The following is a 230,686-nucleotide window of genomic DNA, read 5'->3' as shown; positions in this document are numbered from 1 at the left end:
CCCCGCCGCGGACTGCGGATCAGCGTTCCTAGGTACCGCACAGACGCCGATGTTGAGCTGATCCTACGCGGGCAGTCATCATGGCACCAAGATTGCTCATATGCCTGTTATGGCCTAGTCCAGAAAGTGTGGATTGCTGCGTAAAAACCCTTCCCACATTTGCCTTGTCGCTTGATCAATCTCGTCCCGCGAAGCACGCCCCCTCTTCTCCGTGCCCCCATAACCGATTTCCAGGTTCCCGGCCTCAAGACCCTGGAACACAGCATCCGCAAATTCGTCCACAGGTACACCAAACGTATGTAAACCAGGCCCTCCCAAATCGGTATTCACCGCTGGCGGCAAGACTTCCACAACCTCCACGTTGGTCTTCGAGAGTTGCAGGCGCAGCGTCATGGTGAATGAGTGTAAGGCCGCTTTCGTCGCACTGTAGATGGGAGCCCACGTCGCTGGCGTAATGGCCAACCCAGAAGAAACATTGATGATGGCGGCATTCTTCTTTTGCACCAGTTGAGGAACGAACAGCATGGTGAGGTGAATCGGGCCTTCCAGATTGATGGCGACTTCTTGATGATAGTGACTCCAGTCACCGTTGGGTCTTAATAGGTTCACCCTGTGCTGAATACCTGCATTGTTCACCAGGACGTTCAGTTCCGGAAACTCACTGGTGACCCAGGTGAACAAAGATTGTCGATCCGCCTCATTCGCTACGTCACAAACACAGGTATGTAATCGGGGAAGTCTTTGCTTTGCTTCTTGCAGCTTCTCCTGGCGACGTCCACAGACGATGACCTCGTTGCCAGCGTTGAGAAAACGCTCTGCAAGTGCCAAACCGATGCCGGAAGCCCCACCCGTAATTAAGACCGTGTTTCCCGTGATGTTCATCCAAGAACCCCCTTGTCGATCACTGTCAGTGTACCATGATGAACCCCACGATTTCTCTCGGCCGGTGATTGTGCCACAACTGTGACAGATTGTTGATCGTTTCGTCAATTGGTTCGAGACAGCAAACGTCTATCCTTGGAACATGCCACCTTTTCGAGGGTAGAAGGTCGTAACAAGACAGTGGGACATTCCAACGAGGTGGAGGTAATGCTCATGCACTTACAGATTGTCAACGCGAACGACAAGTACGGTCGAATCAAACTCTCCGAACCTACGACACTCGGCTACATCCACATTGCAGCTCAGACAGGCGATCCATCCTTCCCGTTCAGGGCGAACACGGACGCCGAACTTCTAAGCGGTCTGAAAGAGTTGGCAAGCCATCTGGAACAACTCGATGCCATTGAAACAGTAACCGTGTTTAAAGCCGTCGGATTGCCGCCCGTGGAGCGGCTACCCTACGTCCGGGAGCGTGCCGATTCGATTCACGTTGCCCAATTTGACGTCGTCATACTCATCGAGACCAAGTCGCCGGAATCTATCGAACAGATCCAGGCAACACATTTATATCAAGTCCTCGTTGAAAACCTGAGCCAAAAGGCAAAGGACGTGCACGTCATGACGGCCAGGAACAGCAAACGAGTTGGCAACGTGGATAAGACAAGAGACGGTTTGTTCTTGTTCAACTACTTTGTGGCAGACGATGTGAACACCATGATGGAGCTGTGGGATTATCTTGCGGACTGGTATCGCGTGGAGATGGGCCTGAACAACTCCATATTGTTGATCCCCATTCACCCGGAAACATCTGATTTTCTGGCCATCAACCATGCGCGCTTTGACTTGGGTCTGCCCGGTTTCCTGGCAAAACAGATGTCTAAGAAAAGCTTTCGCGACTATATGCTCGCTAACCTCGAAGCCAACCACGTGGGTGCGATGCCCATTCTGTATCGGCTGGCATGACATGCACACCTATAGAACGTCCCTTATGTAGGTCTGTGCTGCACTAGGAGCATATACCTGTCCTTATTCGGAGACGCTCCGAAACGTGGTTGTTGGAGCCGGTTGCTGTGTGCAGCCGGCTTTTCTCTTGTGATGAAGAACTTGTCGCACATACGTTCGCTAGTCGAAATATGGGTCAGTCACCGGAGGCCCCAGGACGACGGATTCCTGAATGGGTGCCACTGTTGTGGAATACGCCTGTGCATCTACGCCGTAAGCTCGATTTATGATTTTGCCAGGTATCGCGCGTAAGAAGTCGGAACCGTACACAATATCTGGTGTCGGACGGTCGAAAATGGCTAGCAAATGAACGTCATCGCTCCTCGCTACAATCCAGTGGAACCAACCTCTTGGAAAGACGGATACCTGACCAGGACCGAGTCTATAAGTCATAAGTTCTTGAGTAAAAGGGTTAAAAACAGACGTTTTTACCTTACCATTGATTACAATCAGCGTTTCCGTCACGTTCGTGTGCCAGTGGGGTTGGATGATGATGCCCTTGCTCATATGGACATTGAAGAGACCTGTTTTTATAGCCGGTAATTGCGCTGCAAACAATTGAGTGATGTAATTACGTGAATCCCGTTTATAGCTGAGCACCACGTTGGAATCGGCTTTTAGTACTAAATCTGGAGACTGCAAAATGAAATCACGCAACACGACTCCCTCCCTTTCTTGGCACACTATGCCCAAAGGCAAACGGTTGCTACTGTCCAAAGCTGCACCGAAATCCATGGTGCCATGAAGAAAAACGTACGGCACAGGTATCAGGGGTTCTTGTAATCTGAGATGAAGGCTTACATGACCATACCGAAGAGGACCTTGCGCTTTCCAGGCGCTTTCCAGCACAATAACCCCGAGGAAGATGGACTCGAAAGAGCGCCGACAATGCCTGGTCGGATAAGACTTTCGGCAAAAAGTCGCCCATAAGTTAAAACCCACAAGGGGATCTCCCTTGTGGGTTATGGGCCAGAGAAAGCAAGCCTGTAAGCCGAGTTCTGTTCTCCGGTGCTGCAAGCGGCGCCACGCTCGCGCGGAGGTTCAATGAACCCATCCACGCGAGCCACGCGCCTCGCACTGGAGCGGCAACCATCTATCTAGGCCATCTGTTGCCAGATGGCTCCAGCGACCTACCCGAGCGCGCGGCGGGCCACCGCATATGCGCTCCTATCCGGTCTTGCTCCGGGTGGGGTTTACCTAGCCAGCCTGTCTCCAGGCTGCTGGTGCGCTCTTACCGCACCGTTGCATCCTTGCCTGTGCACGCGCACGCGGCACGGCCATCGGCGGTCTCCATTTCTGTGGCACTATCCCTAGGATTGCTCCCGCCGGACGTTATCCGGCACCCTGCCCTGTGGAGCTCGGACTTTCCTCCCGTGCGGTCTTTCGACACTGCACCGGCGGTTGCCCAGCTTACTCCCTCCGGTCTTAACACAGCATGTTTTAGTATAACTCAGCCATCCCGCGGCCTCAAGCGGTCATTTTTTCCTGATCCGCCTCTATGCCTCACCCGATAGTTTCCCGGACAGCCTGCCGCAGCGTGGCGGCATCGGTCAATCCCTCGTCGTAAGTGACCACGGCGAGGTTTTCCGACAAATCGATGTCGACGCCGTGCACGCCGCGGATTTGCCTCAACGCACGGGTGACTGCCTGCATGCGCATGCCGCGTACGGGAATCGTCACCGTATCCATATCATCACCTGGTCCCGATAGGTTGTACGAGCGACTCGTGTTTGTAGCATGCCCCGGCCCGCAGGATTCCATCGAGCCGTGAAAAAACCAGGACGCGGACCAGCCCGGAAATCCCAAATCTAAATCCAGGTGAACGGGTCTTCTCGCACCGCTGAAATCGTGACCGACAGCTCGGGCAGGTGAGTCAGGAGTTGGCTCTTCACCGCCTCCAGAACCGGGCGTTCCAAGGCTACGTGCGTGGCGTCGATGATGGCCAAGCCGTCCAACCAAGCGTCGGCCACCGTGTGGTGATCACAGTCGGAGGTGACCAGGACGTCCGCCCCTTTGGCCAAAGCCGCAGCGGCCCATTTTCCGCCAGATCCGCCCAACACCGCGATCCGCTGCACCAGCTTGTCCCCATCCCCTCCGAACCGGATGTGGTCAAGGCCCAGCTCCTCCCGGACGTGATCAGCGAAGGTGCGCAGGGGCACGGGTTGCTCCAGGTTGCCGACGCGGCCGATACCGTAGGCCTTGTTCATGATCTCGAGCGGGTACAAATCGTACGCCACCTCTTCGTAGGGGTGGGCTTCCAGCATCGCCCGCACCACCGATTCCACCCGCGACTCGGGGACCACCGTTTCCAACCTCACCTCGGCCGCGCGCTCCAGTTTCCCCACCTGGCCGAGATAAGGATGGGTGCCTGGCAAGGGTAAGAACGTCCCTTCTCCCGGGGTGTTGAAGGTGCAGTGGCTGTACTTGCCGATGTGCCCGGCCCCCGCCGCGCACACGGCTTGCAGGACCTGTTCATGGTGGCTGGCGGGAACGAAGACCACCAGCTTCCTCAGTTTATCGTCCTGCAGCCGGTCCAGCACTTCCACCTCGGTCAGTCCGAGCTTGTCTGCCAACACGTCGTTGACACCGCCCTCAGCGATGTCCAAATTGGTGTGCGCCGCATAGATGGTCATATCATGCGCGAGCGCCTCGGCTATCGCCCTCCCTTTGACGGTGGCGGTGTCTAACTTGGGCAAGGGCCGGTAAAACAGTTCATGATGGGTGATGAGCATATCCGCCCCCTGGGCAGCCGCTTCCCGAATCACGGGCAGCGATGCGTCCAGGGCCAACCAGACTGTACGAACCGGCTTGTCCAGACGACCCAACTGGAGCCCGACCGGATCGCCCTGCATGGCGAGGCGGGGCGGGGCCCAAGACTCCATCACGCGCACCACGTCGGCAGCTGTGCAACCGACACTCATTCCACACCCGCTCCTTTCTCTATCTCCTGCAGCCAATCCTCCAGCCATCGCCACTGTTCCAAGAGACGCATGCGGCGCAGGCCCACCTCCGTGCGCGCGCTCGTCTCCATGCCCGACGCGGCGCGCCGCCAGCGGTTCACCTTGTCCTGCACGTAGTCCTCCCAGGCTGGGGTTGGCCGGCGCAATAAGTACGGTCCAAACTCGAAAGCGGTTGAGAGCGCCACCTCGGTCTTGGCAAAGGGTGCGTAGGCGGCGTCCATCCCGTTGCCCGGCTGAAACTGTATCACCATGTATGTATACGCGCCGTCGCGGACCACCGTTTCCCGCCCAATCCGCCACTGATTCCGGTAAGCGTACCGACGCACAGCGGCCGCCCCACCCATCGGCTGAACGATGAGGGTATGGACCTTGGCGACAACCTCAGCCGCGTTTTCCAGGATCTCTGCGGCCAAGATGCCGCCAAGCCCGGTCAATGTGACGGTGTCGATCTCGCCCGCGGCCACGGTCGCAAGGCCGTAGCCCAGGCGCACCTGGATGCGCCCGGACAGCCCGTGCAGCGCGACGTTGCGGCGGGCGCGTGCGACGGGTCCCGGTCGCACATCCGTGGCTACCGCCATCGATATGCGCTCTGTCTGTGCCAGGTAGATGGGCAGCAGGGCGTGATCGGTCCCGACGTCCGCCAGGCGTGCCTGGGTGGGGACCCAATCCGCCACCTGCTGCAAGCGTGTGGACAACCGAATCGGCACTCGCTGGCCTCCCCTCTTGTCACCACTATCTCTAGAATACCCGCAGCAGGGACACTTGGCCATCCCGCCAATACTTAATCCAGGCAAACACCTCCCGCACCGCATAGCGCAGTTCGCGCCGCGGCGACCAGGCGGCATAGCCGGATACGTCCATATCCAAACGGCGGGCCACGGCGAGCGCACGCGGCAGGTGATAATCGCTGGTCACAATCACGGCTGTCGGCAGTCCGAGCCGCTCCATGACCCGGCGGCTGTTGCGCAGATTTTCCCACGTATCGGTGGACAGTCGCTCTTCAATGATCACCTCGGGCGGCACACCGTTCAACACTAAGAACCATTTCATGGAACTGGCCTCGGACACCGATTCATCCTCTCCACGCCCGCCGCTGACTATGATTCGCCGCACATAACCAGACCTGTACAGGTGCAATCCCGCCCGCAGGCGGGCCCGAAGAGTGGGACTCGGGCGATAGCCGTGCGTGTAGGCGCCCAACACGATGGCGACAGCGGCGGGCTGAGGACGAAACCCGCGCCCCCGCTGGCGAATGATGTCTCCCGCGGCCACGAGGCCTGCGGCCACCAACGCACCGGCCGCCACGAGGCAAAGCGCTCCAATGACGAGAGCCCAGCGCACGGCAACTGCTCCCCCCATACCCGTTCGGCCGTCTCTGCTCCCGGACAGCCAGTCAAGACAATGTACGGCGCCGTGCTTGCGATTAGACTACAACCTGTACGAAAAAATAAAGGGCGCCCCAAGCCTTCGGAGCGCAACCTCGTAAGAGCCTTTCTTTATGTCTCTGTTACTCCAAAAAATCCTTCAAACGTTTGCTGCGGCTTGGGTGCCGCAGCTTGCGCAGGGCCTTCGCCTCAATCTGGCGAATCCGCTCGCGCGTGACGCCGAACACCTTTCCCACCTCTTCGAGGGTGCGCGTCCGCCCATCGTCCAGTCCAAACCGCAGGCGCAATACGTTTTCTTCCCGTTCCGTCAGGGTATCCAGGACGTCCTCCAACTGTTCCTTCAGCAGTTCATAGGCCGCAGCGTCCGCTGGAGCCAACGCTTCGTCGTCGGGAATGAAGTCGCCCAGATGGGAGTCGTCCTCTTCGCCGATAGGCGTTTCCAAGGAGACCGGCTCCTGGGCAATCTTTTGGATTTCCCGCACCTTCTCCGGGCTCATGTCCATTTCCGCGGCGATTTCCTCAGCCGTCGGCTCCCGCCCGAGTTCTTGGAGCAGTTGGCGCGACACGCGGATCAGCTTGTTGATGGTTTCCACCATGTGCACCGGAATGCGAATGGTACGCGCCTGATCAGCAATCGCCCGCGTGATGGCCTGTCGAATCCACCAGGTGGCGTACGTGCTGAACTTGTATCCCTTGCGGTAATCGAACTTCTCGACCGCCTTGATGAGACCCAGATTTCCCTCCTGGATTAGGTCGAGGAACAGCATGCCGCGACCCACATAGCGTTTGGCGATGCTGACCACCAACCGCAGGTTGGCTTCGGTCAGGCGCTGCTTCGCCTCTTCGTCGCCCTCCTCAATGCGTTTCGCCAATTCGATTTCCTCTTGCGCCGACAGGAGGGGGACACGGCCAATCTCTTTCAGGTACATGCGCACCGGATCGCTGATTTTGACGCCGGGCGGCATGGTCAAGTCGCCCAGGTCGATGTGCTCTCCGTCCTCCGCGTCCGCGTCGGCATCGGAGCCTTCGTGGGCGCCCAAATCGAAGCCGTCGCTCTCTTCTTCCTCTTCGTCTTCGTCGTGGTCGCCCCGGACTTCAATTCCGAGTTCGGACAGCTGGTCAAACAAATCGTCCAGTTGATCCGGGTCTTGCTGCTCAAGTCCAGCCAGGCGCTTGGTGATTTCGCCATAGGTCAGGAATCCTTTGGCCTTTCCCAGCTCCATCAACTGATTCTTGGCATCCTGAAGGGTGTCTTCGCGGCTGTCGTCGCCAGCTTCTCTCTGTGTCTCTTTCTTCATCGACTCCCCGCCTCCTTCCCCCTCACTCGCATCAACCGAGAAGGGGCCGTTTCAATCGTTGAATCTCCTTTTGCAGCGTCTCCGCCCGATGTCGCAACGTCTGAGCCGCATCCACATCCCCGCGCGCCTGAGCGCGACCACTGTCCGTCAGGGCCTGCCGCCAAGCAGTCTCCAGCGATTTGAGCCGCACCGTATGCACATAACCGGCAATTTCGGACGGATCGTATTCGGGAATCTCTTCCACCAACAGCGAACTGGCGAACCGAACCAGCTCCGAGTCCGGTAAGTTATCCAGGAATGAACGCACATCGGCCGAGCTGTGTGTGGCAAAAAAAGCATAAATGAATGCCAATAAGGCCGTTTGCTCGGGTGTGGCCAATTCGTCAATCCCTTCCTCCGCCAACTGTTGGCGCGCCCGCTCGTCCGTCAACGCCGCCTGCAAAAGCCGGCGGCCCGCCAGCACGTATCCGGGCTGCAAGGGCTTGGGCGGCGTCTCCACGTGTCTTAGCTCTCGCCGCGCAGAGCGCTGAGTCCGGCGAACCTGCCTGCCAATGGCCGCCAATTCCTCCGCGAGCGCTTCGCGCGACACGCGGAACTCCTGAGCCAGGATGTGCAACTGACTGTCCCGTTCAATCGGCGACGCCCGCTCCCACAGCACCCGCAGAACCTTTTTCAGGAATTCGGTGCGTCCTGCCAACTGGCTCAAATCCGCTTCCGAGCGCAGACGAGAAATGAGGAACTCAGTCGCCGACAGGGCATCGTGCTCCAGCAACTGCCGGAACGCCGACGCTCCCTCCTCGCGGATGTACTCGTCCGGATCGGCCCCGTTTGGAAACACGGCGATCCGCACGTCCAACCCGGCCTCCTGCGCGATGTCCAGCGCCCGCGCCGCCGCCGCCTGCCCGGCAGCGTCGCCGTCATAGGCGATGACAAGGCGGTTGGTCATGCGTTTCAGGCGCGCCGCCTGTTCCGGGGTGAACGAGGTGCCCAAGCTGGCTACTGCATTTTCGACCCCCGCCTGCCAGGCCGACACCACGTCCAGATTGCCCTCCATCAACACTGCCTGATTGGCCTCGCGGATGGCCTTGCGTGCGCCATACAGGTGGAACAGCAGACGCCCTTTGTGAAAGACCTCCGTGTCCGGCGAATTGAGATACTTGGGCTTGCCGTCCGGGGCCAGGATTCGCCCGCCGAAGGCAACCACGCGCCCCTGGGTGTCCTCAATCGGAATCATCAGGCGCCCGCGAAACCGGTCCACGACGCGCCCCCCCAGAGGAACCACCAGGCCCGCGTCGATCAGCACATCGTCTGCGAACCCTCGCCGGCGTAAAAAAGCGTGCAATGTGCTGCCATCCGCTGGAGCAAAGCCGAGCCGGAATTCCATCGCCGCCTTGCGCGAAATTTTCCGGCCTTCCAGATAGGCGAGGGCTTGCACACCGGCCGGCGTATTCATTAAAATGTAGTTGTAAAGCTTCGCCGCCAACTCGTGGGCTTGTAGCATCGCCTCCCGTCGGTTTCGCCGCTGGGATGAAACCGTTGTGGACGAATCGGGTTCGAAGGGCAACGGAAGATTCGCACGGCGCGCCAATGCGACGACGGCTTCCTGAAAATCCAGCCCTTCCAAATCCATCACAAAGCGGATGACGGTTCCGCCGGCGCCGCAGCCAAAGCAGTGATACAGCTGTCGATCTGGGGATACGGAAAACGACGGCGTCCGCTCGTTATGGAAAGGACACAGCCCGACGAAGGACCGACCCGAGCGCCGCAGTTGAACGTGTTCGGAAATGACATCCACAATATCCACTCGCCGTCTGACTTCCTCAACGAACGAGTCTGGAATACGCGACATCACATCACCTTCCCGCCGCTCAACATCCCCAGGCACGCGGAAACCATGAAGCGTCATCCGTTTCGTGTCAGGCTTACAAAACAAGTATTCTACAGGAACCGCGTTTTTTCCTCCCTGCAATAAAAATTCGTTTACGAAACGGGGCGCATCTTGTCGAGTCCCTATCCTCGGCGTGCTTGGCGCTCGATGGAACGGCGAAAAGCGGCGTTTCGGAGTTTTTTCACAAACATTGTCTATTATCGACGGACCCTGGACAATTTATCCTTCTGCCGCAGGCGCGGTGGCGCATCCCGTCCATTTCAGCATATGGCCGGCGGCCTCGGCTTATGTGCGCGAGTATTGCTCCCGCCTGTGGATGTATTCAAGAATCAGGCTCGCCGTCTCCTCCACCGCCTTGTCGCTTACATCGATAACGTAGCAGCCGAGGCGGCGCATGATCTCCTCCGCGTATTCCAGCTCCATGGCAATCCGTTCGTGGCTCGCATAATTGGCCGTCGGCGTCAGGCCCAGGGATCGCAGCCGCTCACGCCGTATTACATTCAACTTATCGGCGCGAATGGTCAAGCCGACCACTTTGCCCTTGTCGCGGATTTGCAGCAGCTCTTCGGGCGGATCGACCTCTGGAACCAAGGGGACGTTGGCCACCCGCATCCGGCGGTGGGCCAGGTACATGCTGAGCGGCGTCTTCGATGTGCGCGAGACGCCAATCAGGACAATGTCCGCCCTCTCCAAGCCGCGGGGGTCCCGGCCATCATCGTACTTGACCGCAAACTCCACGGCCTCCACCCGGCGGAAGTACTCTTCATCAAGTTGATGGACCAACCCTGGCTTGCGCCGCGGCGGCGTGCCCATCACCTGTTCAAATACCTCTATCATCGGCCCCATAATATCCACGGCGTGTACGCCCAGCTCGGCGGCCCGATGCAGCAGGCGCTCGCGCAGCTCCGGGAGGACCAAGGTGAACGCGATGATGGCCTGTTCCTCCTGCGCGCTTTTTACCGTTTCGTCAATCACATCCACACTGTCAACGTGCGAGACCCGGCGCAACTCGAAGCTGCCGCCGTCAAACTGGCTGGCTGCCGCCCGGGCCACAAATTCGGCGGTTTCGCCCACGGAATCCGAAACTATGTAGATGATTGGCAGCGGCATCGGACTCAAAGCGTTGCCCTCCATTCCCACATCAAACATCGGTGTGCGCGCCCAGCTCGACAAACGCGCGCGTGACGGTCGTTTTGGAGACACGCCCGACCAACTCCACCTCGGCGCCAGTGTCTGTCTGTCCCTCTGCGGGCGGAAGCGGCCGAACCACCGGCAGCGAATCGACCTCGTTTTGAATCATACGCAGCGCTGCTTCATAGAGGGATTCTTCCGGGTGAGCCGTGACGACGTGCGCCCAGCGGGTCATCGCAAGATTGACCGGGATGTCGTGGATGTTGCCGCCGCCGACAGCCACCTTCAACAGGTCTTTGCGCGAGATGACGCCGACGGGCTGTCGATCCCGCACCACGATGAGGGTGCCCACATCTTCCATGAACATGGTGACGATGGCGTTATAGACGGACTCCGTCTCGTCAATCACTGTCGGCACGGATTTGTAGTCCTTGACCTTTAATTTCCTCAGGGTGTCGCCGAACAAGTCGGCGTTGTTCTTCCCGCTGAAGAAGTAACCCACCCGCGGACGCGCATCCAGATACCCGGCCATGGTTAAAATCGACAGGTCCGGACGCAGCGTGGCCCTGGTGAGCGACAGCATTTCGGCAATTCGCTCGCCGGTTATCGGGCCATGCCGCTTGACAATATCGAGAATTGTCTGTTGCCGCTTGGTCAGCTCGATGGTCCTCACCCCGCAACCGCGTGCCCATCCCCACTGTGTCCACCGCAGGCCGCCGGGAACATCAGGATGGTACTCAATATCATACCATTCCCGCGCACCTGGGGACATGGTTTATAAATCGAGACTGTCGAGAAAGCGGGCAGATTTGACAGACAACCCGGCATACTCGCTGAGCTGGTGGCGCAACAGAGTGCGCAAGGACTTCTGGGAAGCCGTTGAAAGCCGGATGCGACCCATGCGCGGCCACGGCACCGTGGCCAGCTGCTCCAAAACGCGCGCCAGCGAAGAGGCAAGAAACAACAGCTGAAGATGGTCCGCATGCGCTCGGGCGCAGGCGGCGCAGAGCAGCCCACCGTGGACCCCGCTGTACGCAATCTGAGGATCTGCTGGGGCCCCGCCGGTGAGCCCCTGTCCGCACAACACGCACGCGGTCCACGGCGGTCCGGCGCCCAGCCAGCGCACCACCTTGGCCTCCCATGCCAAGGAGGTCAGCGAGGCCTCTTCCGGGTTGTGGACCAGCCGCTCCAGCGCCCCCTGCAGGAGTCGATACAAGGCCTCGCTGCCGTCCGGTGCGTCTTCCGCGATGCGTGCGCACTGCTCCGCAAAATAGGTGGCATATGCTGCCAGTTCCAAGTGCTCCCTCAGCTTGCGGCGGGAATGCGTCACCTCGGCTTGCAACAGGGTCCCCATTCCCCTGCCTCGGCGAATCGAATAGACCCCTTCCACCCCCAATTGGATGGCACCGACAAAGCGACTTTGGGGCCGCTTGCCGCCCCGGGCCATCACAGCCAACTTGCCCGAGGGCGTCAGGAGCGTAACAATCACGTGATTCTCCCCGTATTCGGTTGTGCGAATCACAATGGCATCGGTGTTGAAAACCACCCGGAGGACCTCGATTCTCCCGCCCGGCTACGACTGGGTCGCGTAGACGTCGGCCACATCCGCTTTCGCGCGTCTGTCCACACCGTCGTCTTCCGCTTGCAACGCCTGCTCTTCTTTGAACAGCAGGTAAGCTTCGATATCCCCGGTCATCGTGAAGTAGCGCCAAGAAAAGTCCCGCACGCAATCATCCCCTTGTGACGTGCTGCGTGGCACTGTGCTTGCCAATTGTAGCTTTCCGCCGGCACCCGCCGGTATACGGGATGAATTTGGCATGAATACAGGCAGAACAAGGGGTTGCGGGATTCGTCATGCGCCTTCTGGCTGCTGCCCATCCACGGCTACCGTTCCTCGAAGCCCCATCGGCGTAGCAGGCTCGGCTCGTTTCGCCAATCCTTGCGCACCTTCACCCGCATTTCCAGGAACACGCGCGTGCCAAACAACGATTCCATCTCTTTCCGGGCCAACGCGCCAACCTCGCGCAGCATCTGCCCGCGCCGGCCGATGAGAATCCCTTTCTGGCTGTCTCGCTCGCAGTAGATCACGGCATAGACGTACAACACCCCGCTGCCCTCGCGGCGTTCAAGGTGTTCAATGTCCACCATCACCGAGTGAGGCACCTCTTCGCGCGTCAGACGCAACACTTTCTCCCGAATCAGTTCCGCCATGATGAACCGCTCCGGATTATCCGTGACCATGTCGTCTGGGTAATACTTCGGCCCCTCCGGCAACCGAGCTGTCACCAAGCCCCTCAATGTTTCGACCTGCGTCCCGTCGCGAGCCGAAACCGGGACAATCTCCGCAAACGCAAGCCGGTCCTTATATGCGGCCATCATCTCCAAAACGTTGGGTTTGGGCACAGCATCCACTTTGTTGATGACCAAAAAAACCGGCGTTTGAATCCCCTGCAGCCGCTCCATGACATGCCCGTCCCCGGGATGGCCCGGCGCCGTGGCATCGCAGACCAGCAGAATCAGGTCCACCTCGCGCAGGGTGCCCACCGCCGCCTCCACCATGAACTCGCCGAGGCGGTGACGGGGTTGATGGATGCCGGGGGTGTCGATGAAAATCACCTGCGCGTCGTCGGTGGTCAAAATGCCGCGGATGCGATTGCGCGTGGTCTGCGGCCGGTTGGACATGATGGCCACCTTTTGTCCCACCATGGCATTCATCAGGGTGGACTTCCCGACATTGGGCCGCCCTATCAACGCGGCGAATCCGGATCGAAACGGCCGCTGGTTATCCCCCATCGTCACTCCTCCTTCCAGCGAGCGCCACCACGGCGGTCGTCCACAGGGCCGCCAGCACCCCGGCGTTGAGAACGGCCGCCGCCCAGCCGTGATGGCTGAACAGGCGCCAATGCCATGGATACAGACTGACACCGACGCACACCGCCACCCCCACCGCGGCGGCCGCCAACAGAAGCACCGCTCCCGCCGAGCAGTCTTTGGCCATCCGGGCCAGAGCATGGAACCTGCCCCCGGAGACCAGGTCGCACACGCATTCCACGGCTGTGTTAAGAAGTTCCGCCGCCATGACCAGAAAGATGCACAGCAGAAGCAGAGCGGCCTGAGCCAGCGACGGGCGCACAATCAACTCCCCAACCAACACCAGGGTCGCCGCCAAGACGTGCAGCCGCATGTTGCGCTCGCTGCGAATCCCCGCCTGGATGCCGGCAACCGCGCACGCGAACGAACGGGCCAAAGACGTGTTTCGGTGCTGGGCGCCTCTCTTGCCAGTCTCTGTAGGGTCAGTGCGTTTCATCCCGGGTCAGCCCCAGCCCTGCCAGCACCGCTTCCTGCAGGCCGAACATCTCGCGCTCACTGGGTTCGTCCTGGTGGTCATAGCCGGTCAGATGCAAAAATCCGTGCACCAGCAGAAACGCCACCTCCCGGTGCAGGCTGTGCCCATACTCGGCCGCCTGGCGTACGGCCGCCGGTACACTCACCACAATGTCCCCAAGCGGCACTGGCTCCCCGGGCGGGACAGGCATGTCCTCTCCCTCCCCAAGGGCGAACGACAGAACATCGGTCGGCCTGTCCACTCCCCGGTAATCCCGATTCAACTGATGAATCTCATCCTCGCCCACCAGGGATACAGAGACCTCGCCGGACACGCCCACGCGCTGGGAAGCCGCCTGCAGCACCCGATTGACAAAGCCCTCGTCGATACCTTCGATGCCGGCCATGTCCACCCGCACATCCAGATCGACAACGAGTCCTTGCTGGCTCATCCCCTCGCGACCTCCTTGCGGATTTTGTCCGGGTCTGGGTACTCAATCCGGGAGTGATAAATGCCCTTCAACGTCTTCATAAACGCACCCACCATAGCATCCAGATCTTGCAGGGTCAAATCGCATTCGTCCAATTGCCCGTCTTGCAGGCGGTCGCGAATGATCTTGCGAATCACGCCCTCCACCCGATTGGGAGTGGGTTTGGCCATGCTGCGCACGGCGGCCTCGACAGCGTCGCAGATCATCACAATTGCGCACTCGCGGGTTTTCGGTTTCGGCCCTGGGTAACGAAAGTCGTCCACCCGCACCGTTCCGTTCTTATCCTGTTCCCGCGCCTTGTTGTAGAAGTACCAGAGAATGGTCGTCCCGTGATGGGTGGCGCAGATGTCACGAATCGGCTTGGGCAGCCCGGCCTCTTCCAACATCGCCAGACCGTCGCTGACGTGGGAGGTGATGATGAGGTGACTGAGGCTGGGCGCGATTTTGTCGTGCGGATTCTCTCCGGTCATTTGGTTTTCAACGAAAAACAAGGGCCGACGGGTCTTGCCGACATCGTGATAATAAGCCCCCACACGGCAAATGAGCGGATCGGCCCCAACGATTTCCGCCGCCGCTTCTGCCAGGTTGCCGACAATCAGGCTGTGATGATACGTCCCGGGCGCTTCCATCAGCACCTTCTTCAACAGCGGGTTGTTGGGATTGGACAACTCCAACAGGTGAATGGCGGTCAACAACCCAAAAGCGCTCTCGAAAAACGGCAACACGCCCATGGTCAACACGGCGCTGACCACCCCGTTTAAGGCGATCAACCCGACGTGCAGCAGGAACGTCTGCCAACTCAACGAATGATCCGTCTGCAACAAGTGCCGCGCGCTGACCGCGAGCACGCCGATGCCCGCGACGAGAAAACCGGCCCGCATGAACGTTCCGCGCGACGTCACCTTGGCCACGCCGTAGGCGCCGACCAGGGAACAGACGATGCCGATAAAGGTGTACCAATAGTCAAAGCCGAGCGCCGCGCCGAAAAACAGCGAGACATAGAAGCTGCCCACAACGGCCAGCGAGGAGTCCACGAGCACAGCCAACAGCATGGCGCCCAGCGACACCGGCGTCAAATAAGCTGTGGAAGCCGGCCCGCCGGCGTTAATGATGGCTTTCGTCACCGCAATCAGGATAGCCATCAGCACCAGCACCAAGCTGGTCACCAACAGCATCAGGTTATCCAGACGCCGGCGGGAGGAGCGGCGCTCCACGTAGACAGCCAGCAGGCCCACGGACACGGCCACCATCAAGGCAAATCCAAACGCCATGCCGTAGTTGGGACGCGTGCTGTACAGACCCACGTCGCGCAGCTTGCTGAGAACACTGGCGGTGACCACGCCGTTTTTGGAAACGATGACGTCCCCCTGGTGGATGAGGATATCCGAGACCGAGTTGGCGGCCGCTTGGCGCGCTTCCTCGGTTTTCGCCCGCTGATAGACCATGTTGGGCCGCAGAACGCTGACCACCACGTCCTGTACGACGGCGCGCGCATTGCGGTCCAAATCATAGTTGAGCAGCTTGCTGTCCACCAGCAACCGGCCCTGCTGCGCCGACTGCTGATTGAAAGGAGCGCCCAACAGGTCCCTGACGATGCTGTCCGAAACCGTCTGGATGTCGCGTATTTGCCGCGGTGTCATGCTCATCAGCGACTTGATGGTGTCTGCCGAAACCCCAGCCGGTGCCACATGCTGCAACGCCTGCAGCTTCTCCTCCCTTGACAGCGACTTGTTCGCCACTGTCTGGGCGGCGGTGGTCCACAACTTGTCCATGCTTTGCAGGGCCTGGGTCTCCACCTGCGAGGACATCTCGTACTGTTTGGGGACCTTCGCCATCGCTGCCTTGCGTGCGGCTTCGGTGGCCTGTGTATCGACCGCGGTAATGGGCGCGCGAATCGTCACGGGGCTGATATCACCCACGGAGAACTGATACCGCACCGGTAGAATGCTCTCGAGCAATATGAGATACATGGCCACGCCCAGTAGCAAGTAAATGGCGATGCGGACACGCCGGCTGGCGCGAAACGCATCGTCTTCCAGGTACCGGCGAACGGCCTGCCACCATCTCCGAAACATCATCCGCGCAACCCCTCAACCCTTCTCGTACCCTAAAAAGGCTATGCCAACAGCCCTCTGTGCGCCTAGACCTGTTTGGCTTCCAGCGGCGCCATCCGGTCGTAAGCGTCGATAATCTTTTGCACCACATGGTGCCGGACCACATCATGTGTCGAGAAATAATGGAACGCAATCTCCGGAATGGACTTGAGAATATGAGATGCCTCTATCAGGCCGGAAAGCCGGCCGGGCGGCAGGTCCACCTGGGTCACGTCCCCCGTGATCACCATCTTCGAGCCGAAACCTAAGCGAGTCAAGAACATCTTCATCTGCTCGGAGGTGGTGTTTTGCGCTTCATCCAGAATGACGAACGAATCGTCCAAAGTGCGCCCGCGCATATAGGCCAGTGGAGCCACCTCGATGGTGCCGCGCTCCATGGCGCGAGCCACCTGCTCGGCGCCATATACGTCGTACAGCCCGTCGTACAGGGGGCGCAGATAAGGATCCACCTTCTCCTGTAGGTCTCCAGGCAAAAACCCGAGCCGTTCGCCCGCTTCCACCGCCGGACGGGTAAGCACGATACGCTTGACGTCGCCGCGTTTGAGCGCCATCACACCCATGGCCACCGCCAGGTAAGTCTTGCCTGTCCCCGCGGGACCGATGCCGAACACGATGTCATGGCTTTGAATCGCTTCCACGTAGCGGCGCTGACCCAAAGTGCGGGCGCGCACCACCTTGCCGCGGTAGGTCGTCGCCACCTCCGAGGTGAACAAGTTCACCAATTCCTTGAGTTCCCCGTTTTGCGCCAGCTCAATGGCGTAGCGATAATCGCTCTCGGACAGTTGCGCGCCCAATTGCGTCAAATGGGAAATGGTCCGCACGAGCTCAATCATTTGCTCGACTTCGGCCTCTCGGCCCATAAAAGAAACCTCGGTGCCACGGATGACGACCTTCGCCGCATACGCCTCGTCAAGCAAGCTGAGCAGCAAGTCGCCCGGACCCAAGGTGTGCATCGCTTCTACGTTGTTGGCAAAAACCCATTTCCGACAGGTCTGTTCCCCGGTCAACCAACTACCAGCTCCTTTATGATGAGCCAGCGGCGTGTCACACCCGCCACTCACGCGGAACCCGCGTGCGGCGCCGCCTTCTTCTCCTCGGGAGCGGGGGGAGCCGGTGCGGCCACAGCGATGTCCTCCTCCACCCGAGTAAAAACTTTTTCGTATAGCTTACCACGCGACACTTCGCGCTGTAAAACCTTTTGCTCGAGGACGACGCCGTCGCCGCCCATCTGTCGCTTCACGTCCGCGGCGGCCAGCGTCAACGCCCGCTTCTCCGCCGCCGCCACTGAATGGCGCACGGCGTACGGCTGCGCTTCGTACACGGTCGCCGTGCGCAGTTGCAGCGGCAGCCGCCACTTCCCAAGCCGCCAATCCGTATCGTGGTAGCGTTCGATGGAGGCCTTGTACCTCGGCTCCTGCCACCCCCAGACACGCAGGGCCCACGGACCCAGGAGCAGGTACTGCCGCTCGACCTCCTGGCCCGTCAACCCGCTCTGTCTCACCTGGAGCGGCAGCGACACCTGGGAAGTGTACCACACCTCGCCCCAGACCTCGCCTTCAGCCGGCACCGCCTTACCGTCCCCGAGCAGTCCGGAGATGAGCAGTTGCCCCGGCTGCACGACCTGGCCAGGGCGCACCACGGACTTGCCCCGGGTTGCAAATACACGGCGGATGGTCGCCGGTTTCGCGGCGACGATGTTGTGAGGGCGCTGGGATTTTTCCTGGACATCAGGCACCTTTTCGACAGCCTCGACGCGCGCCACGGTGCCCTGGATGTTGACCCCTACCCAGGTCAGATTGGGCGTGCGCTTCTGAATAGCCGCCTGCAGCCGATCCAGGTCGCGGACCTGGCCTTTCCACGCCCCGACGTACAGACCCGCTTCGGCGGCGGCTTGGCGCAGGGATGCCTGTGTTTCTTCCGACACCCCGCCTATGTTCACCTGCCAGATCAACTGGCTCTGCGTGTAGACCAACAGCAAGAACAGCCCCATCCCGGCGACAAACGCCTTGCGGCGGCGCACCCGGCGCACCGTGAACGGCAATCCGGAACGTTCGAGAAAGCGGATTTTTACTCGCCTGGCGCGGCATACCCTGTAGACTGCAGGAAAATCGCGCACCCCGGCCAACAACGTCGCCCGCTCCTGGCCGAGACGCACGTGCCGCATGGGCACGCCCCGACGCTGCAGTTCGACAATCGCGTCCGGCACCGCCGCGCCCCGCAACTCCATGTGCAGGGACCCAAACCACCACTGCTCCACGTATGTCAGGTTCATCGCTCATTCCCCCGGCGGCGGATAAACTCAATATGGTGGACGCGTCCCCGCACGTGGATCTCCCCGGACACGGCGAGCGTCACCTCAAAGCCCTCGCCGGCCAGCCGCACGTGAGCCTCCCCGATGTCCACGACGATCTCCGACTCGTCCACCCGCTCCAGGCCCACGATGTTCTCCATGACCACCTGTTCATCCGCCACAATCAGGACCCGCGGAACGCCAGCCATCGTGGCGGGGGGCAGAGACAACCATTCTGAGGCCCTACGCTTCCACGCCTTTCGCAACTTCCGCATGAGCATCCCCCTCGTCCGTGGATGGGACTGAACGCGGCCGCCGCAACGGGTCCAAACGTTCCACACTCTCTAATCCGTATGAACGGCTGGGTCAAGCTATGCCAGTCGAGCCGCCTCGGCCCGCTTGACACAAAAAAGACCCGCCACCACGGCGAGCCTTCAGCTAGTGAAACGAATTTTCCTATCGCGCAATTACTTATGATGAAAGGGAGGGAATTTGTTCATCCCCGCAATCCGAGCAAGCGGACCCAGCGGCTGCGGTCACCCAAGCAACTCTTGCACAATCCGTTGCGCGGCTTTGCCGTCCGCACGGCCACGAATCCGCGGCATCAGCTGGCTCATCACCTTGCCCATGTCCGCCCGGCTGGCAGCCCCGACCTCCGCAATCACGTTGGCTGCGAGCTCCCGCAATTGCGCTTCGTCGAGCGGCTGAGGCAAATACTCGGACAAAATCGCGATTTCCGCCTCGGCTTGTTCCGCCAGATCTGACCGCCCCGCCGAGACGAACGATGCCAACGCATCCTTGCGCTGCTTGAGCTCTTTTTGCAGCACTGCCACGACATCCTCGTCCGTCAGCGCCTTGCCGCTCTCAATCTCGCGGTTCTTGAGAGCCGACCGGACCATGCGAATCACCGATGTCCGCAGTTTGTCGCGATTCTTCATCGCTTGTTTGAGGTCGTCTGACAACCGTTCCGCCAAGCTCATCGCAGAGCCTCCCCGTCCATGGCCGTGCCTGTCACCTCAGGATTCAGTAGGAACGCCGCTTCTTGCGGGCGGCTTCCGACTTCTTCTTGCGCGCCACGCTGGGCTTTTCATAGTGTTTCCGCTTGCGGATCTCGGCGAGCACACCGTCCCTGGCTGTCGCCTTTTTGAAGCGCCGGAGTGCACTGTCGATGGACTCGTTTTTGCGGAGTTTGATTTCCGACATCTCTATCCCTCCCTCCGACACTTTCAAATCGAGAATCAGCGCTAATTATAGTACAGCGAAAAAACCAGTGTCAAACCGCCCATTCGCAGGGCGCGTCATGAAAATCCGCCTGTCCCCATACAAGTAGACAGGGGGTGTTGTCCATGTGGATTGCGGCCTTGGCGGCCGTCGCGTCGCTGATCGTCTTTCTCGGAGGCCTGCGCCTGATGCGCAGTGGCCTGGAGGCGATGGCCGAAAGCCGTCTCCCCGATCTCTTGCACAAACTCGCGCGCACACCAACGCGCGGCATTCTCACTGGGGCCGTGGTCACCGCCCTGGTCCAGAGCAGCGCGGCCGTCACCGCTGTCACCGTCGGCTTGGTGGCCGCCGCCAGCCTCAGCTTTCGCGACGCCCTCGGCATCGTACTCGGCGCCAATGTCGGGTCCACCATCACGCCGCTCATCCTGACGCTGGACCTGTGGCGGATGGCCGTCCCCTGCTTGTTTGTGGGTCTGGTGCTCATCGCGCTCCGGCGCCCGCGGCTGTATCCACCCGGCATGACCTTGTTGGGTTTTGCCTGCATCTTCATCGCCCTGCAGTCCTTGACGCGGGCCCTGCACCCGCTCACCACGACCCAGTGGTTTGCCGACAACCTAGCCGCCGCCGGCCGTAGCCCCATCTGGGCGATGGTGGTGGGGTGCCTGGCCAGCGCTGTTGTGCAGTCCAGCACCGCCACCACCGTGGTCACCATGGCCCTGGTGGAAAACGGCGCCATCCCGCTCGTCGGCGGCATCGCCATGGTGCTCGGCGCCAATGTCGGCACCTGCTTCACCTCAGTCATCGCCGCCATTGGCCAACCACGGGCCGCCGGGCAGGTCGCTTTGGCGCACGTCCTGCTCAACGCCGCCGGCGTGCTCGTGTTTCTCCCGTTTATCGCCCCGTACAGCGAGTGGATGACGTGGCTGAGCCCACACCCCAAGCAGCAAATCGCCGACGCCCACACCATCTTCAACATCATCTGTACGTCGGCCGTGTGGCCGGCCATCGGATCGTTCGCGCGGCTGGTGGAGCGGCTACTCCCCGAGCAGGGCCAAACCTGAACTGGCCCCCAAACGGCTCGCGCCCATGCGCAGAAACGCCCGGGCCTGCTGGGGCGTGCGGATGCCACCAGCCGCCTTGACGCCGCGGCCGCCCGCCGCCTCCAGGCCGGTCATCCGGGCCAGCAGCGCCACGTCGGCCAGCTGCGCGCCCTGGGGCGCAAACCCCGTGGAGGTCTTGAGAAAGTCCGATCCGGCCGCCAGTGCGGCGTACCCAGCCTTCACCATTTGGTCAATCGTCAGGTAATGGGTCTCGAGGATGGTCTTGACCCGCACCCCCGCGTGCTCGCGCGCGGCCTCGACAACCGCCCGCACATGCTCGTAAACCGTCCACACGTCGTCTTCGCACATGGACCCAATCGGAATCACCATGTCGATCTCGCCCGCGCCGGCCGCGGCGACCCGGCGCGCCTCATCCGCCAGCGCTCCCGCGTCCTCCGCGCCCAGCGGGAAACCGACCACCGTGCACACTTTCGTGCCGGTGCCGGCGAGGCGCTCGGCCGCGAGCGCCACGTGCTGCGGGTGAATGCACACAGCGCGGCACGCCATCCGGCGGGCTTCATCGACCACCCGCTCGATATCCAGCACCCCCGCCTCCGGGCGCAACAAAGTGTGCTCAAGCGCGGCGCGGACGCGTTCGCCCGCCTCGGCGCCCAATCCGGGCAGGGGCAGCTGCAGGGAAACGGGAGCCGGCAACTCACCCGCCCACTCCACGGTAGCCTCGAGTTCTCTGCGACTGACCGCCAATAGCTGGTCCACCCAATCCCTGACCTTCGTCCACAGGTGGGTCAACTGCTGCTCGTCGACGGTAGCCGACAGCTCCCGCCAGGTCTGTTCGTGGCCCTCTGTCAGCCACGCCCAGATCACCGCCGCCTTGTCCAACACCCAGTTCCAATTCGCGTACCCGCGCTCGGCGTGTTCGCGAGCCGCCGCCTCCCATGCCACGTAGCGGGCGCCCCGCACCTCTTCTTCCTGGGGACGCGGATGCTGGGACGTGTCATCCGGCTGCAGCAAAAACAAGCGCACCTGTTTCCGCACCGGGCGGCCGTCACGGGAGATTCGGTACTCAACCCGCCCCAAGGGTGCGAGAATCCGGGCTTTGATGCCGGTCTCTTCAAAAATTTCGCGAACCGCCGCCTCCTCCCAGGTCTCCCCCGGCTCCACATGGCCTTTGGGAAACGAGATGTGCCCGTAGGCGTCGTCAATCATCAACACCTCACGGCCGCGCGCTCCCTGCCGGACCACCAGACCGCCTGCCGCCCGTTCAATGGCCATGCTCGTTGTCATTCTCATACCTCCCGGCACTCAGGCTTCCATCGCCGCCGTCCAACCGGTTTTCGGCGGCGGCCAGCCGTCCTCGCTGCTCGTCACCTGTTCGACCAACTCGGCGCACTGCACATCGTCGGAGCAGCGCACCAGGCGAACACGGCACACCTCTCCGGTCAAGTCCTCAGCCTTCATGCCCGCCGGCACCGGGAAGGCGACCTTCAAGTAGTTATCCGTCCGCCCCACCAGCCAGAACCCGGCTTCGCCGTTGGGGCCGGCGCCAAGCTTGCCACCGTCGCCACAGGGTTCCTCCGGAATCACCTCCAGCAGACGGGAGCGCTGGCTTTGCGCGTAGCGCAGGGTCAGTTCACGCGACAGCTGCAACAGCCGCTGGGAACGCTCTTCCTTCACCTCGTCCGCCACTTGATCCGGGAACTTGGCAGCCGGTGTGCCCCGACGGGGCGAATACGGAAAGACGTGCAATTGGGCAAACTGCTGTTCGCGAATGAACGCTTCGCCCTCGGCGAAGAATTCGTCTGTCTCCCCCGGAAAGCCGACAATCACATCGCTGGTGATGGCCACCCCCGGCAGCGCTTGGCGCAAACGGCGCAGCTTGTCGGCGTATTCCTCCACCGTGTAATGGCGGTTCATACGTTTGAGCACCTGGTTGTGCCCGGCCTGCAACGGGATGTGCAGGTGCCGGCAGACCTTGCGTGACCTGTCCAGGACCTCAATCAGGTGGTCATCAATCTCACTGGCTTCAATCGAGCTGATGCGCACCCGGTACAGTTCATCAATGGCCTCCAGGTCCTCCAGCAGATGGGCCAGCCGATACCCGTTCAAGTCCGCCCCATAGCCGCCGGTGTGTATCCCGGTCAGGATGATCTCGCGATACCCCGCCTTGGCCAGCTTGCGCGCCTGGGCCAACACCTTCTCCGGCTGGCGGCTGCGAATCAAGCCCCGCGCCCACGGGATGAGACAGAAAGTGCAAAAGTTGTTGCACCCGTCCTGAATCTTCAGGTTGGCGCGCGTGCGCTCCTCAAAGTAGGGCACATCCAGCTCGTCGAAGGTCCGTGTCTTGAGGATGTTGCCAACCGATTTGCGGACGGCTGGAAACGGGTTCTGCTCGCGCCGGATGTCATCCACCAGTTCGACGATTTGCGATTTCCTGTCGTTGCCCACCACCAGGTCCACGCCCTCTATCGCCGCCACCTCGTCGGCCGCCACCTGCGCATAACACCCGGTGACCACCACCGTCGCTTCCGCATTGGTGCGCACGGCGCGGCGAATCATCTGCCGCGACTTGCGGTCGCCCGTGTTGGTGACCGTGCAGGTGTTGATGACATACACATCGGCCGCTTCCTCAAACGGCACTTGCTGGTACCCGGCCGCCTTGAAGCGCTGCCAAATGCCCTCGGTATCGTAAAAGTTGACCTTGCACCCCAGTGTGTGAAACGCCACCGTCGGCATGGCGCGGATTATCCCCCCAACTCATCCAATTCGTACAGAATCGCCGCCACGGCCGCTGGGCCAGCCGTCTCGGTGCGCAGGATGCGCGGCCCCAGGGTCACCGGGACCGCCTCGCAGGCGATTGCCCATTCCCGCCGCTCCGCGTCGCTCCAGCCGCCCTCCGGGCCCACAACAACCGCCATCGCCGCCTTGTCCCCGCGTCCACGAGCCGCCGCCACCGCCGCGCGCAGCCCATGGCTCGTCTCCGCCTCATCGAGCAGGAACGGCGACCAAACGGCCCGCGACTGCAGCCAGCGCGCTGCGTCCACTACTGTGAACGCCAAATCGACACCCGGAATGACGTCCCTTTGCGACTGAGCTGCCGCCCCGCGCGCCACCCGCCGCCAACGGGTCAGCTTCGCCTCGGCGCGGCCCGGCTCCACGCGGGCCACCGAGTGCTCGGCCTGTAGCAATAAAAAGCCAGCCACGCCGATTTCCGTGGCCTGCTGTATGATGGAATCTATTTTATCACCTTTGGCGAGCCCCTGAATCAGGTACACCGGCACCCCCGGCTCATGACTGGGCAACACGCGCTCTGGCAGCAGAGCAAACGCGGGCGCTTGCTTGTCCACCTCGACAATCCGCGCTAGACACGCCACCCCGCCGCCCGCCACGGCCACCTGTTCGCCGATGCGGGCGCGCAAGACGCGGGCAAAGTGATGTCCGTCGTCCCCTTCCACCCAGATCGTCCGCCCCAACTCTGGTGGATGGGGGATGAAGACGCGCGGCATCACCGCTCGTTCACCGCCACCAAGGCCAACCAGTCGCCGCGGCTGCGCCGCTCGACGACGCGCATCCCCACATTGGCCAAAGCGTCCTCAATCGGCGGCGCCTGTTCACGGACAAAGCCAGAACTGACAAAAACACCGCCGGGCCTAAGCTTGGCAGCCGCCTGCGGGGCGAGTCGCACGACAATGTCGCGCAGGATGTTGGCCACCGCCAAGTCAAAGCCCGATTCGCTGACGGCCGTAAGCAGGTCGCCCTGGCGCACCTGCACCCGGTTGTCCACTCGGTTGTAGCGCACGTTTTCCCGGGCAACATCGACAGCGACCGGATCGATATCGATGGCGGTGGCCTCCCGCGCTCCCAGCTTCGCGGCGGCTATGGCCAGGATGGCGGTGCCGCAGCCGATGTCCAGCACCCGACTGTCTGCACGCACGAAGTCCTCCAACGCCTCCAGGCAAAGTTGGGTCGTTTCATGCATGCCGGTGCCGAAGGCCATGCCCGGTTCCAGGCGCAGCGCGATGCGCCCCAGATGCTCCTGCGTGTCCGCGTCCGCCTGCCAGCGCGGCACAATGCGCAGCCGCCGGCCGACGGAAAGCGGGTTGAAATCCTGCTTCCAGACGTTGTCCCATTCACTCTCGTCGACCAGCCGCAGGCCGACGCTGGCGCGGGCTCCTGCGGTATCCAGGCCGCTTTGCTCGACCCTCGTCAGCGCCTCGTCGGCCCGGCGGCGGATTTCCTGCTCGCTCGTCAACTCGGGTACATAGACCTGGATGTGGATAAACCGGGCCTTGGTCAACAGCGAGTCGTCAAACCATTCTCCCCACTCGGGATGCCTCGGCGCGGTCGCCACATCCCCTTCCATTGCCACTCCGCCGACTTCCGGCCATTCCTGCAAGAGCGCCGCAAGCGCCTCCGCCGACTCGCTCGGAACCCGTACGCTCAACTGCCACCAGCGCACCTTCTTCATCCTTCCTGCCCTGTCCGGCCCTGCCGGTCATGCTCCGCGTCAGTTGTCAAACAGGGCGCTTTTCATCCGCTCAATCAACGTCCGCGACTGCTCGTTCGGTGTCTCTCCCAGTTCTTTGCCCAACTCCCGCAGCAATTCCCGTTGACGATCCGTCAAATTCGTGGGAGTGATGACGTGCACCCGCACATGCTGATCCCCACGGTGATGGCTGTTGAGGCGCACAATCCCGCGACCGCGCAAGCGGAACGACGTCCCCGTCTGCGTCCCCTCCGGGATCCGCAGTTTGACCGGGCCGTCGAGTGTCGGCACCTCAATCTCATCCCCCAGCGCCGCCTGCACGAAGGTGAGCGGGACGTCCACGTACACGTTGGTTCCATCGCGCTCAAACAGCTTGTGCGGGCGCACCTGGATGACGATGTACAGATCCCCCGGCGGCCCGCCGTCGGGGCTGCTCTCGCCCGCTCCGGGGATGCGCAGGCGGTTGCCGGTGTCGACGCCAGCCGGGACCTTGACCTTCACCTTGCGGCGAACTCGCTTCCGCCCCTGACCCTGGCAATCCGGGCACGGATGTTGAATCCGGACGCCGCGGCCGCGACAGGCGGTGCAGACGCGACGGTTGACCATGCGGCCAAACGGGGTGTCCACCACGCTTTGCTGCTCCCCGGTGCCGTTACATACCGGGCACTTGTCGACGCGGGTTCCTGGACGCGCCCCGGACCCGCGACACGTCGGACAGGTCTCGGTGCGTGGGACCGAAATCTCCTCCTCGACGCCGAACGCCGCTTGTTCAAAGTCAATCTGCAGCTCGTATTCCAAGTCGTCGCCCCGGTGCGGACCGCGGCTGCGACCGCCGCCAAAGAACATGTCGAAAATGTCGCCAAAGCCCCCAAAGTCTGCCCCGCTAAAGCCCGCTCCGCCCATCCCCTGGGCTGGGTCCTCGTGGCCGAATTGGTCGTAACGGGCGCGCTTTTGCGGATCCGACAGCACCTCGTAGGCCTCGGAGACCTCCTTGAACTTTTCGGCGGCGTCGGCGTCGTCCTTGTTGACGTCCGGATGGTACTTGCGAGCGAGCCGACGATACGCTTTTTTGATTTCGTCTGCGGAGGCGTTGCGGTCGACACCCAACACCTCATAGTAGTCTCGCTTGCTCACGCCTTATCCTCCGCTTCCCCAGTCTCTCCCGACAGTCGAAAAGGGCAAACGGCCGCCAGTCGCTGCCATGCCCTTTTCGAAGGCTCTCGGTGTTTGCACGCGCCAAGCCCGATTGGTCACTTGTCTTCATCCACAACTTTGTAATCAGCGTCCACCACGTTATCCGACGACCCACTGTTGGCGCTGGTCGACGCGCCGCTGGCTCCGGATGCGCTTGTCTGGGCTGCCTGCTCGTAGAGCTTGGTGGAGAGCCTGTGCAACACCTGGGTCAACTCGTCGGAAGCTTTCCGGATGGCCTCCACATCGCTTCCGTTCAGCGCGTCGCGCAGCTTCTGCTGCTTCTCCTCCGCCTCTTTGCGCAAATCGGCGTCCACCTTGTCCCCAAGGTCCTTCAGACTCTTCTCGGTTTGATACAGCAGCTGGTCAGCCTGGTTGCGCATTTCCACCTGCTCGCGCCGCTTCTGGTCCTCCTCGGCGTGCAACTCCGCCTCCTTGACCATGCGTTCGATCTCATCCTTGCTCAAGCCGCTGGACGAGGTGATGGTGATCCGCTGGCTCTTGCCCGTTCCCAAGTCCTTAGCGGAGACATTGACAATCCCGTTGGCGTCAATGTCGAACGTGACTTCAATCTGCGGCACACCCCGCGGAGCCGGCGGAATGTCGCTGAGGGTGAAGCGGCCAAGCGTCTTGTTGTCGCGCGCCAGCTCACGCTCGCCCTGAAGGACGTGGATTTCCACCGACGTCTGGTTATCCGCGGCGGTCGAGAAGATCTGGCTCTTCGAGGTCGGGATTGTGGTGTTGCGCTCAATCAGCTTCGTGAACACCCCGCCCAACGTCTCGATGCCCAAGGACAACGGCGTCACGTCGAGCAGGACCACGTCTTTGACCTCGCCCGTCAACACGGCCGCCTGAATCGCCGCGCCGATGGCGACCACTTCGTCCGGATTGACGCCTTTGGACGGCTCTTTGCCAATCAACCGCTTGATGGCCTCCTGGACCGCCGGAATGCGCGTAGATCCACCCACCAGCACGACCTTGTCAATCTGCGCCGCGGTCAAGCCGGCATCCTCCAGCGCCTGGCGCGTCGGTCCCAGCGTCTTCTCCACCAAATCGGCGGTCAACTCCTCGAACTTGGCGCGCGTGAGATTGACCTCCAAGTGCTTGGGGCCGCTGGCGTCGGCCGAAATGAACGGCAGCGAGATGGTCGTCGTCAGCGTCGACGACAGCTCCTTCTTCGCCTTCTCGGCGGCGTCCTTCAGGCGCTGCATCGCCATCCGGTCCTGGCGCAGGTCAATGCCGGTGTCGCGTTTGAACGTGTCGGCCAGGTAATCCATAATGCGCTGGTCAAAATCGTCGCCGCCCAGGTGGTTGTTGCCGCTGGTCGCCTTGACTTCGAACACGCCTTCGCCCAGCTCCAGAATCGACACGTCGAACGTGCCGCCGCCCAGGTCGTACACCAGGATGGTTTGGTCGTCTTCCTTATCCAGTCCGTAGGCGAGCGCCGCGGCGGTTGGCTCGTTGACGATGCGCAGCACCTCCAGGCCGGCAATCTTGCCGGCGTCCTTGGTCGCCTGCCGCTGACTGTCGCTGAAGTAGGCTGGCACCGTGATGACCGCCTGCGTCACCGGCTCACCCAGGTACGCTTCGGCGTCGGCTTTCAATTTCTGCAGAATCATCGCCGAGATTTCCTGCGGCGTGTACGATTTGTCGTCCACCCGCACCTTGTAGTCGCTGCCCATATGGCGCTTGATAGAAATAATAGTTCGGTCTGGGTTGGTGATAGCCTGACGCTTCGCGACATCGCCCACCAACCGCTCGCCGTCTTTCGAGAACGCCACCACCGACGGAGTGGTCCGATTTCCCTCCGCGTTCGGGATGACGACCGTCTCGCCGCCCTCCATCACCGCGACACACGAGTTCGTGGTGCCCAAATCGATTCCAATGACTTTTGCCATGTCACGCGTCCTCCTCTGTCCTCGACAACTTGACGGCCCCGCGCGGGCCTCTCCGTACGGCACACAGCACAAAAACACCCCTGGGGCAGACGCCTGCGCCCAGGTTCAACAAGCCTACAGTTTACACGGTCACCTTGACCATCGCGGGCCGCAAGACGCGACCGTGCAGCAAGTACCCCTTTTGCAGTTCTTCCGCGACGATGCCTACCTCGCGGTCACCCGCCGGCTCCTGCATGACAGCTTCGTGGATCTTCGGATCAAACGCTTGGCCAACTGTCTCCATCGCCTCGACACCGTGCTTGGCGAGCAGGGCCAAGAGCTGCCTGTATACCATCTCGACGCCCTCCCGCACCTCGGCCTGGCCAGTCATCGCGCCGAGCGCCCGGTCGAAGTTGTCCGCCACCGGCAGGAGATCGGCCAGCAACTGGCGGGTCGCAAAGTTCCGCAGGTCCTCCATCTCCTGGCGCGTGCGCCGGCGATAGTTTTCAAAATCAGCGCGCGCTCGCAGGAGTTGATCACGCAGATCCTGCACTTGCTCGCGCAGTTCTTGCACCTCTTGGCAAACGGCCGCCGGCTGGTCAGCATCCGCCCCAACCTCCGGCTCGGCCTGATCCCCGGCCCCATCCGCCGCGGCGTCCGCGTCCTGTGCAGCGGCTTCGTCCACCTGCGCCCCGACTGCAGCGTCGGTGCCCTCGTCGTGCCCAAGGTCAGCCTGCGACGTTTCCGGCGTCGTCTCCTGGGTCCCCTGTTCCTCGTTCTGTGCTTCGTTGGCTGTCATGTCCATCCCCCTCGAGCATCGCCCGTGTCAGCCCAATCGGCGCTGCAAAGTGTCTGTCAAAGCCCCGGCGGCGTAATCAAGGATCTGCATCACACGCGCGTAGTTCATGCGGGTGGGACCGAGCACGCCAATACGGCCGACCGGTTGTCCACCGACGGAATACGTGGCTGCAATCACGGTGCAATCCTGCAGCGCCGGGACGGCGTTTTCTTCGCCGATGCGCACCGAAATGCCGCCTTCTTCGTCCGGCAGCACACTGTACAGCGCGTCTACCTGTTCCAACAGAGCCAGCAACGGCCGCGCCTTCTCGACATCGTGAAACTCAGGTTGCGCCAAGACGTTGATGGCCCCGCCGACAAACACAGGCTCCTTTTTCTCCTCGGCGACCCGCAGCAATTCATCGAGGACACCCAGAGCGCCTTCGTAATGCTCCAGGACACCGGCCATATCCGTGGCGATTTCCTGGTACAGGGTCGATTTCATATAGGCCAGCGGGCTTCCGGCCAACTTGCTGTTCAGCAGATTGACCAACCGCTCCAATTCCTGCGCCGACATGTCGTCGGGCAGACGGATGGGCCTGTCGTGCACCGTCCCTGCGTTGGTCACCACAATGGCGACCGCGCTCCCCGGCGACAGAGAGATAATCTGCACCTGGCGGATTCGTTCCGAGTTCCGCCTCGGGCCTGATACAATCGATGTGTATGAAGTCAACTGCGAGACCACTACCGCTGTCTGCTGTATCATCCGCTCGACCGCGTCGATGCGCTGCTGGAACACCTCGCGCAGACGCTGGACGGTTTGGGCGTCGATCTCGGTCTGCATCATCAAATGGTCCACGTAAAACCGATACCCGCGTTGGGACGGAACTCGCCCAGCAGACGTGTGGGGCTGCGCAAGATACCCCATTTCTTCCAAATCAGCCATCTCATTGCGGATGGTCGCCGCACTATAACGGATCCGTTCATGCTTGGACAAGGTTCGAGACCCTACGGGTTCGGCAGAGAACACATAATCTTCGACAACGGCGCCCAGGATGAGCTTCTGTCTGTCAGTCAGCACCGCCATCGCCTCCTCCCGAGGATTCACTGCAACCCGACGAGCATCCCACATTAGCACTCACATCGATCGAGTGCTAAATCGTATCTTGACAATAGCAAAATGCCTCGACGATTGTCAATTCCCGCGGGACCACAGGCGGCCTGCGCAGCTCAGGCGGATGCGGCGCCGGTCAGCGCGCCGACGAAAGGAGCGAACGCCAGGTTGGCCACCGGCCAGGCTTGGCGGGTCAGGCGCAGGCTCGCTCCGTGCCACTCCACCAATTCAAGATCGATGAGCCGTTTGACCACCGGGCCAAACGCGTCGCGGATGCCGCACCCGTGCTGGCTCCGGAAGCGCGCGTCGGCCACGCCTTCCGCCAGACGCAGTCCGAGCATCATCGTATCCTCCGCCGCCTCCTGCGCGGATACCACTTGCGACTCCTGAATCGGCCGGCGTCCCTCGGCCAGCATCTGGCTGTATGCAGCCAGGGATTTTACGTTCTCGTAGCGGACGCCACCGACATAGCCGTGCGCTCCCACACCGGCTGCCAGGTAGGCGTAATTGCGCCAATAGACCAGGTTGTGCCTGGCTTGACCACCCGGTTTCGCAAAGTTGCTGATTTCGTAGTGGACGTACCCTTGCGCGGTCAGGTATTCACGCACCCTTTCATACATCTGAGCCTCCAAGTCTTCCCCGGGCAGATTGAGCAGTCCTTGGTCGAGCCAATCGGCGAACGGGGTCCCCGCCTCCACCTTGAGCCAATAGGCGGACAGGTGTTCGACGCCGAGATCGGCCATGGTCCGCAGCGAAGCCTCCACGTCTGCCATCGATTGATCCGGCAGGCCCAACATCAAATCCACATTGATGCGCGAAAAACCGGCCCGCTGCGCCTGATCGATGCTGCGCAACACGGTGTCCGCGTCGTGCAGACGGCCGATGGCGAGCAGCAGCCTGTCGTTCAGGGTCTGGGCGCCGAAGCTGATGCGGTTGACCCCGTGCCCGGCCAATACCCGCAGCTTCTCCAGGTCCACCGTGCCCGGGTTGGCCTCCACGGTGATTTCCGCATGGTCAGAGATGGGCAGGGCGCGGCGCAAACTGGTCAACAGCTCGTCCCATTGCCGGCTGTCGAGCAACGTCGGCGTGCCGCCTCCGAAAAACACGGTCTCCAGCGGCGTGCGCACCTCCGCGGCCAACAACGCCAACTCTTTGGACAGGGCTTCCAGATACGCCTGTCGCGCCGTCGCCGGCGCCACGTAGGTGGTGAAGTCGCAGTAGAAGCAGCGGCTCGCACAAAACGGGATGTGAACGTACAGCGACGCCGCCGGCGGCTGCCGATGGGGTCCAACCCCAGCCCGGGTGTCGGTCACCCTTTCATCACTCCATCTTCAGGACGGCCATGAAGGCTTCTTGCGGAACCTCCACGCGGCCCACTTGCTTCATCCGCTTCTTGCCTTCCTTTTGTTTTTCCAACAGCTTGCGCTTGCGTGTAATGTCGCCGCCGTAACACTTGGCCAAGACGTTCTTGCGCATGGCGCGTATCGTCTCGCGAGCGACCACCCGGTTTCCGATGGCCGCCTGAATCGGCACCTCGAACATCTGCCGCGGAATCAGTTCCCTCAGTTTCTCGCACAGCGCCCGCCCGCGCGCGTACGCCTTGTCACGGTGCACGATGAAGGAGAGGGCGTCGACAACCTCCCCGTTGAGCAGAATGTCCATCTTCACCAGATTCGATGGTCTGTAACCAATGAGCTCATAATCAAAGGAGGCGTACCCGCGCGTGGACGATTTGAGCCGGTCGAAGAAGTCGTAGACAATCTCAGCCAAGGGCAGCTCGTAGACCAGCGTGACCCGGGTGGAATCCAGGTACTGCATGTCCTGGAACTCGCCCCGCTTCTCCTGGCACAGCTCCATGACCGGGCCCACGAAGTCGTTCGGGACAATCACCGAAGCCTTCACGTACGGTTCCTCTACCCGGTCGATGCGGTCGGCCGGCGGCATGGCGCTTGGATTGTCAATCTCCCTGCGGCTGCCGTCAGTCTGATACACATGGTAAACCACGCTGGGGGCGGTCGTGATGAGCGTCAAGCCATACTCGCGCTCCAACCTCTCCTGCACCACTTCCATGTGCAACAGCCCCAGAAAGCCACAGCGGAAACCAAACCCGAGGGCGCTTGAGGTCTCCGGCTCAAAGCTGAGTGCCGCGTCGTTGAGACCGAGTTTCTCCAAGGCTTCCCGCAGGTCCTGAAAGTCGTTGCTGTCCACCGGGTACAACCCGCAAAACACCATCGGGTTGATGCGCCGGTACCCGGGCAGGGGCACCGCCGCCGGGCGCTCGGCCGACGTCACCGTGTCCCCGACGCGCGTCAGGCGCACGTCCTTGATGGCGCCAGCCAAATACCCGACCTCGCCCGGGCCGAGCTGGTCCGCTTGCGTCAGGGCCGGTCGAAACACGCCCACCTCGGTCAGCTCCACCTCCGCACCGGTGGCCATCATGCGCACCCGCATGCCTGGCCTGAGCACCCCGTTGACGACGCGCACATAGACAATCACTCCCCGGTACGGATCGTAATGGGAATCGAAGATGAGCGCCTCCAGCGGAGCGTCCGCATCCCCCGTCGGCGGCGGCACCTTGGCGACAATTTGCTCGAGCACGTCGGCCACGCCAACCCCGGTCTTGGCGGAGGTCAAGACCGCTTCGCTGGCATCCAGACCGATGACGTCTTCGATTTCCCGTTTGACCCGCTCCGGGTCCGCGCTCGGCAAATCGATCTTGTTGATGACCGGCAAGATCTCCAGGTTGTTCTCCAGCGCCAAGTAGACGTTGGCCAGTGTCTGAGCCTCAATGCCCTGCGCCGCGTCGACGACCAGGAGCGCCCCTTCGCAAGCGGCCAGGCTGCGCGAGACTTCGTACGTAAAGTCGACGTGGCCAGGGGTGTCAATCAGATTCAGGATGTACTCCTTTCCATCCCGCGCTGTATAGATAAGCCGCACCGGCTGCAGCTTGATGGTAATGCCTCGTTCCCGCTCAAGGTCCATCTGGTCAAGCAGCTGGTCCTGCATCTCTCGCTCGCTGACGGTGTGTGTCAGTTCCAGGATGCGATCCGCCAGTGTGGACTTCCCGTGGTCGATATGGGCGATGATTGAGAAGTTGCGGATGCGCTCTTGCACATGGGACTGGTTGTCGGGCACGGACCGTGCACCCTCCTCCATCTCCGCCTGGGGCGTCCAGCCAGGGTGCACACCCCTGCCGGACGCCCGCACAAAGTACGAAGGAGATTATACCACACCATGACCATGCCCGTGGCCGTGTCGGCGCCACAGTCCGGCCTCCAGCGACTCCCAGGCCTCGTGAAGGATGAGGACACAAATCGCCGCGGACGCCAACGGATCCACCCACCACCAGCCGCCGACGCGCTGCAGCGCCTGCCCGCCCAAAAGCAGCCAGGCCATGAACGCGCAGGTTAAGGTGCAGGCCGCGTCCGCGCGCAGGGCCGCGCTGTCCAACTGGCGCCCGAGCCGGCGTTTCGCCCCGGCCAACCAGGGCGTGAGGAGGCTTGACACTGCCGCAACCGCCAGCCCCAGCGCACTCGGCGAAGAGCGTGAACGCAGGGCGGTCACGGCTCCGGCGCCCCACGCAATCCACAGGGCCAGCACCAGGAGACAGGCCCCCACCACCACGGCGGTCGCCCGCTCCACGGGGAGGACGCCGACGGCACGCGCATCTTTTGGACGGCGCCATTCCCACACCAGCCGCGCCAGCAGGCACAGCCCGGAGAGAAGCTCAATCGCGCTGTCGATGCCAAAGGCGGACAAGGCCATCCCACCGTGGCGCCGCGCCGCCCACAGGCTCAGCACCGATTCGGCCCCAATCCAGATGAGGCTCGCGGTCTCCCAGGCAATCGCCTGGGAGAGCCAACGCGCCCGCTTGACGCGGTCGGGCCCGGTCAGTTCCCAATCAGTCCAAGGTCCGGCGTGGTCGTCAGCCATGCGACCGCCCGGCCGCCGTGTCCGACAGTGCCCCCGCATCCCCATTGCCGCCCGCTGTGCCGGCCGGCTGCTCGAAGAACAGCGCGCGCAAGACGCTGCCCAACAGGTGCCCGAACCCCTGCTGAACTTTATCCCCCAACACGACCCCTCCTTGATCAATCGCCTCGCCAACAGGACTGTAAAATTCTCCTCCCTGGCTCGATGAAACCGAGCCAGCGCCTGCGTCGGTCCCGGCCTCGGACGCCGAGCCGCCGGCAGACGCGCCCCCGAGAGTGGATGCCCCCTGGCCGTCGGCCGATTCCGTCGCGGAAACAGCGCCGTCGCTCCCGCCTGTGACCGCGTTGCTGACCGTTGCTGCTGCGTTGGCATACGCCCCAGGCTGGGTGCTGGCGGGCGCCGATGCCGACGCGGACGGCCCCCGGCCCGCCGAGAACTGGGAGAGAGAGTTGATGCCGGCCGCCAAGGCGGTGAGCACGGCCGATCCCGCTCCAACCAACAGGCAGACAAACACGACTGCGGCCAACAGGCGTTTGCCCGTCCGCCACAGGGACTCCAGTTCGTCGTTCATCTTCATCCCCCGCTTCACGCCCACCCGCGGGGACAGTGCGCCGGCTTGTCCCAGCCGATGAACATCGCTTCTTGCCACCATGTATACGCGCCAGCCATAAGTTTATGATTCTAGCGAGGCCATGCCGAATGATGATAGGTAAGGCTGGCAGGGTTCGCCGCGAAGGATGTCGAATGAAGGATGTCGAATCAGGAATGTCGAATAAATCAGGGCTTTGCCCGCAGCGGTTCCGCTGCCGGCTGAAACCACGAGAGGGGGGTTCGTGTGAACGGCGTCAATTCTGTGCAGGCCAGCACGGCGTCGCAACCGCTCGTCAGCGCCGGCACCGGTGGAAACACAGAAGCGTTTGCCGCCCTCTTGGCGCAATCGCTCAGCGCGTTGCCAAGCCTGCCACCAGAGGAAGACAGCCTCGACCAAGCCTCGCCGACGTCCGGATCGAGCGCCTTGTCCACCGCGGTGCAGATGCTCTTGCTGGCGATGCTGGAAAGTGCGCAGACCTCGCCCTTGGATGAAGGCATCGGGCAGGATGGGGAAGTCTCGCCCGCCAGCCCATTGAACCCAGACCTGGCGGGTCCAGCCAATGACTCCACATGGGCGACGTGGTTGACCGCGTTGATGGGCGCCGCAGTTCCGTCCAACCCGGACCACAATCCAGCGGATGGCGCTTCGGCCCTGACCACGGGGGCGACGGGCGGGACGAACACCGGTTCATCGACTGGCGATGGCACTGCTGGGCCCAACCTCGGAGCCGGCCTGAATTCGATTGTGGATGCGGCCGCCGCCCGCTACCATGTGCCTGCGCCGCTTATCCGTGCCGTCATCCAGCAGGAGTCCGGCGGAAACAGCGATGCGGTGAGCCACAGCGGCGCGGCCGGGTTGATGCAATTGATGCCGGCGACGGCGCGCGCCCTCGGGGTGACCGATGTATTCGACCCGGTGCAGAACGTCATGGGCGGAACCCACTACCTGGCCGAGCTTCTCAACCGGTTTGACGGCAACGTGCGGTTGGCGCTAGCCGCGTACAACGCCGGCCCAGGTGCCGTCGAAGCGTACCAGGGTGTGCCACCCTATGCGGAGACGCAGCAGTATGTCAGCCGCGTCCTCGACCTGGCCGCTCACTATCAACAGTCAGGAACCAGCGAGGCTTGAGCCAACGGCCCACCCTGTCCGCGGGGCGGGCCTGGCGGCCTCGCACCGCCCTGGACCTATCCGTGTGTCAACACGTCCGCTTCCTCCATCGTCATCTCCGGATGCAGGGCCAGGTTTAACGCCTTGGCGACCAATTGCGAGATGTCTTCGATGAACTCGTCCACTTCTTTCGGCGTGACCATCAGGTTGTCGCCCATCGGCGCCAGCACCTCGTCCACCATCTGACGTTTTTCCAACGCTGAAAATTGATCAAAAATCTGGTTGGCCGCGTTCCCGGGAACCGACTGTCGCAACCGGTCGAGCAGCCGTTCCAAACAGTCGCCGGCGATGGTCGACGCTTGCACCACGGTCGGGACGCCGATGGCGTACACAGGCACACCAAGTGTCTCCGCCGTCAACTCACGGCGGTGGTTGCCCACACCCGACCCGGGGTGAATGCCGCTGTCGGCAATCTGAATCGTCGAATGCACACGGGACAGGGAGCGGGAAGCTAGCGCATCCAAGGCGATGACCAAGTCCGGCTGCACATGCTCAACAACCCCGCGCGCCACCTCCAGGGTTTCAATGCCGGTTACACCCAGCACCCCCGGAGCCACTGCCGCCACAGTGCGGTACCCCTCATCCAGCAATTCCGGCATCAACCGGAACAGGTGACGGGTGACAAACAGCCGCTCGACAACCAGCGGCCCGAACGCGTCGGGGGTGACGTTGGCGTTGCCGAGGCCAATCACCAGGACGCTGGCTTTGTCGTCAATTTTGAGCAAGGCGCGAAACTCGTCACGTAATACCTCGACCACCCGGTTTTGCAGATCCGGATCGCGGCGGCGCAGGCCCGGAGCTTCCAGGGTGACGTACCTGCCCTTGCGCTTGCCCAGCCGCCGCTCCCCTTGCTTGGTGCGCACGTGCACACGAGAGACGTGGATATCCTCATAAGGCTCTTCTTCCACCAGGTCCACGCCGGGGATGTTGGCATCGCCGCCGCGGGCCAGTTCGTGGGCCTCAAGAGCCAAATCGAGCCCGGGCCAGCCGTCCGGCGGTTGGACGCGAACGGCTTGCGCCCGATCCCGTTCGCGCGCAAGCAACTGCCTGTAGCGAGACAATGGCTTCACCTCACGTCCTGTTGCAGGTTGCAACGCCGATGTGATAAACTATGCTCCGTCATTTGAGCCTTTGGCCCGGGGAGGTGAAATGCGTGCCAAACATCAAGTCCGCAGAAAAACGTGTGCACATCACCGCTCGCCGGACGCTTCGGAACAAATCGCTGAAGTCGTCGTTGCGCACGACGTTGAAGAAGTTTGATGCTGCGCTGACGCAGGATGATGTGGAACAAGCCCGCCTGGTTCTGCGTGCGGCGACACGCGCCTTGGACAAGGCTGTCACGAAGGGCATCATACACCGCAACAACGCAAACCGTCGCAAGTCGCGCTTGGCTAGGCAGTTCAACGAGTACGCGAAGGCGCACGCCGCCGAATAGGCGGATTGGCCCTCGCTTGTGGGCGCAACGATTTGCATACGAAAACGGCCCGTCCATGGGTCGTTTTTTATTGCCCCGCGCCTGCAGCTTCCTGTGTTCCCGGGCCCCGGACAGCGCCGGAGCTCACAGCAACGGCCGCTCCTCCTTCTGCGCCAGTTCCTGCTCCGCTATCTCAATCAGCCGCTTGACCATGTTGCCGCCGATTTCCCCGCCCAGCTCGCCGGCTTCCCGCGTCGTCAGCTGACCGCCATCGATGCTCCGAGTCTTATCCACCGAAGCCCGTGCTCGCTGCCCGCGTGCGGGGGCGGCCGCTGGCGCCCCAGGTCCGGCAGCGGTCAGGGGCGGCGCTGGTGGTGTGGGAGGGGCGGATCTCTGAATCTCGTCGCTCACCTGCTGTTTCAACTGGTCTATGGCCTGTCTGGCTTCGGGTACCAACAGGCGGTTGCGCCGCCTGGCCATCGCAACACCCTCCTTACCGGCTCCTGTGGCGCCGTCCTGCACATCCCCGCCACTTGGCCTCAGAATTACCTTGCCCAAGCCGCCCGGCCGCTACTCGCCAGGCAAGCCATGACCACCCACTCCAGCGCCAAATCTGCGTCTGCCCGCCCCGACTTGATGTCATGCTCGGCGTCGGCGACAATGAGCAGCAATTGCTCAATCTGCGCCAAGGACACCGTCGCCGCCATGCGCGCCGCCTGTTTGACGGCAAACGGATGCGCGTGCAGGCGTGCAGCCATCGTGGTCTCCGGCATTCCCTGCTGTTGAAAGATGCGTACGAAGCCTATCAGACGCAGACGATGGGCAATCAGTGCCAGGAGGGAGAGCGCGTCCGTCCCACGCATGCGCATCTCGTTCATGATGCGCACACTCGCCTGTGCCTTGCCCTGAAGGACACCCTCGACCCAATGAAAGACGTTGTCCTCCACCGGCTCCGCGACCAATTCCGCGACCATCGCCGCGTCGATGCGGCCGCCGGCCGCGTACGCGGAGAGTTTGTCCAGTTCTTGTCGGCACAAGGTCAGCATGCGGCAGCGCCGCCACAGTTCCTTCAGCGCCGAGACCTCGATGGACAGACCGAGCTCGTCCGCCAGTTCTCGCAAGAGGCGTTGCGCGTCCGCATCCTTGGGAGGATGGCAATCCACGATCCGGTGTTTTTTGAGCAGCTTGGACGCGCGTTTGCGCTCGTCCAGCTTATCCGCCTCCACCGTGAGCACCAAGACCCGGTCGGGCACCGGATGGTCCAAGTAGGCCTCCAACGGCGTGAGGTCAACCTTGCCGTTTCCCCGCACGCTGGTCAGAGCGTAGACCTGTTCCAGGACGACAATGCTCGCTTCAGAAAACAAAGAAGGGGTCTGACAGGCGGCGATAGCGCCCGCGCACCCCTCCTCGTCAAACCGGTGGCGCTCCACAAACGGGAGTGCCCCAGACTCTCCCATCCTTTCCGCCAAAAGGCGCACAAAGCGGCGCACCAAAAACGGTTCTGTTCCAACCAGCGCATACACTGGCCGTACAGGCTCCCGCTTCAATGCGCCGACAGCTTGCAACCAATCCATTTCTCAATCCCCATTTCTGCGGCAGCTACGAGGCTGACAACCACCGGCACCGCGGGAAAGGGGAGGCGGCTACCCGGCGCGGGACCGGGTTGAAGCGGCGGTTCCGCACCGCCGCACCTTGACTCTCCCCGCGACGGAGGCGCAGCCGGCACGCCATCAAAAGTGGGCGATTTCTGGGGTCTTTTGCGCGGTCAACCGCAGCCCCCCAATCTGATACAAATACTTCAGCTTGCTGGCCTCCTTGGCCAGGCCTGCTGCCAGGCCTTTGACCGGAATCCCGAACATATTGCCGACCCCCACCTCGGGTCCCACCGAGGCGAGCGTGCCCATGTTGTGGGCATGGAAGGCGCGCAGAGGCTGACGGTGGATGGCCGAGCTGACGTTGGCCGCCAGCACGTAGCCCATTTGCGTGGCGTACTGCGCCGTTGGTGGCAACGGGCGCCCATTCTCATCCTCGACCCAGGCGCTGTCTCCGCCGATGAAGATGTGGGGATCATCCACAGACTGCAGATACTCGTTGACCTTCGCGCGTCCACGTCGATCCACGGTGAAACCCGCCTCGGTCAACAGCGGGTTGGCACGCACGCCGCCGGTCCAGATGATGGTGCGGGCCTTGACGCTTTCGCCGCCCTCCAGGTGCACCTCGTTTTCCGTGACCTCGACGATTTTGGTGTTGGTGCGCAAAATCGCGCCTTTCTCGGTCAACATGCGGGCCGCTTCGTTGCGCAGCGACTCGGAGATCATCGGGAGAATGGTGCTCATGGCCTCGATGTTCTGCAGTTCCACCAAGTTCCGGTCAATGCCGTACTTCGCGCTCAACGACGGCAGCCAGTCCAGCAGTTCACCGGCCAGCTCCACGCCAGTCAGACCAGCCCCGCCGACCACGACGCGAAGCCGTTCTGGGTTCGGATCGTCCTTGTAGGCGGCAAACTGTTGTTCGATGTGCTCCCGGATTTGAATCGCCGTGTCCAGGTCGTTGAGGACCAGGCTGTGTTCCTTGAGCCCGGGAATTCCGAAGTACTCCGATACCCAGCCGAGGGCGATGACCAGCCACTCGTACTCGTACTCCTGACCAGAACGGGTCTTCAGCACCCGTTTCTCGCGGTCAATCCCTGTGACTTCATCAATGACAATGTTGGACGTCTCGCGCCGCACGAGGTCACTCAGATTGACCGTGTAATTGGTCGGGGTGCCCCGCCCCCCGGCTGCCTCGTGCAACAGCGTGACAAGCGTGTGATAGGGCGTTTTGTTGATCAATGTGAACGGTTCAGCAATCTTGTCCAGCTGCACCGCTGCCATGGCCCCTGCGTAGCCAGCGCCCAGAACAAACGTCTTTGCCATTGTCCTCTCCCTCTCCGTAGTCTCTGTCCGGTTTGTTTGTTACCATGCGCCGCCACTTGGCCGCGCATGCCACACCAGTGTGCCACTTCGTGGCGCGCTATGTACGACCGTTCCAGAGTACGAGTATAGCACAGTTTGAGGAGCAGGTAAGAATTATTATCGATTCTTGTCGACGGACGTCCATACCTGCACCGCGAATTTCCGTACCTGAGGGGAAAGCAACAGCAACACGTACCAGGCGGCGATGAGCGACAGGTTTCCCACTTGCGCCTCCACCAAAGCCCCTGGCAGATTCGCCACCCACCGTGTCCACTGCAAAAACACGTGCAGCAAAGCCAACGTCACGGTGAGTAATCCTCGTGCCAGAAGAACCGTCGGTGCCACCTGAGGCAACAGGGCGAGAGCGTCTGTCACGGTCGCCAGCGGCAGGAGCAGGGTGAGCAACGGCTCAGCCAGGAGATTGGCGAGCAGCGCGTAGGGTGTCAATTGATGGAACACAAGCAGCGTGAACGGGGTCAACCAAGCCTCCACCATCAGACATACCCAGAGCGCCTCCAACGCCTTTGCCCACAGGCGCTGGCGCAGGCCGCGACCAGCGACGCGGGGAGCATGGGAGAGGGCGTGCTGAATGGCAGCGGTCGCGGCAAAGGACAACCACGCGCTGAGGCCCAGGAGCGTGGAGGGCTGCCAGATGGCCATGGCACAGGCGGCCACCAGCATACCATCGAGGGTCTTCGGCGCCCTGCCCCAGGCCACGCCCACTTCTCGATAGGCCGCCATCAGAGCCGCCCGCACAATCGACGGCTGCCCGCCGCACAGCCGAGTGAATTCGCACAGGAACGCAAGCTTTACCACGTAAAACGGAAGGCTGTGCGGATACAGCCAACGCAAGGGGCGCAACAGGAGCGACAGCGCGGACAGCAGCAACACCACATTGGCGCCGCTGGCCGCCAGCACGTGCAACAAGCCCGCACGGAGGAACTCCTGGTGCAGGTCGGACTCCACCTGCCCGTTGCCGAACACCAGGCTGTCGAGCAGCGGTACGTTGCCAGCCTGCGCGGACGGGACGAACTCCGCCAAACGTTCATCCATTCTGCTGTGCAGCCATCCCTCGAGCGAAGGAGACGGCGCGCTCAACTGCCGAATGCGCCCGCGAAAACCGTATTCCGGCGGCTGCCAGGGTAGGAGAGGGCGGCTGGGTGCGGTCAGCACCCCCGCCAAGGCCACCTTATCCCCGGGTTGGAGCGGATGGCCTGGGTTATCAGCCGGCCACAAAACGGTCACTTGACACGGCTCCCACACGCTGGCATCCGCCACCGCGCGCAACCGAGTCACCTCTAAGCTCCACAGAGGGCCGCCGCGGCTGGCAGTCACCTGCTCAAGGACTCCCTCTGCCAGCACAGGCTGCCCGAGCCACGCGTTTATCCACACCGGGCGCTGGGTTTCGCGCCAAGCACCGCAAGCGAAGGAAAGAGCAGAAATGGCCATGCAGACGCAGAGCCACGCGGCATAACGCCGCTTTTGCCTCAACAGTCCAACGACCAGACAGGCCATCAGGCCCAGAGTCGCGGCGATTGCAGGCAGCTGCCTTGAGGCCGCCCTTCCCTCGACGAAAAATCCGCAAAGGATAGCGACAATGACGAGACACAGGAGCCCGCGCCAACGCCCGATTCGAATCAATGCGCCCCCTTGATTTCAATAGAATGGGTCAGAATATGCGTAGACCAAAAACCGGGTGGGTCAAACCACATGTCCTGCTCAGCGCCCCAAGTGGTGTCCAGCGCCAGCCAGCGGTGCTGCTGGGCGTCCCAAACCTCGTTCCAGGCATGGGGACCGTGCTGCTGCGCGGTGCCACCGACTCCCTCGTCAATCTTGACGGTCAACCCCACCGCATGAGCCATATCCGCGTACAGCAGCGCGTAATCGGCGCATACCCCCTTGCCGGTGGTCAACGTCGTCAAAGGGCTCTGCTCGTCCCAGCGTCCATGGTAGACATAGTCGTCGTACTTCTTCCAGTCGTAATGCACATGGTGAATCTCCCACTCGTACAGGTCGTACGCTTTCTCTCTGTCCGTCTGGTCCCCGCGCGTTACCCGTTCTGCCAATTGAGCGATTGGCTTTTGCACCACCAATACGCCCTGGCTCTCGTCGCCACCCACCGGCACAGCGACCAAGTTGATGTTTTCTGTCAATGGCCGCAGAGCGTCCTGGCTGAGCACCGGAATCTCGCGGCTCATCAGCGGTCTCAGCCAGGGTTGATAGACGGTTTTTTGCAGCCATTGATACGGCGGCGACGCTTGCGCCCATGCCTCCACGGTGGGCATGCTCAGATACTGCAGGCCCAAGAACAACAGCCCGCCCAGCGCCACGCACCGCACAGCGCCGATAGCACCGCCCATCAGCCCGCCGAGGATGCGGTTTTTCCGCAATGGTCTCGGGACGATGCGTACAGCCCCTCGCGGCAAGACATCCAACCAGCCACGAATCAGGCTGGCGGACAGCAAAAAGATCAGCACGAACGCCAACCATTGAGCCGTCCCCGGCGCCTGCTGCCAGAACTGCACAAGCCGCGCCAGTAAACCCGGCTCCGCGTCGGGACGGGCGCCCATAACCAACCCATTCAGCCGGTTGCTGCCCCACCAGGCGAGGCTCAATGCCGCCGCTCCGACGACAAGCGAAACGACCAGCGCCACCGCATGGCCACTCTCATATGCCAGCCCACGGCGGACCCCAGCCCATATTGAGAATACGACAACCGCTGCCAATCCCGCGGTCACCCAGTTGATATCCACGCCACTCCTCCTCGTCTGTCTCCGATGTCTGCGTGTACGTCCGTTCTCATCCCCGGTCCGGGTTTGCCGACACGTACAGGTACGGCTTCAGGCGCGCCAGCGTGGCCGGCCCGATGCCGGGCACGCTGTCCAAATCGTCCACGGAAGCGAACGGCCCATGCTCCTGCCTGTACTGCACGATGTCCGCGGCGCGGGCGGGTCCCACACCGGGCAAGGTTTCCAGTGTGGCCACGTCCGCGGTGTTCAGATCCACCTTGGCCACATCGGCGCTGCCGCCCCCGGCAGCCGCGGAAGTTTTGTTCGAGACCCCGGCCGGCTGCTCTCCCGCTGCCGGTTCTGCGCCACTGGCGGGTGCGCCCGGGCTGTTGGCCGCTTGTGTGGATGACCCCGCGATTCCGGAAGACCCCTGATGGCTGTGGGCGTCAGGAATGACGACCTCCTCGCCGTCGTCCAGCAGCTCGGCCGCGTTCACCACCGCCTGGTCGGCGGCGTGGCGGTAGCCTCCCGCCGCCCGCACCGCGTCGCCCACGCGGGAGCCGGAAGGCAGCGTGTACACCCCAGGCCGCTTCACATCCCCATGTACGTCAATTATAATTTGGTTTCCCGAATCAGAGTTCAAAGCATGGCTACCAGTTTTTTTCGCTCCGCCCGCCGCTTGACCAGAAACACCATTGTCGGGAGTCATCGACAAGCCGGAGCCCAACGCTCCCGCGAGGTAACCGACAGCCAGGAGAACCAGCGTGAATGCCAGCCACCCGGCGGCCCGGTGCAAACGGCGGCCGGCATGGCCTTGCAGGACGCCTTGCACTCGCTGTCCACCGTGACTGCGCTGCTCGGGAATGACATGCCCATCCGGCTCCACGCTGCCCGGAGCAGCCGTGTCGTCCTCCCAAACCTCCTGTGTGATCCAGGGAACGTCAAAGATCCGCATATCGGCTTCTGCACTGACCTTTGGACCCGCGGCCCCGGAGACTTCATGGGCTGGGTGTCGGCCACCCGATTTGCCCTCATGCCAACCCGCTTCTGCGGCCTCCCATTCCCGCTGCTTCGCCTGCCAGATTGATAGGACGGGTTCGTCCTGTCGCTCTCCCATCCAAGACCCTCCAGCTTTTTTGTCCAGAGATTCGGCCCGCGAGCGAGAACTCCTGTTTTCCCGGCGGCAAGAAGCATATCCCTTTGCAGAAATCGACGCATAGATTGCCGATGAGCGCTCGTATGTGTAAGATAAAGGGGCACATGCCCGGTCCACGGACGGGGCCCAGTGGGGGTTATAAACTTGTTGACTCCGAGCATGGAGGATTACCTAGAAAAGATATACGAGTTGATGAACGAAAAGGGCTACGCACGGGTTTCAGATATCGCTTCGTCGCTGGATGTGCAGCCTTCCTCGGTGACAAAAATGTTGCAAAAGTTGGATGAAAATGACTACGTGACGTACGAGAAGTACCGCGGCATCGTTCTGACCTCCCGCGGGCAGCGACTGGGCAAGCTGATGAAGCAGCGCCATCACCGCCTGGCCGCCTTCCTGCGCATGCTGGGCATCGATGAAGACATCATCCAGAAAGACGTGGAGGGTATCGAACACCACGTCAGCCCGTGCACCCTGGACTCCCTGCAGTCTCTGGTGCTGTTCTTCGACGAGCACCCGGAGTGCCTCAAAGGTTTTCAGGCGTTCCGCGAAAGACGACGCCAGGCTGGCGCTGACGCCGGCGACGTCTAGGCGCAGGACTCACAGGGGAAGCACCCACGGGAGCCGCACGAGCCTACCCCTCACGGATGGCCCGCACGATCCAACGCTCGGCCTGACTCACCGGTGAGCGGCCAAAATCCCCCAGCACCTCGACTTGCGTGAAGCCGCACTCCTGAAGCAAAGCGCGCACCTCCTCCTGCTCATAGAAGCGCTGCTGGTGTTCCTCCACGATGCGCCGATAGTCGCCGTCCTCCTGCCGCAAAAAGGCGTGCAATTCATATTGGACGAGCCTGTCGGCCGCGACGGTGCTGGTGAAGATGACGGCCGCCTCCTCGCCCAAGTCATAAGACAGGCCGCCCGCCAAGGCGGCGACACGGCTCGGGCCTATCAGATCGAAACACAGCCACCCAGACGGGACAAGGTTGCGCCTGGCAGCCAGCAGAGCGCCGCGAAAGTCGTCCGGATCGGTGAGATAATTGAAACTGTCACAGGTGGACACCAATAGGTGGACCGGCTCCGGCAGGCGCAGGTCACGCAGGTCCTGGAGCAACCACCGCACCGGCACGTGCAGCTCCCGGGCCCGCTCGTACGCCACCGCCAGCATCGCCTCCGACGCATCCACGCCGACGAGACGTTTCACCCGCGGAGCCAGGCGAACCGTGAAGCGGCCGGTTCCGCAGCCCAGATCGGCCGCCGTCTTGTCTTTGAGATCCGGAATCTGGCCATCCAGCCAATGCAGCCAGCAGTCATCCGGGGCATCCGTCATGAACCGGTCGTACACGGACGCCAGCTCTGTGTAAGCTCGGTTCATGCCAGCGGAATCTCCTTGGCATCGCCCCACAGCCGTTCCAAGTGATAAAACTCCCGCTCTTCCGGGCGAAACACGTGGACGACAAGGTCGCCGAAGTCGATGAGGACCCAGCGTGCCTCGTCCAACCCTTCGGTGCCCTTGCAGTCAACACCCATCTCCGCCAGTTTATCGCGGACCGCCCGCGTCACCGCTTCGACCTGAGTGCCCGAACGAGCCGAGCAGATCACAAAGCAATCCGCGATTGGCGTCAGCTCATGAATATCAAGCGCCACGATGTCTTGCGCCTTCTTATCGGCGGCCGCGTCGGCCGCGGCCTTCGCCAATTCCAGGATGGATGTTGGCATGCACGTTCCTCCCTATTCACACATGATTGGCGTCTGTATGAGGCGGTGTGTTCCCGGTTGCCTGGACCTGCCGCCATAGGTCGTTGCGGGCAGCGACCGTGCCCGGGTAGATGGCCGCATGGCGCACAATCAAATACTGGATGGTGGCGTCAAATGACTCGGCCAAGGCCCGCGTCAGGTCCCGGCGCGCCAGCTCCCGCAGGTGCTCGACCTGCGGGTAGCGGCGTGTAGGTTCCACGGCGTCGGCCAAACACAGCACGCACTCCAGGCGGGACATGCCGATCCGCCCGGTGGTGTGATAAAACACGGCGTTGTGAATGTCTTCATCGGCGATGCCGAATTCGCTTACTGCCAGGTGTGCCGCCACCGGGCCGTGCCACAGCTCGGGGATGACCATCATCTCCTCCGGCAATCCCATCTTCTCGACCACCGCCAACAACCTCTCTGGCGGCCACTCCCGAGCATAGTCGTGAAGCCAGGCGGCCAAACGCGCCTGCTCCACATTCACGCCGTGGCGCAGAGCCAGCTCTGCCGCCGTCGACACCACCCCCTGCACGTGGGCGAAGCGGGCGGGTGAGAGCGCGCGCTGGACCTTGGCGGCAACATCCGACTCCTTCATCCGGAACCCCCTCCCTGTTCGAGACGTCAACCCTTTTCCATCGTGCGGGTCATGCGGCGGCTACACGGGCGCGTCCGCCCGCTGCCAGACGCGAATGACCCGCTCCGGGACCAGGCCGCAGGCCGATTTGCCCGCCAGCAGTCGCTGCCTGAGCCACGTGGAAGACACATCGACGATGGGCATGTCGATGGCCCGCAGGCGCAGACCGGGCAGCTGACACGACACCCGTTGGAACAACTCTTCAGTCGGGTAGCCGGCGCGGGGCGCGACGAGAAACGGGATTTCCCCCACCAGCCGCTCCGCGCCATGCCACGTCGGCAAGGTTTGCAGGCTATCGGCGCCGATTAGAAACCAAAAGCTGTGCTCGGGGTGACGCCGCCGCAGCTCCGCCACCGTGTCCACGGTATAGGATGGCGGCGGCAGTTCTCGCTCAATCGTGCAAACCAAGAGCCCATCCCGGCCGTCAATCAGCGCGCTGACCATCTCCGCACGCCACGCGAAGTCCTGATGCGGTCTCCCCTTGTGGGGCGGTACGGCCGCCGGCATGAACCAAACTTGGTCGGCTCCGGTCTGTTCCCGCGCCAACTCCGCCATCGCCAGGTGGCCGATGTGGGGCGGATCAAACGTGCCGCCAAAGACGATGACCTCCGTCCTCTATCCCCTCTTTCCCGCGCCGGGTCATAGCCCCAGCGACGCACGCGCCGCCTGGCGCATCACGTCCACCGGGGCGCTGACGCCGAGCCAGAATTCGAACGCCTCCGCTCCCTGCCGCACCAACATGTCCAGTCCGTCCACCCGCTTTGCGCCGCGGCGGGCGGCCTGCCGCAACAGACGCGTCTGCAACGGACGATAGACCATGTCTTGCACGACCTGGCCCGGGTGCAGGCAGGTTTCGTCGTCAATCGGCGACACGTCGTCATGTGGCCACATGCCCATCGGCGTCGCGTTGACGACCAGGTCAGCGGCCGCCACCGCTTGTTCCCGCTCCCGCCACGGCAGCAGGCTTACAGATATGTATTCCTGAAACGAAGCGGCTGTCTCGGCCGCCTTCTGCGGGTTCCGCGCCGTCAGCACCACCTCGGCCGATTGCGCATACAGCGCCAACCCGGCCAGGGCCGCGCGCGCAGCCCCGCCGGCGCCGAGGATGACCACTCGCTTCGGCGCATGCGGCAACACCGTCCGCAAGCTTGTCCACCATCCAGCCACATCGGTGTTGTGGCCGATAACCTCCGGCGCCGCCGGGTCATCCGCGTCGGAGCGGGGACGCAGGCGCAAAGTGTTGACCGCGCCGGCTAAGCGCGCCTCGTCCGAGTGGCGAGGCGCCCATTGGTAAGCGCCTAATTTGTGCGGAATCGTGATGTTGACCCCACCCGCTCCGAGCGCCAACAAGCCGTCCAAAGCGGCCCGCAGGTCCGCGGGCGGCACAGCAAACGCCAGGTACACCGCGTCGATGCCAAGCTCCGCGAACGCCGCGTTCATCATCGCCGGCGATACCGAATGAGCCACCGGCCACCCCAGTAATCCATACAGTTTCTTCATTCCTGTCCTCCCCACCTGGCCGCGAACTTTGCGCGCCTCGGCACGTTCAGCCTCCGGCATCCTCCCATGCGTGAAACTCCAGCACCGCTTCTAGGGTTCCTCCGCATACCCGCAGCCTCACGTCGTGCAGACGGCTGTCCGCGAGTTCCGGGTGCTCCCGGCGCGCCGTTTGCACACACTTGCGAATCTGGTAGAGAAGCTGGTCCACAGGCAACGGATGATCCCGCATGATGGTCACCACGACCTCCCGGCACCCCATGTCGGCTCACGCTCCCCCCGCGTATTCGCCCACGGATGGGCTTAACCTGTGTCCACACAGGCAGCTACCGTAGGTGTATTCGCAGGCGGGAACCGTTATGCCGCCTGGGCGCCGGCGTTAGCGGCGGCTGAGTTGGCCCAGCAACCGCGGCCGCACCGCGACGGCCAGCGGCCTGGGCAACCAGAGATTCCCGCGCAGCGGCCGGCCGAACAGAGCAAGCCAGCCGATGCCGGCCAGCGTGAGATCGGCGCCCTGGCGGCCAAACCGGATGCCCCCGGCCGTCAGTTGCGGCTTTGGCCGAGCCGGAGCGGTCACCTCAAGTGGCTGCAGCGGCCCCAGCCGATGGCGGCACGCCGGACAGGGCACGCGCAGGATGTCGTCGGCGTGCATCTGACCGAAGGTGTCTGCCCGTTCCAGTTTGGTACGGTGCACCGTCAGCCGGTTGCTGACGTAGCACACGACCGGCTGATGATCGCCTTCCACCAAGTCAAAACGGGCAAAGTTGCCAATCCACAGCGACTGCCCGGGATCCAGCTGGTACACGCGCGGGCGCAGCCGCGTCTCCGGCACCGCGGTGGCCAAGCAATCGGCACATAACTGGTCAATCGCACGCCGCCCCTGAATCAATCCGGGGGTATCGACCAGGTGAACCTCACGGCCGCCCTTGGTCGCATACTCAGCTCCCACCAATCCCACTGTCGTGCCCGGTACGCGGGACACGGTGAAACCGGCGGCTTCCGGATAGGTCCCGGCCAACAACCGGTTGAGCAGGGTGGACTTGCCGACATTCGCCATCCCCACCACGTACGCGCGGGATTTCGCCTCCGCCTCAATCCATCCGTCCACTGCGTCCAGTCCCTGCCCCTTGCGGGCGCTGACAAAACAAACCCCCGCCGGTTGCACGCCGGTCGAGCGTACACGTTCCGCCACCCAGCCAGCCAGGGCCTCGACACGCACCTCCTTAGGCAACAGGTCCACCTTGTTGACCACAACCACCACCGGGCTCTTGCCGATGTGTCGGGCGAGATTCGGCACCAAGCTGCCCTCCAGGTCGAACACGTCCAGCACATATAAGACCAAATCCGGGCGCTTGCCGACTTCAGCCACCTGCTGTTCATACTCGGCGGCCGGCACCACCACCGGCGAGAACTCACCATAGTGCGTGATCCGGTAGCAGCGCCGACAGACCGGCTGCAGGCGGGTCAAAGCCGACAATGGCACATACCCGGGCTCGTTCTCTCGCTCACTCTGCAAGGCCACCCCGCAGCCGCTGCATACCAGCTGTTCGCTCATTCACGCCCTCCCTCCTGAATTGGCCGCACCAATCCACGGCGTTCCAGCATCTTGAAAGCCGCCCGCTCGGCCAAGCGCGTCAACCGCGTCCCCCACCATTCCCGATTCGATACAGGCAGCACCAAAATCGTGTAGATGCCGAGGCGGCGGGCGCCGCGAATGTCGGTAAACAACTGGTCTCCCACCATCACCGTCTGCTCGGGCGCAGCGTCAAAACTGGCCATGGCTGCCAGAAAGGCCTGAGGTTTTGGCTTCTTGGCCGCTGGGATGGCGCGCGCGCCCAATTGCTGTGCGAACTCTGAGACACGCGGATGGCGGTTGTTGGACACGATGCATAAATCCATCCCGGATGCCACCACGCGCTTGTACCAGGCGGACAAAGCCGCGGGAACAGCCTCATCGTTCCACGGCACCAGCGTGTTATCCAGGTCCGACAGCAACAAGCGGCGGCCGCCGTCGCGCAGCTTGTCCAAATCTATCGCATAGACGCTGGGCACATATTCGTCCGGCATCAGTTCCATCCACAGGTTGCGCATAACATCCCCCGTCGAGAGTTCGATTTCACTCTAGCACATCCGGCAGCCGCGACCAAGAGGCTCCGTGCCTCAATGGGCCCGGCCCGCACGCATCTGCTCGTAGAGACGGTTGAGGGCCTTGCGCTCAATCCGCGACACGTAGGACCTGGAGATCCCCAGCTCCTGTGCAATCTCGCGCTGCGTTTTCTCCTCCCCGTCCGGCAGTCCAAACCGCTTGCACAATACCTCCCGCTCCCGCTCCGGGAGGTTGGGCAGGTGTTCAAACATTTTCTGCTTTTCCCAAGACAAATCGACCGCTTCCACCACGGCATCCGCGTCCGTCCCCAAGAGGTCGGAGAGTGTCAGTTCGTTGCCCTCCTTATCCTGCCCAATCGGCTCTTCAAGGGAAGTGTCGCGCCGATGCTTGCGGTTGCTGCGCAGGTACATGAGGATTTCGTTGTCGATGCAGCGGGCGGCAAACGTGGCCAGCTTCGTGCCGTACTTGGGGTGATAGCTTTCCACCGCCTTGATCAGGCCGATGGTGCCGATGGAAATCAGGTCCTGTGGGTCTTCGCCCGTGCCCTCATACTTCTTCACCAGATGGGCCACCAGCCGCAGGTTGTGTTCAATCAGCTTGTTTCTGGCCGCCGTGTCCCCGGCCAGCATGCGCTCAGCGTACATCCGTTCTTCTTCAGCGGACAGCGGCTGCGGAAAGGCGTTGTTACGGACGTAGGAGACAAACAGCGAGACATCTTTGAGCACCAGCAGTAAAAGCGTGAACAGTCCCGGCACAGTCCGCACCCCCCTGTTGGCTGCGCGAAGCCCTACGCGCTATCCCTAAGGTATGTCGGCGGGACTGTGAAACTGCCTGTACCACCAGATCAGCTTGCGGACCGCCGTGAACACCTGGTGGTGCGAGGGCGCTTCGGGGGCGTCGAACACTGCCACGCAAAAGGCGATGCGGGGCCGGGAGGCGGGAAAATAGCCGACCATCCAGGCGTGGACACGCCCCGGCTGGGGCAATTCCGCCGTCCCCGTCTTTGCCGCCACTGGCACCGGCAGACTGCCCAGAGCGCGCGCTGTCCCCTCTGGATCTCGCACAGCCGCCCGCATCGCCTGCCCGACGGCATAGGCCACTCCCGGCGACAAGGCGCGCCGGCCGGGCCCGGGCGTCAGCTCTCGCCGGCCCGCCGCAGGCGACTCCAGGTCGATGACCAGGCGAGCGTCCCGGTACACCCCGCCGCGGGCGATGGTGGCTGCCAGATTTGCCGCCTGCAGCGGGGACATGCGGACGTCCTGCTGCCCGATGGCCGTGTTGGCGAGCAGTCCTGTGTCCCGCCGCGGAGCCACAAACACGCGGCCGGGGGCAGCCTCTGCCAGCACGCGCAGCCCACTGTGTGTCTGCAGTCCGGTCCCGTAGAGCCCGAGCCGTTCGGCCATCAGCTGCAGTCCGGCGGGTCCGACCTTAGCCCCCACCAGCGCAAACGCCACATCGCAGGAACCGGCCAACGCTTGCGTCAGCGTCTCGCGACCGTGCGCGCGCCAACAGCGCATACGCACTCCGGCCAACGGGACGGCGCCGGCGCAAAAAAAGCGCGCGTCCGGCTGAAAACGATAGGATTCCAGGGCCGCCGCCATCGTGACCAGTTTGAATACAGATCCGGGCGTTTCCGGCTGCACGGCGTGGTTGCGCCAAGGGTTATACACATCGCGGCTGGCCATCGCCAGCACATCTCCGCTGGCCACATCCAAGACGACCAACGCCGCCCGGTTCGCTCCCGATTCTGCCAGGATAGCCTCGGCCTCGCCCTGCCACGCCGCGTCGACCGTTGTGCGCACATTGATTCCCGGGGTACCCGGGCGCGCATACCAGCTGCCGCGCGTCCGCCCGCGGGCATCCTCCAACCGAGCGACAAACCCCGGCCGCCCCGCGGCCAGCCAGCGGTCAAACGTGTACTCGAGCCCGGAGCGGCCCTGCTCCAACACCGAGCGGCCCGCATCCGGCCAATGGTCGGGCAGCCCAATGCAACCGACGATGGGATTGAAAAGCCCCGAGTGCGCTTCCGTGTGCACCCGCCAGTTCAATCTCGCCCCGTCCGCTGAGGAGAACTGAATCCACCGCTTCACCCCCGACCAGGGCTGGCCGCTGCGAAACAAAATCTGTCCCCGCCCATCGTCCACCATCAACGGGTGGAAGTGCTCGGAGTCCATCCGCCAACGCGCCTCACGCTCGTCCCCAATGCCTGGACTCGCCGCCTGAGGGTTGGCCGCGACGACAAACAGCCGCCCCAACAGGGCGGCCAGGACAACCCACCAAAGCGTCACCATCCACAACCAGCGCCTGCCGTCCACGTCTCGCGTCTTCAACCTCCCGTACGAGACAGGATGCCCGGCCGAGAACCCCTACATTCCCAGCCACATCAAGACGGTCTGAATTAGGATTGCGCGTGCAGGTTGTGCTGGCTGCGGGCCTCATTGTGCAACTGCTGGGCGTATGTCGTCGCGAAATAGTGCTCCCCGGAGCCGTCGTTTTTCGCCACGTAATATAAGTAGTCGGTGTGGGCCGGATGGAGCACAGCCCGGATGGACGCGAGTCCCGGACTGGCGATGGGACCGGGTGGTAACCCGGGGTGCAGGTACGTATTGTACGGGTTGTCGACGTGCGTGTCCTCAACCGTCACCACGTCACGATGCCCCAGTATGTATTCGATTGTCGCATCAATCTGCAACTTCATGGGCGGGTGGTGGTGTAGCCGATTGTTGATCACGCTGGCGATGAGGGGCCGTTCGGCGTCTACCTTGGCCTCCTTCTCTATCAAGGACGCCTCCGTAACGACCTGGTTCAAGGACTGCCCCTGCCTGCGCATCGTCGGCCCGTAGGCACTCGCCACGCGCCGTTGGAAATCCGCCAGCATGTCGTCGACGACCGCGTGCGCCGACTCACCCTTGGTGAACTCATATGTATCCGGGAACAAGTATCCCTCCAGCCGCCACCGAACCTGCGGGCCATGGCCGATGTCGGCCAAAAAAGGTTCGTCGAAGTGCCCCGATTGCACCTCCTGCAAAAACGCCTGGCGCTTGACCACCCCTGCCGCCGCCAGCCGGTCGGCGATCTGCGTCACTGTGAACCCCTCCGGGATGGTCACCCGAATCGTGGCCGCCTCCGTGCCTTCCGTCAGCGCCGTCACCAATTGCGGCAATGTCTGTCCGTAGGTTAGGCGGTATGCACCCGCCTTGACCTCTTGCCCCTTGTGCACGTAGCTCACGTACCAGCGAAACAGGGTGGCGCTGCGAATCAGCCCCTTGTTCTGGAGTTGGTCCGCGACCTCGGCAACAGATTCACCTGGCTGCACCATCACCAATACGTTGCCTTCGTCGCTCGCGGGAGGGCGGAGATTCAGGCCGGCCCATCCGGCAAATGCGATCCCGGCGACAACGACGGCCGCCGCCGGCACAAGCCACCACCACCAACGGTGCCGCTTCGCCTCATCGACTTGGCTGTCCGAACGTCTCCTCGGAAAAAGTGACAATCATGACCCGCTCCCATCATCCGTTGCCCGTTTCCGCCGGCTGTCCAGCCATCCTTGCAGCATCAACGCCGCGGCCAGCTTGTCCACCACCTGCCGGCGTCTTGCTCGCCCAACGTCCGCGTCAATCAGCGTGCGCTCGGCGCTCACCGTGGTCAGCCGTTCGTCGTACAGGTCCACCGGCAATCCGGCGGCACTGGCGACGCGCTCAGCAAACGCCTGACACTGAGCCGCCCGCTCGCCGAGCGATCCGTCCATCCTCCGCGGCAGGCCGACGACAATCAACTCGGCCGCCTGCTCGCGGGCGATGCGCGCAATCTCCGCGGCCGCTGCCTCATCTGTCCGCCTGGGGATGACCGTGAGACCTTGCGCAAACAGACCGGTCGGATCACTGACCGCCACGCCGATGCGGGCCCGACCGTAGTCAATGCCGAGGACCCTCATCCTGTACATGCTCGGCATAACACCGCACCAGTTCCTCTATCAGCTCGTCCCGCTCGATGCGGCGAATGGTATTGCGCGCATCCAGGTGACTGGTGATGTATGCCGGGTCCCCCGAAATGAGATAACCCGCTATCTGGTACACCGGGTTGTACCCTTTCTCTGACAATGCCCGGTACGCCAGCTGAAACGCCCGCCGCGCCTCCGTGTTTTCCAACCGCGACTGAAACCGCATCGTCTCGTCGGATCGAAACACCATAGAACACCTACCCCCCGTCTACCGTTCCCCATACATTGTACTGTATTTTCGTGCAAGACGGGGACCCCTTCCCCATCGCCTTTGCGGCTTGTCAGCCGCTGACCTTGACCGCGTCCGCGACGATCTCTGGCACCCGCTCGATGGCCAGTGGCAGTTTCGCCGCATCGCGACCACCTGCCTGCGCCATATCGGCGCGGCCGCCCCCGCCGCCGCCGGTCACCGCCGCGACCTGCCGGATAATCTGCCCGGCGTGCAGACCGCGCGGCTGCAGGTCCGGAGACACCGCCGCCACCAGCTGCACCTTGCCGCCGCTCTGGCTGCCGAGGACAATCACAGCGCTCGCCAGGCGTTCACGCAGCCCGTCCGCCAACTGCCGCAGGCCCTCCATGTCGGTGTCGGCAACCACCGCCGCGACAACCGGCACGCCGGCCACAGTGACCACCTGCTGGGCCAGCTCCTGCGTCCGCGCCTGGCTCAACCGGCTGCGCAGCGACGCCAACTCGCGGTCTCTCTCGGCCGCATCGGCCAACACGCGCTCCACCCGCCCGACCAAGTCGGCCGGCGTTGTTTTCAGCCGCTGCGCCGTCTCCTCCAGCAACCGCTCGCGGCTGAGGGCGTGGCGGTAGGCTCCGCGGCCGGTGACCGCTTCGATGCGGCGCACGCCGGAGCCGATGCCCGATTCGGAGACGATGCGAAACTGGCCAATCAGGCCGGTGCGTTCGACGTGGCAGCCACCGCACAGCTCGATGCTCCAATCGCCCGCCTTTACCACGCGCACCCGCTTCCCGTACTTTTCCCCGAACAGGGCCATGGCCCCCATGGCCTTGGCCTCATCCAGGTCAGCTTCGAAGATCTCCACCTTGTCATCGCGCCAAATCGCTTCATTGACGAGTTCCTCCACGCGCGCCCACTCTTCTTTGCTGAGCGCGCCAAAGTGGGAGAAGTCAAAGCGCAGCCGGTCAGGCTCGACCAGGGACCCCGCCTGGGCCACGTGACTCCCCAACACCTCGCGCAACGCTTTGTGCAGCAAGTGGGTGGCCGTGTGGTTTTTGGTGATGTCCCGACGCGCGGCCGCATCCACCACCGCGTGCACGTGGTCCCCCGTCGCTAACGATCCGGAGTCCACCCGCACCGTGTGCACGTTCTGCCCGTGCGGCGCTTTTTGCACGTCGAGCACGGTCATCTGCACATGCTCGCCCAGGAGCCGGCCGGAATCGGCGATTTGCCCGCCACTCTCCGCGTAAAACGGCGTCTCATCGAGGATAACCTGCACCTCGGCCCCGTCCTCGGCCGTATCCACTCGCTTGCCGTCCCGGACAATGGCCAGCACGGTCGCGTCGCACTCCAGGCGCTCGTATCCGACAAAGCGGCTTGGCGCCGTGATGGTCTCCAGCGCCCCGCGCGTCGCGTTCATGCCTTCAACCGACTGCCGCGCAGCGCGCGCCCGCTCCCGTTGGGCTTCCAACTCGGCCTCGAAACCCGCGCGGTCGACAGCCACCCCGTGTTCCTTTGCGATCTCCTCCGTCAGGTCGACGGGGAACCCGAACGTGTCGTAAAGCCGAAACGCCTCTGTCCCCGACAGCCGGTCCCCGCCGCGCTTGCGAATGTCCTCGACCAACTGCAGGAGCAACGCCTCGCCCTCCGCCAACGTCGCCTGGAACCGCTCCTCCTCCGTGCGCACGACACGCCGGATGAGGTCTAGCTTCTCCCGCAGCTCCGGGTAGTCCGCGCCCATGATGTCGGCGACCACCGGCACAAGCTGATGCAAGAACGGCTTTTCGAGCCCGAGCTTGCGGCCGCTGCGCACGGCCCGCCGGAGCAAGCGGCGGATAATGTAGTGGCGCCCCTCGTTGCCCGGCAGCACCCCGTCCCCGACCGCAAACGCGGCCGTGCGGATGTGATCGGCGATAATTTTAAAGTGCACATCCCGCCCCGGGTCCTTGCCGAACGGCAGGCCGCTGATGGCGGCCGTCTGGTCAAGAAGAGGCCGGAACAGGTCGGTCTCGAAGTTGCTGTCGACCTCCTGCAGCACCGACGCCATCCGCTCCAAGCCCATGCCGGTGTCGATGTTTCGCTTTGGCAGCGGGGTGTATTCGCCCGCCTTGTCCTTGTTGTACTGGGTGAACACCAGGTTCCAGATCTCAAGGAAGCGGTCACAATCGCACCCCGGACCGCAGTCCGCCCGGCCGCAGCCAAACGACTCGCCGCGGTCATAAAAGATCTCCGAGCAGGGCCCGCAGGGACCTTCGCCGATCTCCCAGAAGTTGTCCTCTTCTCCGCGGACAATCCGCTCGTCGGGCAATCCCACCTCCTGGTGCCAGATCTGATAGGCCTCGTCGTCGCTGACATGCACCGTCACCGACAGCCGCTCGGGATCCATTTCCAGATACTGGGTAAGGAACTCCCACGCCCAGGTGATGGCCTCGCGCTTGAAGTAATCGCCGAAGGAAAAATTGCCGAGCATCTCGAAGAAGGTCTGGTGGCGGGCCGTATGGCCGACGTTTTCAATGTCATTGGTGCGAATGCACTTTTGCGAGCTGACGATGCGCGGCCGCTCGGGAATCTCGCGACCGTCAAAGTAAGGTTTGAGCGGCGCCATGCCGGCGTTGATCCATAGCAGCGTGGGGTCGTCGTGGGGAACCAGGCTGGCGCTAGGGAACACCAGGTGCCCGCGCTCCGCAAAAAACTGCTTGTAGAGCCTCCGAATGTCTTGTCCACTCAACCGTTTCATATACCGAATCCTCCATTCGCCTGTTCACCAAAAAACTCCCCGCATCCCGGCAGGGACGAGAGGAGTTGCTCGCGGTACCACCCTGATTACGCGCACCCGAGCCCTGGGTGCGCGTCACTCGTATCCCGCGGTAACGGGCGGATCCCGGTGGTTCACGCTCCAGACTGGCTTGGGCCGGACGGGCGGGGTGCCTCGCAGCCATGAGCGCCCTCTCTGAGCGCCCGCAACCCGGCCTACTTGGGTCCTTCATCGCTTGTGCCGATAGACGTGTCCGTGAACACGGTAATTTCCGCCCTATTTTACACACTGGAAAAAGAACTTGTCAAACACTCAACGGCCCGCTTCACACCGGCTGGCCGCCGATCCAGCTCAGCAGGCTGACCAGCGCCTGGCAACCGGGAGCGAGGGCGAACAGGACGCACAGGGTAGCGGTGCGCAGATGGCGCTGCGGAGAGCGGATGAGCAGAACAAAGCCGTACACCCCGAGAACCAGGCCCAGCGCCGCCAGCGCCTCATAGACCGGCATCCAACCGCCGGGCATAGATTGTAGGGCCCGCCAGACGGCCATGGCCACAAACAGCACACCGTCCACCAGCGCAACCAGCGTGATCGCTTTGTGCATCGATTCGCCCCGCCCTCCTGTGCCCAGCCCTCGCCGCACCCGTCCGTTCTCAGCCCAGCGCCCCAACAATGCCCAACCGTGTAGGATCACGCCCATTTTGCCATGCGCGGGCGCCGCGTGTCCAGGGAGAACGTCTCGCCCGGCCTACTCGGCGCGGTGACGGTAAGCGCGGATCTGTTGCCAGGCGACTTTGATCACGGCCACCAGCGGCACCGCCGCAATTAGGCCCAGCATGCCGCCCACCTCACCGCCCACGAGAATGGCCGCGACAATCAGCATCGGATGCAGATCCAGGGTGCGGCCCATGATCTGCGGGGAAATCAGATTACCCTCCAGCTGCTGCACCAGAGCATTGACAATCATCACCTTCAAGGCCATCTGAGGACTGATGGCAAATGCCAACAGCACGGCCGGAGTCGCGCCCAAGAAGGGGCCGATGTAGGGGACCAGATCCATGAGCGCCATCAGCAGGGCCAACAGTAGAGCGTACGGCATGTGGACAATCAAGAGCCCCGCGTAAGTCAGAACCCCGACCACCAGCATCACCAACAGTTGGCCGCGCACGTAGCGCCCTAAGGTGGTGTCAATCCCGGCGAGAATCTGGCGCACCTGGTCACGGTGCCGGGCCGGGCACAGCCGCACCATGGCACGCCCGATGGCGCGGGCGTCCTTGAGCATGTAAAACACCAAAAACGGGATGGTGAACGCCACAAACACAGCGTTCAGCGTGCCGCTCAGCCCGGAGATCAGCCGGCTGGCCCAGCTGCTGACCCGTTCCTCCAGGCGATCAGTCGCCGCTTCCACCGATTTGCGCAGCGCGTCCGGCAAGTAGCGCGTGTGCGCGGACACGTTGTCGAGCCAGCTGTCGACGCGCCGCGCCAAGGCGGGGAGGTGAACAATCAGTTGATTGAGTTGCTGCGAGACCAGCGGGATGCAGTTGACCACAATCACCGCCAGGACGAGGATGAAAGAGATGTAAATCAGGGCAATCGCGGCGGCCCGCGGCACTCTCCGCCGGGCCAGGAGCTCGACAATCGGCTGCAAGATGTAGGAAATGATGAGGGCGGCCAAAAACGGAATCAGAACCACCTTGATGACATCCCAAATGTCCCCGAAGAAAGCGCGCAGTTGGCCGATCAAATACAGGCAGAGCAAGGTGACGAAGACAGCCGTCACGAAACGCAGGTAACGATCGCTGACGTTCAAGCCTCATCCCCCCCTGCCGGCCCAGCGAACAAGCTCCCTTTTCCAGTATATGCAGGCTGGTCCGCATTCCATTCGGAGACGCCGTATGGCGGCTGCGCACGGTCGCGTCGGCTTGTTCACAACCGCTCCAATTTCGTATACTCAAGCTGCGCTCCGGGCGCACGCCTGGACGGAAAGGGGGCTGCTCATGCCGTACTTAGCGGTCGCTCTGGGTGGGGGCATCGGCGCCTGCCTCCGCTACCTGATCAGCGAATGGGTCGGTACGGTGCACGGCTTCCCGGCGGCGACCTTGGGCATCAATCTGGCGGGCAGTTTTTTTCTAGCGTGGTTTTATACCATCACACTGGAACGCGTCGCCATCCATCCGCACCTGCGGCTGGGCATTGGCACTGGGCTGGTCGGGGCGTTTACGACCTTCTCCACGTTCACCAGCGAGGTGTGGTCGCTGCTGGCCGCGCACGCTTATCTATGGGCGCTGCTGTACGTGTTCCTGTCCTTTGCCGGCGGACTCGCGCTTGCGGCGGTGGGCTTTGTCCTCGCCCATCGGCAAAACCGCCTCAGCCTGGCGGATGATGTGAGCGAGGAGGCGTAAGGATGCCATTTTTCTGGGTGGGTATCGGAGGCGTCGTCGGTGCCCTGCTGCGCTACCAACTGTCGCGCTGGGTGTCGGAACGACTGGTGGTGTCCTTTCCGTTGGCGACGCTCGTCATCAACGTGAGCGGTTCGTTTTTGTTAGGATGGCTGACACGCTGCCTAGGAGTCTGGCTGCCCAGCGGGTTGGCGCCCACCGCCATGCTGCTGCTCGGAACCGGACTGTGCGGGGCGTATACAACCTTCTCCACGTTCTGCTACGAATCGGTCATCCTGTTGCGCGAACGGCGCCTGCAGGCGGCCGCCGTCTATATCCTGACCTCCCTGTTCGTCGGCCTGGCCGCTTCAGCCGTAGGACTGTTCGGTCTGCCGGCGGGCGGCAAATCCACCCATTAAAAGGGCGCAAAAAGGAGCGCACGGTTGCTTCCCGTACGCCCTGGCGGGTGTGCGATGGCCTATACGGCTTCTGAACCCAAACCCAGCGAAGGCCCTTCCAGCTGGTCCACGGCCACCAAGGACCCATCTTCGGCCACCTCGTAGACCTTGACCTCTTCGCCGGCGACGTTGAACTCCATGAAACAACCCCAGCAGTAATACTGGTTGGCACCAATCCTTCCGACATCCCGACAGTTACAATGTGGACACCTCATGGTTCCGTCCCCTTTACCGAGAATCCTAATCTTATCTTATCCACTTGCACCAGCCGGCAAACGGATGAGGAGTCAGAAAGAGAGCAACCTCTTTCAGAAAACTTATACAGATGAATATTTCGTATACAGAAACAAGTGCATACGAAAACCTAGGGATATGGTAAACCATCTCCCCCCACTGTTGCAATGCAGGAATTGGTACAGTCACAGCAACTTCCAAGCGTGGCAAGGGAAAACACGTTTCTCTGCGGCATACAATCAGATAGTTTTCCGAAGCTCCAAGACCACTCGGGCCAGTGTCTCCGCCGCCCTCCGCACATCCTCTTCCCTGGTGTCTTCCGCAAAACTGAAGCGCACGGCCGATGCCACCCGCTCCCGCGGCAACCCGCACGCCAAAAGGACGTGGCTGGGCTCCAGACTGCCCGCAGAACAAGCCGCTCCAGCGGACGCGGCGACCCCCTCCATATCCAGGCGCATCAACAAGGTGTCATTGCGAACGCCGGAAAAACTCACATTCACGATGGCTGGTGAGGCATCAGGCGGACTGTTCACCCACACGCCAGGGATGCCTTCCAGCGCGCGCAGGAACTGCTGGCGCAGACGCGCAAGAAGACGCAGGCGATGCTCCCGCGTCCCGCTCAGGCGTTTGGCCGCTGCCCCGAAACCGGCGATGCCGGCCACGTTTTCCGTGCCCGCCCGCCGGTCCCGCTCCTGGGCCCCGCCGCGCAGCACAGGCGTCCACCGCGCCCCTTGGCGCACGTACAGCAGCCCGACTCCCTGCGGCCCATGCACCTTGTGCGCGGAAAAACTGGCCAAATCCACGCCCAACAGGTCCGGGCCGAGGTCCACGACCCCCAGCGCCTGCACCATGTCCGAGTGGACGACCACCTGCGGCAGCCGGGCACGCACCAGGCGCGCCACCTCACGCACCGGCTGCAGCGTGCCGAGCTCGTTGTTGACGGCCATCAGCGAGACAACGCGCGTGTCCGGTTCCAGCGCGGACAGCAGTTCATCCACGCGCACGCGTCCGGCGCGGTCCACGCCAACCTTCACCACCCGGGCTCCCAAGCCTTCCAGCCACTCACAGGTGTGCAGAACCGCATGGTGTTCCACCGCCGAAACCACCACGCTGCCCTGGCCCCCCGCCGCCAAGAACGCCCCCACCAGGGCGGCCTGAACCGATTCGGTGCCACCGCTGGTGAACACCAACTCCTTGGCTTCGCAGCCCAACAGCGCGGCTAATTCGGAACGCGCCTGGTCTATCGCCCCGCGCATGCGCCGCCCACCCTGGTGCAGGCTGGACGGATTGCCAGGGGGGGCGGTCAGCCACTGCTGCACCGTCGCCACCACTTCCGGATAGGGCTTGGTTGTGGCCGCATTGTCGAGATAAATCACGAATCCACCCCCCTGTCTTTGGCATAGACGAGAGAAAAAGCCGCAGCCCCTGGAGCCACGTTGTGGAACCAGGGTGCGACTTGCGCGCACTGACCGGCGGACGACCGGGCGGACAGGTCAAATATAATACATGAAGGTCCCGTTGTATTTGTCCTTCATGTTGACCAAGTCTTCCAGCGTCAACCCTTCCAACACGGACAGAATCGCCTGCCGCAGGCGCTCCCACAACTCGTCAAAACCGTCATCGATGTCGTCGTCCACCAGCTCCAACGGCCCTTCCAAGGTCAAAATGACATCCTTCACGGTGATCTCATTTTTGCCTTTGGCCAACACGTACCCGCCGTAGGCGCCGCGGATGCTGCGCACCAACCCGGCGTTGCGCAGGGGCGCAATCAACTGTTCCAGGTAATGCTCGGAGAGCGACTGGCGCTCCGCAATCGATTTGACAGAAACCGGAGTGTTCCCCTCGCTCGCGGCCAGGTCGACCATCAACATGAGGCCGTAGCGTCCTTTTGTCGATATCTTCATCTTGTCACCCCCCGCCGGTCTGTCGGTTGACTGGCTCGTCCGTTCTCCGGCTGTCCCGGGGCCGGCGGACAGACCGCCTCGGCTTCGTAATACACCCGCGGCTCGACCCCCTCTGGCCAATAATTTTGCTCTACATACCGCCCTGGATAATCGTGCGGATACTTGTAGCCGACGCCGCTGCCTAAGTGCGCCGCCCCCTTGTAGCCGGTCCCACGCAAGTGGGCGGGCACGGTCAAGGGAATCCCGCTCCGCACGTCCGCCAGGGCTTGGTTGATGCCACGATAGGCGTGGTTCGATTTGGGCGCCGTCGCCAGGTATGTGGTCACTTGGGCGAGCGGGATGCGCCCCTCCGGCATACCAATCGCCTCTACGGCGTGCAGGGCCGCAACCGCCAGCGGCAAGGCATGCGGATCGGCATTGCCGATGTCCTCGGAAGCCAGGATGATAAGCCGCCTGGCAATAAACCGCGGGTCCTCCCCGCCCTCAATCATTTTCGCCAACCAGAGCAAGGCGGCATCCGCGTCCGATCCGCGCACCGACTTGATGAAGGCGGAAATGGTGTCGTAGTGCTCGTCACCGTCTCGGTCGTAAAGGACATGCCGCTGCTGAACCACTGTCCGCACGTCGGCCAGGGTGACCTCTGTGCGCCCGTCCGGGGCGAGCGTCGACGACATGACCGCCATCTCCAGCGCGTTGAGCGCCCGCCGCGCGTCGCCGCCGGCGTAGCGGATGAGCGCGGTCCGCGCCTCTTCGGTCAGCGTGACCTGGTAACGGCCGAGCCCGCGTTCCTCGTCGGCCAGGGCGCGCTCAATCAACTCCTTAAGGTCCGACTCCGACAACGGACGCAGGCGAAAAACGTGCGAGCGGCTCACCAGCGCCGGGTTGACGTGAATGTGCGGATTCTCCGTCGTGGCGCCAATCAGCGTCAGAAGCCCGGCCTCCACATGAGGCAAAAGCGCGTCCTGCTGGGCCTTGTTGAAACGGTGAATTTCATCGATGAACAACAGGGTCCGACGGTGGTACATAGCCTGTTCGTCCTTGGCGGCCTGCACCACCTGGCGGATTTCCGCCACCCCGGCGGAGACCGCGTTCAGGCTCTCAAAACGCGCCCTGGTCTCGTTGGCGATGACCTGGGCCAGCGTGGTCTTGCCGGTGCCAGGCGGGCCGTACAACAGGACGGACACCAGCCGGCCCGATTCAATCGCTCGCCGCAGCGTGCTGCCGCGTCCGACCAGGTGCGGCTGCCCGACCACCTCGTCAAACCGGCGCGGCCGCATGCGGTGCGCCAGCGGCGCGTTTTCCTGTTCCTCCTGTTGCGCCTGCCACGTAAACAAATCCAATGCTATCGACCTGCCCGTCTGCGTCGACCGACCGGATGCGGCCGCAGTCCAATCTTAATTTCCCAGTAACCTACTCAACATTAACCTATTATAGCCAGTCCAGTCCATCGCCGGCAACCTATGCACGCACATACCGGGCGTGTCTGCCAACCGCGCGCATCCGCGCAGAAACCGGATAAATTTGTCGACAATGGAAAAGGCAACGCGTCACATCCACGTTGCCGCTTTTGCTATGTATCGCGATGCGCCCCGCTCCTGCCGTGAAACCTGGGGTTTTGAACCTGCTCTCGCAGGTGGGTGTCCTGCTCCGCCGTGAGACAAGTCCTCGTTCCCGAGGCAGGTGTTCACGAAAGAGACTCCGAACTCCCTCTCAAATGGGTGTTGGCTCAAAACGAAGAGGCTTGCACCAACAGCGCAGGGCGTCATCGGTTGTGTGACTATCGTATCACCCTCGGCCCCACCTCCGCAAGTGCGGTCAAGTGCCACACATTCTGGGTTCGGTCCCGATTTTACCCGCGCCCAGCACCGACCGCGCCCGAGCCTGCTGTTGTGCGCAAGCCCAGCACCGCCAACTGCTCGGGACTGACCCCGCTGGGCGCGCCAGTGAGCAGGTCCGTGCCGCTGGAGGTCTTGGGGAACGCGATGCAATCGCGCAGGGACTTGCGCCCGCCCATAATCATCACCAACCGATCAAACCCGAAAGCAATGCCTCCGTGCGGCGGCGTCCCGTATTCGAACGCATCCAACAAAAAGCCGAACTTCTCGTACGCTTCCTCGGGACTGAAGCCAATCCGCTCAAACATCTGGTTTTGGATCTCCCGGCGGTAGATGCGCATGCTCCCGCCCGCCACCTCGAATCCGTTGAGCACCAGGTCGTAGGCTTGGGCCCGGACGGCGAGCGGATCGGTGCGCAGCAAATCAAGGTCCTCCCACTTCGGCATGGTGAACGGGTGGTGCATGGCGACATAGCGCCCCTCCTCCGGGTCGTACTCCAACAGTGGGAAATCCACCACCCAGAGGAAGCGAAACCCAGGCTCCAGCAGTTCCAGGTCCGCGCCGAGACGGCTGCGCACCGCGCCCAGCGCCGGCAGCACCACCGCCCGCGGGCCGGCAGCGATGAACACCAGATCTCCAGTCTCCGCCCCCGCCCGGGCGGCCATATTGGCCAGCGCCTCGGCGCTGAAGAACTTGCCGATGGACGACTTGACGCCACTCTCCGTCAGGGCGATGGTCGCCAGCCCCGGCAGGCCATGGGCCGCGGCGAACTGGTTCCACTCGTCCGTCTGCTTGCGGGTGAAACCTGCGCACTTGGGAGCGCGCACGGCCTTGACGACGCCGCCCGCGGCCAGCGCGTCGCGGAAGACGCGGAATTCGCTGTCGGCCACCAAATCGGACAGGTCCACCAGCTCGAGGCCAAAGCGCAGATCGGGTTTGTCCGATCCGTACCGCTCCATGGCCTCCTGGTAGCTCATGCGCGGGAACGGGGTCGGCAATTCGACGCCGAGGACGCTGCGGAACACCTCGACCATCATCTCTTCCATCATCGACTGGAAGGTCTCCTGCGGGATGAACGACTGCTCGATGTCAAACTGGGTGAACTCCGGCTGCCTGTCCGCGCGCAGGTCCTCATCGCGGAAACAGCGCGCCATCTGATAGTAACGCTCCACACCGGCGACCATCAAGAGCTGCTTGAACAGCTGCGGCGATTGCGGCAGGGCGTAGAACTCGCCCGGCTGCAGGCGGCTGGGCACGAGATAGTCGCGGGCGCCTTCCGGCGTGCTGCGCGTAAGCATCGGCGTCTCAATTTCGAGAAACCCGTGGTCGTCCAGGTAGCGGCGCATCGCCCGCGCCACCTCGTGGCGCAGCCGCAACATCCGCAACATCTCGGGCCGGCGCAGGTCCAGGTAACGGTAGCGCAAGCGCACGGCCTCGTCCACGTCCAGGCCATCTTGGATATAGAACGGCGGCGTCTTCGACTCGTTGATGACCTCCAGCGCCTCCACCGCCACCTCAATGCGCCCGGTTTCGATTTTCGGGTTCACCGACTGCTCATCGCGCGCCACCACGGTCCCCCGCGCCGCAATCACATACTCGCTCCGCAGTTGCCCGGCCAGCTCCAGGGCCGCCCGTGGGGTGCCTTTTGCGGCGTCAAAGACGAGTTGGATGACGCCACTGCGGTCGCGCAGGTCGATGAACACGATGCTGCCGAGGTCGCGCCGCCGGCTGACCCAACCGCTCAGGGTCACCACACTCCCGGGCGCAACCTCCAGCGTCTCCCGCACCATGTGTGTACGAGTCAGTGTCTGCGCGCTCATACCGATGCCTCCTCGAGCTTCTGTACAGCCGCCACCAGCTCCGACAGCGGGATGGTCGACTGCTCTCCACTCACCAGGTCCTTCACTGTCACCTGTTGCTCCGCTTGTTCACTGGAACCCACCACCACCGCCAGGCGTGCGCCCTCACGATCAGCCGCCTTGAACTGGGCCTTGACGGACCGGCCCTGGTAATCGCGATCCGCCCGCACCCCCGCCTCTCGCAGGGTCTTGAGCACCTGCATCGCGTATACGTCCGCCTGTTCGTCGGCGACAGCCACGTACACGTCCAGGTCTCGGCGCACCGCGGGGCTTGTGCCCCCTTGTTCCGCGAGAACGAGCAAAATCCGCTCCATGCCGGTGCCGAAGCCGACACCCGGGGTCTCGGGACCGCCCAGTTCACGGACCAGGGCGTTGTAGCGGCCGCCGCCGCCGAGGGTGCCAAAGCCCTCCACCTTGATTTCCCACGCGGTGCGCGTGTAGTAATCCAGGCCTCGGACCAGGTGCGCGTCGGTCCTATAGGGCACGCCGAGCGCCTCCAAATAGCGGCGCACGGCGGCGAAGTGGGCCTCGCAATCCGCGCACAGCGACTCCAGAATCGTCGGTGCCCCTGCCTCCACCAGCAGCCGCTGGCAGCGCTCGTTCTTGCAGTCGAAAATGCGCAGCGGGTTGCGCTCGAGACGGTTCTGGCAATCGCTGCACAGCTGGTCCTTGACCGGGAGCAGCCGAGCCAGCATCTGCTCTCGGTGCCGGGGCCGGCAAACCGGGCAACCGACACTGTTCAGCACCGCCGTGGCTCCCTGGACGCCTACCTCCTGCAACTGGTAGACGTGCAAAGCGACCACTTCCGCATCCAACGCGGGTGAATCGGACCCCAACACCTCGCAGCCGTATTGGTGGAACTGGCGCTCGCGTCCCTTCTGAGGCTTTTCATAGCGAAACATCGGTCCAAGATAGAACAGCTTGGCGATGCCAGGCTGTCCGTACAACTTGTTCTCCACGTAGGCGCGGATGACGCCGGCGGTGCCTTCCGGCCGCAGCGTCAGACTGCGGCCGCCGCGGTCCTCGAACGTGTACATCTCCTTCTCGACGATGTCTGTGGTCTCCCCGACACCACGCGCGAACAGCTCCGTGTGTTCAAACATCGGTGTCCGAATCTCGGCGTAGTGATACTCAGCAAACGTCCTGCGCACCACGTCCTCTATCTGCCGCCAGGCGCCGATCGTGGCCGGCAAAATATCCGAGGTGCCTCTTGGCCGTTGCACCAGCATGTCCTCACCTTCTTTCTTGAAATCGTGTTGGCCGCGAGGCGGCCGAACCATGGCGGCAACAAAAAACGCCTTCCGTCCGCCGCCGTCAACCGGCAGGGACGAAAAGCGTTCGCCTTCCGCGGTGCCACCCTGCTTGAGCCGCCCTGCCTGTTGACCTATGTCCTGAAAGACCCAATCCAGGCGCGGCGCGACTCCCCTCGCTGCGCGTAACGGGCGCCTGCCGCCTGCCCTTGGGACCGCTTCAAGTGGGTCATTGAGACAGGTTCTCGGAGGTGTCGTTCCCACCCGCTCCGTAAACCTGCTCGCAGCCAGGACAGGTCTCTCTGGGTACAGACACGGGGGTACTCGTCCTCGTCATCAAATCGGCTCCATATGCTCGTGCGAAAATGGTTGTGCTCCGGCCGGAGACAATTAATTGCAAATTATACGCAGACACCGCGGAGGTGTCAATTTCTTCGCACCAGACCCGAGCGCCCCGGCCGCTCTCCGGGATGCCAGAGTGGTTCCGCAGGCCGTGCGTGAAAACTTTCATCCTCCGCCTGTCTCTGCGCCCCCGCCGCATCGCATACCTCGGTCAACAGCAGCGCACCCTGGTTGATTCGCACCTCAGACCTGCGCACATCCCCACCTCCAGCCGCAGCGGCTGCCCATTAGCGTACGCGAAGCCCCTTTCCGGCATGCAAAAGTGTGTTACCATCAAGGACAGCTTCAACATTCCTTGAACCAAAGGAGAGCATGGCATGAACGCTCGCAGTCTAGACATCACCCAATCGCGTGCCTGGTTCGACCGCGCCCAGGACGTCATCATCGGCGGCGTGAACAGCCCGTCCCGGTCCTTCAAGTCGGTCGGCGGAGGCGTCCCGATTGTCATGGAACGCGGCGAAGGCGCGTACTTCTTTGACGTGGACGGCAACCGTTACATTGATTACCTGGGAGCCTACGGGCCAGGCATCCTCGGCCACGCCCACCCATACGTCATGGAGGCCCTGCGCCAGGCGACGTACGACGGCATCTTGTACGGGACGCCGACGCGTTGGGAGGTCGAGTTCGCTGAGCGTCTGCGCGCCGCCGTGCCCGATTTGGAACGGATTCGCTTCGTCAATTCCGGCACCGAAGCGGTGATGACCACGATTCGCGTGGCGCGGGCCGCAACCCAACGCAGCAAGGTGATCAAATTCGCCGGGTGCTACCACGGGCACTCCGACCTGATGCTGGTGGCGGCCGGATCGGGCCCATCGTCCATCGGCGTCCCCGACAGTGCAGGCGTGACCGCCGGAACCGCCGGTGAGGTTGTCACGGTGCCGTACAACGACCTGGAGGCGCTGTCCGCCGCGCTCGCGGCGCACGGCGAGGATGTGGCGGCCGTCCTGGTGGAGCCGATTGTCGGCAACTTCGGCATCGTGCCGCCCAAGGAGGGATTCCTGAAGGCGGTCATTGAGCAGGCGCACCAGCACGGGGCGCTGGTCATCTTCGATGAAGTCATCACCGCTTTTCGTTTTCATTATGGAACCGCGGCGCAACTGTACGGTGTCCACCCGGACCTCTACGCGCTCGGCAAGATCATCGGCGGCGGACTGCCGATAGGAGCCTATGGGGGCAGGCGCGAGGTGATGGAACTGGTGGCTCCGCTAGGACCCGCCTACCAGGCGGGAACGATGGCGGGCAATCCCGCGTCCATGCGCGCCGGCTTGGCGTGTCTCGAGGTGCTCGCGCGGCCGGGATTCTACGACCACCTTTCGCGCCTCGGTGAGCGCCTGGAGCAAGGAATCTTGGCGGCCGCCCAGGCCGCCGGGATCGACATTATCATCAATCGCGTGAAAGGGGCTTTCACCGTCTTCTTCGGGCGGCACGCCGTCACCAACTACGCGCAGGCCCAGGCCACCGACAGCCGGCAGTTTGCCCGTTTCTTCCACGCCCTGCTGAAGCGTGGAGTGTTCATCGCGCCGTCGAAATACGAAGCCTGGTTTGTTTCCGAACCGCACTCGGATAGGGATGTCGACGAGACTCTGCAGGCGGTCGCTGAGGCATTTGCGGAGATGGCTGAGTCCGGGCCAGCTGTTTGACAAAGCGGGGCAGGTGTATGATCGAATTGGGCAAGACAGAAACGGGGGTGTGACGGGGTGAGACAGACCGCGACACCGACGGTGAACGTGCGCGCGCACCGGATGGTCGTTCAGGCGGGAGATTGGCGGTACCATTTTGACCGCACGGGACGATTTTTGTTTGGCGTCCGCGCGCACGAGGTGGTGCGCCGTGGCTTGGACGACCGCGTGGTGCAGGTGCGCACGCAGGCGGGTGCGGGCATCACCGGACGCACGTACCGCACCCTCAATCCGGAGGAAAAAGCCGCCTTCTACCGCAGGGTCTACGCGCTGGCCCGCGCGTCGCTGGACTCTCTGCCCGCCACGGAGGCCGCGCGGTGGAGAGCGCTCCTTGAAGGCTGGACACCCGAGGCGCTGGCTGCCGACGCGCAGGCGTTTCGGCAGGTATACCTGCCTATCAGCATCCTGCCTCCAGATCAGTACCATGCGCTCGTCGTCCAAATCACGCACGGCTGCTCGTACAACCGGTGCCTGTTCTGCGATTTTTACCGGGATCGGCGGTTTCACATCAAGTCAGAGGACGAGTTACAGGTTCACCTCGACCGTCTCCAGCGTTTCATGGGTCCGCGCATCGCCGACCGCAGCGGCGTGTTCCTCGGGGACGGGAACGCCTTGGTGGTGCCCACGGGCAAACTCCTGACGATGATGGAACTGGTGCGCGAACGGTTGGGGTCATCGGTCGGCCAAGACTTCTACACGTTCATGGACACGTTCACGCTGGAGCACAAGACGCCAGAAGACCTGCGCCGAATATATGAACAGGGACTGCGGACTGTCTACACCGGTTTGGAAACGGGATCAAACAGATTGCGCGCCTTTCTTCGCAAACCGGGGACAGCGGAAGAAGCCGTGGCTGCGATGAACCGGTTGAAAGAGGCGGGTTACCGGATTGGCGTCATCTTGATGGTCGGAGTCGGCGGGCCGAAATTTGCCCGTGAGCACCTGGCGGCGACCCGGCAAGCGCTGAACGGCATCCATTTTACGCCGGGGGACCTGGTGTACCTGTCCCCATTCGTCGATCCGCATGACACGGGCTACGACGAGCAGGCGCGCGCCCACGCGCTGGGCGCATTCACGGACGAACAGACGAGGGAGGAGCTGGCGCGCTGGAGACGGGCGCTCGCCTCGTTGCCGGCGAAGGTTACGCTGTATTCCATTCGGGAGCACTTGTACGCCTAACCGGAGCAGCCGGTCACACGCGACGAGCCGCCGCGACGGATATGGCCTTTGTACAGACGCGCGGCGGGCATGTGGGCCCGCCGCCTCGCTCCTGCATGCGCTCTGGACTCAGAGGACGTCCGCCAGCTGCGCCACCATGTCGCTCTTCGGCCGATAGCCAATCAACTGCTTGACCACTTGGCCATTCTTGAAGACGAGCACGGTGGGCACGCTCATGATGCCGAACTTCTGTGTGGTCTCAGGGTTCTCATCGACATCCAGTTTGCCGACCTTGAGTTTGTCGGCGTACTCGTTGGCAACATCCTCTATCACCGGTGCGAGCATCTTGCACGGGCCGCACCAAGTTGCCCAAAAATCGACCAGCACCGGTTGATCCGACTGAATGAAGGAAGCGAAGGTCGCATCCGTCACCACTTCCGGCATGTTCTCACCCTCCAATCAACCGCTGCGCCCTCACCCGCTGCTGCGGCGTCCCCGCCGCAGCCGCCGCTGGGTCAGGGCGCCCGCTCGATGTGATGTTTAGCTGCGCGGGTTCACGCACAATCATTGTACCACACTGCGGTCCCCGGCTTGAAGAGCCGCCATGCGCACAGGGGGGCTAAGGATCGCTGCGGTAATGCGCGCCCATGGCCAACGCCAACAGCATCATCACCCCGGCCAGGGCGCCCCCCGCCCAGTAAACGATGTGCGCATCATAGCGCAGCGCCAGCGCCTGCAGGGGCAACACCCAATACAGCACCGACGCGCACAGGAGCACGCTCGGCGACAGCGTGCGCCGCAAGCGGAACATTCCGAATACAAATGAGGCCGCGGCCAGCGTCAGACCCCCGGTCAACAACGCCTCCATGTTCAGCCGCCAGGGCGTCAACAGAATGCCGATGGCGGGCACCAGCGTGCTCTGAAATACCATGGCCCCCGTAATGTTTCCGGCCGCCAGCGCGTCTTTCCCTTGATGTATCCACACCACGCTGTTGAGCGTCTCCGGCAGTTCAGTAGCGAGCGGTATCAAGAGGGCGGACAGGATAAAGGGCGGGATGCTGAGCCATTTGGCAATCTGCTCCACACCACCGCTGAGCAGGTGGGCGCCGCCCACAATCAGGGCCAGCGAGAGCATCAACTGCAGGCAGATAGCCGACAACCTGGGCGCATCCAGCTTGCCCTGGAGATACAGAGGGTGAATCGGACCGGCGCCTGCGCCTTGGCCGCGGTCGCGCAGCGTCAACCAGAGAAACGACGCGTACATCGCGACGAGCACCCAGGGGACTACCCGTTTGAGATACTCCGTGTGGACACATCCGAACAAAATCGCGAGCGAATATGCGGTCAAAAAAAAGGCCATGTCGCGCTGAAAAGAGGCCGGTTCCACCTGCAAACTGGGGAGGCTGCGGCGGCGCACGACGAGCACGGCCACGGCCATGATAAAGGAGCCGAGTGTGGTCAACAGAAACGGCGCGCCCAGGATGCCGCCGATACCGACATCCTGCGCATCGCGGGTCCCGCCGCTAAACGTGATGGCCGTGATGGGTACCGCCGTCTCGGGCAACGCCGTACCCAAGGCGGCCAGGACGCTTCCCACCGCCCCCTGGCCGAGACCGAGCCGGCGCCCCAACCATTCGACGGCATTTGTGAACAGCTCGGCCCCGAACAAGATCATCGCCAGGGACAGCAGGATACTCACACCCACGCGCACGCCCATCCCCCCTGCCAGGCATGTCCGTCTCTAGACTGTACGCCCGGACCCGGCGGGATATGACAATGGGCACGAAAAGGGGGGCCAGGCCCTCCGCGCCTGTTCACTGGTAGTTTCGTTCATCCCCGGGAAGCAGCCGCCACAGCTGCGGCCGCAGCCGAAACACCGCCGGTACTGCGAGCACCGCCACCAGGGCGGCGTAAAAGCCGAGAAACAACACCCAGGCGTGCCGGGTGACGCTGACCACGCCGGCCAGCGACGCCTCCATCCAGAGCGGATTGAGCGCCAGCAGGTCATTGGACCAGCGCAGCGCAAAAAACTCCATCGGGCTTTGCGCCAACAGACGCAGACCATAGCCGACCACGCCGCTGAAAATGACCATGAAGCCGACCGTGGCATAACTGAGCACGGTGCTCCAGCCGGACCGAAGAGCGATGGTGGACCACAAGACGCTGAGCGCCGCAATCAGGACGATGTTGAGCAGCTGGAACCCGAACACGGCCAGCACCTCCTGCGGAACCGCGCCGCCGAACAGGAAGACAAGGCTGTACAACGGTAGCGAGACCACCAGCAGCAGGGCCAGCAGGGCGCTGGACGAGAGCACCTTGCCAACAAGTATGCCAAACGGCGACAACGGCGTCGTCAACAGCACGACCAGCGTCCGCCGCTCACGCTCGCCGCTGATGGCGCCAGCGGCAAAAGCGGGAGTGAGAAACGCCACCACCGTCATTTGCAACAGGCTCATCAATAGGAACACCTGCTCGCTGCGCGCCGGCAACACCAGCACCAATTGACCCTGGACGTTTTCGTACAGCAGGAAAAAGGTCAACGCCGCCATTGAGACAAAGTACCCGGCCACCACCAGGGGTGTCCGGCGCGCCCGCATCCGCTGCCGAAACTCCTTGTACAACAACGGATTGGCCCGCATCAGTCCGCCTCCTCCCCCTGGTCGGTCAGACGCAGGAAAAGTTCCTCGATGTCGGTGGGCCGCTCCGCAAATTGATACAGCACCACCCCTCTGTCCATCAACGACTTCATCAACTGTGCCTGCTGTTCCACCGTGCCAGCGTACAGAACTTCGACCGCCGGACGCTTCTCCACGACATTGAGCACGTGCGGATCGTCCGCGAACGCCCTTTCCCAGGCTTCCCGCGGCCCGGTGCCGCTGATCCACAGGGTGCGAAACGCATCTGAGTGGGCGAGCATGACGTTGACGGAAGCGATAGCCGACAGCTCCCCGCCGCGCATGATACCAATCTCGTCGGCAATCGATCCGAGTTCGTGCAGGATGTGCGAGCTGATGAGGATGGTTTTGCCAAGTGACCGCAGCCGCTGCAGCACAGCCCGCATCTCCAACCGGGACCTGGGATCCAGCCCCGAAGAGGGTTCGTCCAGGATGAGCACCTCCGGGTCGTGCATGAGGCAGCGGGCAATCTCCAGCCGCTGCTGCATCCCGCGGGAGAGAGCATTGACGTAGCTGTGCTGTTTGGCACCAAGGTCCACCCACTCCAGCAGTTCCTTAGCTCGCCTCTCCGCCGTCCCGCGATCGACGCCGTAACAGTCTGCGTAAAAACGCAGATACTCCATCACCGTCAACTCATCGTAGACCCCGAACGAGTCTGGCATGTACCCGATGGCCCGCCGCACCTCGTGCGGCTGATGGGTCACCTCGTAGCCGGCGATGAACGCCTGGCCGGAGGTGGGGACGGTGAGCGTGGCCAGCATCGACAGGGTTGTCGTCTTGCCAGCCCCGTTTTCGCCCACGATGCCAAACACAGTGCCCTGGCGCACGGTCAGGTTGAGTTGATTCACCGCAAACTCCCGGCCGTAACGCTTGACCAGATTCTGAGTCTGAATCATGACTGCATCATCCTGTCGGACGTGAACACAGGCGTGACGGACTGGAACTGGCGCACCACGGTCAACTGCTGTTCCGACGCGACGTGCTGCAGAGTCCTCAGCTCAGGGATCGCCGCTGTGTCGGAGGTGCAAGTGGCCACCAGCATGGCCTGCCCGGACGAACTCGGGTCCGCTTTGCCGTTGGCGGCCAAAACCTGTGCCAAGGCGCGGCCCACGCCGTGCGTGATGTCCGCGTTGTAGCGGCCGTAGGTGGTCACCCAGTTGCCATCAAGGGACAACGCCTTCGTCCGGTCGTCCAACACGACCGATTGCCCTGGGCGCAAAGTCCCCAATTCGTAGAGATGATGGTTCCAGATGACCGCCACGTCCTCGAGGGTGTAGGATGTCTCGTTACTCACCATCCCGCTTATCGTGCCCAAGGACGAGTCCAGACTGGCGTTCAGCCGGCCCTGCCCATGAACCGCCCCAATCGTGTACAAATAACGCACGCCCCACCGGCCGACCGATTCAAACCGGGCGCTCACGCCGCCGTCCTCGGCCACGTACGCCTCGCCCAACGCCCGCACATTGGTCTCCGCCAACGATAATCCATAGGACGCGTCCTCCGTCGTCACGCTGGCGCTGGTCACCAACGGCGACATAAAACCGCGCATCCCGTACACCTCAGCGCTGCCGTCGCCGACCAACTCCAACACGCCAACTCCCTCCGTCAGCACGCCGTTCGGGCGTTGAGCGATGCCAAAACCGTATATCCCAACCGTAGTCACCACGCTGAGCAGGGGCAAAACCACCCACGCCCAACTCTCGCGTTTGCGCCGGCGCAGGACGAAGAACAGAATCGGGCCTATCACCAGCGCATAGACCGCGAACAAGGAGCCCCAGATGCGCAGCGACGGGACCCGCAGCGGCGGCAGCGCGTCGCTGGCCGTCGCCAGGTTGAGCGCCCCGCCCGCTCCGGTCAACGGAGGCAGGGCCTGTTGGCTCTGGGAGCCGCCGCTCCTAAGGACCCAGGTCCACAGCGCCGCGTTGCCCGACCATCCGATGACGGCGGGCTGCAACGGAGAAAAGGCCGTCTGGACGACGACGCCGCGTCCGACCGTGCGGGCGGCGATGAGCGGCTGCTCCCGCGTGCCCGCCCACACCTGAACGTCATCGCCGGCAATCCGGCCCTCGGCATCGACCTTTCCCGATGGCGGCTGGACACTGCCTTGAATGACCGACGCCAACGAGGCCAAAGAGACCCGATGGCTGGATGAAGGACGCAGCGGCAATTGCTCCTGCCAGGCGGCATCCACCTTGCCCACCCCGGTGACCAACAGCAGGCCGCCCAGTTTCACCCACATCGACAGGGCAGAACGCTGCTGACGGGTCAACTCAGATAAGGTATCCGGACTCAGAGAAACGGCCGTCAGGTCCTCCAGCAGATACGGAAAATCCGGCAAAGCCCGCGGCGTCACACGCACCGGGAGCACCGGCTGGCCATTGCGTCCATTCGAACTGCTGGTTAAAAACTGGGCTGCCTGCGCCCGGCTCGAGACCACCGCCACCAAAGAGACGCGGCCAAACGGGTTTCCCCCGAGCGAAGTGGACACACTGCTAGCGCCCGCCTCGCACACAACCTGGGCCCCGTCTGCGACAGCTTGCCCGGGAACCACAATCCGCTTGTCCACCGACCCATGCGCCGGCAGATGCACGCTCCAAACAAGATGACCGTCCATGACGCGGTCATTCGGCAGCGGCTGGTGCACCACGACACGTAGGCGCGCCGTGGACGAGTTCCCTCGATTGACAATATGAAGCACAACCGGCACAAGCCGGTCCTTGGAATAGTATCCGTTCAGCCCCACCACCGCACTCATCTGCAGCGTGGCCGCCTCCACTCTGACCGGGACGCACACAGCCGCGGCGAAAGCCGCCGCTGCGCTCAACAAGCCCGTGACTGTCCATCGGCCGAGCCATCTGAACGCACGCACGTCAACCGTCCTCTCCAGAATGATGGCATGTCTGCTGCTCCAACCTTCTCATATTCGCTGGCAAGGACGCAAGTTCCTGCCCTGCCCGTGAGAGCGCGGCCGCCCGTCTGCAGGGCTTGGAGCTGCGGGAGCGAGGGCAAGAGAGGAAGACGAAGACGGGACACCCCGAGCCGGCATCCGTCCCGTCATGTGAGCCGATTGGGCCTGAAATAGACCCTCCAGGTTCAAGTCGTTTGCCCGTCACCCGAAGCCTCCTCAGGATGCCACTTCGCGTGCACGACGGTGTGAATGCCGCCGCGGATGGTGAAATCGGCTGTCACCTCGGCGAAGCGCGGTTTGGCCGCCGCCACGAAGTCGTTCAGGATGATGTTGGTGACATCCTCGTGATAATGCCCTTCATTGCGGAAACTCCACAGATACAGCTTGAGAGACTTCAACTCCACCAGGTGCGGGCCTGGTTGATAATGGATGCGAATGGTGGCAAAATCCGGTTGTCCTGTCATCGGACACAACGTGGTGAACTCAGCCGTCTCCATGGTCACGTCGTATACGCGATCCGGGTGTGGATTGGGTACAACAATCAATTCACGCGAAGGGCGGGTGGCCATCGCGTTCACCTCCGTTTCTTGTCTGTTCCGCACCACTATACCCCGGGGGCGGGGAGTGTGGCAATCACGGCGTACGTGGAATGCGCGTGCGCGGCGCGGGTGTGCGTGATAAGGTGGATCATGCTACCGGTGGATGCCGGAACGTCAAATCACGGGCGAAGGATGAACAGATATGGACTGGTTACCCACAGACTTTAAACGGCTCATGAAGCCGTTGTTGGGACGGGAATGGCAGGACTTTTGCGCAGCTCTCGAGCAGCCGCCCATGCGAGCCGCGCGCGCGGGGGACCATGCCGGGCAGGCCGCTGGCCTGTCTCCACCCCGGGGAGCCCACCCTGAAACAATCCCTCGGCCCGCCCACGCGATGCCAGTGCCATGGCGGGACGACGCCTTCTTGTTGCCCCCTGGCTCTAGGTTGGGGTCCAGCCCCTGGGTGATGAGCGGCGCCTGTTACATTCAGGAGCCGTCCGCCATGGCGGTTGTGCCCGCACTTGATCCAAGGCCGGGGGAGCGGGTACTCGACCTGTGCGCCGCCCCCGGCGGCAAGGCGACCGACATCGCCCGCCGATTGCGCGGGCAAGGGGTCTTGGTTGCCAACGAACCGCACCCCGCCCGTGTTCGCACCTTGGTCGAGAACCTGGAACGAGCAGGCGCCCCGGCGCTCGTCACACAGGCGCTCCCCCACCAACTCGCTGCAGCTGTCGGCGTCCGTTTTGACGCCATACTGGTGGACGCCCCCTGTTCAGGAGAGGGGATGTTCCGCAAAGACCCGGAGGCCAGAAGGCAGTGGCAGGCGAGTTCGCCCGCATCGTGTGCGCGGCGGCAGCGGGAGATCCTGGCCTGCGCGTTGTCCATGCTGCGCCCAGGCGGCAGGCTGGTCTATTCCACATGCACGTTCAACCCGTTTGAGAACGAACACATCGTAGCCTGGGCGCTCGATTCGTTCCCGGTGGTCCTGGAAGACATCCCGCTTTGGCCTGGATGGGAGCCTGGTCGGCCCGAGTGGCTGGGAGACCCCGAACTGACGCGCCGCTTTGGCGCCGATATCACCCGCACGCGCCGCCTCTGGCCCCATAAAGGCGCCGGTGAAGGTCACTTTGTGGCGCGTTTCCGGCGATTGGAAGAGCACTTCGCGGGGGGGCGGGACAAGCCTGCACGGCGCAGCGAGCGACAGGCGGCGGGGCGGCGCCGCTCGCCGTCTGCCAACCCGGCAGAATGGCGGCGGGCTGTCGCCGAATGGGTCAATCCGGAGCAGGTTCCGCTGCCCTGGCACGAGCCCCTGTGGCGCGGTCCGCATGCGTACGCAGCACCCGACCCCGAGCTGCTGGTTCGGCTTGAACAGGCCCGTGTCCGCATCCACCGTCCGGGGCTGTGGCTGGCTAGTCAGGAACGCGGACGGTTGGAGCCCCAACACGCGCTGGCGATGGCCGTCCCCCCCCAGTTGGCCAGACAGTCCGCGCTGCTTGACGAAGAGTTGGCCGTGGAGTATCTCTCGGGTGCCCCATTGCCAGACCTGGGCCTGCGCGGACGGACGCTGGTACACCTGTCTGGCTGGCCGCTTGGGTGGGGGAATGGGGTCAGCGGGCGCACCAACAACCTTTATCCCAAGGGGCTCAGGCGCACTGACCTGCGACCGCTCTGCGGCGAAAAAACGTAAATTGGGTATTGCATATGTGAAAGTAGTTGTTTAAAAATATGGATAGGATACTTTGAATTCATGAAAGGCGGTGTTCTCCTATGAGCCGCACGCTGCCGGTGCAGTGTCCGTCCTGCAATGAAGTGATGGAGATCAGCGAACTCACGTGCCCCGCTTGCGACACGCGGGTCCAGGGACACTTCCCCGCCCCCGCCCTGTTGCGGCTCAGCGCAGAACAGATGCAGTTTGTCGAGACGTTCCTGCGCTGCCGCGGCAATATCAAGGAGGTGGAGCGGGACCTGAAGATCTCGTATCCCACCGTCCGTTCCCGATTGAATCAGGTTATCCGCACGCTGGGCTACCCGGTCACCCAGGGTCCCGAGGATGAGCGGATGGAGCAGGTGCTCAATGCGTTAGACAAGGGTGAACTCACATTTGAACAAGCGATGGATTGGATTCGGGAGGAGAATACGCGTGAATGAACGCCGCAAGATTTTGGAGTTGGTCCAGGAGGGCAAGTTGACCGCTGAACAGGGGGAACAGCTGTTGGCGGCGCTCGATGAAAAACTCGCGTCGCCCCGTGTACGCCCTATTGACCTGAAGTCGCTCAGCGAGTGGAAACAGCTGCGAAACCAATGGGGCAGCCAGCTCTCCTCGCTGTTGGGCCAATCGCTGGCCGAGGCTCGCCGCAACCTAGAGCAAGAGGTGCGCCACCTCAACCGCAGCTTCAGTTTCGGCTTTGGTCAAGGGCCGACCTTGGCCGTCAGCACCGACGTGGAACTGCCGGCAGCGATTCAAGACCTGTACATCGAGACCAAGCACGGTGAAATTCAGGTGGTCAGTTGGGAACAGTCTGCCATTCGCATTCACGTACGCGGCCAGGTTCGGGCCAGTGACCTCGGCGAAGCCAGGCAGGCGCTGGAACAAGCGCTGCAAGCGCAGCAAAGTGAGGATTCATACCTGTTGACGGTGGTGAACGACAGCAAGGAGGGCGTGGTCGGGGCGCACATCGAGATCTCGGTGCCCGCCGGCATGCGCAAGCTCAGCCTGACGTCGAAAAACGGTCCCCTGCATGCAGACAGCGTGAGCGCCGACGAGTTGCAGATGCGGACCGAGAACGGGGGTGTGCGCGTCCTTCACTGCCAAGTGCAGCGGCTGCGTGTCGAGACGAACAACGGCAGCCTCGATGTACACGACAGCCTCAGGCCGATGACGCGCAGCGTATACGCGCGCACCGATAACGGCACCATTGTGATAGACGGCATCCCGGCCGACACGCACGCCTCCGGCATCGCCCGCAGCGGCCTCGGCAAGGTGGAGGTGACCGGCGCGCGCGCCCAGGTCGCAGGCCTGGACGCGGTTGAACCGGCCCGGCAGGCGGAAACCCGTTTCGAAATCGGCGAATCCGCCAGCGACGGGGCGCGCGTGTATTGCGAAAGCCGGAGCGGATCGGTCCGTATTCACGCCTAAACCAGTCGGTCGCGGGTCGGTCCGTCGTCTGAGGAGGCGCCGCCATGACACACCCTGTTTGGTATGACACCGGATGCCTTGTACTGGCACTGTTGTTGATGTGGGCGCTCTCGCGCGGCCTGCGCAGGGCGCTCGATTCTGCGCGGGACCGTCCGACCCCCAAGCCGCCGCGGGAGCAGTGAGGCGGCAGCCGCCGCGGACAGCCCGGGGCGCTTGGCTCCCAGTCAACCACGGCGCAGATCAGACAGCGCCTGCGCGAATCGAAGAATGTCATCCTCCGTGTTGTAAAACGCCGTCGATACGCGCACCAACCCGCGCTCCGGGATGGTCTGGATGTCGATATCGCGCGATCGCGCCTCGCGCAGGACGACATCCAGACCCACCCCTTCCAGGGCGAAGTGAACCAGGCCCGCCCGCTGGTCGCGCGGGGTGGCCAGGGTGACTCCGGGCAGATCCAGCAGCTTGTCCATCAGCATCCCGGACAGCCCATGCGTGCGGCTGAACACGTATTCCCAGCCGGCCGTCACGCGCAGGAAGCGCAAGCTGTGCCACCAACCGAGCCAGGCCGAGACCTCCCCTTCCGTGTGTTCAAAGCGGCGGGCCGAGGCGGCCGGGAGATAGTGTCCGTCCGGGGTCCAAGCCGCCGGGTCGCGCACCGCCGCCGGCCCGACCAATGTGGCCTCCAGCTCCTCCAGCCGATCCGCCCGTACATACAGCGCTCCTGTCCCCTGCGGACCGCACAGCCACCTGTGACCAGGAAAGGCGTAAAGATCCACGCCGAGACTGCCCAGGTCCAGCGGTTCGGCTCCCGCGCCCTGTGAACCGTCCACGACCACCCACAGCCCGTAACGGTGCGCCACCTCAACCAGCGCCTCCAGCGGCAAGCGATGCCCCGTCGCGTAGGACACATGCGAACACACCAACGCGCGGGTCCGGGGAGTCAGCCGCTGTTCCAATTGGCGGCAGAGCTCATCCTTCGGCAGAGTGCCGTCGAGCACCCGGATGCGGACGCCACGCCGCTGCCTCTGCACCGCCACCGGCAGACCAACCTCCGGGTGCTCGACGTTGGTAGTGAGGATTTCATCGCCCGGTTCCAGCGGGATGCCCCAGAGCGCCAGGTGGATGCCCTCGGTGGTGCTGTTGGTCAACACAAACGTTGTCTCCGGCACATGAAACAGGTGGGCCAGTTCATCGCGTACCAGTTGGCGCATCTGCGTCAACGTCTGCCAATAGCTGTCGCCGCGGCGGCCTTCGTGCAGTTGCGCCGCCAAGGCTTCGCTTATCGCCTGCGCCGTTTCGTCCGGCAGGGCGCCGGCTCTGCCTGTGTTCAGGTACACCACGCGCCTTAACACGGGAAAGTGTCGGCGCAAATTATCCACGTGTGCCATGCATGCCGTCCTCCATTTCCTCGCGGCTGCCGAGTTGAAAGGCGGTGAAGTCCCCTTGCCGCTGCCCCACGCGCACGGTGTACACCGCGTAGCGGTTTTGCACTTTGTGCACAGACTCCACCACCGCCAGGGCCTTCCACGGGTGGACCCAGACCTCTTCACCGACCGAGAAGCGACGCTTCTCCTCGACGACATCTTGTCCATCGTCATAGGCGAGAATGTCGTAGCCGCCGGTGACCTCGGTGACCGTGCCGCTCACGTACTGGCTCTCCTCCTGGCACAAGAAAAGCACGACACGGGCGATGTCACCACCTACCGGCGCGCGCGCCAGCGGATTGTGCGCATCCCAGGCCTCGCGGACCAGCCGGGTTTTCCACGGACCGCGCACATCCCCGGGACAGACCATGTTCGCGGTGATCCCGCTTTGACGCTCCTCGCGGGCGATGCTGCGGGTAAGCGACGCCAAGCCGGCCTTGGCGGCCGCGTACGCCGCCCGGTACTGCCAACCCGCGGCCCGGCCGGCACCGTCAAACCCTATCGTGATGATACGGCCAAACGCCTGCCTGCGCATGCCGTCTACGACCAGCCGATACATCCACAGGAGGGTGCTCAGGTTGCCGTCGAGCATCCTTCGCCACATCTCATCTGAATAGTCGGCCAACGGAACCCGTTCAAACACAAACGGACCAAAGTTATGTACCAACGCATCGATGCGGCCAAAAACGCTCAGGCAACGACGGACCGCGTCTTCCACCTGCCCCTGATCGAGCAAGTCAGCCTGCACCGCCGTGGCGCGCACGCCGAGCGATTCAGCCAGGCTCAGCAAGCCGTCCGCCTCCGCCTGACTGTGGCGGTACGTGAAGCCGACATCATAACCGGCCTCCAACAGGGTCCGCACAATCGCAAACCCCACTCCGTTGGCGCCGGCGCTGACAAAAGCGACTCGCCGCTGCATACCCGTCCTCCTTTGGCACCATGATACCATGAACGCAAGGGATGCAGGGCACCACAGCGTGTCTTACAGTTGAGGTCGAACGGATTTCATCCACACGCCGGGAAATTCGATGATGCGTTCCGAAACCGGGTACTTGCGGCAAACATCCTTGCCGCGGTCGACCAGTTCGGAGATAACCGCCCGGCGGTCGTCCCACGGCAGCTCCATCAATTCAATCTGAAAGTAACTGACCCCGCGCACCAGAAACTGCACCACCCGCTCCGGGTCCTCGAAGCGAAGCGGGGTGTTGACATACTCCACTTCCAGACTGTGCAGCCCAGCTCCCACAAACCATTGGCGCAATTGATCGGCCGTGGGCATGTAGTTGGCGGGCCGGTCCGCGTTGCGCCGGCGAGCCAACTCGAACATCGGCGCAAACCACTCGCGGAAGAAGGGGCGGTTGAGGTCCACCTGCAGTCCTTGGTATATCGAAACGCAGCCGCCCGGCCTGACGACGCGCCGCATCTCGGCCAGCGCCCGGGGCGCGTCGACAAAGTGGATGAAGTAGCTGCCGCAGCACACATCGAACACCGCATCGGCAAACGGCAAATTTTCCACCGACGCCTGCTGCAGCACCACCTGCGGCGGGCTGCCCAACTGCCGCCACTTGCGCGCCGCTTGCTCCAACATCCCCTGCGACACATCTGTAGCTGTCAGCATGCCCAAACTTCCGACCTGTTCGTACAGTCCACTGTCGAACGTCAACGCCCCTGTGCCGCACGCGACCTCCAACACATGGGCGCCGCGCAAATCGCCCAACCAGGCGATGTAGTCGCGCCGCTGCTGCGGCGTCTCAGGAAAGACCGCGTTGAACAGGTCGTCAAAATTTTCGGCGCGATCAAATTGGTAAATATAGGACATCATCACCCGCTTGCCGATGTACCCCGAATCGACGAACACCTGGTGGATAGACTCGTACATTTTCAGACCGCGCCGCGTGATGCCGACCACCCGTTCCCCCTGCCGCTGGCGCACCCGGAACATCCCTCCAGCCAGCCCCAGCATCAACACCATGTCCAAGCTCTCGGGCCGGTACGGGTGGTGACGGCGCGCCTGGAGGAAGTCCGCCTCGGTCAGTTCGCGGTGATAGAACAGGGGCTGCAGGGTGTCGTGGACGATGACCCAATAGTACAGGCGATAGAGCGCTTCCATCCCGTGCTGCGAGAGGAACGCCGAGACCCGGCGGTGGGCTTCCAAGAGCACCGCCGGCGTGGGGATGACATTGCCCGTCTGCTCGTGCATGACGGACATCGCGGTCGACAGGAGCGTCTCCAACAAGCCGCTGCGGGCCAGATTGATAGAAAACGGTATGTCCTCAAGCTGCGGCATCCGCTCGTAGTGTGTAAAGTGCTGAAACAGGCTGTCGGTCATGGCGGAGGCCTGCTCGTAAACCCGGCCAAAAGCTGCCTGGGAATAGGTGTTGACCAACAGCGGGTCTATGAGAATTCCCGCCTCCATCATGTTTTTGATGCTGAGAACCCACTCCTCGCGCTCCACCCGCATCCCCTCGCAAAGCTCCTGATGCTCATTTATAATATGAGTCATAATAGGAGCCTTCGTAGTTTCTTTTCAGCGCCGGCCCAAGAGCAAGACCAGACCCGCATCTCCTCTGTGCACCCGCCAAAACGGTCGTTGCGAGCGCCGGTCCCTGCCACATACGCCTTTTGTCCGCGCCATACACTATACAAACACCCAGGAGGTGTCGCCATGTACTTTCGCTACGACGACCGCCTGCAGATTGAACTGCCCCATTTTCCGGCGCCGTTTCCTTCGCTGCCGCCCGACGTCCAAGAAGAAGTGCTGGTAACGTGGGAAAAAATCCGCGCCCACATCCCCGAGCGCATCATCGATCTGGAACACCGCATTGAACAGGTGCTCGAAAAAGTGCACCACGAAGAGGATTGGGACATCATCGCCGCGCACTTTCAACAGATCTCCGACTACGCCAGCCGCATCAACGAATTGAACACGTGGCGCCGGGTTGATCCGTCCCTGCCCGCGTACTCCTCCGAAGACAGCCCGCTCTCGAGTGAACATCGGGATCGGGAAAAGTGAGCCCTTGGATCTGATTTCCGACACCGTGTCTGTCACTTTAGATTAGCACATCCGGTCCGGCGAAGTCACGAATCCTGGGCGGCGGATTGCGGCCTTGTCATCCCGGCCGGCTCCGGTACAATTGGAGTACGGATGGGGCCGGGATGCCGATGAATTCCGCCCACCCACCACTCGCCATCCCCCATGTCTATGGGGCGGCCGTCCTGGCCACACTGGGAACAAACACGGGCTGATGCAGCCTCATCGGAGTGACGAATGGCATGGAAGCACAAATCCCCGACGAATCACGCTCCTCCTCCTTGGCAAGTGAGGTGTGGGCACAAGGCCTCGACCTGGCAATCGATTGGGTGCCGTTTGCGCACATGAAGTCGCGCCTGCGCCGCCTGGCCCGAGAGTGGCAGGACGAGGCTGACACGGCGGCGCAGGACACGCTCGCCCTGGTTCGCTGGGAAGTGTGGGAAGCCGAGTGCGGCTTGGCGCCGCACCCGGAGGTCGCTGTAGCGCGGGTGGACGGACGGACCTGCGGCGTCCTGTCAGGATACAGCCACGGCGGATGGCGCTGCTTCTTCGTCAGCCACCTGGCCGTCGCCACACGCTCCCATCCGCCACTGGCTCCGCGCGTTCGCCAGGCGCTGCTAACGGCCGCCATCGACCGCAGCATCGAGCTGGGTTGGCACGGTTGGGTCGCGTCCGAGCCGGCAAAAGGGGAGGAAGAGCTGTGGCGAGAACTGGGATTCCGCAAATACGACGATTTCACTTACCGGCGCATGGGTTATTTCCATTGAATGTCTAGTACATGAAAGAAAGCGCGCTCAAGAACATGCCGTCTGGCATTCACCGTGGCGGCGGTCAGGGTGTAGGCGGTGAGCCGTCCACCCCGCACCGCCCGACGATCTAACGGCTGCGTGCCGTCACGCGTTTAAAACGTCTTTGCGCACGAAGCACACAAACGCTCCCACCAGCGACAACACCCCCCAGACCGCCAGCGTGCACAATCCGGAACCGAGGGAGACGCTCAACTCCAGGCTCTGCGCTGTCTGTCCGGCCCAGTCGGACGCCAGGTTCATGTGAGTCGGGAACAACAGCGGCACCACGCGCGATCCGTGCAGGAACTGGCTTACGACAAAGCCTATCACCACCGCCCCCAGCGCAGCCGCTGTGCTGGCCATGGCCGATTTGAACAGGGTGCTGCAGAGCAAGGCGATGGTCGCCACGACCATCATGGCGACAACCTCCAGCCCCGCCGAGGCCAACACGTATGCCCACATCGGCAGCACGTGTGCGTGCGCCAAGAGGGGAATGACGACATTCGTGGAACTGCCGTCGTTGGCCATGAAGTGTTGAAACTGGTAGCTCAGGCCGACCACCTGGGGCTGCCACGCACCGTGCGTTCCGTACTGCAGGCAACCTATCAACCAGACCACCGCCAACAGCCCCGCCGTCAACAAGGCGGTGGCCAGGCACGCGACCAGCCACTTGCCCAGCAACACCTTCCAACGCGGGACCGGACGGACCAGCAGGAGTTTGATGGTGCCGCTGGTCGACTCGCCGGAGATGAAATCGGCGGCGAGAATGACGGCCAGCAGCGGCAAGAACACACTGGCTGAAAAATCTGTGAACTCCATCACCATGCTGTAGGGGTCCTGCGACCCGCTCGGCAGCGGTCGCACGCCGTGCGTGAGCCGGTATGAATCACTCAACAGGGAGAGGCGCGTCTGCGCGATGTCGGACTGGTGCTGGGCGGCGGGCAGGCCGCTGGCCGGTGCGGTTTGCGCCTGGGTCCGCGCCAGGCTCTTCTGTTCCTCGCGCACCGATTTGGCCTGCTGCTGGCGCCACTGTGCGTCGCTCTCTGTCTCTTCGGAGATCTGCTGCTGCAACTGGCGAATCGAGTCCTGAACCTCTTGAATCTGCCGGGCCACCACGTCCGAGGTTCCCGACTCTGGGTTGTTTTTCCCAGGGTGTTGCTGCTGGCGCCGCAAATCGGCCAACTGCTGCCTGTTCGCCGCCAGTTGCTGCCGCCAGGCAGCCAACGAATTGTATTTTTGCTGCATTTGATAGCTGTGGTAGGTGCCGTAGGCAAACAGGCCGACCATCGCTACTCCGAGCAGGCTGGCGACCCACAGGCGTCGCCGCCGGACCAACTTCATCCACTCGTTCAGGCACACCCGCATCAGTTCACGCACCCTGCTCGCCCCCTGCGGCCGATCGCCCGTCGGCCAGACTCTCTGCGCCCTGCGCCTCCGTCAGTTCCAAGAATGCCTGCTCCAGCGACTCCCGCTGCGGCTCCACCGCGTACAGGTCCACACCGCCGGCGACCAATGCCCGGACCAAGCGCGGTATGTCGGACTGCTCGGCCTCGACAAGGAGCGCCTGCCCCTCTGTTTTGACGTGGGACCAGCCGGCCGCCGCCAAGACGCCCATCGCTAGTCCCCCATCTCCCACCTGGAGCCGGACCCGGCCGGTCGCCGCCTGAGTCAAGTCGGCCACCGTATGCTCCCCGACCACCCGGCCGCCCTTGAGGATGGCGACGCGGTCGCACATCATTTGGATCTCGCTCAACAGGTGGCTGGAGACGAATACGCTCGTCCCTTGCTCCGCCAGCGCCCGCATCAACTCACGGAACTCGCGCATGCCGGCCGGATCGAGCCCGTTGGTCGGTTCATCCAACACCAGCAGCCGCGGACGCGCTAGCAGCGCCTGCGCCACGCCCAGCCGTTGACGCATGCCCAACGAGTAACGCCTCACTTTTTCGTCCAGGCGGTCCTTCAGCCGCACCATCTCGGCCACTTCGTCGATCCGCTTGGGCATGGCCTCCAACCCTGCCAAGCGGGCGTAGTGGACCAGGTTCTGGCGCCCGGTCAGGTAGCTGTAGACCTCCGGGTTCTCCACTATCGCCCCCAACGCCGACATGGCCTGCCGCCGATCCCGCCACACGTCGTGGCCGAGCACCCGGATCTGGCCGCGGGTTGGCCGGGCGAGCCCGACAATCATGCGGATGGTGGTCGTTTTCCCGGCTCCGTTCGGACCGAGAAACCCATAGACCTCACCTTGATTGACGGTCATGTTCAGGTCTTCAACAATCCAGCGCTTCCCGATTCGTTTCGACACGCCTTCAAGCGTAAGAACGGACAAGCGATTCTTCCTCCTCTGCCACGATGAATGGGATTATCCGCGGCGTCCGCCGGCACCGCGCTGCAGGTTCCGCCGCGCGGCATAGAGGCCCGCCCACAAGAGCGCGACACACACCACAAACACAACGGGAACGAGCCCCCATCGGCCGGTGCGCGCGCTGGTGGCTGTGGCCACCACCAACCCCAGAAGGACGCTCACGACGGGAATCACCAAGCGCCACAGAGCGGGCAATCCCAGCAGGGCGTCAAAGTCCTCGGCGAGCATGCGGGCGAAAGCCCGCTGACCGACGAAATAGCCCAACCAAGCCAGGAACAGGAGCCACGGGACAACCAGCCAAGGGATGGGTACCGCCGCCGACAGCCAGGTCCAGGGGGACAACCGGGCCACCGCGTCGGGCCAAGTGGCATGCGTCATCTCAGGTGGGATGACGAGCGCCACCAATCCCGGCAGCCAGACGGGCATGTCTGCCAACAGGGCAGTGAGCAGAAAGGCCGGGACAGCACCGGCCACGGCGCAGGAGACCATGAAAGCCAAGCCGTAAAAGGCCACCCAGAGCGAAAACTTGTCGCAGGCAAAAGCGGCCATCTGTCCCGCAGAGACCGGGTTGGGAGCCGTAAGATTCAGAATGGCCAACAAGAAGAGCAGCAGCATGAGCGTGCACAAAATCCATCCGCAGCCGACGACAAACTTGACGCGCAGGAGGTCTGCCCGCTTGACCGGCCCCATGAGGACTCCCAACAGGTCGCCTTGCGCCCGCTCCCGCGCCACCTGACGGGTGGCCACCGCCATCATCGCCAGCACGGCGACCGCCCCCGTCGTTCCCTCGCTTGACAGTTGCCCTACGCTGTTGGAAACGTAGGACCAAAGCCCGGCCCAGGCTGCCTGGCGTATGTCCGGCAGCCCGCTGCCCGAGACCAGCTGCATGCCCAAGGCAACCAGGCGCAGCCAGAGTTCGCCTAGGATGAGCACCGTGCCGCCAATCAACCAAGAGCGCTGTTCCTTCCACTCTCTATAGATGAGTGCCTTGGGCAAGTACGAGTCCATCCCGCGCATACCCCTCCCGCTGCATGACCAGTTGAAACAACTCGTCCAAATCGAGACGGACCACTTCCAGCGCCTCCGCCCCCTGCTGGCGCAGGTAATCGGTTACCGGTTCCGCCGGCCCTTCCACCGTGAGCGTACACCAGCGTCCCGACTGCTCCACGTCCCACACACAAGCAGCCAAATCCGGAGGCAGGGATGCCGGCAGCGGGGCGCTCAACACCGCCCGCACCTGGCGAACGCGCTGCCGCAAGTCCTCCAGTCCTCCGGCGTACACGATGCGGCCTTGGAACATGAAGGCGATGTGGTCCACCATGCGCTCGACGTCAACCAGGTTGTGCGTGGCCATGACCAGCGTCGCCCCGTCCGCCGCCTCCTGCGCCAACAGCTGCAGGAACTGACGGTGCAGGACCGGATCAAGCCCGTTGGTCGGTTCGTCCAGGAGGAGAATCGACGGGCGCGCGGACAACGCCACCGCCAGCTTCACCTGCATCCGCATCCCGGGCGACAGCCGAGCAAGTCTCTGATTGGTCGGCAGTTCCAAAGCGTGCGCCAAACGCCGGCACCGCTCTTTGTCCCATCTTTCGTACAATCGGCTGGCGTACGCAAACATCTCGGCGACGGTGAAGCGGGAAAACGCGTTCCCGTCCTCGCCCACGTACACCATCTGCTGACGGATGTCCGCCACATCGCCGATCATGGACTGGCCCGCCACCTTCAAGTGTCCTGCGTCCGGCCGGTACCACCCCATGAACAGCCGCAGCAGCGTGGTCTTGCCGGCGCCGTTGGCACCGACTAAACCAAACACGCTGCCTCGCGGCACCCGCAGGTCCACTCCGCTCACCACAAGGCGCCCGCCCAATCGTTTGCTGACGCCGACAGCTTCAATAGCCGGCGCCGTCAGGGTCTCGGTCCCCTTCACGTCTCCCCCTCCCGCTGCTCGCGCCACTGCGCCAGCACACGCTGGAACAGCCGCAAGAGCTCTGTCTCGTCCATGCCCAGATGATGCGCCTCGACCACCAGCTTGCGCATCGTGTCGACCATGGCCTGCCTGCGCGCCTCGGCGTCCCAGGCTTGACCGGTCTCACAGATAAAGGTGCCTCGTCCGCGCACCACCTCGATGACACGCTGCCGTTCCAACTCCTGGTACGCCTTGGCGATGGTGTTGTGGTTGATGGTCAGCATCCCGGCCAGTTCGCGCACCGACGGCAGCCGGTCTCCCGGCTTCAGCAGCCCCTCTGCCACCCGAGCCTTGACTTGGTCGACAATCTGTTGGTACATCGGCTCAGATGAGCGCGCGTCCACACGCAACCACATGGGAATGAACCCCTATCACAGCAAGGTTGTCGCACTGGATTATCCGTGTGTACCGGTACATGTGGTACACTCGGAGTATACGGGAGGCGCTTCGTTGGCGTCAACCCGTCTCCCGTACATTTCGTTACTTTTGGCAATCGCGAATCGCTTTCGCCAGTGCCGCTCGGAAGGCGGCCAGTTCCTCTCCGGGTTGTTCCAGATCCTTGTGGCGAAACCGGTGCAACCACGGACCGCCGCGAAACGGAGCCACACTGTGGGCCGCGACACGCACTTCATACCAGTCTTCTGCATCCCCTCCGTCCATTGGCGGCAGACGCCGGACCGTGCGCACCAGCACGTTGGCAGTGCGGGCGTCGATGGGCGGTTGCATCAACTCAATGTCGGCCAGGGGAAACAGTGTGTGCAGCCAGGTCCACTCTCCCATGCGCTCACCTCCCCTCGCAGCGCCTGGTCCAATGCTTCGGCCAGTACCTGGGCTGAGCTGGGGCGACTACGCCTGCATGCCCAGACGTTCGCAGAACCTGGCCAAGAAACGTGCCGAGTCCAAGCTGACGCAGACATCGGCGTTCGCCGCGGCGGGCGCGGCGGGACGCCAGTCCACGACCGTCATGCCGGCGGTCAGGCGGCCTTCCGTCTCCACCGCCACGTGCCGACGCTCAGTGCGGCAGAGCGTGGGGTCAGACACCATCGCGACCGCGAGCGGATCGTGCAGGGCGCACCAGGCCTCCTGCGACTGTTGCGCACGCTGGTAGGCGTTCATGTAGAACCCGACCGCCTCGCGCAACAAGGACGCATAGGGTACGGAATCGGTCAAGGTATCCAGGTGGGCCTGGGTCAGGCGCGCCTGCATGGTGACATCCAGCCCGACCATGGTGATGGGAACCCCGGACGCGAATACCATCTGCGCCGCCTCCGGGTCCCCCCAGATGTTCGCCTCCGCCACCGGCGTGACGTTGCCCGGGCAAGCGGCGGCGCCGCCCATCATCACGACGCGCCGGACTAGGCCCGGTAGCTCCGGATCAAAGGCGAACGCCTTGGCCAGATTGGTCATCCGTGCGACAGGCACCAATGTGACCTCTCCAGGGTGACGGCGGACGGCTTCGCGGATGAACGACATCGCATCCATCGCCTCGGCGCTCCGCCCGTGGGCAGGCCGGCGCGCGCCGCCGATGCCGTTGTCGCCGTGTATCCAAGGCACAGGCCCCTCCCACTCGCGCAGCAGCGGGGCGGCCGATCCGCGGTAAACCGGCACCCTGGCACCAGCCAGGTGGAGGACGGCAAGGGTGTTCTCGGTCGCCGTGTCGACATCGACATTGCCGAAACACGTCGTGATGCCCAGCAGTTCTATGTCGGGATCGGCCAGAGCATACAAAATGGCCAGGGCGTCGTCCACTCCCGTATCCACGTCGAGGATGACCTTGTGGAGGATGACCTTGTGTTTGTTTGCACTCGTCATCATACAATCCCTCCGTCCCATGTTATGATGGATCATAGCGAAAACCGCGCGAATCGCCAATCACGGTGAGGAGGCCCCATGGACCCGCGACTGGGCGACTTTGTGTACGATTTCAACGAACGCCGAGATTACTTCGCCTGCCACGAACACCTGGAGTCCCTCTGGTTAGACAGCGGTCGCCCGGAGGTTCTCAAGGGGTTGATTCAAGCGGCTGTCTGCTTGTACCATCTGGAGTCGGGCAACGTGCGCGGGGCCATCCGTATGTGGTCGCGCGCGAGGCCGCGACTGGAAGCGGCGGGGCCGACCGCCTGCGGGTTGGACATCGAGGGACTCGTGCGCGATTTGCGTCGCACTTTCGCCCAAGTGCCGGAAGCTTGGCGTACCCATACCCTGCCCCCGTCACAGGCGCGGACACTCGACCTCCCGCCCGTCCGCCTGCGTATAGTGGACCCCGAACTGGAAACGTGCGTGAATCGACGCAAGCAAGCACGCGAGTGACCCCGCACCCGGGAATGTTATAGTATAATGAACGTTAGTTTGGCAGGATATGAGATCCTGGCCACGCGCTCGTCCCACGCAGTGTCGATTGAGTGTCCAAAGAGGTGACTTCGATGAAGGTCCGCAAGGCCGTCATACCGGCCGCCGGCTTCGGCACAAGGATGCTTCCAGCGACCAAAGCCGTACCGAAAGAAATGCTACCCATTCTCAACAAACCATGCATTCAGTACATCGTTGAGGAGGCGGTGTACGCCGGCATCGAAGAAATTCTCATCATCACCGGTCGGACGAAAAAGGCGATTGAAGACCACTTCGACCGCTCGCCTGAGCTGGAACTGCATCTGGAACAAAGCCGCAAGTCGACCATGCTGACCGAGGTCAAGGCGATATCGGACCTGGTTGACATCCATTACGTCCGCCAGAAGACGCCGCTTGGTCTAGGACACGCCGTCTTGTGCGCGAAATCATTCGTCGGTGACGAACCGTTTGCGGTCCTTCTCGGAGACGACATCATTCAGTCCAGCACCCCGGTCACGGAGCAGTTGATGAGCGTATACGACGACATCCAGACGGCCGTCGTCGGTGTCCAGCCGGTGCCGCAGGACCACGTGTCCAAGTACGGCATCATCGACCCCGGCAAGGGAGGCACGTCGAGCGGTAGCCCTATCCGTATCCACAACGTGATTGAGAAACCGGCGGAAGCCGACGCTCCGTCCAATCTCGCCGTGCTCGGACGGTACATTCTGCCCAGTACCATTTTTGAAGTCTTGGAGCAAACCCCGCTTGGACACGGGGGCGAGCTGCAGTTGACAGACGCGATTCAGCGCCTGGCCCAAGACGGTAAGGTGTACGCGTACAAGTTTGAAGGCGTGCGCCACGATATCGGCAACCTTGAGGGATGGCTGCGCGCGAATATTTCCTTTGCCATGGACAACCCGACTCTCGCCGAGTCGGTGCGCAACCAAATTGCCGAACACGACAGCGGTGCTCGTCGCAGCGCGCTGTGAGCGGCCGTCGCTAAGGCGCTGGCAAAGTTGAAGAGGAGGTCGAAAGCGAATGGAGCGGACCCTGATGGTTTCCAGAGGAACTCGTACGCACGCGCAAGCCGCGGTCATCCTGGCCGGGGGCGCGGGTGAACGCCTGTTTCCTTATTCCAAGGCAGAGCTTCCCAAGCAGTTTCTCCCCTTGGTCAGCAATCGTTCGATGCTGCAGGAGACCTATCAGCGGCTGCGCAAACGATTCCCAGCCGATGACATCTTCATCGTCACCCAAGACGCGTTTGTCGACACCGTATTAGAGCAATTGCCGGCGGTCACGGGCAGCCACATCCTGGTGGAACCGGCGCGGCGCGACACCGCCGGCGCCATCGCCTTGTGCCTGGCCGAACTTGGTCGGGATTACGACGTCATCTTGTTCTCGCCGGCCGACCATCACATCGTCGACAGCCCGGAGTGGGACGACGCGCTGTCCATAGCGCTGCATACAGCGGAGAGCGAACGCCGCATCACCCTGTTTGGCATTGTCCCGAACTATCCAGAAACCGGATACGGGTACATTGAATACGAGCGTGACGACAGCCCTGTCTGCCCCGTCGTGCGGTTCCATGAAAAGCCAGACCGCGAGACCGCCCTGCGCATGGTCCGATCCGGCCGTTATCTGTGGAACTGCGGCATCTTCGCGATTCCCAGCGATACCGGCATTGCCGCCATTCGCCGCCACCTGCCGCAGCACGCGGCCCTGTTCGAACTTGGCGACCGGCAGGCTCGCAGCGAGGCGTTCTTGTCCTTGCCCAAGGTGTCTATCGATTACGGCCTGCTCGAACGCGAACACGCCTCCCTGGCCGTGGTGCCGGCGTTCTTCGCCTGGAACGACCTGGGCTCTTGGACGGCGCTTGAACGCGTGCTCAATCGGGACGAAAACGGCAATTATCTGTTCGGACGCGTCAAATCCCTCAAAGCCAACAACTCCATCGTGTTTGCACCCAAGCACGAGGTGTTCCTGTACGACGTGTCCGACCTGTTGGTGGTCTGTCATGAACAACAGGTATTGGTTACCAACAAGGCTGCCAGCAGCAACATGAAGCAGTGGCTGCCCGAGTTGACCAACGGATCGCCCTCTTGACGGGCCCCTTGTGAGCCCCGTCTCGTTCCACTCTTGTTCGGAGCCATCTCCTTTTACGACTAAAACGCGCCGCACGCACACGCGGCCTGCAAAGCCCGCCTGTACGTGCGGCGCCTCACTTCGTGAGACTGTCACAGCAACCTGCTCACACTGGCTTGATGGCCTCAAACGGTTGCCGGCAGTGTTCACAGTAGTATAGAGAGCGGCAAGCGGTCGGACCAAACAAGTTTTCCAATCGCGTTTCCTCGGACCCGCAGTAAGGGCACGCTGGCTTCGCCAGATGGGCCGAGGCCAGCGCGCACGGCGGCGGAGCGATGCCAAACTCCCGCAATTTCTCACGCCCCTCGGGAGATATGCGCTCCGTTGTCCAGGGGGGCGTGAAGACAAATTCAACGTCCACCGAGTGTATCCCTTCTACCTGGCGCAGGCGCCTTTCCACCTGATGCTGGATGATGGACAGCGCGGGACAGCCGAGGAAGGTAGGCGTCAAACTCACCGTCGCGCGTCCGTCCTCACAGCGCACGCTGTTGACCATCCCCAGGTCGACGATGCTGAGCGCGGGAATCTCCGGGTCCTTGACATCCGACAAAGCCCGCTCCACACGGCCGCGAAGGTCCTGCCCATCCGTCCTGGGGTTGAATTCCGTCTCGGTTCTGTTCACTGCATGTCCCTCCCCCTGCGGTTTGGCGATGGACGGCGCCGGCAGACTACCAAGTGGCCAGCGGGTCGGCGGAATACACCTCCGCCATCTCCGACAACAACCGCTGCAAGGCGGCCCCGTGGACTGTCCGACCATCCTCCGCCGGCCGCACGGCCCGCAGACCGGCGGGCACCGGCAGGCCCCAGTCCTCCAGCTCTGCGGCCACCTGTTCACACCAGGCGGAAGCGATGTCTTCCCAAGAGGCTGTGAGGATGCCGAGCTCCGTCAAGCGGGTGTCTTGCAAGCTTCCGGCGAACAGGCTGCCCACCTCGTCCGCCAGCGCGTACAGCGCCCGTTCCACCCGCTCCCGCGCTTCACCGCCGCGCCCCAGCCGCGCCAACACGGTTTGCATGTGCAAGCGATGGTAGTATTCCTCACGGAGCATCTTCACGGCGCCTTCGGCGAGCGGCCGGTAGCTGCTCTCGACCAGCGCCTGCAGGCGCAGACGGTCGAACGTGTCGTACAGGTAGTGGCGTACAATCGTCTCGGCCCAGTCGCCGTTCTCACGCTCCAGCAGACGAGCGTTGCGACGCTCTGTAGCGGGCCGCGCAAAAGCCAACACATCCGCCTCCTGACCGGTAAGTTCGGCAATCCGGTCAAAGCAGAAGGCCGCATGGCCGACCTCGTCCTGGGCTATCGAACTGAACGCGATGTCCCCTTCGATGTCTGGCGCCAATCCCAGCCACTCGGAGTCGCGGTGGCCTAACGTCAACTCGTCGTCCGCCAGCTCGGTCAAAAACTGCACCACCACTTCCTGATAACCCCGGTGCAGAGCGACCTCAGCCGGCTTGCTCACAACAGGTGGCATCCCCACATCAGTCCCCCAACATGTCTTCCAATTCCAGCGCCCGCTGCTTGAACTGTTTCCACTTGCGCGCGTTGTCTGCCGAATACCCATCGACGCGGCGGTACGAGCGGTCAAACTCCTGAGCGAAGAAATCGTCATCCCCATAATCCGTGGCGTGAATCTGGTCCTTTCTCACAACCCACACGTTTACGGCCCGCTCACGCCGCAGGAGGTTTTCCCTAGCCATCAACAGGGCCACCTCCGGGGATGGCGCCAAGACGCTCCCGACGTGCTGGTGGTGCTGCAAGTGATCGTATTGAACAAACACTTCATACGGATGGTACAGGCCCTCAGCTTCTTGCAAACGCATCCGGTTCACCTCCCGGCTCACTCCCGCGGCCTCATCCAGCCCCTGTCAAACGGCCGCCCTGTGCGGCGAGTCCACCATGGCTTCGCGCACCCACCGTTGCCCTTCATGCGCCTGCCGGCGCAGCGCGATGCGCTCCTGTGACTTCGGACCCGAATTTTCCCTGACCATACGCCCCCAGCGTTCCCAGTCCGGTTGCGTATAGGACCAGGTCTGAGTGGCCTCGTCGTAGTGCAGATTCTTGTCGGGCAGGGTCAAGCCCAACGAATGCACGCGGGGCACATAGCGCGACAGGAACTTCTGACGCAGCTGCTCGTTGGTTTTCTCACGAATCCGGTACTTCATCATCAGCTCGGCCGAACGCGAGATGGTCGGCGGCCCGAAAAAGAAGTACAGCGACTCCCACCAACGATTGACCGCGTCCTGGAGCATTTGCCGCTGCTCCTTCGTACCCTCGGCCAGCGCCAGGATGATGGATTCGCCGTGCTGCATGTGGAAGCTTTCCTCAGCGCAGATGCGCTTGAGCACCCGTCCATACGGCGCGTAGGAAGTGTCGAGCAGGGCGGTCTGGGCGATGATGGCGGCCCCGTCCACCAGCCAGCCGATCACGCCGGCATCCGCCCAGGTCGGGGATTCCATATGGAACACGTTGTGAAACTTGGTGCGCCCATGGAAGATATCGGTTATCAGTGACTCGCGCGTCACCCCGAGCGGCGCCCCCAGCTCCTCGGCCACCCGCAGCAACAGCTGGCCGTGGCCCACCTCATCTTGCACCTTCGACATCAACCCCAGTTTGCGGCGCAGGGTCGGCGCCTTGGGCACCCACTCTTTTTCGGGATATGCCCCCATGATCTCGCTGACGCCGTGCATCTGGATGAACTTCAGCAAGATCCGCCGATACTCGTCCGGCATCCAGTCGGTGGCCTCAATCTTTTCGCCGCGTTCGATGCGGGCCATGAATTCTTCGAGTTTCGCTTCGTCTTCCGGCTTGACCGCCTCGGTCATCAGCCTTCCCTCCTCGACAATCCGTTCAGGATGACGTCGGCCAACGCTTCAGACACCTGGTCTGGGTTGAGATCTCCGTCCGGGTGGTACCACTGGTATAACCAGTTCGCCACCGACAGCGTGACGATACGCGAAAAACGCGCCAGTTCCGGGGCGAAGTCGCCTCTCGCCACACCCTCCTGGATGATCTGGTCCCACAGGCGCTCGTAAGCATCCCGCTTGGCCTGAATCACCGACCGCCGCTCGTCGCCGAGCGCCCGCCATTCGTGGCAGAAGACCGCGCCCGCCGGCAAATTGTCGCTGACCACCGCCACGTGCGCGGCCAAAGCGGACCGGAATTTCTCCTCGGGCGCGGCTTGGCTCTCTACTATCGGCGTCAACCGCTCCAGGAACGCATCGGCCACCGCGTCCGTGATCTCGAACAACAAATCCTCTTTCGTCCGGATGTGCGCGTACAGGCTGCCCGACAGCAGGCCGCTCTCATCCGCGATATCCCGGATGGTCGTGCCGTGATACCCTTTGGTGCTGAACAGCACACTCGCCGCCTCGAGAATCTGTTGACGGCGGCCTCGTCCCGCCATCGGACCACCTCTCGTTCTAACAAACAAGCGCTTGTTCAGTGTCATTCTATACGGACATCAGCAGACTTGTCAAACGCGGACCAGGCGCTGCCGGCTTCCCCTGCCTGTGCTTTGAACACGGCCGACAAATCCACGTCCGCCATCGGCACGTCGGCCCGCGCGCGGACAAAGTACAGCCAAGCGCTGACCGGTCGTCCGCCCGCCGCGCTCTGCACCACCCGCAGATAGGCAGCCACCTGGGCCGAGTACTCAGCCGCCTGCCGCTCCACTTCCTGCCGATTCACCCTGTCCGTCTTGTAGTCGACCAGAACCAAGCCGTCCGAATCCTCAAACATCAGGTCGATGACCCCTTGGACGACGACAAACGGGGCCTGTCCTGGCGTTCCCCAAATCGGCGCATCGGCCAGTTCGAGACGGGCGAAGAAAGGTTGCTCCCGCCACAGGCGCAACGCCCGCCGGGCGCGCTGCCCCAGTTCGGACTGCAGGAAGGCCACAATGTCCTCCACCGACACGGCAGCCCGCTCTCTTTCGGTGATGCGCCCGCTGGCCCACAGCTCGTCCACCGCGGCGGCCACCGCGTCGCGGGTGGCTGGGATGCGCAGGTCCAGGTGCTGCATCACCGCGTGGTAGGCACTCCCGCTGGCCCGTCCCGAGGCCGGCGCCCCGGTGAAGCGCGGGGTCTCGAGCAGGCTTTCCGCCGCGCTCTGCGACAACCCGTGCGCCTTCCCGCGGCCACGGGTCTGCGCCACCCACAGACGGCGCAGGTCGGTCGCGGAAACCTTCCCGGGTACTTCCGTGAACGCCTGCCCGGCGTTCACCCCCGCGAGCGCCGCCGCCACCTCCGCTTGCGCCGAAGGTTCCGTCGGGGCGCATATCCAGTCGGAGAACGCGGCGAAGTCCGGCCAGGGCAGCGCTGTCTCTCCAGCCTGCCAGGCGTCCGCCGACACGCGCTCCAATCCGTTTGGCGCCGCGTTCCACAGCCGCACCTGAAAACGCGCCGGGTGGTCATAGACACCCGCCAGCGGCCGCAGGTCCCACTCGTCGGCCTCGGCTGTCAATCGCCGCAGCGCCGCCCCGTCGCGATGGCGGAGAAGCGCCGGCAACAGCCAGTCGAGGTACCCCGCCGCCCGCAGCAGCCAATAGCCCGGCAGCGCCCGCCCGGACGGAGGCACTCCTTGCCGCGCCCACTGGACGCGGCGCGGCAGGTCGGTAGCTGAGGCCACCAGGATCAACCGTTCGCGCGCCCGCGTCAGCGCGACATACAGCACCCGCGCCTCCTCGGCCAGAAACTCGCGCCGGTTGACCTCCGCCAGCGCCACGGAAGCCATGGTCAACCAGCGCCGGCGTCCACCGGCGTCGACAAACTGCGGTCCCAATCCTAAATCCGGGTGCAGCGGATAGGATTTCTCCTGCGGGTCTTGATAAAACAGCTTGCCCAGGTCGGCCACAAACACCACCGGAAACTCGAGCCCCTTGCTCTGGTGGATGGTCATCACCCGCACCACGTCTTCTCCCGCCGCGATGGCCTGGGCTCCACCGGCATCCAGTTGGTGTCTTTGCAGATCGCCGAGCCGGCGCACGAATCCGAACAGGCCATCGCTCGACGTGTGGTCAAAGGCGCGCGCCTGGTCCAACAGCTGCTCCACGTTCGCCCTGCGCGTCTCCCCGCCCGGCATGGCCAACAAAAACGGCATCAGTCGGGTATCAGCCAGGATTCTCCGCAGCACCGCTTCCGCTGAATCCTGGCGTGCCAACTGGCGCCAGGACTGAAACACGCTCCAGAAAGCGTTCAGGCGCGCCGCCAGATCGGGGGCCAGCGGGCGGGTGGTCTGCCCTTCGCCAGGACGCCGCGCGCTGGCCACCGCCTCGCGCAGCGCTTCGTAGTAATTGCCCCGCGCGAATAGACGGATCTGCGCCAAGTCGCGGTCCGAAAAACCGCCGAGCGGTGAACGCAGCAGCGCCGCCAGCGCCACCTCACGGCGCGGATTGTCGACCGCCAACAGGGCGCTGGTCAACCAGCGCACCTCCAAGGCCCCGTAAAACCCGGTGGACGTCGCCCCATGGGCCGGAATCCCGTGGCGAGCCAACACGTCGAGGAGAACGTTGGTGCGGCCGCGGGCGGATCGGAGCAAAATCACAATGTCCCGGTACCGGAGCGGACGGTACTGACGGGCGGACGCATCCCAGACAGCGCGGCGGGCATGCCCGTCCACCAGCCCCATCAACTCCAGAATGCGGCGGGCTATCACGGCGCCTTCGCGCTCCAGTGCGGTCAAATCCTCAGGCGAGGGCGCGTCCGCCTCGGGCCCGTCCGCAGCCGCGTCTTGCGCCGCGTCACGCCCGGTTTCCGCCTCTTCCTCCGATTCGTCCTGACGCGAGCGGTCGGCATCCGCGCGCTCAATCAGGTGCACCTCTATCGGACCGGCCAGGTCGGGCTGTCCGTGCGGCGGAGGGTACTCGGCACCGGCTTTCATCCAAGTGTCTTCGCTGTAATCAATGCCGCCCAAATCGGGGACGAACAGCTGCATGAACAGGTAGTTGACCGCGTCGACCACCTCGCCGCGGCTGCGGTAGTTAGCGGTCAATTCCACGACCTCGCCCGGCTCGCTGCGCCCCATGGTGCGGTAGCGGTGCAGGAACAGCCGCGGCTCGGCCATGCGAAACCGGTAGATGCTCTGCTTGACGTCTCCGACCGCAAACAGGTTGCCCTCCGGGCGGCTGACGGCGGCCAACAGGGCATCCTGGATGGGGCTGGTGTCCTGATACTCGTCGACGAACACCTCCACAAACCGCCGCCGCAGCCGATCCCGCTCCCCACTCTCCGGATCGCTTAACACCCGCAGCGCCAGGTGCTCCAAATCATTGAAATCCAGCGCCTGTCGGCGCCGCTTGGCTTCGTCGCAGCGCACCTGCAGGTCCTTGACAAACTGCATCAGTTGCTCCACGCTGGGCGCCAGGTCCACGATGTCCTGGCGCAGCGCCGCCTCGCCGCGGCCCGCGATGGCTATCACCTTCAAGAGCGACTTTTTAGCCCTGTCGCGCAGCCGCCGCACCTCCTCCTTGAGGGGATGGTCCTTGCCGCGCACAGTCGCCGCCAACAGACCGGAGAGCGCGGCGGCATGCGGCACAGACGCGTCCAGCCCTTGCTCGGCCAGGGCCTGGCGCCATTGATTCAATGCATCCCGCACCGCCGCCAGGTTGTCCGCGTAACGCGCCAGCTCTTCGGCCTGCGCCGCCAGGGCGAGTGCGTGCGCGCAAAGGCTCGCGGCATACGCCAACTCGCCGTCCATCCACTGGAGAAACACCGGCGTCCAGGGCAACTGCGAGAACGATTGCTCGCGGGCCTGTGCGTACATGCGGCTCACGCCATCCAGCCACCCGGTCGGATCCGGTTGGCTGCGCGCAAACTCGTCCAGACGAAACACAAGCTCCATCAGGCGCAGCGGATCGGCCGCCCGAAAGCGGACCAGCATTTCGGCGAAGCGGCCTTGCTCGTCGCCCTGCAGACGCTGCTCCAACAGCTGTTCAAACTGCTCCCGGCGCAAAATTGCCGCCTCGTCCTCGTCCAGCATACGAAACGACGGCTCCATGCCCAGCGTGAGAAAGTTGCGCCGGACAACCTCCATGCAAAAGCTGTGCAATGTGGAGACTTGCGCCTGGTCGAGCAGCAGCAGTTGCCGGGACAAGCGCCGAACCGCCGCCGCCTCCCGGCCCCTTCGCGCTTCCTCCAACAGCTGCTCTAGCCGCGTCGCAATCCGATTGCGCATTTCGGCCGCCGCCGCCTCGGTGAAGGTGACGATTAACAGCCGGTCGATATCAACCGGGTTTTCCCCCGCCACCCGGCGCACCACGCGCTCGACCAACACCGATGTCTTCCCGGATCCGGCCCCCGCCGAGACCAACAGGTTATGACCGCGCCCCTCTATCGCCCGCAGCTGCGGGCCTGACCAGCGTTCATCGCAAAGCTCCATCGCTTGCTTCCCCTTCCCAATCCGCGTATGCCGACCACTCCCGCAGCCGCTCGCGGGCAAACGGCTCCAGCCGGCGCAAGGGCCGCGCGTCCCAGCGCACATCCAGGTGGCACAGCGCCTGATACGGACAGTGCTGACAGGCGTTCTTGCGGCCCGTGTCGTAGGGGGCGACGGCAATCTCGCCGGCCGCGATGCGTTCCCCCAACTCCGCCGCGTGGCCCACCGCCCGGCCAATCAGCGCCCGCCACTCGTCGTCGGCCAGCACCGGCGCGCTCTTGCGCCAGCTTCCGTCCTTGGTGTAAACGACCGGGAACAGTTCGGTGCCCCCCTTGCGCAGGCGCTCGTCCATCGCCTGCACCAGGTCGTCTTGGGCGAGCAGCCAGCCGCGGCTGCGCATGTCTCGATAAGCCCGTTCAGTCGCCTCGGTTTCCGACACCGGCACCGTGTCCGCAGGCAGCGTGCGCCGAATCGGGAAGTAGAGCATACCAGCCGCCGCCAACGGCTGGCCAAACAGTTCCTGGCTGTGCCGGGCCACCACCGCTGTGTAGATGGGCAACTGGAGGCGCAATCCGTGCGCGACCTCCGTCAGGTCCAAGGTGTGCACGCTGGACTTGTAATCCACCACCCGAAACCCTTGCGCCTGCCCGTCGCTGACCACGTCCACACGGTCGATCCGGCCGCGCAGCCGCACCTGGGCTCCGCTTTGGCTGCTCACCTCAAACAACGGCAAGACGTCATCCTCGTGATCCCCGAAGGACAGTTCCATGAACGCCGGTTGGAAGCGGCCGTGGCGCATGTGCCGCGTCAACACGACGGCGGCGTCCTCAATGACAGCCAACGCCTCCGCCGCCTGCTGGCGCTTGATGGCCTTGCGCCGCCACGGCTGGGCCTGGGCGCGCCCAAGCACTTCGGCGAACGTCTCGCGCGCTGCCGCCCGCGCCGCTTCATCGGTCATCCGCCGCCAGGCCGCGGTGTCCCCCTGCAGCCTCTGCACCAACGCATACAGGGCGTCATGGATGAGGGAACCGCGCAGCGCCGGGGTTGGGTCCTGAAGCTCCTGCTCGCGCAGGCGCAGCCCGTATTCGGCAAAGTGCCGGTAAGGGCAGGCGGCGAACGTCTCCAACTGGTAGACGTTGACGGTCAGCGGCTGCCCGTACAGTTCCCGCGTCAGGTCCGGGGGCAAGGGGGCGGCACTGGCCCGTTGCGTCAGGCCGCCGAACACCTTGGCCACGTCCTCAGCCCAGCGCGGCCGCTCCAGGTGCCAGCGCAGCACGGCGCGATCGACCGCGTCCGCTGCGCCCCGGCGCAGCCGGCTGATGGTGTCCGCCAGGGCGCCGGTCGGCGTCGACGGAACTGGGCGGAGGGTATCATCCGCGCTCCGGCCGGGCACTCCTGGCGGATGGGCCGGCGCGGCGTTCCCGTCTGCGCGCTCCACCCGCACGCGCACACTCCCTTCCTGAAACAGAGACAGCAACCGCTCGAGCAGGCGGGCGGGCCGCAACTCCCGACCGTCGGCGTCGCTCTGCGGATAGCTAAGGTAGAGACGCTCAGAGGCGCGGGTTAAGGCAAAGTACGCCGCGGTGCGCGCCTCTGCCCGCCGGTCTGCCAGCGTCCCGCCCAGGCGTCGACCAAACCATTGTTGAAACTGCTCCCGCTCCTCCTGGCGCAGCAGTCCCGTCTCGTGCACGCGCAGCGGCAGCGCCCCGTCGTGCGCGCCCGCGACAAACACCACCTTGCGCTCCCACCCCGCAGCGCGGGCGTGATCGCTGATGAACACGCGGTTGAGCCCGGCGGGAATGGCGGCCAGTGTCTCCCCCTCCAGCGAGGCGTGGATGAGGCGACACAGGAAACTGCGCGGCAGCATCCGCCCCGGCAACGTGGTAGCGAAATCGTCGAGCAGGCCGAGAACCTTTTGCCAGGCCTGCTCATGCACGCCGGCCGCCACCGGGTTTTCCTCTGCCACCCGGCCGGCTACGACCCACCTGGCCATCTGGGCGCGGGCGTGAACCTGCTCCAGCAACTCCCAGAGTTGGCGCGCCACCGTGTCCGGGCTCACACGGGGCGACGCCAGGACCGTCAGGAACGGCAACAAGAAGCCGGCGATGCGACGCCGCAGCTCGTCCGCGCGGGCGTCCTCGGCGGCCAACGATTCCCGCGCGCGGAAGCCGGCTTCCGACTGTTGGGAAAAACGCCACGCCTCCGCCTGCGCCCACACCTTGACGCCTTCTATCTCGTGCCGCACCAGGTACACTTCCAGCCAGTCCGCCTCCGCCATCGACAAAGGGCAGAAGGAGGTGCGCAGCAAACGCTGCATCGACTCCAGGGAGCAGGACTCCTCGACGGCCGCCAGGACAGCCTGGATGAAGCGGGGCAAGGGATGGCTGGCCAAAGGCGGGTAGACGTCGCTGTCACAGGGAATCTGGTGTTCGGCGAAGCGCTCCTCCAGCAGGGTCGCGTACTCGTCCAGGCGGGGCGCAATCACCGCGATATCGCCGTATTGATACCCCTCCTGATGCACCAGGCGCGCTATCTCGGCGGCGATTCCGTCGGCCTCCACGCGCCGGCTCTGCGCGGCCGCGACTTCAATGCTGGTGGCCGCCAGCTTGGTCTCCGGGTGGTCATCCGCCAGCGCGTAGCGCTCCACCAGCGCCAGGTCCGGTCGATGCTGGTAGCGGCGGTTGGGGACCGGCATGTGACGGATGCGAAACGGCAGCCTCAACTCCCGCACCCGTTCCGACAGCTCCCGCAAAACCCTCTCGGCGGACGGACAGATGGCCCGCTGCGAAGCCTCCCTGTCCAACGGCAGCGTGAGCACGGCCCGCGCCGAACGCTCTGCCAGCGCCAGGACAAATTCCCGCTCCGCCGGCGTCAAATCGGTAAACCCGTCGACGAAGACTTCCGCGCCCGCAAGGTGCGTCCACCGCGGCAACGCCGCGGCCGCCCGCAGCAACAGTTCATCGTCGTCCGCCAATCCCCGAGCATCCAGCTCCTGACGGTAGCGCACGTACAGGAGGCAAAGGTCGCGCAGCTTGCCGAACAGCGAGCGGCTGGCGGCCAGCTCGTCCGCCGGCAGTCGCGACGCCGGATGTGCCGAGCCCTCCAGGACGCCGGCACGGCTGGCCGCGGCCTCCAGATGGGCGGCAATTTCCGCCGGTGAGGCGAGGTGTTCGGTCAATTCCCGGAACGTGTCAAGAATCGCGTCCAGAAACGGCACCGACGGCTCCACCCGGTGCAGGACCTGCAGCTCCTGCACCGACTGTTGATACACAGCGGCCAACAACAGCCGCTTGCCCGTGCGGTTGATGGGCACCATTTCCGGATTGACGTCCGCGAGCAGCCGCTTGGCCAGGCGCCGCAGGCTCAATACTTCGGCCCGCAGCGACGCCGGCACGGCGCCGAGCAAGGCGCGCTCGGCGGCGTAGGAGCCGGCTTCCGGTACCAGCCAAAACAGGCGTGGCCCCAGAGGGTCCTGCTCAATCCTGTTCCGGATGGCGTCCGCCACGCGCCGACTCTTGCCGCTGCCAGCCGGTCCCGCCCAGATCTCCAAACTCGCCATTCGCCCAGCTCCTTTCCATGGCACACACCGCGTCCTTTGGTGCGACCGTGTGCCGGCCTGTCCACAAACGGCGCACCCAAACTCTCCGCACCCGCCGCTCGGCCGTCACCGCTCCGGACCCGCAGCCGCAGCCTGTCTGTGGGCCGCCGACAGCGGATGGGGCGACATCACCTGCACCTGCACACCCTGCTGGCGAGCCCACTGTACGACCGAATCGTGGCATGTCAGATAGAGGATCTGCTGCTCACCAGAAACCTCCAGGAGAAGGCGAAGCAGACGCGATCGGCGCAGAGGATCCAGATTGACCAACGGATCGTCCAGGATGACGGGCAGGTGGACGCCGCGCTCTCGATAGTCGGCAATCAGCGCCAGCCGGACGGCGAGCGCCGCCAGTTCCCGCGTGCCCCGCGACAGGGCCGCTGGATCCCATTCTTGCCCCTTTGCGTCTGTCACGATAAGGTAGCGTTGGCCGTCAGTGGATTCCTCCACCCGCAGCTGCGGATACCGCCCGTCGGTGGCGAGCGCGAGGATCTCGCCAGCCCAGCGCAGGGCGCGCGGCTGCCGGAGGGCCTTGTGGCGGGCCGCCGCCTCCTTGAACAGCGCCTGCGCCAGCCTGTACACCGCCCACTGTTTGGCCAGCAGGTCTTTTTGTTCCGCAAGCGCCGCAACCTGCCACTCCAACTCCGTGCTGGTGCTCGGCCAGTCGCGCAATCGTGCCTCCAGCTCTCCTATCTGCTTGACCAACTCGTCGTGCCGCTCCGTCAACCTCTGCACTGTCTCCCGGGCGTCGTCCAGGCGGGCTCGGATGGACTCCTCTGTCTCGCCGCGAAGCTGCATACTTGCGGCCGCCCAGTCCTTCCCTCCACCCGCTCGTCCTACCGCTTCAGCGTGCGCCCGCCGCCAGTCGAGCAGCGCCTCCTCCAGCTCGCGCAGCCTGTCCTCCTGCTGGCGGCGCCAGGCACTAAGCCGCGCCTGCACGCGGTTCACATGTGCCCACAGCGAAGACGCGTCTTCCCCGGCGACCGCGGGCGGGTCCGCCAGGCCGTGCGCCGACCACCACGCCGCCAGCTCCGCCAACGTTTTCCGCGCTTCGTCCAGGCTCCGGGCCGCAGCTTGGCGGCGTTCCCACAATTCGCCCCAGCGGCGAAACTCCTCCAACACCTCGCGGGCGCGCTGGGGCGGGTCCCCAGTCCCGCCGTGCTCCTGGCACCAATCTGCCAAGGCTCGCCTGTGGGCGGCAAGCGCGGTCCGGGCCGCCCGGCGCGCCTCGTCCATCCGCTGCACTTGCGCGCAGGCCGCCTGCCAGGCCCACACCAACTGCTCATCGCTCGCCACCCGCTGCATCGCCTGCTCCTGCTGGCGCATCCTTGCCGCGACCGCCGCGCCCGCATCGAGCAGCAACGGTTCTTCCGGCCGCTCCACATCCACATGCACCAGGCGGGCCGCCAACTGCTCCAGCTCGGCCTCCAATTGGGCCAGGCGCCCGTCCAGCTCGGCCAGGCGCGCGCTGGGAGCGGCTTGCTCCCGGTCGGCTGGCGTCTGTCCTGCGCCGGCCCTGGCCGCGACCCACAGCGCCAACAGGGCGGCCAAGAGGGCGCTGCCGGCCGGTGTCCACTCCTGTCGCAGCCCGGCCGCCACGGCGGCCGCCAGCGCCAAACCGCCGGCCAGCCACAGCATCCACCGCCTGACCACCGGCTGCCTCCGCCGTGGTGCTTGCGCCAACGCAGCCCGTTCGCGCTCCAGCGCCGTCCGCTCGCGAACCTTCGCCAACATCGCCTGCACACGCTCGGCGTCAGCCGTCAACTCGGCCAGGCGGCGCTGCGCCTCCGCCTGTCGCCGCGCCAGCTCCTGGACCGCGTCCGTCTCGACGAATCCCCGCTCCGACAGCTGTTTGCGCCGATCCGCCTGGACCACCGACGCTTCTTCCCACGCCCGCTGACTCGCCTCCAGCTGCTGCAGCAAGCGGTCTTCCTCCTGCACCAGCGTCTCCAGCGTAGCCAGGTCGTGTGCAGAAGCGGGCTGACCGGCCAAGGCAGGCGCCTGAAACCAGGTGAAGGTGGTGGCCGTGGCGGCCGCGGCCGCGGTCTCCTCCGCCACGCGGGCGAGCAGGCCCTCAAGCTGTTGCAGCCGCCACGACCACTCGGCGGCAGCGGCGGCCTGTGCTCGCAGTCGCGCCAGGTCGGCTTGGGCAGCCTCCCCCAGGTCAGCGCCGGCCGGAGCGGAGGCGGTAGCCATCGTCGGGTGCACGCCAGCGCAAGCCCTATCCGCCGGGCTTCCCAGACCTTCGGACCTCGGCTGAACGCCGCTCAACACGGCTTCGAGTCGAGCCGCGGCGCGAACGCCGGCCAGAAACAGAGGATAGAGTCCAAGCAGCCACTGGTGGTGCTGGCAGCGCTCGGTCTCCACCACCCGTTGTTTCGCCACTTCCGCCAGCGCGGCCCGCCGCCGTTCCAATTCGGCCTGCACGGCCCGGTACGCCGACGCGGAGTCGTCCGCCCGGCTCCTGGCCTCCACAAGCGCCCGCCACTCCTGCAGACACTGAGTCAACTGGGGCCGACGCGCGCGCGGATCCGGATTGAACAGCGCCTTCGCCCGTTGAGCCAGTTCGGCCTCCACGGCCGCCGCGGAACGGAGGCCAAGACGGCCGACCGTGAACAGTTGATCGCGAATCTGGCCGTGGTCCGGGGCCAAAGACGCCAAATCCGCCAATTGGAAGGTGAACACCGACTGGTAGGCCACATCCTCCACCAATCCCAGTTCAGGCAAGGCCTGGCGCAGGGCGTCCTCGCCGCCCAGCCTGCGCCCGCCGGGGCCCTGGATGAGCGGCCGCCGCCGGCGGTCCAGGCTGCGTTCAATGCGCCAGGTCTCTCCGTCGCGCACCACCACGGCCACCCCGTGCGCCCCTGGCCGCCAGGCGGGCCTCGGCTCGGCACTGACCACGCGGCCGAACAAGACCCCGCGCAGACCGAGGAGCAGGCTGCTTTTTCCCGCCTCATTCGGTCCGCACACCACCGTCAAGCCATCTCCCACGTTATCCAGCACCAATCCGTTGTGCGGCCCGACCTGATACAGTTCCAGACGCCGCAGCCTCATCCCGCATCCTCCTGCACAGCCCATGTCGCCAGCAGCCGGAAGGCGGCCGCCAGCAGTTCCGCCACGTCGGCGTCGGACAGGCTGTCCACAGACAGATCGTTGCCGTGGTGAAACACGTCCGCCAACTCCTGCCGCAAAAGCTCTCTGGCCGCCGCCGGCTGCTCCCGGTAGCGGCGGTATACCCGGACCAACTCTCCCAACAACTCCGGGCTGTGGGCGAGCGCCTCAAGGTCCAATGGGGGAGCGACCTGAGACTCCAGCGCGACCACCCACAGTGGCCATGCGCGCGCCGCCACCTCTTGACGCACTGCCTCCAGCACCTCGGCCGGATCGCCGAGCGCCGCGGCCACTCGGCCCTCTCCAACCAGCCGCACCCGCACCAATAGCCATTGTCCCGGGCAGCGCTCGCACAATGCGCCCAGCTGCTCCAGCACAGCTTGACGCAGGCCCGCCAGCGAGTCTCCCTCCGTCCTCACTTCGCACTCCATCCAGACCAGGTCGGCGGTCGGCCAAAAGCGGGTTTGCACCGCCCCCTGCGAAGACACGTCCAACAAAAAACAGCCGCGCGGCCCGGTCTCCTGCAGACTGCGCCCTTGCGGATTGCCTGGGTAGACGATGAGCGGGCTGTGCCCGCGCAGCACCTTGGGCTGGTGGATGTGGCCGAGCGCCCAGACGTCAAACCCCCGCTGCGCCAGTTCCGTCTCGCTGGTCGCACAGTAAGCCGCGTGCCCGTGCGCAGAGCCGACCGCGCCGTGGTACAACGCCACAGCAAAATCCGCGCCCGGGTCGCGTACGAAGGCATAGGCCAAAGACGGCGTCAAGGCGCGGGCGGGATAGGAAAAACCGCTCACCTGGAGCCTCGTGTCGGGTGCCAGCGACAGATGCACCGAGGGAGCCACATACGACGCGTCGGGAACAACGGGAGCGGCCGGCAAGACGTGCACCAGGTCCGGCCAGGGAACAGGGGGTGGTGAGACGAGCGGATCGTGATTGCCGTGGCAGAGCACGACCGGGATGTTGGCTGCAGCCAGCCGCTCAAGACCGCGTAACCACTCGAAATGAACGGCCATCGGCGCGTCCGCGCGGTCGAACAGGTCGCCGGCGATGGTCACCACGTCGACCTGCTCGGCCAGCGCCAGGTCGACAATCCGCTGCCAGACGCCGTCCACGGCATGGCGGATGCGCTGGCGCCAAGCCTCAGGCAGTTGCTGCGTCCACCCGGCCATGGGTGAACCCAGGTGCAGGTCGGCCGTGTGCAAAATGCGAAACGAACGCAACGCTTGTCCCCCCGTTTCCTGCGGCGCCGGAGCTGGTCCGCCGCCCCATCCACCGGATGCACCACCGTGGCCGCAGCGGCATATGTCGGTACCAACCTCGCCCCTTGGGCGGGCGCCAAACCACCTGTTGAGAAAGGAGTGACCGCCATGAACGACGTCACTGTATCGTCCCCCGCGGCCGATGAGCGGCAGCCTTCGGCAGCGCGCCTGTTGTCGGTATCCGGAATCGGACTGTTGTTCGATTCGATGGACAACGCCCTGCTGTCGTTCGTGCTCACGTCCATCGCCGCCCTGTGGCACCTGGGCCCCAGCGTCATGGGCGTACTGGGCAGTGTCAGCTTCATCGGTATGGCGATTGGCTCGGCGTTTGCCGGCTCCCTGGCCGACCGCTTTGGACGCCGCACTGTATTTATGTGGACCATTCTCATCTACAGCCTGGCCACGGGGCTGACGGCGTTTGCCGGCTCCCTGGCTGTGTTCATCGTCCTGCGCTTTCTCGTCGGACTCGGCCTGGGCGGCGAATTGCCGGTGGCGACCACCTACGTTCTGGAATCCTCACCTGAGTCGGTCCGTGGCCGCAGGGTGGTGCTCCTAGAATCGTTTTGGGCGGGCGGGTCTTTGCTGGCGGCGCTGATTTCGTTCTTTGTCGTCCCCTGGACCAGTTGGCGCATCGTGTTCTTAATCGGTGCGATTCCCGCCCTGTTCACGCTCGTCCTGAGACAGTCGCTGCCCGAGACCCCTAAGTTTCAGGCCCTGCAGCGCCGGTCGATGTCCCGCTCCATCGCGACCCTGTGGCGCCCCGGGATTCTGCGCGGGACACTGGTCACATGGGTGCTGTGGCTTGTGATGAACTTCGCGTATTACGGCATGTCGGTGTGGCTGCCGTCGGTGATGACGCTGAAAGGCTACAACCTGGTGCACAGCATCGGCTACGTGCTCATCATGACCATCGCCCAGATCCCCGGCTATCTGACGGCCGCCTGGTTGGTGGAGAAGTGGGGCCGTAAACGCATCCTGGTGCCGGCCATGCTGTTCACCGCCCTGTCCGCCCTCGGCTTCGGGTACGCGCCGAACACACTCTGGCTGATCTTGTTTGGCCTCTGCCTCAACTACTTCATGCTGGCCGCGTTCGCAAGTACCTATATATTTACAGTAGAGCAATTTCCCACCTTCGCTCGCGCCTCCGGGATCGGCTGGGCCGCCGGTTTTGGCCGCATCGGCGGCATCATCGCCCCGTTTTTGGTCGGTGCGCTGCTGGGCAGCGGCGTCAGCATCACGGCGATGTTCACGATCTTCTTCGCCACTGTCATTGTGGGTTTCCTGGTGGTGCTCATCTTCGGCCGGGAAACGCTGGGACGGTCCCTGGACGCGGCGCAAGGCGGAGACTGAAGCCCACGCGTGGGCCGTTCAGACCGCTGGCGGATGATTGCCGGCCCGACCAGCGGCGGGCCTGGCGCCTGCCGCCCAGCGCGTCAAGACGCCTTCGAGAGCATGCCGTCCAAAAACGCCTCCAGGCAGCCCCGCATGCCCACGAGGGTGGTTTGCTGGTTGATGACGCCGCGCATCTCCGCGCATCCGGGAAGGCCCTTGATGTACCAAGCCGCGTGCTTGCGCATCTCCTTGACCCCGATGTCCTCGCCCTTGTATTCAACCAGCAGCTCCAGGTGGCGGATGGCGGTCCGGATGCGCTCCTCCACACTGGGAGGCGCCAATTTTTCGCCCGTGCGCAAGTAGTGGACGACCTCGCGGAAAATCCAAGGATAGCCCAGCGCAGCCCGCCCAATCATCACCGCATCGCAACCCGTCTCGTCGAACATGCGCTCGGCGTCCTCGGGGCTGGTGACGTCCCCATTGCCGATGACCGGGATACGCACCGCCTCTTTCACCGCACGGATGATGGACCAATCGGCGCGGCCGCTGTACATCTGCTTGGCGGTGCGGCCGTGCACGGCCACCGCGCTGGCTCCGGCCGCCTCCACCGCCTGCGCCACCTCCACCGCATTTACGTGATCGTCGTCCCATCCCTTGCGGAATTTGACAGTGACCGGCTTGTCCACGCGGTCAACCACAGCCCGCACAATCGAGGCGGCGTATTCAGGGTCGCGCGCCAACGCGGCGCCCGATCCGTTCTTGTAAATCTTCAACACGGGACAGCCCATGTTGATATCAATCAGGTCCGCATTGGTTTCGCCGACCATCTCGGCGGCGCGAATCATCGACTCCCGGTCATACCCCACCAATTGCAGACTGACCGGGTGCTCGTCCGGCAGGATGGTCAGCATCTTATGTGACTTTTTGTTCCCGTTCACCAACGCCTTGTCGCTGACCATCTCGGCACAGACCATGCCGGCGCCAAGCTCCTTGGCCAGACGGCGGAAAGGCGGATTGCATACCCCGGCCATGGGCGACAAAATGACCGGGTCCTCAATGCGTACGCCCCCAATCGTCAGCTCGCGCAAACAGCATCCCCCCATCGCTGCATCCTCGTTCCAACATGCACGGTCATACATCTATCCCCAAAGCATAGCAGACCGCACCCGGTACGAGCAAGGCGACGACCGGGCCGTCGTCAGCGCTGGGGCTCCTGCGCCATCCCGGCTGTCAAAAACAGGTCCACCAACCACCACACGCCGACGACGAACATCAGCAGGTGGCCGATCAGGATGGGAAACGTGACGCCGCCGAGAATGGTGAGAGTTAACATGATCACCCCGCTCACCACCCGCCCGCAGTACATCCGGTGGATCCCGAGATACCCCAAGAAAAACCACAACACATACGCCAAGGCAACCGACCGCCGCATGGTGCCACCCCCATCGCTCCGCTCAAGCAGCTTCCTTTCGCAAGGCGCGAAATCCGTCCTCCGCCCCCGCGCAGCGTCGTCACCCCAACATATTCGGGGACGGCTTGTTTCGATGTGGCACACGCCGCAATCGGTTGGCAGACGGTGAATGAGCAAGGGGGTGGGAGAGGCGAGCGTATGAAACGGTGGCCGCAGACCGGGGGTGTTGACCCTGGCTACCTGCTTGTGCATCAGCCGTTCGACCCGATGCGCGGGTCCCTACACAAGTTGGACAGCTCGGTTATCCGCCGCAAAGCCCAGCAAACGCTGCGTCTCCCGGTACATCGCGCTCTTGCGCGGCGCCCCGAGCACGACCGAAATCCGCAGGCGTCCATGTTGGCGCACGGCAAACGCCAAACAGTACATGGCTTTGATGGTGTAACCGGTCTTGCCGCCCACCACCTCGCCAAACGGGGTATCGCGCAGATAGATCAGGCGGTTGCCGTTGCGGATGGTCTTGTCGCCTATGGTGTACTGCTGCGTCTGCATGGCTTGGACAATCTCGGGATGGCGGACCGCCTCGCGAAGAATCAGCGCGATATCGCGGGCCGAAGCCTGGTGTTCATCCTCGTGCAGACCGTTGGGGGTGACAAAGTTGGTGTGCGTGCAGCCCAACAGCCGTGCCTTCACGTTCATCATGCGGGCAAATCCCAACTGCGATCCGCCCACGGTCTCGGCAACAGCGTAGGCGACGTCATTGGCGCTCTTCATGATGAGGGCGTGGAGCGCCTGTTCGGCTGTGATGTACGTGTCGGGGCGCAATCCGAGCCGAACCCGCGGCTGGTGGGCGGCCGCCTCGCTGATGTACACGGGATCGTTCAGATGCAGATACTCCACCAGCAGAATCGCCGTCATCAATTTGGTGGTGCTGGCCGGGTAGCGGGGCTCGTCGGCGTTTTTGGCGTACAGAACCCGCCCACTCTCGGCATCAAGAACGACGGCGGCGCGGGCGTTGATGTAGACACGCTGCGGAGCCTCCTCTCGCGCCAAGGCCACGCTTGCCGTCCACGCCACAGTCGTCAAACACGCCGTCAGGCAGCGCAACCAGCCCCAGAATGTACGTTTCCCAGCAAAACTCACGGGCAAACACTCCTCCACCTTGCAGGTCGCAGTGCCGGTGCAGCTTGCTCCGGGGAACAGAGCCAGCTCTCTGCTCGCGCCCTGCCACGCGCATAGGATCCAGAATCGGATACCCTCGTTAAGGTGGACGAAAGGTTTGCTGGTTATGCCCAGGTCAGGCCGGCTGCACCAACACGCGGCGGGCCACGCTCTCGTCCAAGGCATAGGTGGCCCCGCCGACCACCACTTCGATGCCGGCCTCGTACGGATTTATCCCGCGCGCCAGGTGCAACCGGTTGCCTGGGATGATGCCGGCCTTGTGCAAGAAACGCAAAAGATCAAGGTCTTCCTCCGCGATCTCCACAATGCGGATGACCTTTACGTCCGCGGGCGCCGCGACCTCGGACAACGGCTGCCCCGCCGGCTGCGATGCGCCGGACCCGGGAATGACGTTGCCGTGCGGGCAGGTGGTCGGGTGTCCCAGCCGCTCAAACAACTGGCGCTCCACCAGAGGGGAGATGCTGTGCTCAAGCCGCCCGGCCTCCACATGGGCGTCAGCCCAATCAAGTCCGAGTTCGTCCGTCAACCAACGCTCCAGGAGGCGATGCCGCCGCACCACCTGTTCGGCCCGCTGGCGTCCGGTCTCGGTCAATTGAATTTCCTTACCTTCGCCCGTGTGCACGTAGCCAGACTGGGTCAGACGCTGGACGGTTTGCGTCACGGTTGGCCGAGCCACGCCCAGGTAGTCGGCCAACCGGGAGGGGATGACCGTTTCCCCTTCTCCTTCCAGGACATAGATGGCTTCTAAATACTCTTCCATTCCGTGTTTTCGAGCCATAGACGCCTCCTCAGGTGCGACATCCGCTCCACGAGCGTGAGTGGAACCCGCGTCCTGATTCTATCATAAGAAGGAAACCGACCACCCGAGAGTCGGGTGGTCGGCACCCCGGACGCGGACCGACCGCGAGCCCAGCCGTCCCGTACAGCCGGTCAGGCGCAGAATTCGTCAAACAAGGATTTCAACTTGCCCGCCACGGTCTCGGCGTCGGAGCCCTCGATGTCGTGCCGGTGCAGGGCCCCGACCAATTTGCCGTCCTTGAACAGGAACATCGACGGCGAGGAAGGCGGCAGCCCCTCGAAATATTCGCGGGCCCGCGCGGTCGCCTCTTTGTCCTGACCGGCGAACACGGTCACCAAGTTGTCCGGGCGTTTGTCGTGCTGGAGCGCCTGTCCCGCGGCGGGACGGGCGATGCCGCCGGCACAGCCGCACACCGAGTTGACAAACACAAGTGTGGTGCCCTCCTGTTTCTGCAGAGCTTCGTCCACCTCTTCGGGTGTACGCAGTTCACGAAAGCCAATTTGCGTCAACTCGTCGCGCATCGGCTGGACCATCATCGCATAGAAATCCAGTTCCATCGCCATCTCCATACCTCCTTGGGAAATTGTTCCCAAATGCAATGGGGAGACCGAAAGGGTCGTCTTCCTTATTATAGCTCATCATGGTTGTGACCGTTAAGCGACAGTTCGCACGCCGCCATCCACGTTGCGCTTGGTCTTGGTTGCAAGCCTGTCCAGGGAATGAGTATAACTGGAATGGAACAGATGCCAGGCTGCGCGCACCGCCGCGCCATTCGCAGCCGAGTGAACCGGCCGCGCTGGCGGCGGCTTGTGACAGAAGAAAAGAGGGTGCTCATGTCGAGGTCAAGTCGATTTCTAAGGGCCTGTTGGCGCGAACCGGTGGACGCCGCGCCCGTCTGGTTCATGCGTCAAGCGGGGCGCTACCAGCCGGAATACCGGCAACTGCGGGAACGGTACTCGCTGCTGCAGATCTGCCAGGAGCCGGAATTGTGCGCCCGGGTCACACGCCTTCCGGTGGAGCAGCTGGGTGTGGATGCGGCTATCCTCTTTTCTGACATCTCGCTGCCCATCGGCGCGATGGGAAGACAGTTTGAGATTCAGGAGCACATCGGCCCGGTGCTGGCCCAGCCGCTGCGGGACCGCCGCGATGTGGAATCGCTGCACCGGTTTGAACCCGAGGAGGCACTGCCGTATGTGTTCGAGGCCATCCGGGAGTTGAAACGGACGCTGACCGTCCCGCTCATCGGTTTTGCGGGGGCGCCGTTCACCCTGGCTAGTTACCTCATCGAAGGCGGTCCATCGCGGGATTACCGCCTGACCAAACAGATGATGTGGGCCCAGCCCGACCTGTGGCAGGACCTGATGGACACCCTGGCGGACATCACCGTTCGCTATTTGAAGGCGCAGGTTGAAGCGGGAGCCGACGCGGTCCAGTTGTTCGATTCTTGGGTCGGGAGTTTGGCGCCGGAGGATTACCGGGGCTTTGTGCTGCCGACGATGCGGCGCATCATGGACGAGCTGCGGCCGTTGGCGGTGCCTTTGATCTACTTCGGCGTGACGACGGGAGAACTACTGCCCATCTGGCGTGAGACCGGCGCCACCGTTATCGGTGTCGATTGGCGGGTGGACATGGCGGACGCGGCGCGCCGGGTGGGAAATGAAATTGCCCTGCAGGGCAACCTCGATCCGGCCCTGCTCTTCGCGCCCTGGGAGGTCATCGAAGCGCGCGCCCGGTCCATCCTCGATGCCGGCCTGTCCCATCCTGGCTTCATTTTCAACCTGGGACACGGTGTGCACCGCCTGACTGACGGCAGCAAGCTGAAGCGTTTGGCGGCTTTTGTCCACGAATACAGTCAGCAAAAGCTGGCCGAGGTGGAGGTGAAATGATGAACGCACGCATCGGCGTCCTGCTCATGGCGTACGGTACACCACGCAGCCTGGACGAAGTCGAGGCGTACTATACGCATATCCGCCACGGACGTAAGCCCACGCCCGAGTTGTTGAGCGATTTGCTGCGCCGCTACCAAGCCATCGGCGGGGTCTCTCCGCTCAACGAGATCACCCGGGCGGAGGCGCAAGCCCTGCAGCGGCAACTGGACGCAGACGGTAAAGTGCAAGCGCAGGTGTATCTCGGCTACAAGCACACCCAGCCATTTCTCGCCGACGTTACGGCCCGCATGGTGGACGACGGAATCCGCGACGCCGTCGCCCTCGTCCTGGCCCCCCACTACTCCCGTCTCAGCGTCGAAACCTACCTGCAAGAGGTCGAGCGGGCCGCCGCGGACACGCCGCTGACCGTCCATGCCATCCGCTCTTGGCACCTGCACCCGGGCTTTATCCAGCTTTTGAGCGTGCGTGTGAGCGAGGCGCTGGCCAAGACGGAGCACCCAGAATCTGCTGTGGTCATCTTCAGTGCTCACAGCCTTCCGAAACGAGTCTTAGAATGGGCCGACCCCTACCCGGATCAGCTGCGCCAAACGGGAGAGGCGGTGGCAAAACGGTTGCACCTGAAGCAGCCGGTATACGCGTGGCAGAGTGCAGGGCGCACCCAGGACGAGTGGCTAGGGCCGGACATCCTTGAAGTGCTACGCCAGTTGGCGCAATCCGGGACGCGCGAGGTGATCATCTGCCCGGCTGGTTTTGTCTCTGAGCACCTGGAGATTCTGTACGACATCGACATCGAATGCCAGCAGCTCGCCGACAAGCTGGGAATCCGCCTGGTACGAACGGCCGCGCTCAACGATGACCCGGCCTTCATCCGCGTGCTGGCGGACCTGGTGTGCAAGCGATGGTTTGAAGCAGGGAGGTCTGAGGGATGAACGAACGTCGACGCGTGGTCATTGTCGGCGGTGGCATCAGTGGCTTGGCCAGCGCGTTTTACCTGAAGCAGGCCAGCCAAACGGGGTCCGCACCCGAAGTCGAGTGCGTCCTGGTCGAGTCTGACAGCCGTCTGGGCGGAAAGCTGCTCACGTACCGCGAGGACGGGTTTGTCTTGGAAGGCGGGCCGGACTCCATGCTGGTGCGCAAGCCGGCGGGCATGGCATTGGTACGGGCCCTGGGCATCGAATCCGAGCTTGTGCCGTCCGGATCGTCCGCGCAGCGCACCTACGTGGTCTCCCACGGGCGATTGGCGCTGCTGCCGACGGGTACGTATATGGGCATCCCCCATCGGTGGGACGCCCTGTGGGGCAACGACGTCATCTCTGCGCGCGGCAAGTGGCGTGTGCTCCGTGATTTGACCCTGCCGCCGCTGGCCGACCCTGGGGACGTGTCGGTCGGCGCCTTTTTGCGCCGGCGGCTGGGTGATGAGTGGGTGGACCGGCTCTGCGAACCGCTGCTCGCCGGCATATATGCGGGGCAAGCGGACGCGCTCAGCCTGGACGCCACATTCCCGCACTTCCGCCGAATGGAACTGGAGCACGGCAGCCTCATCTTGGCGGCGGCCGCGCTGCGTCGACAGCAGGCTGAAGCCGCTGCAGCGCATAGCAGCCGCAGCGCTTTTGTCGCCCTGCGGGGCGGCTTTACGACCCTGGTGGAACGCCTGTACGACGAACTGCACACGTGGGCTCAACTGCTCACTCAGGCGCAGGCTGTCGACTTGGCCCGGACTGAGGCCGGCTACCGCATGCGGGTTCGGCTGCCGCACGGCGAGCGCCTCCTTGAAGCCGACGCGGTCATCCTGAGCACGCCCGCTTTCGTGACCGCACAACTGCTCAAACCCTGGCTGCGCACGGCTGACCATCTGCTCTCCATCCCGTACGCCTCCACAGCGACAGTGGGATTGGTCTACCGGGGAGAAGACATGCCGCGACTGGACGCATCGGGCTTTCTAGCCCCCCGCGTTGAACACCGGTTTATCACGGCCAGCACGTGGATCTCGAGCAAGTGGCCGCACACCACCCCGCAGGGCTATACCTTGATTCGCGGCTATGTGGGCCGCGCCGGGGATGAGCAGGGCTTAACCCTGGACGATCCGGAGATCATCCGGAGGGTGCGCCAAGAACTGGCCGATCTCACCGGCATCACCGCCAAGCCAGTGTTTGCACGCCTGACCCGCTGGGACAAGTCCATGCCCCAGTACACTGTGGGACACTTGGAGCGGCTCGCTGAGGTTGAAAAGGAGTTGGCACAGCGGCTCCCAGGGGTCTTTCTGACAGGAGCTGGATACCGCGGCGTCGGTATCCCCGATTGTGTCGCACAGGCACAGACCGTGGCGGAAGCTGCCGCCACCTATCTCAAGCAGCCAACGCCTGTCTCCACGCATTCCCGACGGGCGACCCCTTGACGCAGGAAAAGGGCTCTCATGAGCCCTTTTCCTGCCACATGTATCGCGGGTGTGAGGAAGATTCAAGCCCCTTTTTGGGTGGACGTAATCACGCCGTGAGTTGGGTCGAGGATATAGTTGATGTCCAAGATGCCGACCGCCTCCCCGTTCACGTTGGCGACAGCCCGCACCGCCTGGTTGCGGGAGCGCGCATCCTCCTTGTCCAGGTCCGCGTCCGCAATCTCCCGCACCTCCCGCGCGTATTCCACCAACAGGCCCAACGTCACGTCCGCCGATTCCACCACGACCACGCGGGCCTGCGCCGACTGCAGCGTCTTTCCCAACTCCAGAAAATGCGCCAAGTCGATAACCGGGGTCAACTCCCCCCTCAGGTTCATCAGCCCCTTGACGAACGGCTTCGTGTTCGGCACCTTCGTCAGCCGTCCCACACGCTCGACCGACTTGACCGCGTCCATGGCTATGGCGTACACCTGTCCAGCCGGTCGGCAAAGAATGTACTGCACGCTTTTTATCACCTCTGCCCCGCGGCCTGTGCAACCCAGGCGGCCGCGTCAAAAATCAGCACCACCGCCCCATCGCCGAGGATGGCAGCGCCTGAAATGCCCGGAATCCGTCCCTGCAGATAGCCTCCGAGTGGCTTCACCACGATCTCCTCTGTATCCAAAAACTCGTCGACGATGACCGCCAAGGCCTTGTCCGCCCGGCCCAACACCGCGACTTGTATCACGTCCTGCGCGCGGTCGACCGGTTCCAGCCCCAGCCACTCCCGGGCGTCGACCAATCGGAGCAGTCGCCCGCCCAATTCGACGTAACGCCGATTGCCGTTCTCCTTGACCTGCTCCGGCTCCACTTGATAGATCTGGACCAATGAACTGAGCGGGATGGCGTACCGCTCATCCTCAATGCGGACCAGCATGGCCTGTATAATCGACAGCGTGAGGGGCACTCGCAAAATGAACGAAGTCCCACGGCCAGGCTCTGATTGGACATCCACCTCTCCACCGAGGCCGACAATGGTGTCACGCACCGCATCCAGGCCCACGCCGCGGCCGGAGACGTCCGAGACCGATTCGGCCGTGCTGAATCCGGACGCAAAGAGCAAGCCGTACACTTGCTCGTCCGACAGCTTGGCCGCCTCATCCGCCTCCAGGAGGCCCATCTCCACCGCCTTGCGGGCAATCTTCTCGCGGTTGAGCCCGCGCCCGTCGTCCCTCACCTCAATAAATACATCGTCCCCCTGCTGGTAGGCCGACAAGCGGAGAACACCCGTCTCGGGTTTCCCTGCCTCGCGCCGCTCGGCCGGTGTCTCCAAGCCATGGTCGAGGGCGTTGCGGATGAGGTGGACGAGCGAGTCCCCGATTTCGTCCATCACGGTCCTGTCCAACTCGGTCTCCTGCCCTTCCAGCCGAAGTTCCACCTGTTTGCCAAGAGACTTCGCGAGGTCCCGCACCATTCGCGGAAAGCGCTGAAACACCGTGTCCACCGGAAGCATGCGGATGCGCAGCAGCAAACTCTGAAGCTCGTCGCACACCCGCTCGAAATGGTGAACGGCGTCCTCCAGGGCCGCGTCCTGGCGCTCGGACGCCAACTGTCGTAGCCGCGTCTTGTCCATGACAATCTCGCTGAATCGGTTCATCACATCGTCCAGGCGCGACAAGTCCACACGGATGGATTGGCTGGCGCGCTGGTTTTTCTTGGCGCCCGCCTGCGTCGCGGCACGGGGCGCGCCCGCCGCCGGCTGCGATTGCTTGCCCGAAGCGCTCTGCGCCGTACCAGGAACAGCCCCCGATGAAGGGGCCGCAGCGGGAGCCGCGGCGGCCACCTGCGTGACCTCCACGCTGTCCACCTCGGCTACCTCCAGGGCTTGGCTGCGCACCGCGTCGACATCCACGCCGGAGGCTGAAAAAATGTGGAACTCCAGGCCGCATTCGCCAGCCATCACCCGCTCCAGCGCGGGATCCGTCCGCGTGACCGACAATCCTTCCTGCAGCGCTTGATACACCATGTACGCGCGAACCGCGGGCATCGAACAATCCGCGGCAAACCGCACCTGAATGTCCCATTCGCCAGTCGCAGACACGGCCGCGTCCGCCGGTTTCGCTGCCGCCAATTCCCCGGTGGCCGCAATCTCTGCGCTGGTCGTCGACCCAAGCGCAGCTGCCAGCTTGCGGCTGGCCTCTTCGACCGATGCCGAGGCGTCGCTGCCTTCCTCCACAATCGCCTGCAGACACCCCTCCAGCGCATCCACGCAAGCGAACAAGGCGTCGATAAACGCATCCGCAAGCGGGGCACGACCGGATCGGATATCATCCAGCCGGTCCTCCATCTCGTGCGTCAGATGCGCCATGCGCTCAAAGCCCATACTGGCGGCCATGCCCTTGATTGTGTGGGCGCTCCGGAACATGGCCTGAATGAGATTGGCATTGCCCGGGTCTCGTTCCAGCTCCAGCAGATTGTCGCTGAGCGCCTGCAGGTGCTCGCGGGCCTCTTCAATAAAGAGGTCGATGTATTGTGATGTGTCCATAGTCTCAAGCCCCCCCTGGTCCGGCTTCGGTTCAAACCACACCTCCAAACCGCGGTGGACTATACCCGGAAGTGAGCGATGCGCTCCTGCAGTTGTTCCGCCAGTTGGCTGAGCGACCCCGCCGATGCGGTGATCTCCTCCATGGAAGCCAGCTGTTCCTCCGCTGAGGCTGCCACCGTCTGCATGCCCGCCGAGGTCGTTTCCGTGACGGTCGCCACCCCATCCATGCCAATCCGGAATTGCTCGGTGTGCTCAGCCATCTGGGCCACTGCCGCCGAGACCGACTCAATCTGCGCCGCCACATCGGAGGTCGCCTGCAAAATCTGCTGGAAGGAGGCGCTGGCCCGTCCGGCCTGTTCCACACCCTGCCCAACCGCCTCGACGCTCTCCGCCATCGACCGCACCGCCTGGTCCGTATCCTTGCGCATGGCCTCGACGCGCGCGACAATCTGCTGCGCCGACTCTGCCGATTGTTCGGCCAGCTTGCGCACCTCGTCGGCCACCACCCCGAAACCGCGGCCCAGTTCACCGGCCCGGGCGGCTTCGATAGCGGCGTTGAGCGCGAGCAGGTTGGTTTGATCCGTGATGTTGGTGATGACCTCAATAATCGTCCCAATCTCTCGCGACCGTTCACCAAGTCCCTGAATCTGTTCAGCCAGCCGATTGACGCGGTCCTGAATCGCCCGCATTTGGGCGATGACGCCATCCAAATCCGTCTGGCCGCGCGCTGCGACGCGGGAGGCATCCTGCGCGGCGCTGGCCACCTGTTCGGAGGCGTCCCTGACCCGCTCCATCTCCCCGGCCATCTCCACCACCTGCTGGCGCCCATCCTCGACAATCTGCGCCTGCTTTTCCATGCCGGCCGCCGTTTCCTGCACGGTCAGTGTGACCTGCTCCGTCGCCCGGCTGTTCTCTTCCGCGCTGGCGGTCAGTTCCTCCGCGGAAGCGGATACTTGCTGCGCCGTCTGGCCCACGTCCTGAATTATGCTCTGCAGCGACTGCGCCATGGCGTTAAACGTATCGGCCAGGCGTCCCAGATCGTCACGCCGTCCGACGCGAATGCGCCGGGTCAAATTGCCAGCGCCGATCTCTCGCGCCGCTGTGACCAAATCGGCCAGCGGTTCCGTGATGGAGCGGACGACAAAGAACATCAGGACAAGCCCGATGACCAGCGTGATGACAATGTCGTAGATGGTGACATTGCGAATGGGATCTGTGGCGGCGCTGTATTCGCTCGGCAAGATGACGCTCGCCACTTTCCAGCCGGTCAGCGTGTTGGTCATAAATTCGATGTGTTGCGTTTCCTGACCGTTGCCCGCCACATCAAACGACCCCGTTTTTCCTGTAAACATCGGATTCCAGGCGGCATCCTTGAGTACCGTGCCGGTGCGCATTCCTTTTTCCGAGATGACCACACGGTCATTCGTGATGACCGCCAAGTGCCCTGCCCGCCCGATTTTGACGTCCTGCGCCATGCTGACTATCGGGCTGGCCAACAGATCCAGGCCAATGACCCCGTCTCCGTTCGGCAACTCCCGCGCAATCGGGATCACATAGGTATCGCTTGCTTCGTCATATCGCGGCGCTCCAATGACGATGGAGCCAGCAGCATTTTCCGCCTGTTTGTACCAACTCGACTTGGTGGGGTCAAACCCGTTGTTCTGTGCCCCCGTCGGTTGGACGAAGACTCCCTTGTCGGTGCCCACATAAGCGCGCAGGACGAGACCGTCGTGCGAGGTGTAGAAGTTTTGCAGTTCCGTGTTCAGCAGGCTCGTGTTTCCCGACATCAGGATGGAGTCGACATCGTCCGCGAGGAATGTGAGGTTTTCCTCCTGCTGGGTGAAAAACGTCGTCAAAGATTGGTCGAACACCGTGGCCCCGGAAACAGCGGAGGACGTCACTTCCGACTTCACCTGGTTTCGTGCGACCCAGAAGGAGAAGCAGCCAATCACCACAGTGGGCACTACCAAGAAGATGAGGAAGGAGACTAACAGTCGCATCCCGACAGACCCGACCCGGCCGTAGTGGCCGACCGACGGCAGACGAAACCGAAGATCCGCAAACTTCACCACAACACACACCCTTACCTCTTTGCAGATTGGCAACTTGCGCTGCCTGTCTCTGTCTGACGGCCTGCAAGCAAAAGGCAGCCCGCACAGGCTGCCCCATCCCACGGCAACCTGGCGATCCTAGGCTTGGCCCTAGCCGCAGCCCGTAGACCCATGGTTTTGCGTCCCAACGTTTCCGCTGGTTTGCCCTGAACGTTGCTAACCCTATGTATTCTCTATATCTGTTTTCTCTTCATTCTCTTCCATCACGGGACGGGGCCAAACAAAACTTTGTCTCCCTCTCCCCTACGGCGGTCACCCATGCGTCCGACCGGCGCATCCGCTGGACGGCGCTCGGAACCTTTGGAACCCTGACAGGCAGGGCTTGGGTACACCATCGCAACCATGGTACCACAACCAACAAATCCCGACAATAACCGACATGGCCCTGTCCAAACCCGCCTTGGGCGCGTAAAATGCCTGATGTACATGCTGATGTGCTGTTGTATGCTGAGAGGGACCAAATTCAAAGACTGTACACTGGACTGCGAGGGTTGCCGCCATTGACGACGATGAACAGATCTTCACGGGACACCTGCGGTTGGCCGAAATTTGTACTGATTGGCGCCTCCACCGGCGGACCTGCAGCGCTGGCACGGCTGCTCCCGGAATTCCCCTCCGGGTTCGCGGCCCCTATTGTCGTGTGCCAGCACATGACGACCGGTTTCACCGCTCCGCTCGCCCAACATCTGGACAGGCTCTGCCCACTGCCGGTCAGTGAGGCTGTGCACGGCGAGCCCGTGCAGCCGGGCCGCATCTACCTGGCTCCAGCCGGGCGGCAGACGCGAATTTGTGAAGACCGGGGAGCGGTTTGCTTCCAAATTGAGAACGGTGGGACATACTTGTACCGGCCCTGCATCGATGTCACGCTCACATCCTTGGCCTCCCTGTATCGGCAGGACCTGCTGACCATCATCCTGACCGGGATGGGCCGGGACGGAACCAACGGCTGCCGGGAGGTGCACAAATACGGCGGCTACATCATGGTGGAGGCCCCAGAGACCTGCGCAGTCTACGGCATGCCCAAATCCGTCTACGAAGCGGGGCTGGCGGACGTACAGCTGCCGCTGCACGCCCTGTGGCCGCACATTGAGGAGCGCCAGCGCGCCCTGCGCATGCTCTCGCAAGCGGACGAATCCGCCGTCCAACGCGCCGGAGAGACAGGGAGGAAGCATTCATGACCCGGCGGTGGATGCCCGTCCGCTCAGTCCCTTTCGGCGAACGGCCGCAGAAACGGGTTGGTCCTCCGCTCCACCGCCATCGATGTCGGCTGCATGTGCCCTGGATACAACTGCAGCCCATCGTCTAGGGCCAAAAGCCGCCTCAGCGAGGCCTCCATCGCGGCGGCGTCGGAGAGCGGCAGGTCGGTTCGCCCAATGGTGCCGGCGAACAGCGTGTCCCCGGTGAACGCCAGCTCGCTCCCAATCAGACAGACGCTGCCCGGCGAGTGGCCGGGGGTGTGCCAAACCGAGAACGTCAACCCTGCCAACGACACCTCGTCCCCGTCCTCATAAAACGCATCAGGCGGCGCCAGCTTGTCGACCGTGCGGCCAAGCCACATCTGGGCGTACTCGGGCACCTGCTGCCACAGCGGCAAATCCGCGCGGTGCACGTACGCCGGCACACCGTAGCGCCGGCGCACCGCATCGACGCCCAGCACGTGGTCGATGTGGGCGTGTGTGTTCCACACCGCGGTCACCCGCCAGCCCTTCTCTTCGATGTGCGCAAACACGGGATCCAAGGACACATCCCCAGGGTCCACGATGACCGCGGGCGATCCCGCACCTTCCGCCGCCGCCAACACGTAACAATTGGAGCCGAAAGGGCTGACGACAAACGACTCGACGCGCACGTTGCAGCCACCTCCACCATTCCATTCAAAAGCCTCGCGCGCTATCCACGAGAATTGTGACGGGCCCGTCGTTGACCAACGAGACCTGCATCATGGTACCAAATTCTCCGGTCTCCACGCGCAGCCCACAGCCGCGCAGCCGCGCGTTGAACCGGTCGTACAAAGCGCGCGCCAACTCCGGCGCAGCCGCCGCCATGTAGTTGGGACGGCGTCCCTTGCGCACGTCCCCGTACAGGGTGAACTGCGAGATCGACAAGACGGCGCCGCCCACGGCCAGCACGTCACGATTCATGCGTCCCGTCTCGTCTGCGAAGATGCGCAGGTGAGCCACCTTTTCCGCCACGTAGTCGGCGTCTTGTTCCGTATCGTCCACGCCCACACCGAGCAGGACCACCAGCCCATGGTCAATGCGGCCGACCACGCGGCCGTCCACCGTCACCTCGGCCGGGCCTGATCGCTGCACCACCGCTCGCATCGGTTCGTCCCCCTTCTTGCCCCGTCATCCTGGTCTAGTGGATCACGCGCCGCACGCTCTGCACATCCTTGAGCCGCTTCAGCCGCTCGACCACGCTGCGCAGGTGTTCCAGGTTGTGAATGCGTACACTCAAGTGGATGTGCGCAATCCGCTGGTGATCCGCCCGGCCGCTGACCGCGGTGACTTCGGTCTTCGACTCGGCCATGGCCATCAGCACCTCGTTGAGCAGGCCGTTGCGGTCGAGAGCCAGGATCTCCAGCTCCACGCGGAAATCGGAATCGGGAGTTGGAGCCCACTCCACAGGCAGCATCCGTTCCGCGTCGGCGCGCAGTTCCTTCACGTTCGGACAGTCCGTGCGGTGCACCGACACCCCGCGCCCGCGCGTCACAAATCCGAGGATCTCGTCGCCCGGGACCGGGTTGCAACAACGGGCAAAACGCACCAACAGGTTGTCCGCTCCCTGGACACGCACACCCGTCGGGTTGCGTCGCGCGCGGGAGGGAAACTCTCGGTTGACGACCTCAATCGTCGTCTCCTCATGGTCCTTGTGGTAGCGCTCGACCAGCCGTGTCACCACCTGGGCAGGGCTCAAGGCGCCGTAGCCGATGGCGGCAAACAAGTCGTCCTCGCGGCTGAAATTAAACTTCTGCAGGACATCGGCGACGTAGTTGGAGGTCAGCAGGTCAGCCGGGTTCAACCGCTGCCGGACGAGTTCTTTCTCAACCAATTCGCGGCCGCGGTTGATGTTCTCCTCGCGCTTCTCCTTCTTGAACCACTGCCGGATCTTGCTCTTGGCCTGGGAAGATTGCACAATTTTCAGCCAATCACGGCTGGGCCCGTAGCTGTGGCGGGAGGTGAGGACCTCGACAATATCTCCGGTTTTCAGCTTGTAATCCAGCGGCACAATCTTGCCGTTGACCTTGGCGCCGATGCAGCGGTTGCCGATATCGGTGTGAATGCGGTAGGCAAAATCAATCGGGACCGATCCGGTCGGGAGTTCGATGACATCGCCCTTGGGCGTGAACACAAACACCTCGTCCGAAAACAGGTCAATCTTCAGCGTCTCCATGAAGTCCTGGGCGTCGCGGAAGTCCTGCTGCCATTCCAGGACCTCCCGGAACCAGGCGAGTTTTTGGGCGAACTTACCCTCCGCCCGCTGCGCCCCCTCTTTGTACACCCAGTGGGCGGCAATCCCATACTCCGCCGTCTGATGCATCTCCCAGGTGCGAATTTGAATCTCCAGAGGGTCACCGTTGGGGCCGATGACGGTGGTGTGCAGGCTTTGGTACATGTTCGCCTTGGGCATAGCGATGTAGTCTTTGAAGCGGCCCGGCATCGGCTTCCAGAGTGTGTGCACGACGCCCAGAACCCCGTAGCAGTCCTTGATGCTGTCGACAATCACGCGCACGGCGAACAAGTCGTAGATCTCGTTGAACTCTTTGTGCTGGGTCACCATCTTCCGGTAAATGCTGTAGATGTGCTTGGCGCGCCCGGAAACCTCCGCCTGGATGTCCAGTTCCTGCAGGCGCTGGCGCAGGATCTGCATCACGCCTTCGACGTACTGCTCCCGTTCCCGGCGTTTTTTTGCCATCAGGTTGACAATCCGGTAGTACTGCTGCGGGTTCAGGTAGCGCAGCGCCGTGTCCTCCAGTTCCCATTTCACCGTGTAGATGCCAAGCCGGTGCGCCAGAGGAGCGAAGATCTCGAGCGTTTCACGGGCCGTGCGCGCCTGCTTCTCCGGTGTCTGGTAGCGCAGGGTGCGCATGTTGTGCAGCCGGTCGGCCAGCTTGATCAAGAGGACGCGGATGTCCTTGGCCATCGCCATGAACATCTTGCGCAAATTTTCCGCCTGGTGCTCCTCCCGGGAGTCGAACTTAATTCGTTTCAGCTTCGTGACCCCATCCACCAGGGCGGCCACCTCGGGGCCGAATTCCCGCACGATGTCCTCGTCGGACACGGCGGTGTCCTCGACCACATCGTGCAGCAGCGCGGCTGCCAGTGTCGTGGTGTCCAAGCGCAGGTCCGCCAAAATGTCCGCCACAGCCAAAGGGTGAGTGATGTACGGATCGCCCGACTTGCGCCGCTGGCCGCTGTGCGCTTTCTCGGCCAGCGCGTAAGCCCGGCGGACCAGATGGAGTTCCTCCGGTTTCGCGTATCCTGCCACCTTTTCGCAGAGGTCCTCGATGGACACACGACCACTCCCCTGCCGCACCCATTGCTGTGCCATAACCATCAATACTCAACCAACGTCCGTATGGTGATGTCGGGCAGCTTGTCCCGGCCGCGCAGGTGTGTCAGCTCAATCAAAAAAGCAGCGCCGACCACCTGCCCGCCCAACTTGCGGACCAACTCAATGGTCGCCCCGATGGTGCCGCCGGTGGCCAACAGGTCATCGGCGACCACCACCCGCTGCCCGGGGGCGACCGCGTCCGTGTGGATTTCGAGCACATTGGTGCCGTATTCCAACTGGTACTCCACGCTCACCGTCTGCGCGGGCAGCTTCCCCCGCTTGCGGACGGGAACGAAACCCACGCCCAGAGCATAGGCCAGTGGCGCCCCGACCACGTACCCGCGCGCCTCCGGGCCCACTATCAAGTCGGCCCGCAGCCCGCGTGAAAACTCGGCCAGCGCGTCAATCGCCTGCCTGTAGCCGGCGCCGTCGGCCAAGAGCGGCGTGATGTCGCGAAATAAAATTCCCGGCTGAGGAAAATCCGGAATCTCCCGGATAAGCCGCCTAAACTCCATAGTTTCCTTCTTATCCAATATGAAACCGACCCTTCGTCAAACGGACCATGCCGCGTTTGTCCGCAAATGGTCACGGTAGTGTGCGGCTTCCCGCAAATCGCGCGGCGCCGCCGATTCAACAACATGATACGCATGATCCGACAAGCGAGCAAACCCGAGTTCGACAAACGTGTCGAGCATCGTCGCCACCTGATCCAGTCCGTAGCCTGGCGCTTCCCGCACCGCTTCGATGGCGCGCAGACGACGGCGCGCCCGCAGCAGGCGGTACAGGTCGGCAAAATGCTCGCGTGTCAGCACGCGATTGGAGAGTCCCGCCTGGATGACCCGCAGTTGGGCGCGCGCCCGGCCCTGCCAAACGCTCTGCTCCAACTCGACAATCGCGGTCACCGTATCGCCCGGCTTCCACGTGAACACCGAGGGCGGGGCATGGAACCAAACCAGGTCCTGGCAACCTCCGGCCTCACTGACCTTGAGCCGGACATGGCGGCCGTCCCCCATCCGGCGCACTTGGACAATGCGCACCGGCCCGACACAGAACCGCCACATGGGGTGCCCCGGCCCGTATGGTCCCAGGCGGTCTATCCATGCCGCCAACTCCAGCGTCGCTTCGGCGAGGGGCAGGTAGTCATCGGCCAGAACCTGCGGCGTGTTCGCCGGGGACAGGCATTCAGACTGCCAAGCGGCAGCGAACGCGCTCAGCCGCTGGCGGACGTCCGTCAGGCGTTCCCGCGACAGGCCGCAGCCGACCGCCTCGTCGTGGCCGCCGAAGTGGTCGAACAGCTCTGCGCAATCCGCCAGTGCCTGGTGCAAGGGAAAACCGGCCGGAGCGCGACCGGATCCCCGCAGGAGGGTATCCCCGGTGTCGGCCAGCACCAAGGCGGGCACCCCGTACGTCTCGGTGAGTTTGGCGGCGACGATGCCGACCACGCCGAGCGGCCAAGGCCCGTGGGAGACCACGAAACCCGCGCCGGACGAGATCTGTTCCTGGGCCTGCACCTTGGCCTGCGCCAAGGCCCGCTCCGTTTCCGCCTTGCGCAGGCCGTTGAGCCGCTCGATTTCCTCGGCGCGGGCCTGGGCTTCGCCGGGATCGGCGGCGAGCAGCAGGGCCAGCGCATGCTCGGCCGTGTCCATGCGTCCAGCGGCGTTCAACCGCGGGGCAATCCGCCACAGCACGTCGGTCGCTGTGACGCTGTCTGCATCAAGACCCGCCACCGCGCACAAGGCCAGCCAACCCGGTCTGCGGCAGCGACGAAGGGCGGCCAAGCCCTCGACGACCAGGCGCCGATTTTCACCTACCATCGGCATCACGTCCGCCAAGGCGCCCAGAGCCGCCAGGCCCAGGCGAAACGCCTCCCCCGCCCGCGCGCGCTCCACCGCGGGTCCAGCCAGTCCGCCGGCTTCGCTGAGAAGCGCCTGGCACAGCTTCCAGGCGACGCCGGCGCCCGACAACCGCTTGAGCGCATCCGGATGGCTGGCGCGTGACCAGTGAACGACCGGAATCTGGCTCGGCGGCCGTCCCTCCCCCGGCTCGTGGTGGTCCGAGACCACCACATCCAGCCCCTGCGCCAACGCGTAGAGCACGGCAGCGCCGGCGCGAATGCCGTTATCCACGGTCACAATCAATTGGCACCCGGCTGCCAGCGCCCGGTCCACCAGCGCGTGGGAGAGCCCGTACCCGTCCCGCTCCCGGTGCGGCAGGACGCACACGCACTTGGCCCCCAGCGCGTCCAGCGTGTCCATCAGGATAGCACTGGCTGTCACCCCGTCGACATCGTAATCGCCGACCACCGCAATCCGCTCACCTGCACGCACTGCCTGCCCAATGCGCGCCACGGCCGCCGCCATGTCGAGAAACGCGAACGGCGGGGTGTAGGGGACAGCAGACGGAGTCAGCCACTGGGCCGGGTTGTCCTCCCCATCCAATCCGCGCGCGCACAGCCAGCGCGCGACGCGCACCGGAATCGCCATCCGCCTGGCCAGCGCCTCCGCCCGCTCCGGTTGGACCTGTGCCGTGCGCCACAGCGGTGTGTTCACGCTCCACCCTCCTCGCTGTCCCGGGGCCCTCTATCCACGGGCGGATCCGGATAATACGGGTTGACATGGACAAGCACGTCCAGCACCCTGGGAAACTCCTGCATGAGCACCTGCTTGACGTCGGCCGCGATGGCGTGCCCGCGGGCCACCGTCATGTCCGCGTCGACTCCGATCTTGACGTCGACAATCACGTACTGGCCGTGATCGCGCACACGCAGTCCGTCGATCCTCCGCACGCCCCGCACACCGTTGACACACCTCTCATAAGGCAGCAGCTCTTCCCCTTCCAGCACCCGATCCATCAGCGGCTGGGCGGTCTCCCGGGCCAAGTCGTAGCCCATCTTCAGCACCAATAGAGCCACGAACGCGCCCGCCACCCCGTCCATGTACAGCAGCCAGTGCACGCCCGCCCACCGTCCAACCAGGGCCAGGACGATGCCGAGGAGAGCCGCCGAGGAGGCGAACACGTCGGAGCGGTGGTCCACGGCGCTGGCCAACAGGCTGCGGCTGTGCAGCCGCCGCCCGAGCCGGTGGAAATATTGGTATAGCGCCTCTTTGACCGCAATCGCCGCGGCGGCCATCCACGCCGCCGGTGGCGAAGGCGGCGAGACAGCGGTGAACAGGGAGCCGATGGAATCGTAGCCGACCTGCACGGCGGCCAGTACCAGCACCGCTGCCACCACCGCGGAACTCAGCAGCTCCGCCTTGCCGTGGCCATAGGGATGGTCCGCGTCCGGAGGCTTGCGCGCCACCCTCAGGCCGACCATGACCGCGATGGACCCGAACACGTCCGCGCCGGAGTGCACGGCATCGGCCAGCAGAGCGCGGCTGTCGGCATGCACGCCCACCGCCGCCTTGGCCAGGGTCAACAGGACGTTGACCACCAATCCGCTCCAGGCGGCAAGCTGCATTTGTCGATCCGTCGGCCCCTGCAACACGCCTCTCCTCCACGTGGATCAAGAATGCGCTCCCAGAGGAGCGCATCCCGTACCACCAAGCTTCCCGCCTATGCGCCCGGCACCCCTTCCGGCTCGCCGCGGGGCAGCCCCCGTCCGCGCCAGACGAACCAGATGGGACTCGCGATGAAGATGGAGCTGTAAGCCCCGCTGACCAGACCGACTATGAGGGCGAGCGTGAAGTTGTGTATCGACTGGCCGCCGAACAAATACAGCATCACCGCCGCTATCAACACCGTCACGACCGTGTTGATGGACCTCGTCATGGTCTGCCAGAGACTGCGGTTCACCAGCTGCTGGAGATCATGGTACGTCTTCGGCGGCGTGAGCTTGAGGTTTTCGCGAATGCGGTCAAAAATGACAATCGTATCATTGATGGAGTAGCCCACAATGGTCAGCACCGCGGCGACGAACGTCAAGTCCACTTCCAGGCGGAACATCGCGAACACCGAGATCACGATGAACGCGTCATGCAGGAGCGCGATGATGGCGGCAAGCGCAAACCGGTATTCAAACCGTACCGCCAGGTAGGCGACGATGAACAACGAGGCCAGCAGCACCGCCCAGACCGCCTTGCGCGAGGTCTGCTGCGCCACGAATGGGGACACGGTCGAGATGGCCGCTCCCTGCGAATGCGGAAACTGCTGTTTCTCCAGCCGATTGATGGTGGCCACCTGCGCCTGCGTCAACACCTGCGGGAAGCGGACGACGGCCGTCTGCTTGTTGGCACCGGCGACGGTGATGGCGTCCTGTCCCACCGGCAACCCGGCGTCGCTCATCATCGACCGCACCTGCGCTATGTTTACCGGCTGGCCGAGGTCCATCTGCACGCGTGATCCAGCCTTGAAATCGGTCCCCAAGTTGAAGCCCATGGTGGCCCACACAATCAGGCCGATAACGGTGATCACGAGCGACAACCCGAAGAACCAATGCCGCCGGCGCACGATGTCAAAGTGCACCTTCACGCCTTCACCCCCTCTCTCCTCGCGCCATACCACCACGGTCGGCGGACGGCACCCGAGCGAGTGAGCAACAGCAGCATGGCCCGGCTCAACAGCACCGCCGTCAACATGCTGATGACAATGCTTATCATCAGAGCCACCGCAAAACCGCGGATGTCCCCCTGGCCGAACCAATACATCACCGCGCCGGCGATGAACGTGGTCGCGTTGGCGTCGATGATGGTCCGCAGCGCCCGCTTGTTCCCGGAAATGACAGCCGACTGCAGGCTCTTGCCGGCGCGCACCTCGTCTTTGACCCGTTCATAGGTGATGATGTTGGCATCCACGGCTATGCCGACGCCGAGCACGAGCGCAGCCAAGCCGGAGAGGGTCAGCACCACATGCATGCCGGAAAACGTGACCAGCGTGAGGTAGCCATAGGCCACCAGGGCTAAATCGGCCACCAGTCCAGCCAGCCGGTAGACAAGCAGCATGAAGATGAAGATCAGGGCCACCGCCGCCAGGCCCGCCCACAGTGTCGCCCGCAGCGAGACCATGCCGAGGGTAGGACCGACATTCATGGAGCTGACCAGCTTTAAGGGGTAAGGCAGAGAGCCAGCGTTCAACTCCTTGGCCAACTCCGTCGCGCTTTGGACCGTGAAGTTCCCGGTCAGTTGCGTCTGTCCGTTGGGTATCTCCCCGTTCACTTTCGCCGCTGTCAACAACTGCCCGTTCAGGAATGTGTACAGCACCTTTTTGGTGTATCGCTTGGTGATGTTGGCCCACTTTTGTTTATCCTTGAACTCCAGGTTGACCGCTATGTTGCCGTATTGGTCCTGCCCTACCTGGGCGCTGTTCGGCTGGATATCAGCGCCGGTGATGAGCGGCTTGGCATGGGGGGCCGGCACCCATTTCCCGTTTTTCTCCACGGCGCTTCCGTAAATCTCTAGTTGCGCCGTTTGGCCTATCACTTGTTCCGCCGTCTGTTGGTTGAAGTTTCCGGCCAACTCGACGCGGATTTGGTCGCCGCTCTCCAATTCGATCACGGGCGAGGCCACGCCCAGAGAGTTGACGCGCAGTTGCACCGCTTGTAAGAGGGCCTGTTTCCCGGCCGCAGTCAGGGCCTGCCCTTGCGGGGGTTCAATTTTGTACAGCAAGTCCATACCGCCCTGCAGATCCAATCCGAGCCGGATGGTTTTCCAGACGTTCATGGAAGTGCCTGCGGTCACACCGAGAATGATGCAGACGATAGCTAGAAAGCCGAGAAAACGGCCCCACCTCATTAATGCCTGTCCTCCCCACCGCGCCGACGGAGGTGCTCAAAACAGTCCTGTCCTGTTTCGAGCACCCCCCCGCGAAAACAACACGTCCATTAGTATAATCAACCGCGCTTTCCACCGTCAAACCAGGGAAACGCGGCCAGTCGATCCTCCTCGTCCGCGCCTCCTCGATAAGCGTCCAAGGTCGCGTAACTCATGAACTGACCGATTTGCAGCCCCAAGATGGCCTCCACCATGCGGTGTAGCGGCTGGCTGCCGTGCGTCCGCTCACGCACACAGCGCCACACATCCTCGGCTGTCACGTGCTCGTAGCCCAACAGATGAAACTCTTCCGCCTTGATGGCGCAAAGATTCATCAGGTCACGTTCATAGCCGCGCCAGGGTTCCGCTAAGGCCCCTTCGTCGCGACCCGATTCCTCCTGCCAACCCATCTCATCTCCCCCTACCCACAGGCCACGACCATCCGCCTAAGCGGTGGTCCCGGCGCCTGGTCATTTCCATAAAGACAAGTTCGTCACCCATGGCAGACTTCCTGCAGACAGGCGACTATCCGCCGGCAAGAGCGCATACAGATGGCTGTAGGACGTGCCTCGTTTGTCCACAAGCGTCCCGGCGCAGGCCGCCAAGCGCACAGGCAGGTGTCCGGCAGACGCCAGTCCGATTCTCCGGGGAGGGGTTGCTGCGTGGTCCGCCGTTCGTTTCTCCAGGGCGCCATGGTGCTGATGGCCGCCGCCCTGGTCAATCGAATCCTCGGCTTCGTCTACCGCATCTTTCTCACACGCCTGATTGGCGCCGAAGGCATCGGCCTGTTCCAACTCGTCAGCCCCCTCCTCAGCCTCATCTTGACCTTTGTCACCGCTGGCCTGCCGGTGGCGATATCCAAGCTGGTCGCAGAGACGGTTGTCCAGCGAGACAAGGTTCGCACCTTGCGTGTCCTGCGCGTCAGCACCGTGGTCATCCTGAGCATGGCCGCCCTCTTCACCCTTCTGATGTGGCTGCTGCGAGTCCTGGTGCGACAATACTGGCTGACCAACCCGATGGCCTATCCGACCTACCTGGCGATGATTCCCATTGTCTCCATCATTGCCATCGCCAGCATTTTCCGCGGCTACTTTCAGGGGCTGCAGGACATGTCACCGCCCGCCTGGGCGTCCATCCTGGAGACGCTGGTCCGCATCTGCAGCGTCTGGGTCCTGGCCGCGTACTGGGTTCACGTCAGCCTGGCCTACGCGGCCGCCGCCGCCATGCTCGGCATGATGTGCGGTGAACTGGCCGGCCTCGTTTTCCTGGTCATCCAATACCGGCGGCGGGCGCGCGTATCGGTAGTGTTTGCCGACGCACCCAACCGCAGCCTGGAGACCGCCCGGCAGACGCTGTCCGCCATTGCCGAGGTGGCCGCACCAGTGACGCTCAATCGGCTCATCGGCTCGCTCCTGTATGCGGCCGAACCGGTGCTGGTCACCCGGGCGCTCGCGCTGGCCGGACACGGGACCCAGGCGGCGACCACCCTCTATGGCCAGTATGGGGGCATGGCCATCCCGCTGTTGGTCTTTCCGACCGTGTTCACCGGCGCACTAGCCACCACCTTGGTCCCCGCCGTGTCGGAAGCTGCCGCCGACGAGGAACCAGAGCGCATCCGCACGCGCCTGATGCAGACCTGGAAAGCCACCGCGCTGGTGGGGTTCCCGATGTCGGTCGCACTCACCTTGTTCGCCACGCCGCTGTGCCAAGCCGTCTACGGCGAGCCCAGCGTCGGCCCGATTTTGGCGCTGATGGCCCCAAGCGGTTTTCTGCTCTACCTGCGTGGCCCTCTGGCCGGCATCCTGCAGGGTCTCAACCGGGCCGGAGCCGCCATGCGCAACTCGGTGATTGGCGGCGTCGTGCAGCTGGCCCTCATGTATCTGCTGGCCGCTCGGCCGGGGCTCGGCATCCTGGGCGTGGCGCTGGCGACCTCCGCCTCTGTGGTGCTGACGACGGCGCTGAATTTTATCGACGTCTACCGGTACATCGGGTTTGCGGTGCGCATTGATGACACCGCAAAAATTGCCTTGGCGTCGTTCGGCATGCTGATAGTCCTGGAGTTTTTGCGGCAGACCCAGCAGCCCACCCGTACCCTCTCCCTGCTGTTGGCGCTGGCGGTGGGCGGAGCCGTCTACACCTGGTTGCTGGGAGCCATGCGGGTGCTGACCTCGTCCAACCTGTCGCGCATTCCGCGCATCGGTCCGCTATTGGCGCGCGCGTTGCGATGCTTTCCGTTCACCACCTGAACCTCCCGGCGGAGGGCGGCTCGTGGCGCAGATGTCAGCCGCAGATGGGAAGCGGACGGCGCAGCCTTCGCGGCGCGCCCTCACTCGTCGCGGGCATCGAGATGCAGCCGCCCTTGGGCGTCAATGGCGGCGTACGCGACATCCGCCAGCTCTCCGTAACCGCGCCGGCGCACCTCCGCCTCCAGCCACTCTCGGCTCTGCCCAATTTGGCGCAATGTTTTCTCGACCACCCGCCCGTCCAACACAAGCGGCATCGGGAAGCCGGCGGATTCCGGTATGAGGCCCGCGTCCGCCGGTGTCAGCGGCTGCTTGTCCGGGCGGGGAAAGACACTGAGTTGGCCGGACGTCTCCAGAATCGCAAACTCCACATCGGCCACGTTGGCGAACCCCTTTTCCCGCAACTGGGTCAGCAGATCGTGCATCGTGTAGCGCGAGCGGGCCATCTCCTTGTCGCGTATCTGTCCGCGTTCAATCAAGACGGTCGGTTCCCCCTCCACCCAATGACGGAATCGGTGGCTCTTCAACTGCACCAGCGCCACCAGGATCTGCAACACCACCAAGGCGCCGATGCACAGGAGAGATTGAACGAGCGGTACGCGGGTGTCTTCCATCGGCACAGTGGACAGTTCGGCCATCATCACCGAGACCACAAAATCGAACACGGACAACTGGCCAATCTCCCGTTTTCCCATAAAGCGCAGGGCCAACATGACTGACAGGTACAGCACCACGATGCGCACACACAACTGCCACAGCGGTAGTTCTAACATCCACACCGCCCCCAACCGCTACCAGCTTGCGGACGCCGCCATCCAGAAGAGGGAATGAGATCCGCACCTGATGGTCAGTATGAACCAAGGGCGGAGGCAGTATGTTTTGAGTCTGGAACCGCTCAGGCCCTCGAGGCCTCCTCCGCGTGCAGCTCCGCGAACATGTCTCCCACCCGGTCCGCCAAATCGGTGAAGTCGTTCAGCTCCGTGAACAGTTCCGTCCGGCAGTTGAGTTTCAGCGCCAGGCGCACTCCTGTATCGAGCGTGATAGGGTGGCTGGCGACCGCCTCCACCAGACGCTCCGCCACCCCGTCCAGCTCTGAGCGGGAGCGGATCGGCAGGAGGACGAAAAACTCGTCTCCGCCGTAGCGGCAGGCCAGCTCACCCTGGCGCAGAGACTCTTTCAGTATCAGGCTGACTTTCCTGAGCGCCTGATCCCCGGCGTCGAAACCAAACCTCTGGTTCACTTGGGAAAAGTGCTCAATGTCCAGACAGATGGCCCCCCAGGTACAGACCCCGTGTGCCAACTCCTCACGCAAACGCACGTTGATGAAATGCAGCGTGTATAGGCCCGTCGGGTTATCCACGAACAACTGAGCGTCGAACTCGGGCGCATAGACCACCGTGCGATTGCGCCCCCGCTGCTTGGCTCCCCAATACAGGGCGGAGTCGGCCTTGAGCAGGAGGTCTCTGTCGTTGCTCCCGTGGTCCGGAAAGGAGGCAAAGCCGCAACTTACGGTCAGGCCCTGCAGGCGGTGGCCATCAAACTCCACCACATGGCGACTGATCTCGCCGCGTATGCGCTCCAGGATGGTCCATGCCGCGCCGGGATCGACGGGAAGGATGAGCGCGAACTCCTCGCCGCCGTAACGCGCGACGATGGCACCGGGGCCGGCGAGCTGCGAGAGGAGCCCGGCAACCGATTTCAGCACCGCGTCCCCCGCCAGGTGCCCGTAGGTATCATTGAATTTCTTAAACAGATCCACATCCACGATGGCAACCGTGAGCGGCTGCCCGTGTTCGCGCGCCGCCTGCAGCCGACCTGCGAGCGCCGCGTAGAAAAATCGGTAATTGTACAGGCCCGTCGCGCCATCCCGCCAGGATAACTCCTGCAGTTCCTGGTACAACTTGGCGTTCTCCAGCAGCATGGCCACCTGGGCAGCCAACGCCGACACGTATTCCAGGGTGCTGGTGAACGCATGGCTGTTGGCGGCGAAACACATCACCACGCCGTGGGCGTGCCCCTGCGCCCGCAGAGGGAACATCGCCACGCTGCGAAACCGATCTGTCGGCAATCCACTGTTGCGGCTAAGGCGCGGATCTCTGTGCGCATCGGGAATGTAGACCATGCCCGTGCCTCGCGCGACCTGCCACACAACGCTGCCGTCCTCCTCCCGCCATCCGTCCAGCTGGTAAGAGGTTGAAGTCTCCATCGGGTAAATCGCGTTCGGCAGAAGGATATGATCCCGCTCGTCCAGCGTAAACACGGCGGTCGAGTCGGCATCCGTCAGTTTCGCCGCCAGGCGCGCCGCCTCTTCACAGATGCGGTCGACGTCAAACTCGGCGGCGAGCCGTCCAGTCAACTGGTGGACCTGTTGCATCAGGGCCATCCTGCGGTACATGCGCAGCAACTGGCCCAGCAACACGATGGGCAGAAAGGCGACGGCGGCCAGCACCGGATTGATAGGCTGGAGCGCCACCATGATCACGTCGAACGGGATCGCGATCAAGTAGGTCATCCCATCCCAAGCGGCAGCCTCGATGGCGCTTCGCCAAGAAAACCGTCCCCACAGCCAGGCGCAGACCTGAACCAGCCCGTGGTTGATCACGAAGAACACGGCAGCGCCGGCGAGGCCGGCAAGAAACCGCTGCACTCCGCCGGCCGCGGACATGTCGAACGGGGCCACCCCACGCATGACGAGCGCCATAGCCCAGGCGCTCACGGCGTACTGGCCCGCATTAAACAACGCGCTGGAGCAGCGGGGCCGCGACTGGCGCAGCCAGGGCGTACACAGCTCGGCCACCACCAGCAGCCACACCGCCGGAGCGACCCCGTAGGCCAAGGCGACGCCAATCGGCAGCGCGACAATCAAGGTGATTAAGGTCTTGCCAATCGGTACCAGAATGGCTTCCAGCAGGATGGCGAGGGCAAACCAATACAGAAGCAGCCAGAGGGGTATCCGGGTCAAACCCGGAAACGTGCTGCAAGCAAGGAGGATTCCAATCAAACCTACGCCCAACTCGAAGACTTTGGCTAAGGCCGCTCGGTCACTTTTCAAATGCCTTCACCCACTCCAAAGGCACCCTCCCGCCCCATGCGCCGCAATATCCCGTACTTCAAGTATCTCTCGTGTCTCTATCTGTCATGGATGGATTGCCCCGAATTTCCAACGTTGCACAATCTATTGTACATGAATTTCATAAATGATGGACAGGGGACATAGAATCAGCATGGCGGCACCGAAAACCGATCCTTTGCAAGGAGAGGATGCACAATGGCGGAGCACAGTTCCAACTCGTTCCGTCGGTTTCCCGTTCTGTTCGGACTCGCGTGGTCCCTGTTCGTCACCGCCGTCGGAGCTCTGCTCGTGGCCATGTGGGCCCACTTCGGGACTGCGTCCGCAGCTCAACTAGACACGGCCGCCTACTGCGTTCGCTGCGCCGCCGTGATTTGCGGTGCGCTGACCAGCAGCCGCGCCGGTACAACCAGGGGATGGTACTACGGCGGCGTCGTGGGGCTATCCTACGCAGGGATCATGCTGGGTATCGGGCTCGGCCTGTACCCGGACACAACGGCCCTGGACCCTGCAAGCGTGCTTCGCGTGTGCATCATCTCCTTGATCGGAGCCTTCACAGGCATCATCGGTGCGAGCACCGCACGCATCCAGGATTAACATCCAGAAGAAGGCCGCCTCAACCCAGGCGGCCTTGTCGCGCCCCGCCGGCCTGGGCCACGTCAATCATCCCCGGCCGATGAGTCCTCCTGTTCATCGGATTCCCTGTCCCGGGCCTCCACAGACTCTGAAGCTGCCTGGTCAGAAGCGGCGCGGACGACATTGGCTATCGCCTGCGGGTGCACCTGAACGGCGACATCCGGGGCAATCTCCACCGTAACCCGCTCCTCACCCACGTCGACGACCGTGCCGAAGATCCCGGCTGATGTCATGACCTCGGCCCCCGGCGACAGCTTGCGCATCATCTCAACGCGCCGGCGTTGGTTCCGCCGCTGCGGCAGAAACACCACCAGATAGAACAGAGCCAGGATGACAACGATAAAAATCAGCGAACTGCTGGACTGCAAACCGACACATCCTCTCTCGTCACGACCACCCACCCGTACACCGGCGGGCATGCGTTCACGCATTGTCAATTATTCATTATACCCGTACATCCTGTAGAATTCCTGCTTGTACTCCAGAAACCGGTCCTCTGCAATCGCTTGTCGGATATTTTCCATCGTCTTCAGCAGGAAGTGTACGTTGTGGTAGCTGGTCAGACGAATGCCGAGCACCTCATCAGCCTTGATGAGGTGGCGGATGTAAGCGCGGGAAAACGTCCGACACACTCGACACCCACAGTCCTCGTCCAGCGGCGAGAAGTCCCGGGCATAGCGTGCGTTGCGGATGACAAGGCGGCCGCGTGACGTCAGCACGGTGCCATTGCGCGCGATGCGCGTCGGCAGGACGCAATCGAACATGTCGACACCGCGCTCCACCCCTTCAAACAGGTCGTCCGGCGAGCCCACGCCCATCAGGTAACGAGGTTTGTCATCCGGGAGCAGAGGGGTCGTGTAAGCCAGCATCTCGTACATCAATTCCTTTGGCTCCCCGACGCTCAAGCCGCCCACCGCGTAACCGGGAAAATCCAGTTCAACCAGCGTCTCCGCCGCCTGTCGGCGCAGGTCCTTGTGCATGCCTCCCTGCACAATGCCAAAGAGCGCCTGTTCCTCAGGCCGCCGGTGGGCCGCCAGGCACCGCCTGGCCCATTCCAGGGTCCGGCGTAATGAGGTCTCCAGATAACTCCGCTCAGCCGGATAGGGAGGACATTCGTCGAACGCCATGATTATGTCGGCGCCCAACTTGTTTTCAATCGCCATCACCGTCTCCGGGGAAAAAAACAGGCGGCTGCCGTCCAAGTGGGAGCGAAAGTGGACACCCTCATCGGTGATCTTGCGCAGGTCGGCCAGGCTGAACACCTGGAACCCCCCACTGTCCGTCAACACGGCGCCAGGCCACTGCATAAACGAGTGCAGCCCGCCCGCCTCCGCCACCAGGTTCTCGCCGGGCCGCAGGTGCAGGTGATAGGTGTTGGAAAGAATAATCCCCGCCCCCATTTCCCGCAATTCCCACGGCGCCAGCGTCTTCACCGTCGCCTGCGTCCCCACCGGCATGAATACCGGTGTTTCAATCACCCCGTGCGGTGTATACAGGCGTCCGCGGCGTGCCTGTGTACGGCTACAACGTCGCAACAGTTCGTAACGGACCGGGTGTGTCATGCGCCCGCCACCTGCGCTTTTGCGTGGGCGGTGATAAACATCGCATCGCCAAAGCTGAAGAAGCGGTACCGCTCGGCCACCGCCTCGGCATACACACGCTTTGTGAAGTCCGTTCCCATCATCGCCGCCACCAACATGAGAAGGGTAGATTTGGGCAAATGGAAGTTGGTAATCAGGCCGTCGACAATTTGAAAGTGGTACCCTGGATAAATGAAGATTTCCGTCTCCCCTGATCCGGCCGTCACTGTGCCGCACGCCCCCGCGCTCTCGAGCGTGCGCAGCGCCGTCGTACCGACCGCTATCACACGCCGCCCTTCGGCTCGCGCCCGATTCACCGCCTCTGCCACCGATGCCGGCACCTCGTACACCTCGCTGTGCATGGTGTGCTCCTCGACGTGTTCCACCTTGACCGGGCGGAACGTACCCAGGCCGACATGCAGGGTCACATGATGAATCTCGACCCCTTGCCTGGCCAACTCATCCAGCAGCCGCTTCGTAAAGTGAAGGCCCGCGGTCGGCGCCGCCACCGACCCGGGCTCGCGGGCGTAAACGGTTTGATAGCGGTCCCGATTTTGCAACGGTGTATGGATGTACGGGGGCAGCGGCACTTCTCCCACCCTATCCAAAAAGTCTGTCATCGGCTCGTCCACCTCAAACCGAATCCGGCGCAGGCCCTCTTCCGCCACCTCCATCACCTGTGCGGTCGCCGCCTCCATCCCATTATCCATAAGGCGCAGGCGAGACCCTAACCGCAAACGCTTGGCCGGCCGCGCCAACGCCCACCACTCGTATTCACTTACCGGCCTTGACAGCAACAATTCAACCTTCGCGCCGGTATCCAGCTTCTCGGCACGCAGCCTCGCCGGCAGGACCTTCGAATTGTTCAGCACCAGCACATCCCCTGGCTGCAGATGCTGACCGATATAGGAAAACCTTGTATGCAGGAGTGTCTGATCCAGCGGATTGACCACCAACAAGCGCGAATCCTCACGATTGGCGAGCGGGGTCTGGGCAATCAATTCCTCGGGCAACGAATAATCAAAGTCTTCGACGAGCACGTCTTTTCACCCTTCCTCAGACAGCGGCAACGCAATCAAAACCCTATTATACGGGATCACCCGTCCGTCCCAAAACCCTCGGACAGACAACAAGGGCCGACAGTCCATCGGCCCTTGCACGTCCATAGCAACCCTAACAAACCAACGCGCCCCATCCCGCTGCGAGACTCTACGTTCGTTAATGTATCGCCGCGTGCAGGTGCGCGTGGGCCTTGGCTTTCACGCTGTGCTTGCCAGCTTCCCGCGTCTTGCGGTGTGACTTGGCCGGTGTATGGGCAGTTGAGTGTGAATGGGTCTGATTGGCATGGAATTGGGTTAGCCACCCGTCGCCGTGCGTGCGCACAGGACCGCCAACGGACGTGCGACCTTCTCCCCTCCCAGACGGGTGACCGTGGGAATGACTCCATAGCTGGATTCGACCGTGAGACTCCTGGTGCTCCGAGTGCCCATGGTTTTCGCTCAGCGGCGCCCGTACGCGCCCTCCCCATACCGGGGACCATCCGGCGCCCCCAGTGTGCGCCGCGGCCTGCACCTTGGTCTGAAAACTGGTCGGTTGGTCAGCCGTCTTGGCTCCCCCCTGTTTCAGGGCTGACGCCGTTCCCCCATCGTCGCTCGGGGGCGCGCTTGACGATTGCACCTCAACCCAGAGCGTGACACCGCCCACCTCAATCCGCACATACTCAGCTTTGTCCTGAGAAGAGGACGGCGCCTGAATCGGGGGTTCTCCCGTTCCACTCGCATCCCGCGGGGAAGATCCGGCCTTCGGCTGCGCGGCCTGCGGCTGTCCATGCTGGTTGGACGGTCCCCCGCTGTCGGATCGCGCGGCGCCTGCTGGCGTGCTTGCCCCTGCCGGGGCGGTGCTTGCGGGGGCGGAAGACGCGGGCAGGGAGCGAATGAGCGAAGCTATCGCCGCGTCATCCCCGTTTTCGAGCGTGCTCAAGAGCGATTTCGATGCCCGGGCTGTGGTCAGCACCCGCGCCAATGTCTCTCCGGAGAGGTCGGACAGCGCAACCGATTCGCCTTCTTTATGCGCCGCCAAATAGGCGGCCAGCTTGCCCGGAGACAACTTGGCTGCTGCCGCCGTCTTCCAGACACTGTGGGACAGGTCCAACGAATACACACGCGGATGGAGTCGCCTGGCACTCGGGTTCCCAGAAATGGCCGATTTCACCGCCGCCGCCGCACGGGACGCAATGTCACCCACGGCATGACCTGATTCCGCAGGCGCCGCCGAGACCAAAATCGTATCCCCGGCAGACAGCATCTGCCCCGTGACCGTGGCCGTAACCAATTGTCCGATGGCTTGTCCCAGCTCATCTCCGTCCACGTGCACATGTTTCAGCAGGGAGCGCCCGGATGCATTGAGCGGCGAGGCCCGCAGAACGCGGGTGTGACGGTCGACCGTCAACGAGACACTGGGATTGATGTCCAACGACACGTAGGCGTAGGCGCGTCCCGAAGGCCAAAATTGTCCCGCGCCCAGCAGCCCGACCCCCGCGAACACGACCGCTGCGCAGACGGCCACGGCAGCCTTCTGCCACCCGCGAGTCCACGCGTGCCGATGCGCCTCCCAGCTTACTTCTCCACCCACCGACATGCCGCTCTGTCGCGGAATTCGACAAAACTCGCCATCGCGGGTTAAAACGATGGCATGCCGCCGAGTGATGCCAAGCACAACCCCCCTTGGCATCGGGCCGCCTCCTTTCGCCCCAGGACGGGCTGCCGGATGGCCTACCGCCGCTCCGGACGCCTTACGAAATATAGTCTTGCAAAGTTGCATAATCGCCGCACAACAACAGGATGACGGCGAGAATGTACTTTCTCTGTCTTTCCAACGTCTTGCGCGACACTTGGACTCGCTCCTGCAGCTGCTTCAACGGCAACGCTCGCCGCTCCATGACATACCGACGCAACTCGTCGTCCGCCGCGACCAAGCGCGCAATCTCCATGGCGTTCTGCCGGGCGTCCGCGTGTTTCGGAGACACCTTGACCAGTTCTTGGAAAGACAACCCAAACTCCCGCAACCGCTTGGCGTATTCCTCAATCTCCTGCCGTCGCCGCCTTTCCTCCTCCTCTCTTTCATACGCATCCAGCGATGTCCGCACCTCGACGTAGTTGATGACATTGTCCCCTTCATCCACTACGTCGAAGTCGGTCCAGGGCACGGTGCGTCCGTGCAGGCGCTGGGAACGAAAGTAGTCAATCAGGCGGCGACGGATGATGGTTTCCGCAAATCCCAGAAAGTTGACCTTCTTCGATGGATCAAATCGATCTATCGCCTCATTCATACCCATCAGGGCTATGCTGAACTCGTCATCTCGGTCTGGATCGATGTATCGACGCGACGCTTGTGACGCAATCCTCAGCGCGAACGGCACATAAGCTTCAATTAGGTCACTGCGCGCCTGCTCGTCCCCAGACTGAGCCAACCTGAGCAGCGGGTAGAGACGTTCGGGGTCCTGCGACGTTTTGCGTCGAAAGGGGAATCCCCCCACACCTGCCACCTCGCTCTACATAAATTCGCGCCGCGCGGGAGTTTTTGGGGGTCTTCTCGCCAAATCCGCCCGGGAGTTTAGCCGACATCGCGGCTCAACCGCCCATCGCGTCCGCATCTTCTGCCGCAAAGCGGCCCGGCGGAATCGGTTTATGCAAATGCTCATAGGCGCGCGCAGTCGCCGCCCGACCGCGTGGGGTACGCTGAATCATGCCCAGTTGAATCAGATACGGTTCATAGACATCCTCTATCGTGCCTGCCTCTTCTCCCACGGCGGCGGCCAGTGTATCGAGACCCACTGGCCCGCCGTCAAACTTCTCAATCAGGGTCCGCAGCAATCTGAAATCAAGCTCATCCAGGCCAAGGCGGTCCACGTGCAACCGCGCCAACGCCCGCTCAGCAACCTCGCGCGTGACCGTGGGCTGCTTGTGCACTTGGGCGAAATCGCGCACCCGCTTGAGCAAGCGATTCGCCACGCGCGGGGTGCCGCGGCTGCGACTGGCGATCTCCAACGCCGCCTCTGCCGCCAATGGCAACTGCAGAATGCCTGCCGTGCGCATCACGATGGCCGCCAGGTCCTCCGTCGTATAGTAGTCCAGATGCGCAATCACGCCGAAACGGTCGCGCAGCGGCGCCGATAGCAAGCCTGCCCGCGTGGTCGCTCCAACCAGCGTAAACGGAGGCAAATCCAGGCGCACCGAGCGCGCCGTGGGCCCTTTGCCAATCAGGATGTCCAGGGCGAAATCCTCCATGGCCGGATACAGCACCTCTTCGACCGCTCGCGGCAAGCGATGAATCTCGTCGATGAACAGGACATCGCCGGACTGAAGGTTGGTCAAAAGCGCCGCCAGGTCTCCTGGACGCTCAATGGCCGGGCCCGACGTGACGCGAATGCTCACACCCAATTCGTTCGCGATAATCATGGACAGGGAGGTCTTGCCAAGCCCTGGCGGGCCGTACAGGAGGACATGGTCCAACGCCTCCTGACGTTCCCTGGCCGCCTGGATGAACACCCGCAGGTTGTCCTTGACCGCCTTCTGGCCAATGTAATCGTCCAAAAACCGTGGGCGCAACGTATCCAGGGCCGCATCCTCGCGGTGCCATTCAGCGGCCACCATGCGCTCCTCCATCCATGCGTCCCCTTCCGTGCGTTCGAAGATCCTAGCCACAAGCCCGCCCCGCCCGCGGCGAGCGACTTATGCGCGCGCGCCGCTCAGGTAACGAAGGCAGCCGCGCAGCGCCTCCGCCGCGTCCAGGGCTTTCCCCTCTTCAAACACGGCGGCAACCGCCGCGTAGGCTTGCTTTTCATTATAGCCAAGCCCGATCAGGGCCTCAATCACGTCCGCGGCCAGCCCTCCCGCCTCCGGATGTGCATCGGAGCCTAGGAGCGCCGTCTGCGGGGTCCAGGGCTCGCCTGCGCCGGTCGCGGTCCCCTTGACCACGGAGACCTTCTCCCTCAGCTCCAAGATGATGCGCTGCGCCGTTTTCTTGCCGACGCCGGGCAGTCGACACAAAGCCGCCGCGTCTTCATGCATCACCGCTTGGAAAAACTCGTCCCGGCCGGCGTCCGAGACAATCTGCAGAGCCCCCTTCGGCCCGATGCCAGAAACCCGCAGCAGCATTTCAAACCAGTCCCGATCCCGTTCGTCCAAGAAGCCGTACAACTCATCCGAATCCTCACGCACATACCGGTGGGTGTGCAAGAACGCTTCGCGTCCCAGAGCGACCTGCCGTGTGACGGGCGCGGGCACATAGACACGGTACCCGATTCCGTTCACGTCGAGGTCCACGTGGCCTGCGCCGATTGCATGCACCGTGCCGCGCAGAAACACAATCACGGCCACCGCGCTCCTCTCCTTACCCCATCCGTGGCCGACGGCCGTAGGCGCTCCGCGATGGGGGCCGCGTGGGCATGCGTGATAGCCAAGGCCAAAGCGTCCGCCGCGTCGTCCGGGCGCGGTTTGTCCGCCAGCCCCAGGAGCACCCGCACCATTTCCTGAACCTGGCTTTTATCGGCGCGGCCGTAACCAACCACCGCCTGTTTCACCTGCATGGGCGTGTATTCGGCGATGGCCAGTTGTGCCTCTGCCCCGGCCAGGAGTGCCACCCCGCGCGCCTGCCCGACACTGATGGCAGTGGTGGTGTTGCGACCCATGAACAACTGTTCAATCGCCATAACCTCGGGACGAGTTCTAGCAATAAGCGCGCTCAATTCGCGGTAAATCATCTGCAAGCGGACAGCCACCGGGGTGTGCGCCGGCGTTTCGATGCACCCAAACGCCACTGGGCGCAGCCGTGGCCCCTCCGCGTCCAGCACACCGTAGCCCATCCGCGCCGTGCCCGGGTCAATCCCAAGCACACGTTGCTGATTCATGACATGCCACTCCTAGCCGCGGGCAGCCCGCGCTGGATTGTCAGATCAGTTCTCTACGGGGATATAAAATTCCTACTTGACAACGTAGACTCGACATGCAGAGGCAGAACTGGGGCTGGCCGCCGCCAACGGCTGCCAGCGGCAGGCCAAAAACGAGGCGGAGCCTGAAGCCATCCGCCCGCATCGTACTGTATGTCCAAATACTGTTATGGCCGATGATGGTGCTCGCTCATTCAAACGGATCGCTGGCTGCTCAGGTTGGGAACCTCCCGCACGTAGACCGGCAGATGAAACCACAATGTCAGGCTGTTGTCCAGCCGCCAACACGGGTGTTCGGCGGCGAAGCTGACCACCGCATCGGTAGCCACCGGCCTGACCGTCAGTTGTCCGCGACCGTCCCCGTACAGGGTGATGAACACCGCCCGGCGCCACGGTCCATCGACCGCCCAAGCGTCGGCAGCCCGCTCGACCGAGACCTGTGCCTGGTCAAAATCGGTCACTGCCGGCGCATCCGCCCACACCCGCGGGGTGGCCGTGAAGGCCGCAGCCCACACGGCCGCGCCGCCGATGAGAAGCCGTATCCACACCCGCCCGCGTCGGCTGCGACCGAGTACGGCAGGCCGACGCCCGCGGGCGCCACACCGTGACATCATTCCCACCTCATTTCCTGTCCGTTCAGGCCTAGCATGCCACGGGCAGCCGGCATTATGCAGGGGCACCGGTTCCCTCCCCGACACTCCAGGTCGCGCCCGCGCGCCCCGATTCAGGCGGACTCGGTAAGCTCCAGGTTGGCATACACGTTTTGCACATCGTCGTGCTCGGACAGCGCGTCGATGAGGTCGAGCACCGATTCGGCCTGCTCGCCCGACAGCGGGACAGTGGTCTTCGCTTCATAGGTGATCTCGGCGTCCGTCACGGTCCACCCCTGCGCCTCCAGGCCGTCCCTGACTTGGGTGAACGCTTCGGGCGCTGTGATGACCACAAACTCGTCCGCCTCCTCGCGGACGTCCTCCGCTCCCAGGTCGAGTGCCGTCAGAATCACGTCGTCCAGCGTCAGCCCGTCCGTTTTGGCCACGCTGATGCTCCCCACCCGGTCAAACATCCAGGCTACACAGCCGGTCTCGCCCAAATTGCCGCCGCGTTTGGCGAAGATGTGGCGAATGTCGGCGGCCGTGCGGTTGCGGTTGTCGGTGACAATCTCCAGCATTACGGCCACGCCGTGCGGGCCGTACCCTTCGTACACAGCTTCCTCGTAGTGAACCCCCTGCAGGGTCCCGGTCGCCTTGGCGATGGTGCGGGCGATGCTGTCGTTGGGCACGTTATTTTGCTTCGCCTTCTCAATCGCCGCGCGCAGCCGGAAGTTGGTGTCCGGGTTGCCCCCGCCTTCCTTCGCCGCGTTGTAGATGTCGCGCGACAGCTTCGTGAACAACTGGCCGCGGACAGCGTCCTGCTTGCCTTTGCGCCGCTGGATATTGTGCCATTTCGAATGTCCTGCCATGTCTCACAACCCCCAATCGCGCAGATAGCGGAAATCAATCCCTATCGTCCGTCCCGACACCTTCGCAATCAGCGGGGTACGCCGCTTGTATTGGTTGCGCCTGACGCGCTCCGCCAACCGCCGCACCAGCTCCTCATCGTAGCCAAGTTCGACCAGTTCCCGCACCGACATCCGTTGGTCCACCAACTGGTACAGGATCTCGTCGGCGTCGTCGTAGGTGAAGCCCAGTTCCTTCTCGTCCGTCTGGTCTTGCCAAAGGTCGGCGCTCGGCGCTTTGTCCAAAATCGCCTTGGGCACCCCGACAGCGGCGGCCAGTTGCCGCACCTGACACTTGTAGAGATCGCCAATCGGGTTGAGCGCGCTGGCCATGTCACCAAACTGGGTGCCGTACCCAAGCAGCAGCTCCGTCTTGTTGCTCGTCCCCAGCACCAGCGCCCCCAGGTGTGCCGAGAGGTCAAACAGGATGCTCATCCGTTCCCGCGCCATCTTGTTGCCCCGGCGCAGGGGGGTCGATGGGCCGACCAGGTCATCCATCATGTCAAAATAAGCATCCACCTGGGCAGTCACCGGCACCACCAAACTGGGCAGCCCCAGGTCGTCCACCACCGCCCTGGCGTCGCCGAGGCTGGCCGGGGAACTGGTTTTATATGGCATCAGCACCGCCTGCACGCGCTTAGCCCCCAATGCGCGAACGGCCAGATAGGCCGCCAGGGCTGAATCGATGCCCCCGGACAAACCCAGCACCACGCGCTGAAACCCGGCCTTCTCCGTCTCCTCGCGGATGAACGCCGTCAACGTCGCCACCGTCAAATCGGTGTTGAGCACGAGGCGTTCGCGAATCGCAGGCTTCATCCCTGCACCCCTCCGTTTCCAGCGCGGATGCGATCCAATTCGGCCCGCACCAAGTCCATCCGCTCATCCCGCAGCATAGGCGTCGTGTAACGGACTCTGCGCACCGCCCGCATATCCACGTCCGCCAGCAGCAGCGCCTCCTCCAGCACAGGGCCGTCGGCAGCAAACTCGCCGTCGGGCGTCAGCACGAACGAGCCGCCGAAAAAGTTGACGCCGTCCTCAAAGCCGACACGGTTGGCGAACACCACGTAGGCCCCGAACAAGCGCGCGTACACCTGTAGCAACTGGCGCCAAAAGGACTGCGATCCGAACCTGTCCTGGTCGCCCACGCTGCGCGCCGGACTGGACGACGGGACGAGCAGCAGCGAGGCGCCGTCCAAGGCCAGCAGATACGGGCTGGTCACATGCCACGCGTCCTCGCAGATCAGCATGCCGGTGCGGCCGAACCGGCCCGAAAACGCCGCGAAACGGTTGCCTCTGGCAAAATACCGGCCCTCATCAAACATGCCGTAGGTCGGCAAATACGCCTTCCTGTGCACCGCCGCCACCTCGCCGTCTTTGGCGTACACGGCCGCGACGTAAAACAGGTGCTCGTCCGATTCCTCGACAAAACTGAACACGGTGTCAATCCCGCGGCTCGCGTCGATGACCCGGACAATCTCCGGGTCATCCAGGCGACGGGCAACTTCCAGGGTTAAGTCCTGAACCTGGTAGCCAGTCAAACCCAGTTCCGGGAAGACCACCAACTGCGCTCCCCGATCCCGAGCCTTGGTTATCCATTCCATGTGCTTTTCTGCGTTATGTGCGATGTCCCCGAGAGTTGGCCGCACCTGGGCGACGGCCAGCTTGCCGCATTCGCGCACGCTTGTCACTCCTCTGTCGATGGCAACCGGACTTCGTCCGCCTTCAGTACGCCTTCCAGTATAAGATTGCCGGCAATCCAACGGCAAGCGGCCGCCGCCCCGGCGAGCTTAGCTCCAGGGGCGCGCCACCACGCGCCGCAGCTGGGTGGCGCCAAACCGTTCCCGATAGTCCTGCTGCCAGGCCAACCAGCGCTGGCGTTCCTTGTGCAAGGCGGCGGACACGCGCAGCCGCCCGCGCGCCGGTAAGCCCTGGCCGTACCATTCCGCCAAGGCCCGCACCAAGACGTCCGGAAACAAGAGAAGGCGCCAAGCGCGCTCCTCAGTCGATTCGGAGAGCGCAGCGGCTTGTTGATAGGCGTCCATCCACCGCCGCACCTCGGTCGCTCCGGGCGGGGCAAAGTACACACTGTGATTGAACAATTGCATCACGTCGACGAGCGGATCATCCCAGCCGGCACGGTCAAAATCAATCAGGGCGATGCGGCCCGCACACGGATCCTGGACCGCCTGCGATGCCTCCCGCTTCGATTGGCCCGACAGCCAGATCAGGTTGTGCGGCGCGGCGTCGCGGTGGCAAAAGGCGACGCCGGTTACGGGCTCCGCTGGGCCGACGGGACAAGCCCCGGCCATGGCGAACACCAGGCCGCGCGCCCGGGCCAAGGCGGGCCAGGCCGCCTCTGCCTGCGGCCAAACGCTGTGGAGCGTCCGCAGCTTGCCGGTCATCCGCGCGGCCAAGCCCGCGCGTTGCACGAAACTGGGTAGCGCCGACAGCCAGGACTGTGAGAGTTCGTGCAACTGAAGCAGCGTCCGCAACGCCGACAACCGTTCATCTGGGTTGGACAGGAGCACGTGACGGCCAGCCAACCATGGTTGGAGGTATCCCAACTGTCCATCCCAGCCACTGAGCATGCGGCCGCCGCGGGTGAAGACGGGCGCAGCCAAGGTCAGGGCCGGGGCGATGCCCTGGGCGAAGCGCGCCAGTTCCAGCAGCCGCCTCTGCCCATCGTGCCGGCCGGCGGGCTTCCAGATGTAGCGGCCGCCGCGGACGTCGACAACCCCCCAGACCGTCTTGATAGGCAGGATGCACAGCGGCTGGATGCCGTACTCCCGCGTGAGCAGCCGTACCAGCGCCGCATCGGTCATGGCCTGTCGGACGCGGCGTCGCCCTCTGGCCGTTCCGAAGGCGGCCGGGAATCCGGGTCCTCCCACAGGGCCGATTCCGAATCCCATGTCCAGGATGACGAGTCCTCGTCGTCCCAGTCGTCAGCCCACGCACCGGCGTAGGCCGCGTTGTGTGGCGGACCGCCCCAGTAGGGCGGGTTTGCGCTCCAGCGGTACGGGTAGTGGGTGTGCGGACCCTGATCTTGCATCCACCCCGGCGGCTGCGGCATCGGGTACGGATAGCCCCAGGGCGCCCCGGGCGGGTACATCGCGCCTGGATACGCATACCCGTAGTACGGCTGAGTGGGTTGTCCGGGATAGCCGGTTCCCGGCTCCGGAACCGCCGGATAGCCCGGCGGTGCGATGGGCGGCGCGGGGCCCTCCCAGTCGGGAGGCACGGGACCGGCGCCAGCCGCCGCACCCTGACCCGCTGGTTGCCAACCAGCCGCCCCGCCCCCAGCGGCGGCCGGTCCGGCAGCCACTTTGCCAGCGCCCGGCTGCGCTACGCCCGGCGAAGGTCCTGTGCCGGGTACATAGACGATGTCCCCCGGCTCCAGCGTCGGCTTGTGCAGCGTGTTCATCTGCTGCAATTGGGTCACCGGCACCTGATAGGCTTGGCTGATGGACTGCCACGTCTCGCCGGGCTGCACCACATGCGACCACACGAACCCGAAATAGGGCGGCACCGGCTCGCCGCTGGCCGGCGTCTGCACCGTCCCCGGCCCGGCCGCGGTCCAATCCGCAGCTTCGGCCGCCGCGGGCACGGCGGCCCCCGTCCCCGGCTGCCCCGGACCGCCGCCCGCCTGTCCCTTGTTCAGTTCCGGAATCAGGATGATAGAGCCCGGCTGGAGTTGATTTGGATCGCGAATTTGCGGATTGGCAGCCGTCAAAAGCGGCAAGCGGACGCCGGTCCGCTTGCTGATTTTCCACATCGTGTCGCCTTCGCGTACAACGTACTTCTTCATCCGTCCGCCTCCTAGATGTCGCCCCACCCCCGCGGCGACCGCCGCGGAGAGCAGCATTCTGCAACCAATATATGCAGGAGCCCAGCCGATGCCCAACAGCTGTTGAAGTTGGGCTCTCGGCCGGCGCCCGCGCGGGAGGCGGACGATAGGCTGTTCGGCTATCGCACGCGGCAGCGCGCAAACCGGCGCTTGCCAACCTGGATGACCATTCCGTCGCGGACCTCTACCTGCGCATCCACATCCTGCAGGCGCTCGCCGTCCACGCGCACCCCCCCTTGCTCAAGCAATCGCCGCGCCTCACTGCGGCTGACGGCCAGCCCCAAGTTCACCAGCAGCTCGACAATCCACACCGCTCCCGCGCCACATTCGACTTCGGGCACGTCGTCCGGCAGGCCGCCGGCTTGAAACACCTGTCGCCAGCGCGCCACCGCCTCGCGGCTCGCGTCCTCCCCGTGAAACCGGCGCACCAGCTCGCTGGCCAGGCGCATCTTCGCGTCGCGTGGGTGGAGGGAGCCATCCTTGAGACTGGCCTGAATACGCTCCAATTCCTCCAGCGGCACGTCGGAAACCAGTTCAAAATAGCGGGGCATCAGCTCGTCCGGAATCGACATGGCTTTGCCGAACATGGTGTGCGGGTCTTCCGCCACGCCGATGTAATTGCCAAGGCTCTTGGACATCTTGTTCACACCGTCAAGGCCCTCCAACAGCGGCATCATCAAGGCGACCTGCTGCTCTTGCCCAAATTCGCGTTGGAGGGTGCGGCCCATCAACAGATTGAACTTCTGGTCCGTTCCGCCCAGTTCTATGTCGGTCCGCAGGTGCACCGAATCATACGCCTGCATCAGCGGGTAGAAGAACTCGTGAATGTGAATCGGCCGGTTGTCCCGGAACCGCTTCTGGAAGTCTTCCCGCTCCAGCATGCGGGCCACCGTCAACGTGGAAGCGAGACGCACGACATCGGCGAACGTCAGGGGCGCCAACCAATCCGCGTTGTAGACGACCTCCGTCTTGTCGGGATGGAGGACTTTGAAGATTTGCTCCACGTACGTCTGCGCGTTGCTTTGCACCTCGTCTTCGCTCAGCTGCCGGCGGGTTTCCGACTTGTCGGTCGGATCGCCAATTTGGCCGGTGAAGTTGCCGATGACCAGGTGGGCCAGATGGCCGAGATCCTGAAGCTGGCGGATCTTTTGCAGCACCACCGTGTGTCCCAGGTGAATGTCCGGGGCGGTTGGATCCAGTCCCAGCTTGATGCGCAACGGCTGCCCCGTCGCCACCGACTGGCGCAGCTTGCGCACAAGATCCTCTTCCGGGACAATCTCTGCCGCACCGCGGCGGATAATGCGCAGTTGGCGGTCCACCTCCGCCTCCTGATCTGGTGTCAAGGACATCTTGTCCTCGGACATCGCCAAAACCCCTTTCCTGTGCTTCTCAGATGCTCGCCGTGAGGCAGGCGTCACGAAAAAATCCCCGTCCCCACACGGGACGAGGATAGACTCGCGGTACCACCCGATTTGTCCTCGACACCAAGGGATGTCGAGGACCGCTCATTGGCGAATAACGGAGCCACCGTCATCGACTGCCGCCGACGCGCCTCCCAGGCCGTAATTTCAGTGGCAAGCAGGACCGGTTTGCACCCCCCCACCGGCTCTCTGAACCTCGCCGGCCACCTACCGCAGCCTGTTCACGGGCTGTTTTCCGAGCTGAAGTTTGTGCCAGTATACCAAGCCATCCTCTTCACCGTCAATGGTTTGCCGGGTCTGTTGACTCCCACTATAATTAATCAGGATATTGGGGAGGAGGTATCCGCATGGGCGACACGCCGAAACGGCCACCGCGCGGACAGTTGGGCCGCCGGCATACGGGGTCCGACGAGCAGGCGCAAGCGGCACGCTCCCAACGGCCGCGTGGGCGCCGCATCGCCATCGCCATTGTAAAAATCACGGCGATGTCTGCGGCCTCGTTGATTGTCCTCGCGTTGGGCGCCGGCATTGGCTACGCCAAGTCGCTGCTGAAAGGCTTGCCCGCCATTTCTGCTGCGACTTTCGCCAACCTCAGCCAGCCGTCAGTCGTGTACGACCGCAACGGCCGAGTGATAGGGAAATTCGACAAGAACGGGGCGCGGCAGCCCATCTCATCCATCCGCCAGGTATCCAACAACCTCGTGGACGCTTTTGTGGCGGGAGAAGACAAGACCTTCTGGACGAACATCGGCATCAACCCCATGGCAATGGGCAGAGCGCTGGTGCAAGATGTGCTGCACCACCACATCGAAAGCGGTGCCAGCACCATCACCCAGCAGACGGTGAAACTGGCGGTGTTTCCGGAGCAACAACAGACCCTGCGCCGCAAGGTGCAGGAGATCGCCCTGGCGCTGAAACTCAACCACATCCTCACGAAACCGGAAATCATGACCGATTATATGAATTGGGTGTGGATGGGCAGCATGGGCGGACAGCAGGTTTACGGCGTCGAGGCGGCCTCGCAGATTCTCTTCAGCAAGAGCGCTAAAGACCTCAACCTTCCGGAGGCGGCTTTCCTGGCCGCGATTCCGAACAATCCAGCGCAGCTCACACCGTACCGCTATGACAAAAGCAAGCGGCGCTACGTGATCGACCCGTCACCGGTGATTCCCAGACAACGCTACATTCTGGAACAAATGTTGAAGAACAAGATGATCACCAAGGCGCAATACGAGGATGCGGTGTCGTACGACATTCGCAATGACCTGCATCTGCCGCCGAAAGTATCCATCCAGTATCCCTATTTGATGAAGAGCGAAATTGAACCCTGGGTGACACAGCAGCTGGTCAAGCAAGGGCTGTACCCCAACACGGCGGCGGCCGATGCGGCGCTCTCGACGGCAGGATACAAGATTTACACGACATTCGACCTGAATATCCAAAATCACATGGACCAAGTCCTGAAAGATCCGAAGTTTTACGCCGGCACCACGGCGACTCGGATAGACGCCCAAGGTAAGCCGCAGAAGAACCTGTTTGAGGCGGGAGCGGCGCTGATAGACAACCACACGGGAGCCATCGTGGCGCTTGGCGGCGGCAACGGCAAGAGCGAACTCGACCACTCCGATGTCCCGCGCCGGCCAGGTTCCGCCATCAAACCGCTGGTCGATTACGGACCCGCCCTTGACATGCACGCCATCACAGCCGCCACGCCGCTCATGGACGTGCCGGTGTCTTGGTACAAGGATGGCGATGTCCACGACGATGACAATCGCTGGCGCGGCGTGACCACCGTCCGCGACGCCCTGACCTACTCCTATAACGTGCCAGCCATCGTGGTGTTGCACGACATCGGGCCGGAAAACGGAACGAAGTACCTGGAAAAGATGGGCATTTACCCTGGAGAGAAGACCCTGGATGGCCGCGTCACCCTGACACGCGGCGATATGTCCAATTTATCGACGGCCATCGGCGGTCTCACCTACGGTCTGACCGTGCAACAGATGACCAGCGCCTACACCACGCTGGCCAACGAGGGTGTGTGGCACCAGTCCTACTTCGTGTCGAAAATCGTCGGACGCGATGGCGCGACCGTATACCAGGTGCATCCGAAGGTGAATAAGGTGTTCTCTCCGCAGGCCACCTTCATCCTGGACGACATGCTGCGGGATGTCGTGACGAAGGGGACGGCTTCCGCCGTGGGCGAACATTTTCCTTCTCAATACATTTACGGCAAGACAGGAACCACCGACGATGAATTCGACGGGTGGTTCGTGGGCTTCACCCAGGATTACACACTTGGCCTGTGGACCGGATACGATTACCAGCGCCACATCCCGTCCACCATTTACAACGAGAAGTTCACAATGTGGAACGACATCATGGATCCGCTGCTTCAGGAGCACCCGTCGACCAAGCCCTTGCCGCGTCCGTCCGGCCTGGTCCGTGTCACGGTCTGCAAGGCGTCCGGTGAGCTGCCGACAGCCTTGTGCAAAGCGGACAACGACGTGGAGACCGAGTGGTTCATCCAGGGCACGCAGCCGACTAAGACGTGCGACGTGCACGTCCAACTGCCGTATGTCGTGTACCACGGCAAGAAGTACCTGGCGACCACCAAGACTCCGGCCAACGAGATTCAGGTAGGCGTGTTCCTGAAACTGCCGTTCACCATACCGGCCGGCGTGCAGACAGAGATTGATTCCCAATTGGCACCGATCCAGCCGGACCCGCGCGGCGGCCGCGTGCTGTCCGAGTTATCCACTTCCGAGTTGGCCCAACGACCGGCTGCCCCGGCTGTGACGGCAGCCATCCGCAACGACGGTGTCTGGCTGCGCTGGTCGCGGGCCCAGGGGGCGTCTTCGTACAGCGTTTGGCGATCCGTCCAGCCCGACGGCCCTTATGTGAAAATCGCCGATGGGTTGACGGGCACCCAGTATCTGGACAAGACGGTGCCCCAGACAACAGGGAACGTGTATTATCGCGTCTACGCGACCACGGCGTCTGGTCTGTCGACGCCCTCCAACACGGTGGTCGTCCAAGCCATCCCGGGAGGAAACCCCGGTGACAACACAGGAGCCAACAGCACCGGTAACGGACTGGCGGGAGGGGGCGGCAAAAACGCGGACAACACCCCCTCACCGCCGGGCGCAGAGTCGCGGCCACCGGGGAATGCCGAGGCAGGCGGGGGATCAGGGGAAACAAATTCAGCTCCCCCGCCTGGAGAAAGCGGCGCGCACTGACTTCGGGGCGCGCCACCTCAAAAAGCCACACCACATCCGAAAATGCCGGGGGGCTTGCCCAACGTGCCGAAGGCACTTGGCCAAGCCCCTCTACGTTGGCAAACGCGCCGCTACAGGGCCAGGGTGACGACTGTGGCTCCGTCTCCACCCTCTCCCGGGCCGCCGGGGGCCCAGGAACTGACGTGGCGATGGGCGCTGAGGAAACGGCGGACGCCGTCGCGCAGGGCGCCCGTTCCCTTGCCATGGATAATCGTCACCCGTGGCAACCGGGCCACCACCGCGTCATCGAGGTACTTGTCGAGCCTGTGCACCGCTTCGTCCACCGTCTCGCCGCGTACATCCATCTGCAGCGGCACCGACTTCACGGCGCTGCGGCGCACGCCGGTGGACTTTGGCGCTTGCGCCGGGCGATTCAGCACCTCGACCTCGCCCGCCGCCACCTTCATCCGTAACAACCCGAGCTGCACCACCAGTTCTCGCCCGTCGGCGGAAACCTCCAGCACTTCCCCTTTTTGCCCCACCGAGGGGACACGCACCAGCGTGCCCGGGACAAGCGCCCCCACATCGGCCGCAGGCGGCGTGGACACAGCCCTCTCGCCCGGCTCGGGCCGCGCTTGCTCCAAACGCTTGCGCAGCGCCACCAGCTCATGGTCCTTGACCACCTCAGCCCGCAGTTGCCGCAACTCCTGGATGACCGATTCAGCCTCCCGACGAGCGGATTCGAGAATCCGTTCCGCCGCGGCTGTGGCGGCCGCCTGCTGCTGCCTCGCCTGTTCATCCAAATCGCGTGTCCGGCGTTCCCAGTCTTCTCGCAGCTTCTGGGCCTGCGCTTGCTCCTGCGCCGCTTGCTGCAGGGCCCGCTCCGCCTCTTTGCGCGCTGTCTCCATCTTGGCGATGAGGTCCTCCATTTGCACGTCCGTGTCCGCTATCCCTTGCCTCGCCCGCTCAATCACCGCCTCCGGCAGACCCAGCCGAGCGGCGATAGTCAGCGCGTTCGAGCGCCCCGGCACGCCCATGCGCAGGCGATAGGTGGGACGCAGGGTGTCGACATCGAACTCGACGCTGGCGTTCATGGCCGACGGGTGGGAGAAGGCGTACGCCTTCAATTCAGGATAGTGCGTGGTCGCCACGACGCGACTGCCGCGGGCGTAAAACTCGTCCAAGATGGCCATCGCCAGGGCCGCGCCCTCGGACGGATCGGTCCCCGCTCCCAGCTCGTCGAGCAGCACGAGGCTATGTTCGCCCGCCGTTTGCAGCATGGAAACAATGTTGCGCATGTGCGAAGAAAAGGTGGACAGGCTCTGCTCGATGCTCTGCTCATCGCCGATGTCCACACAAATCTCGCGGCACCAAGCGACCTCGCTCGGCCCCTGGGTGGGCAGAAAACAGCCACACATCGCCAACAGGGTGAGCAGCCCCACCGTCTTCAGGGTTACCGTCTTGCCACCGGTGTTCGGGCCGGTGATGATGAGCAACCGAAACGATTCCCCCAGGCTCATGTCGAGCGGGACCGCTTCCCCGCGGGGTAGCAGTGGATGGCGGGCGCGACGCAGGCGCCAGACGCCGTCCCGGCGAATGGTGGGACGCTGGGCTTCCTCGTGCCGGGCCCACTCAGCCTTGGCAAACCAACTGTCCAGGCGGGCGACCACCTCCAGGTTCTCCTCGCAGACGTCCGCGACCCCGCCGACGGCCTGCGACAGTTCGTGGAGGATGCGCTCGATTTCACGCTCCTCCTCCACAGCCAGCCGCTCCGCGCGCTGGTTCTGTTCGACCACGGCCTGGGGTTCAATGAACACCGTCGCCCCGGAGGCTGAGTAGTCCCGGATGATGCCGCGGATCTGGTTTTTGAACTCCACCCGAACCGGCAGACAGAGACTGTTGCCGCGCATGGCAACGACGGGCTCCTGCAAGATTTTCGCGTGCGAGCGGAGGAAGCCGTCCAGCACCTCGCGGACGCGCGCTTGGATGGCGCGGCGCTCACTGCGCAACCGGCGCAGGGCGGAACTGGCCTGGTCCAGGACGGTGCCGTCCACATCGATGGCGTGGCGGATCTGCTCCTCGACAGCGCGCGTGGGCGTCAGCCTCTGCGCTGCGCCAGTGAGGGATGGCCAGGACGCCCCGTGCCGTTCCATGAACTGGCGGATGCGCCGCACCGCCTGCATGAAGTCGGCGACGGCCACCAACGACTCGGGGCTGAGCGTGCCGCCAATGCGTACGCTGCGCAGACTGCCGCGCACGTCGGTGACGCCGGCAAACGGAGGCGGCCCAAACCGCAACAGCATTTGCAGAGACTCGTCCACGGCGGCCAGTTCCCGCTCCGCATCCTCGGGCACGCTGAAGCAGCGCAGGGCCGACAGCCGTTCCCGGCCAAGAGAGGTTGCCGCGCGCTCCGCCATCCGCTCGATGACCTTGTCGAATTCAAGTAAGGTATATGTTCGTTCGTCCATGCTGGTTTCGTTATCCTCGCTTCCGGCGCCGCCGCGCCGCCATCCGGGCAGCGGCCCGACGGCGTCCAATGGTCGCAAGTTCCAACCCATTGTAGCACATGAGCCAGGCAGGTTGCGGACAGCCTATGAGTACAACGCATGGAAAGGAGGAGCGGCATGAACTGGCTGGGAACGATTGTCCGCTTCATCGTATCCGCTCTGGTCCTGATGTTTGTCGGCTTTTTGGTGCCCGGGTTTGCGGTCGTGAACTTCTGGACTGCACTGGTGGCTGCCGTCGTCATCGCCCTGTTGGGTTGGGCTGTGGAAGCCCTGTTTGGGCGCCGAGTTTCTCCATACGGACGAGGATTGGTCGGGTTCATCGTCAGTGCAGTCATCATCTACCTGACCCAATTGGTGGTGCCGGGGATGCGCGTCACCATACTGGGGGCGTTGCTGGCCTCGCTGGTGATTGGCATCATCGACTTGTTCGTTCCGACGGAGTTCCGCCGCAGCCGTGACACCTGAGCCCGCTGGGGCGAAAACAGCTGTTGAGTCGAAAGGAGACGATCCCGATGGACCGGATCGTCTCTGTTCTTCTCCGCTATGTCCTCTCCACCGCCGTAGTCTGTGTCTGCCCGTAGGGGGCAAAGTGCCGTTCCTCAAACCAGCTGGCAATCGCCGAATGGTTCAGTTCCTGCTGCAGCCGCGGGTTTTGCACATAGTGCAGGACCAAAGTCAGCACATACACCACGGCGAGCGCCAACACGGCGCCGGCTAAAAGCCCTGCCAGCCGATTGAGCGTGGAGAGTACAGGGAGCCGGAACAAGGTGTCCATAGCGCCAATCAACACCCGTATCACGAGAAGAATCACCACGAAGGCCAGGAAGAAGGCGATGGCGCCGTTGACGTCTCCAAGCCACTGGCCCAATCCGGGTCCAACCGGATTCGACGCGCCACGCAGGGGCCCAATCAACTGGGCCAGGTACGGACGTGCCCACATCGCTCCTGCGTAGGCGGCCACCACGCCCGCCAAGCGCATCACGGTACGAAAGAGCCCCTGCCGATAGCCTCGAATGGCACCGACCACCACGATGACCGTCACAATCAAATCAAACAGGTCCAAGCGCACACCCCGCTCCTGGCTGCATCAACGATTTTCACCGGGGCCGTCGGACTCCTTCGTGGCGGCAGCCGTCTGGTCGTCCAACAACGCCAGCAGTTCCTCGTATTCATTCTGCAGACGAATCAGTTCATCCGCCAGATTGATAGCCGCGAGCACGGCCACACGCCGCGATTCGAGCTGGGGGTTTGCCTTGGCCACCTGCTCCATCACCGCGTCCACCTTGTCCGCCACCTGGCGCAGATGAGCCACGGATGCATTTCCGCGGAGCGTATACTCAGTGCCAAGAATGAAGACGCGCGCGCGGTTTACCTCTTCTTTTGCCACGGATAGCCCCCCATCGAATGAGCATGCGTTTCATCCCTCATGGTTACAAGGTTCGTGCAAGGATGGCCAAACTCCTGCTCAAGCGCTCGCTTTCGCGCGGCCCCGCCATTGGACCCGGTCCGGCTTTTCTCTCAGCCGCGCAGGCGGGCGCCAAACGCCTGCTCCCACGCCCGGAGTATGGCCCGCTCGACGGCTTCCGTTTCCTCATCCGTCAGTGTCCGCTCATCCGATTGGTATGTGAACGCCACCGCGACGCTTTTTTGGCCCTCCGGCACACCCGGGCCGACATAGACGTCAAACACGCGACAGTCTTGCAGGATGTCGCCAGCTTGTTCGGCCGCCTGAGCCGCCTTGGCCAACAACTGCGCACTGGACACCGCTTGCGGCACCAGCACCGCCAGGTCGCGGCGGACAGCCGGATACCGTGGCAAGGGTTGCGCCTTCCAAGCGCCGCCAAGGCACTCATCCACCTTGTCCAGGTCAAACTCCGCGTAAACCGCCCCGCCTATCCCCAGCCGCTGCGCGGTTTCGGGATGCAGTTCGCCGACGGTTCCGACCTTTATCTGCCCGTCAATCCATACGCCGGCTGCGCGGCCTGGGTGCAGCCAGGGCGCGTCCGCGTCTTGAATCGGCACAAAGGCAGCCCGCAATCCCAATCCGAGGCTGGTCAACCAAGCTTCCAACACGCCCTTGGCGTCGTAAAAATCGTACGCGCGCCCCGCCTGCCACAACCGCACCGCCTGCTCACCAAACCACAGCCCCGCCCATTGCTGGCGTTCCAGCGGCTGCTCCCGCAGCGGCAGCTCGCGCGGCCAGTAGACCCGTCCGATTTCGAATATGCAGCCGCCTGTCATGCCGTGGCTGAGGTTGTACGCCGCCACCTGCGCCAATCCGGGCAGCATGTGCGTGCGCAAGGCAATCCGCTCGTCGGACATCGGCCGCAAGAGCGGGATCATCTTCCGGTAAAAGGAATCCTCGGCCAGCCGCAGGGCGTTCAGTTGGTCTGGATGCCCCAGGGTGTAGGTGAACACTTCGTTCATCCCCAGCCCGGCCAAGGTCTCGCGCGTCCACTTGCGCAGCCGCTGCGCCTGTGTCCGCATCCCGACCGTCGTCGGACCCACCGGCAGAGTTGCCGGGATGTCGTCGTAGCCGTGAATGCGGCCAATCTCTTCCACCAAATCCGCCTCCAGACGGATGTCGGCCCGCCGCGTCGGCACTCCAACCTGCCACTTTTCCTCCGACAGCTGTTGGACGGAGAAGCCCAGGCGGCGAAAAATCGCAGCCATCTCCGCTGCTGCCACATCGGTACCGAGCAGCTGATTGGCTCGCCGGGGCGAAAAATCGAGCAACGGCGGCTGCGCCGGCCGCTCCTGCTCGGCGCACACGACGCCGCCCACAGGCGCGGCGCCCGCCAACTCCTGCAGCAACTGGCGGGCACGCAGCAATGCGCCGCGGACAGCGACCGGATCGATCCCCTTTTCAAAGCGCTGCTGCGCCTCCGAACGCAGCCCCAGCCTTTGTCCGGTCCGCCGCACGCTGGCCGCGTCAAAAGCGGCCGATTCGACGACCACCCGGCGCGTGGACGCGGTGATCTCGGAATTTTCCCCGCCCATGACGCCGGCGATGCCGATGGCCCGCTCGGCATCGGCAATGACGATGACATCCTCGTCCAATACGCGTTCCTGCCCGTCCAGCGTCGCCAATCGCTCCCCCGGCTGCGCTTGGCGCACGACGATGGTCCCCCGCCGCACTTGGTCGAAGTCGAACGCGTGCAGCGGCTGCCCCCATTCCAGCATCACGTAGTTGGTGATGTCGACGACCACATCAATTGGACGCACCCCCATCGCCAACAGGCGCATCTGCATCCACAGCGGCGACGGCCCGCCGGCGACACCAATCATCACCTGCGCCTCATACCGGGGACAGCGGGGTGTTCTGAGCTCTATCCGCACGGGGGACGCGCCCGCATCCAGCACTTCGTCCCCCAGATGCGGTTCCAGAAAGCGCAGCGGCCGCTCCAAAAGCGCCGCCACCTCGTACGCCAGCCCGCGCAGCGACAGGCAGTCGCTGCGGTTTGGCGTCAGGCTGAGGTCGAGGATGACGTCGTCGAGCCCCAACAACGACGACACGTCCGCGCCCACCGGGGCGTCCTCTGGCAACAGGTACAGCCCCTCCGTCTGGGACTTGGGGAGCCAGCGCACCTCCAGCCCAATCTCCTTAGCGGAACACAGCATGCCCTGCGACTCGACCCCACGCAGCTTGGCCTGGCTGATTCGTCCGCCCGGCAACTCGGCCCCGACCAAAGCCGTGGGCACCCTTTGTCCCGGGGCGACGTTGGGCGCACCGCAGACAATCGTCAACAAGGCGTCCTGTCCCACGTCCACCGTGCAGACCTTCAGCCGGTCCGCATTGGGGTGCGGACCACACGTCACCACACGCCCGACGACCACCCGGCGCAGCCGTTCCACACGTGGCCTGACAGACTCCACCTCAATGCCGGCGCTGGTCAGGGCATCAGCCAGCGCTTGCGGCGAGACTCCGCCTAAATCGACATATTCGGACAGCCATTGATACGAGACTCTCATACCTTTCTCCCCTCATCCTCGACAGGCGTCGCTCAAAAGACAGACGAGAACTGGCGCAGCAGCCGCAGGTCGTTCTGATACAACAGGCGGATGTCTTCAATCCCGTACTTCAACATGGCAATTCGCTCGGGACCCATGCCGAACGCGAAGCCGCTGAACTCGCGGCTGTCGTACCCCGCCCCGTTCAGCACATGCGGATGGACCATGCCGGCGCCGAGGATCTCCAGCCAGCCGCTGTGCTTGCACACCCGGCAGCCGCGGCCGCCGCAGTTCGTGCAGCGGACGTCCACCTCGGCGCTTGGTTCTGTGAACGGGAAGAAGCTGGGGCGCAGGCGCACCTCCTGATTGGGACCGAAGATAGCCCGGGCAAACTGCTCCAACGTTCCTTTCAAGTCGCTCATGCGGACGCCCCGGTCGACGACCAGACCCTCAATCTGGTTGAACGCGTGCGAATGCGTGGCGTCATCCTCGTCCCGCCGATAGACCCGCCCCGGGCAAATCACCTTGATGGGCGCAAACGGGCGCATTTTCTCCATCGTCCGCACCTGCATCGGGGATGTCTGGGTGCGCAGCAACAGCTCCTCGGTCAGGTAGAATGTGTCCTGCATATCGCGCGCCGGGTGGTCTTTGGGGATGTTCAACATCTCAAAATTGTAGTGATCCGTCTCCACCTCGGGGCCTTCCACGATGGAGAAGCCCATGCCCAGAAACACGTCCTCAATTTCAGTGATCACCCGCGTCAAGGGGTGGATGGTCCCACGGGCAGGCGCGCGCCCGGGCAGGGTTACGTCGATATGCTCCTGACGCAGGCGGGCGAACAGCGCCAGTTCCTCCACCCGCTGCCTGGCACGCCCGAGTCGGTCTTGCAGCACCCGCTGGGCCTCATTCACCACCTGCCCAAGGCGCGGTCGTTCCTCTTTGGGCAATTCTCTCATCTGCCGGGAAACCTGAGCCAGCAAGCCCTTCTTGCCCAGGTATTGCACCCGCCACGCCTCCAGCCGCCGGCTCGCGTTCTCGGCGTCGGGCGCCGACTCACTCTCGATTTCTTCCAGCTCACGCAGGGCGGCGGCGCGAATGTTGTCGATATCCGCCTGCAACTGTTCCGTATTCATCCCGAATTTTCACCAGCCTTCCCAAGGGACACAAAGGTCCAAACGTGCTCGTGCCGCAAAAAAAGCAACTCGCCCCAAGGGACGAATTGCTCGCGGTACCACCCTTTTTGACCTGCCGCGCGTGACAACCCAATGTCCGCATCGGTACGCGCACAGGCCCACCTCGTTCCGGATAACGGATCCGCCCCGGCCAGCCCTACTCCCGCTTCTACCCTGGTTCGCTTCGCGGCGCTGGCCCCGCCATCAGACGGGCGCCGTCAGCCATCCTGGTCCTAGCGGACGGTTTCAGACTGGCAGCTCCAGGGTGAACTTCACACAGGACGCCTCCCTGGCGCGCTCTCAGTCCAAGGCGCCGCCTCCCTGGCAGAGGGCCTCCTGCGCTACTCTCCCCTTCACAGCCGTTCGCAGTTTTTTGGGTCCACCTCATCGGCACGCTGTTCTTTATAGTATACGGGAAGGCGTCAGACAAGGCAAAAGATCCGGTGATGGAGACCGCCAGGTTTCGGCAGGCGAGGCGTCAACCTGTTCGTTGAATCCGCAGATGGTGTTGAATCCTCATCTCCACCACCCACGCCACAACCAGCAGGAAGGCAATCAAGCCAATCACACCTGGCCACCGGAACCGGCTCCAACACAGCCCTCCACAAGCGCCCACAATACTGGAGCCGGCATAATAAAACAGCAGGTAAAGGGATGAGGCCTGGGCCCGAACCTGGTGAGCCAATTGGCCCACCCAGCCGCTGGCTACGGCGTGGGCACCAAAGAAGCCAAACGTGAACGCGCAAAGTCCCACGAGTTTCATCCACAGCGTGGGAAACAGCGTGGTCAGGCAGCCGACCAGAGCGATGGCCACGGCCGTGCGCAGCGCCCTGCCACGCCCCCATCGCTCAGCCAGGCGGCCCATCCAAGCTGAGCTGACGGTCCCGGTCAGGTACACCATGAACAAAAACCCGACCACCGTCTGACTGAGTCCGTAAGGTGGCTCCATCAGCAGGTAACTGAGGTAGTTATACATGGTTACGAAGCCACCCATCAACAGAAACCCCAACAGATAGATACAGCGCAACGCCGGATTGCAAAGGGCCTGGACAAACCGGCGCCACATCTCCGCCGTGCTGACCGACTGTGGCGTGAAATGCGCCGGCTTGGGCAGCCACAGCCAAAACAACGCTGCCAGCGCCAAGCCGATGACCCCGATGGCCGCTATCGCCAGCCTCCAGGAGTACATGTCGGTCAATACGCCCGTCGCCAATCGCCCCACCATGCCGCCGACAGACGTTCCACTGACGTACAGCCCCATGACCGGCGCCACCGAAGCCGGGTGAAATTCCTCACTCACATAAGTCATGGCAATCGACGGAAATCCTGCCAGAACGACGCCCTGGAGCGCGCGTAAGATCACCAGCAACGCAAAACTCGGCGCCGCCGCCACTGCCAGACACAAAAAAGAGGATAAGAGCAGGGACAGGGCCATGACTCGCTTGCGCCCGAACCTGTCGGAGACCCCGGATACAACCATCATGGCAAGCGCCAAAGCGCCCGTCGCAGCGGACAGGGAGAGGCTGGCTACCGCCGGACTGACTTGATAGTCACGAGACAAAAGAGGCATCACGGGTTGTGTAGTGTACAACACAGCGAACGTAATGAAGGCTCCGGCAAACAACGACAAAGTTGCGGACCGATACCCCGGTTGCCCGCGCTGGATATAAGACACCCGAAAGACTCCCTTCGCTGCTAGTATTGTGACACAATGCGCCACTGTACTCAACGAGCGAGGGTTGCCAATGAGTCTCGGCTATCCGGTGTCGCTGCTGTCCGGACGGGTCATGCGAGATGACGGAACCTATGGCCCTGAATTTGATCACACGCTGAGAGGATGACAAAAGCCGCCGGGCCGCGTGCGGCAATGGCCTCAGCCGGGCCCGGCGGCGCGCAATGGGCCGCGCTCCTTCCAAACGGAACTCGACTCAACGGAACTCAACTCAGAACTGGCCTGACCAGGTCCCACGCCTGCGCGAAACCGCCACCGCCCGCCTACACGTCCCCCGACGGTTCTGGTGTGTCCGGCCTTAACGCCACCCCGGTCATGAAGGAGAGTGCCAGGTGGGCGGCCACGCGCGTCGTCAGGTCGCGCACATCCTGGGTGGGGTCGGCGCAGACGATGTCCATCATGGCCGCTTGCGACTGAGCGCCAAGCCATTCCAGAACCTCCACCGCTTCCCACACCTGCAGGCCACCGGGACTGGGGGCAGGCACGCCCGGCACGACGCTCTGGTCCATCACGTCCATATCGAAACTGATGTAAACCATATCCGTGCCACGACTCGCCGTGCGCCACGCCTCCTCCACCACGGCGGCCAATCCCCGCCGCCGCACCTGGCGCGCCGTGATCACGCTGACCCCGTGCGCCAGCACATACTCGTGATACGCCTTGGCGTTCACAAAATCGCGCAGCCCAATCTGCACAATATGCTCGCCCTTCACCCGTCCTGACTCAAGCAGGGTGCGAAACGGTGTGCCGTTGTGGCGTCCGCCGTCCTCCAGGTTGCGTACGTCGTGATGGGCGTCAAAGTGAACGATTCCGATGCGGCGTTCGGTCGCCCGCGCCAGTCCGAGCACCGCGCACCCAGTCGTCGAGTGGTCGCCGCCAAACATCACCAACGGCACCTGATACGTGCTCCAATAGGACGCAACCGCCCCTTCGATGGCCTCGTGGCAACGAGCCAGGTCCGTCAGGTGCATGCGCACGTCGCCCAGGTCCACCATCCGCAGCCGCTGCGATAGGTCCAGGCGATGATGGACACTGTACGGCGTCAAGGATTGGAACGCCGAACGAATGGCCGCAGGCAACTGAAACGCCGCTGAGTGGCTGATGGACGTTTTGCTGAGCGGCGCGCCCAGCAAGGCCAGGTCAAACGCCGCTCGGTCCGCATCGCCCTCGGGGTAGGGCTGAATCCAATCCGCCACTTTCGGGTCCAGATGGTCGCGAAAGCGCCAACCGGGACGCTGCACGTGAGAAATCACCGGCCTCCACCTCTTTCGTCCAGCACGCGGCCGGATTGAACGACCGGGATCCCGCGCTTGAACACCGCCTCGACGTGGTTGACGCCGAAGTGATACGGAATGTACGCCAGCTCATCCGTGTTCCAGATGCAGAGGTCCGCCTGCTTGCCCACCTCGATGGTACCGACGAGGTGGCCGCGTCCAACGGCGTAGGCGGCGTTGCGCGTGACCGCGGTCAGGATTTCTTCCGGCGTCATCCTGTACAGGTTGGCCGCAAAGGCCATGATCAACTGCAGCGATTCGGTCGGACAACTGCCAGGATTGTAGTCAGTGGCCAGCGCCACTGCCCCCTCCGCCTGGTCAAGGATGAATCGGGCGTCCGCCGGTTTCGCCCCCAGGTTCCACGAGGTTCCCGGCAGGAGTACGGCAATCACGCCAGCTTGGGCGCAGGCGGCCAGCCCTGCCCGCGACGCGTTGATGACGTGGTCCACGCTGGTCGCCCCGAGTTCCGCCGCCAGCTCGGCACCGCCCAGGGCCTCGATTTCGTCGGCGTGTATCTTCAGCGCAAACCCCTTCTCTTTGCAGGCCTGGAGAAAACGGCGGCTCTGGGCGACCGAAAACACGCCTTCCTCGCAGAAAATATCGCAGAACTCCGCCAACCCCTGGGCGCGCACTTCGTCCGCCAGCTCCAACATCAAGTCGAGGAATGTGTCCGGGTCCTCCCGGAACTCGGGAGGCAGGGCGTGGGGGCCGAGAAAGGTGGACACCACATCCACCGGCTGCGCGTCGTTCAGCGCACGGGCGACGCGCAGCTGGCGAAGTTCCGTGTCCTTGTCGAGGCCATAGCCACTTTTGGCCTCCACCGTCGTCACACCCTGCTCCAGCATGCGCGCGAGCGAGACCTTCGCCTGTGTAAGAAGCTCCTCCTCGGCGGCCTGCCTCGTCGCCCGCACCGTTGCGAGAATGCCTCCGCCTTGGCGCAGAATGTCCAGATACGGCACGCCGTCCAGCTTGAGACTCAGTTCGTTCTCGCGTGACCCTGCATGCACCAGGTGGGTGTGCGGATCAACCAGACCCGGCGTGACCAGGCGGCCGTCTGCGTCGACCGTTGTCTTGGCCTCCAGCCGCGCACCATCCGCCGCCGCAGCGTCGCCTACGAACGCCAGCTTCCCGTCCTTGACACCGACCACGCCGCCCTCGACGTAGCCCACATCCCGCATCGTCCGCCCGCGCCGCGGACCTTCTCCACCCGCCAAGGTGGCCAAGCGACCGTTGCGAATCAACAGGTCCACTTGCATGCACACATCCCCCCTGCCATTCACACACCTTCACTGCCACATCGGAATCTTCACGCCGCGCTCCTTGGCCACCCGCTCGGCCTTGTCGTAACCCGCGTCGACATGGCGAATGATGCCCATGCCCGGGTCGGTCGTGAGCACGCGCGCCAACTTGCGTGCCGCCCTGTCCGATCCGTCCGCCACCACGACCATCCCGGCGTGAATCGAGTATCCCATGCCGACGCCGCCACCGTGATGGACCGAAATCCAGCTGCCCCCGGCCGCCGTGTTCACGAGCGCGTTGAGGATGGGCCAATCGGCCACCGCGTCGCTGCCGTCCTTCATCGCCTCGGTCTCGCGGTTCGGGCTGGCGACCGATCCGCAATCAAGGTGGTCACGCCCAATCACAATCGGCGCCGAGATCTCGCCGCTTTTCACCCGTTCGTTGATGGCCAGACCCAGGCGCGCACGTTCCCCGTAGCCCAGCCAGCAGATGCGCGCCGGCAGGCCCTGAAACTGCACCTTCTCGCGCGCCAGGGAAATCCATCGCCGCAGGTGTTCATCCTCAGGAAACAGCTGCAGCACCAACTCGTCCGTCTTGTAGATGTCTTCCGGATTGCCCGAGAGTGCCGCCCAGCGGAAGGGGCCTTTCCCCTCGCAGAACAGGTCCCGGATGTACGCCGGCACAAAGCCCGGAAACGCGAAGGCGTCCGTTACTCCCTCGTCATACGCCACCTGACGGATGTTATTACCATAGTCAAACACCGTGCTGCCCAGCTTCTGCAGCTCCAGCATCGCCCGCACGTGCGCGGCCATGCTCGCCTTGGCCCGGCGGATATACTCCTGTGGTTGAGAGTGACGAAGACCGACCGCGTCGGCCAGGGAGAGGCCCGCCGGAACGTAGCCGTTGAGCGGGTCATGCGCAGAAGTCTGGTCCGTGACAAAGTCGGGCACGACCCCGCGCCGCACCAGCTCCGGCAGCACCTCGGCCGCGTTGCCGAGGAGCCCAATGGAAAGCGCCCTCCCTTCCCTCTTCGCGGCCTCCGCACGCGCCAGAGCGTCGTCGAGCGAGACGGCCATTTCGTCCAAATACCCGGTCTCCATGCGCCGGCGAATGCGCTGTTCGTCCACCTCGACGACAATGACCACGCCCTCGTTCATGGTCACCGCCAACGGCTGCGCACCGCCCATGCCGCCCAGCCCGGCGGTCACTGTAAGGGTCCCCTTCAAGCTGGGCAATCCCCGCTTCTGGGCGGCCGCGGCAAACGTCTCGTACGTCCCCTGCAAAATCCCTTGGGATCCGATGTATATCCACGATCCGGCCGTCATCTGCCCGTACATGATCAACCCTTTTTTCTCTAACTCGCGAAAGTGGTCCCAATTGGCCCAGGCAGGAACCAGCATCGAGTTGGACAAAAGCACGCGCGGCGCGTCCTCGTGCGTCCGGAACCTGCCAACCGGCTTCCCGGACTGAATCAGGAGCGTCTCGTCATTCTCCAGCTCCCGCAGGTTGCGGACGATGGCGTCAAAACAGCCCCAGTTGCGAGCGGCCTTGCCGATGCCGCCGTAGACAACTAATTCCTCCGGCCGCTCCGCCACCTCTTTGTCCAGGTTGTTCATCAACATTCTCAGCGCCGCTTCCTGCTCCCAACCTTTGCACTGCAACTCGCTGCCGCGCGGCGCGCGGATCTCCCTCGCCATGGCGTCGACCTCCTGTACTCATGCTGACACACCCGTCCTGTCCCCACGCGCAGGGTGCCAGGCCTTGATGAATCTGGACACACGGGATGCGCGTTGCGTCGAAACCCGCGATACGCCTTTTGCCCTAGAGGGTACGCCAGCCGGTACGGACCGTAAATGGATGGGGTTGCGGTTTGCGAGCAGAAATTTGCGAGGACGAGAAAACGTGCGGCTGGACGACCCCGGGCTCTCTACACGTCCATCATGTCAACATCCATGCCTGTAATCCACTGTTGTCGCTTTCCTGTTCTGTTAGACACAGGTTCGCAAAAAATTACCGATCCACCGCAAATATTGCCAGAGACGGCCGTGAGATATCGTCTTACAATGTGCATACGTACTATGATTTCGACTCTTCAAGCCAAACTCACGTGCCGCCAGACACACCAAGGGGGGCTCGCCATGCACATGGAACAGCGCAGCATTGAGTATATCCCGGAAGCGGAGCGCCACGGCAGCGTACGCAATCTATTCAACATCTGGTTCTCAGCCAACGCCCAGATTACCACGGTCGTGACCGGGGCGCTCGCGACCGTCCTCGGCCTCAACCTGTGGTGGGCCCTCATCGCCGTTGTCGCCGGCAACGCCGTCGGCGGGATATTCATGGCCTACCACTCCGCACAGGGCCCGAAGCTGGGCGTCCCACAGATGATTCAGAGCCGGGCGCAATTTGGAGTCATCGGCGCCGTGTTGCCGTTGGTCTTGGTCATCGTCATGTACCTTGGTTTTTTCTCCACCAGCTCCGTGCTCGGCGCCCAGGCCCTGGCCTTGGCCCTACAGGTCCCGCAGAACCTGAGCCTCGTGATTGTCAATCTGGCGGCCGTTCTCCTTGTTACTTTTGGGTACGATCTTATTCACCGCTATGAGCGGGTGGTGGCCGTCCTCTTCTTGCTCTTGTTTATATATCTTACTGTCCGTTTGCTGCAACAGCCGTTTCCAACGCACATGGCCGAGCCCGGCTTCTCGTGGGGGCCGTTCCTGCTGGTGTTGTCCATCATGGCGTCGTGGCAGCTCACCTATGCCCCGTACGTCGCGGATTACTCACGCTACCTACCGAGCCGCACATCCACAAGAGCGACGTTTTGGTACACGTATCTGGGATCCGTCATCGGCAGCAGCTGGATGATGATCCTTGGCGCTATGGCAGGTGTCATCGCCCCCAAGGAGTCCCAAGAAATGGTTGCTTATTTGGGAAACTTGGCCGGAGCGGGTGCGGATATCGCGGTCTATCTGTTGATTATGTTGGGCGTGCTCGCCATCAACACCCTCAATTTATATGGGGGCTTCATGTCCGTCGCGACGACCGTCAGCGCTTTTGCTCCCTGGAGGGCGACACGGACAGCGCGGCTCCTGTTCATTGTCTTGGTGGCCACGGCCGGTACCGCCATCGCCATTTGGGGGCAAGGCAACTTCCTCGACAACTACTCAAAGTTCCTGCTGCTGTTGCTGTATTTCATGATTCCGTGGACGGCCATCAATCTGGTCGACTTCTATCTGCTGCGCCGGGGTCGATACAACATCGACGCGATTTTTGACCTGCACGGGGAATACGGAAAGGTCAACTGGATAGCGATTCTGGCTTATGTGGTGGCTGTATTAGTCCAGTTCCCGTTCATGAACACAGACCTGTACGTGGGCGTGCTGGCCAGACATATGGGCGGCGCCGACATCGCGTGGATAGTCGGACTGCTGGTAGCTGCCGCCCTGTACTATTTCCCGATGAAATCACGCTTAGGTTTCAACGCAACCATGCTGAATCAGGAGACAGGCCATCCGGACATGTGATAGGCTGCATCCCAAAACATGTATTCGAACCGGCTGGCGGTGACGAAGCGGTCAGACAGACGCCGGCGCCGCCAATCCGGCGCGCCTTCCGCCAGCTCATCCAAGCATGCCCGCAACCACGTCGTCAACTCGCCAAACCGTGGGTCTGCGTATTGTTCAATCCAGGAGCGATACAGCGAATCGGGCGGCAAACGATTCGACTCAGCCAGACTGCAGCCTACTTCCCAGTACAACCAGGCGCAAGGCAAAAGCGCGGCCAGTAGTTCCGCCAGGTCTCCGTGAGCGGCCGCATCGAGGACATACTTGGTATAGGCAACCGTGACAGGCGCGGACTCGGTCCTCTCCAACTCCTCCGGTGAGATGCCAAACCGGGCCGCGTAGCCCCTATGCAGGTCCATTTCCCGATTCAAGGTTGATTCGAGCAGTCCCGCAAACCGCCTGGCCCACTCCAGTTTTGGCGCCTTGATGACCGCCCAGGCAAACAGCTTGCTGTAGTCGATGAGGTATACATAGTCCTGCAAGATATAAAACCGGAATTTATCCACATCCAGAGTTCCTTCGCCTAACTCGCGCACAAACGGATGCTGATGGGCCGCCTGCCAGATGCTGCGCGCTTGTTCATGCAACCAATCGGTCACCTTCTGCCCCATCCACCTAACCTCCCCGTAGGATTCGCGCTTACACCTACTCTCTTACCCTTTCACCGCCCCGCTGGTCAACCCACTGACAATCCACTTGCGGAACAGAATCACCAACGCCACAACCGGAACCAGGGAGACCACGGACCCGGCGAAAATCGTTCCATAGGGTACATTGTACTGGCCGCTGAACAGGGCGATGCCGACCGGAATGGTGCGCATGTTGTCGGACGAATTGAACACAAGCGCCATAAAGAACTCCGTCCACGCCGCCACAAACGTGAAGACCGCCGCCGTGAACAACCCGGGCCGGGTCAACGGCAGGAAAATGCGCCAAAACGACTGGAACACGGTCGCACCGTCGACCGTGGCCGCCTCCAGCAAGGCTCCGGGCACCTGGAGAAAGTAGTTGCGCAGTATCCACACCGCAAACGGCAGGTTGAACGCCGTATAGGGAATGATGAGCGCTTGATACGAGTTGAGCCAACCCACGCTGCGCAGCAGCATGTACAGGGGGGTGACGATGGCAATGGGCGGAAACATGGAGATGACAAGCAGCATCACCATCAATGTGCCCTTGCCCCGAATCGGCAGACGCGCCACGGCAAAACCAGCCATACTCGCCAACGCCAACACACAGAATGTGCTGGCGACCGAGACAATCACGCTGTTACGGATGTACCCGGCAAATCCGTAGCGGCTAAAGGCGTCGTGATAATTGCTGAAGGTAAACCGCTCTGGAATGAATGTAGGTGGGTATTGGCTGAGCTCCAAGGGCGACTTGAACGACGTCAATAACATCCATACAAACGGCAACAAAATCAAGATCAGGAACAGAATGAGGACAACGTACCCCAGCGCCGTGCGACTTCGCGACTGGACCATCAGGCTCCCTCCGTTTCAACCATCGATCGAAACGCGGACAGGAACACCAGGCAGACTATCAGCACCATGACCACCGTACTGACCGCGACGGCTGTGCCCGGGCCAAAGTGCAGGTTTTGGAACAGTGTCTCGTAGCCAAGAATCGCCAGCGACTCGGTGGCGGTCCCAGGTCCCCCGTTGGTCAGCACAAACGGCAGGTCGAACACCCCGAAGGCCTGCAGAATGCGGAATAACCCGGCCAGAGCGATACTCCCGCGCAACATGGGGAGAGTCACACGCCAAAACGCGTGCCAGCGGTTGGCGCCGTCCATGTAAGCCGCCTCATGATACTCGTCCGGGATCATCTGTAAACCAGCTAGTAAAATAATCACAACAAACGGAGTCGTTTTCCAGATATCGGCCACCATCATGGCGGCAATCGCCAAGCCCGGGGAGCCCAGCCAGGCCACTGGCCCGCCAATCAGGTGCAGCGCTTGCAAGATGGCGTTCAGTACACCATACACACCGTTGTAAATGTAAGCCCACATCTGAGCCGAAATGACTGTGATCAGCGACCAGGGAATCAACATGATGACCAGGGACAGGTCCTTGAGCCGACGCACCCCGTTGATGGCCAGGGCAATCAGCGTGCCCAAGATGAGCTCGACCGCCACCGTGACGACGGCATAGTACACTGTGAACCATACACTGTGCCAAAACACGCGGCTGCCCGCCAGCACCCGGTAATTGGCGAGCCCGGTGAACGACAGCGCAAACCCGTTGGTCTCCAGATGGACATCGTTGAGGCTCATCCAAACCGAATAAAGAATGGGAAACAATGTGACCGCCGCAATCACGACAGCCATCGGCAACAACATGCTGTAGCCGGCCCGGCGTTGGTTCCGCAATAGGCGGACGCGCCGGCTGGGCGGCCGGACTACTCCGGACGAGAGAGTCTGATGCATCGCCATGGTTCACTCCCCTAATCCTCCGGCAGGGCCGGTGAGCCGACCCCGCCGGAGGGATTCGCACGCCTTAGAGGCCGCCGTTTCCTCCCAGAGCCGACTGGATTTGCTTGGCTGCATTTGCAAGCGCCTTGTCCGTACTGACACTGCCCGCCAGGGCCGCATTGACGTTTGAATACACGGCTTTGGCAATGGCTGGATAGTTCGGATTTTGCGCCGGACGGGACACGTACTTGACCTTCGGCACGATGGAGAAGATGGGACTCTTCTGTTTTACGGACGGATCGTTTTGCACTTGTTTGTTGGTCGGGATCTCACTGAACTGCTTGGCTAGGATGGACTGCGCCTGCTTGCCGGTCATCCAATCGATGAACGCCAGAGCCGCCGGCAGGTTCTTGGTGTGCGGGTTCACGTACAAATCCCAACCGCCGATGGTGCTGTAACCTGTGCCCCCGTTAAACGACGGCAGCGCCGTGACCCCGACCTTGCCGACCACCTTGGAGGCTTTCGGGTCTTGCGAGTTCGGCCACGCATAGGACCAATTGCGAATGAATGCAGCGTTACCCTCCGTAAATACGTTTTGCGACTCCTGTTCCGTAAACTGCACGACAGACTTTGGTGTCACACCGCTCGTGATGAGCCCGCGCATGAAGGTCAGCGCCTTCTTAGCCGCCGCGGAATCGATAGCAGGTTTCCCGTCTTTGTCCAAGACCTGGCCGCCCGCATCGGCCAGATACTCGTCGAAGTCGCACAGCAAGCCTTCATAGGACGCCCCCTGCCACACGAAGCCGTATTTGACCAGGCCTTTCTTCTGGAGAATTTGCGCGTCTTTCTGGACATCCTCCCAGGTCTTTGGCACCGAAAGGCCCGCCTTCGCCAACAGGTCCTTGCGATAGAACAAAAAGGCGGTATCCACGAAGAATGGGGCGGCGTACACCTTGCCGTGGTAAGTGGCCCCCTGTACGAGCCCGTCGGCAAACCGGTTCCAGAACGAATTCGGCACCAGGCCCGTCAAGGGCTTCGCCAACTGGTTGGCCGCGAACTGGGCAGGCCACACCACGTCGCCCAGGTACACGTCCGGCGTATTGGACCCGCCGCCGATGGCAGTCGTCAAGCTGGCGCGGTTTGTATCGGTGTTGTTATCCTGCAACTGCAATTTTACCTTGATGTTCGGATGGCTCTGCTCGAACGCTTTGACCATCGTTTCTGGCAGGCCTGTCTGGGTGATAGGAGGCGTGGCCCAGACGATGGTCCCTTTGGCATGCGCAGTGTCAATCGGCTTCGCGCCGCCCGACTGCGCGGCATTGGCCGTGTTTGACCCGCCTCCGGCCGATCCGCACCCTGCCGCAACACTGCACACCAGGGCAACTGCCGTGCCAACGACCGCGCCTTTGCGCGCACGATTCATCACAAACCCCTCCAAATTTGTCATTTTTGATGCACGCTCGCATCGTCTATCTGAACATGATTCGTGCATCCAATGCGTTGGAAGACCATCTTTTCATTGGGATAGCGCTTTCACCGTGCCGCGTTCAATGATCTGATGCGGGAGCAAATGAATGCCCCCACACGTCTCGGTCTGCCCGGCGGCAATAGCCTGCAGCAAGCATTCCACCGCCAATCGCCCAATATGCTGAAACGGTTGGGCGACAGTCGTGAGCCCGGGCGTCACCATCTCGGCCACATACAGATTGTCATAACCCATCACCGAGACGTCCTCCGGCACGCGCAGCCCATGCTCAGCCAGGCACCGGATCGCCCCCAAGGCCATCTCGTCGCTGGCCGCGAACACGGCCGTGAAACCCTCTTTACCCACTCTCGCCAAGATGCGCTCCATCGCTCGATATCCCTCGTGGAAATGAAAGTCTCCGAAATCCACGAGTTCCTCCACATATTCGGCCCCATAACGGGTCAGCGCCTGCCGGTATCCCTGAAGCCGCGTGGCGCCCGCCACCTCATTTTCCGGCGGCCCGGACACCATGGCGATACGGTTGTGGCCGCGTGCCATTAGGTAAGCTGTCGCGTCGAAGGCAGCCTTGACGTCGTCCGTCCGAAAGGCAGACAATGGCCGCATGCGCGAATGCGTCAAGGCGAGCACCACCGGGATCCCCAATCGATCAATCATCGCCTGGTAGTCGTCCGTTATTGATCCGCTGGTGAAGATGATGCCGGCCACATGGTGTTGTTTCAAAAAGGTGAAACCGTCCAGTGCCCGGTGGTGGTCCAGCTGCGCGTCAAACAGGAGCACCTTCATGCCGTGCTCCCCGGCGACCTCGTCGATTCCCTGGTAGAGCTCGTTGAAAAATAGGCCGTTGATGCCCGGGACTAACAACCCGATGGTGTCCATGTGCTGCATACTCAGCCCGCGGGCAATCGCGCTTGGCTGAAAGTCCAGCTCCGCCATCGCCTGCTGCACTTTCCGGCGCGTATCGGCCCCGACTTTGAGCGGATCGTTCAACACCCGGGACACGGTCGCCGGAGACACCCCTGCCCTGTTGGCCACGGTGCGTATCGTCACCTTCTTCATCCGCAGTCCCCTGCCCTATAAGCGCTTTCATAAACATTTTCATAAAACGGTTTCATGATCTTTCTGTCCTCACTATACCCGAAACCTCAGGGGATTGGCAAGGAAGATTCCATCGTTACGCAGTCAGCCCACCCAGACTTCGCCTGCTTGCAAAACGCGTTGCCATGGAGTGCTTGTCAGCTGCTATTCCCGCAGTACCTCGGCTATACGCCGCGCCACCTGGACACTGCGGACGAGGGCGCGGTGATCATAGGGAAAGTCGCCGAGGTGGACGGCGCCGTCCAACAGCGCGGAATCGTCAGGCACCAAGCCGTCGCTGGCCGTGCCGTACCGCCGCAACAGCCTCCGCTGCCCGTACCACACTTCTCCGCAGGTCCCCCAGTACCGCAAAGTGCCGTTCGCTCTTCCGCGCAGTGTGAATACGCGCCCGCCTGAAGTGAGGCGCAACGCCTGCGGCGCATGTTCTCGATTGAACTCGGCCATTGCCGCTGGTGTGAGCTCCCGGAGAACCTGTCCCCACCCCAAGCAGCCGGCCAGCTGAAGCCCCTGTGTGGCGAGCGGAGTCCCGTGATGGGGTGTCGCGATGGTGACCACGTGGCGCACCAAACCGGGCTCACGCTCTGCGAACAGCCTGGCGACCAGTCCGCCTAAACTGTGGCCGATGACGTCAATCGGAGCCGCCAATCCGCATTCTCGGCGCAGCAACTCCCACTTCACCTGGACCCGGCGCGCCTGCACCGACAAAACCTCCCGCCCGGGCAGGTACGGCCAATCGCGGCCGCAGCCGAAGACCGTTGCCCCCCCCACATCACGCCGCCAAACCTGGGTGCACGCGTCCGTGTAGACGAGCACGACCCGATGATGCGGCAGTGCCCGCGCAAGCCCGCGCAGGAACGGGCGCCCCCATGGATGCCAGTTCAGGAGACCGTGCAGCAGCATCAGCGTCCTCGGCAAGGCCACCATCCCCCTTCCCAAATTCCATGAGCAAACAAGAAAACCACCCCAAGCAATATGACACTTGCCGGGGTGGTTATGCATCGCGTACGCCTCAGCCTTCCAAAAGCAATGTCTCCGGGTCTTCGATCATCTGCTTGATACGGCCGAGGAACTGCACAGCTTCAGCGCCATCGACAATGCGATGGTCATAGGACAGGGCCAGGTACATCATCGGCCGAATTTCCACCTGCCCGTTGACGGCAACCGGACGCTCCTTGATGCCGTGCATGCCGAGGATGCCCACCTGTGGCCCATTCAGGATGGGGGTTGAGAACAGCGATCCGAACACACCGCCGTTGGTGATGGTGAACGTGCCACCCTGCAGGTCCTCCAAGCTCAGCTTGTTGTCGCGCGCCTTCTTCGCCAACCGGGCAATCTCCTGCTCAATCTCGGCAAACGTCAGGCGATCCGCTTCCCGCACCACAGGCACGACCAGACCGCCTTCGGTCGAGACGGCGATGCCAATATCGTAGTAGTGCTTGACCACCAACTCGGTGCCCTGAATCTCCGCGTTCAGCAGAGGAAACGCCTTAAGCGCACCGACCACGGCCTTGGTGAAAAACGACATAAAACCGAGACCGACACCGTGCTGCTCCTTGAACATGTCCTTGCGACGCTTGCGCACGTCCATGATGGCAGTCATGTCCACCTCGTTGAAGGTGGTGAGCATGGCCGCCGTATGCTGCACCTCGACCAGACGCTTGGCGATGGTCTGACGCCGACGCGACATCGGCACCCGCTCCACACGCTTGTCGCCAAACGGTGCCGGCGTTGCCGGAGCCGACGCGGCTGCCGGCGCACTCGGACGGGCGGCCGGGGCAGGCGCGAAAGTCGCCTGACCGGCCGCAGCCACGTCGCCGGCGGTGATGCGTCCTGCCGGATCTCGGCTGGGGACGGCCGTCAGATCAAGACCGCGCTCCTTTGCCAGTCGGCGAGCGGCCGGCGTCGCCAGGGCCTGTCCACCATCCGCTTGCGGTGCGGGCGCCGCCAGCGGCGGTTGATATTTCGGGCCCTCCTGACCCGGGACCTGCTCAGCGTTGGCGGACGCCGTCTGCGGCGCCGGGGCCGGCTCGGACGCGGGCGCGGCGGCCGGCGCTCCCTCCCCGGCCGGCGCACCGGCTCCCAGAATGGCGATGGTCTCGCCGACCTGCACCGTCTCGCCTGCTTGCTTCAAAATCTCCTGCAGGACTCCAGCTTCGTTGGCGACAACTTCCACGTTCACCTTGTCCGTCTCGAGTTCCGCCACCGCTTCCCCTGCCTGGACCGTGTCGCCTACCTGTTTCAGCCAGGTAGCAATCGTGCCTTCCACAATCGATTCCGCCAACTCCGGGACCTTAATCTCGCTCACGGCCTTGCCCTCCTACTTCACGGCTATCTTCGACTCATTTAGCTGCAGCGCTTCCGAAACAATGCGCGCCTGCTCGACATTGTGCACATCCGGCTCCCCTTCCGCCGGGCTGGACCGCCTGCGCCGGCCGATGTAGCCGACCGTGATGTGATCAGCCACAGACGCGTGGATGCGCGGCTCCATGTAATTCCAGGCGCCCATGTTTTTCGGCTCTTCCTGCACCCAGACAACCTCTTCCAGGTTGCTGAACCGGCTCACCACAGCCTCGATCTCCTCCTGCGGATACGGATACAGCTGCTCGACGCGCACGATGTGCACATGCTCGGGCTTCTCGGCGGCCGACTCCAACGCTGCCTCCAGGTCCAATGCCATCTTGCCGGTGCACAGGATGAGCCGTCTGACCTTGTCCGGCTGCTGTCCCAAGCCGGGCTGCTCCACAATCGGCCGAAACTCGCCCTCGCAAAGCTCCTGCCATGGTGAGGACGTGCGCGGGTTTCGCAGCAAGCTCTTCGGCGCCATGAGCACCAGCGGCCGCATGTGGGGCGTCCCCAACCGCGCAGCCTGGCGCCGCAGCAGGTGGAAGTACTGGGCAGCGCTGGACAGATACGCCACCACCCAGTTGTCCTCGGCGGCCAGCTGCAGGTAACGTTCGAGGCGAGCGCTCGAATGCTCCGGGCCCTGACCCTCGTACCCGTGCGGCAGCAGCATCACCAAACCGGAATCCTGGCCCCACTTGGCGCGCCCGGCAGCGATGAACTGGTCAAACATCGGCTGCGCTACGTTGGCAAAATCCCCGTATTGGGCCTCCCACAGCACCAGGGTCTCAGGAGCAAACACGTTGTAACCGTACTCGAAACCGAGCACGCCTGTCTCTGTCAAGGGGCTGTTGTGGATGGCAAAGGTGGCCTTCGCCTGCGGCAGGGCTTGTAGCGGAGACCAGGTGCGGCCCGTGTTCGGGTCGTGCAACACCAGATGGCGCTGGGCGAAGGTGCCGCGCTCCGTGTCCTGGCCCGTGATGCGCACCGGCGTGCCCTCCTCGAGCACGGTGGCAAACGCCAGCGCTTCGGCCAACGGCCAATCCACGCGCCCGTCACCCTCCAGGCTGGTTTCGCGCCGCTTCAAGATGCGCGCCAGTTTGGGATACACAGTGAATCCTTCCGGCCAGGTCAACAGGGCGCGGTTAATGGCGCGCAGGCGCTCTGCAGGGACAGCTGTGCGGACCAGGTCTGGCCGACCGGCGTCCGAGATCGGCGACTTGGGCGGATCCACCTCGCCCTGGGCCACCCGCTGATACTCCTGCTGCAAGCGCTGCTGCACGTCCTGCTCCATCTTTTGTACTTCCTCTGGCTGCACGACACCCTGGCGCACGAGGGCATCCGCATACAGCGTCCGCACCGTCTTGTGCTGGTTGATCTTTTGGTACATCAGCGGCTGGGTCACGGCCGGATCGTCCATTTCGTTATGGCCCCAGCGCCGATAGCCAATCAGGTCAATCAAGAAATCACGATGGAAGCGAGAACGGTACTGGCAGGCCAGATAGATGGCGGCCAGGCAGGCCTCCGGGTCATCCGCGTTGACGTGCACAATCGGGATTTCATACCCTTTGGCCAAATCGCTCGCATAGCGTGTCGAGCGGCCGTCAAAACTCTCCGTGGTGAACCCGACCTTGTTGTTGGTGATGATGTGAATCGTGCCGCCTGTTTGGTACCCAGGCAGGCGGGAGAGGTTGAGCGTCTCAGCCACCACCCCCTCGCCCGAGAACGCTGCGTCGCCGTGGACCAGCACCGCAAAGGCCCGCTTGGGGTCCTGTTTGGGCGCCCCGCCGCCCCGCCGGTCCTCCTGGGCCGCGCGGGTGAACCCTTCCACCACCGGGTTGACGACCTCAAGGTGGCTCGGGTTGTTGGCCAGGGTCAACCGCACCTGTACCGACTCACCCTCCGTCAGCGAACGCGCCATGCCCAAGTGGTACTTGACGTCGCCGGTCCAGCCGTAATTGATACCCATGGACCCTTCGGACGGCACCAGTTCCTTGTTGGGGGCTGCGTGGAACTCGGTGAAGATGACGCCGTACGGTTTGCCCAAAACGTGCGCCAACACGTTCAAGCGACCGCGGTGCGCCATGCCAATCATCACGTCGCGCGCCCCGGCCTCGACCGCGCAGCGAATCAGGTGGTCGAGCATCGGCACCAGGATGTCGACACCTTCAATCGAGAACCGCTTCTGGCCGACAAACGTCCGGTGCAGGAACCGTTCAAACCCTTCCACTTCCGACAACCGCCGCAAGAGCGCTCGCTGCTGCTCCGCGGTGAGGGGGCGCTTGAACGCCCCCGATTCCACCATCTGGTTCAGCCAGACGCGCTCCTCCGCCACATGCACATGCTCAAACTCATACGCCAACGAGTGCGTATAAATTTCGCGCAGGCGCGCGATGGCCGTGCGTCCGTCGACGACATCGGAAGGCGCTTGCGGCCAAATCAGGCGGGCGGGGATCTGCGCCAAGTCCGCCTCCGTCAAGCCGTAGGTGGCCGGTTCCAAGTAATGCGTATCCCGGCCCGAATCGTCTATCGGATCAATCTCGGCCGCCAAGTGTCCGTATGTACGGATGTTGCGGACCAACTCCGCGGCCGCCAGAACCTTCTCCCAATCGTGCACATCCGGCGCCCCGGCGCTTGCCTGTGCGGGCGACGGACCGGTCTCATCCTGCGGCGGCGGACCGTACTGGTCAAACAACACACGCGCGCTCTCGTCCACCGACTGCGGATCTTCACGGTAGCGTTCATACAACTCGTTGATGTACCCGAGATTGGGACCGACAAATTCCCGCCACGGATTGTGCGTGTCGGCTGGTGTCCCATTCGCCATACGTCCATCTCCTCATCTCGGAATCGCTCAATCGCCATACGTAGCGTGAGGAATAATCCGGCTTGCCATACATGCTGAAAACACAGTAAAGCGCGCCCCTGCAGCGGCGCGGCGTGCATGGCAGCAAACAACTGCCGGAAATGATCCTATCACTCAGGCAGAATGGTGACAAGTACAGGATACCCTGAAAATGGAAACTATCATGAAGTCGTAATTCCCAAATGATTCTCTCCGGATCCATATACGTCCGGGCGCACGTCGCGTAGCACCGACATGGCCGTCCGCACCTGATCCACCTTGGCCAAGTCGATGTCGACACAGACAACGCCTGGCTGTGGATTGCACTCGGCGACCGTCTCCCCCCAAGGATCCACGACCATGGACCCGCCCGCAAACTGGTCCTTGTCGTTGTACCCCACCATGTTCACCGCCACCACGTAGGCCTGGTTCTCAATGGCGCGGGCGACGCACAATGTCCGCCAGTGGGCGGCCCGCTGTCGGGGCCATTCCGCCGGTACAAACAGCACCTTGGCCCCCGCCAGCGCATAGCGCCGGCCCAGTTCCGGAAACCGCAGGTCGTAGCAGATCATGACCGCCGCCTCGACCGTGTCGAGCGAAAACGTCGCAGCTTCGCGGCCCGCCCGAAGGTATTTGTCCTCGTCCATCAGGCCAATCAGGTGCACCTTGCGGTAAACGTGCTTCAACTGCCCATCGGAGGCAAACGTCAGGGAGGCGTTGGCCACGCCCTCGGCGTCCCGCAGCGGCCAAGACCCCCCCACCACCCACAGACCAAGGCTACGCGCCGCGGCGGCCAGGCGTTGGCGGGTGGGACCGTCGATGGCCTCGGCGTGCTCATCCAGGCGGGCGAAGTCGTAGCCGCACGTCCACATTTCCGGCAGCACCGCCACCTGGGCGCCGGCTCGGGCCGCTTCCTCCAGCATCCCCTCCGCCGTACGCCAATTGGTCTCCCGCTGCCCCTGCCACACCTGCATCTGGCACAGCGCAATCCGCATCAGACGCGTCCCCCTTCGAGCACCTCGTTCACCACCAGCGGCAGCACCTGGGCCAGTTCCGCCCGCTGGGCGGCGGTGCCCACCGTCACACGAATGCAGCGGCTGAGCGGCGCGACCCCGGGCATGCGAATGAACACCCCATGCTGAAACAGTTGATCGACCAGCCGCCGCGCCACCCCTTCACTGCCCACATCGATGGCCACGAAGTTGGTCGCCGAGGGCAGCGCCCGGAATCCAAGCTGCTGGGCCAACTCGCCATACTCCCTTCGCCCCCTGGCCGTCTCTTGCACCACCTGACGCACAAATTCTTCGTCTCCGAGGGCGGCCAAGGCGCCGACCTGGGCCATGCGAGCGACCCCGAAGTGAAGCCGGACCTTGTCCAGCGCGGCCACCACGTCCGGCGGTGCGATGGCGTAGCCAATGCGGGCGCCGGCCATGCCGTACGCCTTGGAGAAGGTGCGCATGCGAATCAAGCGCGGATCATCCACCGCCATGGGCAGCGCCGTTCCGGGGGGCGCGAACTCCATGTAGGCCTCATCGAGTATGACGGTGCATGAATCCGGAACCTGATCAAGAAAAGCGGCCAGTTCCGTTCCGTCGTAGTACGATCCGGTCGGGTTGTCGGGATTGGCCAAATACAGGAGCTTCGCCCGCACCTGTTGCGCCGCCCGGGCCAGGGCCGGCAGGTCATTGCGAAACGTGTCCGTGTAGGGGACAAAGTGCAGCCGGCCTCCGTAGCCGTGGACATGGTAGTTGAACGTCGGGTACGCCCCCTGCGATGTGACCACCACATCGCCCGGCTCCACGAACACCCGCACCACCAGCCCCAGCAGGTCGTCAATCCCGCAGCCGACGGAAATCGCTTCATAGGGAACCTGGTGCCGCTGGGCGAGGGCCTGGCGCAGGTCGTAATTTTCGGGGTCCCCGTACCACGCCAGCTCGGCCAAGTGTTCCTGCATAGCGGCCAGCGCCTTGGGTGAAGGCCCAAACGGACTCTCGTTGGCGCCCAGCCGCAAGGCGATGGCAACCCCCGTTTGCCGCTCAAGCGTCTCCGGGCCCACAAACGGGACCGATGCGGGCAGGCTCTCTATCAACTTCGTAAATCGCTGTTGCCCTGAAGTCAACGTACCATCCTCCTATAGGGTATCGGTTCCTGACACCGTGGTGCTTTCAGCCTGCGCGGAAACCTGGGCGGACACCGGCAGGGCCATGTCCTCTTGCGGACACACGTCGGCGTCCCAGCCGTCGCTGCCGGCCAACCGGCACAGGGCCTCCCGGGTCTCGCGAAAGACGGTCGCCTGAAAGCGCACCATGTCCTCCACGTCGGCAAACATCGGATGCCTGTGTACCGCGGCCAGGCAAAACTTGCCACCCTCAGCCGGGCGCAAGCTGTGCAGGCGCACCATGCCCGCTAACGCCCGCCGCAGTGCCCGCGTCGTTTGCGTTGGGTCGACCAGCTCTGGGACCAGCCGCGCCCCGGGCGGCAGGTCCAGGACACGCTGGCGGACGGCCTCCCGGGCTTCGTCGGCGCTGAACACGGTTCCCGGCGGCAAGGTGCTCAGCCAGTCGCAGAGTACTTGGCTCACCACCACCGGCCTGGCCGCCGCAACCCACGCGTTTACCGCCGCCACGTCCGTTTTCACCTCTGGCGGAATGCGCCCCACGCGCACGTACAAGCTCAGGGAACGGTGCACGTACGGATCGTAGCTGAGCGAGAACGCGTACACGTTCCTGGCGAGTGGCGCCAACTCTATGTACGACTGCCGAAACCGCATCATTTTTCCGTCTTGAGAATACCGCCCTTCCGGCGTCAGGTAAAGCGCCCTCCCGGACAGCAGGACGGCCCGTATCTGGTCCAGTTGCTGGCGGATGCGTTGGCGCTGCGCGCGGCGAACCTGGCGGCGCAGGTCATCGACAAGGCACGTGCTCGGCATCCGCTCCATGGAGCGCTCGGCCCAACGCACACTCCACAGCCGGGACAGCGGTTGATCCGGGGAGAGGCCGAGCCGCTCCAACCACGGGGCGGTAAACACCTCACCCAACGATACGTTCCCGCGCAACTGCAACGCCTCGTAGGCGTAGCTCTGCAACGGCCGCGCCAGCGGCTGGTTTTCTATCGGCAGCACCCCGATGCTGCGAAACAGGGGCGCCAGGTTCAACCGGTAGAGCAACGGCCGCAGCCACGCCGGGCCGCGGAAGGCCAAGAACCCCGGTTCAAACAGGCGTTGACTGGCGGCGCAGTAGACCGGGTGCCGGTGGGTCCGGCGCAGGTTCAGCCAGGCGGGAATGACCATGCCTTCCAGGTCGTGTTGATGATTGGACACAATCAATGCCCCTCCGCCCAGCCGCGGCAGCGGCCCGTCGAAACGCACCCGGTAGCAGAGCCGCACGTAACCGGCCACGATGCCGGCAATCAAGAGCCGGAGCGGCACGCCCCACCACGGGGACGCCGGTGTGAGGGACGAACCCGGACCAGGCGCCTCGGGCGCGGCCGCAGCGGGCGCACTGGCCGACGGATAAGCTACCGTCCCTGGCTGCTCTGCGCTGACGGACCGGCCATCGTCCACAAAAGTCGGATGGCCCATACCGCGGCGCAGGCGGCCCTGACTGCGGATTGACCAGACCACCAAGGCGCCCGCCAAGAATGATGCCGCTGCAAGCAGGAACAAGCGCCGATAGCCGATGGTCGCGGTGGCGGCGCTGGTCAACACCCAGCCGCCCGCCATCGGCGCGAGGACCGCGGGAATGGCCGATGCGACGCCCCAAATGCCCAGGTCGCGGCCGACATGCTCCCTATCCGGCAGCACATCGACGGTCAGCGCCCAGCTGGTGGCCAAAAATCCACCGAAACCGAGCCCAAAGACCAGGGCAAACACGAGAATCCACCGTTCCGCCTGCAGGAAGGCAAACCCCCCGGCGGCGAGCGCCATCGGCACAATGGAGACGGCGGTCAGGCGGCGGCGCCGGTTGGAGTCCGCTAAGCGGCCGATTGCGATACTGGCGAACACTGAGCCAATGAGTGAAAGACCTGCCACAAACGCGGTCCCTTGGGACGGATTGGATATGTGCAGCACATCGTGAAAAAAGTACAGCACAAACGTCATCAAGAGCGTCATACCGAACGAGATCAGCGTTTGGGCGAAAAAGATCCGCACGAAGTCGCCGCGGCTGCGCTGGACGCGCAGGGCCCGGCGCGTCGGCGCGCCCGCCTTGGGCAGGCAGAGAGTGGTGGCGAGAAAGCCCACGAAGATCACGCCGGCCATTGGCAGCAGCGATACTTTCGGCGACAAGGCAGCCGTCCCGAGACCAAATATGGTCCCGAGCAGGACGGCGGCTCCGTTGTATCCGGAGGCCTGCCCCCGCATCGATTCTGGCACCACCTCTGACCACAGCGCCTGGTAGGCGACCGTGGCCGTACTGTGTCCCAACATGGTCACCAGGCACCAGAACATGAACCAAGCCTCGCTGGGCGCGAGATACATCCCCACCAGGCCAAGCGCGTTCAACCCCCCGCCGATACGGATGCTGCCGTGTCGGCCTCCGAGCACCCCTCTGTCGGCCCAGACCCCGACCGCCGGCGGGACAATCATGGCCACGAAGGCGCTGAGCGTCGCCAACTGCGCCAGGGCGATGGTGTGCTGGGCCGGAGCCAGCCGTATCAGCATCGCCGGAACCGAAATGGTCAACAGCGCGGAAGACTGAAAGTTAAGTGCAAAAGCATAGATGTTAGATGTGAACAACAGGTGTTGACCTTTATCTGTATGCAATGCGGCCTGCTCCCCCCATGTCATACAAGTCTCAATCTCAGTCTACTCTTTCTTGGCGCGAAAGATAAACAAGGGCGCATCCGAGCGAAGTCGGATACGCCCTCGCCAGTTGACGGGCCGCGCCTCAGGCCGAGTGGACGCCTCCCTGCACCCATTCGAGGATTTGCCGCGGATGCACAGGGATCTCGGTCACAAATACGCCGAACGGCGCCAACGCGTCCGAGACCGCTCCGGCCAGGGCGGGCGGAGCGGCAATCAGTGACCCTTCCCCCATTCCCTTGAACCCACCGACGTTGGCAGATGGGGTTTCGATGTGGGTTACGCGCATGCGCGGCACATCGGTGGCTGCCGGCAACAGATAGTCCATCAGCGAAGTGGTCACCAACTGGCCGCTGTCGTCGTACCGCAGCTCCTCCAGGAACGCGCTGCCGATACCCTGCGCTACGCCGCCATGAATCTGTCCCTCGACAATCATGGGGTTGATCAAACGGCCGCAATCGTTGACCACCACATAGTCGAGCACACGAACAAACCCGGTCTTTACATCCACTTCGACCAAGGCGACGTGTGTCCCATTGGAATACGTGGCGGACAGCGGTGGCTGGTAGCGCACAACCACCTCCAGTCCCGGCTGCATGCCCTCAGGCAACCGGGCCACATCGGTGTAGGCAATGCGGGCCAAATCCCGGACCGAATAAGCGCGGGCGGGGACGCCTTTGACCTGGGCGTGTCCGTCCACCAGTTCCACGTCTTCCTCCGCTGCCTCCAGCAGGTGGGCGGCCAGCTTAATGAGCCGCTGGCGCATCTCCTGACTGGCGCGGAGCGCGGCGCCCCCGCCGATGGTGCCGGATCGGCTGCCACCAGTTCCGCCGCCGAACGGGGCGCTGTCTGTGTCGCCGTGAATGACCACCACGTCTTTGATGTCGACACCCAACTGGTCTGCAATCAACTGCGCCATTGTCGTCTCGTGCCCCTGCCCGGACGGGCCCAGTCCCAGGGCAGCTGTCACGGTGCCAGTCGGTTCGATGCGGAGGGAGGCCGCCTCGTACGGGGTGGATCCCGCCTCCGATTCGGCCCCGGCGGAGGGTTCCACGAACGTGCAGATGCCGATGCCCAGGTAGCGTCCCTGCCGCCTGAGTTCCGCCTGTTCGCGGCGGAACCGCTCGTAATCAATGAGCGCCAGCGCCTGCTCCATCGACTCCGCATAGGACCCCGGGTCATAGACGTTGCCGGTCGCCGTCTGGTACGGGAAGTCTTCGTCGCGGATGAAATTGATGCGGCGCACATCGGCGACATCCTTGCCCAAGCGGCGGGCGACCAAATCGATGATGCCTTCCTGCACCTGCGCCCCCACTGGCCCCCCGACGCCGCGGTAAGCCCCCTCCGGCGCCTTGTTGCTGAACACACAGTCCACCGTGATGGACACGTGCGGGATCTTGTAGGGGCCGGTCAGCATGCTGGTGGCCCACCCGGCCTCGCCGACGGCACCCGGAAACCCGAGAAACGGGTAGGCGCCCGTATCGCCAAACACGTGATCGCGAACGGCCAGGATGCGACCTTCGTCATCAAAGGCCACCTCCACCTCGTGCCGGTTGTCGCGCGCGTGCGCGTCGGCCAGCAGACTTTCCGTCCGGTCGCTCACCCACTTCACCGGCCGTCCCAACCGGCGCGCCGCATCGGCGACCACCAGGTATTCCGGGTACAGCATCGCCTTGATGCCAAACGCCCCTCCGACCTCCGGAACGACGACGCGAATCTGATTCTCCGGCATCTGCAGCAAGCGCGTGAGCTGAGACCGGAACTGGTGGGGCGATTGATGCGAGACGTAGACCGTCAGCCGTCCGGTCGCCGCATCCAGTTGCGCCATGCAGCCGCGCGGTTCCATGGGAACGCCCGTCTGGCGGTGCGTCACGAAGGTCGCCTGGGCCCGGTGCGGGGCGTTGGCGAAGGCCCCGGCAAACCCATCCGTCTCATGCTCCGTGTGGTGAAAGAGGTTGGCTCGATGGGCGTGGACGCGGCGCCCCTCTTCCGAGAGCGCCTCGTCGAAAGTGAGCACGGGCGGCAGCGCATCGTACACCACGCGCACCCGCTCCGCCGCGTCCTCCGCCACATACCGGTCTTCCGCAAACACCGCCGCCACCGCTTCGCCGACAAACCGCACCTCGTCCTTCGCCAACACCGGCTGACCCACGTCGTAGCGCTCGGTGTACAGCGTGATCCCGCAGTCCTCGGCCGTCCATACCGCATGCACTCCGGGGACCGCCAACGCCCCTTCCACGTCGATGGACACAATCCGCGCCGCCGGCCGGTTGGAACGGACGAACGCGACGTGCAGGGTGCCGGGAACGTCGATGTCGTCCAGGTAGCGGCCGCGGCCGCGCAACAAACGGGCATCCTCAAGGCGCGTGACGCGCGCGCCGGTGAACTGGGGTTTCAACGGCCCTTGCGTGATGCTCACGCCTGCTCACCCCCCGCTGCTTCGTTCTGGCCCTGCGCAGCCACTTCCGTGTCCACCGCGCCGCCCTCCCGGAGCACCCGCGCGGCGTCCTGCACCGCAGCCACAATCGATTGGTAGCCCGTGCAACGGCAGAGGTTGCCCGACAGCACCTCGCGGATGGTCTCTTCGTCCGGATTGGGATTCTCGCGCAGCAGCGCTTCCGCCGTCACAATCATGCCCGGCGTACAAAACCCGCACTGCAGCGCGTGGTGGCGCTCAAACGCCGCCTGCAGCGGGCTCAGCCCTTGCTCCGGCGTCAATCCTTCGACGGTGGTGATCTCGTGGCCCTCCGCCTGCACCGCGAACATCAGGCAGCTGCGCTGCGGCTGCCCGTCCACCAACACCGTGCAGCTGCCGCATACACCCTGCTCGCACCCAACGTGCGTCCCGGTCAAACCCAACTGGTGGCGCAAGACATCCGACAACAGCCAACGCGGCTCCACCTCCAGGGTGTGCCGCTGCCCGTTGACCACCAAGGTCACGCTCGTCTTCGGCCGTCCAGCGACCGCGCTCTCGCTCACCGACTGCATGCTCAATTCCCCCTCCCGCTCGCTGTCGCACGCTGGTACGCCTGCTCCGCCGCCGCTGCAGCGAGTTGACGCCGATAGCGCGCCTCCACCTCGTCTTCCGGCCCGTCCATCTCGGCCAGAGCGGCCGCAAACTGCCGCTCCCGCGAAGAGGCATCCGGGGACAGCTCCATCTCCTGACGATCCGGCCGCCCCCCGACGCCAAACCAGGTCACGGCGCCCGCATGGCCCGTTTCGGCGACCTCCACGAACGCTCCGGCCAGCGCAAAGTCCCCGGGGCGCCTGGCATGCTCCGCAAAACCGTAGCGGACACCGCTAGGAAGTGGCAGCTCGACCGCGGTCAGGAGCTCGTCCGGCGCGATGTCGGTCATCAAATAACCATAGAAGAACGCGTCCGCGTCCACCCTCCGCTCCCCGCGGGCGCTGGTCAGCACCAGCACGCCCCGGTGCGCCACCATGGCCGCCGGCAGTTCGGCGGCCGGGTCTGCGTGGACAAGGGAACCGCCGATAGTGCCGCGGGTGCGAATCGCCCAGTGACCAATCTCTGCCGCTGCTGCGGCGAGGGCCGGGAAATGTTTCACGACCAAAGGATGGGCCAGCAGCTCCTGATGCCGCACCAACGCACCGATGCGCAGCACCTTGCCGTCTGCCTCCACCGCCGCCAGCTCGCGCAAACCGTTGATGTCCACCAGCGTCTTCGGGCGGCTGAGGCGAAAGTTCATCAGCGGCACCAGGCTCTGCCCGCCGGCAATCACTTTCGCCTCCTCTTCCTGGGCCAAGATGTGCAATGCTTCGGCAACGGAATTTGGGCGATAGTAGGAAAACGAGACCGGTTTCATGACATCCCTTCCTCATCGCTTTCGTCTGTGAATCCACTGCGCGAACCCGCATCCCACGTCAGACGCAGCAGCGCTGCGGCAGAGTGGCCGGGGGCCATGCGGTCGATGAACGGCCGCGCCGCCAACAGCGCACGGGTCCGCGGCGCAAATCCAGGTGTCCCCAACCATGGATGCACCCACAGAATGCGGCAGCCGCGGCGGCGGATGGACTGAAGCGCCTTCGCCAATACCGCCGGATCGCCGGCGTCCCAACCGTCGCTGACAACCACCACGGTGGTCTGCGGCGTCAGCCAGCGGCGGCCTCGGCCTTCCACCCATTCCGCGAGCACCTCGCCCAGCCGGGTGCCCCCGCGCCACACCTGCTGCAGGCGCTCGAGCCCGCGCTTGGTCTGCGGATAGGGTTGGCGAAACAGGGCCGTCGCGTCCACTAGGCGATTGGCGAACAAGAACACCCCGACCTGGGGCAAATCGCGCGCCAATGCGTACAGCCACGGCGCGTACAGGGGGATGAACTCCGCCATCGATCCGGACACATCCCACAACACGGCCACGCGCCCGGGTCGGGTAAACCGTCGGCCGGGAGCCACATGGAGACTCATGCGGCCGAGCCTCGCCCACAGCCGCACGGTGCGCCGCCAATCGACCCCGCTGTCGGGCCGCATCTGCCACGGGCGGCGGCTCGGTTGCAACGGCATCCCGGCCGCCCGCAGCGGCCGCTCAGCCCACGCAGGCAGGCGGGCTGGCAGAGAATCGACGGTTCCCCCTACTCCCCGGCTCGCGCTGCCGCCACCCAATTGGATAAACTTAGGCGGCCGTGAGGCTCCGAGGGACGCATCCGGCGCCGATGCGGGCGCGGACGCGGCGCGGGTGGCATACCCGGGCTGAAACCGCGGTGCCCTTCAAGTGTCCGGCTCCACCAGTTGCGCCAAGCGGGCGCGCACCGTATCCAGATCCAGGCTGTCCTTGATCACGCAGCCGAGCGTGCGTTGCACCCAGGAGGTCGTCCACTCTCCACCCACCGCCAGATACGCGCGCCCCCAGTCCAGCGTCTCGGCCAGTCCCGGGGGCTTCTGCAGGTCCCACGTGCGCATCGCCTGCACCAAACGGACCATGGAGTCCGCGACATCCTCCGCCAAATCCGGAACGTGGAGCTTCAGCACGGCCCGTTCCTGCTCGTAGGTGGGCCAATCAAAGCTGTGGTACAGACAGCGGCGGCGCAGCGCGTCGCTGAGCAGCCGGGTGCGGTTGGAGGTGACAACGACCACAGGCTCCACCACCGCGGACACCGTCCGCCACTCCGGGACCGTGACTTGGAAATCGGCCAGGAACTCCAGCAACAGGGCCTCGAACCCCTCATCTGCCCGGTCCACTTCATCTATCAGCAACACGGCACCGGTGCTCGACAATAACGCCTTGACCAGTGGCCGCGGCAACAGGTACGACTCGCTAAACACGTCGGCATCCCGGTGTTTTGTGAGGTCCGCGAGCTGCTTGTGGTAGTTCCAGTCATACAAGGCGTGCGCGGCGTCCAGCCCCTCGTAGCACTGCAGGCGCACCAGTTCACGCCCCAAGGACTCCGCCAGCGCTACCGCCAGCGACGTCTTGCCCACCCCCGCCGGTCCTTCCAGCAACAGCGGCCGCTTGAGCGCGACCGCCAGTTCGACGATGGTGGCCAGTTCACTGCTGGCGATGTAGCCCACACGCTGCAATGGTTCCTGCATCCCCGTCCGCAACTAAGCATCCCTCCAGCTTGCGACACCCAGCCGGCAACGGCGTACTCACGTCAGCGAGCGCTTGGCTTCCTTGACCACGCCGTTGAAAAACTGCCCAATCAGGAATTTGGCAACCCCGGCCAGAACGCGTTGGCCCACACCGGCTACCGTGCCCCCGACCTTGGCCTCTCCCTCGTACACCACCTCTGAACCGCCCGTCTCGGTGGCCGCCATGGAGACGACTACATCGGCATCCATGAACCCCATCGGCCCCTCGCCATGAACGACCAGCCGGTACCGGTCGCCCGGCTCCACATCCAAAAGCTCCAGCGTTCCTTGATAAGAGCCCTTGATGCCCGCTACCCCCACCTCCATCGTCGCTTCATACAAGGAGTCGCTCTTCTTCTCCAGTGATTTCACGCCCGGCATCGCCCGTGAAATGACCTCTGGGTCGACCAACAGTTCATAGGTCCGGAGCGGATCTGTCGGAAACGCCTTGCTTCCGGCAATCTTCATCGCGATTCTCCTCTTCTCGCAGGATTTGTCACGACTGTTGGATAACGCCGACTTGTGCAACAACTCTCCTTAAACCATTCTACATCTGGGACATAAAACCCTGCTGATCACGATATGATCGGCGCAGCATGCAAAACGCCTGGGACAGGCGGAGGGTGCGTCCCTGGTTCAGCCCGCACCAGCGCTGGTGGAAGTGGCTTTCCGCAGCTTCGCCGACGGAATCCAGAGCAGACACAGAGCGCCCCCGGCCAAACTGACGCAGGCGGTAAACCAGAACACGCCGGACAGCCCCAGCAGGCCGCCCAGCCACCCGGAAACAAAGGGTCCTGCACACATGCCGACGGAATAAATGGCCTGAAAGAATCCCATCGCCGTGGCCCGCATGCTGGGGCTGACTGAGCGAATCGACAGGCCCATCAAAATCGGAACCAGGAGCCCTTGCGCAAACCCGTTGACCGCCTGCGTCAACATCAGCACCGGCAGGTTGTGCACGACAGGCACGCACGCGGTCGCCAAGGCGGCAACCGAAAATCCGCCAAACAAGGTGAGACGGTCGCCGATGCCCCGCGCCAGGTACGCCCCGCCCACATACCCGGCAATGGCGTTGGGAAGGGTGGTGACCAGTGTCAAAATCGACAGGTCCGCCTTGTCGGCGCCCACCTGCACGGCCGCCAAACTGGTGAATCCGTACATGGTGGTGAACGTCACGCTCTGGCCAAACACGGCGAGCAGCGAGACCGACAACAGAGGCCAACTGCGTCCCAACCGCAGCAGTTCCCTGGTTGTCACTGGACTTCGCGAAGCCTGCACCGTCTCCCGAATGCACAGGGCCAACAAAAGGCCCAGTGCGCCGCCGGCCGCTCCCACCCAGAACGGGGCATGCCAGCCATAGTCCTCCGCCAAAAACCCGCCCAGGGTCGTCGCCGCCATCTGGCCGATGCTGGTGTAAAAGCTAATCAGTCCCATCGCGCGCTGGGCATCCTCCGGCGCGAAAGAACTGGCGAAAAAGACCGTAAACGCCACCCAGCTGGCGGCCGCGACGCCCGCCAAGGCTCGCCATCCCAACGCGGACCAGGGGTCGCTGGTCAGGGCGAAACCGAGACTCGACGCCGCCGAACAGGCGACCCCGGAGACGATGAACAACTTACGCCGCCCTAGGCGGTCCGACCCAATACCCAGCGGCACCCGCAGCAACATCTGGGTAAACCCGTAACTTCCAATGACCACGCCGACGAAGAAGTACGATCCGCCGATGGCCCGAATGTACGGCGACAGAATCGGCACGTATGTATACATCGAAAACCAATAGAGCATAGTGACCGCATAAAACAGCACGTGGGCCGTCCGGCCCCCACCCCGCAGGCTCAACGACATCTGGACAACGCGCTCCTTTTGCTGCAGAATCTCGCTAGTGCCGAGGTTCTGACTGAATTCCTCATACACCCTGCTGAGAAAGGCTGGATACAAGATGAGCATGCGACCTGTGGCGTACACAGAGCCATGGTTATACTTCGCGTTTCGCGAAAACCCAGACGGAACAGCGAACACGCAGCCGCTCGTCTTCACGCAACCGGAAGACATCATCACGGCTGCCACCGTGCCTGAGGTTCTGCCCGCCTTAGCCCGCGTGAAGGCAGCCTGTGAGGACGGCTGTTATGCCGCCGGGTACATCGCTTATGAAGCGTCCCCCGCCTTTGACCCGGCGCTGTCCACTCATCCACCAGTGGCCGGCCTGCCGCTGGTCTGGTTCGGGATCTTTCGCCATCCCACAAAATCGAAAACCGCCTCTTCCCCGGTGTGCCTCGCACCTCCCGTGACGGGTGCGCCGGATTCGGTGACACACAGGCCAGGGGAGAACCCTGATTGGCTCCCCGCGCAACCCTCGTTCACCCCTGAAGCGTGGCTGCCCAATGTGTCGAAAGCGGATTACCAGAAGGCGATTCGCGCCATCAAAGAAGCCATCGGCAAGGGCGAAACCTATCAGGTCAATTATACCTTCCGCATGAAATCCCAGTTGCGCACGAGCCCGTGGTCGTGGTTTACCCGCTGCACGCAGGGGCCGACTCCGCCGTTTGCCGCCTGTCTGGACCTGGGGCGTTGGGGCATCGTGTCGCTGTCGCCGGAATTGTTCTTTCGCACTGACGGCCTCTATGTACTCACCCGCCCGATGAAAGGAACGCACAAGCGCGGTCGCTATCCCCGGGAAGACGAACAACACATCGCATGGCTCCGGACGTCGGAGAAAAACCGGGCCGAAAACGTGATGATTGTCGACCTGCTGCGCAACGACCTGGGCCGTATCGCCGAACCGGGGACGGTCCGCGTGGAGTCGCTGTTCGATGTGGAAGTCTATCCGACCGCTTTGCAGATGACCTCGACGATTTCCGCCCGCCTGCGCCAGGGATACACGTGGCTCGACGCACTCGCCGCGCTGTTTCCTTGCGGATCGGTCACAGGAGCGCCCAAACCGCGGACGGCGCACATCATCACCAAGCTGGAGACAGAGCCGCGCGGCGTGTACTGCGGCGCCATTGGCTACGTGACACCCCAAGGACAAGCCATCTTCAGTGTGGCTATCCGTACCCTGCTGCTGGACCGATGGACCCACACCGCGGTCTACGGCACCGGCGGCGGAATCACCTGGGACTCTACCCCTGAAGGCGAATTCAGCGAGGCGCTGGTCAAAACGCAAGCGGCGCTCCAACCCGCTCCCGCCTTTGAATTGCTGGAAACCATGCGTTTGCAGCATGGCCGCTGGCACCTGCTGGAGGAACACGTCGAACGCCTCTTGGATTCGGCCCGCTACTTTCAGTTTACCATCGACGAGCAAAACCTTCGCCGCACACTCGACCGGGTTGCGGCCGAGCATAGCGAAGGATGCTGGCGGGTGCGGCTGTCGGCCGCCTGCGACGGCCGCCTGACCGTCCACACCACACCACTGGCTGACGCCGAGACCGCCGAGAGCGCGGAGGCGAAGCCCATCCGGTTGGCCAAATCGCCCATCGACAGCAGCAATCCGTTTCTATTTCACAAGACCACCCACCGCGCGGTCTATGACTCCCATCGGGCCGCTGCGGGCGATGTGTTCGACGTCTTGTTGTGGAATGAGCGCAAGGAGGCCACCGAGTTCACCATCGGCAACCTGGTGGCCCAATACAATGGACAGCTGTATACGCCGCCGTGCGCCTGCGGACTCCTCAACGGCACGCTGCGTCGCCGGCTCATCCAAGAAGGCAAGCTGCAAGAGCGGCGTATCCACGTGGACGAGCTGGCGGCCGCCGAGCGGTTGTGGCTCATCAACAGCGTCCGCGGTTTCGTGCCGGTTGCACTGGTGCCCGCGTCCAATCCGTAGGCGACCACCTGTGGAGGCGCCTTCGCGTGGGCCAGGAGGCCTTAAAACACCTTTTTCTCGCCCTCGTGGTCTTTGAGGATCTCCACCGCCTCGCGGAACCGTTGCGAGTGGATAACCTCGCGCTCGCGCAGGAACCGGAGGCTGTCCTGCAGATCGACGTCATCCGTCAGGTCAATCAGCCACTGATACGTGGCCCGCGCCTTCTCCTCGGCCGCGATGTCCTCGTACAGGTCGGCAATCGGATCGCCTTTGGCTTGAATGTAGGTGACCGTGAACGGATGTCCGGCCGCGTTGTGGTAGTGGAGGGCATAGCTGTGGTCCGCGTAGTGTTCGCCCAATCCCGCCTCCCGCAGCTGCTCCGGGGTGGCATCCTTGGTCAGTTTGTATACCATCGTCGCAATCATTTCCAGATGGGCGAACTCTTCCGTACCGATATCGGTCAACAGGCCTATCACCTTGTCGGGGATGGTGTATCGCTGGTTGAGGTAGCGGAGGGCCGCCGCCAGTTCCCCATCGGCGCCGCCGTACTGCTCAATCAGGTATTTGGCCAAGCGTGGGTCGCACTTGGACACCTTGACCGGGTATTGCAGTTTCTTTTCATAAAAACTCGGATCATGTATCCATCACGATAAGCCCTTGCGTTAGAGGGTGCTCTGGGGCATTTATGATCCAGTGTACCCGGAAAGAAGCATGAATGCTGACGTCTGTGGATTTGATGGATAACTCTTCGAGTTACCCACAATCTCCACAGGCGCGACACAGGGGAAGCCGCTTCGCTCCTCCCCTCTGGCCTACGGCCATTCACCCCTCCCACTCCTCCTTCTACGGACAAGGGACCGGGTTAGATTTTTACATGGGTTTACCATTTTTCATACCTTACCGGACAATTCGGGCGCAACAAGGCATTGACTAGTCGAACACGAGAATTTCGATCCACGAATAACAACAAAAGGAGAGGATTGGAGGCTGAGCTGACTTTGGGTCAGCCGATTAGGGGATTTCCTGATCAGCTTTCACTTTTGGCGATTCCTTCAATACATCCGATCTGAACGCAACCTCCAATGCTGCCAGCCACAACACAGCAGGTCCGCTACGTTCCGCAACCGACCGCGCCCATACTTCCTCTCTTTCACTTTCGGGGAGTAAGACGAGAGAATCGGGAGAGACAAAAACACGGCACCCAGGAATTTCGAACTTCTCGACACGAACCCATTGTTGCTGTTCGGTTTCCTGTGCCATATTTATCGCCCCCCTTCCCCAAAACTTATGTCAACACCGCTTGACCACTTGCCCGGTTATTGTTTACCACTCAGATATCCGCTGAAATAAAAAATGGACACGCCATTCCTGGGAATCAGGAAAATGGCATGTCCATTTTCAAACGCTATTAACTTGATTCGATTATAGCACACTTTCACTTGATTGTTCGTACCACGTTAAATGTCAAAGATGTAAAACCACGATTATGCGATTCCTCGAGAGCATTCTTGTTAAGCAAGCATTATTCCGCCCCACGTCCTTTTGTGACTTAGGGCAGACGTGGTTTAGGAATTCCTCTCCGGGCGTGTCGCCGGATGACGAAGAATGCCGTTTTCCCTTATTTGACGCGGAGTTTTAAGTATTGGTGTATTACCTCATACCGGCGATTATCGGTCGTTTGCTAACGGTCCGTTAGCATTTCTGTTAGCAGTAATGCTTTAGCCCTCAATCGATAGATGGAGTGTTTTACTTGCCAGGCGTTCGTTCATCCCGATTAGCGGAGCACCTAATTGTACAGAATTGCCCACTTGCGTGAAAAATCCGCGACACGCGCACGCCATGTCTCACGAAGTTCGGCTAACTGTTGCTTCGTGAACGTCGTCCCTCTCAAAAGGCTCTGGGAGTATCATCGGACAAACCGCCATCCGGCACTAGGTGCGGTCTATTTGACGCTTACCCTGAAGGGGCATTATCTTTGATTCGTCAAGCCCGACGCACCAGTTCCTTTTTAAGTTGCCCGTCTCCCAAGGGGCCACCCATCGGTTCCAACAAGTCTCGTTTAGGAAAGCCATACGTAGAATAATCAACGTACTGGCCGGAATACCTTAGCAACTTCAAGAAAACACGGTGAAACAACGTTTGATAGGCACGGGTGACGACGGCTACATAGTGCCAGTCATCACCCGTCAAGTGGCCATGAGCCATACTGTTCCGTTCCCTGATCGCAACCTGTTCAACGTCCCCAATAGGAAGTCCTATTTCTTCGAAGAAGACAGTGAACTGTTCATTCACTCCCATTTGGTTCGTTCCCGCAATTTTTCTGAGAATAATTTCTCGGGCTGATACGTCGCTTAGTGCCTGATCGATTTTTTCTACACCTTCAGCAATCAGCTCTTGAAATTCCTTGTATGGAACATATACACCATGAGATTTACTCTTTGTAGACCTGAACCAAGCTTTCATTAAGCATTCAAGGGCCGATGACAGGATCGGAAGGTTTGTACCTAGTGGCGTTCCATTTGCGATCCAATACCGCCAGAGAGCGTCTCTGAGCGAGAACGAGTCCCGTAACCTGAGATATTCCGCAGTCAAACTTCGTAACGTATCATCTACAAGGTTAAGCTCATCATGTTGACCTTTATGTATTGGTGAAAGATCAGGTCGAAGACAAGTTGCCTTAATATTGTCTCCCCATGGGGATATAGCATTTTGTTGCATTTGCTGTCCGAGTTGGTCAAAAGTCGAAGATCCCACATGTAGCAAATGCCTTCCCAGAATAAATCCGACAATCTCGGATATGGCCTCTCGAGTTTCTACCTGCGGTATCGGCCCGAGTTGAGGAAAATATGAGATGAATAGATTATTTGACCATGATGGTCCGTACGATTTTGGTACACGCCCAATGATAAATGTGACGTCACCCGATTGAATTAGGGAATGATCGTACATGGACCCTGAGAATTCACAACTTCCCTTGAATATTTGAGGAATTCCCAACCCGTCAAGGGAACTAAACTCTCGTTCAAATGTTTCTTTGTACTTTCTCCGTGAACTAGAAGTAAAGAGAAATGCATTGCGAGGACCATTTATGTACCAATCGCTAATCCATCCTAGTTCGTAGTCCGTATCAACTTGCATATCAAAACCAGCAGTGATAAGCAGTTGGGCTTTGTATATGGTTGCCGAGGTGGTCGGATTAAAATTCAACGTACTGCTTCCTTCCACAGCTCCCGACAATGAATAACGATATACACTGTGGTTTACAGAGGATAAAGTCCACGTTGTTACGTTGGTTCCTGCTGGAACTTTTCTTCTTTGTTCACGCCTATATTCGACGTCTCGGTGATCAACTCCAGTAATTTCAAGATCGGCAGCGATTTTGTATTCATCGTCACGGTATACATTGCACTTTGCCTGATTGCCAGTCGGAAGCTGCTCAGGTATTTCGCACTCAAAGGTAACTGGATTTTGTAACATTTCCCACTCTATTCTCGCAAGGTACGCCATTCATGTCACTCCTTCTCGGAGTATAGCTCCCTTCCGCCCCCAAGCGCTAACCCAATTGACGTTCCAGTTCCTTCAATCCTGCCTACTTCCGTTACCCGCACAGTTCGTCCTTGACGAACACCACTCTTCTACGTCAATGAGCTAGATAGAACTTATCCGTTCAGAGAGAGAAGGGATTCCTTAATAGGAGAATACGATACCACTGGAAATTATGTTTCTACGCGAGTTTTCAAAAGAGTCGGTACTACGATATCAATTCGAATAGCTAGTGCCCTTTCAGGTAACGTCATTATGGTTTTCTAGAGGTTGATGCACTGCGGTGCTATCTCACTACTCCCAGGTGGCGCATTTCAAAAACGCGAACCATGTTACCAGAAGGGGCACTGGGGCTATTGAATAAACCTGACTGGCGAGCCTACAGTTGCCCGCGACTTCTATTAAACGTCCCCCTTACTGTAGGCTGTATCAACTAACCGCGGTTGGACTGTAGATCTTCAAACCAATTCTAAGCACCCGCATACACCGGCGAAGGCACCGTGGGATATGCCCAAAACACGTGCCGAAACACCAAATCAGTCTTCTCATCAACGTCTTCATCTGTATAGCTATCCACTGGAAGCCCCGTAGATTCGCTGTATAAAAAGTCCCGAATTGCCACCCTTACTGCATCTCGGGTCGATTCCTTGTCGCGCCAGTGATCAATCTTCAACTTCTCTTCCTTCAGAATTCGGAGAAGTTCCACAGCCACCTGCTTGATCCGCTTCACTTCCTTGGCCGACAAGTCGGGTTTTGTAAGCAGATCGAATATAGCCAAGCTCTCCTCATCCAAACCTTCACGCATGGCCCGAGATTCTTCTTCATTTAAACTCTTAGCCAATTCTAGCAACGCCTCGAAGGTCTTCTCGATCGTAAGCCTGTCTTTCTCGCGATTGTACTCCTCCACAATCTCCTCGTAATGCTTCTGAAAATCCGTCCGCAACGGATTTTGCATGAGCAGACGCCGGAGCCGTTTTTCGATCACGCTCTTCAAATTCTGCACGGTCGTGTTCTTAGCAGAACTGCGCTCAAATTCCTTGCGTAATCGTTCAAAATCAATTTTGGAGATATCGTATGGTGTAGTCGACTCCCCAACCCTCTCGTTCGTAGTCGTGATCGCCTGATCAACAACCCCGTGTAACTTTTGAATGATATCCGAGATGTCCGCCAAGTCCCGATCTTCCTGTAAACTGCGATATACTATGTTAATAGCTTCATACTCTTGCCGGTACTCGTTGACACCGGAAACATTCAGACAGGCCTTGAATTTCTTGAAGACCTCCCGACACATCACTTCAAAGCGTTTTCGCGTCTCGTCGTTCTGATTGGCCACTTCCTTGGCTGCCAGAATGGCAGCATTACGTGCGAATCCAGTTTGATGAATGATATCGTCCAGGGGCGCATTGCCCTCATGTAAGAACGACCGAACTAAAGCAATTGACTCCACTAAATCTGCCAGCAGTTCTTCGTCAGGCTTAGCGGGATCGCGCCCATCCTCGCCAGATCCTCCAGGACCTTCGTCACCCCGGCCCGCATAGGTCGCCAAAGCAGCACGCAAATTCTTCAGAATTCCACAGTAGTCCACAATCAGTCCATTGTTCTTTCCCTCGTTTTTTCGATTGGCGCGAGCAATGGTCTGCATTAGTGTGTGAGCTTTCAGTGGTTTATCCAGATACAGCGTGGACAGGCTCGGCACATCGAACCCCGTCAACCACATGGCGCAAACAATCGCCACCCGGAATGGATGTGATTCCTTCTTGAACGCCGACTCAATGTCCAACCGCTTCTGATCGTCCGTTTCAAATCCGTTTTTAATAAGCTGGCGATGGGGCTTGATGTCCAGCCTCCATTTGCGGAATTTCTCGATCTCACCCTGTTCCTCGCTTACTACAACCGCCATTTGCGTGTCCTTCATCCAGTTGATTTGGCGTTGTCGGTAGATGACTTCCTGCGGATCGTGAACCTTGGACAAGTTCGATTCCAATTCAGCAATCCTTCTCTGCCAAGCGTCTTGAATCAGATTGTACATCCGAACGCAGGTAATCTTATCAATGCAAACAAACATCGCCTTACCGGTTTCCCACGCATTCGAGTAGTGAATCGCGAAATCTTCTGCAATCTGTCTCAGGCGCTTCTCGGCAGTGATGATGTGGTAGTCCCGGCGCAGTTCGCGTTCCAGCCGTTCCTCTACATTGATATCGTCCGTTTCAAATTCCTCAAGCTTCTCTGCGATCCGCTCGTTCAAATCATTGGTCGCAACACCTAACTTGTCGCCTCGCGCATCGTAGTAAAGCGGGACGGTGGCCTCATCCTCGACGGCCCGCTGAAAATCATAGGTCGATATGTAGTCTCCGAACATTTGCTTGGTTCGCTCATCACCTTGAAAAAGCGGAGTACCCGTGAATCCAATCAGGCTTGCGTTTGGAAGTGCGTTGCGCATGTTTAGATTTAACAATCCGTACTGAGTGCGATGAGCTTCATCCGAGATGATAATGATGTCATCACGAAGAGAGTAACCGATGTTCGGATCGACGGTTTGATTGAACTTTTGAATCAGCGTGAATATGTAGCTTTTATGCTCGCTGAGCAGTTGACGTAAATCGTCACCACTGGATGCCCTGCATGGGTCCTTTTCGTGATTGACAAGTCCACATCCGGCAAAAGTTTTGTAAATTTGCGTGTCCAAATCATCGCGATCTGTGACGATCAAGAACGTGAAGTTCCCACCAATCTTGCGATGCACCTTGCGCGCGAAAAAGACCATAGAGTAGCTTTTTCCAGAACCCTGTGTGTGCCAAAACACACCGAGTTTGCCCAACCGTTCTTGGCGATTTCGGACAGACTCAATGGCACGATTCACGCCGAGGAATTGGTGGTTCTGTGCAAGAATCTTGACCGTCTGTCCGGAAGAATCGTCGAACAAAATGAAGTTTTCAAAGAGATCCATGAAATTTCGTTTGTCACAAATGCCTTTGAGTAAAGTCTCCATATCAACGACACCAGCATCGCTCTCGTCCAGGCGTTTCCAATCGTAAAAATGCTCATATTGGCTGGAGAGCGTCCCCACCTTGGCGCGAATACCGTTACCAAGCACAATGAATGCGTTGTGGTGGAAGATGTGCGGAATGGTGTCCTTGTAGTCGGACAAATTCTCCTCGTAGGCGTGGCGAAGATCTTTATGCACATTCTTCAGTTCCATGAAAAGAAGCGGGATGCCGTTGACAAATCCGACGATGTCCGCCCGCCTATGATAGATGTCTCCGTAAATCCACAGTTCACGAACGCAGAGAAAGTGATTTTGAAGCGGATCGTCAAAATCAAACACACGCAATCGTTCCTGCTTCAATTCCCCATGCGCGTTACGATAGGATACTTGAATGCCATCCTTCAGGAGTGCATATTTTTCGCGATTCGTCGCCAGTGTGGACTGACTTGCGCTGTATTCCACGATATCGCGAACGGCATCTTCGTATGCGGAGTTCGGTAGACCAGGGTTCAGACGCTCCAAACTTGCCCTGAGATAACGGGTGAGCACAACTTCTCTTCGGGAATTGCGACCAAGCAGGCTATTCGGGCCAAAATCCTCATGATTATACGCATAGACAGACTCCCAACCGAGGGAATCCTGCAGGTATTGTGCGGTAGTCTGTTGGACAAGATTGTCTTCGGTCATCCGGCTCATATAGCAATCTCTCCGTTCATCAGACGGGGGAGTAAGAGGTCACGGGCAAGCTTGAGCTTTTGATTCTGTGTCGACAAGTTTTCAATTTGTCTTAACAATGGCTCAACGTATGACGTAAAGGCATTAACAAGCCAGTCGTTTGGAACTGCAAAAGGAATGAGCTTGAATGTATCGCGAACAATTGCATCGAACACCGAACCCGAGGCTCTGCTCTTAAATTGCTGTACCCCATGCACAAGTGCAAAGTACAGAAAGTATTGATTAAGAGGTGAACGCGCAACCAGAGCATAGCATGATTGATTCATTGCCATGGGGACTTGTGCTAGGTTGATCTTACCAACCGTGCCTCGAGCAGTGATAAACACCGTATCCTTTGGATATAATTTACTGTTACAATTTCGAAGCCCCTCCTCTGTGAGCTTTTTCTCTGTCTCGTACACATACACGCTATCCGAAGAGTCCTTTGGCGTATAAAACGGGATATCCCCTTCCCAATACTCGGGTACAGATGTTTTTGGAGTTCCACCACTTAGAATCTCCATCGCTTCGTATGCAGTGGTTTTAATCCACCCCTCCGGTACGCCATCAACAATCTTCACATGCTCATGGCCGGGAAACCGAAAATGCACGAACCACTCCTTGTACAACAGTCGTGCTGCCCGTTCGAGCAGTTCGATCCGGCGACGGTTGTTTTCGATGAGATCATCGTAGGCCGACAAGATGGAACCAATTCTCCGTTGGGTGTCCAATTCCGGCAAATACATCAACGGCAACTTTCGTATGTCTTTCATGTTTACATGTTTGGCTGTAGCGCCCGTCTCTGCTGATAAAAGCAAGGCCTGATGGACTGGTGAAAGGAGCAAATAACAAAGAAAATCCGGGTCTACGATTTCAGAGTTGGGACGCAGATGAACTGTTCTCTGGCCGAGACACACCGTCTGTCCATCTTTTATAATGGCAACATTACCAGCAGGGGCTTCTCTGGCAAGAATGAGATCATTCGGTTCTGGTACTGCACGCTGTGTCCAAATACGATACGTTTCCTCGGAAACGTAATACACATCATCGAGCACTAAGCGCCCTCTACCAACGTTAGGGGTTCTGATTAACGGAAACCCTTCTGGCTGTGTAGGTGCGGTACTATGCAGGCAATCTACGATGAACTCACATACATCATTTAGTGTTTTAGGCACGTGAGGTTGCCCCCAATTGCTCAAAATTACGCTGGATCTTGGTTCCTAATTCGATAGCCTCAGTATTTAGCCCTTCCAACTCCATATGAATTTCCCGCAATGCTTCCTCAAAATCAAAATCCTCGTCCTGTTCCTCGGGCGCAACGCCGACATAGCGACCAGGCGTCAGGCTCCAGTCGTTGTCTTTGATTTCTTCCTGGTCAACCGTCTTAACCAATCCAGGCACGTCGCGGTATTGCCCATCGGGGAATCGCTCCAACAGCCATTCAGCCTGGCGATAATAGTAGCGCACGAGTTTCAACTGTTCTACCGCTTCCTGTCGGCAAGACTCTACCGCCTTTTTCGCACGGTTGATCTCAGTGTGTGACCACAAACTACTTTCCTTTGCTCCAAATCCCTTCTCACACACGTCGATCAGACGGTTGACCAACTTGTTCACGTGTTCTGCCTGTTTCACGAGATCACGGCTTTGGTGAGCCAGTTCGGACATATGCTTTTCGACTTCTTTCAAAGCAGGCAAATCGAATTTCTTGTCACTCCACAGCCCGTCCTTTTTAATCAACAAGTCGAAGAAGCGAGTTACATCCTCGGAAAATGTCGCAAGAGTGGAATCGAACTCGCTTCGGGTTTCCGCAAGAACGGGACCATCGCTGACAAGATCGGACGATACAAACGGATCGATCCGCTCGCGCAACTCATGAAGAGCAGATATGTAGCCCCGTAGTAAGTCGGTTTCTTTGCCATCCTGGTCAAGGTAAAAATAGCATCGTCTCGCTTCCTCCGAGGTTCTGTGCAGATAGCTCTTCAGTAATTCAACAAACCGTTGATTTTCCCCACGATAGAGCCACACAATCGCAAGAAGGTTCTGCAACTGCTCTGGACTGAAATCATATATTTTCCGGGTCACCTTGCGATAGATGTTACGGGCGTCAATCATGAGCACCTTATCACGGTACTCGATCGGCTTTGCACGATTGAGAAACCAAAGTTCGCACGGTACAGTCCGAGTGTAAAAAAAGTTTGAGCGGATCGCGATCATGATGTCGACATCGCCGGTTTCGATGAGTTTACGGCGAACCTCCGCTTCATCCCGTCCGGCGCTTGATGCCTGTGAGGACATGACGAACCCGGCGCGACCGTGATCGTTCAGATAGCTGTAGAAATAGCTAATCCAGAGGTAATTTCCGTTTGACACCTTGCCACTTTTGTTCACGCCCGGTAAGCCAAAGGGCAGGCGTGGATCATTCTTCACCTTTTCGGCATCCACTTCATCCACATTGAACGGCGGATTGGCCATTACATAGTCTGCTTTGCCAAGTAGGTTATGCGGATCTTCATAGTAGGTAATAGCTTTCTGGATATCCCCTTCAAGCCCGTGTACCGCCAGATTCATCTTTGCTAACCGAATGGTCGTCGGATTTTTCTCCAATCCGTAAAACGTGAGTCGTTCGGTTGGGTTGGCGTGTAGGCGCTCCACGAAATGAGCGCTTTGTACGAACATGCCACCGGAGCCGCAAGCGGGATCCAGCACGATGCCTTTTTCAGGTTCCAACACATTTGCGATGAGGGAGACAAGGGACACAGGGGTAAAAAACTCACCACCGTCGTGCGCCTTCTGATCCGCGAACTGCGTAAGAAAATATTCGTAGATGCGACCAAAAATGTCTCCGGACGCCCGTTTCAACGCTTCCGGGTTGAGCGTGCGAAGCAGTTGACCGAGCACTTCGTTGTCCAGTTCCTGATATTCTGACTTAGGAAGAACCCCGCGTAAAGATTCGTAGTCCGCTTCGATAGACTCCATGGCGTCAATAATGGCACGAGCGCGATCATCACTGTCCTTCAGAGACACCAGGTAATCAAATTGCGCGATTTCACGCAAAAAGATGGCACCCTTTTGGGAGAAGTCTTCTTTTGACAATGCTCTGGTACGTCCGCCCCGTGTGGGAAGAGAGGCAAGGATTTCATCGCGTACGGCAAGAAATCGGCTATAGGCATGCCGCAGAAAGATTAAGCCCATAACGGGTAGAAAGTACTCATTGCTGGCGTAATTTGAATTGGCCCTTAGCGTATCTGCTGCACGCCACAAACGCTTTTCAATGGCTTCGATGTTTTCAAGTTGGGACAATGCAAGCTACCTCCATGTCTATCTGAACAACGGATAACGTCATATAAAATATAGCAAACGGCCCACTTATCGTTCATGTATGTCGCCAATTATCGAGGTCTTGTCCCGTTCCAGCGTCTCTGACCTTAAATCCAGCTCTTAACTCCCATAGCTCACGTAGTTATTTCAAAAACGAATACCGAATAATCCTCCATCGTCCGACGCGTCGGTAAGTCGTAACGGCAGTTCATAATCCAAGAGATCAAAACCTGGAGGGAACTCTTTAGGTAAGTCATCAGAGTTCATGGTAACGATATATTGAAAGCCACACTCATCGGCCAATCGTGCTCCGATGCTTAATGCCGTCGCAATCTGTCGATCATCGACACCATCAAACAGATGACTGTCATGAATTAGGAATCCTGGACCGATCGCCCGTGCTGAACATATTTTCATCAACATCATGTCAAAACAGAATATCTGCATATTGTTTATCCCTTTGCTCTTTCCACCTTGTATCTTCACCTCGAACTGAGGCCCGTTGGAGGTTTCCACGATACTTAAGCTCCCCGCATTTTCATACAGTGCGTTCGAAATCTCTTGAAAGGTGACAATGGCATCCCTTAAAACACTTGATTCTTCCTGGTAGTCTTGTTGTAACCGAACCAGCAGTTTCCGACGCTCAATCTCCAGTTCGGTCTTCTGACCCTCTAATTGCTCGGCAGCGATAAACCGTTGGCGAATGGATTCAACTTCAGCCTCCATCTTTACAAGATGGGACTGTAAATCCATAAAATGCTCCAAAGCCCCATGCGAACTAAGTACTTTCATGATGTCGGCACGCCGCTTCGTAAAGCGTTCCATTTCTGCGTTACGTTCCGCAATACGTTGTTTAGCTGCATCGATTTCACCCTGAAGGTAGGACCTGCGATTACTCACTACAGACTGATGAAACACTCGTGCATCCTCAATTCGTTTTTTCGCAACGTCAGGAAAAATGACACCGACTTCTCTATAGAGACGTTCTAGGCTGTCAACGGGAGGAATGGGTTCATTTTGGATGGAACGTTCGAGTTCGTCAATTAGCTCTCGATCGACCGTGTTTAAATTTGAATAGTTTGCCAACTTCTGCGTCAACTCATTGGCCTCGTTTTCGAGTTCGCGGTATTCTGGAAGAATATTAAAGGTCTCAATATTTTCACGTAACCGACGAACACGCTCTTCTGCCAACGTCAATTTTGTGCGTAGATCAGCAACTGTTCCAATTACATGATGTAGCTCCCCATCTGCAGCAATCTTCCGAAGTTCCTTTAGTGCCCCTTCTTTCTGCCTCACAACCTGCCATTGCTGTGGAATAGTCCAATCTAAACCAAGCAAATAAGAAATGGACACCTGTGTATCCCAAAGTTGTTGTATTGTAGAGTGCTTTTCAGGTGTGCTAAAGCCGTTTGCACTTTGCCTACGAGCAAAATACGTAACTAAAGACCTAAAACTTGGACCGAACTTTACATTGTCGTTATTGATTGGGAGATTGAATACCAGAAGGCCCAGGATAGACTTCCAATCGGAATTAGAAAACTTCAATTCATTTTTGCTTACGCCACTCTCGCGTGGCCATAATGTGTGATTATCCGTCGTTACGTAAATATCCGATGGCCTTTGGCCAGAGCGGCTTACCTGAGTCCGTGAGCCCCTTAAATCGAAATCCATTCCATAGTAATCATGAATCAACGCATCATTTCTAAAAATAGATTGTTTATCGCAGTTTGAACCAAGAAGAAAATGGATAATTTCTACCAAACTGGACTTCCCTGCTCCATTACGAGTCTGTCTGCTCGTCGCACCTGGACTCTTTTCGGTAATTAACAGGTTAAGACCGGGATGAAACGTAAGTTCTTTGAAAGTAGTACGACTACTGAATATACGATGGATCACTTGTATTTCCTCCGAATCCGACCGTCTTCAAGATCAACTGTGTTCAAGATGTATAAAAAATCTAGCGCCAGTACGAACCAGTCATATGTTAATGGAGCACCATGAGTATAACGACCATGCACATCCTTAATTTCGTTCCACAAACGCGAAACGGTCTTCGGCTCTGTTAGTAACCCCAGTATTTCGGCACCTACACGTATCAAGGCCCGTTCTTCAGACAGCCGTTTGGTTGGCAATATCATCATACTAACTCCTCGCGTGGACGTTCATAGATATCGCAACTCTCAAACAGGTGTGCCAAGACAGCTAGCACAGCAGTCTGATGTCGTGGAGAGTTTATTTCTGAACCCCCAGCGAATACTTGCAATCTGATGAAGATTTCATCAGGATCGTAGCCACTCATTTTTAAGCGAGTGTATTCTTCACGAAATGCAGCAGCTACACGGTCACCAAGAAGCGGATCATGCCATGTATAAAAAAAGTCCTGCACTAGATGCGCGCGCGTCATGCCAGCTTTAATTAGTGTTTGAACACTTGCTGACAGCCCATTTGCCGTTAACTTTGACAGTGGAACGGGATGCATATCCTCCTCAGTTCCCTCTGAAGCCTCGCCTATTCTAACTAATATTGGCTTTAAGTCCTCGAATCCGAAGCTCATCATATCCCTCTGAGTTGGAACTGGCCCAAGAAGGGATGCTATATCAGGTTCACTCAGTGAAAACACCTTTTGCCGCAATGACTCGAATCCGAATGTAGATATCTTTATTCCCGGAAATTCCAGGCGAAGGTCAGCGAGTTTTCGAGTAATGTCTGGACTCAGCCCATCCCGGGAATTATGAACAAATATCCATTCCCGTAAATACTTTGACCAATGTTCCAATGCGCCTCGGAAATCTGTATCAATCTTGCCAATTGCGTCATCTACCTTCATCTCATTCGGAGCGTATACCTGAAAGAACTGACCAGTTTCTATGATACAACCGTCGTTCTTTCGGTCACCGTGTCGACCCCATGGACGCACACGCTCGAATGCACCTGGATGACACTTTTCCATTATGTCTGAGAAAAAATCCTGAAAGGCATTACCTTTGCGCTCCATGAAGGCGACCTTGAATGCCAGTTCATAATACGCTCGCGTAAACTCATCCATTCGAATAACCCACTCTTGTATAAGGTTGGAAACATCTATTCCTCTGTTCGACAAAGATTGAAGATCCCCTGCGAGTAACCCACCCCCAAGGAACAACATAATCCTTTCATGTTTTCCCGCGAGGTTACACCTTAAATCACTCTAAACTTATGTTTCCGAACAGCCATTGCGTATAAGTATGAGTTATACGCAATATTATAGTACAATGTGATTGAGAAAAGCTTGTCATTCCAGGCGGAAGCATCGCGTGAACACCCGAAAATCATTGCGTATAACTCTGGAGGCATCAAAACCATGTCAATCATTGACCAATACGCCGAGCAAGCCCTTGTTGGCAAATCCGAAAAAACGATCAAGACTTACCGGACGCAACTGGAAAAATTCAACCAGTACCTCGTCGAATCAGGCACGTCGCTCGATGACGGACTTACCCGCGTGGATGTGCAATCTTATATCACGTATCTGACCGCCAAAGGCCTCAAGGCCAGTACGGTCAACCTCGCGTACAACGCGATTCGAGGTTTCGCAAAGTGGTCCGGCCAGGAATCCTGTGTTCAACACATACGCGTTGTCAAACGTACACCCATCCTGCAACGGATTCCAAAATCTCTCGAGCGCAATGATCGAAATCGCCTTCTGCGCCTAGTGGAGCAAAAGCGAAATCTTCGTGACATCGCGATTGTCACTATTCTGCTGTATTGTGGGCTTCGGGTAGGTGAATTGGTCGCGCTCAATGTGAAGGACATCGAATTGAAACGTGGAGGATTGGTGTACGTGAATCGCGGTAAAGGTGACAAGGAACGGGTTGTCCCCGCCACGTCTGAAGTAAGAAGCCGAGTACAAGAATATCTCTCTCAGCGAGGAGACGTTGCCCTGGACGATCCGTTGTTCGTGTCGAACCAGCGACGACGCATTTCAGCGAGAACAGTCGAACACATGCTCAGACAGTTGGGGGAGCAATACCACCCCCACGCCCTTCGCCACACATTCGTTCGTGGGTTACTTGATGCTGGTGTCGATTTAGTGACGGTCGCAAAATTGGCGGGGCACACGGATCTAAACGTTACCCGAAGCTACGCGACCCCCAGCCTCGAAAAGATGCGTGATGCTATGGAGGGACTGTATGTTTCGAAGTAACCCACTAAAGGGAGAGTGTTGGTGCTCTGTTTCCCGCAACTTAAAAATTCACGAAAATGTGGCGTTCTGATATAACCCGACACTATTAATACCAATCAAATTCTTTAGAGGTTAACCATCTATCTGAACACCATCAATCAACCAGTAGTAATGATGCAACGGCTTGTACAGATCGATGGTCAAGCTAAATGGCAATCCCTTTTCGACTACCTTGGCGGTGTGACCAGTGGATGAAAGAAGCGTATATGTCACCTTTACACCGTGATACGTTCCTACAAATTCCTTGGATGTATCCGAAGTCTGGATGATTGAGCCATCCGGTGCAAAGTTCTGTGTCCCATACAAAGCAACATAAACTGGACTTGCCTTCCACGGACTATGCCCGCCTTTTTCTTCTTGGGACATTTGATTCGATGTTTCTACAACTACTGTTCCATCAAAATATGAGGTATATTCTTGACCTTTACTCTGCGGCAAAAAATTTGGATTTGTGTAGATGGTGATTGCATCGGTGTTCATTTCATTTGTTTGCTTCGATGTTGTTGGCGCAGATAGATTCGAGCTTGTCGATCCAGAATTGTTGGTTGCTGTTGTCTCCGTATTCGTCACATTCGTTGTTTCAGATGGTCCATTGCCTGCCAAACCACACCCTGCAAGAATTCCCACGATAGTTAATGATGCTCCTGAAGTTGTTATCCATTTGCTATATCTTGTCATGTTTAGGTTGACCTCCTGATTTTGTACACATAACGTAGACGCAGAGACTCCATGCTTAGTTTCAATCCATTTTTTGGAGTGCTTTGTGAACGGCAAGAGGAGGAACCGAATCGCTCTGGCCCTATCCAACCAGTGACCGCTTTAGAGCCAGGACAACGATTTTAAAGAGGCACGCGAAATCTGAACGATCCTTCGAATAGGCGAATTGCTCCGACTGCTTAATGAGGACGAGGTGTAGTAAAATGTTGATTGAAAGTAGTTTCCGCGGATTTCCCCTCACTCAAGCATGCAGAACAACGTGGCGTCCCCCTATATACCGTATTTTGTATGATGATGCAGGGTTAGGTGAACCCCAATCTTGTACATTCGCCCCCTTATGTGCAATAGCAATGTTGCTAATGTCTTTCTAGAGTAATTGCAATCACTTCACGTAACGTTTCCCTTGGGTTGGTCCTAGGTGGAATTCGTCCAACGTATCCGCTTGTATCCATGCCTAGTTCACGAGCATAGAGTTGGGCACGTTCCTGATGATAGAAGTCCGTCACAATGATTGCTGTATGCATCCCTTGTTTCTGCATAATCTGTTTTGCGTCAAACAAATTTTCCCAAGTATTTTTGGATCGATTATCTAGGTACATCGCTGCCGAAGGTACTCCTTTACTCTCCAAATACCGTTGACTTGCTTCCGCTTCGGCTATAGGCTCACCTTCACCCTGTCCTCCAGTTAGGATAAATACAGGGGCATAATGCTCGTGATAAAGCGTGAGTGCCGAGTCAAGGCGTTCCTGTAGAACGGGACTCGGTTGATCGTTCCTCATAACGGCTGCCCCCAGTACGATAATTGCATCGGATTTTACAGGTTTTATGGAACGTCCATATGAATTGATTTGTTCATATTTCCAACCAACATATAGCGTGATTAACACGAGGAACAATCCCACAATGATCACTACGTTTCGAAAACGAATACGCAAATTAGGTCACTCCATCCTTGGTGCTTAATAAGCCGTCAATAGTTTTCCATAATATTAGCATAAAGTCGATTTGCGTTAACCTGCCCGTTAACTGAGTAATGACGACCCACGCAAACCGTATGACTATGCGACATTTTACCATAGTGCAGATGCGGCCACTGCACAAAATATCGTTGATACGACTGTTGGCGCGCAGATCCACTGAGGGTCGCGTACAACTGTGTCGTCTCCGGCTTCTCGTGGCCAAGGATGCTTTGCACAACAACCAGCGGGGCACCTTGGTTAATCAACACCGTAGCCAGCGTATGCCGCATTTTATGTGGACTCACACGATCCGCCAATCCACAGCGTTTTGCGATCCGTTTGAAAATGTATTGAATTTCATGGATCGACATGCGATGGGGCTTCCTTACGGTTACGAATAGGGCCGGATCATCGTCAGTCCTCTCGCTCAGGTAGCGTTTCATCCAGATATGGGCTTTTGCTCCGAAGTAGACCTCACGTTCTTTGTCTCCTTTGCCCAGAACCTTTACGGCGTTCCTTTGCCAGTCGATGTCGCTTCGATTCAATCGTTGAATTTCTGCTACGCGACATCCGCTGGCAAAGAAAAACTCAACCAGCGCGTGCTCCAAGGTGCATTCGCAGGAATCACGGAGTAATTCCAGTTCTTCAATCGTCAACGCCTTTGGAACCCGCTTGCCACGTTTAGGTTCATTCAGCTTGAGCGTAGGATTTCGCAACAATAGTTCCTCTTCAACAAGCCAGTTAAAGAGGGTCTTGATAGCCCTGATCTTGTGTCCAAGGCTCGAAGGCTTCAGATGTGTTTGACGGCTTAGATGTTCGCGCAAAACCGGAAGCGTGACATCTTCAATGTCCAAGTCCCCAATATCGCGTATAAGAAGTTGATGCTGAAGACGATAGGCACTGATTGTGTATCGCGAAAACCCTTCTTGCGTTCGGATGTTTAGGAATGACGCAGATGCTTCAGAAAGACGCACTTGCAATACCTCCCTCATTCATACGGCGGGTATATTGCATAGTCAGCAAAAACCCCCCGGCACAACCGGACGGCCATGATCGACCCACGAAAAACGAAAAATGGACATACCATTTCCCTGTAATCAGGAAAATGGCATGTCCATTTTCAGCACGGTATTCAACTGGATTGATTATACCATAAGTTTGGATGATGAAAGTCTTTTTGGGTTAAGTCTTCGCTCAAAAACATGATTAGCGCTGATTTGTCAGATACGATAAAACCGAAGCAAATGAGCCGGTACGAGGTTTTTTGCATTCCGGTTCTCGTCTGATGTTTCGCACAATATTGCGCATAACTCATTCTATGTCATTCCGCGATGCGGTGGGTTTATGTAACTTGGAGACAACCTCAAACGATGATTCTGCATTATCGGAGCGATCCCAGATAGATGTCGGTTACTTCACCCCGATGATGGCCGAGTAGCTCACTTACCCGTTCCTTCGCCTCACGTTCACTCATCCCTGCCCTGCGAAACTCCAAATAACGATCCCTGGCATATCCATGGCGAAGTCCATGAGCCGTCACCGTACTCCCCAGTGGACGATTATCCCGTATAAAGTCCTGCACCTCCCGAATCGCCTCATGGGTTTTCATCCCATGTGGCACGAACAACTTTTGGCCGGGTTTAACCGTCTTGATGGCGGTCTCCAGCACGTCTCGCGCACTTCCCCTCAGAGGAACGTTACGGATCAAACCGCCTTTGCCCTTTATCTCAATCTGATTCGTTCGCAGAGCATCTCTTGCATGCGCCACGTCGATCCGATGCACCTCATGAATGCGAAGGCCTAGATCTCGGGCCAGAATCAAAACACTTTGGACTCTCTCGGGTGCACGGTCAATAATCCGTAAATCTTCTGCCTTCCAAGTCCGATCATGGCCTCGAAGACTTCGACGCCCGATCTCCATTCTGGTGTTGAACGTACGCGGATCTTCGAGCGGACGCTTCAATCCGATTTGGTCCCCAATCCATCGGATGGCAGACAACTCCGTCTTGATATGCGCGGGACTTCGCCTGTTCTCCTGCATGTAACGAACATACGCCTCCAAATGTTTGTCCTGCAGATTCCGTAAATTTTTCAACTGAAATCGCTCACCGAGAAATTTCGCGATTCGCCCCCCGGTTTCCCGGTAGCGCTCACGCGTGAGAATGCTCCCTTGTCTGGTGTGGCGAAATACCGCATTCACCTGGTCAAGAAGCGTCTTTTCGGTGCTACGCATCATTGTGCCCCCCTCCCTGGACAGACTTCGCCCGTTGGCACACTGGCTCGTTTCCGCCCTTTTTCTCTTCGATCCCGTGCAAGATCGCTCTATTTCACGGCACTTTCAGATCTGCGTCCGCCACTGTCTCTGCCCCTTCGTGCAGAGACAGTGGCTCGGCCCGTGCCTTTGCCGTCCATATGTACAAGTGGTTAGCATCTGTGCCACATTCCCGCTCCGCGGGTGTTTTTACGACGCCATTTTCACAAAATGTCGTCGTAAAAACCGTGGCCGCCCACAGACCCTGACGGGTGCTTGCCACTGGCAAGCGGTGGGCGTCGCATCCTCGGCTTCCGCCTCGGCGCATTGTCAGGCGACCATCCTGTCGCTTACATTGACCTCCTTCCTTCTCGTCATCACCTCCTTGAAATTTGTGTTGCCATGCTTGAAAAACCGCACGGCACGAGCACCACATTCCCATCGCTACGCCACACGCGCGACAGAAGATGCTGATGGTGCGCCACTCCGGACACTTCTTCATTCCCCATTGGCCAAGAGAATGCTGACAAAGTGTCTGAGCGAAATTTGCCCGCCTTCTCAACTTGGGCGTACACCGCCGGGCTATAGCTGAGCCGAAATAGGTGCGCTACCACCCGGACTTTGATGTACCGGCAATCCTTACGCCGGTTCGGACGATACCGACACCTTGCACCGGATCGCGCGAATAGAGATAGTAGTCTATGACCTCATTGTAAAGTCGGTGTTATTTGTCAACCACAAGATAGAAATTCAATTTCTCCTAACATGAAAGTAAATCCAAAGAAAAAACGAAAACACCGCTTGCTCACTTCTATTTGATCTCCTTCAAACAAAAATGGAGCCACCGGTCGTGGCTCCGTAGTTCATCACAAATATCCCTGTGCTCGAATGCTGATAAACCGTCCCTCACCAAGCACCAGATGATCGAGAAGGTCAATCCCGATAATTTTACATGCTTCACACAGTATTTTCGTGACTGAAATGTCCTCTGGACTCGGTTCCGGGTCGCCCGATGGATGGTTATGCGCAATCAAAATCGCGCTAGCGTTGGCGAGAATCGCAGGCTTGAGTACCTCCCTTGGATGAACGACCGAGGCATCGAGACTCCCAACACTCACCGTGTTGATTCCCAACACGTAGTGCTTGGTGTTCAGGAACATGACCACGACGTGTTCACGATCTACTCCATCCAGATAAGAACTTAGGATTTGGTATGCATCTTCAGCACATCGGACCTGTTTCGTGTCCGACGGTATTGAACCTTCACGCACCAGCGTAACCCGCACACAAGGGATCCTGTAACCCATTCACTTTAACCCTCCCAAGACCGGTCGCCCCCCTCCCCGAATCTGCCGAGGGTAGGCCGACCGGTCGGAGAGAAAGAGGGATCGGGAACGGCCAAAACCGCCCAATCAAGACCTCCAACACGGTCTGTCGATTTTTGGTTCATACTAAACGTTAAAAGCTCCTACGCCATTCTTGCAACGTAGAAACTTTGGCGCATAAGGCAAAAACGGGCGTTCGGAAAAATGACGTACCAGTCGCTCGCCATTTCCACGCGACCATGCACATACTGTGAACCGACCATTATGTCGACTCCATCTCCACAATGCATGTCGTATTGAACTTCTCCTGAGTCGGAAACAAATTGCCATCTTTCCGATTCAGAATTAAAACGCAAAACTCCACGTTTCACTTCTCGATCCTCCCTCCCATGTGTGCTACGCGCATTTTTGCGCGTGCGTGAACGCCAAACCCCATCGCCTATGATGGCAACGGTAATTTTGTGTGGCGAACTACATGCAATCGGCTCATCGCGTAGACGCAATAGGCGCAATTGTCATGCAATCTCAGGTGAATAAACTCTCCTCATTTCCATTGTCTTCGCAACATTCTGACGTTTCCACACAACAGAAACTCGATTTTTTGCACTTATTTTTCCTCACCATCGAAGGAAGGAGGAAAAACCGAATTGACAGGTTTGTGGAAGTTGAGTACTTGTGAGCGAAAATGCGGGTTTCACTTAATTGAAAAAGGATCGAGAGGATTTAGCCCACCGAGGCACCCTGCATGAAAATCGTAATTCGTGAGTCATTCGCGGGCCTGGGAACTGACGATCCGTGACTCATCCCTCTACAGGTGGCCTTTCCGTTTCGATCCCCTTTTCCCACTTACCCCCTGTTCCAAACTGGTTTTTCAGCCTACCGGTGAACCTTGTGAAGGGTGTGAATAATAGATTGCAATCTTAAGCCACATATTCAACAGATTGCATGAAACATGGAGAAAATCATTCACATGGTTCACACCCTTCACAGATCACTTTCCAATATTAAGAACCGTGTATACGTAAGGCGATCCCGGTGATCACCATCCGACCCGTACCACCTTCGCGAGCCTTCGTACATCCTAAACGGCGACTGACATACTGGATCAGTGCCTTATGGCTAATCGGTTTGAGATTGTAAATCTCACACCAATCATCATATGCACCATAAAGAAGGCTACTCATCACTTGCTTATCCGGCCCCGTTATACAACATTCTTCCAAAAATTGTTTGATGGTATCCGATTCCTCTCGATACACACGAGTGGCGTTGGACACGGCACCTGGAATATCCAGTCCATTCCTTTGCCAGTCCAAACATCCTTCCACCGCCCATTTCAAAATCCCCGGCAACTCCGCCTCAAGTTTGTCACGTAAAAAATTGTCCCGATCCTCGTCATCAATACGACAAGAAAATGGAATTACGCAAATGCGACGCCATATCGCTTCCTCGTCCGCACGTACATCTGGAAGATCGTTGGCTCCGAAAAACAGCTTATATCCAGGTCGATACTCTATGGATTCTTTGTAAAGAGCACGCGCCGTAACCGTATCTCGACCAGTTAGCCTTTTCAGCAATCCCTCCGCAAACCGTTGACCACCTTCCACCTCACTCGCCGACACGTAGCGTGCGCGGGCCAACCGTACCAAGTCTCCACGAGGTGCGTTCGGCGCAACAGCCGTTGCCACAAACGTCGAAAAATCTGTCTGACGCGCATAATCTCCGAGGAGAGATCGAATGATCTCCAGGAAAGTTGTCTTCCCGGCTTGTGGAGGTCCATATAGAAGAAACATCTTTTCTTCTCGACTATCCCCGGTCAATGCGTAACCTACGACACGCTTTACAAACTCGATGAGCTCAACATCTCCCCCCATGACCCTCGCGAGGAATTCCAACCAGTTCGGACAAGTTGCCCCCTCGTCATACACAACAGGAGCCATCATCGTGATGTAATCCCTCTTACGATGATCGCGGAGATGACCCGTACGCAAATCCAATGTCCCATTGATTACGTTTAACTGGAACGGATCACGATCAAAATCATATTCTCTCATGGCAATACGAGGATTGACTCGGCACAGCTTTAAGGCCTCTTCCAACATACGGCGTGTCTCGGCTCGAATCGCCCACTTCTTCACCTGATCCCGCGTAAGCTGATCGATACCACTCTTGGCCTCCCAGTGATCAGCAATGTTGTGCAACGTTTTGACCGTATCCATCGCGAGTTGACACACAACCTCAGTTTCATCTCGCACCCACCGATTACCGTCCCACACCAGCCAAGTGTGCGTATCGTGGCAATACCTCACTTCCTCACCATGCAAGCGCAAGAACAATCCGGCAAGTCCCTGTTGGGTATGGTTTAACCCGTAAATCAGATGCTTTCCGGTTTTAAATTTCGGCTTGGTACTCCTCCGGATCACTCGTTCCCCCATTCACCTCGCCCCCTCAAAGAATGCTTCATAGAAATCAGTACGACTGACGAACGCAACTGTAAGCCCGAACTTTAACTCTCTATACCTACCTGCACTCATGCAGATACCTCCTAGTTATTGGGATGAAAGACACGAACAAAAAAGCCACATCCCGTCAGGGACCTGGCTGTAGGCATGCAAAAAAGCTTGTTCAGGATTTTTTACAGGGATAGAAAGATTACGTACATGAACATAAGGAAAAAAGGGAGTTTCAAATCAACAATTTAGAGGAGATACACAAATGAGGACGTTATTTGGCGAAGGGTACAAACCTTGCACCCTTCGCCCGCAGGAAAAATTGACGACATGTTGGAATTTCAGCATGAAAGGTATTTGTTTTCAAAACAAATCGCTTTATCCATCGTCCATCTGGACTCAGCATTCATCAAGAAACACATATTCCAACATCAACCACAATTGCCTTCATGACACACTTCCATGACTACATTGGCCCCGCGCTTAGACCTCGTTGTTGTAGGCCATATTGTATATTGTATCCACAACATACAACTGCCCTCATAACGACAATCCCTAGTGGTAACAGGACTGTCCAGACTTGTCCAAGACATAGTCAGTTCTGCCTAAGAAATACGTTTTTTCTGCGAAATTGGCAACGTTGCGCGTGCCATTGCCTTAGCTAAATTATACTACCACTTGCGAAAAAGAACAACATATAATCAATTCAGAGCTTATTCTGCATTGGAAATCGTGCAGGGTAAAGTCACGCGGGGAATGCCTCACTGAATCAATAGTTTAAACTATCAAAGGTGTTGACAATATGCCAAACGGAGGATATCCAATCGGGCTGAAAAGCGTGGCCATGTACTTACGCAAAAGCCGTGCCGATTTGGAATCGGAGGCGCGCGGGGAAGGAGAAACGCTTGCTAAACATCGTAAAGCGTTGTTGGAGATGGCTCGGAAGTATCGCTACACCATTAGGGACGTTTACGAGGAAATTGTTACAGGCGAATCGATCGCGGTCCGTCCAGAGGTGCAACGGCTTCTGAAGGCGGTAGAGGAAGGAAAATACGAAGCCGTCCTGACCATGGACATGGATCGTCTGGGACGTGGCGATCAGATTGATCAGGGGATTATTGCCGCCACATTCAAGTATTCGGAAACGCTCATCATCACGCCTCGAACGGTTTACGACCTGCAAGACGAACTGGATGAGGAGTGGAGCGAATTCGAGCAGTTTCTAGCTCGACGAGAGTACAAAATCATCGCCCGACGACTTGCCCGCGGGCGCAGGATGGCCGCAAAGGAAGGAAAGTGCGTCGGTCGGATACCGTATGGCTATACGCGAGGAGAAGATTTACACCTTGTGCCCGATCCAGATACGGCACCGATTGTGAAAAAGATATTCGAGCTTCGCGCACAGGGAATGGGACGATACGGAATCGCGCACTGGTTGGATGATCACCATATTGAACCTCCTACAGGAGCAGGGATCAGGGGAAAGTGGGAAAGCGTCACGGTCCGGGACATCATCAACAATGAAACATACCTGGGACGCATCATTTTTGGGCAATACAAGTATGTAAAAACCCCTTCCGGTGGAAAACGCAAAGTGAAACTTCCCCGCGAACAGTGGATCATCGTGGAGAATGCTCACCCCGCCATAATCGATCAGGAATTGTGGGATCGCGCCCATGCCATGCAGGATGTGATGTCCACCCGTAATACGAAGGACTATAGTCTCAAAAACGCTTTGGCTGGCCTCATTCGTTGTGGCCAATGCGGGAAAATGATGGCCCGGCGTCCTCACTATGGGAGATCCAAAAACATGCTGGTTTGCACCACACATCGATGCAATACACGCATTGGCAGATATGAAGATGTCGAAGCAAGAGTCTTGGAGCAATTGGACGCACTTTCGCGCGCCCTTCCAAAACAGGATCATAGGAGCGACCATACATCCACACAACATGATGACACCCAACTATTGCAACGAAAGATCAAGAGTATGAACGAGGAAATCTCTAATTTGGAGAAACAGCGAGAGAATCTGCACGATTTATTGGAGCGAGGCGTATACACGATTGAAGTGTTTTTGGAGCGTAGTCGACGCATTGGAGAACGTTTAGACATAGCCAGGCGGGAATTATCCGAGGTGGAAGCAGAACTGGCCGGACAGGAGCAGATAAAACGCCAACACCAAAAGCTCATTCCCGCAATTGCCAATGTCGTCAAGGAGTACAACCGAACAGAGGACATCGAAGCGAAAAATAAGTTACTGAAGTCAGTCCTCCGCGAAGTTCGGTACTACCGTCTAAAAGAATGGCCACTCGATAGGCCATTTGAGTTGGAATTGATCGTGCGGATCTAGGGCTTGTATTTGTATGCCCTGTGGTTACATGATCCGAGGTTCTATTCGTACACCCACACGACAATATCACCCCTTTTTCGGCATCAGCACGAATAATCGTCGCGAGGCCCGGCGGGTGCTGCCGCGGCCGGCTGCACAGGCTCCAAAGCGGTTACGCCTGCCACGGCCATGGGCTCTCCGCCCACGTCCAGCGCGCGCCGACAGGGCTGTTGCCGAATTCATGCAGCGGCCCGAACGCCTGCTCGAACTGCTGGGTGAGCCCCTGTTTGCGGTGTTGATATTGGTGGAACTCATGGAGCGCCTGAGTGTCGTCCGGATGGGTATCCAGATACAGGGCCAATTCCACGAGGACGAAATCGACCGCTTGCAGCTCATACAGCAACCGGTAATACTCCTTCGGCATGGCATGGCGCGTCATGGGTCGATCTCCTCCCGGCGCGGCGGATTGTACGGGCTGTACAAATCCGGCCACAAGGTTCCTCTACGGAGCGCCTCATGCGGCGAGAATGTCCGCAGCCCCGGCGGCTGAAACGGCATGAACTGATTGGGAGGGACAATATATGCCTTGACACGCTTCGGGACGCAGGGGTCGAACGGGCTGCGGTAGGGACGATAAAAACGCCACTGCTTATCCATGTCACCGTCCTCCTAATCTGGGGTGGTCAAAGCCCACTATATGCGGGGAGGACGGGGCAGGAACCCATGGGACAAATGGGCGATTGCCCGCTTTTGCAAAAGAAGAGGCAAGAAGAAAAGGGGATGAGCGCCGCGTGGCGGCTGCCGGATGGAGCGCGCTGGGCGCCGGGGCTTAAAAGTGCACCGACAACGCCACCACGACGCCCACGATGCAGCCGCCCAACACCTCCGTGGGTTTGTGGCCCACGTGCTCGTTCAAGATGGGCCAGTCGATGAGCCACCAAGGAGCCTTGGCAATGTTCAACTGCTGGATGGGGGCCGATTCGGGTTGCGCCGCTGCGTCCTCGCCGGGCTGAAACAGGTCCTTGCGCCCCTGCAGGTCGCGCAGCAGTTGGTTGAGAACGGCGGCATGACGTCCGGTCTGCCAGCGCACGCCGGCGGCGTCGTACATGACGATGAGGGCGACAAACATGGCGATGGCGAGAACGGGATCACTCCCTCCCTCGCGCAGCCACAACTCGGTCACCAACGCCACCACGAGCGCCGTGTGCGAGCTCGGCATCCCACCTGACTGACGCATCAGCTTCCAATCCCAGCGACGCAGACGCAGCATCAGCAGCAGGGGTTTCAACACCTGGGCCACCAGCATCGCCAACAGAGGGGTCACCCACATGTCGTACGCGCCGCCCATCATATCCCCATCCCTTGAAAATTTGCCGTATTTGCTGCCATCAATCCCCTAGCACGCCTTTCCGATTCACTGATAAGATACAGGTAGACGACTGGCGTTTCCAAACTCCCTGTAAAGGAAGAGGACTGTGCACTTTATCGAACATCTGATGCAGGTTTACGGATATTGGGGCATCTGCGGCGCTCTGGCGCTCGAATACCTGTTTGTTCCAGTTCCAGGAGAAACCACTTTGACCGCCTCCGGCGTCCTCGCGCAGCACGCAAACGGTCAGATCAGCCTGTTCTGGCTAATCGTCGCGGCCACCTGCGGGACCTATGCCGGATCGATGGTGGCTTATCTCCTTGGTCGGGCGCTCGGCCGCCCCTTTCTCCTGCGGTACGGCCGCTACGTGCGCCTGACCCCAGACAAACTGGCCCAGGCGGACGCCATCTTTGCCAAGTATACTGTACCGACCCTGGTCATTTCACGATACATCGCGTTCGTCCGCATCTTTGTCCCGTACATCGCCGGCATCAACCGCATCCGGCTGGCGGTGTACGCCCCGGTCATGTTCATCGCCTCCGCCATGTGGACGACACCGTTCATCCTCGCCGGCTCCCTGATTGAGCGCATGGCGCACGCGGTGCTGGCAGACTGGCAGAAATACCTTCTGCCCGCGGTTCTCGTCGCCGCGGCGTTGGCGGCTGCGTATTGGTGGTTCCACCGTTGGCTGAAACGGAAGATGGATACCATCAGCAAGGCCGTCGGCGCGCACAACGAAAATCAGCGCTCTGTCGGAGGCTCCAACTGACCTACCGCGGCCGGGTCATCTCGTACAGGAGAATGGATCCCGCCGCCGCCGCGTTCAGGCTCTCCGCGTGGCCGGCCATCGGGATGCGAACTTCCTGGTCGGCGGCGCGCACCACTTCCGGCGACACCCCACGCGCCTCGCTGCCGATGATCATCAACGTCGGCAGTTCGTAGTCTTGCGTATGGCATGCAACCGATCCGCCCGTGCCTGCGGCCAGCACCTGACCCTGTGGCCACTGCTGACGCCACTGGCGGATGAAATCAAGGGCAGGCAGCTGGGAAATCGCGAGCCGGAACAGCGCCCCCATGGCGGCCCGCACCACCTTGGGCGCGTACGGATCGGCCGTGCCCTTGGCGCAGCACACGTGCGGAATGCCAAACGCCTCGGCGGTGCGCAGCAAGGTGCCCACGTTGCCCGGGTCCTGGATGCCGTCCAGCATCACACACCGCGCCGGAAGCTGTGTGAGTGGGGGCTCCGGCAGGCGAACCACTGTGACCACCCCTTGTGGCGTGACGGTATCGGATACGGCGGCAAACGCCTGCGGCGACAACTCCACCAGCGCAATCCGGCGCGCCTGGAGCTGTTCCCGCACGGACGCCGGCAGTTCGTCGCGCCCCACATCCCACAGTACAGCCAGAATGTCCGCGTCGGCGGCCAGGGCCTCGTCCAACTGACGCGGCCCTTCGGCCAAGAAGGCCCGTTGTTGCAGCCGGCCCCGCCGCGTTTTCAGTTTCGCCCAGGCGCGCACTTTGTCATTGGCAGGAGACTCGATGTACATGGCTCGTCCCTCCCGAGACCGAAGCCCTCGCCGTGGCTGCGGTCACGAAAAACCCGGCGGAATCCGCCGGGATGGTTCTTCATTTTTACGCAAACCCGTTTCAGGCCTCCAGCTTCGACTTGGCCACGTTGGCCAACTCAGCGAACGCCTGCTTGTCCGTGACCGCCAAATCCGCGAGCATCTTCCGGTTGACCTGAACGCCCGCCAGCTTCAGACCGTGAACGAACTTGTTGTAGGACAAACCGTTGACACGGGCCGCCGCGTTGATGCGCTGAATCCACAGACGCCGGAAATCCCGCTTGCGGTTGCGGCGATCCCGATAGGCGTACTGCAGGGACTTCCACACCTGCTGCTTCGCCGTACGGAACAGCCGGTGCTTGGAACCCCGGTACCCACGAGCCAATTTCAGGATCTTTTTATGTTTGCGGTGTGTTACCATACCGCCTTTTACGCGTGCCATAAATCCTGTTCCTCCTTACATGATAGGTCCTGGTGCCCCTCGCGAGCCTTATCGGGCCAGCATCTGCTTGATGCGACGCAGATCGCTGGTCGACACCAGCGTCGTCCCGCGCAACCGCCGCTTGCGCGCCGGCGCCTTCTTGACTGCCTTGTGGTAGGCAAAGGCGTGCGGCCGCTTCAATTTGCCAGAAGCCGTCCTCTTGATGCGTTTGGCAGTGCCACTGTGGGTCTTCATTTTCGGCATGTCAACGTCCTCCATTCCATCGTTGTGCGTCCCGTCCTTGTCCGCCTGGGGCGCGAGTCACGAAGACGGCTGCTTGGGGGCCAGAATCATGATCATCTGGCGGCCTTCCAGCTTCGGCATCCGCTCGACAATCGCATCTTCCGAGACGCTCGTCGCCAGTTTCATGAGTAACTGCTGTCCCAACTGCGAGTGCGTGATCTGGCGCCCGCGAAAGCGTACAGACACCTTGACTTTGTCCCCCTCCTTGAGGAACTTGACGACATTCTTGAGTTTGACGTGGAAGTCGTGCTCCTCAATGTTCGGGGTCATGCGGACTTCCTTGAGCGTGACGATCTTCTGATTCCGACGCGCCTCTTTTTCCTTCTTGCTCTGTTCATACTTGAACTTGCCGTAGTCCATGATGCGACAAACCGGCGGTTTGGCTGTCGGCGCGACGGCCACCAAATCGAGTTCCTTCTCCTCGGCGATGCGCCGGGCCTCACGAATCCCCATGATGCCAAGCTGGGTCCCGTCGACGTCGATGACACGGACCTCCCGGGCCCGAATCCCGTCGTTGACCAGATATCCGTCTTTGCTAATAAGGTTTCACCTCCAAGATTCACCGTCTTTGTGACGGCGCCGCCTGCGCGCGGCTCTGGCTGCCTTCCGGCGTCCCCGCAACCAATCGAAAAGGCGCGGGATAACCCGCGCCTCGTGCCTTCATTGGCCGTTCTCCAGCAGCTGCCCGCACTCCACAGCTTGCAGCTGCACGCGTGCTGAGCAGCAGCGAATGAACGCTCCTTAGTCGGTAACCCGTCGGCATGTGCCCACCAGGTGAGAAGCGGGAAGCTCCTTCTTTTCGTCATCTTGACTTGTCAATTTGACTTGTCAATCAAGCAGATTCATTCTAGCGGACTGTCGCCGCACTGTCAACCTTGCACCAACAGCCTCTTCTCGGCCACTTCCTCGCCAAGCCGGGCCGCGAAGGCAGACAGCGACATGCTGCCCACGTCTCCTTGACCGTAGCGGCGCACACTGACCGTCGCGTTGGATTGTTCCTTCTCGCCCACAACCAGGGTGTACGGCGTCTTTTGCACCTGGGCCTCGCGGATTTTATATCCAATTTTTTCCGGACGCGTGTCCACCTGCACCCGGAATCCCTGGGCTCGCAGAGCGTCAGCCGTCGCGTTGGCGTATCCGGAAAACTCTTCCGCCACCGTGACGATTCGCACCTGCACCGGCGCCAACCAAGCCGGGAACGCCCCTTTGTATTGCTCCAGCAGGAAGGCGACAAAGCGCTCCATCGTGCCGACAATGCCGCGGTGGATGACGACGGGGCGGTGCGGCTTGCCGTCCTCGCCGATGTATTCCAGGTCAAACCGGTTGGGCAGGTGAAAATCCAGCTGCACAGTGGAGAGCGTCTCGTCCTTGCCGAGCGCCGTGCGCACCTGCACATCCAGCTTCGGTCCGTAAAAAGCGGCCTCGCCCGGCGCTTCGACGTATGCCAAGCCCATCTCGTCCATCGCTTCCCGCAGCATCCGCTCCGCCAGTTCCCACATCTCGTCGTTTTGCACGTATTTCTCGGTATCGGACGGATCGCGATAGGATAGGCGGTGGTAGTACTCGGTGATGCCGAAGTCTTGGTACACCCGTTCAATCAACCGCACCACGCGCGAGAACTCCTGCTTTAGCTGGTCGGGCCGCAGGAAGATGTGCGCGTCGTTGAGCGTCATCGCTCGCACCCGTTGCAACCCGGCCAAAGCGCCCGACATCTCGTGCCGGTGCATTGTGCCCAGTTCCGCGATGCGCAGCGGCAAGTCCCGATAGCTGTGCATCTGCGATTTATAGATCATCATGTGGTGCGGACAGTTCATCGGGCGCAGCACCAGTTCCTCGTTGTCCATCTGCATCGGCGGATACATGTCGTCATGGTAATGCTGCCAGTGCCCGGAAATCTTGTACAGTTCCACGCTGGCCAAGTGCGGCGTGTAGACGTGCTGGTAGCCGAGACTCTCCTCCAGGTCGACAATGTAGCGCTCTATGATGCGGCGGACGGTGGCCCCGTTGGGCAACCACAGCGGCAGGCCCTGACCGACCTCCTTGGACAGCATGAAGATGCCCAGGTCCTTGCCTAATTTGCGGTGATCTCGCTGCTTGGCCTCCTCCAGGCGCTGGAGATAATCCTCCAGCTCCGACTTTTTGGCAAACGCCACGGCGTACAGGCGGGTCAACTGCTCGCGGCTGGAGTCCCCGCGCCAGTAGGCGCCGGCGATGGACATCAACTTGAACGATTTGATACGGCCGGTCGACGGCAAGTGCGGCCCCCGGCACAAATCGACAAACTCGCCTTGGCGGTACAGGGTCAGGGTTTCATCTTCGGGCAGGTCCTGGATGATCTCGACCTTAAACCGGTCTCCCCGCTCCTGAAACATCCGCAGCGCTTCCTCACGGCTGACCACCTCCCGAACGACAGGGTAGTCGGCCTTGATGATGCGCTGCATCTCCTGCTCGATCTCGGCAAACTGCTCCGGGGTGAAAACGTGATCGGCAAAATCGTAGTAAAACCCGTTCTCAATCACCGGTCCGATGGCAAACTTGACCCCCGGATAAAGCCTTGAGACCGCCTGCGCCATGACGTGGGCGCAGGTGTGGCGCATCACATCCACACCCTCCGGGGCATCCAAGGTCAGGATCTCCAACTCCACATCGCCCTCAAGTTCACGGCTGAGGTCGAGGACACGCCCGTCCACCTTGGCGGCGACCGCTTCGCGTCCCAGCCGCGGTCCAATATCCGACGCAATCTCCGCAAAGGTGGTTTTGGCCGGGTAATGCCGGACTGATCCGTCCTTCAATCGCACTGCATACTGCCCCAATCTCATCGCCTCCTGTCACAACTGCCTCTGTCTGCGGCGCCGCGGCCTGGAAAACCCCATAAAAAAACGCCCCCGCCTTGATGTCTGTGCATCAGGACGAGAACGTTGTTCCCGTGGTTCCACCCAACTTCGGCCTGGACCTCGCAACGGTCCCAAGCCCTCATTCGCGTATAACGTACGCCCCGGGCGCCGTTTCGGCCGCTTGCCTCCCCGACGCCTGCATAGAAGGTGGTATCCGGCCGGAGTCCCGCGGGCGCGCTCTCAGCCGCTGGCGCCGCCTCTCTGCTGCGCGTACCATCCGTCGGCATGTCCTTCGTCATCGCATTTCCGAAAGTAAATTTGTTGTTCATTATATCCACTTGTGATCACAAGTCAACCCAAGTCTCCACGCAAATGTGGATTTTGTCGCATTTTTGCCACAATGAAAGCGGTTCCTCCGGGTTTTGACTACATCGGCGCAATTTCGCCGTTCTCCCTGAGGCGGCGACAGGTCGGACAGTCTCCGCACCGTAACGAGCGCTCCAAAAAAACCCGCTCGACCGTCTCGGCAAAACTCGGCCACGGCGCCCGGGTGCTGAGGTCGTGAATGACGATCTGCTCGGGCGACCGCGTGATGAGGATGCTCATAGCCAAATCCTCCCCGTTCACATTCTCGCCCGGACAAGCCTGGGCCGCGGCCAAAGACACCTCTTGATCACGGACCAGTTCGCCGCCATCATCGCATATCCACACCCGCTCGTCGGCGCAAAACACGTGCAGACGCTGCCGCGATGGCTGTTGCACGTCCAATACGTAACGCAGCAGGGCGACGAACTCCTCGTACTCTTGATCTGCCAAGACCTGCTCGACCATCTCCTCCATGGCAATCTGCAATCCCTGCAAATACCGGCGCCCGCGAAAGCGGACCAGGCCTTCCACGTACAGCATCTCTCCTGCCAGCAGCTCTTCCAATGACGCCCGCAGCTGATCGGCAAACTGCTGATACGGGTGGACAAAGGGGTGACTCGCCGCCGTGCGTTTCGGGTCGGTCAGGTCGCGCGGCCCGCGCACACGGTGCAAGGTCAACAGGCCTATATACTCCCGCTGCTCCTCGGTCAACTCTGGGTGTGTCAAGGACAACCGCTGTTGAATATATTCGTATTGCCAGTCCGATAGGATAAAGGCGTGCAACACCGACAGCAGCTGCTCCTCGTCGCCAGAAGCCGTAAACCACGTGTCACCCAGACGCTGGAGATTGCACCCAGCGTCGTTCAACCGCTTGGCCAATGCTTGTTGTGCGAGCTCCACTTGAATCCGTACGCTCCGCATGCGGACATCCGCCTTTCTGGTTCACCTTCTTTGACCAGTATGAAAAAAGCGGCCGGCGCGTATACCTCGCTGCCCGGGGATGCGGGCGTTGCTTGTGCTTCTGGAGCGCCCGCGTTTTCGTTATCGAAACAGGCTGTCAGGCTATGGTGTCCTGAGTGACAGCTCGCGTCCGCGTCGTTCCTCCCACCGTATGCCGTGGGGGAACACGGAGTCACGGCACGTTGCCGCCAATCCGCCGGGCGGATGGGCGCCGATTGCCGTGACTGCCCGCGGCCTGTGCTTGTCTTGGTCCACAGTCCGCTGAGCCCATGCGGCTTGAAACGGAGATTGGTAGCAAATGGCCGCAACCCCACGTAAAAACGTTAAAAAGGCACCTGCACAATGCAGGTGCCTTCTATGGCTCCTATGGTGCGGCTGACAGGAATCGAACCTGTGGCCCCCACCGTGTCAAGGTGGTGCTCTCCCTCTGAGCTACAGCCGCGTGCAACGGACAGGTAGTAATATAGCACGGCTGCGCGGCGGCTGTCAATGCGTCGGTGGTGGCCACACGTTCACGGGCCGCAACCGCCGGGTCATGGCTCATGGTTCGCCCCGGACGCGCGTGCGTGGTCTACGACTCCGCACGCAAGGCCTGCAGCCGTGTCCACAATTGTGGGGCTCGTTTGGCTACATTCACGGCGCGCCCGCTCTCATCCACATAGGCGTGTTCGGTCGAACCCTCGGCACAAAGAACGCCCTCTGCGTTCCAAACCTGATACTCAAACTTCATGCGCGCGCGTGTCAACGTCACCAGAGACGCGTCCACACGCACCTGGTCTTCAGCGCGCAGCGTTTTCCGGTAGCGGCACTCCACTCCGAGCACAACGACGACAAGGCCTTGATCATGAAACGCCTCCATGTAGCCGACACCATGGTGGCGAAGCCAGCGCATGCGCGCCACCGAGAACCAATCGATGTATGCTGGATGGTACACAATGCCGGCCGGATCGCACTCACCCCAACGGACCTCCAAATGTGTACTGACTGTGTTGCTCACAGCCCGTCCCCCCTTGTCTCCATCAACCACTAAGTATACCGCAAGCACCCCAGTTCCCATGATGAGAGGCTTCCAAGCCTTGACTCGAGGATGCCCCGGCACAAGACAACAACGGGAATTGGGGATGGCCTGCGGCCGCCGAATCACGGTTCCTAGCCGTTTTCTCTTTTCATTCGTAGCGCGGTCTCGTATAATCGCAACTGGATCGCTTCTCAAAGGAGGCGCTGACAGGTGTTCCGCACCATGATGAAGTCGAAAATTCATCGGGCGACCATCACAGAAGCCAACCTGAACTACGTCGGCAGCATTACGATTGATCGTCAACTCGCCGAACAGGCGGATCTGTTGGAAAACGAAAGAGTGCAGGTGGTCAACATCAACAACGGGGCTCGCCTGGAAACTTATGTCATTTACGGCCAGGAAGGCAGTGGCTGCATCGAACTGAACGGCGCCGCAGCTCGTCTTGGGCAGAAGGGTGACCTGGTCATCATCATCTCTTATGGGGTGTACAGCGAAGAGGAAATCAAGGCGCACCAACCCACGGTGATCTTGGTAGATGAGCACAACCGCCCCCTGCGCACGCTGACGGAGCAGGCCGGCCAGACGGTGGAATCCATGTGAAGCGGGACTTGGTTGACTTCGGTCAAGGCGACCTGATACACTCTGATTGAATTTTCGTGAGCCGGGATGGCGGAATCGGCAGACGCAGCAGACTTAAAATCT

The 230,686-nt window shown here is 61.6% G+C and carries 209 protein-coding genes, 1 tRNA gene, 2 other RNA genes, 1 riboswitch and 1 other annotated feature; of the genes, 34 read left to right on the top strand and 178 right to left on the bottom strand.

Features of this window, described 5'->3' with window-relative positions:
• Positions 1–114 precede the first annotated feature (114 nt).
• Complete coding sequence (locus tag AK2_RS02615) at positions 115–882, bottom strand: SDR family oxidoreductase (RefSeq protein ID WP_067931095.1); 768 nt, start codon at positions 880–882, stop codon at positions 115–117.
• A gap of 213 nt (positions 883–1,095) precedes the next feature.
• Between AK2_RS02615 and AK2_RS02610 the strand changes: the two genes are divergently transcribed.
• Entirely contained in the window at positions 1,096–1,845 is a 750-nt protein-coding gene (locus AK2_RS02610) for a hypothetical protein (protein WP_067931094.1), read from the top strand.
• 159 nt (positions 1,846–2,004) lie between these two features.
• Here the strand turns inward: AK2_RS02610 and AK2_RS02605 are convergent, their stop codons facing one another.
• From AK2_RS02605 to rpsU, 21 genes are all read right to left on the bottom strand, one after another.
• Positions 2,005–2,544, bottom strand: coding sequence for a cupin domain-containing protein (locus AK2_RS02605; protein WP_369406110.1), 540 nt, complete (start codon positions 2,542–2,544; stop codon positions 2,005–2,007).
• A gap of 311 nt (positions 2,545–2,855) precedes the next feature.
• An RNA gene (gene rnpB, locus AK2_RS02600) (RNase P RNA component class A) lies at positions 2,856–3,301 on the bottom strand.
• 86 nt (positions 3,302–3,387) lie between these two features.
• Positions 3,388–3,573 carry a heavy-metal-associated domain-containing protein gene (locus tag AK2_RS17055; RefSeq protein ID WP_067931087.1) on the bottom strand — a complete coding sequence of 62 codons (186 nt, stop codon included), beginning with the start codon at positions 3,571–3,573 and terminating at the stop codon, positions 3,388–3,390.
• A gap of 119 nt (positions 3,574–3,692) precedes the next feature.
• A complete protein-coding gene (locus AK2_RS02590; protein ID WP_067931083.1) occupies positions 3,693–4,805 on the bottom strand; it encodes a Nif3-like dinuclear metal center hexameric protein in 1,113 nt (370 codons plus the stop codon).
• Positions 4,802–5,551, bottom strand: a complete 750-nt coding sequence (locus tag AK2_RS02585; RefSeq protein ID WP_067931080.1) for a tRNA (adenine(22)-N(1))-methyltransferase — start codon at positions 5,549–5,551, stop codon at positions 4,802–4,804. Before AK2_RS02585 ends, AK2_RS02590 begins: the two co-directional genes overlap by 4 nt.
• Before the next feature lie 31 nt (positions 5,552–5,582).
• Positions 5,583–6,185 carry a YdcF family protein gene (locus AK2_RS02580; RefSeq protein ID WP_245632731.1) on the bottom strand — a complete coding sequence of 201 codons (603 nt, stop codon included), beginning with the start codon at positions 6,183–6,185 and terminating at the stop codon, positions 5,583–5,585.
• A gap of 166 nt (positions 6,186–6,351) precedes the next feature.
• The gene (rpoD, locus tag AK2_RS02575; RefSeq protein WP_067931074.1) at positions 6,352–7,527 is read right to left on the bottom strand and encodes an RNA polymerase sigma factor RpoD; all 1,176 of its coding nucleotides are present in this window, start codon (positions 7,525–7,527) and stop codon (positions 6,352–6,354) included.
• Positions 7,528–7,558: 31 nt separating this feature from the next.
• Positions 7,559–9,376 carry a DNA primase gene (dnaG, locus tag AK2_RS02570; RefSeq protein WP_083520779.1) on the bottom strand — a complete coding sequence of 606 codons (1,818 nt, stop codon included), beginning with the start codon at positions 9,374–9,376 and terminating at the stop codon, positions 7,559–7,561.
• A gap of 324 nt (positions 9,377–9,700) precedes the next feature.
• Positions 9,701–10,525: a pyruvate, water dikinase regulatory protein gene (locus AK2_RS02565; RefSeq protein WP_174521133.1), complete on the bottom strand. Its 825-nt coding sequence runs from the start codon at positions 10,523–10,525 to the stop codon at positions 9,701–9,703.
• Positions 10,526–10,556: 31 nt separating this feature from the next.
• On the bottom strand, positions 10,557–11,219 hold the full coding sequence (ccpN, locus tag AK2_RS02560; RefSeq protein ID WP_174521132.1) for a transcriptional regulator CcpN: 663 nt from the start codon (positions 11,217–11,219) through the stop codon (positions 10,557–10,559).
• A gap of 102 nt (positions 11,220–11,321) precedes the next feature.
• Positions 11,322–12,092, bottom strand: coding sequence for a DNA repair protein RecO (recO, locus tag AK2_RS02555; protein WP_067931068.1), 771 nt, complete (start codon positions 12,090–12,092; stop codon positions 11,322–11,324).
• A 27-nt stretch (positions 12,093–12,119) separates the two neighbouring features.
• Positions 12,120–12,272 carry a YqzL family protein gene (locus AK2_RS16780; protein WP_157076191.1) on the bottom strand — a complete coding sequence of 51 codons (153 nt, stop codon included), beginning with the start codon at positions 12,270–12,272 and terminating at the stop codon, positions 12,120–12,122.
• Between the two features lie 158 nt (positions 12,273–12,430).
• Positions 12,431–13,339: a GTPase Era gene (gene era, locus AK2_RS02550; RefSeq protein WP_067931065.1), complete on the bottom strand. Its 909-nt coding sequence runs from the start codon at positions 13,337–13,339 to the stop codon at positions 12,431–12,433.
• Positions 13,329–13,853 (bottom strand): diacylglycerol kinase family protein, encoded by a 525-nt coding sequence (locus tag AK2_RS02545; protein WP_083520775.1) that lies wholly within the window; start codon positions 13,851–13,853, stop codon positions 13,329–13,331. The genes era and AK2_RS02545 overlap by 11 nt, the downstream gene beginning before the upstream one ends.
• Positions 13,840–14,322: an rRNA maturation RNase YbeY gene (gene ybeY, locus AK2_RS02540; protein ID WP_083520774.1), complete on the bottom strand. Its 483-nt coding sequence runs from the start codon at positions 14,320–14,322 to the stop codon at positions 13,840–13,842. The genes AK2_RS02545 and ybeY overlap by 14 nt, the downstream gene beginning before the upstream one ends.
• On the bottom strand, positions 14,319–16,439 hold the full coding sequence (locus AK2_RS02535) for an HD family phosphohydrolase (RefSeq protein ID WP_067931059.1): 2,121 nt from the start codon (positions 16,437–16,439) through the stop codon (positions 14,319–14,321). The genes ybeY and AK2_RS02535 overlap by 4 nt, the downstream gene beginning before the upstream one ends.
• 62 nt (positions 16,440–16,501) lie before the next feature.
• Positions 16,502–17,428 carry a PhoH family protein gene (locus tag AK2_RS02530; RefSeq protein WP_067931194.1) on the bottom strand — a complete coding sequence of 309 codons (927 nt, stop codon included), beginning with the start codon at positions 17,426–17,428 and terminating at the stop codon, positions 16,502–16,504.
• A 104-nt stretch (positions 17,429–17,532) separates the two neighbouring features.
• Complete coding sequence (gene yqfD / locus AK2_RS02525; RefSeq protein ID WP_067931056.1) at positions 17,533–18,747, bottom strand: sporulation protein YqfD; 1,215 nt, start codon at positions 18,745–18,747, stop codon at positions 17,533–17,535.
• Positions 18,744–19,040, bottom strand: a complete 297-nt coding sequence (locus AK2_RS02520; RefSeq protein WP_067931053.1) for a YabP/YqfC family sporulation protein — start codon at positions 19,038–19,040, stop codon at positions 18,744–18,746. The genes yqfD and AK2_RS02520 overlap by 4 nt, the downstream gene beginning before the upstream one ends.
• Positions 19,041–19,301: 261 nt before the next feature.
• Entirely contained in the window at positions 19,302–19,745 is a 444-nt protein-coding gene (locus AK2_RS02515; protein ID WP_067931050.1) for a GatB/YqeY domain-containing protein, read from the bottom strand.
• Positions 19,746–19,788: 43 nt separating this feature from the next.
• The gene (gene rpsU / locus AK2_RS02510; protein WP_026960926.1) at positions 19,789–19,968 is read right to left on the bottom strand and encodes a 30S ribosomal protein S21; all 180 of its coding nucleotides are present in this window, start codon (positions 19,966–19,968) and stop codon (positions 19,789–19,791) included.
• Positions 19,969–20,111: 143 nt separating this feature from the next.
• Here rpsU and AK2_RS02505 point away from each other — a divergent pair, with 143 nt between their 5' ends.
• Positions 20,112–21,047, top strand: coding sequence for a Na/Pi cotransporter family protein (locus AK2_RS02505; protein ID WP_067931047.1), 936 nt, complete (start codon positions 20,112–20,114; stop codon positions 21,045–21,047).
• Here AK2_RS02505 and deoC read toward each other — a convergent pair.
• From deoC to AK2_RS17050, 12 genes are all read right to left on the bottom strand, one after another.
• Positions 21,021–22,331 carry a deoxyribose-phosphate aldolase gene (gene deoC, locus AK2_RS17590; protein ID WP_281180607.1) on the bottom strand — a complete coding sequence of 437 codons (1,311 nt, stop codon included), beginning with the start codon at positions 22,329–22,331 and terminating at the stop codon, positions 21,021–21,023. The two genes, AK2_RS02505 and deoC, sit on opposite strands and share 27 nt — an antisense overlap.
• Before the next feature lie 18 nt (positions 22,332–22,349).
• On the bottom strand, positions 22,350–23,780 hold the full coding sequence (gene mtaB, locus AK2_RS02495; RefSeq protein ID WP_067931044.1) for a tRNA (N(6)-L-threonylcarbamoyladenosine(37)-C(2))-methylthiotransferase MtaB: 1,431 nt from the start codon (positions 23,778–23,780) through the stop codon (positions 22,350–22,352).
• Positions 23,781–23,788: 8 nt separating this feature from the next.
• Entirely contained in the window at positions 23,789–24,550 is a 762-nt protein-coding gene (locus AK2_RS02490; RefSeq protein WP_245632736.1) for an RsmE family RNA methyltransferase, read from the bottom strand.
• Positions 24,550–25,503 carry a 50S ribosomal protein L11 methyltransferase gene (gene prmA, locus AK2_RS02485; RefSeq protein ID WP_067931039.1) on the bottom strand — a complete coding sequence of 318 codons (954 nt, stop codon included), beginning with the start codon at positions 25,501–25,503 and terminating at the stop codon, positions 24,550–24,552. Before prmA ends, AK2_RS02490 begins: the two co-directional genes overlap by 1 nt.
• A 48-nt stretch (positions 25,504–25,551) precedes the next feature.
• Positions 25,552–26,664, bottom strand: a complete 1,113-nt coding sequence (gene dnaJ, locus AK2_RS02480; RefSeq protein WP_067931037.1) for a molecular chaperone DnaJ — start codon at positions 26,662–26,664, stop codon at positions 25,552–25,554.
• A 116-nt stretch (positions 26,665–26,780) separates the two neighbouring features.
• A complete protein-coding gene (gene dnaK, locus AK2_RS02475) occupies positions 26,781–28,619 on the bottom strand; it encodes a molecular chaperone DnaK (protein WP_067931033.1) in 1,839 nt (612 codons plus the stop codon).
• 121 nt (positions 28,620–28,740) lie between these two features.
• Positions 28,741–29,397 carry a nucleotide exchange factor GrpE gene (grpE, locus tag AK2_RS02470; RefSeq protein WP_067931030.1) on the bottom strand — a complete coding sequence of 219 codons (657 nt, stop codon included), beginning with the start codon at positions 29,395–29,397 and terminating at the stop codon, positions 28,741–28,743.
• A gap of 27 nt (positions 29,398–29,424) precedes the next feature.
• Positions 29,425–30,456 carry a heat-inducible transcriptional repressor HrcA gene (gene hrcA, locus AK2_RS02465; RefSeq protein ID WP_067931189.1) on the bottom strand — a complete coding sequence of 344 codons (1,032 nt, stop codon included), beginning with the start codon at positions 30,454–30,456 and terminating at the stop codon, positions 29,425–29,427.
• A gap of 149 nt (positions 30,457–30,605) precedes the next feature.
• Positions 30,606–31,802 carry a radical SAM family heme chaperone HemW gene (gene hemW / locus AK2_RS02460; RefSeq protein WP_067931028.1) on the bottom strand — a complete coding sequence of 399 codons (1,197 nt, stop codon included), beginning with the start codon at positions 31,800–31,802 and terminating at the stop codon, positions 30,606–30,608.
• Positions 31,803–31,809: 7 nt separating this feature from the next.
• Positions 31,810–33,624: a translation elongation factor 4 gene (gene lepA, locus AK2_RS02455; RefSeq protein ID WP_245632730.1), complete on the bottom strand. Its 1,815-nt coding sequence runs from the start codon at positions 33,622–33,624 to the stop codon at positions 31,810–31,812.
• Positions 33,625–33,711: 87 nt separating this feature from the next.
• Positions 33,712–34,422: a cation efflux transmembrane domain-containing protein gene (locus AK2_RS02450; RefSeq protein WP_067931022.1), complete on the bottom strand. Its 711-nt coding sequence runs from the start codon at positions 34,420–34,422 to the stop codon at positions 33,712–33,714.
• Entirely contained in the window at positions 34,415–34,990 is a 576-nt protein-coding gene (locus AK2_RS17050) for a hypothetical protein (RefSeq protein WP_067931019.1), read from the bottom strand. The genes AK2_RS02450 and AK2_RS17050 overlap by 8 nt, the downstream gene beginning before the upstream one ends.
• A 264-nt stretch (positions 34,991–35,254) precedes the next feature.
• On the opposite strand from AK2_RS17050, the gene AK2_RS02440 reads away from it, so the two are divergent.
• Complete coding sequence (locus AK2_RS02440; RefSeq protein ID WP_067931016.1) at positions 35,255–36,139, top strand: lytic transglycosylase domain-containing protein; 885 nt, start codon at positions 35,255–35,257, stop codon at positions 36,137–36,139.
• A gap of 56 nt (positions 36,140–36,195) precedes the next feature.
• On the opposite strand, the gene gpr is transcribed toward AK2_RS02440, so the two are convergent.
• On the bottom strand, positions 36,196–37,248 hold the full coding sequence (gene gpr, locus AK2_RS02435; protein WP_245632729.1) for a GPR endopeptidase: 1,053 nt from the start codon (positions 37,246–37,248) through the stop codon (positions 36,196–36,198).
• An 83-nt stretch (positions 37,249–37,331) separates the two neighbouring features.
• Between gpr and rpsT the strand changes: the two genes are divergently transcribed.
• A complete protein-coding gene (gene rpsT / locus AK2_RS02430; RefSeq protein ID WP_067931013.1) occupies positions 37,332–37,613 on the top strand; it encodes a 30S ribosomal protein S20 in 282 nt (93 codons plus the stop codon).
• Positions 37,614–37,736: 123 nt separating this feature from the next.
• Here the strand turns inward: rpsT and AK2_RS02425 are convergent, their stop codons facing one another.
• The 6 genes from AK2_RS02425 to AK2_RS02400 all read right to left on the bottom strand — a co-directional run bounded on the left by AK2_RS02425 (position 37,737) and on the right by AK2_RS02400 (position 44,392).
• Positions 37,737–38,072: an alpha/beta-type small acid-soluble spore protein gene (locus AK2_RS02425; RefSeq protein ID WP_067931010.1), complete on the bottom strand. Its 336-nt coding sequence runs from the start codon at positions 38,070–38,072 to the stop codon at positions 37,737–37,739.
• 65 nt (positions 38,073–38,137) lie between these two features.
• A complete protein-coding gene (gene holA, locus AK2_RS02420; RefSeq protein ID WP_067931008.1) occupies positions 38,138–39,166 on the bottom strand; it encodes a DNA polymerase III subunit delta in 1,029 nt (342 codons plus the stop codon).
• Between the two features lie 156 nt (positions 39,167–39,322).
• Entirely contained in the window at positions 39,323–40,507 is a 1,185-nt protein-coding gene (locus tag AK2_RS02415; protein ID WP_067931005.1) for an NAD(P)/FAD-dependent oxidoreductase, read from the bottom strand.
• A gap of 156 nt (positions 40,508–40,663) precedes the next feature.
• Positions 40,664–42,187, bottom strand: a complete 1,524-nt coding sequence (locus AK2_RS02410) for a ComEC/Rec2 family competence protein (RefSeq protein WP_067931002.1) — start codon at positions 42,185–42,187, stop codon at positions 40,664–40,666.
• Positions 42,184–43,299, bottom strand: coding sequence for a transglutaminase domain-containing protein (locus AK2_RS02405; RefSeq protein ID WP_157076190.1), 1,116 nt, complete (start codon positions 43,297–43,299; stop codon positions 42,184–42,186). The genes AK2_RS02410 and AK2_RS02405 overlap by 4 nt, the downstream gene beginning before the upstream one ends.
• 46 nt (positions 43,300–43,345) lie before the next feature.
• On the bottom strand, positions 43,346–44,392 hold the full coding sequence (locus AK2_RS02400; protein WP_067930999.1) for a ComEA family DNA-binding protein: 1,047 nt from the start codon (positions 44,390–44,392) through the stop codon (positions 43,346–43,348).
• A 198-nt stretch (positions 44,393–44,590) separates the two neighbouring features.
• On the opposite strand from AK2_RS02400, the gene mntR reads away from it, so the two are divergent.
• Positions 44,591–45,019, top strand: a complete 429-nt coding sequence (gene mntR / locus AK2_RS02395; protein WP_083520790.1) for a transcriptional regulator MntR — start codon at positions 44,591–44,593, stop codon at positions 45,017–45,019.
• A 43-nt stretch (positions 45,020–45,062) separates the two neighbouring features.
• Here the strand turns inward: mntR and AK2_RS02390 are convergent, their stop codons facing one another.
• The 16 genes from AK2_RS02390 to AK2_RS02315 all read right to left on the bottom strand — a co-directional run bounded on the left by AK2_RS02390 (position 45,063) and on the right by AK2_RS02315 (position 59,155).
• Positions 45,063–45,800 carry a class I SAM-dependent DNA methyltransferase gene (locus AK2_RS02390; protein ID WP_067930993.1) on the bottom strand — a complete coding sequence of 246 codons (738 nt, stop codon included), beginning with the start codon at positions 45,798–45,800 and terminating at the stop codon, positions 45,063–45,065.
• On the bottom strand, positions 45,797–46,144 hold the full coding sequence (gene rsfS / locus AK2_RS02385; RefSeq protein WP_067923024.1) for a ribosome silencing factor: 348 nt from the start codon (positions 46,142–46,144) through the stop codon (positions 45,797–45,799). The genes AK2_RS02390 and rsfS overlap by 4 nt, the downstream gene beginning before the upstream one ends.
• 16 nt (positions 46,145–46,160) lie before the next feature.
• Positions 46,161–46,763: a bis(5'-nucleosyl)-tetraphosphatase (symmetrical) YqeK gene (gene yqeK / locus AK2_RS02380; protein WP_067930990.1), complete on the bottom strand. Its 603-nt coding sequence runs from the start codon at positions 46,761–46,763 to the stop codon at positions 46,161–46,163.
• A gap of 60 nt (positions 46,764–46,823) precedes the next feature.
• Complete coding sequence (gene nadD, locus AK2_RS02375; protein ID WP_083520769.1) at positions 46,824–47,405, bottom strand: nicotinate (nicotinamide) nucleotide adenylyltransferase; 582 nt, start codon at positions 47,403–47,405, stop codon at positions 46,824–46,826.
• Between the two features lie 36 nt (positions 47,406–47,441).
• A complete protein-coding gene (gene aroE / locus AK2_RS02370; RefSeq protein ID WP_067930984.1) occupies positions 47,442–48,302 on the bottom strand; it encodes a shikimate dehydrogenase in 861 nt (286 codons plus the stop codon).
• 46 nt (positions 48,303–48,348) lie between these two features.
• Positions 48,349–48,561 carry a hypothetical protein gene (locus AK2_RS02365; RefSeq protein WP_067930981.1) on the bottom strand — a complete coding sequence of 71 codons (213 nt, stop codon included), beginning with the start codon at positions 48,559–48,561 and terminating at the stop codon, positions 48,349–48,351.
• 117 nt (positions 48,562–48,678) lie between these two features.
• A complete protein-coding gene (yqeH, locus tag AK2_RS02360) occupies positions 48,679–49,854 on the bottom strand; it encodes a ribosome biogenesis GTPase YqeH (protein WP_067930979.1) in 1,176 nt (391 codons plus the stop codon).
• Positions 49,851–50,390, bottom strand: a complete 540-nt coding sequence (locus tag AK2_RS02355; RefSeq protein ID WP_067930976.1) for a YqeG family HAD IIIA-type phosphatase — start codon at positions 50,388–50,390, stop codon at positions 49,851–49,853. Before AK2_RS02355 ends, yqeH begins: the two co-directional genes overlap by 4 nt.
• Before the next feature lie 69 nt (positions 50,391–50,459).
• A complete protein-coding gene (gene sigK / locus AK2_RS02350) occupies positions 50,460–51,161 on the bottom strand; it encodes an RNA polymerase sporulation sigma factor SigK (RefSeq protein ID WP_067930973.1) in 702 nt (233 codons plus the stop codon).
• A gap of 45 nt (positions 51,162–51,206) precedes the next feature.
• Positions 51,207–52,736: a peptidoglycan D,D-transpeptidase FtsI family protein gene (locus AK2_RS02345; RefSeq protein WP_157076189.1), complete on the bottom strand. Its 1,530-nt coding sequence runs from the start codon at positions 52,734–52,736 to the stop codon at positions 51,207–51,209.
• A gap of 68 nt (positions 52,737–52,804) precedes the next feature.
• Entirely contained in the window at positions 52,805–53,899 is a 1,095-nt protein-coding gene (gene mltG, locus AK2_RS02340) for an endolytic transglycosylase MltG (RefSeq protein ID WP_083520768.1), read from the bottom strand.
• Positions 53,900–54,349, bottom strand: coding sequence for a Holliday junction resolvase RuvX (gene ruvX / locus AK2_RS02335; RefSeq protein WP_369406109.1), 450 nt, complete (start codon positions 54,347–54,349; stop codon positions 53,900–53,902). It lies immediately after the preceding gene.
• The gene (locus AK2_RS02330) at positions 54,321–54,596 is read right to left on the bottom strand and encodes an IreB family regulatory phosphoprotein (protein WP_067923057.1); all 276 of its coding nucleotides are present in this window, start codon (positions 54,594–54,596) and stop codon (positions 54,321–54,323) included. The genes ruvX and AK2_RS02330 overlap by 29 nt, the downstream gene beginning before the upstream one ends.
• A 91-nt stretch (positions 54,597–54,687) precedes the next feature.
• Positions 54,688–57,327, bottom strand: coding sequence for an alanine--tRNA ligase (alaS, locus tag AK2_RS02325; RefSeq protein ID WP_067930960.1), 2,640 nt, complete (start codon positions 57,325–57,327; stop codon positions 54,688–54,690).
• Between the two features lie 343 nt (positions 57,328–57,670).
• Positions 57,671–57,949 (bottom strand): hypothetical protein, encoded by a 279-nt coding sequence (locus AK2_RS02320; RefSeq protein ID WP_067930957.1) that lies wholly within the window; start codon positions 57,947–57,949, stop codon positions 57,671–57,673.
• Positions 57,950–58,093: 144 nt separating this feature from the next.
• Positions 58,094–59,155: an AI-2E family transporter gene (locus tag AK2_RS02315; protein WP_067930955.1), complete on the bottom strand. Its 1,062-nt coding sequence runs from the start codon at positions 59,153–59,155 to the stop codon at positions 58,094–58,096.
• A gap of 187 nt (positions 59,156–59,342) precedes the next feature.
• Here AK2_RS02315 and crcB (AK2_RS02310) point away from each other — a divergent pair, with 187 nt between their 5' ends.
• Entirely contained in the window at positions 59,343–59,747 is a 405-nt protein-coding gene (crcB, locus tag AK2_RS02310; protein ID WP_067931182.1) for a fluoride efflux transporter CrcB, read from the top strand.
• Positions 59,748–59,749: 2 nt separating this feature from the next.
• The gene (crcB, locus tag AK2_RS02305) at positions 59,750–60,142 is read left to right on the top strand and encodes a fluoride efflux transporter CrcB (protein ID WP_067930952.1); all 393 of its coding nucleotides are present in this window, start codon (positions 59,750–59,752) and stop codon (positions 60,140–60,142) included.
• Positions 60,143–60,201: 59 nt separating this feature from the next.
• On the opposite strand, the gene AK2_RS02300 is transcribed toward crcB (AK2_RS02305), so the two are convergent.
• The 7 genes from AK2_RS02300 to hisS all read right to left on the bottom strand — a co-directional run bounded on the left by AK2_RS02300 (position 60,202) and on the right by hisS (position 67,242).
• Positions 60,202–60,396 carry a YrzR-like zinc ribbon domain gene (locus AK2_RS02300; RefSeq protein WP_067930949.1) on the bottom strand — a complete coding sequence of 65 codons (195 nt, stop codon included), beginning with the start codon at positions 60,394–60,396 and terminating at the stop codon, positions 60,202–60,204.
• A 258-nt stretch (positions 60,397–60,654) separates the two neighbouring features.
• Positions 60,655–61,791 (bottom strand): cysteine desulfurase family protein, encoded by a 1,137-nt coding sequence (locus AK2_RS02295; protein WP_067930946.1) that lies wholly within the window; start codon positions 61,789–61,791, stop codon positions 60,655–60,657.
• Positions 61,792–61,908: 117 nt separating this feature from the next.
• Positions 61,909–62,319: an RrF2 family transcriptional regulator gene (locus AK2_RS02290; protein WP_067930943.1), complete on the bottom strand. Its 411-nt coding sequence runs from the start codon at positions 62,317–62,319 to the stop codon at positions 61,909–61,911.
• A complete protein-coding gene (locus AK2_RS02285; protein ID WP_083520767.1) occupies positions 62,316–63,659 on the bottom strand; it encodes a replication-associated recombination protein A in 1,344 nt (447 codons plus the stop codon). The genes AK2_RS02290 and AK2_RS02285 overlap by 4 nt, the downstream gene beginning before the upstream one ends.
• Positions 63,660–63,901: 242 nt before the next feature.
• A non-coding RNA gene (gene ssrS, locus AK2_RS02280) (6S RNA) lies at positions 63,902–64,083 on the bottom strand.
• An 85-nt stretch (positions 64,084–64,168) separates the two neighbouring features.
• Positions 64,169–65,974: an aspartate--tRNA ligase gene (gene aspS / locus AK2_RS02275; RefSeq protein WP_067930941.1), complete on the bottom strand. Its 1,806-nt coding sequence runs from the start codon at positions 65,972–65,974 to the stop codon at positions 64,169–64,171.
• A complete protein-coding gene (gene hisS, locus AK2_RS02270) occupies positions 65,971–67,242 on the bottom strand; it encodes a histidine--tRNA ligase (protein ID WP_067931179.1) in 1,272 nt (423 codons plus the stop codon). The genes aspS and hisS overlap by 4 nt, the downstream gene beginning before the upstream one ends.
• Between hisS and AK2_RS16775 the strand changes: the two genes are divergently transcribed.
• Positions 67,231–67,452, top strand: a complete 222-nt coding sequence (locus AK2_RS16775; protein WP_157076188.1) for a hypothetical protein — start codon at positions 67,231–67,233, stop codon at positions 67,450–67,452. The genes hisS and AK2_RS16775 overlap by 12 nt on opposite strands.
• Before the next feature lie 236 nt (positions 67,453–67,688).
• Here the strand turns inward: AK2_RS16775 and AK2_RS16770 are convergent, their stop codons facing one another.
• A complete protein-coding gene (locus tag AK2_RS16770; protein ID WP_157076187.1) occupies positions 67,689–67,862 on the bottom strand; it encodes a hypothetical protein in 174 nt (57 codons plus the stop codon).
• Between the two features lie 120 nt (positions 67,863–67,982).
• Here AK2_RS16770 and AK2_RS02265 point away from each other — a divergent pair, with 120 nt between their 5' ends.
• On the top strand, positions 67,983–69,305 hold the full coding sequence (locus tag AK2_RS02265; RefSeq protein ID WP_067930939.1) for a glutamate-1-semialdehyde 2,1-aminomutase: 1,323 nt from the start codon (positions 67,983–67,985) through the stop codon (positions 69,303–69,305).
• A 57-nt stretch (positions 69,306–69,362) separates the two neighbouring features.
• A complete protein-coding gene (locus AK2_RS02260; protein WP_067930937.1) occupies positions 69,363–70,523 on the top strand; it encodes a radical SAM protein in 1,161 nt (386 codons plus the stop codon).
• Positions 70,524–70,631: 108 nt separating this feature from the next.
• On the opposite strand, the gene trxA is transcribed toward AK2_RS02260, so the two are convergent.
• The 6 genes from trxA to queF form a co-directional block, all read right to left on the bottom strand.
• Positions 70,632–70,946 carry a thioredoxin gene (gene trxA, locus AK2_RS02255; protein WP_067923097.1) on the bottom strand — a complete coding sequence of 105 codons (315 nt, stop codon included), beginning with the start codon at positions 70,944–70,946 and terminating at the stop codon, positions 70,632–70,634.
• 175 nt (positions 70,947–71,121) lie between these two features.
• A complete protein-coding gene (locus tag AK2_RS02250) occupies positions 71,122–72,213 on the bottom strand; it encodes a sodium:calcium antiporter (protein WP_067930934.1) in 1,092 nt (363 codons plus the stop codon).
• A gap of 103 nt (positions 72,214–72,316) precedes the next feature.
• Positions 72,317–73,141 (bottom strand): ABC transporter permease, encoded by an 825-nt coding sequence (locus AK2_RS02245; RefSeq protein ID WP_067930931.1) that lies wholly within the window; start codon positions 73,139–73,141, stop codon positions 72,317–72,319.
• Positions 73,141–74,073, bottom strand: a complete 933-nt coding sequence (locus tag AK2_RS02240; protein WP_067930926.1) for an ABC transporter ATP-binding protein — start codon at positions 74,071–74,073, stop codon at positions 73,141–73,143. The genes AK2_RS02245 and AK2_RS02240 overlap by 1 nt, the downstream gene beginning before the upstream one ends.
• The gene (locus AK2_RS02235) at positions 74,070–76,046 is read right to left on the bottom strand and encodes a DUF8725 domain-containing protein (protein WP_067930923.1); all 1,977 of its coding nucleotides are present in this window, start codon (positions 76,044–76,046) and stop codon (positions 74,070–74,072) included. The genes AK2_RS02240 and AK2_RS02235 overlap by 4 nt, the downstream gene beginning before the upstream one ends.
• A 224-nt stretch (positions 76,047–76,270) precedes the next feature.
• On the bottom strand, positions 76,271–76,687 hold the full coding sequence (gene queF, locus AK2_RS02230) for a preQ(1) synthase (protein ID WP_245632728.1): 417 nt from the start codon (positions 76,685–76,687) through the stop codon (positions 76,271–76,273).
• A gap of 139 nt (positions 76,688–76,826) precedes the next feature.
• On the opposite strand from queF, the gene AK2_RS02225 reads away from it, so the two are divergent.
• The 4 genes from AK2_RS02225 (at position 76,827) to AK2_RS16765 (ending at position 79,942) form a co-directional block, all read left to right on the top strand.
• Positions 76,827–78,311 (top strand): RsmF rRNA methyltransferase first C-terminal domain-containing protein, encoded by a 1,485-nt coding sequence (locus AK2_RS02225; protein ID WP_083520766.1) that lies wholly within the window; start codon positions 76,827–76,829, stop codon positions 78,309–78,311.
• An 80-nt stretch (positions 78,312–78,391) separates the two neighbouring features.
• Positions 78,392–78,772 carry a DUF2089 domain-containing protein gene (locus AK2_RS02220; RefSeq protein ID WP_067930915.1) on the top strand — a complete coding sequence of 127 codons (381 nt, stop codon included), beginning with the start codon at positions 78,392–78,394 and terminating at the stop codon, positions 78,770–78,772.
• Positions 78,765–79,760 carry an SHOCT-like domain-containing protein gene (locus AK2_RS02215; protein WP_067930912.1) on the top strand — a complete coding sequence of 332 codons (996 nt, stop codon included), beginning with the start codon at positions 78,765–78,767 and terminating at the stop codon, positions 79,758–79,760. The genes AK2_RS02220 and AK2_RS02215 overlap by 8 nt, the downstream gene beginning before the upstream one ends.
• Before the next feature lie 44 nt (positions 79,761–79,804).
• Positions 79,805–79,942, top strand: a complete 138-nt coding sequence (locus AK2_RS16765) for a hypothetical protein (RefSeq protein WP_157076186.1) — start codon at positions 79,805–79,807, stop codon at positions 79,940–79,942.
• A gap of 42 nt (positions 79,943–79,984) precedes the next feature.
• Here AK2_RS16765 and AK2_RS02210 read toward each other — a convergent pair whose 3' ends face one another.
• The 3 genes from AK2_RS02210 to AK2_RS02200 all read right to left on the bottom strand — a co-directional run bounded on the left by AK2_RS02210 (position 79,985) and on the right by AK2_RS02200 (position 83,687).
• The gene (locus tag AK2_RS02210; protein WP_067930909.1) at positions 79,985–81,148 is read right to left on the bottom strand and encodes an aminotransferase class V-fold PLP-dependent enzyme; all 1,164 of its coding nucleotides are present in this window, start codon (positions 81,146–81,148) and stop codon (positions 79,985–79,987) included.
• On the bottom strand, positions 81,132–82,103 hold the full coding sequence (locus AK2_RS02205) for an SDR family oxidoreductase (protein ID WP_083520764.1): 972 nt from the start codon (positions 82,101–82,103) through the stop codon (positions 81,132–81,134). Before AK2_RS02205 ends, AK2_RS02210 begins: the two co-directional genes overlap by 17 nt.
• Positions 82,104–82,166: 63 nt before the next feature.
• Complete coding sequence (locus AK2_RS02200) at positions 82,167–83,687, bottom strand: class I SAM-dependent methyltransferase (protein ID WP_083520763.1); 1,521 nt, start codon at positions 83,685–83,687, stop codon at positions 82,167–82,169.
• A gap of 162 nt (positions 83,688–83,849) precedes the next feature.
• On the opposite strand from AK2_RS02200, the gene AK2_RS02195 reads away from it, so the two are divergent.
• On the top strand, positions 83,850–84,197 hold the full coding sequence (locus AK2_RS02195; RefSeq protein WP_067930903.1) for a hypothetical protein: 348 nt from the start codon (positions 83,850–83,852) through the stop codon (positions 84,195–84,197).
• A 260-nt stretch (positions 84,198–84,457) separates the two neighbouring features.
• Positions 84,458–84,982: a hypothetical protein gene (locus AK2_RS02190; protein WP_067930901.1), complete on the top strand. Its 525-nt coding sequence runs from the start codon at positions 84,458–84,460 to the stop codon at positions 84,980–84,982.
• A gap of 126 nt (positions 84,983–85,108) precedes the next feature.
• Here the strand turns inward: AK2_RS02190 and AK2_RS02185 are convergent, their stop codons facing one another.
• The 7 genes from AK2_RS02185 to AK2_RS02155 all read right to left on the bottom strand — a co-directional run bounded on the left by AK2_RS02185 (position 85,109) and on the right by AK2_RS02155 (position 91,143).
• Positions 85,109–86,380: a DUF2705 family protein gene (locus AK2_RS02185; RefSeq protein WP_067930898.1), complete on the bottom strand. Its 1,272-nt coding sequence runs from the start codon at positions 86,378–86,380 to the stop codon at positions 85,109–85,111.
• Entirely contained in the window at positions 86,373–87,329 is a 957-nt protein-coding gene (locus AK2_RS02180; protein ID WP_067930896.1) for an ABC transporter ATP-binding protein, read from the bottom strand. Before AK2_RS02180 ends, AK2_RS02185 begins: the two co-directional genes overlap by 8 nt.
• A 33-nt stretch (positions 87,330–87,362) precedes the next feature.
• Positions 87,363–88,373 (bottom strand): hypothetical protein, encoded by a 1,011-nt coding sequence (locus tag AK2_RS02175; protein ID WP_067930893.1) that lies wholly within the window; start codon positions 88,371–88,373, stop codon positions 87,363–87,365.
• On the bottom strand, positions 88,339–89,292 hold the full coding sequence (locus AK2_RS02170) for an ABC transporter ATP-binding protein (protein ID WP_067930890.1): 954 nt from the start codon (positions 89,290–89,292) through the stop codon (positions 88,339–88,341). Before AK2_RS02170 ends, AK2_RS02175 begins: the two co-directional genes overlap by 35 nt.
• A complete protein-coding gene (locus AK2_RS02165) occupies positions 89,289–89,687 on the bottom strand; it encodes a GntR family transcriptional regulator (RefSeq protein WP_067930887.1) in 399 nt (132 codons plus the stop codon). The genes AK2_RS02170 and AK2_RS02165 overlap by 4 nt, the downstream gene beginning before the upstream one ends.
• Before the next feature lie 124 nt (positions 89,688–89,811).
• Positions 89,812–90,111, bottom strand: a complete 300-nt coding sequence (locus AK2_RS02160) for a hypothetical protein (protein WP_067930884.1) — start codon at positions 90,109–90,111, stop codon at positions 89,812–89,814.
• 66 nt (positions 90,112–90,177) lie between these two features.
• Positions 90,178–91,143: a nucleoside hydrolase gene (locus tag AK2_RS02155; protein WP_067931176.1), complete on the bottom strand. Its 966-nt coding sequence runs from the start codon at positions 91,141–91,143 to the stop codon at positions 90,178–90,180.
• A gap of 78 nt (positions 91,144–91,221) precedes the next feature.
• Here AK2_RS02155 and AK2_RS02150 point away from each other — a divergent pair, with 78 nt between their 5' ends.
• The 3 genes from AK2_RS02150 (at position 91,222) to AK2_RS02140 (ending at position 93,762) form a co-directional block, all read left to right on the top strand.
• Complete coding sequence (locus AK2_RS02150) at positions 91,222–91,641, top strand: DUF309 domain-containing protein (RefSeq protein ID WP_067930880.1); 420 nt, start codon at positions 91,222–91,224, stop codon at positions 91,639–91,641.
• A gap of 113 nt (positions 91,642–91,754) precedes the next feature.
• Positions 91,755–92,648, top strand: coding sequence for a UTP--glucose-1-phosphate uridylyltransferase GalU (gene galU / locus AK2_RS02145; protein WP_067930877.1), 894 nt, complete (start codon positions 91,755–91,757; stop codon positions 92,646–92,648).
• A gap of 49 nt (positions 92,649–92,697) precedes the next feature.
• Positions 92,698–93,762: a mannose-1-phosphate guanylyltransferase gene (locus AK2_RS02140; protein ID WP_067930875.1), complete on the top strand. Its 1,065-nt coding sequence runs from the start codon at positions 92,698–92,700 to the stop codon at positions 93,760–93,762.
• Between the two features lie 145 nt (positions 93,763–93,907).
• On the opposite strand, the gene paaD is transcribed toward AK2_RS02140, so the two are convergent.
• From paaD to AK2_RS02095, 9 genes are all read right to left on the bottom strand, one after another.
• On the bottom strand, positions 93,908–94,423 hold the full coding sequence (gene paaD / locus AK2_RS02135; protein ID WP_245632727.1) for a 1,2-phenylacetyl-CoA epoxidase subunit PaaD: 516 nt from the start codon (positions 94,421–94,423) through the stop codon (positions 93,908–93,910).
• A gap of 46 nt (positions 94,424–94,469) precedes the next feature.
• Positions 94,470–95,258 (bottom strand): 1,2-phenylacetyl-CoA epoxidase subunit PaaC, encoded by a 789-nt coding sequence (gene paaC, locus AK2_RS02130; RefSeq protein WP_245632726.1) that lies wholly within the window; start codon positions 95,256–95,258, stop codon positions 94,470–94,472.
• Positions 95,259–95,277: 19 nt separating this feature from the next.
• Positions 95,278–95,619: a phenylacetic acid degradation protein gene (locus tag AK2_RS02125; protein WP_067930872.1), complete on the bottom strand. Its 342-nt coding sequence runs from the start codon at positions 95,617–95,619 to the stop codon at positions 95,278–95,280.
• A gap of 45 nt (positions 95,620–95,664) precedes the next feature.
• Positions 95,665–96,621, bottom strand: a complete 957-nt coding sequence (gene paaA / locus AK2_RS02120; RefSeq protein ID WP_067930869.1) for a 1,2-phenylacetyl-CoA epoxidase subunit PaaA — start codon at positions 96,619–96,621, stop codon at positions 95,665–95,667.
• Positions 96,621–97,202, bottom strand: coding sequence for a TetR/AcrR family transcriptional regulator (locus AK2_RS02115; RefSeq protein ID WP_067930866.1), 582 nt, complete (start codon positions 97,200–97,202; stop codon positions 96,621–96,623). Before AK2_RS02115 ends, paaA begins: the two co-directional genes overlap by 1 nt.
• A 41-nt stretch (positions 97,203–97,243) precedes the next feature.
• Complete coding sequence (gene addA, locus AK2_RS02110) at positions 97,244–101,173, bottom strand: helicase-exonuclease AddAB subunit AddA (RefSeq protein ID WP_067930863.1); 3,930 nt, start codon at positions 101,171–101,173, stop codon at positions 97,244–97,246.
• A complete protein-coding gene (locus tag AK2_RS02105) occupies positions 101,157–104,729 on the bottom strand; it encodes a PD-(D/E)XK nuclease family protein (RefSeq protein ID WP_067930860.1) in 3,573 nt (1,190 codons plus the stop codon). The genes addA and AK2_RS02105 overlap by 17 nt, the downstream gene beginning before the upstream one ends.
• Before the next feature lie 105 nt (positions 104,730–104,834).
• Entirely contained in the window at positions 104,835–107,822 is a 2,988-nt protein-coding gene (locus AK2_RS02100; protein WP_067930855.1) for an AAA family ATPase, read from the bottom strand.
• On the bottom strand, positions 107,819–109,099 hold the full coding sequence (locus AK2_RS02095; RefSeq protein ID WP_067930851.1) for a metallophosphoesterase family protein: 1,281 nt from the start codon (positions 109,097–109,099) through the stop codon (positions 107,819–107,821). Before AK2_RS02095 ends, AK2_RS02100 begins: the two co-directional genes overlap by 4 nt.
• A gap of 147 nt (positions 109,100–109,246) precedes the next feature.
• On the opposite strand from AK2_RS02095, the gene AK2_RS02090 reads away from it, so the two are divergent.
• On the top strand, positions 109,247–110,488 hold the full coding sequence (locus tag AK2_RS02090; RefSeq protein WP_067930848.1) for an MFS transporter: 1,242 nt from the start codon (positions 109,247–109,249) through the stop codon (positions 110,486–110,488).
• Between the two features lie 83 nt (positions 110,489–110,571).
• Here the strand turns inward: AK2_RS02090 and dusB are convergent, their stop codons facing one another.
• From dusB to AK2_RS02065, 5 genes are all read right to left on the bottom strand, one after another.
• Positions 110,572–111,558, bottom strand: coding sequence for a tRNA dihydrouridine synthase DusB (dusB, locus tag AK2_RS02085; protein WP_245632725.1), 987 nt, complete (start codon positions 111,556–111,558; stop codon positions 110,572–110,574).
• A gap of 110 nt (positions 111,559–111,668) precedes the next feature.
• Positions 111,669–111,902: a TM2 domain-containing protein gene (locus AK2_RS02080; protein ID WP_067930841.1), complete on the bottom strand. Its 234-nt coding sequence runs from the start codon at positions 111,900–111,902 to the stop codon at positions 111,669–111,671.
• 258 nt (positions 111,903–112,160) lie between these two features.
• The gene (locus AK2_RS02075; protein ID WP_067930837.1) at positions 112,161–113,021 is read right to left on the bottom strand and encodes a D-alanyl-D-alanine carboxypeptidase family protein; all 861 of its coding nucleotides are present in this window, start codon (positions 113,019–113,021) and stop codon (positions 112,161–112,163) included.
• Positions 113,022–113,175: 154 nt separating this feature from the next.
• Positions 113,176–113,838 carry a metal-dependent transcriptional regulator gene (locus AK2_RS02070; protein ID WP_067930834.1) on the bottom strand — a complete coding sequence of 221 codons (663 nt, stop codon included), beginning with the start codon at positions 113,836–113,838 and terminating at the stop codon, positions 113,176–113,178.
• Between the two features lie 152 nt (positions 113,839–113,990).
• A complete protein-coding gene (locus AK2_RS02065; protein WP_067923200.1) occupies positions 113,991–114,422 on the bottom strand; it encodes a BrxA/BrxB family bacilliredoxin in 432 nt (143 codons plus the stop codon).
• Positions 114,423–114,692: 270 nt separating this feature from the next.
• Here AK2_RS02065 and hemE point away from each other — a divergent pair, with 270 nt between their 5' ends.
• From hemE to hemG, 3 genes are read left to right on the top strand one after another with little or no spacing between them, the layout of a single operon-like run.
• Complete coding sequence (gene hemE / locus AK2_RS02060) at positions 114,693–115,745, top strand: uroporphyrinogen decarboxylase (RefSeq protein ID WP_067931167.1); 1,053 nt, start codon at positions 114,693–114,695, stop codon at positions 115,743–115,745.
• Complete coding sequence (gene hemH / locus AK2_RS02055) at positions 115,745–116,677, top strand: ferrochelatase (protein WP_067930831.1); 933 nt, start codon at positions 115,745–115,747, stop codon at positions 116,675–116,677. Before hemE ends, hemH begins: the two co-directional genes overlap by 1 nt.
• Positions 116,674–118,143 carry a protoporphyrinogen oxidase gene (gene hemG / locus AK2_RS02050; RefSeq protein ID WP_067930829.1) on the top strand — a complete coding sequence of 490 codons (1,470 nt, stop codon included), beginning with the start codon at positions 116,674–116,676 and terminating at the stop codon, positions 118,141–118,143. Before hemH ends, hemG begins: the two co-directional genes overlap by 4 nt.
• A gap of 62 nt (positions 118,144–118,205) precedes the next feature.
• Here the strand turns inward: hemG and AK2_RS02045 are convergent, their stop codons facing one another.
• The 3 genes from AK2_RS02045 to AK2_RS02035 are packed head-to-tail and all read right to left on the bottom strand — an operon-like array spanning position 118,206 to position 122,736.
• The gene (locus AK2_RS02045; protein WP_067930825.1) at positions 118,206–118,646 is read right to left on the bottom strand and encodes a chemotaxis protein CheW; all 441 of its coding nucleotides are present in this window, start codon (positions 118,644–118,646) and stop codon (positions 118,206–118,208) included.
• An 8-nt stretch (positions 118,647–118,654) separates the two neighbouring features.
• Positions 118,655–120,667 (bottom strand): chemotaxis protein CheA, encoded by a 2,013-nt coding sequence (locus tag AK2_RS02040; RefSeq protein ID WP_067930822.1) that lies wholly within the window; start codon positions 120,665–120,667, stop codon positions 118,655–118,657.
• A gap of 59 nt (positions 120,668–120,726) precedes the next feature.
• The gene (locus AK2_RS02035; RefSeq protein WP_157076185.1) at positions 120,727–122,736 is read right to left on the bottom strand and encodes a methyl-accepting chemotaxis protein; all 2,010 of its coding nucleotides are present in this window, start codon (positions 122,734–122,736) and stop codon (positions 120,727–120,729) included.
• A 102-nt stretch (positions 122,737–122,838) separates the two neighbouring features.
• A riboswitch (cyclic di-GMP riboswitch) is annotated at positions 122,839–122,934 on the bottom strand.
• A gap of 353 nt (positions 122,935–123,287) precedes the next feature.
• On the opposite strand from AK2_RS02035, the gene AK2_RS02030 reads away from it, so the two are divergent.
• The gene (locus AK2_RS02030; protein WP_245632734.1) at positions 123,288–123,956 is read left to right on the top strand and encodes a CheB methylesterase domain-containing protein; all 669 of its coding nucleotides are present in this window, start codon (positions 123,288–123,290) and stop codon (positions 123,954–123,956) included.
• A gap of 23 nt (positions 123,957–123,979) precedes the next feature.
• Here AK2_RS02030 and AK2_RS02025 read toward each other — a convergent pair whose 3' ends face one another.
• From AK2_RS02025 to AK2_RS16315, 9 genes are all read right to left on the bottom strand, one after another.
• Positions 123,980–124,627, bottom strand: a complete 648-nt coding sequence (locus AK2_RS02025) for an MBL fold metallo-hydrolase (protein WP_067930814.1) — start codon at positions 124,625–124,627, stop codon at positions 123,980–123,982.
• 25 nt (positions 124,628–124,652) lie between these two features.
• Positions 124,653–125,102, bottom strand: a complete 450-nt coding sequence (gene dtd, locus AK2_RS02020) for a D-aminoacyl-tRNA deacylase (protein WP_067930811.1) — start codon at positions 125,100–125,102, stop codon at positions 124,653–124,655.
• 34 nt (positions 125,103–125,136) lie between these two features.
• Positions 125,137–127,329 carry a RelA/SpoT family protein gene (locus AK2_RS02015; protein ID WP_067931165.1) on the bottom strand — a complete coding sequence of 731 codons (2,193 nt, stop codon included), beginning with the start codon at positions 127,327–127,329 and terminating at the stop codon, positions 125,137–125,139.
• Positions 127,330–127,334: 5 nt separating this feature from the next.
• Entirely contained in the window at positions 127,335–127,847 is a 513-nt protein-coding gene (locus AK2_RS02010; RefSeq protein ID WP_067930807.1) for an adenine phosphoribosyltransferase, read from the bottom strand.
• Between the two features lie 36 nt (positions 127,848–127,883).
• A complete protein-coding gene (recJ, locus tag AK2_RS02005; RefSeq protein WP_067930804.1) occupies positions 127,884–129,881 on the bottom strand; it encodes a single-stranded-DNA-specific exonuclease RecJ in 1,998 nt (665 codons plus the stop codon).
• Complete coding sequence (locus tag AK2_RS02000) at positions 129,878–130,819, bottom strand: cation diffusion facilitator family transporter (RefSeq protein WP_245632724.1); 942 nt, start codon at positions 130,817–130,819, stop codon at positions 129,878–129,880. Before AK2_RS02000 ends, recJ begins: the two co-directional genes overlap by 4 nt.
• A 68-nt stretch (positions 130,820–130,887) precedes the next feature.
• Positions 130,888–131,802, bottom strand: coding sequence for a protein translocase subunit SecF (secF, locus tag AK2_RS01995; protein WP_067930801.1), 915 nt, complete (start codon positions 131,800–131,802; stop codon positions 130,888–130,890).
• Positions 131,799–133,061, bottom strand: coding sequence for a protein translocase subunit SecD (gene secD / locus AK2_RS01990; protein WP_067930798.1), 1,263 nt, complete (start codon positions 133,059–133,061; stop codon positions 131,799–131,801). Before secD ends, secF begins: the two co-directional genes overlap by 4 nt.
• A gap of 98 nt (positions 133,062–133,159) precedes the next feature.
• Positions 133,160–133,489, bottom strand: a complete 330-nt coding sequence (locus tag AK2_RS16315; protein WP_083520755.1) for a post-transcriptional regulator — start codon at positions 133,487–133,489, stop codon at positions 133,160–133,162.
• A 252-nt stretch (positions 133,490–133,741) separates the two neighbouring features.
• Here AK2_RS16315 and spoVB point away from each other — a divergent pair, with 252 nt between their 5' ends.
• The gene (gene spoVB / locus AK2_RS01980) at positions 133,742–135,325 is read left to right on the top strand and encodes a stage V sporulation protein B (protein ID WP_067930795.1); all 1,584 of its coding nucleotides are present in this window, start codon (positions 133,742–133,744) and stop codon (positions 135,323–135,325) included.
• Positions 135,326–135,405: 80 nt separating this feature from the next.
• Here spoVB and AK2_RS01975 read toward each other — a convergent pair whose 3' ends face one another.
• Together AK2_RS01975 and AK2_RS01970 are read right to left on the bottom strand one after the other, a co-directional pair.
• Complete coding sequence (locus AK2_RS01975) at positions 135,406–136,095, bottom strand: DUF421 domain-containing protein (protein WP_245632723.1); 690 nt, start codon at positions 136,093–136,095, stop codon at positions 135,406–135,408.
• Between the two features lie 122 nt (positions 136,096–136,217).
• Positions 136,218–138,374, bottom strand: a complete 2,157-nt coding sequence (locus tag AK2_RS01970) for a sensor domain-containing diguanylate cyclase (RefSeq protein ID WP_067930793.1) — start codon at positions 138,372–138,374, stop codon at positions 136,218–136,220.
• Positions 138,375–138,590: 216 nt separating this feature from the next.
• Between AK2_RS01970 and AK2_RS01965 the strand changes: the two genes are divergently transcribed.
• A complete protein-coding gene (locus tag AK2_RS01965; RefSeq protein ID WP_067930790.1) occupies positions 138,591–138,989 on the top strand; it encodes a TIGR04086 family membrane protein in 399 nt (132 codons plus the stop codon).
• Between the two features lie 62 nt (positions 138,990–139,051).
• Here AK2_RS01965 and yajC read toward each other — a convergent pair whose 3' ends face one another.
• The 15 genes from yajC to tyrS all read right to left on the bottom strand — a co-directional run bounded on the left by yajC (position 139,052) and on the right by tyrS (position 153,258).
• Positions 139,052–139,396 (bottom strand): preprotein translocase subunit YajC, encoded by a 345-nt coding sequence (yajC, locus tag AK2_RS01960; protein WP_169794717.1) that lies wholly within the window; start codon positions 139,394–139,396, stop codon positions 139,052–139,054.
• A 69-nt stretch (positions 139,397–139,465) separates the two neighbouring features.
• Positions 139,466–140,590 (bottom strand): tRNA guanosine(34) transglycosylase Tgt, encoded by a 1,125-nt coding sequence (gene tgt, locus AK2_RS01955; RefSeq protein ID WP_067930786.1) that lies wholly within the window; start codon positions 140,588–140,590, stop codon positions 139,466–139,468.
• Positions 140,587–141,648: a tRNA preQ1(34) S-adenosylmethionine ribosyltransferase-isomerase QueA gene (queA, locus tag AK2_RS01950; protein WP_067930784.1), complete on the bottom strand. Its 1,062-nt coding sequence runs from the start codon at positions 141,646–141,648 to the stop codon at positions 140,587–140,589. The genes tgt and queA overlap by 4 nt, the downstream gene beginning before the upstream one ends.
• A gap of 178 nt (positions 141,649–141,826) precedes the next feature.
• Entirely contained in the window at positions 141,827–143,338 is a 1,512-nt protein-coding gene (locus tag AK2_RS01945) for an anti-sigma factor domain-containing protein (protein ID WP_067930781.1), read from the bottom strand.
• A gap of 61 nt (positions 143,339–143,399) precedes the next feature.
• Positions 143,400–144,143 carry an RNA polymerase sigma factor SigI gene (sigI, locus tag AK2_RS01940; RefSeq protein ID WP_067930778.1) on the bottom strand — a complete coding sequence of 248 codons (744 nt, stop codon included), beginning with the start codon at positions 144,141–144,143 and terminating at the stop codon, positions 143,400–143,402.
• Positions 144,144–144,237: 94 nt separating this feature from the next.
• A complete protein-coding gene (ruvB, locus tag AK2_RS01935; RefSeq protein ID WP_067930775.1) occupies positions 144,238–145,272 on the bottom strand; it encodes a Holliday junction branch migration DNA helicase RuvB in 1,035 nt (344 codons plus the stop codon).
• A gap of 66 nt (positions 145,273–145,338) precedes the next feature.
• On the bottom strand, positions 145,339–145,986 hold the full coding sequence (gene ruvA / locus AK2_RS01930) for a Holliday junction branch migration protein RuvA (protein WP_067930773.1): 648 nt from the start codon (positions 145,984–145,986) through the stop codon (positions 145,339–145,341).
• On the bottom strand, positions 145,977–146,516 hold the full coding sequence (gene ruvC, locus AK2_RS01925) for a crossover junction endodeoxyribonuclease RuvC (protein ID WP_067930770.1): 540 nt from the start codon (positions 146,514–146,516) through the stop codon (positions 145,977–145,979). The genes ruvA and ruvC overlap by 10 nt, the downstream gene beginning before the upstream one ends.
• Before the next feature lie 233 nt (positions 146,517–146,749).
• Positions 146,750–147,166 carry a hypothetical protein gene (locus AK2_RS01920; RefSeq protein ID WP_067930767.1) on the bottom strand — a complete coding sequence of 139 codons (417 nt, stop codon included), beginning with the start codon at positions 147,164–147,166 and terminating at the stop codon, positions 146,750–146,752.
• Between the two features lie 113 nt (positions 147,167–147,279).
• Entirely contained in the window at positions 147,280–148,014 is a 735-nt protein-coding gene (locus tag AK2_RS01915) for a YebC/PmpR family DNA-binding transcriptional regulator (RefSeq protein WP_067930764.1), read from the bottom strand.
• A 3-nt stretch (positions 148,015–148,017) separates the two neighbouring features.
• Positions 148,018–148,866: an NAD+ synthase gene (locus tag AK2_RS01910; RefSeq protein WP_067930761.1), complete on the bottom strand. Its 849-nt coding sequence runs from the start codon at positions 148,864–148,866 to the stop codon at positions 148,018–148,020.
• The gene (locus tag AK2_RS01905; RefSeq protein ID WP_067930758.1) at positions 148,863–149,729 is read right to left on the bottom strand and encodes a nitrilase-related carbon-nitrogen hydrolase; all 867 of its coding nucleotides are present in this window, start codon (positions 149,727–149,729) and stop codon (positions 148,863–148,865) included. The genes AK2_RS01910 and AK2_RS01905 overlap by 4 nt, the downstream gene beginning before the upstream one ends.
• Positions 149,730–149,837: 108 nt before the next feature.
• Positions 149,838–150,938 carry a phosphotransferase gene (locus AK2_RS01900; protein ID WP_169794716.1) on the bottom strand — a complete coding sequence of 367 codons (1,101 nt, stop codon included), beginning with the start codon at positions 150,936–150,938 and terminating at the stop codon, positions 149,838–149,840.
• Positions 150,869–151,855, bottom strand: coding sequence for a LysM peptidoglycan-binding domain-containing protein (locus AK2_RS01895; RefSeq protein ID WP_067930752.1), 987 nt, complete (start codon positions 151,853–151,855; stop codon positions 150,869–150,871). The genes AK2_RS01900 and AK2_RS01895 overlap by 70 nt, the downstream gene beginning before the upstream one ends.
• Positions 151,856–152,013: 158 nt before the next feature.
• The gene (tyrS, locus tag AK2_RS01890) at positions 152,014–153,258 is read right to left on the bottom strand and encodes a tyrosine--tRNA ligase (RefSeq protein ID WP_067930749.1); all 1,245 of its coding nucleotides are present in this window, start codon (positions 153,256–153,258) and stop codon (positions 152,014–152,016) included.
• 72 nt (positions 153,259–153,330) lie between these two features.
• Positions 153,331–153,549, bottom strand: a binding site (T-box leader).
• A 113-nt stretch (positions 153,550–153,662) separates the two neighbouring features.
• On the opposite strand from tyrS, the gene AK2_RS01885 reads away from it, so the two are divergent.
• Entirely contained in the window at positions 153,663–156,554 is a 2,892-nt protein-coding gene (locus tag AK2_RS01885; protein ID WP_067930747.1) for a transglycosylase domain-containing protein, read from the top strand.
• A gap of 110 nt (positions 156,555–156,664) precedes the next feature.
• On the opposite strand, the gene AK2_RS01880 is transcribed toward AK2_RS01885, so the two are convergent.
• Positions 156,665–159,079, bottom strand: a complete 2,415-nt coding sequence (locus AK2_RS01880; RefSeq protein ID WP_245632722.1) for an endonuclease MutS2 — start codon at positions 159,077–159,079, stop codon at positions 156,665–156,667.
• A 78-nt stretch (positions 159,080–159,157) separates the two neighbouring features.
• On the opposite strand from AK2_RS01880, the gene AK2_RS01875 reads away from it, so the two are divergent.
• Positions 159,158–159,505: a phage holin family protein gene (locus AK2_RS01875; RefSeq protein ID WP_067930746.1), complete on the top strand. Its 348-nt coding sequence runs from the start codon at positions 159,158–159,160 to the stop codon at positions 159,503–159,505.
• 76 nt (positions 159,506–159,581) lie between these two features.
• On the opposite strand, the gene AK2_RS01870 is transcribed toward AK2_RS01875, so the two are convergent.
• From AK2_RS01870 to hutU, 8 genes are all read right to left on the bottom strand, one after another.
• Complete coding sequence (locus AK2_RS01870; RefSeq protein ID WP_169794715.1) at positions 159,582–160,103, bottom strand: CvpA family protein; 522 nt, start codon at positions 160,101–160,103, stop codon at positions 159,582–159,584.
• Between the two features lie 24 nt (positions 160,104–160,127).
• Entirely contained in the window at positions 160,128–160,427 is a 300-nt protein-coding gene (locus tag AK2_RS01865; RefSeq protein WP_067930740.1) for a cell division protein ZapA, read from the bottom strand.
• A 131-nt stretch (positions 160,428–160,558) separates the two neighbouring features.
• Positions 160,559–163,012 (bottom strand): phenylalanine--tRNA ligase subunit beta, encoded by a 2,454-nt coding sequence (gene pheT / locus AK2_RS01860; protein ID WP_067930738.1) that lies wholly within the window; start codon positions 163,010–163,012, stop codon positions 160,559–160,561.
• Positions 163,013–163,044: 32 nt separating this feature from the next.
• Positions 163,045–164,124: a phenylalanine--tRNA ligase subunit alpha gene (gene pheS / locus AK2_RS01855; protein ID WP_067930735.1), complete on the bottom strand. Its 1,080-nt coding sequence runs from the start codon at positions 164,122–164,124 to the stop codon at positions 163,045–163,047.
• 517 nt (positions 164,125–164,641) lie between these two features.
• Positions 164,642–165,838 carry an MFS transporter gene (locus AK2_RS01850; protein ID WP_067930732.1) on the bottom strand — a complete coding sequence of 399 codons (1,197 nt, stop codon included), beginning with the start codon at positions 165,836–165,838 and terminating at the stop codon, positions 164,642–164,644.
• 320 nt (positions 165,839–166,158) lie between these two features.
• A complete protein-coding gene (locus AK2_RS01845) occupies positions 166,159–167,148 on the bottom strand; it encodes an agmatinase family protein (protein ID WP_067930729.1) in 990 nt (329 codons plus the stop codon).
• On the bottom strand, positions 167,145–168,431 hold the full coding sequence (gene hutI / locus AK2_RS01840) for an imidazolonepropionase (protein WP_281180606.1): 1,287 nt from the start codon (positions 168,429–168,431) through the stop codon (positions 167,145–167,147). The genes AK2_RS01845 and hutI overlap by 4 nt, the downstream gene beginning before the upstream one ends.
• Before the next feature lie 24 nt (positions 168,432–168,455).
• The gene (gene hutU, locus AK2_RS01835; protein ID WP_067930723.1) at positions 168,456–170,105 is read right to left on the bottom strand and encodes a urocanate hydratase; all 1,650 of its coding nucleotides are present in this window, start codon (positions 170,103–170,105) and stop codon (positions 168,456–168,458) included.
• Between the two features lie 441 nt (positions 170,106–170,546).
• Here hutU and AK2_RS01830 point away from each other — a divergent pair, with 441 nt between their 5' ends.
• Positions 170,547–171,929: a purine-cytosine permease family protein gene (locus AK2_RS01830; protein WP_067930720.1), complete on the top strand. Its 1,383-nt coding sequence runs from the start codon at positions 170,547–170,549 to the stop codon at positions 171,927–171,929.
• On the opposite strand, the gene tenA is transcribed toward AK2_RS01830, so the two are convergent.
• From tenA to AK2_RS01740, 18 genes are all read right to left on the bottom strand, one after another.
• Positions 171,902–172,579 (bottom strand): thiaminase II, encoded by a 678-nt coding sequence (gene tenA, locus AK2_RS01825; protein ID WP_067930717.1) that lies wholly within the window; start codon positions 172,577–172,579, stop codon positions 171,902–171,904. The genes AK2_RS01830 and tenA overlap by 28 nt on opposite strands.
• Positions 172,580–172,621: 42 nt before the next feature.
• Positions 172,622–173,452, bottom strand: coding sequence for a carbohydrate ABC transporter permease (locus AK2_RS01820; RefSeq protein WP_067930714.1), 831 nt, complete (start codon positions 173,450–173,452; stop codon positions 172,622–172,624).
• Positions 173,452–174,402: a carbohydrate ABC transporter permease gene (locus AK2_RS01815; protein WP_083520749.1), complete on the bottom strand. Its 951-nt coding sequence runs from the start codon at positions 174,400–174,402 to the stop codon at positions 173,452–173,454. The genes AK2_RS01820 and AK2_RS01815 overlap by 1 nt, the downstream gene beginning before the upstream one ends.
• A gap of 64 nt (positions 174,403–174,466) precedes the next feature.
• Positions 174,467–175,804: an ABC transporter substrate-binding protein gene (locus tag AK2_RS01810; protein ID WP_067930711.1), complete on the bottom strand. Its 1,338-nt coding sequence runs from the start codon at positions 175,802–175,804 to the stop codon at positions 174,467–174,469.
• 93 nt (positions 175,805–175,897) lie between these two features.
• The gene (locus AK2_RS01805) at positions 175,898–176,923 is read right to left on the bottom strand and encodes a LacI family DNA-binding transcriptional regulator (RefSeq protein WP_067930708.1); all 1,026 of its coding nucleotides are present in this window, start codon (positions 176,921–176,923) and stop codon (positions 175,898–175,900) included.
• A 183-nt stretch (positions 176,924–177,106) separates the two neighbouring features.
• Positions 177,107–177,877 carry an alpha/beta hydrolase gene (locus AK2_RS01800; protein ID WP_169794714.1) on the bottom strand — a complete coding sequence of 257 codons (771 nt, stop codon included), beginning with the start codon at positions 177,875–177,877 and terminating at the stop codon, positions 177,107–177,109.
• Positions 177,878–177,971: 94 nt separating this feature from the next.
• A complete protein-coding gene (gene odhB, locus AK2_RS01795; protein WP_067930702.1) occupies positions 177,972–179,267 on the bottom strand; it encodes a 2-oxoglutarate dehydrogenase complex dihydrolipoyllysine-residue succinyltransferase in 1,296 nt (431 codons plus the stop codon).
• A gap of 12 nt (positions 179,268–179,279) precedes the next feature.
• Positions 179,280–182,129 (bottom strand): 2-oxoglutarate dehydrogenase E1 component, encoded by a 2,850-nt coding sequence (locus tag AK2_RS01790; RefSeq protein WP_067930699.1) that lies wholly within the window; start codon positions 182,127–182,129, stop codon positions 179,280–179,282.
• A 200-nt stretch (positions 182,130–182,329) separates the two neighbouring features.
• The gene (locus AK2_RS01785; protein WP_067930697.1) at positions 182,330–183,142 is read right to left on the bottom strand and encodes a carbon-nitrogen family hydrolase; all 813 of its coding nucleotides are present in this window, start codon (positions 183,140–183,142) and stop codon (positions 182,330–182,332) included.
• The gene (locus AK2_RS01780) at positions 183,142–184,266 is read right to left on the bottom strand and encodes a pyridoxal phosphate-dependent aminotransferase (RefSeq protein WP_067930693.1); all 1,125 of its coding nucleotides are present in this window, start codon (positions 184,264–184,266) and stop codon (positions 183,142–183,144) included. Before AK2_RS01780 ends, AK2_RS01785 begins: the two co-directional genes overlap by 1 nt.
• A gap of 12 nt (positions 184,267–184,278) precedes the next feature.
• Positions 184,279–186,909: an MFS transporter gene (locus AK2_RS01775; protein ID WP_067930690.1), complete on the bottom strand. Its 2,631-nt coding sequence runs from the start codon at positions 186,907–186,909 to the stop codon at positions 184,279–184,281.
• 124 nt (positions 186,910–187,033) lie between these two features.
• On the bottom strand, positions 187,034–189,367 hold the full coding sequence (locus tag AK2_RS01770; RefSeq protein WP_245632721.1) for a xanthine dehydrogenase family protein molybdopterin-binding subunit: 2,334 nt from the start codon (positions 189,365–189,367) through the stop codon (positions 187,034–187,036).
• Positions 189,364–189,936: a (2Fe-2S)-binding protein gene (locus AK2_RS01765; protein WP_083520747.1), complete on the bottom strand. Its 573-nt coding sequence runs from the start codon at positions 189,934–189,936 to the stop codon at positions 189,364–189,366. Before AK2_RS01765 ends, AK2_RS01770 begins: the two co-directional genes overlap by 4 nt.
• A 2-nt stretch (positions 189,937–189,938) precedes the next feature.
• Positions 189,939–190,772, bottom strand: a complete 834-nt coding sequence (locus AK2_RS01760; protein WP_067930687.1) for an FAD binding domain-containing protein — start codon at positions 190,770–190,772, stop codon at positions 189,939–189,941.
• Entirely contained in the window at positions 190,769–191,566 is a 798-nt protein-coding gene (locus tag AK2_RS01755; RefSeq protein ID WP_281180605.1) for a VWA domain-containing protein, read from the bottom strand. The genes AK2_RS01760 and AK2_RS01755 overlap by 4 nt, the downstream gene beginning before the upstream one ends.
• Positions 191,567–191,671: 105 nt before the next feature.
• A complete protein-coding gene (locus AK2_RS01750; RefSeq protein ID WP_245632720.1) occupies positions 191,672–192,505 on the bottom strand; it encodes an AAA family ATPase in 834 nt (277 codons plus the stop codon).
• A gap of 45 nt (positions 192,506–192,550) precedes the next feature.
• The gene (locus tag AK2_RS01745) at positions 192,551–193,000 is read right to left on the bottom strand and encodes an SRPBCC family protein (protein ID WP_067930680.1); all 450 of its coding nucleotides are present in this window, start codon (positions 192,998–193,000) and stop codon (positions 192,551–192,553) included.
• A 168-nt stretch (positions 193,001–193,168) separates the two neighbouring features.
• Positions 193,169–194,374 carry an MFS transporter gene (locus AK2_RS01740; protein WP_169794713.1) on the bottom strand — a complete coding sequence of 402 codons (1,206 nt, stop codon included), beginning with the start codon at positions 194,372–194,374 and terminating at the stop codon, positions 193,169–193,171.
• Positions 194,375–194,468: 94 nt separating this feature from the next.
• On the opposite strand from AK2_RS01740, the gene pabB reads away from it, so the two are divergent.
• On the top strand, positions 194,469–196,352 hold the full coding sequence (gene pabB / locus AK2_RS01735; RefSeq protein WP_083520745.1) for an aminodeoxychorismate synthase component I: 1,884 nt from the start codon (positions 194,469–194,471) through the stop codon (positions 196,350–196,352).
• Between the two features lie 41 nt (positions 196,353–196,393).
• Here the strand turns inward: pabB and AK2_RS01730 are convergent, their stop codons facing one another.
• The 9 genes from AK2_RS01730 to AK2_RS01690 form a co-directional block, all read right to left on the bottom strand.
• Positions 196,394–196,972 carry a manganese catalase family protein gene (locus AK2_RS01730; RefSeq protein WP_067930669.1) on the bottom strand — a complete coding sequence of 193 codons (579 nt, stop codon included), beginning with the start codon at positions 196,970–196,972 and terminating at the stop codon, positions 196,394–196,396.
• Positions 196,973–197,342: 370 nt separating this feature from the next.
• The gene (locus AK2_RS01725; RefSeq protein WP_067930666.1) at positions 197,343–197,591 is read right to left on the bottom strand and encodes a hypothetical protein; all 249 of its coding nucleotides are present in this window, start codon (positions 197,589–197,591) and stop codon (positions 197,343–197,345) included.
• Between the two features lie 723 nt (positions 197,592–198,314).
• Entirely contained in the window at positions 198,315–199,838 is a 1,524-nt protein-coding gene (locus tag AK2_RS16760) for a hypothetical protein (RefSeq protein ID WP_157076183.1), read from the bottom strand.
• A 505-nt stretch (positions 199,839–200,343) separates the two neighbouring features.
• Positions 200,344–203,556 (bottom strand): type I restriction endonuclease subunit R, encoded by a 3,213-nt coding sequence (locus AK2_RS01715; protein WP_067930660.1) that lies wholly within the window; start codon positions 203,554–203,556, stop codon positions 200,344–200,346.
• Positions 203,553–204,749: a restriction endonuclease subunit S gene (locus AK2_RS01710; protein WP_169794712.1), complete on the bottom strand. Its 1,197-nt coding sequence runs from the start codon at positions 204,747–204,749 to the stop codon at positions 203,553–203,555. Before AK2_RS01710 ends, AK2_RS01715 begins: the two co-directional genes overlap by 4 nt.
• On the bottom strand, positions 204,742–206,874 hold the full coding sequence (locus tag AK2_RS01705; protein WP_067930655.1) for a class I SAM-dependent DNA methyltransferase: 2,133 nt from the start codon (positions 206,872–206,874) through the stop codon (positions 204,742–204,744). Before AK2_RS01705 ends, AK2_RS01710 begins: the two co-directional genes overlap by 8 nt.
• Positions 206,875–207,039: 165 nt before the next feature.
• Positions 207,040–208,788 carry an ABC-three component system protein gene (locus tag AK2_RS01700; RefSeq protein ID WP_067930652.1) on the bottom strand — a complete coding sequence of 583 codons (1,749 nt, stop codon included), beginning with the start codon at positions 208,786–208,788 and terminating at the stop codon, positions 207,040–207,042.
• Positions 208,785–209,030 carry an ABC-three component system middle component 6 gene (locus AK2_RS17045; RefSeq protein WP_067930650.1) on the bottom strand — a complete coding sequence of 82 codons (246 nt, stop codon included), beginning with the start codon at positions 209,028–209,030 and terminating at the stop codon, positions 208,785–208,787. The genes AK2_RS01700 and AK2_RS17045 overlap by 4 nt, the downstream gene beginning before the upstream one ends.
• Positions 209,030–209,938: an ABC-three component system protein gene (locus AK2_RS01690; RefSeq protein WP_157076182.1), complete on the bottom strand. Its 909-nt coding sequence runs from the start codon at positions 209,936–209,938 to the stop codon at positions 209,030–209,032. Before AK2_RS01690 ends, AK2_RS17045 begins: the two co-directional genes overlap by 1 nt.
• 294 nt (positions 209,939–210,232) lie before the next feature.
• Between AK2_RS01690 and AK2_RS01685 the strand changes: the two genes are divergently transcribed.
• On the top strand, positions 210,233–211,075 hold the full coding sequence (locus tag AK2_RS01685) for a tyrosine-type recombinase/integrase (protein WP_067930644.1): 843 nt from the start codon (positions 210,233–210,235) through the stop codon (positions 211,073–211,075).
• A gap of 111 nt (positions 211,076–211,186) precedes the next feature.
• On the opposite strand, the gene AK2_RS16755 is transcribed toward AK2_RS01685, so the two are convergent.
• The 7 genes from AK2_RS16755 to AK2_RS01660 all read right to left on the bottom strand — a co-directional run bounded on the left by AK2_RS16755 (position 211,187) and on the right by AK2_RS01660 (position 218,801).
• A complete protein-coding gene (locus AK2_RS16755; protein ID WP_157076181.1) occupies positions 211,187–211,792 on the bottom strand; it encodes a hypothetical protein in 606 nt (201 codons plus the stop codon).
• Positions 211,793–212,187: 395 nt separating this feature from the next.
• Positions 212,188–212,766 carry a YdcF family protein gene (locus tag AK2_RS01680; RefSeq protein WP_157076180.1) on the bottom strand — a complete coding sequence of 193 codons (579 nt, stop codon included), beginning with the start codon at positions 212,764–212,766 and terminating at the stop codon, positions 212,188–212,190.
• Between the two features lie 35 nt (positions 212,767–212,801).
• On the bottom strand, positions 212,802–213,764 hold the full coding sequence (locus AK2_RS01675) for a tyrosine-type recombinase/integrase (protein ID WP_245632719.1): 963 nt from the start codon (positions 213,762–213,764) through the stop codon (positions 212,802–212,804).
• Between the two features lie 407 nt (positions 213,765–214,171).
• Positions 214,172–215,023, bottom strand: coding sequence for a tyrosine-type recombinase/integrase (locus AK2_RS01670; protein ID WP_169794711.1), 852 nt, complete (start codon positions 215,021–215,023; stop codon positions 214,172–214,174).
• 884 nt (positions 215,024–215,907) lie between these two features.
• On the bottom strand, positions 215,908–216,348 hold the full coding sequence (locus AK2_RS01665; RefSeq protein WP_067930634.1) for a JAB domain-containing protein: 441 nt from the start codon (positions 216,346–216,348) through the stop codon (positions 215,908–215,910).
• A gap of 161 nt (positions 216,349–216,509) precedes the next feature.
• Complete coding sequence (locus tag AK2_RS16750) at positions 216,510–216,737, bottom strand: DUF5348 domain-containing protein (RefSeq protein WP_157076179.1); 228 nt, start codon at positions 216,735–216,737, stop codon at positions 216,510–216,512.
• Positions 216,738–217,370: 633 nt separating this feature from the next.
• Complete coding sequence (locus AK2_RS01660; protein ID WP_067930631.1) at positions 217,371–218,801, bottom strand: DNA primase family protein; 1,431 nt, start codon at positions 218,799–218,801, stop codon at positions 217,371–217,373.
• A gap of 817 nt (positions 218,802–219,618) precedes the next feature.
• Here AK2_RS01660 and AK2_RS01655 point away from each other — a divergent pair.
• Entirely contained in the window at positions 219,619–221,169 is a 1,551-nt protein-coding gene (locus AK2_RS01655; RefSeq protein ID WP_067930628.1) for a recombinase family protein, read from the top strand.
• Between the two features lie 151 nt (positions 221,170–221,320).
• Here AK2_RS01655 and AK2_RS01650 read toward each other — a convergent pair whose 3' ends face one another.
• From AK2_RS01650 to AK2_RS01640, 3 genes are all read right to left on the bottom strand, one after another.
• On the bottom strand, positions 221,321–221,587 hold the full coding sequence (locus tag AK2_RS01650) for a spore coat protein CotJB (RefSeq protein WP_067930625.1): 267 nt from the start codon (positions 221,585–221,587) through the stop codon (positions 221,321–221,323).
• Positions 221,584–221,805, bottom strand: a complete 222-nt coding sequence (locus AK2_RS01645; protein ID WP_067930623.1) for a spore coat associated protein CotJA — start codon at positions 221,803–221,805, stop codon at positions 221,584–221,586. Before AK2_RS01645 ends, AK2_RS01650 begins: the two co-directional genes overlap by 4 nt.
• Positions 221,806–221,977: 172 nt before the next feature.
• Entirely contained in the window at positions 221,978–222,496 is a 519-nt protein-coding gene (locus AK2_RS01640; protein ID WP_245632718.1) for a divergent PAP2 family protein, read from the bottom strand.
• A 127-nt stretch (positions 222,497–222,623) separates the two neighbouring features.
• On the opposite strand from AK2_RS01640, the gene AK2_RS01635 reads away from it, so the two are divergent.
• The gene (locus AK2_RS01635; RefSeq protein ID WP_067930618.1) at positions 222,624–223,286 is read left to right on the top strand and encodes a DedA family protein; all 663 of its coding nucleotides are present in this window, start codon (positions 222,624–222,626) and stop codon (positions 223,284–223,286) included.
• Position 223,287: 1 nt separating this feature from the next.
• Here AK2_RS01635 and AK2_RS01630 read toward each other — a convergent pair whose 3' ends face one another.
• From AK2_RS01630 to AK2_RS01590, 8 genes are all read right to left on the bottom strand, one after another.
• Positions 223,288–224,064, bottom strand: coding sequence for a TrmH family RNA methyltransferase (locus AK2_RS01630; RefSeq protein WP_067930615.1), 777 nt, complete (start codon positions 224,062–224,064; stop codon positions 223,288–223,290).
• Positions 224,065–224,164: 100 nt separating this feature from the next.
• The gene (rplT, locus tag AK2_RS01625; protein WP_067923451.1) at positions 224,165–224,524 is read right to left on the bottom strand and encodes a 50S ribosomal protein L20; all 360 of its coding nucleotides are present in this window, start codon (positions 224,522–224,524) and stop codon (positions 224,165–224,167) included.
• Positions 224,525–224,572: 48 nt separating this feature from the next.
• Complete coding sequence (rpmI, locus tag AK2_RS01620) at positions 224,573–224,767, bottom strand: 50S ribosomal protein L35 (RefSeq protein WP_067930611.1); 195 nt, start codon at positions 224,765–224,767, stop codon at positions 224,573–224,575.
• A gap of 57 nt (positions 224,768–224,824) precedes the next feature.
• Positions 224,825–225,328: a translation initiation factor IF-3 gene (infC, locus tag AK2_RS01615; RefSeq protein ID WP_067923457.1), complete on the bottom strand. Its 504-nt coding sequence runs from the start codon at positions 225,326–225,328 to the stop codon at positions 224,825–224,827.
• 347 nt (positions 225,329–225,675) lie between these two features.
• Positions 225,676–227,619, bottom strand: a complete 1,944-nt coding sequence (thrS, locus tag AK2_RS01610; RefSeq protein WP_245632717.1) for a threonine--tRNA ligase — start codon at positions 227,617–227,619, stop codon at positions 225,676–225,678.
• A 447-nt stretch (positions 227,620–228,066) separates the two neighbouring features.
• Complete coding sequence (ytxC, locus tag AK2_RS01600; RefSeq protein ID WP_067930602.1) at positions 228,067–228,927, bottom strand: sporulation protein YtxC; 861 nt, start codon at positions 228,925–228,927, stop codon at positions 228,067–228,069.
• Between the two features lie 406 nt (positions 228,928–229,333).
• Positions 229,334–229,408, bottom strand: a tRNA-Val gene (locus AK2_RS01595).
• A gap of 129 nt (positions 229,409–229,537) precedes the next feature.
• Positions 229,538–229,963: an acyl-CoA thioesterase gene (locus AK2_RS01590; protein ID WP_067930597.1), complete on the bottom strand. Its 426-nt coding sequence runs from the start codon at positions 229,961–229,963 to the stop codon at positions 229,538–229,540.
• 231 nt (positions 229,964–230,194) lie between these two features.
• Here AK2_RS01590 and panD point away from each other — a divergent pair, with 231 nt between their 5' ends.
• Positions 230,195–230,584, top strand: coding sequence for an aspartate 1-decarboxylase (gene panD / locus AK2_RS01585; protein WP_067930594.1), 390 nt, complete (start codon positions 230,195–230,197; stop codon positions 230,582–230,584).
• The last annotated feature ends 102 nt before the right edge of the window (positions 230,585–230,686 follow it).

This window comes from Alicyclobacillus kakegawensis NBRC 103104 (assembly GCF_001552655.1).
GTDB classification, from domain to species: domain Bacteria; phylum Bacillota; class Bacilli; order Alicyclobacillales; family Alicyclobacillaceae; genus Alicyclobacillus_G; species Alicyclobacillus_G kakegawensis.
This window is presented reverse-complemented; position numbering and strand designations above follow the sequence as displayed.

Bases quoted from the DNA above. Each gene is read 5' to 3' on its own strand.
- AK2_RS02590 (WP_067931083.1), bottom strand. From the start codon at position 4,805: ATGAGTGTCGGTTGCACAGCTGCCGACGTGGTGCGCGTGATGGAGTCT.
- secD (WP_067930798.1), bottom strand. From the start codon at position 133,061: ATGAGGTGGGGCCGTTTTCTCGGCTTTCTAGCTATCGTCTGCATCATT.
- hemH (WP_067930831.1), top strand. From the start codon at position 115,745: ATGAACGCACGCATCGGCGTCCTGCTCATGGCGTACGGTACACCACGC.
- mntR (WP_083520790.1), top strand. From the start codon at position 44,591: ATGGAGGATTACCTAGAAAAGATATACGAGTTGATGAACGAAAAGGGC.
- mtaB (WP_067931044.1), bottom strand. From the start codon at position 23,780: ATGCCGACGGTGGCGTTTCACACACTGGGGTGCAAGGTCAACTTTTAC.
- ruvC (WP_067930770.1), bottom strand. From the start codon at position 146,516: ATGAATCAGCAACGTGTGCTTGGGATTGACCCGGGCACGGCGCGGATG.
- AK2_RS02160 (WP_067930884.1), bottom strand. From the start codon at position 90,111: ATGGGAGAGTGGACCTGGCTGCACACACTGTTTCCCCTGGCCGACATT.
- tyrS (WP_067930749.1), bottom strand. From the start codon at position 153,258: ATGTCCGAGGACAAGATGTCCTTGACACCAGATCAGGAGGCGGAGGTG.
- rpmI (WP_067930611.1), bottom strand. From the start codon at position 224,767: ATGCCGAAAATGAAGACCCACAGTGGCACTGCCAAACGCATCAAGAGG.
- yqeH (WP_067930979.1), bottom strand. From the start codon at position 49,854: ATGAGCGAACAGCTGGTATGCAGCGGCTGCGGGGTGGCCTTGCAGAGT.
- AK2_RS02610 (WP_067931094.1), top strand. From the start codon at position 1,096: ATGCACTTACAGATTGTCAACGCGAACGACAAGTACGGTCGAATCAAA.
- AK2_RS02200 (WP_083520763.1), bottom strand. From the start codon at position 83,687: ATGACTCATATTATAAATGAGCATCAGGAGCTTTGCGAGGGGATGCGG.
- AK2_RS01760 (WP_067930687.1), bottom strand. From the start codon at position 190,772: ATGAAACCGGTCTCGTTTTCCTACTATCGCCCAAATTCCGTTGCCGAA.
- ytxC (WP_067930602.1), bottom strand. From the start codon at position 228,927: ATGCGGAGCGTACGGATTCAAGTGGAGCTCGCACAACAAGCATTGGCC.
- tgt (WP_067930786.1), bottom strand. From the start codon at position 140,590: ATGACACACCCGGTCCGTTACGAACTGTTGCGACGTTGTAGCCGTACA.
- AK2_RS02425 (WP_067931010.1), bottom strand. From the start codon at position 38,072: ATGGCCAGGCGGCGCAACCGCCTGTTGGTACCCGAAGCCAGACAGGCC.
- grpE (WP_067931030.1), bottom strand. From the start codon at position 29,397: ATGACAGCCAACGAAGCACAGAACGAGGAACAGGGGACCCAGGAGACG.
- AK2_RS02330 (WP_067923057.1), bottom strand. From the start codon at position 54,596: ATGGTGTTTCGATCCGACGAGACGATGCGGTTTCAGTCGCGGTTGGAA.
- AK2_RS01945 (WP_067930781.1), bottom strand. From the start codon at position 143,338: ATGCCAAGGGGGGTTGTGCTTGGCATCACTCGGCGGCATGCCATCGTT.
- AK2_RS02100 (WP_067930855.1), bottom strand. From the start codon at position 107,822: ATGAGGCTGCGGCGTCTGGAACTGTATCAGGTCGGGCCGCACAACGGA.
- AK2_RS01910 (WP_067930761.1), bottom strand. From the start codon at position 148,866: ATGAAGCCTGCGATTCGCGAACGCCTCGTGCTCAACACCGATTTGACG.
- AK2_RS02615 (WP_067931095.1), bottom strand. From the start codon at position 882: ATGAACATCACGGGAAACACGGTCTTAATTACGGGTGGGGCTTCCGGC.
- AK2_RS17045 (WP_067930650.1), bottom strand. From the start codon at position 209,030: ATGATATTGCCAACCAAACGGCTGTCTGAAGAACGGGCCTTGATACGT.
- AK2_RS02165 (WP_067930887.1), bottom strand. From the start codon at position 89,687: ATGTGGTTGCGTGTGGACGCGCGCTCATCTGAGCCGATGTACCAACAG.
- ruvX (WP_369406109.1), bottom strand. From the start codon at position 54,349: ATGTACAGGATGAGGGTCCTCGGCATTGACTACGGTCGGGCCCGCATC.
- AK2_RS02515 (WP_067931050.1), bottom strand. From the start codon at position 19,745: ATGAGCTTGGCGGAACGGTTGTCAGACGACCTCAAACAAGCGATGAAG.
- AK2_RS02240 (WP_067930926.1), bottom strand. From the start codon at position 74,073: ATGATTCAGACTCAGAATCTGGTCAAGCGTTACGGCCGGGAGTTTGCG.
- AK2_RS02320 (WP_067930957.1), bottom strand. From the start codon at position 57,949: ATGCACAAAGCGATCACGCTGGTTGCGCTGGTGGACGGTGTGCTGTTT.
- AK2_RS01670 (WP_169794711.1), bottom strand. From the start codon at position 215,023: ATGCGTAGCACCGAAAAGACGCTTCTTGACCAGGTGAATGCGGTATTT.
- AK2_RS01920 (WP_067930767.1), bottom strand. From the start codon at position 147,166: ATGTCACGGTGTGGCGCCCGCGGGCGTCGGCCTGCCGTACTCGGTCGC.
- AK2_RS02090 (WP_067930848.1), top strand. From the start codon at position 109,247: ATGAACGACGTCACTGTATCGTCCCCCGCGGCCGATGAGCGGCAGCCT.
- AK2_RS02175 (WP_067930893.1), bottom strand. From the start codon at position 88,373: ATGGACTCGTACTTGCCCAAGGCACTCATCTATAGAGAGTGGAAGGAA.
- AK2_RS01875 (WP_067930746.1), top strand. From the start codon at position 159,158: ATGAACTGGCTGGGAACGATTGTCCGCTTCATCGTATCCGCTCTGGTC.
- AK2_RS02015 (WP_067931165.1), bottom strand. From the start codon at position 127,329: ATGGCACAGCAATGGGTGCGGCAGGGGAGTGGTCGTGTGTCCATCGAG.
- AK2_RS02300 (WP_067930949.1), bottom strand. From the start codon at position 60,396: ATGAGGTGTCCACATTGTAACTGTCGGGATGTCGGAAGGATTGGTGCC.
- AK2_RS02265 (WP_067930939.1), top strand. From the start codon at position 67,983: ATGAACGCTCGCAGTCTAGACATCACCCAATCGCGTGCCTGGTTCGAC.
- AK2_RS01820 (WP_067930714.1), bottom strand. From the start codon at position 173,452: ATGGTCCAGTCGCGAAGTCGCACGGCGCTGGGGTACGTTGTCCTCATT.
- AK2_RS02400 (WP_067930999.1), bottom strand. From the start codon at position 44,392: ATGGGAGAGCGACAGGACGAACCCGTCCTATCAATCTGGCAGGCGAAG.
- AK2_RS02390 (WP_067930993.1), bottom strand. From the start codon at position 45,800: ATGAACCGAGCTTACACAGAGCTGGCGTCCGTGTACGACCGGTTCATG.
- AK2_RS02505 (WP_067931047.1), top strand. From the start codon at position 20,112: ATGTGGATTGCGGCCTTGGCGGCCGTCGCGTCGCTGATCGTCTTTCTC.
- pheT (WP_067930738.1), bottom strand. From the start codon at position 163,012: ATGAGAGTCTCGTATCAATGGCTGTCCGAATATGTCGATTTAGGCGGA.
- AK2_RS02290 (WP_067930943.1), bottom strand. From the start codon at position 62,319: ATGAAGATATCGACAAAAGGACGCTACGGCCTCATGTTGATGGTCGAC.
- AK2_RS02105 (WP_067930860.1), bottom strand. From the start codon at position 104,729: ATGGCGAGTTTGGAGATCTGGGCGGGACCGGCTGGCAGCGGCAAGAGT.
- pabB (WP_083520745.1), top strand. From the start codon at position 194,469: ATGAGCATGCGACCTGTGGCGTACACAGAGCCATGGTTATACTTCGCG.
- AK2_RS02040 (WP_067930822.1), bottom strand. From the start codon at position 120,667: ATGGACACATCACAATACATCGACCTCTTTATTGAAGAGGCCCGCGAG.
- AK2_RS17055 (WP_067931087.1), bottom strand. From the start codon at position 3,573: ATGGATACGGTGACGATTCCCGTACGCGGCATGCGCATGCAGGCAGTC.
- rpoD (WP_067931074.1), bottom strand. From the start codon at position 7,527: ATGAAGAAAGAGACACAGAGAGAAGCTGGCGACGACAGCCGCGAAGAC.
- AK2_RS02205 (WP_083520764.1), bottom strand. From the start codon at position 82,103: ATGCAGCGGCGAGTCGCTTTTGTCAGCGCCGGCGCCAACGGAGTGGGG.
- AK2_RS02080 (WP_067930841.1), bottom strand. From the start codon at position 111,902: ATGCGGCGGTCGGTTGCCTTGGCGTATGTGTTGTGGTTTTTCTTGGGG.
- AK2_RS02140 (WP_067930875.1), top strand. From the start codon at position 92,698: ATGGAGCGGACCCTGATGGTTTCCAGAGGAACTCGTACGCACGCGCAA.
- AK2_RS16315 (WP_083520755.1), bottom strand. From the start codon at position 133,489: ATGGGTTGGCAGGAGGAATCGGGTCGCGACGAAGGGGCCTTAGCGGAA.
- hemG (WP_067930829.1), top strand. From the start codon at position 116,674: ATGAACGAACGTCGACGCGTGGTCATTGTCGGCGGTGGCATCAGTGGC.
- AK2_RS01715 (WP_067930660.1), bottom strand. From the start codon at position 203,556: ATGAGCCGGATGACCGAAGACAATCTTGTCCAACAGACTACCGCACAA.
- AK2_RS02150 (WP_067930880.1), top strand. From the start codon at position 91,222: ATGGACCCGCGACTGGGCGACTTTGTGTACGATTTCAACGAACGCCGA.
- addA (WP_067930863.1), bottom strand. From the start codon at position 101,173: ATGGAGCTTTGCGATGAACGCTGGTCAGGCCCGCAGCTGCGGGCGATA.
- AK2_RS01790 (WP_067930699.1), bottom strand. From the start codon at position 182,129: ATGGCGAATGGGACACCAGCCGACACGCACAATCCGTGGCGGGAATTT.
- aspS (WP_067930941.1), bottom strand. From the start codon at position 65,974: ATGAGCGCGCAGACACTGACTCGTACACACATGGTGCGGGAGACGCTG.
- AK2_RS01630 (WP_067930615.1), bottom strand. From the start codon at position 224,064: ATGTACATCGAGTCTCCTGCCAATGACAAAGTGCGCGCCTGGGCGAAA.
- AK2_RS02065 (WP_067923200.1), bottom strand. From the start codon at position 114,422: ATGGCGATGGAACTGGATTTCTATGCGATGATGGTCCAGCCGATGCGC.
- AK2_RS02125 (WP_067930872.1), bottom strand. From the start codon at position 95,619: ATGCGTTTGCAAGAAGCTGAGGGCCTGTACCATCCGTATGAAGTGTTT.
- AK2_RS02115 (WP_067930866.1), bottom strand. From the start codon at position 97,202: ATGGCGGGACGAGGCCGCCGTCAACAGATTCTCGAGGCGGCGAGTGTG.
- AK2_RS01655 (WP_067930628.1), top strand. From the start codon at position 219,619: ATGCCAAACGGAGGATATCCAATCGGGCTGAAAAGCGTGGCCATGTAC.
- alaS (WP_067930960.1), bottom strand. From the start codon at position 57,327: ATGAAACGGTTGAGTGGACAAGACATTCGGAGGCTCTACAAGCAGTTT.
- holA (WP_067931008.1), bottom strand. From the start codon at position 39,166: ATGGATTGGTTGCAAGCTGTCGGCGCATTGAAGCGGGAGCCTGTACGG.
- AK2_RS01690 (WP_157076182.1), bottom strand. From the start codon at position 209,938: ATGGATGAGTTTACGCGAGCGTATTATGAACTGGCATTCAAGGTCGCC.
- ruvB (WP_067930775.1), bottom strand. From the start codon at position 145,272: ATGGAGGAGCGCATGGTGGCCGCTGAATGGCACCGCGAGGATGCGGCC.
- ybeY (WP_083520774.1), bottom strand. From the start codon at position 14,322: ATGAGCCAGCAAGGACTCGTTGTCGATCTGGATGTGCGGGTGGACATG.
- AK2_RS01650 (WP_067930625.1), bottom strand. From the start codon at position 221,587: ATGACGCGCCATGCCATGCCGAAGGAGTATTACCGGTTGCTGTATGAG.
- AK2_RS02210 (WP_067930909.1), bottom strand. From the start codon at position 81,148: ATGGCACACGTGGATAATTTGCGCCGACACTTTCCCGTGTTAAGGCGC.
- AK2_RS02365 (WP_067930981.1), bottom strand. From the start codon at position 48,561: ATGGGGTGCCGGGAGGTCGTGGTGACCATCATGCGGGATCATCCGTTG.
- AK2_RS02070 (WP_067930834.1), bottom strand. From the start codon at position 113,838: ATGGCTCGAAAACACGGAATGGAAGAGTATTTAGAAGCCATCTATGTC.
- AK2_RS16765 (WP_157076186.1), top strand. From the start codon at position 79,805: ATGACACACCCTGTTTGGTATGACACCGGATGCCTTGTACTGGCACTG.
- paaA (WP_067930869.1), bottom strand. From the start codon at position 96,621: ATGACCGAGGCGGTCAAGCCGGAAGACGAAGCGAAACTCGAAGAATTC.
- deoC (WP_281180607.1), bottom strand. From the start codon at position 22,331: ATGACAACGAGCATGGCCATTGAACGGGCGGCAGGCGGTCTGGTGGTC.
- dnaK (WP_067931033.1), bottom strand. From the start codon at position 28,619: ATGGCAAAAGTCATTGGAATCGATTTGGGCACCACGAACTCGTGTGTC.
- era (WP_067931065.1), bottom strand. From the start codon at position 13,339: ATGGGGGATAACCAGCGGCCGTTTCGATCCGGATTCGCCGCGTTGATA.
- AK2_RS16755 (WP_157076181.1), bottom strand. From the start codon at position 211,792: ATGACAAGATATAGCAAATGGATAACAACTTCAGGAGCATCATTAACT.
- AK2_RS01975 (WP_245632723.1), bottom strand. From the start codon at position 136,095: ATGTTAGAACTACCGCTGTGGCAGTTGTGTGTGCGCATCGTGGTGCTG.
- crcB (WP_067930952.1), top strand. From the start codon at position 59,750: ATGCCATTTTTCTGGGTGGGTATCGGAGGCGTCGTCGGTGCCCTGCTG.
- AK2_RS02030 (WP_245632734.1), top strand. From the start codon at position 123,288: ATGAACAGATCTTCACGGGACACCTGCGGTTGGCCGAAATTTGTACTG.
- AK2_RS02415 (WP_067931005.1), bottom strand. From the start codon at position 40,507: ATGGCAAAGACGTTTGTTCTGGGCGCTGGCTACGCAGGGGCCATGGCA.
- hemE (WP_067931167.1), top strand. From the start codon at position 114,693: ATGTCGAGGTCAAGTCGATTTCTAAGGGCCTGTTGGCGCGAACCGGTG.
- AK2_RS01805 (WP_067930708.1), bottom strand. From the start codon at position 176,923: ATGAAGAAGGTGACGATACGCACCGTGGCCAACAGGGCAGGGGTGTCT.
- rpsU (WP_026960926.1), bottom strand. From the start codon at position 19,968: ATGTCGGAAATCAAACTCCGCAAAAACGAGTCCATCGACAGTGCACTC.
- yqfD (WP_067931056.1), bottom strand. From the start codon at position 18,747: ATGAACCTGACATACGTGGAGCAGTGGTGGTTTGGGTCCCTGCACATG.
- AK2_RS01785 (WP_067930697.1), bottom strand. From the start codon at position 183,142: ATGCGGATTGCGCTGTGCCAGATGCAGGTGTGGCAGGGGCAGCGGGAG.
- AK2_RS17050 (WP_067931019.1), bottom strand. From the start codon at position 34,990: ATGAACGACGAACTGGAGTCCCTGTGGCGGACGGGCAAACGCCTGTTG.
- AK2_RS01915 (WP_067930764.1), bottom strand. From the start codon at position 148,014: ATGGCAGGACATTCGAAATGGCACAATATCCAGCGGCGCAAAGGCAAG.
- AK2_RS02195 (WP_067930903.1), top strand. From the start codon at position 83,850: ATGTACTTTCGCTACGACGACCGCCTGCAGATTGAACTGCCCCATTTT.
- pheS (WP_067930735.1), bottom strand. From the start codon at position 164,124: ATGAATACGGAACAGTTGCAGGCGGATATCGACAACATTCGCGCCGCC.
- AK2_RS02220 (WP_067930915.1), top strand. From the start codon at position 78,392: ATGAGCCGCACGCTGCCGGTGCAGTGTCCGTCCTGCAATGAAGTGATG.
- galU (WP_067930877.1), top strand. From the start codon at position 91,755: ATGAAGGTCCGCAAGGCCGTCATACCGGCCGCCGGCTTCGGCACAAGG.
- AK2_RS02545 (WP_083520775.1), bottom strand. From the start codon at position 13,853: ATGAAACGCACTGACCCTACAGAGACTGGCAAGAGAGGCGCCCAGCAC.
- rsfS (WP_067923024.1), bottom strand. From the start codon at position 46,144: ATGCCAACATCCATCCTGGAATTGGCGAAGGCCGCGGCCGACGCGGCC.
- AK2_RS01665 (WP_067930634.1), bottom strand. From the start codon at position 216,348: ATGGGTTACAGGATCCCTTGTGTGCGGGTTACGCTGGTGCGTGAAGGT.
- AK2_RS02010 (WP_067930807.1), bottom strand. From the start codon at position 127,847: ATGGAGTTTAGGCGGCTTATCCGGGAGATTCCGGATTTTCCTCAGCCG.
- AK2_RS01725 (WP_067930666.1), bottom strand. From the start codon at position 197,591: ATGGCACAGGAAACCGAACAGCAACAATGGGTTCGTGTCGAGAAGTTC.
- yqeK (WP_067930990.1), bottom strand. From the start codon at position 46,763: ATGAAGGAGTCGGATGTTGCCGCCAAGGTCCAGCGCGCGCTCTCACCC.
- AK2_RS02155 (WP_067931176.1), bottom strand. From the start codon at position 91,143: ATGACGAGTGCAAACAAACACAAGGTCATCCTCCACAAGGTCATCCTC.
- AK2_RS01965 (WP_067930790.1), top strand. From the start codon at position 138,591: ATGGCGGAGCACAGTTCCAACTCGTTCCGTCGGTTTCCCGTTCTGTTC.
- AK2_RS01640 (WP_245632718.1), bottom strand. From the start codon at position 222,496: ATGGGCGGCGCGTACGACATGTGGGTGACCCCTCTGTTGGCGATGCTG.
- AK2_RS01745 (WP_067930680.1), bottom strand. From the start codon at position 193,000: ATGAAGATTGCCGGAAGCAAGGCGTTTCCGACAGATCCGCTCCGGACC.
- AK2_RS02245 (WP_067930931.1), bottom strand. From the start codon at position 73,141: ATGCGGGCCAATCCGTTGTTGTACAAGGAGTTTCGGCAGCGGATGCGG.
- AK2_RS02190 (WP_067930901.1), top strand. From the start codon at position 84,458: ATGGAAGCACAAATCCCCGACGAATCACGCTCCTCCTCCTTGGCAAGT.
- AK2_RS01830 (WP_067930720.1), top strand. From the start codon at position 170,547: ATGCACATGGAACAGCGCAGCATTGAGTATATCCCGGAAGCGGAGCGC.
- AK2_RS16760 (WP_157076183.1), bottom strand. From the start codon at position 199,838: ATGGCGTACCTTGCGAGAATAGAGTGGGAAATGTTACAAAATCCAGTT.
- AK2_RS01815 (WP_083520749.1), bottom strand. From the start codon at position 174,402: ATGGCGATGCATCAGACTCTCTCGTCCGGAGTAGTCCGGCCGCCCAGC.
- hutU (WP_067930723.1), bottom strand. From the start codon at position 170,105: ATGGCGAGGGAGATCCGCGCGCCGCGCGGCAGCGAGTTGCAGTGCAAA.
- hisS (WP_067931179.1), bottom strand. From the start codon at position 67,242: ATGCTGGTGCAACGGCCAAGAGGCACCTCGGATATTTTGCCGGCCACG.
- AK2_RS02565 (WP_174521133.1), bottom strand. From the start codon at position 10,525: ATGCCGCTGCCAATCATCTACATAGTTTCGGATTCCGTGGGCGAAACC.
- AK2_RS02490 (WP_245632736.1), bottom strand. From the start codon at position 24,550: ATGCCGCGCGTCTTCATCCCCCATCCACCAGAGTTGGGGCGGACGATC.
- AK2_RS01765 (WP_083520747.1), bottom strand. From the start codon at position 189,936: ATGCAGTCGGTGAGCGAGAGCGCGGTCGCTGGACGGCCGAAGACGAGC.
- aroE (WP_067930984.1), bottom strand. From the start codon at position 48,302: ATGAAGAAACTGTATGGATTACTGGGGTGGCCGGTGGCTCATTCGGTA.
- AK2_RS01810 (WP_067930711.1), bottom strand. From the start codon at position 175,804: ATGAATCGTGCGCGCAAAGGCGCGGTCGTTGGCACGGCAGTTGCCCTG.
- dtd (WP_067930811.1), bottom strand. From the start codon at position 125,102: ATGCGAGCGGTGGTGCAGCGATCAGGCCCGGCCGAGGTGACGGTGGAC.
- AK2_RS01685 (WP_067930644.1), top strand. From the start codon at position 210,233: ATGTCAATCATTGACCAATACGCCGAGCAAGCCCTTGTTGGCAAATCC.
- crcB (WP_067931182.1), top strand. From the start codon at position 59,343: ATGCCGTACTTAGCGGTCGCTCTGGGTGGGGGCATCGGCGCCTGCCTC.
- rplT (WP_067923451.1), bottom strand. From the start codon at position 224,524: ATGGCACGCGTAAAAGGCGGTATGGTAACACACCGCAAACATAAAAAG.
- AK2_RS01660 (WP_067930631.1), bottom strand. From the start codon at position 218,801: ATGGGGGAACGAGTGATCCGGAGGAGTACCAAGCCGAAATTTAAAACC.
- AK2_RS01645 (WP_067930623.1), bottom strand. From the start codon at position 221,805: ATGGATAAGCAGTGGCGTTTTTATCGTCCCTACCGCAGCCCGTTCGAC.
- AK2_RS02355 (WP_067930976.1), bottom strand. From the start codon at position 50,390: ATGCGCAACCTGTGGATGGAACTGATGCCGGACGAATATGTGCCCAGC.
- AK2_RS01895 (WP_067930752.1), bottom strand. From the start codon at position 151,855: ATGAAGAAGTACGTTGTACGCGAAGGCGACACGATGTGGAAAATCAGC.
- trxA (WP_067923097.1), bottom strand. From the start codon at position 70,946: ATGCCGGAAGTGGTGACGGATGCGACCTTCGCTTCCTTCATTCAGTCG.
- AK2_RS01740 (WP_169794713.1), bottom strand. From the start codon at position 194,374: ATGTCGTTGAGCCTGCGGGGTGGGGGCCGGACGGCCCACGTGCTGTTT.
- AK2_RS02530 (WP_067931194.1), bottom strand. From the start codon at position 17,428: ATGCACACCTTGGGTCCGGGCGACTTGCTGCTCAGCTTGCTTGACGAG.
- tenA (WP_067930717.1), bottom strand. From the start codon at position 172,579: ATGGGGCAGAAGGTGACCGATTGGTTGCATGAACAAGCGCGCAGCATC.
- AK2_RS02520 (WP_067931053.1), bottom strand. From the start codon at position 19,040: ATGCGGAAGTTGCGAAAGGCGTGGAAGCGTAGGGCCTCAGAATGGTTG.
- AK2_RS02535 (WP_067931059.1), bottom strand. From the start codon at position 16,439: ATGATGTTTCGGAGATGGTGGCAGGCCGTTCGCCGGTACCTGGAAGAC.
- AK2_RS01885 (WP_067930747.1), top strand. From the start codon at position 153,663: ATGGGCGACACGCCGAAACGGCCACCGCGCGGACAGTTGGGCCGCCGG.
- AK2_RS02225 (WP_083520766.1), top strand. From the start codon at position 76,827: ATGGACTGGTTACCCACAGACTTTAAACGGCTCATGAAGCCGTTGTTG.
- dnaG (WP_083520779.1), bottom strand. From the start codon at position 9,376: ATGTCGCGTATTCCAGACTCGTTCGTTGAGGAAGTCAGACGGCGAGTG.
- AK2_RS02450 (WP_067931022.1), bottom strand. From the start codon at position 34,422: ATGGCTGACGACCACGCCGGACCTTGGACTGATTGGGAACTGACCGGG.